General features: G+C 45.9%; 156 protein-coding genes, 5 pseudogenes and 1 riboswitch (1 of these 162 running past the window's edge). Of the genes and pseudogenes, 137 read left to right on the top strand and 24 right to left on the bottom strand.

The features are described 5' to 3' along the window. From AC58UU_RS06000 to AC58UU_RS05990, 3 genes are all read left to right on the top strand, one after another. Nucleotides 1-672, top strand: the final stretch of a protein-coding gene (locus tag AC58UU_RS06000) for an extracellular solute-binding protein (protein ID WP_497313885.1). 963 nt of this gene lie to the left of the window's left edge; the window shows 672 of its 1,635 coding nt (coding positions 964-1,635); its start codon lies beyond the left edge, outside the window; it ends in the stop codon at nt 670-672. Nucleotides 673-782: 110 nt separating this feature from the next. Next, entirely contained in the window at nt 783-2,621 is a 1,839-nt protein-coding gene (locus AC58UU_RS05995) for a cache domain-containing sensor histidine kinase (protein WP_497313883.1), read from the top strand. 17 nt (nt 2,622-2,638) lie between these two features. Then, on the top strand, nt 2,639-3,445 hold the full coding sequence (locus AC58UU_RS05990; protein ID WP_497313881.1) for a response regulator transcription factor: 807 nt from the start codon (nt 2,639-2,641) through the stop codon (nt 3,443-3,445). A 112-nt stretch (nt 3,446-3,557) separates the two neighbouring features. Here the strand turns inward: AC58UU_RS05990 and AC58UU_RS05985 are convergent, their stop codons facing one another. Next, entirely contained in the window at nt 3,558-3,980 is a 423-nt protein-coding gene (locus AC58UU_RS05985; protein WP_497313879.1) for a DUF1801 domain-containing protein, read from the bottom strand. 236 nt (nt 3,981-4,216) lie between these two features. Further along, a complete protein-coding gene (locus tag AC58UU_RS05980; protein ID WP_497313877.1) occupies nt 4,217-4,906 on the bottom strand; it encodes a YceI family protein in 690 nt (229 codons plus the stop codon). A 327-nt stretch (nt 4,907-5,233) separates the two neighbouring features. Here AC58UU_RS05980 and AC58UU_RS05975 point away from each other — a divergent pair, with 327 nt between their 5' ends. From AC58UU_RS05975 to AC58UU_RS05945, 7 genes are all read left to right on the top strand, one after another. Further along, the gene (locus tag AC58UU_RS05975) at nt 5,234-5,398 is read left to right on the top strand and encodes a hypothetical protein (RefSeq protein ID WP_497313875.1); all 165 of its coding nucleotides are present in this window, start codon (nt 5,234-5,236) and stop codon (nt 5,396-5,398) included. 219 nt (nt 5,399-5,617) lie between these two features. After that, entirely contained in the window at nt 5,618-5,950 is a 333-nt protein-coding gene (locus AC58UU_RS05970; RefSeq protein ID WP_307443690.1) for a metal-sensitive transcriptional regulator, read from the top strand. A gap of 16 nt (nt 5,951-5,966) precedes the next feature. After that, the gene (gene copZ, locus AC58UU_RS05965) at nt 5,967-6,170 is read left to right on the top strand and encodes a copper chaperone CopZ (protein WP_171642120.1); all 204 of its coding nucleotides are present in this window, start codon (nt 5,967-5,969) and stop codon (nt 6,168-6,170) included. Nucleotides 6,171-6,265: 95 nt separating this feature from the next. After that, complete coding sequence (locus AC58UU_RS05960; RefSeq protein WP_497313873.1) at nt 6,266-8,695, top strand: heavy metal translocating P-type ATPase; 2,430 nt, start codon at nt 6,266-6,268, stop codon at nt 8,693-8,695. Then, the gene (locus tag AC58UU_RS05955) at nt 8,692-9,387 is read left to right on the top strand and encodes a response regulator (protein ID WP_497313871.1); all 696 of its coding nucleotides are present in this window, start codon (nt 8,692-8,694) and stop codon (nt 9,385-9,387) included. Before AC58UU_RS05960 ends, AC58UU_RS05955 begins: the two co-directional genes overlap by 4 nt. Next, a complete protein-coding gene (locus tag AC58UU_RS05950; RefSeq protein ID WP_497313869.1) occupies nt 9,384-10,451 on the top strand; it encodes a sensor histidine kinase in 1,068 nt (355 codons plus the stop codon). Before AC58UU_RS05955 ends, AC58UU_RS05950 begins: the two co-directional genes overlap by 4 nt. Before the next feature lie 98 nt (nt 10,452-10,549). Further along, on the top strand, nt 10,550-11,365 hold the full coding sequence (locus tag AC58UU_RS05945; RefSeq protein WP_497313867.1) for a DUF8832 domain-containing protein: 816 nt from the start codon (nt 10,550-10,552) through the stop codon (nt 11,363-11,365). Between the two features lie 83 nt (nt 11,366-11,448). Here AC58UU_RS05945 and spoIIP read toward each other — a convergent pair whose 3' ends face one another. Continuing rightward, nucleotides 11,449-12,423, bottom strand: a complete 975-nt coding sequence (gene spoIIP, locus AC58UU_RS05940) for a stage II sporulation protein P (RefSeq protein ID WP_497313865.1) — start codon at nt 12,421-12,423, stop codon at nt 11,449-11,451. A gap of 118 nt (nt 12,424-12,541) precedes the next feature. Here spoIIP and AC58UU_RS05935 point away from each other — a divergent pair, with 118 nt between their 5' ends. The 6 genes from AC58UU_RS05935 to AC58UU_RS05910 all read left to right on the top strand — a co-directional run bounded on the left by AC58UU_RS05935 (nt 12,542) and on the right by AC58UU_RS05910 (nt 16,742). After that, the gene (locus tag AC58UU_RS05935; RefSeq protein ID WP_497313863.1) at nt 12,542-13,435 is read left to right on the top strand and encodes a F510_1955 family glycosylhydrolase; all 894 of its coding nucleotides are present in this window, start codon (nt 12,542-12,544) and stop codon (nt 13,433-13,435) included. Between the two features lie 174 nt (nt 13,436-13,609). Then, on the top strand, nt 13,610-13,954 hold the full coding sequence (locus AC58UU_RS05930; protein ID WP_497313861.1) for a carboxymuconolactone decarboxylase family protein: 345 nt from the start codon (nt 13,610-13,612) through the stop codon (nt 13,952-13,954). Nucleotides 13,955-14,097: 143 nt separating this feature from the next. Further along, entirely contained in the window at nt 14,098-14,418 is a 321-nt protein-coding gene (locus AC58UU_RS05925) for an ArsR/SmtB family transcription factor (RefSeq protein WP_497313859.1), read from the top strand. Next, a complete protein-coding gene (locus AC58UU_RS05920) occupies nt 14,411-14,854 on the top strand; it encodes an SRPBCC family protein (protein ID WP_171642140.1) in 444 nt (147 codons plus the stop codon). The genes AC58UU_RS05925 and AC58UU_RS05920 overlap by 8 nt, the downstream gene beginning before the upstream one ends. A gap of 101 nt (nt 14,855-14,955) precedes the next feature. After that, nucleotides 14,956-15,402, top strand: a complete 447-nt coding sequence (locus AC58UU_RS05915; protein WP_497313856.1) for a cupin domain-containing protein — start codon at nt 14,956-14,958, stop codon at nt 15,400-15,402. Between the two features lie 86 nt (nt 15,403-15,488). Then, nucleotides 15,489-16,742 carry an MFS transporter gene (locus AC58UU_RS05910; protein ID WP_497313854.1) on the top strand — a complete coding sequence of 418 codons (1,254 nt, stop codon included), beginning with the start codon at nt 15,489-15,491 and terminating at the stop codon, nt 16,740-16,742. A gap of 164 nt (nt 16,743-16,906) precedes the next feature. Here the strand turns inward: AC58UU_RS05910 and AC58UU_RS05905 are convergent. Further along, nucleotides 16,907-17,308 (bottom strand): annotated as a pseudogene (locus AC58UU_RS05905) (MFS transporter); the annotation flags it as partial. Between the two features lie 112 nt (nt 17,309-17,420). Here AC58UU_RS05905 and AC58UU_RS05900 point away from each other — a divergent pair. The 11 genes and pseudogenes from AC58UU_RS05900 (at nt 17,421) to AC58UU_RS05850 (ending at nt 33,119) form a co-directional block, all read left to right on the top strand. Then, nucleotides 17,421-17,762 carry an ArsR/SmtB family transcription factor gene (locus AC58UU_RS05900; protein ID WP_497313852.1) on the top strand — a complete coding sequence of 114 codons (342 nt, stop codon included), beginning with the start codon at nt 17,421-17,423 and terminating at the stop codon, nt 17,760-17,762. A gap of 336 nt (nt 17,763-18,098) precedes the next feature. Next, nucleotides 18,099-19,454 (top strand): NAD(P)-binding domain-containing protein, encoded by a 1,356-nt coding sequence (locus AC58UU_RS05895; protein WP_497313851.1) that lies wholly within the window; start codon nt 18,099-18,101, stop codon nt 19,452-19,454. A gap of 109 nt (nt 19,455-19,563) precedes the next feature. Continuing rightward, a pseudogene (locus AC58UU_RS05890) lies at nt 19,564-19,676 on the top strand (SRPBCC family protein); the annotation flags it as partial. 253 nt (nt 19,677-19,929) lie between these two features. After that, entirely contained in the window at nt 19,930-20,070 is a 141-nt protein-coding gene (locus AC58UU_RS05885; RefSeq protein WP_497313849.1) for a hypothetical protein, read from the top strand. A gap of 99 nt (nt 20,071-20,169) precedes the next feature. Beyond that, nucleotides 20,170-21,966 (top strand): alpha-1,3-galactosidase-related protein, encoded by a 1,797-nt coding sequence (locus AC58UU_RS05880; protein WP_497313847.1) that lies wholly within the window; start codon nt 20,170-20,172, stop codon nt 21,964-21,966. Nucleotides 21,967-22,192: 226 nt separating this feature from the next. Then, on the top strand, nt 22,193-22,510 hold the full coding sequence (locus AC58UU_RS05875; protein ID WP_497313845.1) for an NIPSNAP family protein: 318 nt from the start codon (nt 22,193-22,195) through the stop codon (nt 22,508-22,510). Between the two features lie 120 nt (nt 22,511-22,630). Then, nucleotides 22,631-23,581: an aldo/keto reductase gene (locus AC58UU_RS05870; RefSeq protein ID WP_497313843.1), complete on the top strand. Its 951-nt coding sequence runs from the start codon at nt 22,631-22,633 to the stop codon at nt 23,579-23,581. Nucleotides 23,582-23,668: 87 nt separating this feature from the next. Next, nucleotides 23,669-24,430, top strand: coding sequence for an SDR family NAD(P)-dependent oxidoreductase (locus AC58UU_RS05865; protein ID WP_497313841.1), 762 nt, complete (start codon nt 23,669-23,671; stop codon nt 24,428-24,430). An 18-nt stretch (nt 24,431-24,448) separates the two neighbouring features. Continuing rightward, on the top strand, nt 24,449-25,315 hold the full coding sequence (locus tag AC58UU_RS05860; RefSeq protein ID WP_497313840.1) for an NAD-dependent epimerase/dehydratase family protein: 867 nt from the start codon (nt 24,449-24,451) through the stop codon (nt 25,313-25,315). A 302-nt stretch (nt 25,316-25,617) separates the two neighbouring features. Beyond that, nucleotides 25,618-31,587 carry a rhamnogalacturonan lyase family protein gene (locus AC58UU_RS05855; protein ID WP_497313838.1) on the top strand — a complete coding sequence of 1,990 codons (5,970 nt, stop codon included), beginning with the start codon at nt 25,618-25,620 and terminating at the stop codon, nt 31,585-31,587. A gap of 299 nt (nt 31,588-31,886) precedes the next feature. Next, nucleotides 31,887-33,119, top strand: a complete 1,233-nt coding sequence (locus AC58UU_RS05850; RefSeq protein WP_497313836.1) for an MFS transporter — start codon at nt 31,887-31,889, stop codon at nt 33,117-33,119. A gap of 63 nt (nt 33,120-33,182) precedes the next feature. Here AC58UU_RS05850 and AC58UU_RS05845 read toward each other — a convergent pair whose 3' ends face one another. Continuing rightward, a complete protein-coding gene (locus AC58UU_RS05845; RefSeq protein WP_497313835.1) occupies nt 33,183-35,648 on the bottom strand; it encodes a beta-propeller domain-containing protein in 2,466 nt (821 codons plus the stop codon). Nucleotides 35,649-35,840: 192 nt separating this feature from the next. On the opposite strand from AC58UU_RS05845, the gene AC58UU_RS05840 reads away from it, so the two are divergent. From AC58UU_RS05840 to AC58UU_RS05810, 7 genes are all read left to right on the top strand, one after another. Next, nucleotides 35,841-36,011, top strand: a complete 171-nt coding sequence (locus tag AC58UU_RS05840) for a hypothetical protein (RefSeq protein ID WP_497313833.1) — start codon at nt 35,841-35,843, stop codon at nt 36,009-36,011. 174 nt (nt 36,012-36,185) lie between these two features. Next, entirely contained in the window at nt 36,186-38,273 is a 2,088-nt protein-coding gene (locus AC58UU_RS05835) for a hypothetical protein (protein WP_497313831.1), read from the top strand. A gap of 256 nt (nt 38,274-38,529) precedes the next feature. Beyond that, on the top strand, nt 38,530-39,639 hold the full coding sequence (locus AC58UU_RS05830) for an efflux RND transporter periplasmic adaptor subunit (RefSeq protein ID WP_497313829.1): 1,110 nt from the start codon (nt 38,530-38,532) through the stop codon (nt 39,637-39,639). Beyond that, complete coding sequence (locus AC58UU_RS05825) at nt 39,636-40,322, top strand: ABC transporter ATP-binding protein (RefSeq protein ID WP_497313827.1); 687 nt, start codon at nt 39,636-39,638, stop codon at nt 40,320-40,322. Before AC58UU_RS05830 ends, AC58UU_RS05825 begins: the two co-directional genes overlap by 4 nt. Next, the gene (locus AC58UU_RS05820) at nt 40,322-41,524 is read left to right on the top strand and encodes an ABC transporter permease (protein WP_497313825.1); all 1,203 of its coding nucleotides are present in this window, start codon (nt 40,322-40,324) and stop codon (nt 41,522-41,524) included. Before AC58UU_RS05825 ends, AC58UU_RS05820 begins: the two co-directional genes overlap by 1 nt. Nucleotides 41,525-41,539: 15 nt before the next feature. After that, the gene (locus AC58UU_RS05815) at nt 41,540-42,223 is read left to right on the top strand and encodes a 4'-phosphopantetheinyl transferase family protein (protein WP_497313823.1); all 684 of its coding nucleotides are present in this window, start codon (nt 41,540-41,542) and stop codon (nt 42,221-42,223) included. 85 nt (nt 42,224-42,308) lie between these two features. Continuing rightward, nucleotides 42,309-43,751, top strand: coding sequence for an alpha/beta hydrolase family protein (locus AC58UU_RS05810; RefSeq protein ID WP_497313821.1), 1,443 nt, complete (start codon nt 42,309-42,311; stop codon nt 43,749-43,751). 472 nt (nt 43,752-44,223) lie between these two features. On the opposite strand, the gene AC58UU_RS05805 is transcribed toward AC58UU_RS05810, so the two are convergent. Beyond that, nucleotides 44,224-45,801, bottom strand: coding sequence for an esterase/lipase family protein (locus AC58UU_RS05805; protein ID WP_497313819.1), 1,578 nt, complete (start codon nt 45,799-45,801; stop codon nt 44,224-44,226). A gap of 482 nt (nt 45,802-46,283) precedes the next feature. On the opposite strand from AC58UU_RS05805, the gene AC58UU_RS05800 reads away from it, so the two are divergent. The 12 genes from AC58UU_RS05800 to AC58UU_RS05745 all read left to right on the top strand — a co-directional run bounded on the left by AC58UU_RS05800 (nt 46,284) and on the right by AC58UU_RS05745 (nt 101,145). Next, complete coding sequence (locus AC58UU_RS05800; RefSeq protein WP_497313818.1) at nt 46,284-47,087, top strand: thioesterase II family protein; 804 nt, start codon at nt 46,284-46,286, stop codon at nt 47,085-47,087. A gap of 30 nt (nt 47,088-47,117) precedes the next feature. Then, nucleotides 47,118-64,187 (top strand): non-ribosomal peptide synthetase, encoded by a 17,070-nt coding sequence (locus tag AC58UU_RS05795; RefSeq protein WP_497313816.1) that lies wholly within the window; start codon nt 47,118-47,120, stop codon nt 64,185-64,187. Nucleotides 64,188-64,218: 31 nt separating this feature from the next. Next, nucleotides 64,219-71,904, top strand: coding sequence for an amino acid adenylation domain-containing protein (locus AC58UU_RS05790; RefSeq protein WP_497313814.1), 7,686 nt, complete (start codon nt 64,219-64,221; stop codon nt 71,902-71,904). A gap of 87 nt (nt 71,905-71,991) precedes the next feature. Beyond that, nucleotides 71,992-79,671: an amino acid adenylation domain-containing protein gene (locus AC58UU_RS05785; protein WP_497313812.1), complete on the top strand. Its 7,680-nt coding sequence runs from the start codon at nt 71,992-71,994 to the stop codon at nt 79,669-79,671. A gap of 108 nt (nt 79,672-79,779) precedes the next feature. Beyond that, nucleotides 79,780-92,457 (top strand): amino acid adenylation domain-containing protein, encoded by a 12,678-nt coding sequence (locus AC58UU_RS05780; protein WP_497313810.1) that lies wholly within the window; start codon nt 79,780-79,782, stop codon nt 92,455-92,457. Nucleotides 92,458-92,481: 24 nt separating this feature from the next. Then, entirely contained in the window at nt 92,482-94,263 is a 1,782-nt protein-coding gene (locus AC58UU_RS05775) for an ABC transporter ATP-binding protein (protein ID WP_497313808.1), read from the top strand. A gap of 3 nt (nt 94,264-94,266) precedes the next feature. Beyond that, on the top strand, nt 94,267-96,048 hold the full coding sequence (locus tag AC58UU_RS05770) for an ABC transporter ATP-binding protein (protein ID WP_497313807.1): 1,782 nt from the start codon (nt 94,267-94,269) through the stop codon (nt 96,046-96,048). A gap of 50 nt (nt 96,049-96,098) precedes the next feature. Further along, nucleotides 96,099-97,382, top strand: a complete 1,284-nt coding sequence (gene ectB / locus AC58UU_RS05765) for a diaminobutyrate--2-oxoglutarate transaminase (RefSeq protein ID WP_497313805.1) — start codon at nt 96,099-96,101, stop codon at nt 97,380-97,382. A gap of 26 nt (nt 97,383-97,408) precedes the next feature. Beyond that, on the top strand, nt 97,409-97,804 hold the full coding sequence (locus AC58UU_RS05760; protein WP_497313803.1) for a hypothetical protein: 396 nt from the start codon (nt 97,409-97,411) through the stop codon (nt 97,802-97,804). 432 nt (nt 97,805-98,236) lie between these two features. Beyond that, entirely contained in the window at nt 98,237-98,713 is a 477-nt protein-coding gene (locus AC58UU_RS05755; protein WP_497313801.1) for a GNAT family N-acetyltransferase, read from the top strand. A gap of 19 nt (nt 98,714-98,732) precedes the next feature. Continuing rightward, the gene (locus AC58UU_RS05750) at nt 98,733-99,824 is read left to right on the top strand and encodes an LLM class flavin-dependent oxidoreductase (RefSeq protein WP_497313800.1); all 1,092 of its coding nucleotides are present in this window, start codon (nt 98,733-98,735) and stop codon (nt 99,822-99,824) included. Nucleotides 99,825-99,924: 100 nt separating this feature from the next. Next, nucleotides 99,925-101,145: an MFS transporter gene (locus AC58UU_RS05745; protein ID WP_497313798.1), complete on the top strand. Its 1,221-nt coding sequence runs from the start codon at nt 99,925-99,927 to the stop codon at nt 101,143-101,145. Nucleotides 101,146-101,217: 72 nt separating this feature from the next. On the opposite strand, the gene AC58UU_RS05740 is transcribed toward AC58UU_RS05745, so the two are convergent. Further along, nucleotides 101,218-102,348, bottom strand: a complete 1,131-nt coding sequence (locus AC58UU_RS05740; RefSeq protein WP_497313796.1) for an NADH:flavin oxidoreductase — start codon at nt 102,346-102,348, stop codon at nt 101,218-101,220. Nucleotides 102,349-102,554: 206 nt separating this feature from the next. On the opposite strand from AC58UU_RS05740, the gene AC58UU_RS05735 reads away from it, so the two are divergent. From AC58UU_RS05735 to AC58UU_RS05720, 4 genes are read left to right on the top strand one after another with little or no spacing between them, the layout of a single operon-like run. Then, nucleotides 102,555-104,144, top strand: a complete 1,590-nt coding sequence (locus AC58UU_RS05735; RefSeq protein WP_497313794.1) for a spore germination protein — start codon at nt 102,555-102,557, stop codon at nt 104,142-104,144. A gap of 3 nt (nt 104,145-104,147) precedes the next feature. Next, nucleotides 104,148-105,320 (top strand): Ger(x)C family spore germination protein, encoded by a 1,173-nt coding sequence (locus AC58UU_RS05730; protein ID WP_497313792.1) that lies wholly within the window; start codon nt 104,148-104,150, stop codon nt 105,318-105,320. 51 nt (nt 105,321-105,371) lie between these two features. Next, entirely contained in the window at nt 105,372-105,599 is a 228-nt protein-coding gene (locus tag AC58UU_RS05725; RefSeq protein ID WP_497313790.1) for a hypothetical protein, read from the top strand. A gap of 23 nt (nt 105,600-105,622) precedes the next feature. Next, nucleotides 105,623-106,729 carry a GerAB/ArcD/ProY family transporter gene (locus AC58UU_RS05720; protein WP_497313788.1) on the top strand — a complete coding sequence of 369 codons (1,107 nt, stop codon included), beginning with the start codon at nt 105,623-105,625 and terminating at the stop codon, nt 106,727-106,729. 30 nt (nt 106,730-106,759) lie between these two features. Here the strand turns inward: AC58UU_RS05720 and AC58UU_RS05715 are convergent, their stop codons facing one another. Beyond that, nucleotides 106,760-108,235, bottom strand: coding sequence for a GMC oxidoreductase (locus AC58UU_RS05715; protein WP_497313786.1), 1,476 nt, complete (start codon nt 108,233-108,235; stop codon nt 106,760-106,762). Nucleotides 108,236-108,269: 34 nt separating this feature from the next. Then, the gene (locus AC58UU_RS05710) at nt 108,270-109,682 is read right to left on the bottom strand and encodes a GMC oxidoreductase (protein ID WP_497313785.1); all 1,413 of its coding nucleotides are present in this window, start codon (nt 109,680-109,682) and stop codon (nt 108,270-108,272) included. Nucleotides 109,683-110,327: 645 nt separating this feature from the next. On the opposite strand from AC58UU_RS05710, the gene adhE reads away from it, so the two are divergent. Genes adhE through pflA form a run of 3 tightly spaced genes read left to right on the top strand, consistent with a single transcriptional unit; the run spans nt 110,328 to nt 115,971 of the window. After that, nucleotides 110,328-112,934, top strand: coding sequence for a bifunctional acetaldehyde-CoA/alcohol dehydrogenase (adhE, locus tag AC58UU_RS05705; RefSeq protein ID WP_497313783.1), 2,607 nt, complete (start codon nt 110,328-110,330; stop codon nt 112,932-112,934). A gap of 25 nt (nt 112,935-112,959) precedes the next feature. Further along, a complete protein-coding gene (gene pflB, locus AC58UU_RS05700) occupies nt 112,960-115,218 on the top strand; it encodes a formate C-acetyltransferase (RefSeq protein WP_497313781.1) in 2,259 nt (752 codons plus the stop codon). Nucleotides 115,219-115,239: 21 nt separating this feature from the next. Beyond that, complete coding sequence (gene pflA / locus AC58UU_RS05695; RefSeq protein WP_497313779.1) at nt 115,240-115,971, top strand: pyruvate formate-lyase-activating protein; 732 nt, start codon at nt 115,240-115,242, stop codon at nt 115,969-115,971. A gap of 65 nt (nt 115,972-116,036) precedes the next feature. Here pflA and AC58UU_RS05690 read toward each other — a convergent pair whose 3' ends face one another. Next, nucleotides 116,037-116,240, bottom strand: coding sequence for a hypothetical protein (locus tag AC58UU_RS05690; protein ID WP_497313777.1), 204 nt, complete (start codon nt 116,238-116,240; stop codon nt 116,037-116,039). Between the two features lie 186 nt (nt 116,241-116,426). Between AC58UU_RS05690 and AC58UU_RS05685 the strand changes: the two genes are divergently transcribed. From AC58UU_RS05685 to hpf, 7 genes and pseudogenes are all read left to right on the top strand, one after another. Continuing rightward, complete coding sequence (locus AC58UU_RS05685) at nt 116,427-116,753, top strand: ArsR/SmtB family transcription factor (protein ID WP_497313776.1); 327 nt, start codon at nt 116,427-116,429, stop codon at nt 116,751-116,753. A 164-nt stretch (nt 116,754-116,917) separates the two neighbouring features. Continuing rightward, nucleotides 116,918-118,639 carry a SulP family inorganic anion transporter gene (locus AC58UU_RS05680; protein ID WP_497313774.1) on the top strand — a complete coding sequence of 574 codons (1,722 nt, stop codon included), beginning with the start codon at nt 116,918-116,920 and terminating at the stop codon, nt 118,637-118,639. 94 nt (nt 118,640-118,733) lie between these two features. Beyond that, nucleotides 118,734-119,768: pseudogene (locus AC58UU_RS05675) on the top strand (molybdopterin molybdotransferase MoeA); the annotation flags it as partial. Nucleotides 119,769-119,783: 15 nt separating this feature from the next. Next, on the top strand, nt 119,784-120,059 hold the full coding sequence (locus AC58UU_RS05670) for a hypothetical protein (protein ID WP_497314014.1): 276 nt from the start codon (nt 119,784-119,786) through the stop codon (nt 120,057-120,059). Between the two features lie 12 nt (nt 120,060-120,071). Continuing rightward, the gene (gene moaA / locus AC58UU_RS05665) at nt 120,072-121,100 is read left to right on the top strand and encodes a GTP 3',8-cyclase MoaA (protein WP_497313773.1); all 1,029 of its coding nucleotides are present in this window, start codon (nt 120,072-120,074) and stop codon (nt 121,098-121,100) included. A gap of 88 nt (nt 121,101-121,188) precedes the next feature. After that, complete coding sequence (locus AC58UU_RS05660; RefSeq protein ID WP_497313771.1) at nt 121,189-121,731, top strand: hemerythrin domain-containing protein; 543 nt, start codon at nt 121,189-121,191, stop codon at nt 121,729-121,731. A gap of 12 nt (nt 121,732-121,743) precedes the next feature. Then, nucleotides 121,744-122,286, top strand: a complete 543-nt coding sequence (hpf, locus tag AC58UU_RS05655) for a ribosome hibernation-promoting factor, HPF/YfiA family (RefSeq protein WP_497313769.1) — start codon at nt 121,744-121,746, stop codon at nt 122,284-122,286. Between the two features lie 482 nt (nt 122,287-122,768). Here the strand turns inward: hpf and AC58UU_RS05650 are convergent, their stop codons facing one another. Continuing rightward, nucleotides 122,769-123,785 (bottom strand): acyltransferase family protein, encoded by a 1,017-nt coding sequence (locus tag AC58UU_RS05650; RefSeq protein ID WP_497313767.1) that lies wholly within the window; start codon nt 123,783-123,785, stop codon nt 122,769-122,771. Nucleotides 123,786-123,957: 172 nt separating this feature from the next. On the opposite strand from AC58UU_RS05650, the gene AC58UU_RS05645 reads away from it, so the two are divergent. From AC58UU_RS05645 to AC58UU_RS05605, 9 genes are all read left to right on the top strand, one after another. Further along, nucleotides 123,958-124,479, top strand: a complete 522-nt coding sequence (locus AC58UU_RS05645; protein ID WP_497313765.1) for a hemerythrin domain-containing protein — start codon at nt 123,958-123,960, stop codon at nt 124,477-124,479. Between the two features lie 318 nt (nt 124,480-124,797). Then, the gene (locus tag AC58UU_RS05640) at nt 124,798-125,838 is read left to right on the top strand and encodes a hypothetical protein (protein ID WP_497313763.1); all 1,041 of its coding nucleotides are present in this window, start codon (nt 124,798-124,800) and stop codon (nt 125,836-125,838) included. After that, on the top strand, nt 125,825-127,996 hold the full coding sequence (locus tag AC58UU_RS05635) for a molybdopterin oxidoreductase family protein (RefSeq protein ID WP_497313761.1): 2,172 nt from the start codon (nt 125,825-125,827) through the stop codon (nt 127,994-127,996). The genes AC58UU_RS05640 and AC58UU_RS05635 overlap by 14 nt, the downstream gene beginning before the upstream one ends. Then, nucleotides 127,993-128,556, top strand: a complete 564-nt coding sequence (locus tag AC58UU_RS05630) for a 4Fe-4S dicluster domain-containing protein (protein WP_497313759.1) — start codon at nt 127,993-127,995, stop codon at nt 128,554-128,556. The genes AC58UU_RS05635 and AC58UU_RS05630 overlap by 4 nt, the downstream gene beginning before the upstream one ends. Before the next feature lie 25 nt (nt 128,557-128,581). Beyond that, nucleotides 128,582-129,118, top strand: a complete 537-nt coding sequence (locus tag AC58UU_RS05625; protein WP_497313758.1) for a Rieske 2Fe-2S domain-containing protein — start codon at nt 128,582-128,584, stop codon at nt 129,116-129,118. Further along, nucleotides 129,108-129,296: a hypothetical protein gene (locus AC58UU_RS05620; RefSeq protein WP_497313756.1), complete on the top strand. Its 189-nt coding sequence runs from the start codon at nt 129,108-129,110 to the stop codon at nt 129,294-129,296. Before AC58UU_RS05625 ends, AC58UU_RS05620 begins: the two co-directional genes overlap by 11 nt. After that, nucleotides 129,293-130,798 carry an MFS transporter gene (locus AC58UU_RS05615; protein ID WP_497313754.1) on the top strand — a complete coding sequence of 502 codons (1,506 nt, stop codon included), beginning with the start codon at nt 129,293-129,295 and terminating at the stop codon, nt 130,796-130,798. The genes AC58UU_RS05620 and AC58UU_RS05615 overlap by 4 nt, the downstream gene beginning before the upstream one ends. 15 nt (nt 130,799-130,813) lie before the next feature. Next, nucleotides 130,814-131,155 carry a hypothetical protein gene (locus tag AC58UU_RS05610; RefSeq protein ID WP_497313753.1) on the top strand — a complete coding sequence of 114 codons (342 nt, stop codon included), beginning with the start codon at nt 130,814-130,816 and terminating at the stop codon, nt 131,153-131,155. Then, the gene (locus AC58UU_RS05605; RefSeq protein ID WP_497313751.1) at nt 131,152-131,442 is read left to right on the top strand and encodes a hypothetical protein; all 291 of its coding nucleotides are present in this window, start codon (nt 131,152-131,154) and stop codon (nt 131,440-131,442) included. Before AC58UU_RS05610 ends, AC58UU_RS05605 begins: the two co-directional genes overlap by 4 nt. Before the next feature lie 74 nt (nt 131,443-131,516). On the opposite strand, the gene AC58UU_RS05600 is transcribed toward AC58UU_RS05605, so the two are convergent. Continuing rightward, nucleotides 131,517-132,029 carry a hypothetical protein gene (locus AC58UU_RS05600; protein WP_497313749.1) on the bottom strand — a complete coding sequence of 171 codons (513 nt, stop codon included), beginning with the start codon at nt 132,027-132,029 and terminating at the stop codon, nt 131,517-131,519. Between the two features lie 428 nt (nt 132,030-132,457). Here AC58UU_RS05600 and AC58UU_RS05595 point away from each other — a divergent pair, with 428 nt between their 5' ends. The 8 genes from AC58UU_RS05595 to AC58UU_RS05560 all read left to right on the top strand — a co-directional run bounded on the left by AC58UU_RS05595 (nt 132,458) and on the right by AC58UU_RS05560 (nt 143,025). After that, complete coding sequence (locus tag AC58UU_RS05595) at nt 132,458-133,462, top strand: LacI family DNA-binding transcriptional regulator (protein WP_497313747.1); 1,005 nt, start codon at nt 132,458-132,460, stop codon at nt 133,460-133,462. 85 nt (nt 133,463-133,547) lie between these two features. Continuing rightward, entirely contained in the window at nt 133,548-134,462 is a 915-nt protein-coding gene (locus AC58UU_RS05590; protein WP_497313745.1) for an ABC transporter permease, read from the top strand. A 12-nt stretch (nt 134,463-134,474) separates the two neighbouring features. Further along, entirely contained in the window at nt 134,475-135,371 is an 897-nt protein-coding gene (locus AC58UU_RS05585) for a carbohydrate ABC transporter permease (protein WP_497314012.1), read from the top strand. Nucleotides 135,372-135,488: 117 nt separating this feature from the next. Further along, the gene (locus AC58UU_RS05580; protein WP_497313744.1) at nt 135,489-137,153 is read left to right on the top strand and encodes a type 2 periplasmic-binding domain-containing protein; all 1,665 of its coding nucleotides are present in this window, start codon (nt 135,489-135,491) and stop codon (nt 137,151-137,153) included. Nucleotides 137,154-137,175: 22 nt separating this feature from the next. Then, nucleotides 137,176-139,419, top strand: a complete 2,244-nt coding sequence (locus AC58UU_RS05575; protein WP_497313742.1) for a GH32 C-terminal domain-containing protein — start codon at nt 137,176-137,178, stop codon at nt 139,417-139,419. Between the two features lie 40 nt (nt 139,420-139,459). Continuing rightward, a complete protein-coding gene (locus AC58UU_RS05570; RefSeq protein WP_497313740.1) occupies nt 139,460-140,434 on the top strand; it encodes a carbohydrate kinase family protein in 975 nt (324 codons plus the stop codon). Then, a complete protein-coding gene (locus AC58UU_RS05565) occupies nt 140,421-141,893 on the top strand; it encodes a glycoside hydrolase family 32 protein (protein ID WP_497313739.1) in 1,473 nt (490 codons plus the stop codon). The genes AC58UU_RS05570 and AC58UU_RS05565 overlap by 14 nt, the downstream gene beginning before the upstream one ends. A gap of 160 nt (nt 141,894-142,053) precedes the next feature. Then, complete coding sequence (locus AC58UU_RS05560; protein ID WP_497313737.1) at nt 142,054-143,025, top strand: Gfo/Idh/MocA family protein; 972 nt, start codon at nt 142,054-142,056, stop codon at nt 143,023-143,025. A gap of 701 nt (nt 143,026-143,726) precedes the next feature. Here the strand turns inward: AC58UU_RS05560 and AC58UU_RS05555 are convergent. Both AC58UU_RS05555 and yicI read right to left on the bottom strand, forming a co-directional pair. Beyond that, on the bottom strand, nt 143,727-144,335 hold the full coding sequence (locus AC58UU_RS05555) for a TetR/AcrR family transcriptional regulator (RefSeq protein ID WP_497314010.1): 609 nt from the start codon (nt 144,333-144,335) through the stop codon (nt 143,727-143,729). A 119-nt stretch (nt 144,336-144,454) separates the two neighbouring features. Further along, entirely contained in the window at nt 144,455-146,776 is a 2,322-nt protein-coding gene (gene yicI, locus AC58UU_RS05550; protein ID WP_497313735.1) for an alpha-xylosidase, read from the bottom strand. Nucleotides 146,777-146,907: 131 nt separating this feature from the next. Here yicI and AC58UU_RS05545 point away from each other — a divergent pair, with 131 nt between their 5' ends. From AC58UU_RS05545 to AC58UU_RS05520, 6 genes are all read left to right on the top strand, one after another. Further along, nucleotides 146,908-147,804, top strand: a complete 897-nt coding sequence (locus AC58UU_RS05545; protein ID WP_497313733.1) for a helix-turn-helix transcriptional regulator — start codon at nt 146,908-146,910, stop codon at nt 147,802-147,804. A gap of 57 nt (nt 147,805-147,861) precedes the next feature. Continuing rightward, on the top strand, nt 147,862-149,622 hold the full coding sequence (locus tag AC58UU_RS05540) for a sensor histidine kinase (RefSeq protein WP_497313731.1): 1,761 nt from the start codon (nt 147,862-147,864) through the stop codon (nt 149,620-149,622). Then, nucleotides 149,615-150,739: a response regulator transcription factor gene (locus AC58UU_RS05535; protein ID WP_497313729.1), complete on the top strand. Its 1,125-nt coding sequence runs from the start codon at nt 149,615-149,617 to the stop codon at nt 150,737-150,739. Before AC58UU_RS05540 ends, AC58UU_RS05535 begins: the two co-directional genes overlap by 8 nt. A 160-nt stretch (nt 150,740-150,899) precedes the next feature. Beyond that, nucleotides 150,900-152,612: an extracellular solute-binding protein gene (locus AC58UU_RS05530; RefSeq protein WP_497313727.1), complete on the top strand. Its 1,713-nt coding sequence runs from the start codon at nt 150,900-150,902 to the stop codon at nt 152,610-152,612. 71 nt (nt 152,613-152,683) lie between these two features. Further along, nucleotides 152,684-153,574, top strand: a complete 891-nt coding sequence (locus AC58UU_RS05525; RefSeq protein ID WP_497313725.1) for an ABC transporter permease — start codon at nt 152,684-152,686, stop codon at nt 153,572-153,574. A 17-nt stretch (nt 153,575-153,591) separates the two neighbouring features. Further along, nucleotides 153,592-154,476 (top strand): carbohydrate ABC transporter permease, encoded by an 885-nt coding sequence (locus AC58UU_RS05520; RefSeq protein ID WP_047671821.1) that lies wholly within the window; start codon nt 153,592-153,594, stop codon nt 154,474-154,476. 472 nt (nt 154,477-154,948) lie between these two features. Here the strand turns inward: AC58UU_RS05520 and AC58UU_RS05515 are convergent, their stop codons facing one another. Continuing rightward, nucleotides 154,949-156,313, bottom strand: coding sequence for an MFS transporter (locus AC58UU_RS05515; RefSeq protein WP_497313723.1), 1,365 nt, complete (start codon nt 156,311-156,313; stop codon nt 154,949-154,951). A 215-nt stretch (nt 156,314-156,528) separates the two neighbouring features. On the opposite strand from AC58UU_RS05515, the gene AC58UU_RS05510 reads away from it, so the two are divergent. The 14 genes from AC58UU_RS05510 (at nt 156,529) to cobA (ending at nt 177,168) form a co-directional block, all read left to right on the top strand. Further along, nucleotides 156,529-157,086, top strand: coding sequence for an Hcp family type VI secretion system effector (locus AC58UU_RS05510; RefSeq protein WP_497313721.1), 558 nt, complete (start codon nt 156,529-156,531; stop codon nt 157,084-157,086). A gap of 91 nt (nt 157,087-157,177) precedes the next feature. Next, nucleotides 157,178-157,834, top strand: a complete 657-nt coding sequence (locus tag AC58UU_RS05505; protein ID WP_497313719.1) for a YheC/YheD family protein — start codon at nt 157,178-157,180, stop codon at nt 157,832-157,834. 186 nt (nt 157,835-158,020) lie between these two features. Then, on the top strand, nt 158,021-161,182 hold the full coding sequence (locus tag AC58UU_RS05500; protein ID WP_497313717.1) for an alpha-mannosidase: 3,162 nt from the start codon (nt 158,021-158,023) through the stop codon (nt 161,180-161,182). A 197-nt stretch (nt 161,183-161,379) separates the two neighbouring features. Next, the gene (locus AC58UU_RS05495) at nt 161,380-162,273 is read left to right on the top strand and encodes a carbohydrate ABC transporter permease (protein ID WP_497313715.1); all 894 of its coding nucleotides are present in this window, start codon (nt 161,380-161,382) and stop codon (nt 162,271-162,273) included. A gap of 20 nt (nt 162,274-162,293) precedes the next feature. Then, nucleotides 162,294-163,157: a carbohydrate ABC transporter permease gene (locus AC58UU_RS05490; RefSeq protein ID WP_497314008.1), complete on the top strand. Its 864-nt coding sequence runs from the start codon at nt 162,294-162,296 to the stop codon at nt 163,155-163,157. A 153-nt stretch (nt 163,158-163,310) separates the two neighbouring features. Then, on the top strand, nt 163,311-164,708 hold the full coding sequence (locus tag AC58UU_RS05485; protein WP_497313714.1) for an ABC transporter substrate-binding protein: 1,398 nt from the start codon (nt 163,311-163,313) through the stop codon (nt 164,706-164,708). Between the two features lie 69 nt (nt 164,709-164,777). Beyond that, nucleotides 164,778-166,553 carry a sensor histidine kinase gene (locus tag AC58UU_RS05480; protein WP_497313712.1) on the top strand — a complete coding sequence of 592 codons (1,776 nt, stop codon included), beginning with the start codon at nt 164,778-164,780 and terminating at the stop codon, nt 166,551-166,553. Next, nucleotides 166,537-168,162: a response regulator gene (locus AC58UU_RS05475; RefSeq protein ID WP_497313710.1), complete on the top strand. Its 1,626-nt coding sequence runs from the start codon at nt 166,537-166,539 to the stop codon at nt 168,160-168,162. The genes AC58UU_RS05480 and AC58UU_RS05475 overlap by 17 nt, the downstream gene beginning before the upstream one ends. A gap of 1,031 nt (nt 168,163-169,193) precedes the next feature. Next, nucleotides 169,194-170,786: a spore germination protein gene (locus tag AC58UU_RS05470; protein ID WP_497313709.1), complete on the top strand. Its 1,593-nt coding sequence runs from the start codon at nt 169,194-169,196 to the stop codon at nt 170,784-170,786. Between the two features lie 51 nt (nt 170,787-170,837). Continuing rightward, nucleotides 170,838-172,052 carry a Ger(x)C family spore germination protein gene (locus AC58UU_RS05465; RefSeq protein WP_497313708.1) on the top strand — a complete coding sequence of 405 codons (1,215 nt, stop codon included), beginning with the start codon at nt 170,838-170,840 and terminating at the stop codon, nt 172,050-172,052. A 15-nt stretch (nt 172,053-172,067) separates the two neighbouring features. Beyond that, the gene (locus tag AC58UU_RS05460) at nt 172,068-173,162 is read left to right on the top strand and encodes a GerAB/ArcD/ProY family transporter (RefSeq protein ID WP_497313706.1); all 1,095 of its coding nucleotides are present in this window, start codon (nt 172,068-172,070) and stop codon (nt 173,160-173,162) included. A 412-nt stretch (nt 173,163-173,574) separates the two neighbouring features. After that, on the top strand, nt 173,575-176,004 hold the full coding sequence (gene nirB, locus AC58UU_RS05455; protein WP_497313704.1) for a nitrite reductase large subunit NirB: 2,430 nt from the start codon (nt 173,575-173,577) through the stop codon (nt 176,002-176,004). A 20-nt stretch (nt 176,005-176,024) separates the two neighbouring features. Then, nucleotides 176,025-176,348, top strand: coding sequence for a nitrite reductase small subunit NirD (nirD, locus tag AC58UU_RS05450; protein ID WP_497313702.1), 324 nt, complete (start codon nt 176,025-176,027; stop codon nt 176,346-176,348). 52 nt (nt 176,349-176,400) lie between these two features. Beyond that, the gene (gene cobA, locus AC58UU_RS05445) at nt 176,401-177,168 is read left to right on the top strand and encodes a uroporphyrinogen-III C-methyltransferase (protein ID WP_497313700.1); all 768 of its coding nucleotides are present in this window, start codon (nt 176,401-176,403) and stop codon (nt 177,166-177,168) included. A gap of 95 nt (nt 177,169-177,263) precedes the next feature. Here the strand turns inward: cobA and AC58UU_RS05440 are convergent, their stop codons facing one another. The 5 genes from AC58UU_RS05440 to AC58UU_RS05420 all read right to left on the bottom strand — a co-directional run bounded on the left by AC58UU_RS05440 (nt 177,264) and on the right by AC58UU_RS05420 (nt 182,312). Next, on the bottom strand, nt 177,264-178,103 hold the full coding sequence (locus tag AC58UU_RS05440; protein WP_497313698.1) for an aldo/keto reductase: 840 nt from the start codon (nt 178,101-178,103) through the stop codon (nt 177,264-177,266). 44 nt (nt 178,104-178,147) lie between these two features. After that, nucleotides 178,148-179,122: an LLM class oxidoreductase gene (locus tag AC58UU_RS05435; RefSeq protein ID WP_497313696.1), complete on the bottom strand. Its 975-nt coding sequence runs from the start codon at nt 179,120-179,122 to the stop codon at nt 178,148-178,150. 14 nt (nt 179,123-179,136) lie between these two features. Then, on the bottom strand, nt 179,137-180,348 hold the full coding sequence (locus AC58UU_RS05430) for an MFS transporter (protein WP_497313694.1): 1,212 nt from the start codon (nt 180,346-180,348) through the stop codon (nt 179,137-179,139). A gap of 469 nt (nt 180,349-180,817) precedes the next feature. Next, the gene (glpX, locus tag AC58UU_RS05425) at nt 180,818-181,783 is read right to left on the bottom strand and encodes a class II fructose-bisphosphatase (RefSeq protein ID WP_497313692.1); all 966 of its coding nucleotides are present in this window, start codon (nt 181,781-181,783) and stop codon (nt 180,818-180,820) included. A gap of 370 nt (nt 181,784-182,153) precedes the next feature. Next, nucleotides 182,154-182,312, bottom strand: coding sequence for a helix-turn-helix domain-containing protein (locus AC58UU_RS05420; protein ID WP_497313690.1), 159 nt, complete (start codon nt 182,310-182,312; stop codon nt 182,154-182,156). Between the two features lie 141 nt (nt 182,313-182,453). On the opposite strand from AC58UU_RS05420, the gene AC58UU_RS05415 reads away from it, so the two are divergent. The 18 genes and pseudogenes from AC58UU_RS05415 to AC58UU_RS05330 all read left to right on the top strand — a co-directional run bounded on the left by AC58UU_RS05415 (nt 182,454) and on the right by AC58UU_RS05330 (nt 202,117). Next, on the top strand, nt 182,454-183,647 hold the full coding sequence (locus AC58UU_RS05415) for a helix-turn-helix domain-containing protein (protein ID WP_497313688.1): 1,194 nt from the start codon (nt 182,454-182,456) through the stop codon (nt 183,645-183,647). 78 nt (nt 183,648-183,725) lie between these two features. After that, the gene (locus tag AC58UU_RS05410) at nt 183,726-184,895 is read left to right on the top strand and encodes an ABC transporter substrate-binding protein (RefSeq protein WP_497313686.1); all 1,170 of its coding nucleotides are present in this window, start codon (nt 183,726-183,728) and stop codon (nt 184,893-184,895) included. A gap of 29 nt (nt 184,896-184,924) precedes the next feature. Next, nucleotides 184,925-185,809, top strand: a complete 885-nt coding sequence (locus AC58UU_RS05405; RefSeq protein WP_171693555.1) for a branched-chain amino acid ABC transporter permease — start codon at nt 184,925-184,927, stop codon at nt 185,807-185,809. A 10-nt stretch (nt 185,810-185,819) separates the two neighbouring features. Beyond that, nucleotides 185,820-186,764, top strand: a complete 945-nt coding sequence (locus tag AC58UU_RS05400; protein ID WP_497313683.1) for a branched-chain amino acid ABC transporter permease — start codon at nt 185,820-185,822, stop codon at nt 186,762-186,764. Further along, nucleotides 186,757-187,291 (top strand): annotated as a pseudogene (locus AC58UU_RS05395) (ABC transporter ATP-binding protein); the annotation flags it as partial. The gene AC58UU_RS05400 and the pseudogene AC58UU_RS05395, both read left to right, overlap by 8 nt. 2 nt (nt 187,292-187,293) lie before the next feature. Continuing rightward, nucleotides 187,294-187,569, top strand: coding sequence for an ABC transporter ATP-binding protein C-terminal domain-containing protein (locus AC58UU_RS05390; protein ID WP_376769433.1), 276 nt, complete (start codon nt 187,294-187,296; stop codon nt 187,567-187,569). After that, nucleotides 187,553-188,257: an ABC transporter ATP-binding protein gene (locus AC58UU_RS05385; protein WP_171693553.1), complete on the top strand. Its 705-nt coding sequence runs from the start codon at nt 187,553-187,555 to the stop codon at nt 188,255-188,257. Before AC58UU_RS05390 ends, AC58UU_RS05385 begins: the two co-directional genes overlap by 17 nt. Nucleotides 188,258-188,270: 13 nt before the next feature. After that, complete coding sequence (gene hutU / locus AC58UU_RS05380) at nt 188,271-189,935, top strand: urocanate hydratase (protein WP_497313681.1); 1,665 nt, start codon at nt 188,271-188,273, stop codon at nt 189,933-189,935. Between the two features lie 572 nt (nt 189,936-190,507). Beyond that, on the top strand, nt 190,508-192,472 hold the full coding sequence (locus AC58UU_RS05375; RefSeq protein ID WP_497313680.1) for an ABC transporter substrate-binding protein: 1,965 nt from the start codon (nt 190,508-190,510) through the stop codon (nt 192,470-192,472). An 88-nt stretch (nt 192,473-192,560) separates the two neighbouring features. Continuing rightward, nucleotides 192,561-193,559: an ABC transporter permease gene (locus AC58UU_RS05370; protein ID WP_497313678.1), complete on the top strand. Its 999-nt coding sequence runs from the start codon at nt 192,561-192,563 to the stop codon at nt 193,557-193,559. Nucleotides 193,560-193,562: 3 nt separating this feature from the next. Then, nucleotides 193,563-194,708, top strand: coding sequence for an ABC transporter permease (locus AC58UU_RS05365; RefSeq protein WP_497313676.1), 1,146 nt, complete (start codon nt 193,563-193,565; stop codon nt 194,706-194,708). A 29-nt stretch (nt 194,709-194,737) separates the two neighbouring features. After that, the gene (locus AC58UU_RS05360) at nt 194,738-195,781 is read left to right on the top strand and encodes an ABC transporter ATP-binding protein (protein ID WP_497313675.1); all 1,044 of its coding nucleotides are present in this window, start codon (nt 194,738-194,740) and stop codon (nt 195,779-195,781) included. Between the two features lie 3 nt (nt 195,782-195,784). Next, nucleotides 195,785-196,804 (top strand): ABC transporter ATP-binding protein, encoded by a 1,020-nt coding sequence (locus AC58UU_RS05355; RefSeq protein ID WP_497313673.1) that lies wholly within the window; start codon nt 195,785-195,787, stop codon nt 196,802-196,804. Next, a complete protein-coding gene (locus tag AC58UU_RS05350; RefSeq protein WP_497313671.1) occupies nt 196,794-197,363 on the top strand; it encodes an HAD family hydrolase in 570 nt (189 codons plus the stop codon). The genes AC58UU_RS05355 and AC58UU_RS05350 overlap by 11 nt, the downstream gene beginning before the upstream one ends. Before the next feature lie 34 nt (nt 197,364-197,397). Beyond that, the gene (locus AC58UU_RS05345; RefSeq protein WP_497313669.1) at nt 197,398-198,426 is read left to right on the top strand and encodes a LacI family DNA-binding transcriptional regulator; all 1,029 of its coding nucleotides are present in this window, start codon (nt 197,398-197,400) and stop codon (nt 198,424-198,426) included. Nucleotides 198,427-198,458: 32 nt separating this feature from the next. Beyond that, complete coding sequence (locus AC58UU_RS05340; RefSeq protein ID WP_497313668.1) at nt 198,459-199,517, top strand: Gfo/Idh/MocA family protein; 1,059 nt, start codon at nt 198,459-198,461, stop codon at nt 199,515-199,517. A 32-nt stretch (nt 199,518-199,549) separates the two neighbouring features. Further along, a pseudogene (locus AC58UU_RS05335) lies at nt 199,550-200,268 on the top strand (ThuA domain-containing protein). Nucleotides 200,269-200,839: 571 nt separating this feature from the next. Beyond that, nucleotides 200,840-202,117: an ATP-binding protein gene (locus AC58UU_RS05330; RefSeq protein ID WP_497313666.1), complete on the top strand. Its 1,278-nt coding sequence runs from the start codon at nt 200,840-200,842 to the stop codon at nt 202,115-202,117. A gap of 268 nt (nt 202,118-202,385) precedes the next feature. On the opposite strand, the gene AC58UU_RS05325 is transcribed toward AC58UU_RS05330, so the two are convergent. Next, nucleotides 202,386-203,396, bottom strand: coding sequence for a BadF/BadG/BcrA/BcrD ATPase family protein (locus AC58UU_RS05325; RefSeq protein ID WP_497313664.1), 1,011 nt, complete (start codon nt 203,394-203,396; stop codon nt 202,386-202,388). 2 nt (nt 203,397-203,398) lie between these two features. Next, nucleotides 203,399-204,694: a 6-phospho-beta-glucosidase gene (locus AC58UU_RS05320; protein ID WP_497313662.1), complete on the bottom strand. Its 1,296-nt coding sequence runs from the start codon at nt 204,692-204,694 to the stop codon at nt 203,399-203,401. Nucleotides 204,695-204,937: 243 nt separating this feature from the next. On the opposite strand from AC58UU_RS05320, the gene AC58UU_RS05315 reads away from it, so the two are divergent. The 14 genes from AC58UU_RS05315 (at nt 204,938) to AC58UU_RS05250 (ending at nt 220,647) form a co-directional block, all read left to right on the top strand. After that, complete coding sequence (locus tag AC58UU_RS05315) at nt 204,938-205,804, top strand: MurR/RpiR family transcriptional regulator (protein WP_057305501.1); 867 nt, start codon at nt 204,938-204,940, stop codon at nt 205,802-205,804. A 177-nt stretch (nt 205,805-205,981) separates the two neighbouring features. Then, on the top strand, nt 205,982-206,896 hold the full coding sequence (murQ, locus tag AC58UU_RS05310; protein ID WP_171693534.1) for an N-acetylmuramic acid 6-phosphate etherase: 915 nt from the start codon (nt 205,982-205,984) through the stop codon (nt 206,894-206,896). A gap of 69 nt (nt 206,897-206,965) precedes the next feature. Then, nucleotides 206,966-208,408, top strand: coding sequence for an ABC transporter substrate-binding protein (locus tag AC58UU_RS05305; RefSeq protein WP_497313659.1), 1,443 nt, complete (start codon nt 206,966-206,968; stop codon nt 208,406-208,408). A 100-nt stretch (nt 208,409-208,508) separates the two neighbouring features. Further along, nucleotides 208,509-209,414, top strand: coding sequence for a carbohydrate ABC transporter permease (locus AC58UU_RS05300; RefSeq protein ID WP_171693532.1), 906 nt, complete (start codon nt 208,509-208,511; stop codon nt 209,412-209,414). Nucleotides 209,415-209,431: 17 nt separating this feature from the next. Continuing rightward, the gene (locus AC58UU_RS05295; protein ID WP_497313657.1) at nt 209,432-210,292 is read left to right on the top strand and encodes a carbohydrate ABC transporter permease; all 861 of its coding nucleotides are present in this window, start codon (nt 209,432-209,434) and stop codon (nt 210,290-210,292) included. 34 nt (nt 210,293-210,326) lie between these two features. Beyond that, complete coding sequence (locus AC58UU_RS05290; protein ID WP_497313655.1) at nt 210,327-211,295, top strand: GNAT family N-acetyltransferase; 969 nt, start codon at nt 210,327-210,329, stop codon at nt 211,293-211,295. Further along, entirely contained in the window at nt 211,296-212,003 is a 708-nt protein-coding gene (locus AC58UU_RS05285) for a PIG-L deacetylase family protein (protein ID WP_497313653.1), read from the top strand. A gap of 137 nt (nt 212,004-212,140) precedes the next feature. Beyond that, nucleotides 212,141-213,280, top strand: coding sequence for an exo-beta-N-acetylmuramidase NamZ family protein (locus AC58UU_RS05280; RefSeq protein WP_497313651.1), 1,140 nt, complete (start codon nt 212,141-212,143; stop codon nt 213,278-213,280). Nucleotides 213,281-213,349: 69 nt separating this feature from the next. Next, nucleotides 213,350-215,527, top strand: a complete 2,178-nt coding sequence (locus AC58UU_RS05275) for a helix-turn-helix domain-containing protein (RefSeq protein ID WP_497313650.1) — start codon at nt 213,350-213,352, stop codon at nt 215,525-215,527. Nucleotides 215,528-215,728: 201 nt separating this feature from the next. Next, the gene (locus tag AC58UU_RS05270) at nt 215,729-216,649 is read left to right on the top strand and encodes an ABC transporter permease (RefSeq protein WP_171645831.1); all 921 of its coding nucleotides are present in this window, start codon (nt 215,729-215,731) and stop codon (nt 216,647-216,649) included. Between the two features lie 13 nt (nt 216,650-216,662). Further along, a complete protein-coding gene (locus tag AC58UU_RS05265; RefSeq protein WP_497313648.1) occupies nt 216,663-217,523 on the top strand; it encodes a carbohydrate ABC transporter permease in 861 nt (286 codons plus the stop codon). Nucleotides 217,524-217,589: 66 nt separating this feature from the next. Next, nucleotides 217,590-219,158 (top strand): extracellular solute-binding protein, encoded by a 1,569-nt coding sequence (locus AC58UU_RS05260; RefSeq protein WP_497313646.1) that lies wholly within the window; start codon nt 217,590-217,592, stop codon nt 219,156-219,158. A 58-nt stretch (nt 219,159-219,216) separates the two neighbouring features. Next, the gene (locus AC58UU_RS05255) at nt 219,217-220,272 is read left to right on the top strand and encodes an amidohydrolase family protein (RefSeq protein WP_171693525.1); all 1,056 of its coding nucleotides are present in this window, start codon (nt 219,217-219,219) and stop codon (nt 220,270-220,272) included. Nucleotides 220,273-220,287: 15 nt separating this feature from the next. Further along, a complete protein-coding gene (locus AC58UU_RS05250) occupies nt 220,288-220,647 on the top strand; it encodes a Rieske (2Fe-2S) protein (RefSeq protein ID WP_497313644.1) in 360 nt (119 codons plus the stop codon). Between the two features lie 138 nt (nt 220,648-220,785). Here AC58UU_RS05250 and AC58UU_RS05245 read toward each other — a convergent pair whose 3' ends face one another. Further along, a complete protein-coding gene (locus tag AC58UU_RS05245) occupies nt 220,786-221,565 on the bottom strand; it encodes a DeoR/GlpR family DNA-binding transcription regulator (RefSeq protein WP_497313642.1) in 780 nt (259 codons plus the stop codon). 198 nt (nt 221,566-221,763) lie between these two features. On the opposite strand from AC58UU_RS05245, the gene AC58UU_RS05240 reads away from it, so the two are divergent. From AC58UU_RS05240 to AC58UU_RS05210, 7 genes are all read left to right on the top strand, one after another. Next, nucleotides 221,764-222,807, top strand: coding sequence for an oxidoreductase (locus AC58UU_RS05240; protein WP_497314007.1), 1,044 nt, complete (start codon nt 221,764-221,766; stop codon nt 222,805-222,807). Between the two features lie 130 nt (nt 222,808-222,937). Next, nucleotides 222,938-223,948, top strand: coding sequence for a LacI family DNA-binding transcriptional regulator (locus AC58UU_RS05235; protein ID WP_497313640.1), 1,011 nt, complete (start codon nt 222,938-222,940; stop codon nt 223,946-223,948). Between the two features lie 213 nt (nt 223,949-224,161). Then, the gene (gene rpiB, locus AC58UU_RS05230; RefSeq protein ID WP_497313638.1) at nt 224,162-224,635 is read left to right on the top strand and encodes a ribose 5-phosphate isomerase B; all 474 of its coding nucleotides are present in this window, start codon (nt 224,162-224,164) and stop codon (nt 224,633-224,635) included. Nucleotides 224,636-224,661: 26 nt separating this feature from the next. Next, on the top strand, nt 224,662-225,615 hold the full coding sequence (gene rbsK / locus AC58UU_RS05225; RefSeq protein ID WP_497313636.1) for a ribokinase: 954 nt from the start codon (nt 224,662-224,664) through the stop codon (nt 225,613-225,615). Beyond that, nucleotides 225,605-226,924, top strand: a complete 1,320-nt coding sequence (locus AC58UU_RS05220) for an ABC transporter substrate-binding protein (protein ID WP_497313634.1) — start codon at nt 225,605-225,607, stop codon at nt 226,922-226,924. The genes rbsK and AC58UU_RS05220 overlap by 11 nt, the downstream gene beginning before the upstream one ends. A 69-nt stretch (nt 226,925-226,993) precedes the next feature. Next, entirely contained in the window at nt 226,994-227,890 is an 897-nt protein-coding gene (locus AC58UU_RS05215; protein ID WP_497313632.1) for a carbohydrate ABC transporter permease, read from the top strand. 11 nt (nt 227,891-227,901) lie between these two features. Continuing rightward, nucleotides 227,902-228,741 (top strand): carbohydrate ABC transporter permease, encoded by an 840-nt coding sequence (locus tag AC58UU_RS05210; protein WP_497313630.1) that lies wholly within the window; start codon nt 227,902-227,904, stop codon nt 228,739-228,741. 454 nt (nt 228,742-229,195) lie between these two features. Here AC58UU_RS05210 and AC58UU_RS05205 read toward each other — a convergent pair whose 3' ends face one another. Then, nucleotides 229,196-229,558 carry a response regulator gene (locus AC58UU_RS05205; RefSeq protein ID WP_497313628.1) on the bottom strand — a complete coding sequence of 121 codons (363 nt, stop codon included), beginning with the start codon at nt 229,556-229,558 and terminating at the stop codon, nt 229,196-229,198. Nucleotides 229,559-229,688: 130 nt separating this feature from the next. Then, nucleotides 229,689-229,777: riboswitch (cyclic di-GMP riboswitch) on the bottom strand. A 333-nt stretch (nt 229,778-230,110) separates the two neighbouring features. Here AC58UU_RS05205 and AC58UU_RS05200 point away from each other — a divergent pair. Continuing rightward, complete coding sequence (locus tag AC58UU_RS05200) at nt 230,111-230,458, top strand: hypothetical protein (protein ID WP_057306268.1); 348 nt, start codon at nt 230,111-230,113, stop codon at nt 230,456-230,458. Nucleotides 230,459-230,686 lie beyond the last annotated feature (228 nt).

The following is a 230,686-nucleotide window of genomic DNA, read 5'->3' as shown; positions in this document are numbered from 1 at the left end:
ACAAACGAGTTAAAGAAAAGCAGTAAACTCGCAGCAGATGGAAAGCTCGCCGATCAGTCCGGTCAACCATATAAATATTTGACTATGACTGATTCGCTTGTAGGTACGGATGGCAAAGCTGTAGCCCCTGCAGGTGCTCCATTCGGCCAAATGCATGCGATCAGCGCTAAGACGAAAGATCCTAAGAAAGTACTGGCTATGATCGAGAACTCGTTATCGCTTGAGAATCAGATGCTTACCGTGTGGGGCATTGAAGGGGAAGACTATAAAATCGATAACGGTAAAATGAGGGTGGTTACCGATCTAATCGATCCCAAGACACAGCAGGATAAGAATGGGAACTTCCGTGGTATTCAAAGCTATCTGTTTGCTCCAGGCCTGAAAGGCTGGCCGCGTTACCTAGAGTCGCTTCCACTCCGCCAGTCACAGGCACTGGATGTCGCAATAAATAATAAGTTCCAAATTACCGATGCTTCCAACTATCTGGATTCCCCAACCAAATTAGCTAAACTAGTGGAGCTGAATACCTTGCGTGATTCTGTCTTTACGCAAATCATTATGGGCGCAGACATCAAGAAGTTTGACGAGTTTGCAGAAAAATGGAAGTCACAGGGAGGCACAAAAATATTAACTGAGCTCGAAGAATCCTTGAAGAAAAAGTCGGGCAAGTAGAAGGAAAGCCTGGCCTTCTTGAAGAAGCTTTAGAAGTGAATGGGAAGCCCCTCGGCCGATGATCATCGGTTGACGGGGCTTTAGCCATCGCACCAGTGAAAGGGATGGGGATGATGGCGATTCAGATACAAAAACGGAACGGCAAATCAGGATTACTGTCAAGGCTCAGTCTTCCGATCTTTGTGTTGATTGTCACCTTCATCGCTTTATTTGCAACGGCGGCTAGTTACATCCTCATCCGGGTTCAGAACGACCATACCCTCAAGATGGCGGAACAGTCGATGAAATTCGTGTATAGGAATATCGAATACCAGTTCGATACAATGAATAATGTAGCAGCTTTTATTTTAAGTAATCAATCGATAGAGAATCTGCTCGAGGCCACTTATCAGGAAACCTTTGAGGCGGCCGATAATTATTACACGCTGGAGACTAACCTGCAGAATCTGTCTTTGTTGTCCCTCTTGAATGACTTCGGGTCTCCTGACATTGCGCAGCAATCCTACGTGGTTTCTCTTGCATTGGAACCTGGGAGCGGGCTTTATAACATGGCGCCAGATGATTTCTACCCGATAACAGGAATCTTCAAGAATGAAGATTTGCAGGGTCAGGAATGGTTTCACCGACTGAGCAGCGGGGAGCGTCAGAACGTATGGTGGGGCCAGAAGAGGGATCCGATGAATGCCGCTATGATCTATTCCGCGAGGAAAAAGACGAGTCTCAAAGACGGTCGCAGCCTCGGTACGGTGATCGTCGGTGCGGATACCCGGAGCATCAAGAGCATGTTTGACAATGCTCATTTGGAGAAGGGCTACCATCTGCTGCTCGATGAAACGAATCAAGTTATCTACAGCGAGCGCTATGAATTTCTCGAAAACGCAGCAAAGTTTCCCTATGTGAGCTCACTGATCGGAGCAAAGGGGTCGATCATAACAAGGATCGATGGAGAAAGGCACAGGGTCATGTTCGAAACATTGAAGAACGGCTGGAAGTTGTTATCGGTCGTTCCAGAGAGCCATTTCAGCCAGTACACCTTCGCGATATCCGCCTTAGGTGTTGCTATAACGTTGATTGCTTTGCTAGTCGCGGGCTTCTGGCTCAGAAGAATCGTTGTGCGGGTCACCGTTCCAATCACCAGACTAGTTAACGCTATCCAGCGTCCAGAAGTTGTGGAATTTAAAATGCCACTTCCTTATCAAAACACAGGAATCTTTGAGGTGGATGAGCTGAACCAAAAGTTCGCTGCCATGCTCGTGACCCTGCATAGTCTGATCGAGAAATCTTTTACCGAAGAGATTGAACGCCGCCAGCTTCAACTGGAGCTGCTGCATGCCCAGATCAACCCTCATTTCTTATATAATACCTTGGATTTAATTAACTGCCGGGCTATTATGGCGGGTGATCAGGAAACGAGCCGGGTCGTTCGTTCACTTGCCAACGTCTTTCGTTACGGCCTGAATCGAGGTCAAACCTGGATTTCCTTGGAAGGTGAGGTCAAGCAGGTTGAAGCCTATCTCCTCATTCAAAAGATGATGATGGATGATCTGAACGTCGATATCCAAGTGCCGGATGAGCTGTTGTCTGCAAATATTGTGCACTTAATTTTGCAGCCTCTGGCTGAAAATGCCATCATTCACGGATTTATCGATCAGCATTCCGGTTGCCGAATCACTATTTCAGCCCGATTAGAGAGGGAGGAGCTTGTGCTGCGTGTCGAAGACAACGGACGAGGCTGCAATGCAGATAAAATGAACCATATGCTTCAGCAGCAGCCTGTGCGTGATGTCGGCACTAAAAATAGCGGCATAGGAACCGGTTACGGTACTATGAATGTACACCGGAGAATCCAATTGCATGTTGGTGAAGCTTATGGTTTGCGTTATATAGGGGTAGACGAGGGAACCTGTGTTGAAGTTGTTCTGCCCTACCATCCGGAGCAGCCGGAATGAAGAAAGGAAGGGTCTGAATGTTCAAGCTGCTGATTGCAGAAGATGTGAAGATCGTTCGTGAAACGTTAGTTCACGCCATTAACTGGCAAGCTTTAGGTATCGATTTGTTAGGTGCCGTTGAGAATGGAGAGGAGGTACTGGCCTGGCTGGACCGCGAGGAACCGGATCTTATCTTGACCGATATTGGGATGCCTAAGATGAATGGCTTGGAATTGATTGAGGCCGTAAAAGCTCGCAATCCGGATATTCGCTGTATTATTTTATCCGGACTCAATGAATTTGAGCATGCCAGGCAGGCCATTAAACTGCAGGTGCTAGACTATGTTCAGAAGCCGATCGACCCGGGTGAGATTGAAAGAGTTCTTGCGCACGGGGTTGAGGTGCTGCGCAAAGAACGGGCCGAGCGTCAAGCCTTGGCTCTCACTGAACAAGCTGCCAAGGACAAACTTCCGAATTTGTCAGAAACGCTGCCGCTTGGGGAATGGTCCGGAAGTTTGAAAAAGAAGAAGCTGGTCGAGCAAGCGATCCAGTATGTGAAAGAAGAATACACGCGCAAGGAATTAGCGTTATCCGATGTCTCCGCTTCAGTTGGATTAAGTGATAAATATTTGAATCTGCTGTTTAAAGAAGTAACCGGTATGACGATCAATCATGCGATCATTCGTCTTCGTATGGAGGAAGCGGCGCGGCTGCTGAAGGATCCCGCCATTAAAATCTACGAGGTTTGCGACTGGATCGGATATACAGACCAGGATCATTTCCGGGAAAGCTTCAAGAAGCAGTATGGTATGACGCCGACCGAGTATCGTAACAAGTTCTTGTAGGGTTCCCAAATAAACAGACACAAGGCGGCTTTAATAAAAGAAAAACCATTTGCAGATGCAAATGGTTTTTCTGTATGCGCATTTTTTTTGGGGAAAAAGATAAGGCTTACGATTAATTATTCGGATAGAATTCTCTCAAAAATGTTATAGATTGGTTTATTAAAGCTTTTAATACATCAACATTGATATCTGCTACTTTATTGATGTACACACACGCTTTTCCTGCCGTATGTATGCCAAAGTCCTTTAATAACTCCTCTCGTTTTGTGTCACCCGTCGCAAAATACAAGCTAATTTTGGCTTTTCGAGGTGAAAATCCAACTAGCGGTGCAACGCCCTCGTGACCGGATTCATATTTATAATGATAGGAGCCAAATCCAATAATACTGGGTCCCCACATCTTCGCTTCATAACCTGTCTCTTCAGTAAAAATATCTAATAATTTATATGCGTCTTCACGCTTCTTAAGGCTTTCGATATTTTCAATAAACTCAAGAACACTACTGTCCGTTTCTTTTGTTTTTTGTTCGTACATAGTAGAAACCACTCCTCGTTCAATTATTACTCCAAAAACTTCATCACATTTTAACGTTTATCAACAGATTATTGCTTGTAACGTTCATTTTACCAAATAAATGCCCCTTTAAGCTATTGAAGCGAAACAAAACGGAGCTCCGCGAATTTTGCGGGCTCCGTTTTCAGAATTATCATCCTTACATAATGGAACAGGATCGGAACATTTTCTTGACATCCGTTATCGCAGTAAGACGATTAAGTTGTCTTCTTGCCCATGACCAGACTTAGAGTGATTGATACATTATTTTCTGTATCCAGAACAACGGTATGAGGATTCTTCATCCCAAAATCATCAAAAGTCACGGAGGTACTGCCCCCAAGATTAATAACATCCTGATTATAAGCAGCATCGGTTTTAAATATTACGTCTTTCGTTATATTTTTAATTGTGAGGGTTCCTAGCATGTCAAAGGAAATTTTCTCACCTTCTTTCCATTCTTTCGGAAAGTTATCGATTGATTTGAGCGTAAACTTGGCTTCAGGGAACGTTTGTGAATTTAAGTATTGCTGACCTTTAATGTGACCGTCCCTTTGGGAATTTCCAGATTGCAGCGTATCGATACCAACGACGGCTTCAGCTTTCATTTTGGCCAGGTCAGTAGTGTTTAATGCCCATTTTCCTGTCACTGTGCTGCCTTCAAAGTTAACTTTTTCCTTGGATGTGGTCACTGAGAAGTAGACTTTAGAATCTGGTTGAATGCTCCAGTCCCCGTTCAATTTTCCTGTATTAACAGCAGCAGCTGATCTGACCTGAGTAGAAGCGCTATTCACAGGTATAGCTTCTCGAATGGTCACATGATTGCCGGCATAGTAATCATAAGCATAATAAGCTCCGCCAATCACAACAAAAGCTCCAACTGCCAACATTGTTAGTTTTAGTTTCATCTTTTTCCCTCCATGTAGATGTAATTTATAAATAGTATTTTATAAAAGAACTGCCTCTGTAACATTACCTCCACTTCATGAACACTACATAACGTAGTGTTTTAGTGTAAAAAAATATTGATTCAACACTATAAAGTGTAGTGTTGATAAAATTGATTTTTATACTAACAATATTATCTGAAAATCTACTGAAAACAACCTTAAAATAACATGAAAGTTTCGATTTTCGTAGGACTTTTATTCGAACTTTGATCCATTAATTCCCGCACCTTCGCGAAATAGCTTTGATGTATAATCATTGTTAGATGAGATGGGGAGGCATGCGCGATGAAATATCACGTAATCAGCAAGCGAACGGGTAACGTAACATCGCTGCTCTATTCAGAAGTAAATGATATGGATTACGATAGCGAAGGGCGAGTTATCGTATTCGGGACCGACCAAGAAACCTATTATTTACTTGCCGATTCGGCATTAATAACAGAGGGTTAATGACGTGTGATTTAGCAGCAATTAACGGAGATATTAACGGGGCTCTGCAGCTATATGCTTGCGAGTTAAACAAATAACGCCAGGTGCAGCGGGATATCCGTTACACTGGCGTTATTATTTGTATTTGAATGATTGAAATCTGAAAATGGAAAAATTTAAAAAAGGGCTTGATATAGGGTATGGGGGTATGGTATATTCTAGATGTGAGGAGGAAATGCTATGGAACAACATGATAAACAAGAATTAAATGAGGACAGTTGCCATTCGGGCAGTGATCGAAAAAGTCATCATTCTGATAAAACAAAAAACAATTTGATTTCAAGGCTCAATCGCATCGAAGGACAAATTCGCGGTGTGAAAGGTCTAATTGAGAAGGATACGTATTGTGACGATGTGTTAAATCAAATTGCTGCGGTTCAATCAGCTTTAAACGGTGTTGGAAAACTGCTTCTCGAGCATCATCTAAACAGCTGTGTGATCGAACGCATTCAAGAAGGCGATAATGAGGTTATTAAAGAACTCATGGTTACCATGAATAAATTAATGAAATAATAAGGGAGAGATTAGAATGCAAACAGTTACACTCAAAGTTGAGGGTATGTCTTGTGGTCATTGCGTGAATTCCGTTGAAGGCGCAGTTAAGAAACTTGGTGCTTCCGGCAAAGTTGATTTGAGTGGTGGTTCCGTTACTGTAGATTTCGATGAGTCTAAAGTTTCATTAGACGCTATTAAAGAAGCAATCGAAGATCAAGGCTATGACGTCGCGAAATAAAGATAAATGAGCCGCTTCATGCGGCTCCAATGTAACACCTATTTTTTTTCAAGAAAATATACCCCGCAGGGGTATATGATATAGGAGGGGCTGAAATGGCGAAACCATTAGAGCAGCAACAAGCGAGTCTGCAAATTACTGGCATGACTTGTGCGGCATGCGCGAACCGGATAGAAAAAGGCTTGAAGAAATTAGAAGGTGTTGCAGATGCCAACGTGAATTTTGCACTTGAGAAAGCTTCTGTAACGTATAATCCGACTCAAATCAGTTTATCTGCCATGGAAGAAAAAATACTCGATTTGGGTTACAACACTGTAAAGGATGCGGTTGATTTTAATATCGTTGGCATGACCTGCGCAGCATGCTCTACACGTATTGAAAAGGGATTAAATAAAATGCCGGGGGTCAGTAAAGCAACCGTTAACCTTGCATTAGAAACTGCCCATGTTGAGTTTAGCGCTGCCGAAGTTTCTGTAAGCGATATGGTTAACAAAGTTGATCAACTGGGATACAAAGCCATACGTAAAGAGGAATTGACGGCTGAAGGTGATTATAAGCAAAAGGAGATACGCAACAAGAAAATACAGCTCGCAGTATCGGCAATCCTTTCGTTTCCACTTCTGTGGGCAATGGTGAGCCACTTTACATTTACATCGTGGATTTACTTGCCAGAGTTCTTGATGAATCCATGGGTGCAGCTTGTGCTTGCGACGCCAGTACAGTTTATTATCGGTCGTCAATTTTATGTAGGGGCATACAAAGCCCTTCGTAATAAAAGCGCTAATATGGATGTGCTTGTTTCTCTCGGAACATCAGCCGCGTACTTCTATAGTCTATACCTAACGCTTCAGTGGGCAACTTCTGCTGATATCCACCACCATGCGCCAGATATGTATTACGAAACTAGCGCAATTCTTATTACTTTGATTATCTTAGGGAAATTATTTGAAGTGTTGGCAAAAGGGAGAACTTCTGAAGCCATCAAGAAATTGATGGGGCTTCAAGCGAAAACAGCGTTAGTCATTCGGAATGGTGAAGAAATGGCTATACCCGTTGAAGAAGTTGTCATTGGGGACATTGTTCTTGTAAAGCCGGGTGAGAAGATCCCAGTCGACGGTGTAGTTGTAGACGGTCTGTCGGCTGTTGATGAATCCATGCTTACGGGGGAAAGTATCCCTGTGGAGAAAAAAGCCAGTGACGCCGTTATTGGCGCTACAGTTAATAAAAACGGCAGCTTAAAAATAAAAGCAACCCGTGTTGGGAAAGAGACAGCTCTCGCTCAAATTATCAAAGTTGTAGAAGAAGCTCAAGGTTCTAAAGCGCCTATTCAGCGTATCGCTGACGTGATCTCGGGTATCTTTGTCCCGATTGTTGTAGGAATTGCTGTTGTAACATTTCTGATTTGGTATGTCTGGGTTGCTCCTGGCGAGTTTGCAACTGCGCTGGAAAAGGCTATTGCGGTCCTTGTCATTGCTTGCCCTTGTGCTCTAGGACTTGCAACACCAACATCGATTATGGCCGGATCCGGTCGCGCGGCGGAATTTGGCATTCTATTTAAGGGCGGGGAACATTTAGAATCGATGCAAAAAGTGCAAACTATTGTGCTTGATAAAACGGGTACGGTAACTAAAGGCAAACCGGAACTTACAGATGTTCAAATTGAAAACATGGATGAAGAGGATACAATTCTTAGACTAATCGGCTCTGCCGAAAAACAATCGGAGCATCCGCTTGCTGAAGCGATTGTTGCTGGGATTGTTGCAAAAGGTATCTTACTGACCGCTACTGAGCAATTTGAAGCTATTCCCGGCTACGGAATTCGAGCCATCGTAGAAGGCAAGGAAGTGCTGGTTGGAACCCGTAAGCTCCTGCAGCGTGAAGCCATCGACTTCGGTAAAGCAGATACTGCTATGGAAAAGCTCGAATCTGATGGTAAAACCGCTATGCTCGTAGCGGTGGATAATAAGTACGCAGGTATGGTAGCCGTAGCGGATACGATCAAAGACACATCGAAAGAAGCAGTCTCTCGCTTAAAACAAATGGGCATCGATGTCATCATGATGACTGGTGACAACAAACGAACAGCACATGCAATAGCGCAGCAAGTTGGCATCGATCATGTTCTCGCGGAAGTTCTTCCGGAAGGCAAAGCCGAAGAAGTGAAGAAGCTTCAAGGACAAGGAAAGATAGTGGCCATGGTGGGTGATGGCATCAACGATGCTCCTGCTCTTGCGACTGCTGACGTCGGCATAGCTATCGGCACCGGCACTGACATCGCGATGGAAGCAGCAGACGTGACTCTGATGCGCGGAGAACTTACAAGTATTACAGACGCCATTTATATGAGCCGTAAAACGATGACGAACATTAAACAGAACCTGTTTTGGGCACTGGGTTACAATACGCTCGGGATTCCGATTGCGGCACTTGGACTCTTGGCACCCTGGGTAGCTGGAGCTGCAATGGCACTCAGCTCAGTATCAGTTGTGTTAAACGCTCTACGCTTGCAACGAGTGAAGTTATGAAGACAATTTTAATCGTTGATGATGAAGAAAAAATTCGTGAAGTTGTTGCATCCTATTTGCAAAATGAAGGATATGCTATTATTCAATCCGGTACAGGGAACAAAGCACTTGAACTCGTTCGTGGCGGAAATGTTGATCTTGTTATTTTGGATCTGATGCTTCCGGACATATCCGGGGAAGATGTATGCAGAGCGATACGGCAGTTTTCTCCTGTTCCTGTCCTCATGCTAACAGCGAAGGTTTCTGAAGATGATCGCGTCCAAGGATTAACACTTGGTGCTGATGATTATGTCGTGAAGCCATTTAGCCCACGTGAATTAACAGCAAGAGTAAAAGCCATTTTGCGTCGCACGCAAGATGATACGCTTCTTGCAGAAATCATCTCGTTTCATAATGACGACCTTGTCATTCGACCGATGAAACATGAAGTTTATAAAATTGGGAATCTGATAAGTCTGACTCCAAATGAATATAAATTGCTTTTGATTTTGGCACATCATCCAAACCGAACCTTTACACGGGAGGAATTAATTGAAAAAGTGCTCGGTTTTGATTTTGAAGGCGATACTCGCTCGATCGATCAGCATGTCAAAAACCTCCGTCAAAAGATAGAGTCTGATCCCAAAAAGCCTCAATACATTGTTACCGTCTTTTCCGTTGGTTACCGGTTTACTGGAGGCGAATCAACATGAAAGGATTATACGCACGAATCGTCATCGCATTTATTGGCGTAGCCTCCGGTGTCTTGCTCATCTCAACGATAGCGTTTATCTTAGAGACACATTACCACTTCTCCTTGTATCAACACCAAGCTATGGATATGAACTCTCCAGCATTTGATACACATTTTGAGCAGGCATTAGTACAGTCTGTTCTTTGGTCTGCCATTTTGGGTATTTTGCTCTCGGTTCTGTTAAGTCTATTTGTCGCTAAGAGGCTCACAGCCCCTCTCATACACATGAAAAAGGTTGCAGAGCGAATGGCAAATGGAGAGCTTGGAGCAAGAACGACAGTCAAAGGCAATGACGAGATTGCCGATCTAGGGGGCTCCCTTAATCATCTTGCTGAGCAGCTCATGCACCAGGAGCAGTTACGTAAAACGATGACTGCCGATGTGGCGCATGAATTACGAACGCCGCTTACAACACTTAAAAGTCATATGGAAGCGATGATTGATGGCGTTTGGGTGCCAACTCCCCAGCGCCTAGAATCATGTTATGAGGAGATTGAACGTTTGCGGTTCCTTGTTGGTGATTTAGAGCAATTAACGGAGCTGGAGTCCCCACATTTTAAGCTGAAGCTGCATGAAGAAAATGTTTCAGCAATAGTTCATCGTAATATCGAAGCGAGCCGGGCCTCTTTTGATCAAAAGGGAGTTAATCTTTTTTTTGAAGGTTTAACAAATGTAGAGGCTACCTTGGATAGACAGCGATTAGGTCAAATTGTGGTGAACCTTTTAACGAATGCACTAAAGTTTACGCCCCAAGGGGGAAAAGTATCTGTTGAAGTGAAGGAAGAACAACACGCGGTGGTTATTATTGTATCGGATACTGGGATTGGTATGAATAAAGATGATCTACGTTTTGTATTTGAACGTTTTTACCGTGTAGAAAAATCCCGCGATCGTAAATCTGGAGGGAGTGGGATTGGATTAACGATTGTAAAAAAAATGGTGGAAGCACATGGAGGAACTATTCGAATGGAAAGTCGGGTTGGTGAAGGAACATCTGTAGAGATACATTTCCCTAAGCTTTAGTACCGATCCTCACAAGATCTACACAAGTACCTTTTATAATAAGGTTATAAAAAGAGATTTTGAGCTTCACTCAAAGATCCCTATATTAGGAGGAAATCATGAAAAAAGTAGCGGTTTCAATTTTACTTACGGCTGCACTCTTAACGGCATGCGGAAAATCAGGCAGTTCAATGGACCATTCTTCGCATAGCGAGATGGCAAAAGAGGCTGACTCGAAGCAAGAAGGAAATGTCCAGACTCAGTTTAAGCTTTCTACCGATAAACCGCAGCCGAACCAAGATACGGCGATTACGATTAAGATTCAGGACAAAAACGGCAAACCAATCGATAAGTTGGATACAGTCCATGAAAAACAGATGCACCTTATCATTGTAAGTAAGGATTTGTCATTCTTTAACCACATTCACCCTGATAATAAAGGAAACGGCGAGTTTACAGTTACGACTCAATTTCCAACAGCTGGCGATTACAAGGTGATTGCAGATATAACGCCAACCGGTATGGGGGCAATGAATAAGAGTCAGTGGTTTACAATCCAAGGAAACGTACCGGCACCAAGAGCCATTGATCCCGATGCAACACTAACTAAAGTGGTTGACGGTAAGGAAGTCACGTTGTCTATTGATCACCTTATGGCCAACATGGAGCTAAACTTGAACTTCAATATTAAAGACGCTAAGACGAAGCAGCCTGTAACAGACCTACAGCCGTACCTAGGAGCTGTAGGACACGTAGTGATCTTAACCCAAGATGCAGAAAACTATCTGCACGTGCATCCGACAGAGGAAAAGGCGTCAGGACCGGATGCCAAATTTATGACGACGTTCCCGCATAGCGGTGTATATAAGATTTGGGGACAATTCCAGCAAAATGGTAAAGTATTTACCGTACCGTTTGTTGTAAAAGTACCGTAATGTGATTGTAGTCCAGTTTCCTCAACTGGGCTATTCGACATTTTGGAGACCTGACAGGTGGGGTGTCTTTTTCATAAACATGGTTATTTTTTTACAACGATTGCATTTCCTTTTACAGCGTCATAATAAATATTAGATACCACTTCCGCTAATAGGTCGGCAGTTCGGTAAGATTCAGCTAATGTATTTTCCACTCCACCTATTTCTATTAATGTGCTATTCGGGTTCATAGATTGGTTGTACTCACCATTGCCATTAGCGTGTTTCTGATAAATCCCTTTCGAAATCCCTGGGTATTTTGCATTTAACTGATCATGAATCTTCTTTGTAAATTCCAAATTTTTTCCCCAATTAGGGTTCTTTTCACCAATGACAAAATAAATTTGCGCATAATCTTTCCCATTAATCCTTTTTGTTGTTTTTGAACGCTTCTGTGAATCTCTATGTATATCGAATAAATAATTGATGTTTGGATGAGAATTAAATGCTTCTTGTACGGTTTTTTTAGAGTATTTATACGAACTGGGGTAATTAAAATCTTTTACTGAAGAAGGATAATCTTTATCAGAATGCAATGTTGTTACTCCACGCTTTTCAAGTTTTTGCTTAATTCTTTCCCCTACAAGCGTTATGTTTTTATTCTGATCTAGTGCAAAATCAGGGTTTTTAACTCCTTTTAGCTCAGGTAACCAAGACTCTCGGTTATGGGTGTGATAAATGAGAACAGCTTTACGTTTTGAAGTCATTGCTTCTTTACTAGGTGGCTCAGTTTGTTCCTTCTGTTGGTCGTTACTTTTTTCTGTTTCTAGTGGGGATGAGGGGTTCGTTTTAAGTGCATCGACGGGTACATCGTTAATATCCAACGGGTAATCAATATCAGATGTGTTTTCACCAACTAATAATTTTGAATTTTCATTATGAACATCTTGGGTAATAGAAATGCTAAGGAAAATAAAAAGAGTGAATGAAAATACAGATAAAAACAAAATTATTCGGGAATTTATAGCTATGTCACAAAGAAATCGTTTTATTTTATGATACACGCTATACCAATTCATTGTTTGTTCCTCCGGGTAATTTTTGAATCTATTAACTATTCTATGAGGAATAAACGAATGATAGAACTTAAGGGGTTTTGTTAATATAAAAGGGCTTATCAAGAAAAGGGGAAAGAAAATGAAATATAAAGTTAATCTCGTTTCTTTAATTATCGCAGCCTCATTAATGCTATCCGCTTGCTCTGCTTCTAAAGTGTCAATGGAGCATATACACGGTTTGGGTTATAGTACTGATGGAAAACAAATTATGATTCCTGCGCATACAGGCTTGGTTGTTTACTCGGGTAGTAAATGGAGCCATGTCGATGCTCCGAAAAATGATTATATGGGCTTTGTCGCAGTTGATAATGGTTTTTATAGCAGTGGTCATCCCGGGGTTGGTTCTAACCTGAAAAACCCCATAGGAATCGTGAAGAGTCCCGATATGGGGAAAACAATAACGAAACTCGATTTGGAGGGAAACAGCGATTTCTATGGAATGACAGTAGGTTATAAGACTCATACCATTTATGTATTTAATGCACAACCCAATCCAAAGATGAAATCGGCAGGATTGTATTATACAAAAGATGATGCAAAAACGTGGAGTAAATCAGAAATGAACGGTTTTTCTGGAGAACCTTTAACCTTGGCAACTCATCCAACCGACGATAAGGTGATAGCACTCGGATCCAAGGAAGGACTATATCTTTCCAATGATTCTGGAAATCACTTCGAAAAGTTGTTCCCGGGACTAGTTGTAGCATCTTCAGCATTTAGTAATAACGGTGAATTGTTTGTAGCGGCGGCTAACTCTCCGACGATGTTTCAATTCAATATAAGCAGTAAAGAAAAGAAAGAAATCAAACTTCCTACCTTGGAAAAAGGGGATGCCATTTCTTATATTGCTCAAAATCCTACTGACTCGAATGAAATCGTGTTGGCAACTTTCAATAAAGATATATTTATGAGCAAAGATGTTGGAGTGAAATGGACCAAAATTGCCGATAAGGGCAATGGAATTTCGAAATAATAGTGAAAAAAATTGAGGGGCTCAGCATAGCGAAATAAACTGAAATCGCAAACCCACTTAGCCCGTGCTTTAAATGCCGTTGGCGTTGCGAAACAGCTATTTGCAGAACAAAATATCGAAGTAAACATCGAGGACGAGCTGCTACATAATGTAGGAGAACGACGGGAAAGAGGCTTGGCTAAACTTCAAGAAATTGACGGTAACCATGGCGACGCGGTTGTTGATTCACTTGCCGATATTGCCCCACTATTAGCTGAACAAATCATCGATTTTGCGTTTGGTGAAATCTACAGCCGCTCAGGATTAAATCCTAAACAACGTCAACTCGTCACGATAGGAGCCTTAACTGCTCAAGGTGGATGTGAGCCGCAATTGCGTGTTCATCTCAATGCCGCAATTCGTGTAGGTCTAACGAGAGAAGAAATTATTGAGGCACTGCTACAATGCTCCCCTTACACGGGATTTCCTAAGGTGTTAAACGCAATAACCGTTGCGAAAGAGATCTTCTTATCGCATTAATTTTGACTCCATTAGGGCTGCCATTTGGCGGCTCCTCTTTTTTTATTCATTCTATAAGGCTTACCATGTCTAGTTCCTGTGGCATATGCTACAGGTTTTTTTATAGTTTGACATGCAACTAAATAGTTGCATATAATAGAGGCATGGACAAACTTTTTAAAGCACTTGCAGATGGAACACGCAGAGAATTACTCGATCTCTTGTTCATGAATAACGGACAATCCTTAGCAGAACTCTGTAAACAAATGACAATGAGTCGTCAAGCTGTTACGAAGCACCTTTTGCTGCTGGAAGAGGCAAATTTAGTTACTATCGTTTGGCAAGGCCGTGAAAAGCTGCATTATCTTAACCCTGTACCTATCGGGGAAATTTATCAGCGCTGGATCGGCAAGTTTGAGCGTCACCGGATCGAGGCATTAAACACACTAAAGCAAGCCTTAGAGGAGGGTACTAATCATGAATAAAACTTCATTCGTTTATACGACTTACATTGCAACTACGCCCGAGAAGCTTTGGGCAGCCCTAACTACCAGTGAATTCACCAAGCAGTATTTTTTCGGTCGTGAAATCGTCTCGGATTGGCAAGTTGGATCCAGCTTTAAATTGATGAATAAAGATAAAGTTGAACATTATGGTGAAGTTCTTGTATATGAGCCGTATCGATTACTAACAATTACCTGGAGCGTCAAGGACGTTGAAGTAGAGCGAATGTCTACGGTTACTTATGAATTAACACCCATGGACGCTACTGTAAAACTGTCGCTCCGACACGAGGAATTATTAGAAAAGGATATTCGTAAAGATGAAGGCAAGATTGAAGGATTTAATAATGGCTGGCCTGTTATTCTAAGCAATTTAAAGAGCCTTCTTGAAACAGGCAAAACTCTGGCAGCCTTTTAGTTTAACATTTGGTTTAGGATAAACCTCGGAGGGCGTCTTTGGGGTCGCTCTTCGAAGGACAGTTGTCAATCTGTTACTGATACAATTAGATCTAAGGAGAGGTGAACAAATTGGAGTCAAATCAAGCGAATTACTCCGTTAACCATGCAGGTGCATTTTCGAATTTTGGAAACGTCACAGAAGGAATGCTAAAAGGAAAAATCTTTCTAAAAGATTCGTTACAACTTACGAGTATGGAAGTTTCACTCAATAATCTGCCGCCAAAGGCGGGAGTCCCCTTCTATCACAAACACCAAGAAAATGAGGAACTCTACATCTTTCTTAAAGGACAAGGTCAATTTCAAGTGGACGGAAACGAATTTGATGTATTCGAAGGAACTTCCGTTCGAATCGCTCCTGACGGAGTGAGAGTGTTGCAGAATACGTCCGCTTCGGAAGACCTGTATTTTATCGTTATTCAAGCCAAAGAGAACAGCCTTACCCAATGGGTGGAGAAAGACGGGATAATCCTGGAACAACCTGTCGAATGGGGGAAGAGCGTTGAGTAATTCTCGGAATTAATTGTGTGGATTGAACCGGATGCCGCCACCATGTAAGATAGAGCACATACTGTAGCAAGAGGAAAGGTGCATCCATGTGGACGTATACCGTAAATTTAGTTCGTGATTTATCTCCTGGCGTGAAGCGGTTCATCGCGACCGAGAGCTTGTTTGGCATCGGAGTAGGAATCTTCAGCCTCATCCTGAATTTACATCTCTTGAACCTCGGCTTCTCCAAAGGTGACATCGGTAGAATAACGTCGCTGGGGGCGTTGACAATTGGCCTGGCCAGTCTGCCTGCGGGTTTCATCGTGAAGAGCGTCGGCCGCAAAACGATGCTCGTCACAGGCATGCTCCTGGCATTCCTGTCGCTCGCGCTCTTTGGCTTCGGAACCAGCCTTAGCGCGGTTACCGTCGCACAGCTTATCTGGTCGCTCGGCATTACGGCGATCGTGAACTCCGAAATTCAGTTGATCTTCCAATATTGCCGTAGCAAGAAAGAAGAGACGAGCGCGTATTCGTTGCTGTTCGCCGTATTTACGTTTTTTACCGGCCTCGGCACATGGCTCGGCGGCTACCTGCCGGATTGGCTGCCCGGGCATACGACGTTGTACCAATATGCATTCTTCGTTGCCGGCGGATGCTTGGCGCTCTCAGGTATTTTACGGGGATTGTTGCTTCCTTCTACACATGCAAGAGTGAAAGATGCTGCGGCAGCAAAGATCAGCGATGTTCAACCAGCGAAGCCTTCGGACCGTCCGAAGCGAGGGCATGCGATGTATTTTCTGCTGCTGCTTTCGCTGCTTATTTTCAACTCCGGATTTACGTTCGGGCTGCTTAGCCCGTTCCTGAACGTCATCCTGAAATTCCGGTTTCAGATGGAGGACGGCAACATCTCCAGTTTGCTCGCGTTGTCCGGATTTTTCTTCTTTCTCGGCTCGATCGTTATGCCGTACGTTGTAGAGAGATGGGGCAGCCGCAGGACGTTTGTGTTCCTGTTTCTGTATAACATGTTTGTCGTGGCTTTGATGGCGCTCGCCATGCCGCCCTACGTATTTGCGGTACTGCTGCTCATTCGCGGAACGGGTTTCACGATGTTAAACAACTTGATGGACAGCGAATGCATGTCGGCTGTTCCCGAAGAAGACCGCAACTTGTTCGCAGTCATGCGGACGGTATCGCGCAGCATCGGCAACACTATCGCCTCTTACTGGGCGGGCTATATTTTGGCTGGAAATCATTATTCGCTGCCCTTCCTTCTTACGGCGGTTGCCATACTGGCGGGTTATGCCGTATATGCGTGGTTCGTGCAGGGCATGCTGGATCGGAGACTGCAAGGACAGTCTTGACGTGGACGTGAATGTCATTCCTTTGGGTGTTACGAAGTTCAATTTGCAAGACTCAAGTTAACATATTTTATTCACTAACAATTATTCATCAGATTTCACACAAAAATGCAGCGTCCCCTAGGATGCTGCATTTTTATTTTCTCTGCACAATCCAGCTCGATGCCAAAGACAGCAAAAAAGCCACTTTTAGAAGCAGCTAGTCCGGCGAAGGCGATACCCATTGTCTTCGACACTCTGGACGCCGGCATGATGGCGGGAATGGATGCCCACACCTGAGGTGCCGTGAACGCTGCGCTGACGCCAGCGAGGAAGCGGAATAGGCACATCGTCCAGAAGCTGTCGGCGAAGCCACACAGGATTGTTGAGGCGGAGAATCCGAGTAAGCCGCTCAGCAGAACGGTTCTTCGGTTCCAGCCGTCGGACAGAGGCCCGGCGATCAAGGCGAATAAGGCCGAGCCTAGCGTGTAGGCGCCAAGCATCCACCCGGCGATTCCCGTCGTTACGCCGAATTGTGTTTGAAGCGTCGGGAGCAAGGGCGAGATGAGGTACGTATCGGTTCCGATCATAAACTAACACTTATTAATCAAAAAAAATCGATTATGTGATTGCAATCTGATTTGCATTGGTATATATTGTTATTAAATCAAAAATATTTGATTAATGAATCGGGTGAAAACAATGAAAACCATAATACCAATACATGAAGTGAAGAAAAATACTTCACCGAACGACTCATTTTTTGAAACGTATGAGGCAAAGTTTAAAGCCCTGGCGGATCGCAAGAGATTGCAAATCATGTATGAGTTAACACAGCGGGGAAAAACGTGCGTTTGCGACCTATGCGATATCGTGGAAATGGCTCAATCCAAGCTGTCTTATCACTTGAAGATCCTTTTAGACGCCAATCTAATTACAAAAGAAATCATTGGCACCTGGAGCTATTACGAAATCAATAATTCTGAAGTGAACGGATTGCTTTCAGAAGAGCTATGCTGCATTTTTAGACCGAGTCGCACTTAAATTTTTTTAGACTTTATATCAATTTTTTTTGATGTATATATCAATATATTTTGATTAAGGAGTGGTTTTACATGTTATTTCACGATATCAATCCACAACTGATGTATGTAGAACAGCAAGGCAAACAAGTAATCATAGCAAAGGAGGTCCAAGGTCAGGGGCAAAAACAATTTAACTTTAGTCTCAAAAAGTTCGTAAGGTTATTCCGGATTAACAAAAATCAAAGCGATTGCTGTGCATGTGCTTGCTCCTAAAAAGTAAGTAAGTTTACGTCTTTCGAAAATATCTAACGTCTTAAATGGATGATAAAGTAAACTATTATTGGAGGTATTATCAATGAGTGGAAATACAGTTCAATCTAAGGCGAAATTACCAGTAGCGATCATAGGTGCTGGACCTGTTGGCCTCGCAGCAGCGGCACATTTAGTTACTAGAGGTGAATCCTTTGTATTGTTTGATGCAGGAAATGCGGTGGGGGCTAGTGTCCTAAAATGGGCTCATGTTCGTCTCTTTTCTCAATGGGAATTCAATATAGATAAAGCAGCGAGGCAGCTACTATCTTCACATGGTTGGATAGCTCCGAATCATTCGGAAATCCCTACTGGATTAGAGATGGTTGAGAACTATTTTAAGCCTTTCGCCGAGTTACCTGAAATCAAACCTTTCATAAATTTGAATGCTAAAGTGACCGCGGTGAGCCGAAAAGGCCTAAATAAGGTGAAAACACATGGACGCGACGATCTTCCGTTTGTCTTGCATGTTGAGAAAAATGGGGAGCGCTTCTCGGTTGAGGCCAAAGCTGTTATCGATGCTTCGGGTACCTGGACCAGTCCGAATCCAGTCATTTCTGAAGGTGTATGGACAACTGAGGAACAAAATTTAAGTAAACAAGTATTTTACGGTATCCCCGATGTTCTTGGTAAGCATAAAAATCGCTATAGTGGAAAGAAAGTTCTTGTTGTTGGTAGTGGTCATCCCGCGATCAATACACTTTTGGAACTCGGGGAGCTTAAGGGGCAGGTACAGGAGACTGAAATTGTTTACGGGGGGCGGGATCAAGATCAGCTAGCTGCGAGAGGAGAACTCGGAACGCGTATTCAGAAGCTAGTTGAATCAGGTAAAGTTAAAGTGATGACGCCATTTCATATTCAAGAATTAAAAAAGGATGGGGAAAAAATTCAGGTTATTGGTTCTTTAAATAGCGAATTGGCCCAAATTGATGCGGTTGATGAAATCATTTCGAATACAGGATCACGTCCTGATTTTTCGTTCTTAAGAGAAGTTAGGGTGATTGCAGATCCAGGCTTGGAAAGCGTGTCCCAGTTAGCGCCTCTAATAGATCCGAATGTTCATAGCTGCGGTACGGTTAGACCACACGGTGAGAATGAGCTAAGACAACCAGAGAAGGACTTTTATATTGTTGGATCTAAGAGCTATGGTAGAGCACCGACTTTCTTGATGGCGACAGGGTATGAACAAGTGAGATCCGTTGTTGCAGCTTTAGTCGGCGATCGTGAAGCAGCTGAGAGGGTTGAACTTGAACTGCCTGAAACGGGAGTATGTAGTGTCCAAAGTAGCTCATGCTGTGAACCTGAAAAAACTGAAGCAACTGTAGTGAAATCTGATGAAGTAAGTTCATGTTGTTCACGAATTGCCAAACCGGTGGCATCGACATCTTCATGCTGCAGCTAGATTACATCGGCGTTGTTTTAAGGGCAATGCCGCTTTTTATTTTGAAATTAGTGATGAGCATACCGGTTTACTTAACTGCTCTTGGTCGTATTTCGCACACAAATAATACCGGGTATGGTTAGCGTTAACAGATTCGAAGACTCTTGCGAAATGGTACTGGATAATGATTTTAAACCGGTCGTTGGTCATAAATTTCAGTTTCGGACCGAGCCGAATAAGTGGGTTGGTTTGCGGGGGCGGTCGTTTGGGCTGGCATCTGGATTGGAATTACGATGCTGCTGGCGTGCCTAGCACATTTCAGGGTCAAAGATCCGATCGGCAAAACGATGCGGCCATCGTGTTTGCTGTGCTAAACATCATTCTAATAATCATTCATGCAGGCGATCTGCTGCATCCCTTTTCATAATTAATGAAGCAACATTCCGAATCATTCTCGAATGAATCGGGATGTTTTTTAGTTTCGGTATAGCACCATTTGCAGGAAATTTCGGTTGACGTAGGACTGCGGACGGAACCAGCCGCATATACACTTGATAAAAGCTCCATCCGTCTGAGACTGGACCCACATATTCCTGTTATTCTAGAGAAAATTGTGCAGGAATCGGAGCTGACGTGAAGAATAGAAAAATAACTAATCGATTTGAATCGATCAAAGAAATGCTCATCTTTTCGAGAGAAACATTTCCTTGTTTATAAGCGAAGGATGATCTCAACGATGCTTACTCCTGAAGATATGGTAGACCTTAAGCCTGTTGTCATTCATCTCAGTGACTACGGAGGAACACCGAATTCGAGGGAAGATACGGTAATCCCCATGCGGCAAGCACTTGAAGCCGCGTCCCATATCAATGGGCCGGTTGTAGTGAATTGCTCGAAGGGAAGGTATGACTTCTACGACGAACATGCAGCCAGATTACCGTATTATATCTCCAACACGACCAGTGAGGAAGAAAATCCGGATGTCACGAAAACGATCGGCATTCTAATCAAAGGGTTAAATAATGTCACACTCGAGGGCAATGGCTCCTTATTCGTCTTTCATAGCAAGATAACGATGTTCGTACTAGACGGGTGCGAGAATGTCACGATCCGTAACCTTAATACGGACTACGAACATCCGACCGTTGTGGAGATGAAAGTGGAGGCTGTAGGAAACGGTTATCTGGATGTCAGGGTCCATCATCACAGCCACTATGACATTCAAAATGGCAAGCTTCTTTGGAAGAGTGATGATTGGAGCTTCAGCAGTGGTCCTATGCAGGCTTACGATCATACGTCCAATACGACATGGCGGATCGATAATCTGACAGATCTGGCATTATACGTAGAGGAGCTTGAACCAAAATGGTTGCGGTTCCATTATGGTGATGGCTACATACCCTTTACGGCACCCGGCTGGATTCTGCAGACACGCGACGGCATACGAAATCAGGTTGGTGCATTCGTCCTCAGGAGCAAGAATACCGCCTGGCGAAATGTAGGCATGCACTTTATGCACGGACTAGGCATCGTTTGCCAATTCAGTGAGAACATATCGTTCGATAGCATGAACGTGATGCCGCGTCCAGAGACTGGACGCACCGTCGCGGCTTTCGCAGATTGCATTCATGTATCAAGCTGCCGTGGGACGATAAGGGTTGCGAACAGCAGGTTCATCGGGGCTCACGACGATGCAATCAACGTACACGGTACGCATCTGCGTGTGGTAGAGAAAGTCGCTCCGAATCAGGTGCTTCTTAGATTTATGCATGCACAGAGCTTTGGGTATGACGCCTTCTTCCCCGGAGATGAGATCGAATTCGTGCGTGCTGGCTCACTTAGAGCTTATGCCGGCGCTAAGGTTTCCTCTGCCAAGCTCGTTAACCCACGTGAGATTCTAGTGACACTAGAAGGTCTTGCGCCGGAAGGAATACTAGATGACGTGACATGGACGCCGGAAGTTGAGATTGTAAACAATTATATGGCCCGGATTCCGACTCGCGGTGTATTGGTGACAACACGTAAAAGGGTATTGATCGCAGACAATGTTTTCGAGCGCATGACTATGAGCGCTATCCTAGTCGCCGACGATGCTGAGAATTGGTATGAATCCGGTAGAGTGGAGGATCTGATGATCCGCAACAATGTATTCGTCGAATGCGGAGAATCCGTGCACCCCGTTATTTCCATCGCCCCGGAGAATACGGAGGTACGGTCTGAGCATCCCGTTCATCAGAATATTGTTATCGAGTGCAATCGGTTTGAGATGCAGGACGCAGCGGTGTTGGATGCCAAGAGTACGCGACACTTGACATTTGCCGATAATACGATCGCTAGTTCCGTCAAGTTGCTGCAATCCCTTATGATAACCGACGTGATTAGCCTAACAGCATGCAGCGATGTGACAATCAAGGACAACGTTTTCGCCGGCGAAGGCTTGAACCGATCCATCCGATTAGGAATGATGGCACCGTCAGCCGTATTGGTCCAACCGGCACAACAGTTAAAAGTGATCGGAAGAAAGGATATATAGGTTCTACTTGTTTAAGTGACCTTCGAACAATGCATTAAGCCTTCTCAGTGAGGGCTTTTTTATATTGAGGACATAACTTGCGGCTACTTATAGCTGCGGAGAACCAAAGCAACCGAGTAGCCTACAGTTAACTTAAAGTAACTTAGTTTACATTTATTCACTCCTTCTCATGACAGGAATCATTATCTATAATTGAAAATGTTAGATGATCGGAGGTGAATGACGAATGATTTACGAATTGAGAATTTATACGATTCTTCCAGGCAGGATCGATGCGATTCGAGAGCGTTTTTCCGATCATACGCTTGGTATTTTTGCCAGACTCGGCATGCAGGTGTGTGATTTCTGGGAGGATTTGGAGGAACAACCCAAGCTATATTACACGATGAAATACGAAAGCATGGAAGAACGGACAAGACAGTGGGAAACCTTCTCTCAGGACAAGGAATGGAACGAAGTGAAGCAAAAATCCGAGCAGGACGGAAAAATTGTTGAACACGTCGAGCAGATTTTTATGAAACGATCGGATTATTTTAAAGTATAGATAGGAAAATAGCCAATGGTGGCAAGGCTCCGTAAACATACGCACGGTAACGGCATTGCTGTAGCATAGACGTTAAACAATAATTAACAAATTGGTGTGGAAGTAGGAGGAGATATACTCATGAGATATCGTAAACTGGGCAAGAATGGTCCGGAAATTTCAGTTATTGGCTTCGGCTCCTGGGCAATCGGTGGAGGAGGCTGGGCAAGCGCTTGGGGCAACCAGGACGATGAGCTTTCAGCCGAAAGCGTGCGCGTTGCTTTGTACAACGGGATCAACTTTTTTGACACTGCGGCTGTCTATGGTCTGGGCCATTCAGAGGAAGTTATCGGGAAAGCGTTGAAGGGCGACCGTGATAAAGTGGTGTTGGCGACCAAATGCGGTCTGGTTTGGGACGAGAACAAAAACATTTCCAAGAACGGAGCCTATGACTCCATCCTTCGCGAAGCGGAAGCATCGCTGCGTCGTCTCGGTACTGATTATATCGATTTGTATCAAATGCACTGGCCGGATACGGATGCAAAAGCTCCGGCGGAAGAGACTATGCGCGCCATGGATAAGCTCGTACAAGATGGCAAAGTACGTTATGTAGGTGTAAGCAATTACAATGTTTCTTTATTGGAAGCGTCGCTTTCCGTAAGACATGTTGATTCTCTTCAGCCGCCGTATTCCATCCTGAGGCCTGCCGTTGAGAAGGAGATTCTGCCGTTTTGTCTGGAGAAAGGAATCGGTGTCGTTGCCTACAGCCCGCTAACTTCAGGTCTCCTGTCAGGAAATTATACCTACGACACCAAATTCTCAGATGACGATTGGCGCTCCCGCAACGCTGCACATACCGGAGAGGGTTTGAGGAAAAACGTGGACCGCGTCGAGAAGCTGAAAGTTATCGCGAGCCGGTACGGCATGACCATGCCTCAGCTTGCCATCGCATATGATCTCGCCCATCCGGCTTTGACCAGCGCTCTAGTAGGCGTTCGCAAGCCGAGTCACATCTTAAGCGTACTGCCGGCCGTCGATCAGACTTTGGATGAGGCTACACTTGCGGAAATTCGCAAAATAGCTGTCGAATAAGGCTTGACACGCTCTGCTAAAGATATAGGTGAGGAGAGAACTGGATGAAGTGCCAATGCACTTCATGACAATGAGGGGAGAGTCTTTATGAACATTGATTTGAGAGGTCAAACAGCACTTATTACCGGGGCTTCGGGACAACTTGGCCGTGTCATGGCCCGAACATTGGCTCTATGTGGCGCGGATATTGTCATTCACTACATGCAGAATGAGTTGAAGGCGGCCGAGTTACAGGCTGAGATCGAAGCAATCGGGCGCCGTGCTGTTACTGTTCAAGCCGATGTGACCAAAGCGGATGAGGTCACCGCGATGAAGGAGCGCGCGCTCGAACTTACGGGGGCTGTAGATATTATCGTTGCAAATGCCGTTGTACAGTACAAATGGACATCGGTACTCGAACAGCCAATAGAAGACTACATCAGCCAGTTTGAATCGTGCGTTATACAAAGTGTACTGCTAGCAAAGACATTCTTACCAGACATGGTGAAACGCAAAAAGGGCAGGATTATCGGTATTAATACGGAATGCTCCATGCAAAACTTCCCTTCCCAATCCGCTTACGTGAGCGGCAAACGAGGGATGGACGGGTTGTACCGGGTACTGGCAAAGGAAGTCGGCGAACATCAGGTGACTGTTAACCAAGTGGCGCCTGGCTGGACGATCAGCGATAAGGATCGGGAAAACCTTACGGAACGCCAAGAGTCGTATGAAAGCAATGTACCGATGAAACGCCGTGGCACCGATCAGGAAATCGCCAATGTGGTAGCGTTTCTGGCATCTGATTTGGCGAGTTTTATTACGGGAGCATTTATTCCCGTGAATGGCGGCAACGTAATGCCGACGATATGAAACTGGGAGCGAGATATCATGAAAAAGAGAATAATCGTGACAGGCGGAAGTGGAAAAGCCGGTAAATGGATTGTGAAAGAGTTGGTTGAGCAGGGGTATGAGGTATTGAATTTGGATTGGAAGCTTCCGGAAGAACCCTTGTGCAAGACGCAGATTGTAGATCTGAACGATTTGGGTCAGGTTCACAATGCCTTATCGCAAAACAGTGTCAGGAATAGACAACCCGTGGAAGCGGTGATTCATTTCGCCGCGATACCGGAAGCGTTTATTTATCCGAATGACGTGACATTTCGGAATAATGTCATGAATACGTATAACATCTTGGAGGCTGCAGCTAATCTCGGTATCCGCAAGGTGGTACTCGCATCTAGCGAATCATCATACGGTATGGTGTTTGCAAGTGAATTTTTCACGCCGAATTTCCTTCCAATTGATGAAAGCCATCCTCAGTTGTCGGAAGATAGCTACGGATTATCCAAGATGGTTAATGAAATGACAGGGGAAGCTTTCCATCGAAGGACAGGCATGCAGGTCATTTCCTTCCGTCTAGGAAATATTTTGGAACCGAAGGATTATCCGCGAGTAAGACTGACCTTCGCTGATCCAGAAGAACGAATTCGCATTCTTTGGAGTTATATCGATGTTAGGGATATGGCAGTAGCCTGTAGATTGGCTGTGGAGAAAGAGGGGCTTGGCGCACAATCTCTTATTTTGGCGGCTGACGATACTTCATCCGATCTGTCTAGTGAAGAGCTGGTCCGTAGGTTCATGCCTGAGCTTGCTGAATACGTCCAACATTTGCCTGGACGAGCCAGCTTTCTATCGAATGCCAAGATCAAAGAAGTTCTCGGCTGGAAACAGCAGCATTACTTCATGGAACAATAAACGCCTCTGGAATAGTAAACAGGTACCCATAGATTGGACACTTAGAAAAAAGTGTTCAGGCTGTGGGTACCTTGTTTTGCTTAATAATGCGTTTAAATACTTGCTATACATCGTATTGGAAGCGTATTCAACATAACTGTTTTTTAAACAAAGAGAACGTTTTTTTACATGGGAAAGAAGAAAAAAACCATCTATGATGTGGAGAGGAAAACATTCCCAATGGGATGGAGGTGTGACGTTAAGCAACGTGAACAGACATCATAGGAGAAGGAAAAACACATAGAAGGCGAGGACTCAGTATTATGAAGATGAAAGCACATCGAATTGTAGCATCTCTATTGTGTGGTCTTATGGTTTCCTTTAATATGCTCCCAGTTCTGCCTTATGGTGAATCTACTGCCCATGCAGTCGAGGCGTTTGTAAAGAAATTCGATTTCGGTTCAGCGAACAGCCCGGTCATGGCAGGCTATAATCAAGTTCATGATCAATTGACCTATACGCAGGAACGGGGATATGGGCTTGAAACAGCGCTGCCAGCGGGTGCCTCAAGGAATCGATCAGGCGGTACGGATTTGACGAACGATTTTATTCTGGGAACGCCCTTCACATTTTTAGCGGACGTGCCGAACGGCAATTATAACGTGACGATTTATTCGGGCGATCTGCTCGCAGGTACGTCCACAACGAAAACGACGGTTGCCCTCGAAGGGGTGACGAAAGGAACGATTTCAACGAAGGTAGCTATTGCACAAGCAACCTACAGCACCACGGTAACTGACGGTCAATTAACAGTTGGCATCTCTACAGGATACAGCGGCACAGGCGCTGGCTATTTGAACGGTCTAGTCATTGAACAGGTGCCTTCGGCGACGGCGCCTTCGGCTCCTCAATCACTCGCTGTAACCAATATTAATTCCACTCCTGGTGCAGCTTCCGTATCACTCGGTTGGAGCAGCGTAACGGATTCGGTCTATTACAACGTGTACCGAGCGACGAATAGCGTCACGAATTATGATTTTATCAAACAGGTGACGGTAAATTCTTGCACTGATACGGCTGTTTCTGAAGGAAATACATATTCTTATCAAGTAACTGCTCTGGGTGCAGGTGGTCTTGAATCTGCGGCAAGCAGCCCGGTAACAGTGGAAGTGAAACAGACAGTTGCAATTCCGGCTGTTCCTGCCAATTTGATTGTAAGTGGTGTCACTTCGGACAAAGTGTCCTTGCAATGGTCAGCATCGAATGGAGCAACGGGTTATACGGTATTCCGCTCGGATTCTGCGACTGGAATTTACACCGAGCTCGGCAAGGTAACATCGACAACGTACACAGATTCCACGGCCGACACATCGGCTGTTCACTACTATCAGGTAAAAGCAACAAATGCGGCAGGGGTGTCTGAAGCCTCGAATGTGGCAGCAAGCACGGTATATGTTGCCCCTAATATGCTTCCGTCTGGACTACCGTTGAAATTAGACTTCGGTCCTGGGGCCGTAGCTGATGGCTATTTCGGCATAACGACTCCAGTGGCCTACTCAGACCAGCTGAAATACGGGTTTGCCAATCCTTCGCTCGTAAGCTCTGGTAACAGCGGCACATCGGATCCATTGAAATCCGATTACCTAATGCCAGCTGGCACCTCCTTCAATGTGGATCTGCCGAACGGGGATTACGCTATTACGATTATGGCAGGTGATGCCAATGCGGCAACTGAAGTGGCTGTTTCTGTAGAAGGAATGACGGCAAACAAAATTGCGCTCACACCTAAGGCAGCTGGTGAGTATTTGGAGCAGACGTTCGAAGTCGCCCTGGTTGATGGTCAGTTGAATATTAACTTCTCGGGTTCTGCGCCAAAAATTAATGGGCTTGTTATTTCGAAGTTAGAGGATCGAGTGGCTGGGGAAATGCCAACGGTTTACATCGCAGGGGATTCTACGGTACAGACCTACGATTCCTATTGGAAGCCTCAAGCCGGTTGGGGGCAGATGATTTCCCGCTACTTTACTTCCGACATAACCTTCAGCAACCAGTCCATCGGGGGTCGCAGCAGCAAAACGTTCCTCACGGAAGGCCGTTTGGATAACATTTTGCGGGCGATCAAGCCGAATGACTACTTCTTGATCCAATTCGGTCATAATGATGCGACGATTTCCGTCCCAGAACGGTATGCATCTCCCGAGGATTATAAAAACTATCTGAAGACATATATCAATGGCGCTAGGCAGCGTGGAGCTATACCGATTTTGGTAACGCCTGTCGGCCGCAGGGATTTTAACGCGACAACCGGCATCTTCAATGTCAGCTTCCCGACCTACGTAGCTGCGATGAAAGAACTTGCACAAGAAATGGATGTAAAACTCACGGATCTCAGCGCATTAAGTCGTGCGTACTATGACACTATCGGCCCAATTGGAACGCTTGCTGTCTTCCTGCATGTACCCGTTGGTACCTACACCGCCTTCCCGAGCGGTAATGCGGACGATACGCACTTCCAGGAATATGGTGCAATCCAAATCGCGCGTCTTCTGTCAGGCGGGATTAAAGACCTGAACATTCCACTTTCCGCCTATGTCACGGATGTTGCACCGCCTGCTGCAGTTCCATCGAAGCCGATCGGTGCAGTGGCAAGCAGTGTGAGCAACGCAGGAGCTGTTTTGACATGGAATGCAGTAGAAGGTGCGGATATTTATAAGATTTATAGAAAGTTAGCATCAGACACTGCTTACGTCTTAGTGGGTACGTCGACAGTTCCGACGACTACGATTCAAGGTATGACGGAAGGGCTAACCTATGACGTGGTCGTTACAGCAGTTAACGGCAAAGGGGAGTCCGAGCAGTCAGATGTCATCGTCATCAAAACAAAGCATGCGACGATCAAGTTCGACTTCGGTTTGGCTACCTCTCCAGTTCAAGAGGGTTATACCGGCGTTAATCTTTCCAGCACTTACACAGCAGCAAAAGGCTATGGCATCAAGGACCCAACAGGAATGATTGGACGTGATCGTGCTACCGGTACGGACCTGCTCCGTGATTGGCTCGGCTACTTCAATGTCGGCTGGGAATTCATGGTGGATCTGCCAAATGGTCTTTATTCCGTTAAACTCTACGTTGGCGATTATCTGGGAAGTGCAAGAACGACCGTTGCCATCGAAGGTACAGACTTTGGGACCGTTACAGCGGGCAACAAATCCGTCGTTGAAAAAATTATTTCACAGACTTCCGTTAGTGATGGACAAATGAACTTCAAGTTCGGTGGTGCAACCGCGATCGTAAATGGTTTGGAAATTACGCCGATTTTAATGGCGCCTACAGCTCTGAAAATCGATGCGAAGAACACAGATCCGGAAAGTCCTTCCGTTTCCCTGTCGTGGACCGGGGTAGAGGACGTCGCGAAATATAATGTTTACCGCAAGGTAAGCGGTACGTCGAAATTCCAACTGATCGGAAACACAACCACTAGCACTTATGTTGATAACACTGTTGATGTGGGGATGGAATACGTATACCAAGTGACGACAGTGGACTTGGCCTCAACGGAAACCGGCCCATCCACATCTCTCACCGTATCCATGATTGATCCAAATGTTCCAATTCCTGCGATACCTGTTAATCTTCAAACGGTGAGCGTGAATAAGAATGATCTCACCCTTAGCTGGGATGCAGTTACTGGAGCAAAAACGTATAACATTTACCGTGCTGAGGCAAGTGGCGGTACCTACGAGTTGATTGGTAAAGCCAGTCAATCCAGCTATACAGATACGACAGTACTTACGACGATTCCTTACTATTACAAGGTTTCAGCCGTGAGCGCAGGCGGAGTATCCGGGCAGTCCGAAACACTGGCAACTCCAGCTATCACCGTACTGAATCGGCAAGCCGAATATCTCGATCGCGCGCTTGTAGCGGTCAAACAAGATATTGGTGTCTATGTAGGCTGGAAAATGCTTGGCACAGACCCATCTAACATCGCATTCAATCTGTACCGCAGCGGTGTCAAAGTAAATGCAGAACCGATCACAGGTGCAACAAATCTGCTCGATGAAGCGGGAACGGATACATCTGTATATCTTCTGAAAACCGTTATCGGAGGTAACGAGAAAGTGGCTTCGAAAGAAGCATCTGTATGGCAAAATAATTATATGGCCATACCGCTCCAGAAACCGGAAGGCGGTATCACGAAATCCGGAGAAGCCTATACCTACAGCGCGAACGACACCAGTGTCGGCGATGTGGATGGCGACGGCACGTACGAGTTGATCGTGAAGTGGGATCCGTCCAACTCCAAAGATAACTCTCAGGCCGGATATACCGGCAACGTTTATGTCGATGCCTACAAATTGGACGGTACTCGCCTGTGGCGTATCGACCTTGGACCGAACATTCGCGCTGGAGCGCATTACACGCAGTTCCAGGTTTATGACCTGGATGGCGACGGCAAAGCAGAAGTTACGTTCAAAACAGCAAATGGCACGATTGACGGAACAGGTATGGCTATTGGTGACGCAACCGCCGATCACCGGAACAGCAGTGGTTATGTACTGGAGGGACCTGAATATTTAACCGTCTTTAATGGTTTGACAGGAAAAGCAATCGCAACGACGGATTACGATCCGCCTCGCGGAGTCGTTTCGGATTGGGGCGACCCTTATGGCAACCGGGTGGACCGTTTCCTAGCAGCAGTTGCTTACCTCGACGGTGAGCATCCGAGCTTGATTTTCAGCCGTGGCTATTATACAAGAACGGTGATTGTTGCTTACGATTTCAAGAACGGCGCATTGACGAAAAAATGGCGTTTCGATACGAATGATGAAGGACTTGGAACAGCCTATACAGCACAAGGAGATCATAACTTGTCAATCGGCGACGTAGACGGCGACGGCAAGGATGAGATCACGTTCGGGGCTATGGCCATCGATGATGATGGTACGCCGCTATATAACACCGGACTCGGTCACGGGGACGCGCAGCATCTGGGCGACCTGGACCCTTCCAGACCAGGGTTAGAATTTTTCAATGTGCATGAGCATCTGGATTCCCCTTATGGCATGGACTTCCGAGATGCGAAAACGGGTGAAATTCTCTGGGGCGTGTGGACGGGGATTGATACCGGACGCGGTATGTCGGCAGATATTGATCCGAACTATTTGGGCGAAGAGGTGTGGGCTGCAACGATCACGAATGCTCAGCATATTCCTCTCACAGGCCTTTACAGCGCGAAAGGCGAATTGATCAGCACGACCATTCCAAGCTCAACAAACTTCGGCATCTGGTGGGACGGCGACCTGAACCGCGAGCTACTAGACGCCAATCACGTTGATAAGTGGGACTATGTGAACCATACGACGAACCGGTTGTTTACAGCAGAAGGGGCTTTGTCAAACAACAGCACGAAATCAACGCCGAACTTGCAGGCCGACCTATTAGGAGATTGGCGAGAAGAAATCGTGTGGAGAAATACAGACAGCTCAGAGCTGCGCATTTATACGACGAGCACGGTGACCAATACAAAGCTGCGTACGCTAATGCATGATCCGATTTACCGCTTAGGGGTCGCTTGGCAAAATACTGGTTACAACCAACCGCCTCATACAAGCTTCTACCTTGGAACAGGCATGGTGGAACCGGCTGCGCCTCATCTTACCATTGTTAACGAGCCCGTGCCTGTCATACCACCAACGACTACCGATGACGCTCCTGCAGGCTGGGTGAACAAAGAGGTAACGGTAACGCTAACCGTTAGTGACAGCGGATCCGGCGTTGGCGGCACCTACTACACGGTAGATGGCGGTGCAGAGCAGCAAGGTACTTCCATAATCATCACAGAAGAGGGTACGCATACTCTCACTTACTGGAGTGTTGACAAGAAGGGTAACGCAGAATCTCTACATACGGTAATCGTCAAAATTGACAAAACAGCCCCTACATTAACTCTGGTTCTGGATCAAACTGCTTTGTGGCCGGCAAATCACAATATGATTCCCGTGAAAGCAACGATTAGCGCAAATGATAGCCTTTCTGGCAACTCATCTGTTGTTCTTACATCCATTACAAGCAACGAACCTGATAATGGGTTAGGAGACGGAGATACGTCAGATGACATTCAAGGAGCACAAATCGGGACATTGGACACGGAATTTATGCTTCGATCAGAGAGATCAGGTAAAGGGGATGGGCGCACATACACTATCACCTATACGGCTGCTGACTTAGCAGGAAACACAACGACCCAAACAGCTAGCGTTTTAGTTTCCCAACATTCATCCGGCAAATAATGATGTCAGGAAGAAATGCCAATTTGGTGATTTAAATTCGAAAAACCGGGACTCCTTGGTAAAAAAGGGGTTCCGGTTTATTATTTTATTTCCAATCCAGCTGCGGCTTCGCGTGTCTGGCGTGGGTAAAGCTCTAATAAGGAGATTTGCAGGTTATTATTGTTGATCTTGCACTTTGGAAGCAGGCTTAATCCGTGGTCACTCGTGGAATAGGCTTGTTTTTGTTCTAATAGACACTTCGCGAACATACGTGCTATAATTGGAAGATTCTGAGTGTCATCATAGATTGGAGATTAAGTATGAATCATTCATTACTCCGGAATCGGACATTTGTTTTCATGATGATCGGAGAAGCCATTCAAGGCGCAGGTATTTGGACAAGCATCATTGCCAATTTGCAATTTATGCAAAGCCACGTCCCATCTGATTTGGGCAAGAGCTTGATCTTGATGTGCGGTTTATTTCTCGGTGTACTTATTTCGCCGCAAGCCGGGGTGTGGGCAGACCGCTATGATAAGAAAAAAATATTGCTTATATCAGGCCTTGTCCGCTGTCTGGCTCCGATTGTCATGTTTGCGGCTATACACTATCAATCCGTCGCCATTATGCTGTTATCCGTCGTCATCATGCAACTAGCGGCTACTGTTTATATGCCTACCGTACAAGCAGCGCTGCCTTCCGTCGTTCCGGCCTCCGAGCTGCTTAAAGCGAACAGCTTAAACTTTAACGTGATTACAATAGCGAGAATCGGCGGTACTGCTGCAGCAGGTATATTGGTATCCATGATGAATTTGTACACGGTCTACGCGCTGTCGCTTGCTTTTTATGTCATTCTCGTGATGCTTATTACACAATTGAGGATTCCAAATGCTGCGGATTCCGCGGCTGCAAGAAAGCAGGAGAAAATCCGCTTTACGGAGTTATTTCCACTCATTCGGGCAGAACCGTCTATATTCATCGCACTTATCAATAGCGGAGTTATTACCTTGTTTCTAGGCGGTTTTAATTTGCTTGTACTGAAGTTTAGTCAAATTCAGCACAAACCGGAACTGATGGGTTGGATCTATTCTTTAGAAGGCACGAGCATTTTGATTGCAGGTCTATTTGCAAAGCGTGCGATCGGCATGCGGAATCTGGTAACCAGCTCTACGCTGTTTATGTTATTATTTGCGCTTTCTTTTGCAGGAATGTCCTTCAGCGAGAGCAGCTATGCGGTTCTCGGCTCTTTCGTTATGTTTGGTTGCGCAGTCGCTTTTTTCTTTCCGATGGTATCTACACTCTTCCAAATCAAAGTGCCCAAAGAAGCACAAGGCCGCTTTTTCTCGTTTCGAGGCATGCTTGACCGCGTCATGTTCCAGATTTCGCTGCTTGCGACCGGCGCCTGTCTCGATTGGTTCGGGATCTCTACATTTTTACTGACACTCGCCATTATTACAATATCAAGCGGGATCTTGACGTTGTTCATTGCCAAACGAAAATCAATGGACGTCCGGCAACCGAGCATTGGAGACACGGTTGTTGGAAATAAATGAGTCTAGAGAACGAACAAGCCCCGATCCTTGTAGGAATCGGGGCTTTATTCGTCGTGACAAGGACTACGGAATTACTACCGAGTTCTTTTCCTGCAACGTGCTGAGATCGTTCGCTTTGATGAATCCGTTCGAGACGGTGTACAGCGTCTCGCCGATATAGAGAACGCGCTGTACCTGCTTGTCGCCGGCATAAACGTATTGTCCGGCTTTTTGCAGATCTTCCTGAGTAAGGTGGGTTATGCCGCCACGGAACTGGAAGCCCTTTTCCAAATCAAGGTTGTAGACGTACGCGCCTTGGAAAGCAAAATTGCCGTATGCGCTGGCAGGCTTCTTCGAATTGTTTGTAGTCTGACTCGGGTCGATTTTCATTACGTTAACCGGGAAGGAAAGCAGATTTTTTTCCTTGTTAAAGAGCAAGGCACGGTAATTATGCAGCAGCTCGGAATCCGTACCGCGGTCCCCGATTAGTTCCTTAAATTTCTCCTTCGGATTATTCACATCGGTTACATCGAACAGCGCCACTTTCATGCCTTGGTAATAAGCAATAGACTGCGGTCCATTCGGATTTTTGTTGTCGACCTCGGTCGTATCTTTCCCGAAGCCAATAATGTGGTTTTCGTCATAAGGATGCAGATAATCGCTGTAACCAGGAATCTTCAACGCACCTAACAATTTCGGCTCAGCGGGATCTTTTAAATCTATGACGAATAGCGGATCTGTGTTTTTAAAAGTAACCATGTAAGCCCGGTCGCCCATGAAGCGAGTGGAATAAATCCGCTCTCCTGGAGCGATGTTTTCGATCTTGCCTTTCTCTTTCAGGTTCGCGTCAAGTATGAAAACATGGTTCTTTGAAATTCCCTCATCCGTCCGACCCATTTCGCCTGTAGTTGTAGCAAGCCGGAAATGGCCGTTATGCTCATCCATGGAAAATTGATTGAGTAAGCGTCCGGGCACCTTGCCAGTATGTTTGTACTCTGCTTTACCTGCGTTCAGTCCGAATTGATAAATGATCGTTTCCTGTTGGGGAGGTTCAACAGGAGGGCTAGCTCCGTTCGGCTCACCGACTCGTATGCCTTGAGCAGAATCACCAGCAGGCATCCTCATTGGTTGGATTCGCATCTGTTCATAATTCGTAACGGCCATATACAAGTTCTCTTCGGATGCGTACACGTTCTGGCCTGAGCCGAGGTAAGAAGTGACATTCATCGTCTGCTTCAATTCATTCAGGTTGATGCCTCCGATGAGAACATAGTTAGGATCCAGGGCTTTCGGCAAGTAATAGACCTGATTTAGCGGAATAGAGGTAAAGGAGTCGCCTGCCGCCGAATCTCGATAAGCAGGAGCTAGCCCAGTCTTCGCTTCTTCTTTATCCGCCATTTCCCGGTATTGGTAGTAATTCACGTGCTTATTGGAGATAAAATAAAGCGACGATCCGATTTTGCGGGAAGAAACGTAGTTTCCTTCAAGCTCAGCTTCCTTCAGAAGCTTCAGTCTGCTCCGGTCGGTGAGGTCGTAAACCATGACCTTCGCGGTTCCCTGAGACCTCATCGGCAGGATCATTTTCTTCTCTGTGACGCCGCCTGCCCCGTTATAAGGGACCGATTTATAGTTCTGATAAGAATTACCAAGCACGATCAGATGCTTGTCGTCCACGTAGATTTCACTTGGCTGGAACTGGGTGTCTTGATTTCCCGGGAAATCAACAATGCTCAGCACTTTCATCTGGTCGGCGGGATAAGCCTGAGTGACTATGATACGCTGCTTGTTTACTGTATAAATGTATGTTCCATCTGTCTTGACGACATCGGATTCATCCACGCCTTGCACTTGCACGTTCGTGCCGGAGTAGCCGGGTGCCGCTGTACTGGCAGAATCTTGGACCGTAACAGAAACACTGTCACTTGTTGGTGCCGAAGCGTTGCCGAAGGATTCCGATTTAGCTTGTTTGGTTATTAAGCTGATTCTGGCGGACCCACTACTTTCATTCTGCGTCAAAAGTGTGACCAAGTGGTCATAGGTACCGACTACCGGCAAGCTGTCAGCTTGCTTCGTGACGTTCACTGAGCTGGTTGCCGAATCCCAGCGAACAACATGATTTGCGCTTTCCATAAAGAAGCGTAGCGGAACGTACATAGAACCATCTACCATTTGCGTGCTGCCGTAAATGGTGTTTGCTTTACCGTTCACGTAGGCATAATCCGAATTCAATGGCAGCTTCAGCTCGAACCCTTTACCAGTAACAACCGCAAGCCGTTCTGTTTCATTCCATGTCACTTCCATGCTTAAAGCCTTTGCTAGATCCCGAACAGACGCCATTAGAATACCGTCTATTAATTTAGGCTGCAGCGAGAATGCGATCGGCTGGCCCTCAAACCGGACCACTGGTGCCTGATCGGCGTTAGTGGTAACGGGGACAAAGGCGGATGTTAAGATCGTAGCGGAAAGCAAGAGGCCGGCGACCAAACCTTTTTTCTTCATCTTCTTCATCCTTTTCTTTTCATAAGTTTTGAGGGTTTCCATTATTTTCATCTATATCCTCTTAACGGATGAGCTTTCTGATTTGTTTCAGCGATTCGAAAATATTTTTATTTGTTATCCAAACCAGCAATTTACAAGGAATGATGGAAATGGCATTTACAATTAATCTATTTGTATTTAATACCGTGTAAATAAAAAAAAATTAAACTAATCATATAAATCAGTCACGAAGGGAGAAAACTCATGGATATCAACTCTTATGCCTTGGAAAAAATGATGGCTCAAAGAAAAGCGGAAATCGAACAATCCGTGCCGATGGAATGGGATTTAGGGAAAGTAAAAAAAGAAAACGAAACAAGTTGGTTGATGAAATTGCAACCTCCTTTTATCAATAGAGTTGGCTTAGTTCGGTAATATAGTTATGGAGCACGCTTTTGCAGTTGCTCTTTTTTTAATTCTTCCGCCTGAGTACGCTGGTTAAAAATGAAGTAATTATGAAGCCAGAGGATTATCGCTACTTGCAACGAATACTTTCAAAAAATCCCTAAATTGAGAAAGGATGAAATAATGAATATGAAGTCGCCTATCATGAAACTGGCAGCATTGGCATTTACCATTTCGCTCACTCTAAGCACTGTAACACCCGCTATTGCCAATGGGGAGGGATCTTCGATCATTGGAAAGGTCGCCATTTCGGAACAAAGTTACTTTGAATTAAAGCAAATTCATTTGACGACATCTCAGAATAGTAAGCTGGCTGTAATTCAAATATCGATTCACAATGGAGGCAGCAGCGCATTAAAAGTGATCGATTATTGGATCCGCTTAAAAAACAAATCAGGCAGCCAATTTTCCGCACGTTCACTTCCTTCTGATAAAGACAAGACTTATGTTGCCCCAGGCTCGAGTGTGGACATGACTTATTATGCAAACGTGAATGAAAACACGCAGCTTCAAGATTTGGTTGTAGAGTTTATGAATTGGGATTTGAACCGGACAAAATTCGAAAGAGTGCTCGGTGAAGTCTCCGTACCCGATACTTACACGGATGTGACCCCATCCCAAGAGGGATCGATCTTTCGAGTGGGAGAAACGGACTTAAAAGCTTCGATCAAGATGCTCGTCAGCAACAAAAACGAAAAATATCATGTGCCTACCGTTTATTTAACACTAGAGAATGTAGGTTCTAACGCGATTACAATTCCGGCCTACCTATTTTCGATTCGCACACCGGAAGGACTTCTGTATCCTTTGGAAGCGAAAGGACTCAAAGATTTAGCTATCAAACCGAAAGAAAGCAAAGAAATCCAGTTATCCGGAACGATTCCGATTGCCGTTTCTTCGGATCATTGGGAGCTTGTCATAACGGAAACTGCCGCCGATTTGAAAATCAACCTGCCTGTGGCAGCATTTCAGCTTCCTGCCGCAACCTTGAATCAAGGCGGTTCCATCGGCAAAGCCTACTCTTTCACAAGCAAATCCGGCGTTTATACGGCTGAAATGAATGCTTTATACCGGCTCCCATGGGAAGATCAGGATATAGTGAGCGGAGATATTACCTTAAGCAATAAAGGTCCGGATACACTGTCCATACCGAACTTGACCGGATACTTTCTTCTAGACGATGCGGTTAAAATCGAAGCCAATGTCGTGCAAACGGCGAATGTAGTCGGTATCGCATCCGATTCGTCTTTGAATTTGCAAATGGTAGGGAAAATTCCTTATATATCGAAGTATTCGCGAATGAAGTTGGTGCTGCAGGAGAAAGAAAGCGACACGGTCACAACGGATGTGGTTGAGTTTACCAGTCAATCCGATCTGCAGGCGATTCCCTTCCACAGTTTGGATCAGCCGTACATCCTTGACGATGCGGGTAGAAAGACCGAATTTAAGATCCGCAGCCTTAATCGCTATACAAGCCAGACAAGCTCATTGGTTATCGCACAAGTAGAAGCGACGAATATGGAGAAAAGATATACGGCGCCCACAAAGCTAGTCGCTCATTTCAGGGCAGCTGACGGAACGGTGCTTCCAGCTTCGGTTGCCGAAGTCAAAAATAAAGTAAGTCCGAATGGCACTGCACTGCTGAACGTATCGGCTTCGCTCCCTAAAGGGTTTTCGACGGAAAACATGCACCTGATTATCGGTGAGTCCGTAACGGAAGGCAAGCTGACGGAAAGCGGCGGCAAACCCGATTCTTACGTGAAACCCGTGGCATTCATGCTTCCTGAAGTGAAGGCTGAAGTGAAGGACTCACTTAAGAACGTTATCGTATACCCTTATCAGATTTCACTCTATCAATTTGGATCAATGGTCGAAAACAGCACGTTTACCCTTAAATTCAATTATGAAATCAGCCGCGAAGGCTATCTAGAAACGAATGTAGACGGACACAAGCTGGTACTTGTGTTTGAAGATGGTGGCGGAGAAAAGTCGTTTGAGAAGTCGTTCGAGATGAAGGATTTCGATCCAGTCGAAGGTGAAACGCCCGAAACCGTGGGGACGAAGCTGAAAATCGGTAAACATGAGAACTTTAAAATACAAGTAACAGATGCCGATTTGATATTCAAATCTTCTTTCTTGAAGCAGTATAAACTTAGTTTATACGAAGAATTTCAAGGGCAAAGAAAGCTATTGGCGACCCAAAAGGCGGACTGGTTCATTACAACGGACTAAAGTATGGAGCATTTGAATCGGAGCGTCAGGGTCTTCGCATTTATCTCAATAAAACCTTTATTTGGAAATAACACACAGAAAACATAACAAGGTTAATATAATCATGATTCATCCTTCTAGTCATCCATCTGTGATTGTTCCACTCCTTCAAGAAGGGTTTCAACTATTCATCTCATGCTTTTGTACCAAGAAGCTTTAGTGCTTTTTGGCACAAAAGCATACATTTAGATACCTAAAGAATGGGGAGAGAATGATCGTGTTGAGAAAAGCGCTTTGGGGAGTATTGGTTGTCGTCCTAGTGATTGTTGCAGTACTAGTTACAGGTGTTTTAACCTCAAAAGGAAGTACGGCGGTTGCCGTAAAAGTCTCCACAACGAAAGAAGGGAATATAACGAAAGAAGTATTCGCGAACGGTAAGATTGAGTCAAAAGTTATCAAGGAGCAATTTGTAACATCCGGCGGTATCATTGAGAAAATTCACGTCAAAAAAGGCGATCCTGTCAAAAAAGGTCAAGAGCTGCTTTCGTTGTCCACGACGGATTTGAATGCGAAGCTGAAACAAGAGAGGCATCAACTTCAATTGAATCTCGCTGAGAAGGAGAAGTTTCTGAAAGATCAGGAAAAAGTGAGAAAGCAAACGCTTGAAACGGTGAAAAAAGAAATGAGCGAAACAGGCTCAGCTGTGAGTTTGGAATCCTTTGACGAAAATAGTGCTGTTGATGAGAAATTGTACGATCTAAAGATTCAAGACGCAGAGTCCAATATCGATGACATCCAAAAAAAGCTTGAAAAGAATCAATTACTTGCTGATATCGACGGTATCGTGAATGGAATTTCCGTTAAAGAAGGACAAGAGATCACTCTGGGCACATCATCATTTTTGATTACAAACGTGTCTCAATTACAGATCAAAGCGAACTTGGCGGAAAACGATGCCAATCTAGCTAAAATAGGGATGAAGGTTAAGGTATCGGGCGACGCATTCACGAATACCTATGCAGGAAGCATTTCCTATATATCACCAGTTGCCGTCACATCCGAGCTGGATGCCAAGGAGTCAGTCGTTGAGTTCAGGGTCGATCTCGAACAGTCGGATGTAGAGCTTCGTCCCGGATATAAAGCGACCGTTCAAATAACCATCGAGAACGCTGCTCACCATATCGTACCTCTTAGCGCTGTAAAGCGGGATGGTCAACAGTCTTACGTATTTAAGGTTGTTGAGAATAAAGCTGTTCGAACCAACGTAAAGCTTGGGGAGGAAAACGACGAATTTATCGAAGTTCTCGAAGGACTGCAACCGGGTGATCAGATTATTGAAGGACCTTCCGCTGACGTGAAAGAAGGCGTGCAGGTGGTAATAAAATGATCGCATTGGAGGGAATTCATAAAGTTTATCGCAACGGCGCCTTGGAAGTTCAAGCCCTTAAACCGACGAATCTGACGATCGAGAAAGGGGATTACGTAGCGATCATCGGACCTTCGGGATCTGGCAAATCGACGCTTATGAACATTTTGGGCTGCTTGGATATTCCAAGTGGCGGTACCTATAAGTTGGATAGTCAAGAAGTCCAATCGTTGACGGAAAAAGAATTAGCCAAGGTTCGGAATAAGAAGATTGGTTTCGTGTTCCAAAATTTCAACCTGCTCGCCAGGCAAACGGTTCAGAGCAATGTGGAGCTCCCGATGCTGTACGGAGGCGTTGCCTCTTCGGTTCGTACGGAACGGGCAAGCAGCTTGCTGGAGAAAGTCGGCTTGGGAGGGCGCGTTCATCACCGCCCGAGCGAATTGTCCGGCGGACAAAAGCAGCGTGTCGCGATAGCAAGAGCGTTGACGATGAATCCAGCCATACTGCTGGCTGATGAGCCGACTGGAAACTTGGATCAAAAGTCGTCTCATGAGATCATGGGGCTATTCACTCAGCTGAACGATGAAGGATCTACGGTGATTGTCATCACCCATGAAATGGACATTGCCGAGCATGCCAAACGCATACTCCGCTTCGGAGATGGGGAAATCATCGAAGATCGCCGAAAGGGAAGTGAGCGATAGTGAGTATATGGAAAAATCTTTTGATTTCCTTGGACAGCTTGCGAGTGAACAAACTCCGTTCCTTGCTTACGATGATCGGCATTATCGTCGGCGTTGCCTCCGTCGTCTTGGTTGTATCTATCGGCCAAATAGGCAAAGGCTCCGTCGTATCGGAGCTCGCTAAATATTCCCCTGGCGTTTTCTTCGTAACGCCGTCCACTAGCGCGACGAAAGCTGATAAAATCCAAATAACGATGACGGATTTAAAGCAGGTGAGCAGGCTAGAAGGCGTTCAAGCAGCTTCAGGTTCATTAGGCATGACCATGGCTTCCAAATCGGGGGACTCGACCATCATTTTTAACGTGACAGGCACGTTTGCGGACATCGTCAAATTTATGAACTTGAAAACGGAATCGGGCCGATTTTTTACCGTAAGCGAACAAAAGTCGCGCCAAAAGGTGATCGTCGTAGAATCGGACTATGCAATCAAACAGTTTGGCTCCGCAGAACAGGCTGTAAACCGAAAGATCACGTTGGATGGGAATAAATACGAGATCGTTGGAGTGTACAAGTCCGATAAATCGATTTTATCAGGGCTGGATGGTAATAATTATTCGGCTTATATGCCTTATGATTCGTTGCCCCTGCTCAAAGAGGGTACTAACAATGAACTGGATTCACTAATGGTGATTGCAAACACCGCGGATTCCATGCAAAAGGACAAGGCGGGAAAAGCGATAACGAGCCATTTAGCCAAAGCGCATAACGCAGAGAGCGGTGATTATGAAGTTCAGAAGGTAGAGGATTTCCAGCGAAACCTCGATGTTGTTTTTAATGTCATGCAGATTCTGATCGGTTCCATTGCCGGCATTTCCTTGTTAGTCGGCGGTGTCGGCGTCATGAATATTATGCTAGTGTCCGTTACGGAGCGCACGAGGGAGATTGGTACCCGCAAAGCAATCGGAGCTACGCCCGGGCTGATTTTGCAGCAGTTTATGATGGAGGCGATCATTCTTTGTTTTCTTGGCGGGGTGGTTGGCATCTCAATCGGCGTACTAGGTTCGTTTGCCTTCTCGCTGATCACTAAGTGGCAATTCGTTTTGTCAGGTTGGACGATCATAATCGCTTTTGGATTTTCTACGGCTGTAGGTCTGTTCTTTGGTTGGTATCCCGCTAAGAAGGCAGCCAACATGCAGCCTATTGAATCTTTAAGATACGAATAAGCGAAGTAGGAGGGTATGTATCTGCTTACGCTGAAGGTTTTTGCTATGCATCTATCGGAAGAGCTGGATAGAAAGAAGTTTGATCGGATGTTTCATCAATTATCGCTGGAGAAACAAAGCAAGGTCCGGCGGTTGTTGAAATATGATGACGCTGTTCGCTCGTTGGTGGGGGAGTTGCTGGTCAAATATGCGATTAGCACAATGACCAAGCTGCCTCGGCATAAGATTTTTTTTAGCATAAATGCCTATGGCAAACCCCACCTTGACGGCATAGATTCCGTCTACTTCAATGTCTCACATTCTGGAGACTGGGTCGTCTGTGCCATTGATTCAGATGCTGTGGGAATCGATGTTGAGAAGATTCACTCGATTGATATGCAAATCGCCCGTCAATACTTTTCCACTTCGGAGTATGAGCAATTAATGACTGTGCCTATCTCACATCGTTTGGCCTATTTTTTTGACATTTGGACGCTAAAGGAAAGCTTGATCAAAGCAGACGGGAGAGGGCTTAGCCTCTCTTTGGATTCGTTCAGCATCAACAAGCAAGGTTCCGATATTCAGCTGACCGCCGGAGACGAAATACCAAAATATCATTTTAAACAATATGAGATTGATCCAGCCTATAAACTATCCTTATGTGCGATATCCGGGCATTTTCCTGATAAAGTCATTCACGTTGACGTTGGCACGCTCTAGACATAAATTTCCAATCCTATCCGAATTCTTATATTATGTGCTTAATTGGAACATAATGGCGAAGATGTCCGGAAGGGAGGGCTCCATGCGCATATTCGAGATCATGATGCTTGTAAGCATTGTAATGCTATGGATTGCTGATAGATGGGTTAGACGAAAAGAGGTTGGCGTAGCAGGCTGCTTGGCAATAGGAGTTGCCCTTCTTCATTTCATTTTCGAGGGCTACAGATGGCAAATGATTCCGCTATACAGTTTGACGGCGGGCTATATGCTGTATTTGTTTGTAAAGGCAAGGCGCCATAAAGAGCGAAGTAAGCAGCTCCACTCAATTTGGAGCTTTCTGCTGCCGTTTTTATTGGTTGTTTCTGCAATACTGCCCATCCTGCTTCCCGTATTTAAAATCGACTCTCCATCCGGTCCTTATTCGGTAGGGACAGTCACCTATCATTGGACCGATGCGTCAAGAGAGGAAATATTAACGGACACCCCTAATGATCGGCGAGAGCTTCTTGTTCAATTATGGTACCCTGCTCAAATCGATCAAGCCTCATCTAAGGCACTTTATATACCTGAGTATCGTCAGTTTGGGCAAGCGCTGCAGCAGGAATACAAAATCCCTGCATTCATTTTCCACTATTTGCGCTATGTAAAAACAAACTCTTATGTGATGCCACCTCTCGCTGTAAAACAATCCCAATATCCGCTCATTGTGTTCTCGCACGGACTGCCAGGTACGCGGTTTACGAGCACGTCTCAAATGGAGGAACTGGCAAGCAACGGTTATCTGGTTGCCGCCATTCAGCATCCCTACTATGCCATGACGACGGTGTTTCCTGATCAGCGCATCGCTCCCAAGACGAATAAGCTTCCTGCCGTAATCGACATTGACGGTTGGGATCGAATGATCGAAGTATGGGTGAAGGATGCTCAGTTTGTACTGGACCAATTTGAAAAGCTGAATAAGCAAGACCCGCAGGGTTTGCTAACCGGAAAAATAAACGTGGATAAAATCGGCATGCTGGGCCATTCCTTTGGAGGGGCGGCAACGATTCAAACGCTCTATGCTGATCAACGGGTAAAAGCCGGCATCAACATGGATGGAACTCCATTCGGCAAAACCATTGTAAACGGCCTAAAACAACCCTTCATGCAGATGAAGACTGAGGTTGTAGAGTCGAACAAGGATGTGGAACCGACCGAACAGCAATTGGCAAAGATCGGAGTTACCAAACAAGCATACGACAAATATAAGACGGAGATACCGATTCGAAATCGCGTCTTGTTCGGAAACGGTGGCGGTTATGCGGTAACCATCCGTGGGATCAAGCATATGAGCTTTACGGACTATTATTTATGGTCCCCCGGGCTTCGCCTCATGGATAGCTTGAAATTGTCCCCCATGCAGGCACGGCATATCATTAATAGCTACGTACTCGCATTTTTCGATAAATATTTGAATCAAAAGGCATCAACTCTTTTGGATGAACCGATGCCACCATTTAATGAAGTAACCGTAGAGAAAAAATGACTCGCAAACGTGAACGGTGACCCGAAAGATGGACACTTTGAAAAAAGTGACCTTTATCGGGTTTTTTTTCGTTAATAATCAATGAATAAGAACGGTTGAGGATTACATGAATAAATCGAATGATGTTGTATAAAGTGCAACAATTCTGCCTAGATCCCACCTCATATCCCTTCGATGTTGCATAATGTACAACAATTTAGCCCCATACAGGCCATTTCGCGACAAATGGGTTCGAAATGTTGTACAAACTACAACTCTTACTAGCAAAATAGCCTTTTGGCTTGTGAATTGTTGTAGAAACTACAACATTGGTAATCACGGTAGCCCATCGTTATCAATGGACATTAAAAAAGATGACTCCCGGCGAATACCGGAGCCATCTTTTAACAGCTTAATCTAGGGTCTTTCTTTAAAATATCCACGAAAAGGGTCCAGTTTAATAATGCGAAAGAGCCGTTTTTTCATGTATGGCTTAGTGTCTGTCACCCTTCTCATCGATGTAAATGGAACGAATTAGCGTTCTTTCGAAAGGAACACCTTTCTCTGTTTGTCCCTTTACGACGAATGAAGCTTGGTACACACCTGGACTGCTAACGTCAGATAGATTTACATCACTGTCTGAATCGATGGTTGCGAGATTTTTTAATTTGGTTGTTTGTTTTTTGTCGGCGTTGCTGCCCTCAGGAGTAAAGTCAACTTGATATTGGACTTTAAGCTTGTCTCCTTGCAATGAAGCCTTATCGCGCTCGACCTGAATCTTTGTCTTGTCATCGTTTAGCTTCAGTCGAATGGATTTGTCCAAATTTGAATCATATCGGACTGTCATCAGGTAGCCGCCTGATTTAAGGCTGTGAGTCCTAAGTGTCCATTCTCCTTGTTTGGGATTATTCACCACGGCAATGTGATGCCAAGCGTTTTTGAACACCTGCTCATCTTGATAAGATTTGACATTTATGCTCGTTTGACCGCCTGAAGGGGAAATCAGTTCTACTTGATCTTCTTTCTGATCGGAGATCCAGTCCACGGTAATGCTTTTAACGTCGTTCTCAACAAGAAAGCGTTCGCTGGCAGTTCCGCTGTGCGCTCCGCCACGTACTAATAAATTGCTTGCTGTCCCGACCGTATTCTCTTGCGAAGCATCAGATGGTTTATTGCTTGCAGACGTGACGAGGTCGCTAGCTTTAGCTGACGCTGTGCTTGTAGCTGTTAAATACGGTTTGAATAAAGAGAACGTTGTGGATCCTTTGCGGATCGTATTATGATCCCAATCTCCGATCTTGACCATAGTTCCCTTAGGCACATAGGAACTGTTCACAGTAACCACACCGTCGTTATTTCCGAATAGCGACAAGTAAAGGCCGCCGGCAAAGTAAGAGCTGCTAGGTGATGAGGCCCAGCCTTTTCCAGCCAGTGTATAGAACTTATTGTAAGCACTATTGGCGTTCGAATCGGTAACAGAGCGGAAGTAGTTCATGTAGGAGGTTTGCATGGAATAAGTGGCGTCGTTTTTGTAGCCGATGAGCTCGGCTAGCCACCCCGCCCAGCTTGAATAAGCGAGATCGGCCAACTCGGAACCGTGATGCGGAGAGCTTAGTGTGATCACATTTGTAACGTAAGGATAAGCATTGTAGTGCACGAGAGCAGCTTGCGTATCCACGCCTCCCTTGCTGTGAGCGACGATCACAAGTTTCTTATTAAAGTATTGGGAGATGACGGCAATTTTTTGAGCTAACAGCTGTCCATTGTCCCACATATTTTTGGGAGTTCCGGCCGAATCGTTCAGTTCGATAAAAGCAGTCTGATAGCCGTTATTGTAAGCCGTTTGATACATGTCATTCGTGTCATACCAAGATCCTGCATTGCCCCCGAGTCCTTGTACGAATAAAATGACAGGCAATTTAGAATTCAAGTTGGCTGGGGTTACTCCCGGTGACCATGTGCCAGGGACACGGTTCAGGTTAGGGTTAGAAACGGCAGCGGTGGCAGGCGCAATAACGAAGCTTATGACTAGTATGAAAGCTAGAATGATGGAAGTGGCAAATTTCTTCATGATTTCATTCCTCTCATTTCTTAATATGAATCAACGAGTCGGCATTACGACTTCAAATGGGCTGGCCAGCCGATTCAATTATCTCATTATTTTCCTATTTATGTATTTTAATTGTTTATGAAGATCGGGCTTTTACATGCATTATAATTTATTTTTATAAAGATAATTTTAATTTAAATAGCAGAAGAGTTTGGTCTAAATAGGCTTTTCTCTATTGTTATTGGGGGTTTAATGCAGGTTACATCCCGATATTTCACCACGTTAACTTTCCTGTAATTAACAATTCGTTCGCATAAACTTTAATATTTACCATTATTTTCTTTATAAATATTTCTTATTCAGTTAACACTACGCTAATAATTCAGCATTAACTTTAAAGAAGTCAGGTGTACGTTTCTGGACAGGGGGGAAATAGCAATTTTTAGGCTAGAAGTGTTCTTTTTATTATAAAAACAATTTATTAGAGTGGAAGAGGTAGAGATATGACATCCAAACTTCATTCATGGTTCTTAAATGCAAATGTGAATTCCCGTGCCAACCTTCGATTGTTTTGCTTTCCATACGCTGGAGGAGGAGCTTCGGTATTTCGTGATTGGTCCCGTTTCTTCCCAAAGGATGTTGAGGTATGCTCCGTTCAGTTACCTGGTAGAGAGAGCAGGGGACTTGAATCCCCAATGACCTCATTGTCGCAAATTGTCCAAGCGATTGTAGAGGAGATTGGGCCGTTGCTACAAACGCCCTTTGTATTTTTCGGTCATAGTATGGGTGCATTGATTGCTTACGAAACAGCCCGCCAAATTAGTAGGAAATATGGAAAACAGCCTGTTCATCTATTTGTTTCAGGACGTTCTGGCCCTGGGCTACCTTATACGAAGAAAAAGCTTCACCAACTTGCGGATGATGAGTTCAAAATGGAATTGAAACGCATGAATGGCACTCCGGAGGCGGTGCTGCAGCATGATGAGTTGATGCAGCTATTGATGCCGAGGTTGAGGGCCGACTTTGAAGTATGTGAGACGTATTCTTACATTCATGATCAGCCGCTGCGTTGTCCGATATCCGCATTCGGTGGGAATGCCGATTATGATGTGAGCGTTCCTTCCTTGGCTGCTTGGAATGAACAAACCAATAACGAATTTTTTCTACATATGTTTGATGGAGATCATTTTTTTCTGCACAACCAACAAGAAAACATCATGCAAACGGTTTACGATAGCTTTCACAAAGTCCCTGCGAAACCGACCCAAAGGCAAGTCGTTCACACCGGTAACGTAATTTGGCTGTAGAGAACTATTAAACATGGTGGAGGAAACCTAATGTCGAACCAACCGACTCACCCGTTAACTCATGCGCAAAAAAGAATTTGGTATACGGAGAAATTTTATCCGGGCACGAGTATTTCCAATCTAGGCGGTACGTTTAATCTGAAAGACGCACGATTGAATTACGGGCTGTTAGCGCAAGCGATTCACGACTTCGTCAGGTTGAACGATACGATTCGTTTACGTGTGGTAGACCAGCACAGCAGCGAACCGCGTCAATATATGACTGAATTCGTACCCTTCGAAATACCATTCTACGATTACAGCAGCCTTGATGATGCCAGCGAAGCTGTACGGCAATGGGGCGAAAGAGAGATGAAGCAGTCTTTTCAGCTGCATGATGCTGATTTGTTTGAGTTCGCTATATTCAAAATTAGCGGTGACGAGGGTCGGGTATATATTAAAATTCATCATCTGATATCGGACGGGATATCAATGGTGCTTGTCGTAAACGAAATCATCGATATCTACGTAGGCCTTGTGAATGGTGAGGGTACCGTTCAAGAGAATCGCCCGTCGTACGTGGACTACGTTCGGAATGAGCCGGACTATGAATCAGCGGACCGTTATCTGAAAGATCAAAAATTTTGGCATGAGGAATTTCAGACAATCCCGGAATTTACGAGTTTGAAAACATACGATTTATACCGTGTAAGCACCGAAGCGGCGAGAGAATCGATCATTATTCCTCAAACGCTTCGTGATGATATTGTGGGATTTTGCAAAGAACATAACGTCAGTGTTTTTACGTTGTTTGTCGCCATGCTGTACACGTATATTTATCGCATCACCTCTCATGAGGATATCGTGCTCGGAACCAACTTTTCCAATCGGACGAATGCGAAAGAAAAAAAAATGTTGGGCATGTTCGTTAGCACGACACCTTTTCGAATGCAAGTGGAGCCTGAGCTAGATGCCCTGTCGTTTATCCGCAAAGTCGGCAAAAAGCAGATGAACATATTCAGATATCAAAAGTACCCTTATAACGTATTGGTCAACGAATTGAGGGAAAAGCACAGCGACATCAGCAGGCTGTTCGGTGTTTTCGTGGAATACCAAGTGATGGAATGGCAGAAAAAAGAACAGATCGAATACGTTACGGAACCGTTTGGCAATGGGCACGAAGCCAACGATTTTATCATACATATCAAAGATCGTATGGATATAGACCAGCTGCAGCTGGACATCGATTATCGTACAGGCTTATTTACAAGTGAAGAAATCTCTTCCATGTTAGAGCACATACTTGTGCTACTAAAGGATGTATTAGACAATCCAGGCAAACCGTTGTTTGAGCTGGAGCTTTGCAAGGAGCAGGAAAAAACTCAGCTGCTGCATGTTTTATCAGGTGTTGAAGCTGATTATCCAATGGATCAAACCATACATGGGATGTTTGAAAAGCAGGCGGAAAGGGTGCCGGATCGCATTGCGGTCATGTTCGGTACCGAAAGTCTTACCTACCGGGAGCTGAACGAACGTGCCAACCGTTTGGCGAGAAGGCTTCGCGAGCATGGTGTGAAACCTGATGATCGAGTTGGTCTTATGGTGGATCGTTCTGTGGGAATGATCGTAGGCATTATCGCCATACTTAAAGCGGGTGGAGCGTATGTGCCTCTGGATCCTGATTATCCGGAAGAGCGAATCCAGTTTATGCTTGAGGACAGTGGTGCTCTGGTATTGCTGACTGAAGTGCAGTGGCAGGAAAGAGTATCTTTCGCGGGGACCGTTTTGGCCATCGATGGGGAGCTGCTTTCCTCTGGTGATAGTTCCAATTTGCCGATCGTGAATCAGCCATCCGACATGGCTTATATCATTTACACCTCCGGCACGACTGGAAAGCCAAAGGGTGTAATGATCGAACATCGTAACGTGGTCCGTCTGCTGTTTAACGACAAGCTGCAGTTTGACTTTAGTGAGAATGACGTATGGACCGCGTTCCATTCGTTTAGCTTTGATTTTTCGGTGTGGGAGATGTATGGCGCCCTCTTATACGGGGGGAAATGCGTGGTGATTCCGAGGATTATTGCGCAAAATCCGAAGGAATTTACTCAGCTGCTCCGACATGAAAAAGTAACAGTTCTGAATCAGACGCCTACAGCATTTTATTCGTTGATCAATGAAGAACTGCTGCAGGAAGACAGCTTGCTGGCAATCCGTTACGTCATTTTTGGCGGAGAAGCGCTTAACCCGAAGATGCTGAAACCATGGCGGAACAAGTATCCTGAGACGAAGCTGATTAATATGTACGGCATTACAGAAACAACGGTGCATGTTACGTTCAAAGAGATTGGTGAACAGGAAATCGAAACGAATGTGAGTAATATCGGTTCGCCGATTCCGACGTTGACCTGTTATATTTTTGATCAAAACAGGAAATTAGTGCCTATGGGTGTTACGGGCGAAATGTATGTCGGCGGAGCGGGCGTAGCCCGAGGCTATTTGAACCGTGATGAACTGACGCAGGAGCGTTTCATCATGAACCCTTATAAGCCCGGGGAACGGTTATATAAAACGGGCGATTTGGCGAAAATGCTCCCGAACGGAGAAATGGCGTATTTAGGCCGGATCGACAATCAGGTGAAAATCCGCGGACATCGCATCGAATTGGGCGAAATCGAAACGAGATTGCTTGAGCACCCAATGATTCATGAGGTTACTGTTATCGCACTCGATGATGCGCAGGCGCAAAAATATTTGTGTGCGTATCTGATTAGCGATGCGGAGATGACGGTTTCTGAACTGCGCATGCACTTAGCGCTGGAGCTCCCGGCGTATATGGTACCTTCCCATTTTGTACATTTGGATAGAATGCCAATCACTGGGAACGGAAAGATAGATCGCAAAGCGCTGCCTAAGCCTGCAGGGCTCGTTGTGACTGGCCGTGAATATATGCCGCCAAGCAGCGATACGGAAGAAAAGCTTGTTTTGATCTGGCAAGAAATATTGGAGCAGGAACGAATCGGCGTGCAGGACAACTTTTTTGAGCTTGGCGGCCATTCCTTAAAAGCCATGCAGATCATTTCGCGTATTCATCAATTATTTCATGTAGAACTGCCGCTTCGCGTTTTGTTTGAGACGCCGACGATTACTGCAATTTCACCATATATCGATCAAGCTAGCAAAGGTACATACACCACAATTTTACCTGCGGGACAACAAGAATATTATCCCCTATCCTCATCTCAGAAGCGACTTTATGTGTTGAACCAATTCGAAGGCACGGGAACGACTTATAATATGCCTGGCGTTTTTACCGTCGAAGGACCTTTGGATCCAAAACAATTGGAAGCTGCCTTTAACCGATTGGCTGTTCGTCACGACATGCTTCGCACTTCCTTTCACACCATCGATGGACACCCTGTACAAAAAGTACACAACCACATCAATTTTACCATTCAACATGATATACAAGGGTCTGATGATTCTATTGATTTTCTCGTATCCAAGTTTGTCCAGCCATTTAAACTGGATCAAGCCCCGCTAATCCGAATAGGACTTGCAAAAATCGGCGAAAATCGCCACCTTTTCTTGTTTGATATGCATCACATCATTTCCGATGCACTGTCGATCGAGATTCTCATTAGTGAATTGGCGGACTTATACCGCGGTTTAGAGCCTGCAAGAGCGTCGGTGCCCTATAAAGATTTTGCGGTCTGGCAGAACGAATCATTCGAGTCAAGTGCCATGATAAAGAAGGAAGCCTATTGGCTGGAAGCTTTTGCTGGTGATATTCCTGTACTTAATATGCCAGCCGATTTTCCACGACCGACTGTTCAAAGCTTTGAAGGTGACAGCATCATGTTTGGTACGGGCCATCAATTGATGACTCGGCTAAACCGTCTTGCCGCAGAAACGGGCACGACAATGTACATGCTGCTGCTTGCGGCGTACAACGTACTTCTCGCTAAATATGGGAGTCAAGACGATATCGTTGTGGGCACACCAGTGGCAGGCAGGCCTCACCCTGATGTGGAGCATACGATCGGAATGTTTGTTAATACGATTGCTCTCCGTAACCGGCCGATGCCAGCCTTAAGCTTCCGCAATTTCCTGGAAGAAGTAAAGCAAAACGCATTGTTCGCTTTTGAGCATCAGGATTACCCGTTTGAGCTGTTGGTGGAAAAGCTGGATGTAGCACGGGATATGAGCAGGAATCCTTTGTTCGATACGATGTTCAGCCTTCAGATGAAAGACCTGATGATGCTGGAGCTGGGCGACTCATTAACCTTCGTGCCCTACATTTCGGATAACCGTATCGCTAAATTCGACCTGTCACTGGAAGCGACGGAGAAGGAACTGGAGCTTGTATTCCAGCTGGAGTATTGTACGAAGCTGTTTGCGAAGTCGACGATGGATCGTCTAGCTGGGCATTATATCGAAATTTTGAAGTCTGTTACGGAATGTCCGGATATCACATTAGCTGATATTGCAATGGTAACGGAGGATGAAAACCGGCTGCTCTTGGAAGGGTTCAATGAGACGGAGCGGGCTTATCCATCTGGCAAAACGTTCACAGAGCTTTTTGAAGAACAAGCGAAGAAAACACCCAATCATGTAGCGGTTGTTTGTGAAGAGGAGCTGCTTACCTACAGGACGCTTAACAGTATGGCGAATCAGCTTGCACGGAAGCTCCGTACCAAAGGAATTCAGTCGGAAAGCGTCGTAGGAATTATGGTTGATCGTTCGATTGACATGATCATCGGCGTGCTCGCTGTTTGGAAAGCGGGAGCCACGTATTTGCCGATTGATCCCGAGTATCCGGATGAACGGATTGGGTACATGCTGGCAGACAGCCGTGCTGAACTATTGTTGTCTCAGCGCGCGATTGCACGCCGGGTATCTTTTGATAAAGAAATTGTTTGTTTTGAGGATAATGGCTTGTACTCCGAGGCCTCAACCAATCTCGGAATTGTTAACAGAGAGAATCAACTGGCCTATATCATCTATACTTCGGGAACGACTGGGAAACCAAAAGGCGTTATGATCGAACACGGCAGCTACACGAATGTTGCTTTCGCCTGGAGAGAGGCATACAAACTGGATACGTTCCAGGTTAGCCTGCTGCAGATGGCGAGCTTTGCATTCGATGTATTTGCCGGGGACATGGCGCGAGCGCTGCTGAACGGCGGTAAGCTGATCATTTGTCCAAATGATGTAAAGCTCGATCCAGCTTCGATATACTCGCTAATTAAGAACTATGAAATCAATATTTTTGAATCGACGCCGGCGCTGATCGTACCGTTGATGCAATATATTTACGATCACGGTTTGGACATGAGTCAGCTGAATTTGCTTATTTTGGGATCGGACAGCTGCTCTGCTGAAGATTTTACCAATCTGCAAGCACGATTCGGCCATATGATGCGGATTGTGAACAGCTACGGCGTGACGGAAGCTTGTATCGATTCCAGCTTCTACGAATACACCGATGCATCACTACCGTATTTTGGCAATGTGCCGATCGGGAAGCCGCTGCCGAATATGAAGTTTTATGTGCTTGACCCGCATCTGTTGCTGCAGCCGGTTGGTGTCATTGGCGAGCTGTGTATCGGCGGAATTGGGGTTGCCCGGGGTTATTACAATCAGCCTGAGTTGACCGCTGACAAGTTTGTCGATAATCCGTTTGAACCTGGTGAACGCATGTATCGTACAGGGGATATGGCTAGATGGATGCCGGACGGTAACATTCAATTCCTCGGCAGGGGCGACCATCAGGTGAAAATTAGAGGCTATCGCATCGAGCTCGGAGAAATCGAAGCGAGCCTGCTGAAGCATGATAGCGTCAAGGAAGCCGTTGTTATCGCCAAAGACGACCAAGCGCAGCAAAAATATTTGTGCGCATATCTCGTTGCGGACGGAACGCTGACGATTCCGGAGCTTCGTGAACACTTGACAGGCCAGCTGCCAGCTTACATGGTCCCGTCCCATTTCGTGCAGCTGGATAAAATGCCGCTTACGCCAAATGGTAAACTGGACCGTAAAGCACTAACGGCTCTCGAAGGCAGTGTTCATTTAGGAACCACTTTTGCTGCACCGACGAATGTACTGGAAGCGAAACTTGCTTCTGTATGGCAAGAGGTGCTTGGCATCGATCCAATCGGCATTCATGACGATTTCTTCCAGCTCGGAGGTCACTCGCTGAAAGCGATGATGCTCATCTCGCAAATGCACAAAGCTTGCGGTGTAGAAATACCGCTGCGTACTTTGTTCCAGAATCCGACGATTGCCGCTGTTTCAGCTTACATGATCGATTCGGATGAGAAGAGCTATTCAGCGATTGCGCCTGTGCCAGAGCAGGATTTCTATCCCGTATCATCAGCGCAGAAGCGGATGTACGTCATCCATCAACTGGACGAAACAGGCACAAGCTATAATATGGCGGATGCGATGCTGGTTGAAGGAAAGCTGAACCATGAACGGTTAACAGAAGCATTCCGGGGACTGATTCTGCGCCACGAAGCGCTTCGCACTTCGCTGCATACGGTGGATGGCATACCGGTACAAAAGGTGCATAACCATGTGTCATTCGACATTGAAGTTATGGAAGCGAATGAAGAGAACATAGCTGCAATGGTTCGCGATTTCATCAAGCCGTTCAATTTAAGTCAGGCGCCGCTCTTGCGGGTCGGTCTTGTACGCTTGGCTGCGGAACGCCATATGCTGCTGTGTGATATGCATCACATCATCTCGGACGGAATTTCCGTTTCAGTGCTTATGCGAGAATTTACCGATCTGTACGAGGGGGCAAGTTTGCCTGAGCTCCGCATACAATACAAAGATTTTGCCGTATGGCAGAACGAACAGCTGCAAAGTGAGGATTTGAAGCGCCAAGAAGCATTCTGGCTAGAAGCTTTTTCCAGTGAAATTCCAGTGCTTGATTGGCCGACCGACTATGTAAGACCGCACGTACAAAGCTTTGATGGCGATCGCGTCACATTTGATTCCGGCAAGGAGCTAATGCAGGAACTGCACAAACTAGCGGCGGAATCCGGTACAACGCTGTATATGGTACTGCTCGCAGCCTACAACGTGCTCATGGCCAAATATTCCGGTCAAGAGGATATCATCATCGGTTCGCCAATTGCCGGAAGGCCGCATGCAGATGTGGAACGCACAATCGGTATGTTCGTCAACACGTTAGCAATTAGAAACCATCCGGAGGCTGGTAAATCGTTCAAACAGTTTTTGGCGGAGGTAAAGGAAACATCTCTGAGGTCCTTTGAAAATCAAGATTATCCTTTCGAAGAGTTGGTTGATAAGCTGAACGTTCGACGCGACTTAAGCCGCAATCCGCTGTTTGATGTCTTGTTCGTGCTGCAAAATACGGGAGATGAAGCCATTCGAATCGCCGATCTGACATTCTCACCTTTCAGTTTAGACAGAAACGTAGCGAAATTCGATCTGTCGCTCGAAGCTGCTGAAGGGGAAGACGGGATCGCGTTCCATCTCGAATATGGCACAGCCTTATTACATCGTGCGACTGCAGAAAGGCTGGCGCAGCATTTTCTGCAAGTTCTTCAAGCCGTAACAGCGAATTCAGATATCCAATTAGGGGATATCGACATGCTCTCTGATGTGGAAAAAACGCAGCTGCTGGATGAATTCAACCAGACCGGCGCGGCGTACCCGCAGGATCAAACGATCCACGGTCTGTTCGAGGAGCAGGTGCAAAGGACGCCGGAGCGCATCGCTGCATCTTGCGGCGAGGAACAGCTGACTTACCGCCAGCTGAATGAACGCGCCAATAGTTTGGCTTGCGTACTTCGCAGCCACGGAGTGGGGCCTGATGTTAGGGTCGGCCTGCTCACCCGGCGCTCACTCGATATGATCGTCGGCATCCTTGCGACGCTCAAAGCCGGTGGCGCTTATGTACCGCTCGATCCGGACTATCCGCAGGAGCGCACGCAGTTCATGCTGAAGGACAGCGGGGCCCGCGTCCTGCTGACGCAGCCGCATTTGGCTGGCAAGGTGCCTTATGACGGAGTCATGCTGGACATGAGCGATGTAGAGCTGTATGCCTGGGATTCTGCAGACCTTACGCCGGTGAATGGGCCGCAAGATATGGCCTACATCATCTATACGTCCGGAACAACCGGCAAGCCGAAGGGCGTTATGATCGAGCATCAGAACGTCGTGCGTCTGCTCATTCATGACCGGCTGCAGTTCGATTTCAGCGAGCGCGATGTGTGGACGGTATTCCACTCCTTCTGCTTCGATTTCTCCGTGTGGGAAATGTACGGGGCGCTGTTGTACGGCGGCAGGTGTGTGGTTGTGCCGAAGACAACCGCGCAAAACCCGAAAGCATTCGCCCAGCTGCTGCGGCAGGAGCAAGTGACGATACTGAATCAAACGCCGACCGCGTTCTACACGCTGATCAACGAGGAGCTGCAGCAATCGGGCAACGAGCTTGCCGTCCGCTGCGTCATCTTCGGCGGGGAAGCACTGAATCCGGTCATGCTGAAGCCATGGAAGATGAAGTATCCGGATACGCTGCTGATCAATATGTACGGGATTACAGAAACGACCGTGCACGTTACTTATAAAGAAATTACGGATCGCGAAATCGAAACGAATCTGAGCAACATAGGCCGTCCGATTCCGACGCTGACGAGCTACATCTTCGACGCGCAGCGCAGGCTGGTGCCGATCGGCGTCGTGGGAGAGTTGTATGTTGGCGGAGACGGCGTCGCCCGCGGATATTTGAACCGCGAGGAGCTGACGGCTGAGCGGTTCGTCATGAATCCTTACAAGCCGGAGGAACGGCTGTATCGATCCGGTGACCTTGCGCGTCTGCTGCCCAGTGGTGAGATGGAATACTTCGGACGGATCGACCATCAGGTGAAGATCCGAGGGCACCGCATCGAGCTCGGCGAGATCGAAACACAGCTGCTGAGGCACGAGCGGATCAAGGAAGTAACGGTGCTTGCGCAGGATGACGAACAGGGGCAGAAGTTCCTGTGCGCCTACTTCATCTCAGACGGGGAGCTGACCGTGAGCGAGCTTAGGGCGCATATCGGTAGCGATTTGCCAGCGTACATGATCCCGTCGCATTTTGTGAAGCTGGACAAAATTCCGCTTACTGCCAACGGCAAAATCGACCGCAAAGCGCTGCCGAAGCCGGAAGGCGGGCTGGACTCGGGCACGGCTTACGTGGCGCCGAGAACAGAGCTGGAAACGGGACTTGCGCAAATTTGGCAGGAGGTACTCGGCTGCGGCCAGGTCGGGGTGCAGGACGATTTCTTCGCGCTGGGCGGTCATTCGCTGAAGGCGATGTCGCTTATTTCCGCGATGCACAAGGCTTATCAAGTGGAAGTACCTTTAAAGGTATTGTTTGATGCTCCGATCGTCGAAGCTATCGCTGCGTATATCCAAACGGCCGTAAAAGAGGCCTATGTATCCATCGAGCGGGTGATGGATGAACAGGACTATTATCAGGTATCCTCAGCACAAAAGCGGATGTACATTCTCAGTGAGTTTGAAGGCGCAGGTACCGGATATAACATGCCAGAGGCCTTCATTCTTGAAGGCGAGTTAGATGTGACTAGGCTGGAAGCAGCTTTGAAGGAGCTTATTGCCAGACATGAGATACTGCGAACTTCTTTTGAGACGATTCACGGCGAGCCGGTGCAGCAAATTCATACGGATATTGAATTCTCGGTCGAAACCATCGTCGAAACCATCGACGCGAATGAAACCGAACTTGCAGAGCTGGCCAAAGGGTTTGTGCGTCCATTTGAATTAAACAGAGCTCCGCTCCTTAGAGCGGGACTGGCGAAATTTGATGATAGGCGGCACTTATTCCTTGTTGATATGCATCATATCATCTCAGACGGTGTATCCATGGGCATTATGATGGACGAATGGATGCGGTTATACAAGGGTGAGCGTCTTTCTGATCCAGAGATTCAATATAAAGACTTTGCCGTATGGCAAAATGGCTGGTTTGAAACCGATGCTTATAAAAAGCAAGAGACCTATTGGTTAGACACATTTGCTGGAGAAATTCCGGTACTCAATCTGCCGGCCGATTTTGTTAGACCTGCCGTGCAAAGCTTTGAAGGAGATCGTGTTCATATCGTCATCGAAAGTGAGCTCTGCACGCAGCTTGGACAGCTTGCTGCGCAATCGGACAGCACCCTGTTTATGGTTCTCCTAGCCGCCTACAACGTGCTTCTAGCCAAATACACTGGGCAGCACGAGTTCGTTGTGGGAACCCCAATTGCTGGGAGATCGCATCCGGACACGGAGGGCGTGCTCGGGATGTTCGTTAATACGCTGGCTATGCGGAATAGGGTCGATGCGGAAAAGACCTTCCGCGGGTTATTAGCCGAAGTGAAGCATCGTGCACTGGAAGCCTATACGAATCAGGATTACCCGTTCGAGCGGCTGGTGGAACATATTGGCGTGGCTCGGGATCTGAGCCGTAATCCACTGTTCGATACGATGTTTATCCTTCAAAACATCGATACGCACTCGCAATCGGATGACCAAGGAGAAGACTTGAAAATGGTTGCATCAGCGATGCATGACGGCATTGCTAAATTTGACCTGACGTTTGAGGCTAGAGAAGTAAATGGCGAAATAGAATTGTTTATTGATTACGGCATCAAATTGTTTAAGAAAGCAACGGTGGAACGGATCGGACGTCATTTCGTTCAATTGTTACAGTCGGCGGTTGAAAACGCGGATATCTGTCTAGCCGACATGACGGTGCTGAACGAAGCGGAGCTGCACCAATTGCTTGTTACATTCAATGAAACAAAGTCAGAATTGACTACAGGTAAGACACTGCACGGGCTGTTCGAGGAGCAGGCGGAGAGAACGCTGGATCAGCCAGCAGTCGTCTGTGCAGGCGTGCAATTGACCTATGCGGAGCTAAATGCCGCAGCTAATCGTTTGGCGAGGACACTCCGCGATCAGGGCGTCATTCCTGAGACGTGTGTAGGCATTATGGCGGATCGTTCATTAGAACTGGTTGTTGGTATCCTGGCGATTCTGAAAGCGGGCGGGGCCTATGTGCCGATCGATCCACAGTATCCTGTGGAAAGGATCCGCTACATGTTGAAGGACAGTAACATCAAACTCGTCTTGAGTCAGTCGCATCTGGTCGCAAGCATGAGTGAAGATGTTCATACTGCCTTCGACGGAAAATGGCTCGATCTCCATGACGAGCGCCATTATAACGCTGACGGATCGAATCTGCCGAAGGTTAATGATCCCACTGATCTGGCTTACATCATTTACACATCTGGTACGACAGGAATGCCTAAAGGCGTCATGATCGAACACGCCAGCATTGCCAGTAATCTGCTGTGGAGAAAAGTTGAATACGCGTTGGATACAAACGATTCGGTGCTGCAGTTGTTCTCCTTCGCCTTTGACGGCTTCGTGACCAGCTTCTTCACGCCGATTATTGCCGGAGCAACGGTCATCCTGGCGCAGGAAGAGGAAGCGAAGGATCCGCTGCTCATGAAAAAGCAAATCGCTGCGCATCGGGTTACTCATTTCATCAGCGTACCAAGCTTATATGCAGCGCTGCTCGAGTGCATGGGTGCAGAAGAAGCAAGCTCGCTTCGTATCGTGACGTTGGCCGGGGAGAAAGTGACCGATAATGTGGTCTCACGCAGCAAGCAGCTTCACCCGCACATCGAGTTGGTGAATGAATATGGACCAACAGAGAACAGTGTTGTAGCGACTTACGAAAGAGGTCTGGAGCCAAACAAAGAGATTACGATCGGGAGACCGATTGCGGGTACGCAAATCTATATTGTGAGTGGAGAGGGCGGCCTGCAGCCTATCGGCGTCATCGGCGAGTTGTGCATCGCCGGTAACGGTTTGGCCCGCGGGTACTTAAACCGCGAGGATCTGACTTCCGAGAAGTTCGTGCGGAATCCGTTTGCAGCTGAGGATAATGGAAATGAACGGATGTACAAGACAGGAGATCTTGCCCGCAGATTGCCTGACGGGACGATCGATTTCATCGGACGTCTGGACGAACAGGTGAAGGTGAGAGGTTACCGTATCGAGCTCGGCGAGATCGAATCCGTCATCCTGCAGCATCCGCTCATTAACGAAACGGTTGTGTTAGCGAAGGACGACCACCGCGAACATACGTATCTATGCGCTTATATTACCGCAGATGATGTATTTACACTTGATGATTTAAGGGCGCACTTAGGGAAAAAATTGCCGGCCTATATGGTTCCGTCGTACTTCGTGCAGCTGTTAGTCATGCCGCTTACCCCGAACGGCAAAGTGGATAAGCTTGCTTTGCCGGAGCCGGATACGGATCTTATGGTCAGAAAAGAATATGTTGCTCCTTCTAGCGCAGCGGAAGCCAAACTGATTGGTTTGCTGCAGGATTTGCTGGAAATCGGACAAATCGGGTTGCTAGATAACTTCTTTGACCTTGGAGGCCATTCGCTCAGCGCAATGACGCTAGTCTCTCAAATGTACAGAGAATTCCAGGTCGAAGTTCCGTTAAGAGCTGTCTTTGAGACGGCTTCTGTCAGGGAGCTTGCAGCTTATATACAGGGAGCAGGACTCTCTCGGTACGAGTCGATTCCATTGGCGGCGGAGCAGCCGTATTACCCGCTTTCGTCCGCGCAGAAGCGATTGTTCATCTTGAATTTGCTGGATAGCGGAAGCACCACCTATAACATGCCAGGTGCCATGACGATCGAAGGCAAGCTCGATATCCAGCAGTTTGAAGGAGCTTTCCAAAGCCTAGTAGACCGCCATGAGACACTGCGCACTTCGTTTGATACGGTCGACGGAGAGCCGGTTCAGAGGGTACATCCTAATCTCGAGATACAGGTAGATTACATCGAGTATGCGGCAGATTCGCTGCCGTCGATAGATGAGATGATCGAGCGCTTTGTCCGACCTTTTGACTTGAAGATCGCGCCTCTCTTCAGAGTCGGACTGGTGAAGATGGAGGAAGAACGCCACTTGCTGTTGTTTGATATGCACCATCTCATTTCCGACGGGGTGTCGATGGGTATTTTCATCCAAGAATTCGTACAGCTGTATCAAATGGAACAACTGCCTCAACTGCGAATTCAATACAAGGATTTCTCGGCATGGCAAAACCATCTGTTCCAGTCGGAAACGATCAAAGCGCAGGAATCATACTGGCTAAGTAAGTTTGACGGTGAGATTCCGCTGCTCGATCTACCCATGGATTATGGAAGACCATCCATGCGCAGCTTCGCCGGACACAGTATAACGTTCAGAGCGGATAAATCTCTGCTGAGACAGCTTCACCAGCTGGCGGCGATGAGCGGCACGACACTCTATATGGTACTGCTTGCTGCGTACAATGTGCTGCTGTCGAAATACGCCAATCAAACGGATATTGTGGTCGGAACGCCAATTGCTGGCCGATCGCATGCTGATTTGGAACATGTCATTGGGATGTTCGTCAATACGCTTGCCATGAGGAATCGGCCTGAAAGTTCCAAGTCGTTTAGGCAGTTTTTGGCCGAAGTCAAAGAACAGGCGCTTATGGCTTTCGAGAATCAAGACTATCCGTTCGAAACGCTTGTGGAAAAGCTGGAGCTGCAGCGCGATTTAAGCCGCAATCCGCTGTTTGATACGATGTTTATTATGCAAAATATCGGAAACCAATCGATCGGCATCAAGCCATTAACATTTTTTCCGCATGAGGTTCCGCATACGACATCGAAGTTCGACCTGACCATGCTTGCCATGGAAGATCAAGACGGATTGGAATTGACGATCGAGTACTGCACAGCACTGTTCAAACAGGAAACGATGGAGCGATTAGGGAGGCATTTCGTTCGAGTTTTACAGGAAATTTCCGATCAGCCAGATGCGCAGTTAGCGCAAATTGACATGCTTTCATTGGAGGAAAAGAAGCAAATTGTCGTAGATTTCAACCAAACGAAAGCCGATTACCCGCAGAACTGTACGATACAGGAGCTATTCGAGCGGCAGGTGGAGAAGACGCCGGATCATGTGGCTGTCGTCTGGGAAAACGAGCGGATGACTTACCGTCAGTTGAATGCCAAGGCAAACCGCTTAGCGAGGGTATTACGCGAGAAGGGCGTCGTCGCAGACTGCATTGTTGGCGTCATGATGGAGCGTTCCGCTGATATGATCGTCACCATACTGGCCATTCTTAAAGCCGGTGGCGCGTATCTGCCGATCGACATCGATTATCCGGCGGATCGGATTCGATACATGCTTGAAGACAGCGCTGCGTCATTAATCGTTACGCAGAAGGCGGAACGTCCAGTAGGATTTGCTGGCGAAGTTGTAGCGCTTGAGGAAACGGACCTGACTTTCAAATTAGTCACCAACTTGGGCTCAGCAAGTACATCCTACGATTTGGCCTACATCATCTATACTTCGGGGACAACAGGCAAACCGAAAGGGATTATGCTCGAGCATGCGGGTATTGCTAATTTACAGGCATTTTTTGAGAATCAACTGGGTGTGACGGACGATGACCGGATCGGACAATTTGCCAGCAGTTCTTTTGACGCTTCGGTTTGGGAAATGTTTATGGCGCTGCTGACGGGAGCTTCGCTCTACGTGTTGTCCAAGGATATCATAGGTAATTACACAAGGTTTGAAGATTATGTAAGCGAACATCGGATCTCCATTCTTACCTTGCCGCCGACCTACATGACACACCTGAATCCGCAGCGGATGAGCTCTCTGAAGAAGCTGATCACCGCTGGCTCCGCCACCTCATTCGAATTGATCCGCAGGTGGGAAGGAAAAGTGCAGTACATTAACGCGTACGGTCCGACCGAAACGACGATTTGCGCAACCACTTGGAATGCCAATCATTCAGAGCTGCATACGGGTGTAGTTCCGATCGGTTACCCGATTCCAAATACGCAGGTGTACATCATGAGCGCAGATAACCTGCTGCAGCCGATCGGCGTACCCGGCGAATTGTGCATTGGCGGTGTCGGATTGGCCAGGGGATACGTGAATAAGCCCGAACTGACAGACGAGAAGTTCACGGACAATCCGTTTGCTCCAAGTGAACATATCTACCATACCGGTGACCTTGCCCGCTGGCTGCCCGATGGAAATATCGAGTACTTGGGACGGATCGATCATCAGGTGAAAATCAGAGGGTACCGGATTGAATTATCGGAAATTGAATCTGTCATGCAGGGTCATGAACGGATTCAAGAAGCAATCGTCATCGCCCTTGAAGACCATCATGGTCACCATTACTTGTGCGCTTATTTCACAGGCAGATCCAGTGCTCCCATATCGAACATGAGAGAGCATGTAGCCGAATTACTGCCTGATTACATGGTGCCATCGTTTTTTATTCAACTGGGGCAAATGCCGCTGACACCAAACGGTAAAATTGATCGCAAAGCACTTCCGGAGCCTGAACTGGGCACAGCGATCACCGGTACGGAATATGAAGCGCCTAGAAATGAACTCGAGCGACTGCTTGCGGAAGTGTGGGAAGAAGTGCTGGGCGTTCGTCCAATTGGCATCAAGAATAATTTCTTTGAGCTTGGCGGCGACTCGATCAAAGCAATTCAAGTGTCAACGCGTTTGTATAAACATGATTTGATGCTGGAAATGAAGGATTTGTTCCAAAATCCCGTTATTGAAAAAGTTAGTTCCTACGTACAAACATTAAGCCGTAAGAGCAGTCAAGAAATGGTTGTCGGGGAATTAGAGCTGTCTCCCATCCAACGATGGTTCTTTGCCCAGAGATTCACCGATATGCATCATTGGAATCAATCGATCATGCTGCAGAGTACACATGGATTTAAGGAGTCGGTTGTCCGCAAAATATTCACCGAAATTACCCGGCATCATGATGCGCTAAGAACCGTTTTCCGAGTAGATAACGACAAAGTCGTTGCACATATCCGCGGTTTGGAGGAACCCTTGGTACACCTGAAAGTGATCGATGTAAGGAATCAAGCTGATGAGTCTTCGGTTATTACCGAAGAGGCGAGCCGCCTGCAGTCAAGCTTTGATTTGAACGAGGGGCCTTTGATCAAGCTGGCGTTGTTCAGAACGATAAGCTGTGACCATCTGCTAATCGTCGCGCACCACCTCGTAATCGATGGCGTTTCCTGGCGTATTATTCTGGAGGATTTTGCCTTAGGGTATGAACAAGCGATGAACGATGAGGACATCCTGTTTCAGGATAAAACGGATTCTTATCAAGTTTGGACGGAACAGCTGAAGGCTTATGCCGCAGGTAAAGAAGTGGTAAAGGAAAAGAATTACTGGCAGCAAATCAACGACTTGTCCTGGGCTGCGCTGCCGAAAGATAAAAAAGCGGAAGAAATGAAACTCATTCATACGCGAAGCACCGCCTTTGAGCTGAATGAGGAAGAGACTGAACGGTTATTGAAGCAGGTTCATCAAGCTTATCATACCGACATTCAGGACATTTTGTTGACGGCCTTAGGCTTAAGCGTTCAAGACTGGACGAAGCAGGACAGCGTGATCGTCAATATGGAAGGGCACGGCAGGGAAGATCTGGAGGGGCAGGTCAACGTATCGAGAACGGTCGGTTGGTTCACAGCACAGTTCCCGATTGTGCTTGACTTGAAAGGATCAAACGATACGGGCTCCCAAATTAAGCGGATCAAAGAGCATGTAAGGCGCGTTCCGAACAAGGGTATCGGATTCGATCTGCTGAGATTCATGTCTCCGGAGGAGCTGCGTTTGAACTTGGCGCCGAAGCCAGAGATTGGCTTCAACTATTTGGGCCAGTTCGACTCAGATGTAACGACAAAATGGTTCACGATGTCGCCGTATGATATGGGAGAGCCGATGAGTCCGGATGCGGAGCGTTTGTTTACGCTCGACGTCACCGCGATGATTCAAGGCGGCAAACTAAGCGTCCGTTTTGCCTACAATATCCAGGAATATAATCCGACGACGATTACACAGCTGCAGAGTAGCTTTAAGAAGCACCTGCTGGAAATTATGGAGCACTGCGTTAATAAACAAGGACCTGAGCTGACCCCGAGCGACCTCGGCGATCATGAGCTTTCCTTGGAAGAACTGGATGGTTTGGTTGATATTTTCGAGTCTTGATTCCGGAGTGCAAACTCTTTAGAGGTGAATAATGAAAAAATCAGACACAATCCAAAAAGTGTATCCGCTCACTCCCATGCAGGAAGGGATGCTCTTTCATTCAATCATGGATCCTGATTCGAGTGCCTATCATAACCTGTTGCAAGCAAAGATTTGCGGGCAGCTCGATGTCAGCCTTTTCGAACAAAGCTTTAACCAATTAATCGCAGAAAACGATATTTTGCGTACAGCTTTCGTACATCAAAATCTTCAGCGCCCAAGGCAGGTCGTTTTAAGTAAAAGAACGATTCAGCTTCACTTCGAACAAATCGCTCATCTGGATGAAAGGGAGCAGCGGATCTACATCTCGTCTTTTATCAGCGAACGGAATGCCGGCCGTTACAACCTGGCCAAAGATATACCGATGCACATTGCTGTATTCCAAACGGCTGAACAGGAATATCAGTTCATCTGGAGCCACCATCATATCTTGATGGACGGGTGGGGACTTGGCATTGTTATCAACCGGCTGTTTCAAATCTATGAGGCTTTGAAGCATGACAAGACGCTGACTCAGGACGCAGTATATCCTTTTAGCGATTATATCAAGTGGCTGGAAAAGCAGGATAAAGACGAATCGCTGGCCTATTGGCAAACGTATCTGGACGGCTACGAGCAATCCGCTCATATACCTAAGGCATCCACACCTGAGAACAGTTTGTATCAAAAGCAAGAGATCAGCTTCGTTATAGACGAAACGACGACGGGGAGGATCGCACAGCTTGCAAGCAGCTGCCAGACGACGGTAAACACCGTTTTCCAAACGATTTGGGGCCTGCTTTTAAGCAAATATAACCATACGAACGATGTTGTGTTTGGCTCCGTCGTTTCCGGACGCCCCTCGCAGGTGAAGGGCATAGAGAAAATGGTCGGATTATTTATTAACACCATTCCGATACGCATTTCCTATAAAAATGAGCAATCGTTTGGCAGCCTGCTTGCCGAAGCTCAGCGCAATGCGCTGGCTTCGGAGGCCAATCATTTCGTTCCTTTGTACGAAATTCAGAGCCAGAATGGACACAAACAGGATTTATTCGATCATATCCTTATTTTTGAAAACTATCCGGTTGCCAAAGAACTGCAAAATAACGGTTGGGAGGGGGCGCTGGGCTTCGCTATCAACGATGTGCATGTCGAGGAACAGACCAATTATCCTTTGAATATCGTTGTGGCTCCGGGCGCTGAACTTTTGATCAAGCTTAGCTTTAATGCAGCTGTTTATGCGGCGGAATGGATAAACAGCATCGAAGGGCACATGAAGCAAATCATCGCTCAGGTCGTTGCCGATCCGCACGTGCTGCCCAAGCATATTCAAATCGTAACGGAGCAAGAGAAACAGCAAATTCTCTACTCTTTTAATGATACGGAAATCCGTTATCCGCAGGACCAAGAGCAAACGCTCCATGCGCTGTTTGAGCAGCAGGCGGAGAAAACACCGGATCAAACGGCTATTGTTTGCGGAGATTTGAGCATGACGTACCGAGAGCTTAACGAAAGAGCCAACAGACTCGCGCGGGTATTAAAAGAAAAAGGCGTAGGCAAGAACCGAATGGTTGCCATCATGACGGAACGTTCCTTAGAAATGCCTGTTGGTCTGCTCGCCATTCTGAAGGCCGGCGGAGCCTATGTGCCTTGCGATCCGGAGTACCCCGTTGATCGGATCCGCTATTTGCTTGAAGATAGCGGAGCGCAGCTCCTGTTGAGCAAAAAGGATTTGATGTATAAGGTCGAGGGGAGGCATTGCGAGTTCCTGGATCTGCAAGACGAGACGAATTTCGCTGCCGATGCTTCCAATCTTACGGGAACAAGCGGGCCAGCAGACTTGGCTTATATGATCTACACATCAGGAACGACCGGTCAGCCGAAGGGGGTTATGATCGAACACGCAAGCATCATGAATACGATCCGTTGGAGAAAAGAGGAATATGGATTCGGTACGGATGATCGTGTATTGCTGTTCTTATCATTTTCGTTCGATGCCTTTGTCAGCAGCTTTTTTGCTCCGATTGCATCCGGTTCGACGGTTGTATTAGCGATTGATGAGGAAGCGAAAGATCCGCTGGCGCTGAAGAAACGAATCTCTTCCTTGCAGATTACCCATTTTAGCTGCGTCCCAAGTTTGTATGCTGCGATTTTGGATTCGATGGAAGTCGAGGAAGCTTCATCGCTGAAAGCTGTAACTCTCGGCGGAGAGAGCATTTCGCCTTATTTGCTGGAGAAAACGAAGAGAATCATTCCAGGAGTGGAAATCGTCAACGAGTACGGCCCGACGGAAAACAGCGTCATTTCCACCGTAAGCCGAAATCTTATGCATGGAGAGCCGGTAACGATCGGTCATCCGATCGCTAACTCGCAGGCGTACATCGTGGATCACCATCATCAACTTCTGCCAATTGGGGTCAAGGGTGAATTATGTGTAGCGGGAGCAGGGCTGGCCAGAGGGTATTGGAGCAGAGAAACGCTCACCTTAGAAAAATTCATCGACAATCCCTTCCTTCCAGGCACGAAAATGTACAAAACAGGCGATCTGGCCAAGTGGCTGCCGAATGGTAACATCGAATTTATCGATCGTATCGATCATCAGGTTAAAATTCGCGGCTATCGCATCGAGCTCGGAGAAATAGAAGCAGCGATTCTGGGGCATCGCCGAGTGAAAGAAGCTGTCGTGCTTGTCGTCGAAGACGGTGGAGGAGAAAAAGCGCTTGCTGTGTATTATACACTCGAAACGGAGGCAGCAGCATCTGAGCTTAAAGATGACCTACTGCAGGAGCTTCCGGCCTATATGGTGCCTTCCTACTTTATACCGATGGAACGCCTGCCGCTTACGCCAAACGGCAAAATTGACCGCAAAGCGCTGCCGAAACCGGAAGGGGAATTGAAATCCGCTGCCGTATATGAAGCGCCGGCTAATCTTACTGAAACGAATCTGCTGCCGCTATGGCAAGAGATTTTAAAGACGGAGCATATCGGCGTCACCGACAATTTTTTCGAAAACGGCGGCCATTCTTTGAAGGCTATGATGCTCATTTCGAAAATTCACAAGGAACTGAAAGTGGAAGTACCGATCAAGGTACTGTTCGACAGGCCGACGATAAGGCAGATTGCCAAGTATATTCAAGGCGCTGACGAACAAGTTTACGCAGCTATCCGATCTACGGAGCAGCGTGATTATTATCCGGTATCCTCCGCGCAGAAACGGATGTTCGTGCTGAATCGTCTTGACCCTGACGGTACCAGCTCCAATATGCCAGGGGCCATGCTGCTGGAAGGACCACTCGATGTAGAAAGGTTCCGCGGAGCATTCCAAGCTCTAGTGGTGCGGCACGATACGCTGCGTACTTCATTTGATACGGTAGACGGGGAGCCTGTGCAAATCGTGCATCCGCAGGTTGAGCTGCGAATTCGTGTAAAAGAAGCGAACGAAGAGGATGCTGCTGGGATGTTGAACGACTTCATACGCCCGTTTGATTTAAGCAAGGCGCCACTGCTGCGCGTGGAGTTAATCCGGTTCGCTGCAGAACGCCACCTCTTCTTGTTCGATCTTCATCATATTATTTCCGACGGTACCTCGATGGGTCTCATCGTCAAGGAATTCATGCTCCTGTATCAAGGGAACCAATTGCCGGAGCTTACGATCCAGTATAAAGATTTTTCCGTTTGGCAGCACGAATGGTTCGGATCCGAAGTGATGAAACGGCAGATGACCTTCTGGGTCGAGATGTTTGGCGGGGATGTTCCTGTTCTTGAGATCCCAACGGATTATCCGAGACCGCCGTTGCAGAGCTTTGAGGGAGATAAGGTCATCGTCCATACCGGCAAAGAGCTGCAGGAGGCGCTTAGACGTCTCGCATCTGAATCGGGTACTACACTGTTTATGGTCATGTTGGCAGCCTATAATGTGCTGCTTGCCAAATATACCGGACAGGAAGATATCGTCGTCGGGACGCCGATTGCAGGCAGATCCAACCCCGATCTGCAATCGATCATCGGCATGTTCGTGGGTACGCTGGCACTTCGTAATCGAGCAGACGGCAAACTTTCGTTTGCTGAGTTTTTGGCACAAGTCAAGACGAACATGCTTCATATTTACGATAATCAGGATTATCCGTTCGAAGCGCTGGTTGAGCAGGTTGATGTGCGCAGAGACATGAGCCGCAATCCGCTGTTCGATACGATGTTTGTCCTGCAAAACATTGAGCTTGAAGCCATGGAGTTGGACGGATTGTCAATATCGCCAAGCATACTAGACAATCCTATCGCGAAGTTCGATTTGACGATTGAGGCGAGAGAAGAAGAAGAGGGAATCGAGCTTTGCTTCGTTTATAGGACCAAGTTGTTCAAGCAGGAAACCGTTCAGTGTATGGCCGATCATTTTCTGAATATTTTACATACTGCTATTGCTAACCCATACCAGACGATTTCTCACATGGATATGCTGAGTGAGGCGGAGAAGAGACATTTACTGGTCGAGAGGAGCGACACCGCTGCCCAGTATCCGGAAGCAATGACACTGCACGAACTTTTCGAGGTACAGGCTGCAAAATGGCCGGATCGCATCGCGGTCGTATTTGGCGGGGATCGGATGACCTACCGCGAGTTGAATGAGCGAGCCAACCAGCTTGCCCGGGAAATGCGTAGTCTCAGCGTACTGCCTGACGATAGGGTAGGTCTGCTCGTTGAGCGGTCGCTCGATATGATAGTGGGCATACTCGCTACGTTGAAGGCCGGCGGCGTCTATGTGCCGCTCGATCCGGATTACCCACAGGAACGATTGCAATTTATGCTGGACGACAGCGGAGCCCGCGTACTGCTGACCCTGCCTCAACTGACTGGTAAAGTGCCGTTTAATGGGACGGTGCTTGATATGGGTGATCCAGCGCTATACAGCGGAGACGGCTCGAACCTGGAGTCAGTGAATCAGCCTGAGGATATGGCATACATCATATATACGTCCGGTACGACTGGCCAACCGAAGGGTGTCATGATCGAACACCGCAATGTCGTTCGTCTGATGCTGAACGACAAGATGAAGTTCGATTTTACCGATCGCGACGTGTGGACGGTGTTCCATTCCTTCTGCTTCGATTTCTCCGTTTGGGAAATGTACGGCGCTTTGCTGTACGGCGGCACCTGTGTCGTTGTGCCAAAAGCGGTGGCACAGAATCCGAAGGAGTTCGCACAGCTGCTGCGCCAAGAGGGTGTAACTGTGCTGAACCAGACGCCGACCGCGTTCTACGCGCTGATTCATGAGGTGCTTGGACGACAGGACAACGACCTGCAGATCCGCTATGTCATCTTCGGGGGCGAGGCGCTGAATCCGATCATGCTGAAGCCATGGAAGGCGAAGTACCCGCAGACACAGCTGATTAATATGTACGGCATTACAGAAACGACCGTTCACGTGACTTATAAAGAAATAACGGAACAAGACATGGAGTCGAGCTTAAGCAACATCGGCCGGCCGATTCCGACACTGACAAGCTACATCTTTGATAGCGAGCAGCGTCTCGTTCCGATTGGCGTCATGGGAGAGCTGTATGTGGGCGGAGAAGGCGTAGCACGCGGGTACTTGAATCGCGAGGAGTTGACGGCTGAGCGGTTCATTGCGAATCCCTACAATCCGGAGGAAAGGCTGTACAGGTCGGGTGATCTAGCCAGATTATTGCGTAGCGGAGAAATGGAATATTTGGGCCGGATCGACCACCAGGTCAAAATCCGCGGGCATCGGATCGAGCTGGGGGAAATCGAGACGCAGCTCTTGAAGCACGAGGCGATTCGCGAGGCCGTCGTGATGGCGATGGACGATGAGCAGGGGCAAAAGTTCCTTTGCGCGTACCTGCTGTTGGATCAGGATCTGACCGTGACTGAGCTGAGGGCACATGCATCAGAGGATCTGCCGGCATACATGATCCCATCGCATTTTGTAAGGCTCCCGCACATGCCTATGACGTCTAACGGCAAGGTTGACCGGAAGGCGCTGCCGAAGCCGGAGGGTGGGCTGAAGACAGGTGCCGAGTACATAGCGCCTCGAAACGAGTTGGAAGAAAAGCTAGTGCACATCTGGCAGGAAGTGCTGGGATCGGAACGGATCGGTATACGTGACAATTTCTTCGATCTCGGCGGCGATTCGATTAAGGGCATACAAGTAGCCTCGCGTTTGTTCAATCACGGGCTGCAACTTGAGATGAAAGATCTGTTCCGATACCCATCGATCGAAGAGCTGAGTGGCTTAGTTGCGCTGGTCAAGCGCCAAATCAGTCAAGAGACAGTAACGGGTGAAGTCGGTTTGACACCGATTCAGCAATGGTTTTTCGATCAGCGGTTTGCAAACCAGCATCACTGGAATCAATCTGTCATGCTGCATAAGACTGACGGATTCGATTCGCTGGCTTTGGAGAAGGCGCTGCGGGATCTTGTCCAGCATCATGATGCGCTTCGTATGGTTTACGACGAGAGGGACGGGCGGATCGTCCAATTCAATCGAGGCTTAGAAGGCGAGATTTACGGATTCGAACGGTTCGATTTCACGGATGATTCTGACACAGAAGTACGCATTGCATCGGAAGCAAATCACATTCAACAAAGCTTCGACCTGAGTCAAGGTCCTCTACTGAAAGCTGCTCTATTCCAAACAACTGAAGGTGATCACCTGCTGCTTGCCGCTCACCATTTAATCGTTGACGGTATCTCATGGCGCATCCTGTTTGAAGATTTGGCGACAAGTTATTCGCAGGCCCTTGCAGGCGAAGACACCGCACTTCAGGAAAAAACGGATTCGTTCCAATATTGGTCTCAGCGGTTAACGGCCTACGCGGAAAGCAAGGAATTACTGCAGGAAATTGATTACTGGAAACAATTAGAAAATATATCAGTTGGCTCATTGTATAAAGATTTTGCGGTTGAAACCTGTACATTAGGCGAAAGTGCAACGGCAGAAATGGCGCTTACAGGGGAACAGACCCAACATTTACTTAAGCATATTCACCACGCCTACCATACAGAAATGAACGACATTCTGTTAACCGCTCTTGGATTGGCGGTTCAGGAGTGGGGTCAGAGCGACCGTATTGCTGTTCAACTCGAAGGCCACGGGCGCGAAGAGATGATGGAAGACGTCAACATTTCCCGGACAGTCGGCTGGTTTACCTCCATGTATCCGATCGTGCTTGACCTGACGGATGGTGATGATTTATCAACGGGGATCAAGTCGGTGAAAGAGACACTTAGACACGTTCCCAACAAGGGAATCGGCTATGACATTCTTAAATATTTGACACCGGAAGACAAACGGTCCGGGCTGCAATTTAAGTTAAAGCCGGAGATCTGTTTCAATTATCTCGGTCAATTCGATGCTAATCTCGTACATGATGCATTCGGTCCTTCCCCGTATGACATGGGAGAACCGATTAATCCAAATTCCCACCGCATGTATCCAATCATCATGAACGGAATGATAGCAAACGGCGAGATGAGCTTCCGATTTTCGTATAGCCCGAAGCAGTATGAGGAGTCCACTATGCAATGTTTATCCGCTGCCTTCAAATATCATCTGCTCCGCATCATCGATCACTGTATGAACAAAGAGGAAAGCGAGCGGACCGCGAGTGATTTCAGCTCCAAAGGACTGACTACGGACGACGTCGATGATATCTTCGAATTGCTTGGTGAAAAGCTGTAATCATGCCGACATGCGCGAATGGAGCGCGATAGCAAATGCTTACGAAGCAAGTTTCCTAATGTAAATTCTAAGGAGAGAAGCCGCTGTATGAGCCAATTTAAAAAAGAACACGTCCAAGACATGTATTTTTTATCCCCGATGCAGGAAGGGATGCTGTTTCATTACTTGCTCGAGCAGGGCCAATCGAACGCGTACTTCGAACAAATGTCTATCCGCGTAAGAGGGACGCTCGATATTGGCTTGTTTTCGGTCAGCTTAAACCGAATCGCTCAGCGGTATGACGTATTTCGTACCGTGTTCCTTTATGAAAAAGTGAAACGTCCCGTGCAAGTGGTGCTGAAAGAGCGACAGATTCAGGTCCATTTCGAAAATGTCACCAGTTTGCCTGAGCAGGAACGTGGGCTATTTGTAGAGCGGTTTAAACAGGAAGATCTGGGGCGGGGGTTCGATCTGTCCAAGGACATGATGATGCGTGTCTCCGTCATTCAGACAGGTGAGTCCGAATATCAAATCTTTTGGAGCCACCATCACATTCTGATGGACGGATGGTGCCTCGGTATCATCGTCGGCGAACTTTTCCAAATCTATGCCTCCTTGCGGGAACAAGCACCGAACAAGTTGGAAAGGACGTATCCATACAGCGACTACATCAAATGGCTGGAACGACAGGACAAGGAAGAAGCGAAACGCTTTTGGGCAGAGGCGCTTTCCGGATACGATCAACTGGCTTCAGTGCCGCAGAAGACAGCTGCCGCCACGGATATTGCCATGCGCGGATATAAGCAGGAAGAGCTGACGATTGGGTTCGATGAGAAGCTGACTGCGAAGTTGCAGCAGTTGGCAAGCAAGCATCAGGTAACGTTGAACACGGTGTTTCAGACAATCTGGGGCATCGTGCTGCAAAGGTACAGTCACGCCAATGATGTCGTATTTGGTTCCGTCGTTTCCGGGCGGCCGTCGCAGGTTGTTGGCATTGAGAAAATGGTCGGTTTGTTCATTAATACGATTCCGGTACGCGTAAAATCGTCCCCGGATCAATCATTCGCGGATGTGCTGCAAAGTGTGCAGCTGGGTGCGCTGGCTGCAGAATCGTACACCTACTTGCCGCTTGCTGAGGTTCAGACGCAAAGCGTGCTTAAGAGTAATCTGTTCGATCATATTCTCGTTTTCGAAAACTATCCAGTGGAAGAGTCGGTTCAAAATGGATCCCTTGAAAGCCAATTAGGATTTGAAGCAACGGATGTGAGCATGACCGAGCAGACGAGCTACGATTTGAACTTGTTGGTTATGCCAGGCCGAGAGCTGGCGGTGCGCCTGAACTATAACGCGAACGTGTACGACACGCAATTTCTGCGGAGCATCGAAGGGCATCTAAACACCATCGCATGTACGATCGTGGAACATCCGGAGCTGCGCCTGCAGGATCTTGTGATGGTCACTGATGAAGAGAAGCAGCTTCTTCTGCAGCTAAACGACACGAGGGAAGAAGTTCCAAGCCATTTGACGATTCATCGTATGTTTGAGGAGCAGGCGGAGAAAACGCCGGATCGGGTGGCCGTTGTATTTGGGGAACGGCAGTTGACGTACCGTGAACTGAACGAAAGGGCCAACCGATTAGCCAGAACGCTTCAAGGCAAAAACGTTGGAGCGGATCATGCTGTCGGGATTATGGTGGAACGTTCGCCGGATTTGGTCATCGGTATTCTGGCGATTCTGAAGGCGGGAGGCGCTTATGTGCCGATCGATCCGGAGCTGCCAGAAGAACGCGTGGGCTATATGCTTCACAACAGCGGTGCATCCATTTTACTAACACAAAGCCATTTACACGGAAAAGTAGCTTTTGGCGGGGAAATCATCGATATTACGAGCGATGATGTATATGACTCGGAGGGAAGCAACTTAGAGCTAACCAGCAGCGCTGACCAGCTATTCTATATCATTTATACGTCAGGTACGACAGGCAAGCCGAAAGGTGTCATGCTTGAGCATCGCAATATGGTCAACCTGCTTCACCATGTTTTCCGCCACGACAAAGTCAATTACGGCAGTACCGTTCTGCAGTACACAACGATGAGCTTCGACGTGTGCTATCAGGAGATTTTTTCTACATTGTGTTCGGGAGGGAAATTATATCTGATCGACGGAGATACGAAGCGAGAGGTCAACAAGCTGCTTCACTTGATTGAAGAGGAGCAAATTGAAGTCTTGTTCCTCCCGGTCTCCTTCTTGAAATTTATATTTAATGAGCAAGAATACGCCATCAGGTTTCCGTCCTGTGTACGACATATCATTACTGCCGGCGAGCAGCTTGTGGTCACGAATCAGCTTCGTTCCTTTTTGCAAAAAAATGATGTGTATCTCCATAACCATTACGGACCATCGGAGACTCATGTCGTCACTATCTTTCAGATGGAGCCAAACGGAGACATTCCTGAGCTGCCTTCGATTGGACGGCCGATTGCGAACAACGGCATCTATATTTTGAATGACGGACTGCAGCTTCAACCGTTCGGCGCACCGGGAGAATTATTTATTGCCGGCGATAATGTGGGGCGTGGTTACAGAAACAACGACGAGCTGACTGCGGAAAAGTTTATGGAAAATCCATATCGCAACGGCGAGCGTATGTATCGAACGGGCGATTTGGCACGGTGGAAGCCGGACGGCAATCTTGAGTTTCTCGGCCGTATCGACCATCAGGTGAAAATCCGTGGGCACCGTATTGAGCTTGGTGAAATCGAATCACAGCTGCTGAATCATCCTTCGGTGATGGCTGCAGCTGTGTTGGACCGCAAAGATGCGCAGAGCGGAACCTATTTATGCGCCTATTATGTGTCAGATAGACCGCTCCATTCGCTAGAGCTGCGGGCATATTTGCTTAAAGAACTGCCGGAATACATGATTCCGTCGTTTTTTATGGAGTTGGGAAAGCTGCCTGTGACACCTAACGGCAAAACGGACCGTCGCGCGCTGCCTGAGCCAGATGGGGAATTCGTGTCGGGTACGGAGTACGTACCGCCGACAAATGTCGTGGAAGAAGCGATTATCGCGATTTGGCAGGAAGTGCTGGGGATTGCCCGCATCGGCATTCATGACAATTTCTTCAGTCTCGGCGGACATTCGCTGAAGGCCATGACGCTAATGTCGCGCTTGAACAAGCATTTCGGCGTCAACATCCCGCTGCGCGAGCTGTTTGAATCGCCTACGGCGGAAGGGTTGGCACGCAAGATCCGCGAGGCGGAGGAGGATGTCAGGAAAGCGATCCAACCAGCGGGTAAAAAGCCGTATTATCCGGTTTCTTCCGCACAAAAACGGATGTTTGTGCTGCAGGATTTGGATGACGCAGGCACCGGCTACAATATGCCCGGCGTGTTCATCATCGAAGGCGTGTTAGATCGCGACCAGTTCGAGGGAGCGTTCCAGCGCCTCATTCTGCGGCACGAAGCGCTGCGCACCTCCTTTGAGTTGATCGAAGGGGAGCCGGTTCAGAAGATTCATGAGAACGTCGATTTCACTGTAGAGTTCTCACGACTGTCTGAAGGCGCCGAGGATATGGCCGCAGAAAACAAAGTCATTGAACGCATGGTCGAACGTTTTATGCGTCCGTTCGATCTGCAAAAGGCGCCATTGATCCGTGTGGCGCTCGTAGAGCTCCAGGAACGGCGGCATTTGTTCATGTACGACATGCATCATATTATCTCAGATGGCGTATCGATGTCCGTTATTGTGAAGGAGTTTGTACAGCTGTATGGCGGCGGTACTTTGCCTGAGCTGTCCATCCAATATAAAGACTATTCGGTTTGGCAGCAGGCTCAGATGGAGAGTGAATCACTGCGCAAGCAAGAAGCGTTCTGGTTGGATTCGTTTGCTGGCGAGCTGCCGCAGCTGGAGCTCCCGTCAGACTTCCCTCGTCCTGCGGTTCAGAGCTTCGAGGGTGACCATATACGTTTTGAGGCTGATACTGAATTGCTCGGCTCATTGAAACGTTTGGCTGCGGATAACGGGTCAACGCTGTACATGGTTTTGTTTACCGCTTATAATGTGCTGCTTTCCAAGTATTCCGGACAGGAAGATATCGTTGTAGGAACGCCGACGGCGGGCCGTTCCCAGGCTGACTTGGAGAACGTCGTTGGGATGTTCGTCGGTACGCTGGCGCTTCGAAGCCGTCCTGAAGGCAAGAAAACATTCCGCACCTTCTTGGCGGAAGTAAAGGACTATGCCCTTCAAGCATTTGAAGCGCAGGAGTATCCGTTTGATACGCTGCTGGATCGGTTGAATATTCGGCGCGATCCCGGCCGCAATCCTCTGTTCGATACGATGTTCAGCATGCAGAGCATGGATCCTGGACTAGGCCAAGAGGGCGGAGCAGGCTTTGGGGGATTGACCTTTACGCCGCACGTGTGGCAAAGCGGCATCGCCAAATTCGATCTGACATTGGAAGTGCGGGAGGGAGCGGGAAATCTAGAGTTCCAGCTGGACTACAGCACGAATTTGTTTGCGATGGAGACAGCGGAGCGGATGGCGCGCCATTTCGTATGCTTGTTAGAAAATATCTCATTAGTGCCAGATCAACCGCTGGCTGAGTTAAGCATGGTACCTGATGAAGAAGCGTGGCAAATCATCCAAGAGTTCAACAATACGAGATCTGATTATCCGAACAGTGAGACGATCGCGACGCAGTTTGAGAAGCAGGCCGCGCTAACGCCGGATCATCCGGCTGTCGTTTATGAAGACAAACAACTCACTTATCGAGAACTGAACGAGCGGGCGAATCTACTTGCAACCGAACTGAGGAATCAGGGTGTTGGCGCAGGCAAGGTCGTTGGCCTTTTGGCGGATCGTTCGATTGAGCTGATGATCGGCCTGATGGGCATTCTGAAGGCGGGTGGCGCTTATTTGCTGCTTGACCTAGAGATGCCTGCGGAACGAATCCGATTTATGCTCGAAGATAGTGGCGCTCACATCGTATTGGCGCAACGGAAATTGTACTGGATGGCACAGGCGGCACTCGCTGATCATGTGATCGACCTCGATGATGACGCATTGTATGCGGATAGCGGAGTTAACGAGAACTTGCTGTCACTGGGAGGACCGCGCGATCTAGCCTATGTAATCTACACTTCCGGCTCCACAGGCAAGCCGAAAGGCGTTCTTATCGAACAGCGCAGCGTCGTACGGCTGGTGAAGGAGACGAACTACGTCCAGTGGAGCGAAGACGAACGCATTCTGCAGACAGGCGCGCTTGGCTTCGATGCCGTTACGTTTGAGATCTTTGGCGCGTTGCTGAATGGAGGTACGCTGTATCTAGCGGATAAGAACGTTGTTCTAGATAGCGATAAACTCGGCGCGTTTATCGCCGCAAATCGAATCACGACCATGTGGCTTACTTCACCGCTTTTCAACCAGCTATCGCAGGAGAATGCGGAATTGTTCACGGGTGTGCGACAGCTGCTAGTCGGCGGAGACGCGCTGTCGCCGAGCCACATTAATCACGTGCGCTACATGTGTCCGGGTCTGCGTTTGATTAATGGCTATGGTCCAACGGAGAACACAACGTTCTCCACGACATTCTCGATCGAACGGGATTTCGAAGGAAGCATTCCGATTGGACGGCCGATCAGCAATTCCACAGCGTACATCGTGAACAAGTACAACCAACTTCAGCCGATCGGCGTGCCGGGCGAGCTGTGCGTCGGCGGTGATGGCGTGGCGCGAGGGTACGCGAACCGTCCAGAACTAACGGCCGAGACCTTCGTTCCGAACCCATTCAAAGTGGGAGAGACAATGTACCGCACTGGCGACCTGGCGAAATGGATGCCGGACGGGACGATTGAATATAGAGGCCGCATCGATCAGCAGGTGAAGATCCGGGGGTACCGGATTGAGTTGGGCGAGATCGAGACGGAGCTAATGAAGCATCCTGTTATGAAGGATGCCGTAGTGATCGCACGTGAGGATGCGAATGGGCAGAAGTTCTTATGCGCCTACATCGTGGCGGAGCAGGAGCTGGGTGCGCCGGAAGTAAAGGCGTTTCTATCGCAGGAGCTGCCATCCTACATGGTGCCGGCGTACGTGGTGCAGATGGAGAAGCTGCCGCTTACCGCTAACGGCAAAATCGATCGCCGCGAGCTGCCTGAGCCGGAAGGCGGCTTGGGACTAGGCGCAGCGTATGCAGCGCCGCGCAATGAGACGGAAGAGCGGATCTGCGTCATCTGGCAGGACGTACTCGGAGTGCCGCAGGTCGGTATCCGCGATGATTTCTTCCAGCTCGGCGGCCACTCGCTGAAGGCGATGACGCTGCTGGCGCGGATCAAGCAGCAGCTTCAAGTGAATGTGCCGCTGCGGATGCTGTTCGAGTCGCCAACGGTAGAGGCGCTTGCCCAGCATATCGCACAAGCCGATAGGGAAACATATGCGGCGATTAAGTCGGTGGAGCCGCGAGACTATTACCCGGTTTCCTCCGCCCAGAAGCGGATGTTTATCATGAGCCAATTTACAGGCTCGGGCACGAGCTATAACATTCCAGGCGTCATGTTCATCGAGGGCGAATTGGATCTGGAGAGATTCGAGCAAACGTTCCGGCGCTTGGTCGCCCGGCATGAATCACTTCGGACGACATTCGCGACGGCCCACGGCGAAGCGGTGCAAATCGTAAATAAGGAAGTTGATTTTCAGATTGAGTACGCCAGAAGCACAGAGGACGGGCTGGAATCCATCGTTACGGAGTTTGTACAGCCATTCAATCTGCAAAAGGCGCCGCTGCTGAGAGTCAAGCTCGTACATGTAAGTGTTCAGCGCTATTTACTGCTGTTTGATATGCACCACATTGTATCCGACGGTGTATCGATGGGCATTTTGTTGAATGAATTTGCTCGTCTATACCAAGGAGATGATCTGCCTGAATTAGCGGTTCATTATAAAGATTTCGCCGTTTGGCAGAACAGCATGCTCTCATCCGAATCGATGCGTATCCATGAAGCGTACTGGCTTGAGACGTTCTCCGGCGATATTCCGGTGTTGGCGCTGCCGACCGACTATCCGAGACCTGCCGTGCAAAGTTTTGAAGGGGATGCGGTCACCGTTAGGTTAGGTCAGCCATTGCACGATCAAATTCACAAGATAGCGTCCGATTATGGAGCCACACTTTACATGATTCTGCTTGCCGCTTATCAAGTACTGCTTTCCAAATACAGCGGGCAGACGGATGTAATCGTTGGAACACCGGTAGCAGGCAGGCCGCTTGCTGAAACGGAGAACATCCTAGGTATGTTCGTTAATACGCTGGCGATACGCAGTCAGCCGGAAGGCGGCAAAACGTTCGCGCAGTTTTTGGAGGAAGTGAAGCGAAGTTCATTGCTTGCTCTGGAACACCAGCATTACCCGCTTGAGATGCTTATTGATCAATTGGAGCTGCGCAGGGATTTAAGCCGAAATCCGCTATTCGATACGGTCTTCAGTGTGCAGAACCAGGAAGTGAAGGCTTCGGAGTTTGCTGGTCTTAGTTTTGAGCCTTACCACAGGGCAAACAAAATCGCCCAGTTCGACTTGTCTGTCAAAGCGATCGAGGATGAGAGTGAAATTGTGCTCCATGCGGAATACGGTATCCAATTGTTTAATAAAGAGACGATTGAACGGATAATGACCGATTATCAAGCGTTACTGCAGCAGGTTACGGAAAATCCGGACATTTTGTTGAGAGAGATTCTACTTACGCACTACGACAAGCTGGAAAATGTGTTGGATGGGGCAGTGGAGTTTCTATTTTAGCCATAGCAAAAACTCAGCTAATGCTTACGAAGTCAGTTTTCCTATGGAAAACTCAGCTAATGCTTACGAAGTAAGTTTTGCTAAAGCAAAACTCTCAGGAGGATGCTCATGATCGATAAATATTCACAAAATATGATGCTTGCCGGCGGTCAATTTGAGAAAGAGCAGCAGTATTGGCTGAACAAGCTGCAGGGTGAAATCGTTCTTTCGGAATTTCCGAGGGATCCCGATCGATCAGCTGCTCTTCCCGATAAAATGTCCGCGATGAAATACGACTTTCCGTCAGAGCTCTCGCAAAAGCTGCAGCATATCACGAATAAGTCCGATTTTGCTCTTTATATGATCCTTTTGTCTGGGGTTAAATACATCCTGTATCGGTATACGGCCCAATCGGAGATCATCGTCGGTATGCCTGTTTTCAAGCAAAACAAGCAAAGTGCTGTTATGGTGAACTCGCTTCTGCTGCTGCAAACGACCTTCATGCAGGAAACCTGCACGTTCAAGCAGTGGCTGACAGCTGTTAAGGAAACCGTCACCTCGGCCAATGAGCATCAAAATTTTCCGTATGTGAAATTGGCTGAGCAGCTTGAACTGCCGGGGGGGAGCGGAGGCGAACCTTACCTGCCTACGCTAGTTTTGCTCGATAGCATTCATGACCGCAGCATCGTCGATCATGTCCTATCCAATGTTATTTTCCAGTTTTCAAAAGCTGATGAGCAGATTGAACTGGTCGTCCAATACAACACTGGTATGTATAGCGAATTTTTGATGAAGCAAATCGCGTTTCACCTGATTCATTTTTTGCGGTCGGCTTTGAACGAACCTGATCGCAGTCTGGCTGAGCTTGAGCTTATATCCATGGCCGAAAAAATGACGCTGCTGGACGAATTCAACCAAACCGGGGCGGCGTTTCCGCAGGATCAAACGATCCACGGTTTGTTCGAGGAGCAGGTGCAAAGGACGCCGGAACGTGTCGCTGCATCTTACGGTGAGGAGAGGCTGACGTACCGCCAGCTGAACGAACGCGCCAACAGCCTCGCCCGCAACCTCCGCAGCTACGGAGTAGGGCCGGATGTTAGGGTCGGCCTGCTTGTCGAGCGTTCGCTCGATATGATCGTCGGCATCCTCGCGACGCTCAAAGCCGGCGGTGCTTATGTACCGCTCGACCCTGTTTATCCGCTGGAGCGCACGCAGTTCATGCTGGAGGACAGTGGAGCTCGCGTCCTGCTGACGCAGCCGCATTTGGTCGATAAAGCGCCTTATGATGGTGTCATGCTGGACATGAGCGATGCAGTGCTGTACGCCTGGGATTCTTCAGACCTTACGCTGGTGAATGGGCCGCACGATATGGCCTACATCATCTACACGTCCGGCACGACCGGCAAGCCGAAGGGCGTTATGATCGAGCATCAGAATGTCGTCCGTTTGCTCGTCCATGACCGGCTGCAGTTCGATTTCAGCGAGCGCGACGTGTGGACGGTATTCCACTCCTTCTGTTTCGATTTCTCCGTGTGGGAAATGTATGGGGCTCTGCTGTACGGCGGCAGGTGTTTGGTTGTGCCGAAGACAACCGCGCAAAACCCGAAAGCATTCGCACAGCTGCTGCGACAGGAACAAGTGACGATACTGAATCAAACGCCGACCGCATTCTACACGCTGATCCAAGAGGAACTTCAGCAGCCGGGCAACGAGCTTGCCGTCCGCTGCGTCATCTTCGGCGGGGAAGCACTGAATCCGGTCATGCTGAAGCCATGGAAGATGAAGTATCCGGATACGCAGCTGATCAATATGTACGGGATTACAGAAACGACCGTGCACGTTACTTATAAAGAAATTACGGATCGCGAAATCGAAACGAATCTGAGCAACATAGGCCGTCCGATTCCTACGCTGACGAGCTACATCTTCGACGCGCAGCGCAGGCTGGTGCCGATTGGCGTTGTTGGCGAGCTGTACGTGGGCGGAGACGGCGTCGCCCGCGGATATTTGAACCGCGAGGAGCTGACGGCTGAGCGGTTCGTCGCGAATCCATACAAGCCGGAGGAACGGCTGTATCGGTCTGGTGATCTCGCGCGTCTGCTGCCCAGTGGCGAGATGGAATACTTCGGACGGATCGACCATCAGGTGAAGATCCGGGGGCACCGCATTGAGCTCGGCGAGATCGAAACACAGCTGCTGCGGCACGAGCGGATCAAGGAAGCGACGGTGTTGGCGCAGGATGACGAACAGGGGCAGAAGTTCCTGTGCGCCTACTTCATCTCAGAAGATGAGCTGACCGTGAGCGAGCTTAGGGCGCATATCGGCGGCGATCTGCCGGCGTACATGATCCCGTCGCATTTTGTGAAGCTGGACAAAATCCCGCTAACCGCCAACGGCAAAATCGACCGCAAAGCGCTGCCGAAGCCGGAAGGCGGGCTGGACTCAGGCACGGCTTACGTAGCGCCGAGAACAGAATTGGAAGCGGAGATCGCGCAAATATGGCAGGAGGTACTCGGCTGCGGCCAGGTCGGGATGCTGGACGATTTCTTCGCGCTTGGCGGTCATTCGTTGAAGGCGATGTCGCTCATCACAGCGCTGCACAAAGCGTACGAAGTGGAAGTACCGTTAAGCTTGATATTCGAGACGCCGAATATTGAAGCGGTGGCTCGTTATATAGAAGTTGTAGACGTAGGAAGTGGCGGATTTTTGGCGATTCACCCTGCACCTCAGCAGGATGTTTATCCCGTTTCTTCGGCACAAAAGCGTATGTATATCATCAATCAATTTGAAGGATCAGGCACAGGCTATAATATGCCAGGCATATTCACTTTGAAAGGGAAGCTGGATAGAAACCGCTTGGAAAAGGCGTTCCGCCGATTGATCGAACGCCATGAGACGCTGCGAACATCGTTCGAAACGGCAAATGGAGAGCCTTTTCAGAGAGTACACGCATCTGTTCCGTTTGAGATCAGTTATACAGAGGTTAATGGGGGAGAGCCTTCTCATGTCGAGGTCGAGGCGTTGATCCGCTCATTTATTCAGCCGTTTGATTTGCAGTTTGCCCCGCTGCTCCGCGTAGGGTTGATTCAGCTTGCCGACGATCATCACATATTCATGTGTGATATGCACCATATCATTTCGGATGGGGTGTCCATGTCGATCCTCGTCAAAGAATTTACAGAATTGTATCATGGAGCATCGCTGCCGGAGCTTTCCGTTCAGTACAAAGATTTTGCCGTATGGCAGCACGACAGTCTGCACAGCGAGAAACTGAAAAAACAGGAAGCCTACTGGCTTGACTTGTTTGAAGGGGAACTGCCGCAGTTGGAGCTGCCGACCGATTATGCGAGACCTGCAGTGCAAAGCTTTGAGGGGGATCATTTGACGCTGCAGGCGGAAAAACGAATTTTGGAAGGCATAAAGCGCATCGCTGCGGAAACAGGATCAACGCTTTACATGGTGCTGCTTGCCGCCTATAACCTCTTGCTCTCCAAATACTCCGGAAAAGAGGACATCATTGTCGGCACGCCGACAGCCGGAAGGTCTCATACAGATGTGGAAGGCATCATAGGCATGTTTGTCGGTACGCTGGCGATGAGAAATCAGCCCGAGGGCCACAAAACATTTAAGCAGTTTTTAGCGGAAGTCAGGTTGAACGCGATGATGGCGTACACCCATCAGGATTACCCGTTTGAAACTCTGCTCGAAAAGCTGAACATCGTGCGTGATATTAGCCGCAATCCGCTGTTCGACACAATGTTCATGGTGCAGAATATCGATGTGCAGGAGGCCGGGTTCGAAGAGCTGCATGTTGAGCCATATGCGGTGGAGAATTACATTTCCAAATTCGATCTGTCCATGGAAGCGAAGGAAGCGGCGAACGGTCTGACCCTTCATATCGAATACAGCACGAACCTTTTTGCAAGGGAAACCGTCGAGCGAATGGGTCGCCACTACCTCGTACTGCTCGAATCTATTGTGCAGGAACCGGAGAGGAAGCTGGCGGAGCTCGACATGCTCTCAGAGGAAGAAAGACGACAAATTCTGGCTGATTTCAACGATACGCAAACGGATTACCCGAGCGAAATGACCATTGCTGCGTTGTTTGAGTGGCAGGTCGGGCAAAATCCTGATCATCCTGCCATCGTTTGGAAGGGGCGGCAGTTGAGCTACCGTCAGCTCAATGAGCAAGCGAACCGGCTAGCCTGGACGCTGATCGCACAAGGAGTAGGGCCCGATCATGTCGTCGGCCTGATGGCGGAAAATAAACTGGAGCTCATGGTCGGACTGCTCGGTATTCTGAAGGCAGGCGGCGCCTTCTTGCTTCTTGATCTTGATGTGCCTGCAGAGCGCATGAAGTACATGCTCGAAGATAGCGGCGCTCGTATCATCCTGACGGAGCGGCACCTGCGTCAGCAGACAACACAATTTGCTTTTGTTCAAGTGATCATCCTTGACGATGAGGTTGTCCCTTATGATAGTGACTGCTCCAATCTGGAGCTGCTGGGCTCATCTCGCGACCTGGCATATGTCATTTACACGTCCGGCTCCACTGGCAAGCCGAAAGGGGTGCTCATCGAGCAGCGCAGCGTCGTAAGACTGGTGAAGGAAACGAACTACGTTCAGTGGGGTGCGGATGAGCGGATCCTACAAACAGGAGCGCTTGGCTTTGATGCGATCACGTTCGAGATCTTCGGAGCGCTGCTGAATGGAGGTACGCTTTACCTGACCGACAAGAACGTCATTCTGGATAGCGAGCAGCTTCGCGCGTTCATTGCCGAACATCGCATCACGACGATGTGGCTCACATCACCACTATTCAACCAACTTTCGCAGGAGAACGCGGAGCTGTTCACGGGTGTTCGCCAACTGCTGGTCGGCGGAGACGCGTTGTCGCCGAGCCACATTAATCATGTGCGCAGCAAGTGTCCGGGTCTTCGTCTGATTAACGGTTACGGGCCGACGGAGAATACAACGTTCTCCACGACATTCCCGATCGAACGCGATTACGAGGGAAGCATTCCGATCGGGCGGCCGATCAGCAATTCCACTGCATACATCGTAAATAAGTACAACCAGCTGCAGCCAGTCGGCGTGCCAGGTGAGCTGTATGTCGGCGGCGATGGCGTGGCGAGAGGGTATGCGAACCGGCCGGAGCTGACGGCCGAGACTTTCGTGCCGAACCCATTTATAGCGGAAGAGACGATGTACCGCACCGGCGACCTGGCGAAATGGCTTCCGGACGGAACGATTGAATATAAGGGCCGCATCGATCAGCAGGTGAAGATCCGGGGATACAGGATCGAGCTGGGCGAGATCGAGGCGGAGCTAATGAAGCATCCTGCGTTGAAAGATGCTGTAGTGATCGCACGCGAGGACGCGAACGGGCAGAAGTTCTTGTGCGCCTACATCGTAGCGGAGCAGGAGCTGGGTGCGCCGGAAGTAAAAGCGTTTCTGGCGCAGGGGCTTCCATCCTACATGGTGCCGGTGTACGTGGTTCAGATGGAGAAGCTGCCGCTGACGGTTAACGGCAAAATCGATCGTCGCGAGCTGCCTGAGCCGGAGGGCGGTTTAGGGCTAAGATCAGCGTATGCAGCACCGCGCAATGAAACGGAAGAGCGGCTCTGCGTCATTTGGCAGGACGTGCTCGGTGTGCCGCAGATTGGCATCCGCGACGATTTCTTCCTGCTCGGCGGTCACTCTCTCAAAGCGATGACGCTGCTTGCGCGGATCAAGCAGCAGCTTCAAGTGAATGTGCCGCTACGGGTGCTGTTCGAGTCGCCGACAATAGAGGCGCTAGCCCAGCATATCGCACAGGCCGATAGAGAGACGTATACGGCGCTCAAGCCGGTGGAGCCACGCGACTATTACCCGGTTTCCTCCGCCCAGAAGCGGATGTTTGTACTTGGGCAATTTGAAGGCTCCGGAACGGCTTATAATATGCCCGGTGTTATGTTCATCGAAGGTGAGCTGAGCCTCGAAAGATTCAAACAGTCGTTCATTCGCCTGATCGAACGGCACGAATCACTGCGAACCTCTTTCTCTGTCGTAGATGGCGAACCGGTCCAAACCGTATATCGTAATCTGCAATTTGAGATTGAATATATCGATTTCGCTCAAGATGGTACGGAAGTAGACCGATTGGTGGAACAGTTTGTCCGACCGTTCGATTTATCGAAGCCGCCTCTGCTTCACGTAGGTCTGATTCATCTACAGCCTGGACGACATCTATTCCTTTTCGATATGCACCATATCATTTCCGACGGCGTATCGATGGCTATCCTCGTTGATGAATTCGTCCGTTTGTATCAAGGCGAACCATTGCCGGAGCTTTCGATCCACTATAAAGATTTTGCTGTGTGGCAGAACGCGTTTTTCCAGTCGGAATTCATGCAAAAGCAGGAGACTTATTGGTTATCTCAATTTGAAGGGGAAATTCCGGTGCTTGATTTGCCGACTGATTTCTCCAGACCTTCCATCCAAAGTTTTGATGGCGATTATATGACCGTCGGTTCAGGCAAAGAGCTGGCTGACATGCTCAAAGGACTTGCCGCCGAGACAGGCACAACGCTGTACATGGTGCTGTTAGCGGCTTATCATGTGCTGATGTCCAAATACAGCGGGCAGGAAGACATCGTAATCGGAACGCCGATCGCCGGGAGACCGCGTGCGGAGCTTGAGCCGGTTATCGGCATGTTCGTCAATACATTGGCACTGCGCAACCGCTCGGAAGGCGGGCAAACGTTCAAACAGTTTTTGGCTTCGGTGAAAGATTCGACGCTCAGCGCATTCGAGCATCAAGATTATCCCTTCGAATCTCTTGTAGATAAATTAAATATGGCCCGCGATTTAAGCCGCAACCCGTTGTTTGACACCATGTTCAGCATGCAGAACATTACGGTCCGGGCGGCCCAAATGGAAGGACTCCAATTTACGCCTTATGAAACGGAGAACCGAATTGCCAAATTCGATCTTTCGATGGAAGCAACGGAAGAAGAGGATCAAATCCGTTTCAATTTGGAATTCAGCACGCGGTTATTTACCCGGCCGACAATGGAAAGATTAGCTGACCATTATTTGCAGACGCTTCATCAAATCGTCAAGAACCCAGATAGCTTGCTGGCTGAGATTGATATGCTTAGCGCTGCGGAGAGGCATGAGATCATCCATGTATTTAACGATACGAGAGAACCGTTCAACTTGGAAGTGACGATGCCGCAGCTGTTCGAGCAACAAGCGGCGCAAACGCCGGATCGCATCGCAGTCAGCTTCGAAGGAACGCACATCACTTACCGCGAGTTGAATGAGCGGGCAAACCGGTTAGCGCGTTACTTGCTGTTAACAGGTATGAAGCAGGAGGATTTGGTGGCCATCTTGCTGCATCGTTCACCAAGGATGATTGTGTGCATACTGGCGATTTGGAAGGCTGGCGGCGCTTATGTGCCTATCGATCCAGACTATCCGCAGCAAAGAATCCGCGATATGCTTGCCGATTCTGGCGCTGTGTGCCTGTTGACCGAAATACCATACGTAACACCTGAAATCGAGCAAGGCTATAGCGGAGTAATCATTCCAATCGACACGGACGATGAGGTCATCCGTCAGGTAGAGGAAGAGAACGTCATGCTTCCTGTACCCGTATCGGGCAACCTTGCTTATGTTATTTATACATCCGGTTCTACTGGAAAGCCGAAGGGCGCCATGCTGGAGCATGCTGGCATGCTGAATCATATGGATGCGATGATCAGTGCCTTCCATCTGGATGAACAAAGTGTCATTGTCCAGAATGCCCCGCACTGCTTCGATATTTCCGTCTGGCAGTTGGTTACCGCCTTGGTGATTGGTGGACGGACGGCGATGTACAGTCATGAACTCGTGTTGAATGTCCGTGAATTTATGAAGCAAGTAGCGGAAGATAAGGCAACCGTTCTGGAGGTAGTCGTTTCTTATATGACCGCGATGCTGGATTTGCCGGAAGCCGTACCGCTTCCCGACCTGCAATATGTGCTGGTGACCGGGGAGTCGATCAAACCTCCGCTCGCGCGAAAATGGTTCGAGCGCTATCCTCACGTGAAGCTGGTCAACGCATACGGGCCAACCGAAGCGTCGGATGACATTACGTTATACGAGATGGATGAAGCGCCGAAGCTGGAAACGGTGCCGATCGGCAAGCCCGTGCAAAACCTGCATGTTTACATCGTTGACCCTTATATGAAGCTTGTGCCGATCGGCGTTCAAGGAGAATTATGCGTGTCTGGCATCGGGGTTGGGCGCGGCTATTTGAATGACCCGGAGAGAACGAAGAAAGTGTTTATGGAGGACCCTTTCCGCAGCGAAACAGGTATTCGCATGTACAAAACAGGCGACTTGGCACGCTTTCTGCCGGACGGTAATTTGGCATATATCGGGCGGGTAGATCATCAAGTCAAAATTAGAGGCTACCGGATCGAGCTTGGCGAAATCGAGGCGATTTTGCTGAAACAAGCGAGTATCAAAGAAGCCGTTGTCGTCGATCGGACGGATTCCCATACACAAAAGTACTTATGCGCATACTTCGTTTCGGACGAAATCATGCCAGCTTCGGAGCTAAAGGAAAGCTTAAGCAAGGAGCTTCCAGGTTATATGGTGCCTTCTTACTTTGTCCAAATGGATCAGCTTCCCTTGACACCGAACGGTAAAATTAACCGCAAAGCACTTCCGGAGCCGGATGGTGGGCAAGAGCACGACTATATGGCACCGTCCAATGAGACGGAGCGTACGCTTTGCGGCATCTGGCAACCTATACTCGGAATCGGCCGGATCGGCATTCATGATAACTTTTTTGAATTGGGCGGCCATTCTTTGAAAGCGATGATGCTCCTCGCCCAGATTCACCGTGAAACGGGTGTGGAAGTGCCGCTCCGTACGCTGTTCGAGATGCCGACGGTGCAGCAGATTGCTCAGTTTATTGACCAATCCGCATCGCACGATTACCACTCGATTCAGCCTGTTGAAAAGCAGCAATATTACCCGTTGTCATCCGCACAGAAACGGATGTTCATTTTGCAGCAATTCGAGACCGACAGCGTCGGTTATAACATGCCGGATGTGATGCTGATCGAAGGCGAGTTGGATTTTGGGAGATTTGAGCAGGCTTACCAAGCACTCGTTAGTCGGCACGAAGCGCTCCGCACCTCATTCCATACGGTGGACGGGGAGCCGAGACAGATGGTGCATACGGATGCTGAACTTCATACTCAAATCGAGGTCTTCCAGGCTGATTCAGACGAAGCTGCCGTTCAACTCGTACAGTCTATCATCCGTCCGTTCAAGCTGAGTGAAGCGCCAATGATTCGAGCAGCTGTGATTCGAAGAGCGGACGATAAGCATGTCTTTGTCTTAGATATGCATCATATCGTTTCAGACGGTGTCTCGAGCGGCATCATCGTGAATGATTTTGCAGCCTTGTACGCCGGTGCTGAGCAGCCGAAGTTGACTATCCAGTACAAGGATTTTGCGGTATGGCAAAATGAGCAATTCCAAAGCGGTGTCATGCGGAGGCATGAGCAATACTGGTTAAGCAAGTTTGCCGGCGAAGTGCCGCTGCTAAATCTCGCGACTGATTATCCTAGACCGCAAGTGAAAAGCTTCGCAGGGGATTATATCGCCTTCGGCTCCGGTCTTAAAAGGATGGAACTGCTGAACCGGTTGGCTGTTTCGCAGGGAACAACGCTGTATATGGTGCTGCTCGCCGCATTTAACGTGCTGCTTGCCAAATATTCCGGTCAGGATGATCTTGTGGTGGGAACGCCAATTGCCGGCAGACCGCATGCGGACGTGGAAAACGTCGTCGGGATGTTCGTCAATACGTTGGCACTGCGGAGCCGGCCAGAAGCCGGATTGACGTTCCGGAACTTCCTCCAGCAAGTCAAAGAAACTGCGCTGCAGGCTTACGAGCATCAGGATTACCCGTTCGAGCTGCTGGTAGAAAATTTGGGCGTACAAAGGGATTTAAGCCGTAATCCGCTGTTCGATACGATCTTTATTTTCCAAAATACAGATGAAGCGGTGATCGAACTTAACGAACTGCAGTTTAAACCGTTCCCTCTGGAGCATAAAGTCGCCAAATTCGATCTCGCGTTAACAGCGGTTGAGACTGAAGGTGAGATCGGATTTAATCTAGCGTACAGCACAAAATTATTTAACAAAGCAACGGTAGAGCGAATGGGCCGCCATTTGTTAAAACTGATCGATAACTTATTAGATCGTCCCGATACGTCGTTAGCTGAGATTGAAATAGTGACGGAAGATGAGCTTTCGCAAATGGCTCTCTTCAACGCAACGCAGACTGACGTGCTAAACGATAATACGCTGCACGGGCTGTTTGAGGAGCAGGTGGCGCGAACTCCGAAGCAAACGGCAGTCGTCTGTGCGGGCCGGCAGCTGACCTATGCGGAGTTGAATACGAAGGCCAACCAATTGGCAAGAACGCTGCGGGATAAGGGAGTTCGCCCAGATATGCGGGTAGTCGTTATGGCCGACCGTTCGCTCGAACTGATCGTTGGTATCATGGCGATTCTGAAAGCTGGCGGGGCTTATGTGCCGATTGATCCGCAGTATCCGCAAGAGCGGATTCGCTTCATGCTGAAGGATAGTGGCGCTGCAATCGTGCTGACACAGGAGCGGCTGCTCACGGTCATGAGCGGGGAAGTAAAGGCCGCTTTCGCCGGGGAGTGGCTGGGTCTGAACGACGATCAGCATTACGCTGCTGACGGCTCCAATCTGCAGCAGGTCAATGCGTTGACGGATTTGGCCTACATCATTTATACATCAGGTACGACGGGTAAACCGAAAGGTGTCATGATCGAGCACCGCAGCATCGCCGGTAATCTCTCGTGGAGAAAGTCGGAATATGCACTGAGCACAAACGATAAGGTACTGCAGCTGTTCTCGTTTGCTTTTGACGGCTTCGTGACCAGCTTCTTCACACCGATTCTGGCGGGAGCAACGGTTGTCTTACCGCAAGAAGTAGATGCGAAAGACCCTTTTGCTATCAAAAAGCAAATCGCGGAGCATCGCATCACGCATTTCATCTGCGTGCCAAGCTTGTATGCAGCTCTGCTCGAGTGTATGAATACCGAAGAAGCTGAATCGCTGCGCATCATTACAGTTGCCGGCGAGAAGGTAAACAAACATGTGATTGAGCGGAGCAAACAGCTTTTCCCGCACATTGAGCTTGTGAATGAATACGGTCCTACGGAAAGCAGCGTGGTTGCCACATTCCTGCGTGATCTGGTGCCGGATAAGGACATTACAATCGGCCGTCCAATCATAAATACACAAGTATACATTGTGAATGAAACCGGCCATCATCTACAGCCGATCGGTATCATTGGCGAGCTATGTATCGCAGGAGACGGTTTGGCCCGAGGGTATCTGAATCGTGATGACCTGACTGCCGAAAAATTTGTCGCGAATCCATTCACATCCAAAGTAGGCACAAATGAACGATTGTACAAAACAGGAGATCTTGCCCGCCTCTTACCAGACGGTACGATTGACTTTATCGGACGCCTCGACGAGCAGGTGAAAATTAGGGGCTACCGGATCGAACTGGAAGAAATTGAATCTAATCTCCTCAGACATGAACATGTGCAAGAAGCTGTCGTCGTGACTGATGAAATGAACGGTGAAAAGGCGCTTTGCGCCTACATTGTTGCGGATGGAAGTACGGACATGGCAGAGCTGAGAGCGTATCTTTCCTCCGAGCTGCCGGCTTACATGGTCCCGAGTTATTTCATCCGCATGGAAGCCATGCCGCTGACTCCGAACGGTAAGCTGGATAAAAAATCACTGCCGAAACCGGATGAAAGCACATTGGCACGCGCAGCATATGTCACACCTCGTAACGCTACTGAGGAGCGGCTCGCAGCTATTTGGCAGGAGATCCTTGGCCTGAAGCAAGTTGGCGTTCACGACAACTTTTTCGAAATTGGCGGTCATTCGCTGAAAGCTATACAGCTTGTGACGCGAATTTACGAATCGATGCGGGAGGAATTACCGCTGCAGTACTTATTCCAGCATCCGACTGTTGAACAAATGGCTCAATACATGGATTCCAAAGAGCTGTGGATCGATTTTAACAAACCTATTACCTTATTGAACCGGAAAACGGATCGTCATGTATTCTGTTTCCCACCGGTCGGCGGCATCGGTTTTGTATTTAAAGAACTCGCGGAGCATATCGGTTCGCATGCCCTCTACGGTCTTGATTTTATTGAGAGCGAGGATCGCCTGGAACGTTACATCGAGCTTGTGACAAGTGTTCAGGCAGAAGGACCGTATGTCTTTGTGGGGTATTCCGCCGGCGGCAACCTCATGTTCGAGCTGACGAAGGCGATGGAGGCAAAAGGGTACGTTGTCTCGGATCTGATCATGCTGGATGCTTCAAGGAAAAGCAAAGTTATACGTCAATCCGAAAAGGTAGTGGCAAAAGAGGTCGACGCTTTGCTCCGGGAAGCCGAGTCTAACGCAAAATACGAACCATATGTAAATAACGAACTTATCAAAAACAGCGTGATTCAAAAAATGAAAAGCTACATGATCTACCTGAATGGTTTGCAAAATAGCGGCTCCGTTCGTGCAAACGTCCATTTTGTACAGAATGAAATCAAACCAAGCAGTAAGTTAAGCGGCAGCACATTGTGGAATCAATCTACCACTGCGAAGTACCGCAGCTATGAGGGAGCAGGCCCTCATGAAGACATGTTGGATGCGCCATATGCCGCCAAAAATGCGGAGATTGTCAAGGAAATCTTGTCCTTATAACCCGCGATGAAGAGGAGCGATACTTTGGCCAGTCGAAAAAGCAAGTCGCAGCCACCAAGACCGAAGCCGATTTTCTTTCGGTTAATGGCCTACATCAAGCCTTACAGCTTTTGGGTTCTTCTGACGATTGTGACCTCGCTCACGGCTGCAGGCGTCGATATCGGGATGGGGAAGCTAATTGAGCAAATGGTCGACAGCTCTTCGGATAAACTGCTGTTCTCTGCAGGTTTCATTGGCATTATGGCACTGATCGGTGTGATCTCGAAGTATTTGATCAAATATGCTTCGACTCGGTTTAGTGCCTACGCGCTGCGCGATTTGCGCAATGCGGTTGCGAATCATCTGGAGAACCTGCCGGTTTCCACCGTAGAGAAGCAGCAATCGGGTGATCTCGTATCCCGTCTGACGAACGATACGACCGTGCTGCAAAACTTTTTTATCCACCATTTTGCCAATCTATTTTACATGCCGGTTGTCTTTGTTAGTGCGCTTACGATTCTTTTGCTTACGAGTTGGAAGCTGATCCTGTTCAGTCTCATCCTGCTGCCTGTTGGCATTGCCGTTACCGCCATATTGAGCAGGCCGATCAGTAAATATTCCGAACAGCTGCAGGAGCAATTGGGCTCTGCCAATGCGGTCACCCAAGATATGATCGGTGGAATCTCGATGGTTAAAGCTTTTAACAGGCAGGATACGCTTTTCGAAAAGTATAGCAAAGTGATGCAGCAGGTTTTGTTCAAAAGCCTGCTGCTCGAAAAGCGTCGCGCACTCATGTCGCCAATCAGTATTCTACTGCTTTCAACACCGCTCATTTTTATGGTCGCCATCGGCGGATACTTGATTGAAAAAGGCGAGCTGACATCCGGCAACATCATCATTTTCTTGTATATGTTTTCATTTGTTCTTCAGCCCATATCCATGATCCCGGTGCTGTCTGCTCAGGTACAGGAAGTGACCGGGGCAGCCAGGCGGTTGTTTGATGTTCTTGATATGTCGGTGGAGCAGGAGATCCACTCATTCCATGATGTGGATCTAAATGCGGCACCGATTGAATTTGAGAACGTCACGTTCTCCTATGACGGACAAACGAATGTGCTGAATGGTTTAAGCTTTTGGCTGCAAAATCAGCAGACGATCGCTCTTGTAGGCTCCAGTGGCTGCGGGAAAAGCACGCTGTTCAAGCTGCTTTGCGGCTTTTACGAACTGACGCCTGGCAAAGGTACGATCAAGGTGCTCGGTCGTCCGCTGAATGAGTGGAATCTGAAGCAGCTTCGAAGCCAAATCTCACTCGTCTCTCAGGACACGCACCTGTTTCCGGGTACGATTGCCGAGAACATCGGTTTTGGGAACCTCCAAGCCACCCGTGACGATATCGAACGAGTAGCCAAAGAAGCGAATGCGCACGATTTTATTATGCAGCAGCCGGAAGGGTATGAAACGGTCATCGGGGAACGGGGTTCCTTGTCCGGAGGTCAGAAACAGCGGATCGCAATTGCACGCGCTCTATTAAAGGATGCACCGATTCTGCTGCTGGATGAGCCGACATCCGCACTCGATTCGCACTCCGAAGCCATCGTTCAGGAAGCGATCGAAAGGGTGATGAAAAACCGTGCTGTTCTCGTCATCACGCATCGTCTGACAACGATAGATAAAGCGGATTGTGTAATTTTTATGAGCGACGGACAAATTGTGGAATGCAACACACATGAGAAATTAATTCGCAGCAATGGTGCTTACAAGAAGCTGTATTTCAAACAATTTGGTCTGCAAGACGGCACCGCCAGCGCGGATAGAGAGGGGGCTTAAGTCATGTTCCTCAGGCAGTCCTACAAGGAATTTAAACGACTGATGTCTTTTATGCAGCTGCGCCGTAAAAGGTATTTCTTCGGATTAATCGGAGATAGCTTAAGCAATGCCAGCATTGCTATCCTGATGTCTTTTGTTATTCAATATTTACTTGAATTTTCCGTTCATCGCGATCAGGCTGATCTCATGAAGGCGGTTTGGATCGTTGGCGGCACGTTCGTCATGCTTAGTGCACTGTCGCCGTTTTTTAGCTATATGTATCATCGCAGTGTGAAACAAACGATGGTGGACATCCGGCTGCTCGTTTTCGAACGGCTGGGACGGCTTCCGCAGAGCTATTATGAATCCCATCATTCAGGAGATATCGTTTCGCGAACGACGAATGATATGCACTTGATGGAACAAACGTTTACTGAGCATTTGAAATCGATCATTGTAGAATGCTTGACATTGGTCGGCTCCCTGGCCGTTATGTTTATACTCGATTGGCGGCTTGCCTTGGTTTTGTTAGTGCTCGGTCTGCTGTCCGTCTTGATTAACACGCGCTTCGCAAGGCCTTTACGAAAAATAAGCGACCGATTTCAAGCGCAAACCGGCGGTTTGACCGAACGTTTGTCAGATCTGCTTGCCGGCCTACAAGTGATTAAGATGTTCTCTCTTCATCGTACGGTAACGAAGCGTTTCCATGATATGAATGGGGAGGTCACAGCCTCAGCGATGAAGCAGGGGCATCAAACGGGTTTGCTTGAAGCAGTGAATTTCCTGATTAACTTCATGAGCTTAGGCGGAATGCTCGTTGTTGGGATTATCATGTATTCGCAAAACATGATTGAGCTCGGCGTTCTAGGGCAAATCATACAGCTGCAAACGGGTGTTTCGATGGTATTTCTGCAGCTGGGCAGCATCGTTTCTCTGATACAGCATTCATTTGCCGGGGCCGCACGCGTATTCGAGCTGCTTGATGAAAGGGCGGAACCGGACCGGTATTCGTCCGTACCTCCGCAGGGCAGCGAGCAAGAGGCGATTCCAAGTGCAGAATTGGAAATGAGTGACGTGATCTTCGATTACGGTACTGCTGCTGGCATTTTATCCGGGAGTACACTTTCGGTGCAGAAAGGTCAGGTAGCCGCCCTCGTTGGCGCCAGTGGCAGCGGTAAAAGCACAGTCATGAAGCTGTTTCTCGGCTTCTATCCGCCTAAGGGCGGGACGATCCGCATGCTTGGCAAGCCGCTGGGTCATTATAAGCTTTCCGAAATCCGGGATCTAACTGCGTATGTTCCACAGGATCCTTATTTGTTTCACGGTACGATTGGCGATAACATCCGATTCGGCAAACCCGATGCCACGGATCAAGAGTTGAAGGATGCGGCAACAGCGGCTTATGCGCATGAATTTATTATGGAGCTGACAGACGGTTACGATACGATGGTTGGCGAGCGGGGAACTTCGTTATCCGGAGGACAGCGTCAGCGAATTGCCATTGCCCGGGCCTTGCTTAAAAACGCCCCGATTCTCCTGCTCGATGAGGCTACCTCAGCGCTAGATGCTGAATCCGAGTTTTGGGTACAAAGTGCTTTACATACATTGATGAAAAACAGGACGACCCTGATGATCGCTCATCGGCTATCTACTGTCGAACAGGCGGACGTCATTTATGTGATGGAACAAGGTGTCGTAATGGAAAAGGGAAGCCACGAGCAGCTCTTGTCCAGAGAAGGAATATATGCAAAGCTGTACCGGCAGCAATCGCACAAAGAGCACGAGACGGAACCGGTGACCGCTTAAGAGAAGGACGCTTTCATGAAATCAATCGAAAGATAAGAGGAGTGGAGTTCATGTCTATTTTTGAAAAAATGGAGTCGAATGTACGTTCTTACTGCAGGTCTTTTCCCGATGTGTTCACGAAAGCAAAAGGTTCTATGCTGTATGCGGAGTCCGGTAGAACGTTTATCGACTTTTTTGCGGGAGCAGGCGCTTTGAATTACGGTCACAATAATGATTACATCAAAAGTAAGCTGGTCGAATATTTGGAATCGGACGGCATCTCCCATGGACTCGATATGTTTACTTCGGCGAAAGAGACGTTTCTGCATACATTTTCAGAGCTCATTTTGAAGCCGAGAGAGCTTGATTATAAAGTTCAATTTTGCGGCCCGACCGGAACGAATGCTGTGGAAGCGGCGTTAAAGTTGGCTCGCAAAGTCAAAGGACGCTCGGGTATTTTCTCCTTTATGGGGGCTTTTCACGGTATGTCGCTTGGCAGCTTATCCGTAACCAGCAACCTGTACCACAGATTGGCGGCGGGTACGGATTTACACAATGTTTCCTTTATGCCTTTTCCATGCGGTTACATGAGTACATTTGACACAATCAAATATATAGATGAGGTGCTGACGGATGACCATTCCGGTATCGACAAGCCGGCCGCCATCATCTTTGAAACCGTGCAAGCGGAGGGAGGCCTGAATGAAGCGCCAATCGAGTGGATGCAGCGTCTTCGCGATCTGTGTACCCGTCATGACATTTTGCTCATTTGCGATGAAATTCAGGTTGGCTGCGGCCGAACAGGTCCATTTTTCTCCTTTGAACGTGCGGGAATCGTTCCAGATCTTGTTGTGTTGTCCAAATCAATCAGTGGCTATGGTCTCCCGATGGCCATTACCTTGTTAAAGCCGGAATTGGATGTCTGGAATCCTGGGGAGCATACGGGGACTTTCCGAGGCAACCAACTTGCGTTTGTCGGAGCAACTGCAGCACTGGAGTACAGGGAGTTATATAACTTAGAAGCTGAGATTCACCAGAAAGCTCATTTTGTCAGTCGGTTTTTGCAGGAGGAAATCGCTCCGTTAAGCGAGGATATCCAGATCCGGGGAATGGGTTTGCTCTGGGGCGTTGATGTGTCCGCAAGCAAATATGAGAACATTTCCAAAGAAATTGCCAGCCGCTGTTATGAGTTGGGACTCATTTTGGAAAGGGTGGGCCGTCAAGACGCTGTCATCAAGCTGATGCCCCCGTTAACTATATCGATGGAGGAGCTTGAACAGGGCTGCAGCATTTTGAGACAGGCGGTTCAAGAATGCTTTGAGAGATCAGAATTAAGGCAGCACGCTTTAATCTGATAGCCAAATTGCAGGAAAGCGACGATATGGAGATTGATATGAGAAATAAGAAAAAAGGAATAATAATAGGTTATCTGGGCCTAGGTATTCTTACTTTTAATCTTGTAGCCATGCTAATCATTAAATGGAAGATTGTTTTACCAAATGAGTACTTAATGAATGCATTAGCCGTATTGTTAATAGCTTTATTCTTATGGCCGTTTGTTTCAATCTCTGCTTTACTTTATGCATCTAATCATTTAAACAAATTGAAAGTACGATTATTGAATAATGAAGGTAATGATACATGTAAGCAAGATCATTTGAGTATTAGAAATAACCATAAGAAAAGCATTTCTATTAATACAACTTTTTTAGTGACGGATTGTCTTTTTGTTATTTGGTTTGTCATATTCATATGGCATGCATTTTTGAGCTTTTAGGAAGAACCCCAGGATAACTTCCTGGGGTTCTTCAAATTCATTGGAAGAAACTATTCCGTATAAATAATCTTAGCTATGTTATCCGCAGACATCGGATGTCCAGAGAATATCCCTGCGCTTCATGGCGATGATGGTCTTCACGATGTTTTGATCGCTTATATGGCGCTACCCCTGGCCCGGTTCGAACACGATGAGGCATGTAAGTACTAGGGTTTGGTCGTTTAGATCGTGGAAGACTGGTAATCCGGAAGCCTGGATATTGAATCCATGCTTTTTTATTTCCTGCAATGGAGTGGATGCTAGTTGATAGAAGTATTGATTTTTTGAATAGAAAAGACTTATTAGACGCTCTTTCATAGAGATGGTAAATTTATTAAATAGGAAATACCAATAAAACCAATATGTATAATGGAATAAAGAAGGAGTGGAACTATGAGCCCGAAGATTACTGCTGCTCCCGAGGATGTTCGAAGTAGAGACTCACAGCAATTGATCAGGGAACTGAGCGCGGAGCTGGGAGTACTCTATGACTCTGATGGAAGTGCAGGTTTCAATCCATCTGATGTTGAAGTGCCGCGTGCTGCTTTTGTGGTTGCCCGTTTTGAAGGTCATCCTGTTGGATGCGGCGCGTTGCGCCCATTGGATGACTCTACGGTAGAAGTCAAACGGATGTATACACGCGCTGACCACCGACGTAAGGGAGTAGCGCAAGCGATTCTTGCCGAAATTGATCGCCTGGCGATCGAGTTTGGCTACAGCAGCATTAAGTTGCAAACCGGTCCCAAACAACCGGAAGCGGCTGCGCTCTATGAACGGGTTGGATATTACCGTATTCCGATCTTCAGCGGAAATTGGGATCTCGTACTTGCCTATCAGAAGGATTTGACTCTCGTTCCCGGCAAAACATAATGATGGGGGATTACATAAGATGAAATTTGCTTTGTTTAGCCTCATGATGAATATCCCCAACGCTGTAAGCGGGGAAACCTTGACTACCCAACAGAAATTTGAAAACGTGCTGAAACAGGCCGTCCTTGCCGAAGAGCTTGGCTTTGAAGCTTACGGTGTTGGTGAGCGGCATGGTGCACCATTCTTGTCCTCTTCGCCGCCGGTTATCCTGACAGCGATTGCTGCCAGAACCTCACGAATCCGCTTGCTAACTACGGTTACGGTTCTAAGCGTACTAGACCCTGTGCGCGTTGCTGAGGACTACGCCACACTCGATCATCTCTCGGGAGGGCGAATCGAGTTGATCATCGGCAAAGGTAATGACCCGCGCCACTATCCGCTTTTCGGGATTACCGAGGAGGAGCAATGGGAATCCCTTGCTGAGCGATATGCACTCCTGAAGCGCTTGTGGAATGAAGAGAATGTCACTTGGCAAGGGCGCTACCGTACACCGCTGGAAGGCGTCACAACACAGCCAAGACCCTTACAGAAGCCAATCCCGGTGTGGCATGGCAGTGCATCAAGTACGCTATCCACCGAGTTGGCTGCGAAATATGGCGAACCGATTTTTTCCTCCAATACGTTTCACCCGCAGGCCAAATACAAAGCGTTAATCGACCACTATCGCGAGCGTTTGGCCTATTATGGCCATGATCCCCAGGATGCAATTGTTGGTTCGGGTTTTGGTAGTTTGTATCTGGCGAACACCACCGAGGAGGCGATCAAACGCTATCGCCCATACTATGATGCTTTTCACGCCACCACGGCATCGCAGGTCAACAACACACCCTTCAAAGACCTCGAGGACAATATTAAGAACGGGCCTATCCTAGTAGGCAGTCCTGAGAACGTTACCGAGAAGATCTTAAACTACCATGCGGCCTACGGGCAGCAAGTGGTCAGCATCAGCGTGGACGGATTGACCGAAGCTGAGCAGCGCGAGCAGGTTGAGCGATTTGCCACCGAAGTTGTGCCAGTACTGCGACGCGAGATTCCCAGTAAAGTATGGGACAGTAAAACGCCGACGCTGCAACAAGATGTTTTCAAGGTGTTGCCGGCTAGAAAGATATGAAATATCTACATAGAACCGGACAACGAATAAGCAAGAAAATGAAGCTCCATCCATTTGTGGCAAAGGATGGGGCTATTTCATTTTTTGGACATAGAAAATAATGAAAAAAAGGTGGTGGCACATGGAGCGCTACTGGAAACGCAATCTATATATGTTATGGCTGGGTTTATTTTTTAACCACATGGCGTTTACCCTTTCGGTGCCTTTTTTTCCTATTTTTTTGCAAAATGACCTAGGGATTCAAAGCGGGCTGGAAGCTTGGTCGGGTGTTTCCATTTCGATCAGCTTTCTGATTAGTGGTTTGTGTGCACCCTTTTGGGGATCACTCGCCGATAAATATGGCCGGAAGCCTATGCTTGTTCGCTCCGGTATAGGTTTAAGTGTGGCACATTTTGCCAACTTTTTTGTTCATGATCCTTTGACTTTCATGCTTGTTCGAATTTTTCAAGGACTTATGGCAGGCTTTAGTCCTGCTTCCATCGCTTTAGTTGGCACGAATACACCGGAGAAGCACGTCGGTTACGCACTGGGCGTCATATCAACGTCTTCTGCAGCAGGGGGAATTCTTGGACCGCTCGCGGGAGGCTTGCTAAGTCATTGGCTGGGATTGCGGGCGTGTTTCGTGGCGTCGGGCCTCATTACTTTAGTTTCCGCTTTCATCGTCCTAGTTGGTGTTAAAGAGGTTCATGAGCGACATGATGGGACTCGTACCAGTGTCATCAAGGATCTTAAACAAGCTGCCGGTAACACACGATTGATGCGAATATTTGGGCTAACTTTACTAGTCTCTACTTCGGTCATGATTTTGGAGCCGCTGCTGACGATCTATGTGGGGCAAATCGGGGGCAGTATAAACAACGCTTCGCTCAGCTCGGGCATTGTTTTCTCAGCAGTAGGCATTGCTACAGTCATTATGGGCCCTCGCTGGGGGATAATTGGCGGGCGAATCGGGTATGACAAAATACTCTTTATTGGGTTACTAGGAGGTGGTATAGGCAATCTGCTGCAGCTCGGCGTTCATCATCTTGTCGGCTTTGGCATCCTGCGTTTCAGTTATGGGCTGTTTTTTGCAGCCGTTTACCCAGCGTTGAATGCACTCATCGTCAAATATTCAGAGGCTGATTTCCGAGGAAGGGCTGTCAGCCTGAACCAATCGTCGAGTCAGTTCGGTATTGTGGTTGGTCCTTTGCTTGGGGGTGTGCTCGGTGGATGGATCGGTATCCAATTCGTCTTTCTCATTACTGGTGTTACATTGCTTGGAACGGCCTTGACGATGAAGATGGTTGACTCTAAGCGAGTTGAACAGAGGTTGCCTGGTTGAGGGTGTTTTTACCAATGGACATAAAAAAATGACTCCCAATGAATATAGGAGCCATCTATAGGAGACCCGTAATTAATAGAGAGTCTTGGTTGATTCTGGCGTGAAGGGCAGCAGCTCATTCATGCGGCCATCGCGAATCTTATTGGCCCATTCGGGATCATGCAGTAAAGCGCGGCCGACAGCGACCAAGTCAAATTCACCTTGTTCTAATCGCTCCAACAGATTTCCAAGAGGCACAGCATTCGCGCCGGCGCCTTCACGGAATAGCTTTGTGAAATCAACATCCAATCCGATGGAGCCAACGGTGATGGTCGGTTTGCCCGTCAGCTTCTTGGTCCAGCCCGCAAGGTTCAGAGATGAACCTTCAAATTCAGGTTCCCAGAATCGACGGGTTGAGCAGTGGAACACATCGACACCGGCATTAACCAATGGAGCCAAGAATTGCGCAAGTTCCTCCGGTGTGTTCGCTAACTTGGCTGCATAATCAGAACTCTTCCACTGGGAGAATCTGAAAACGATAGGAAATTCGGGGCCGACTGCACGCCGGCAAGCCTCGATGACTTCAACTGCGAATCGAGTGCGGGCAACCAAGCTTCCACCGTAGAGGTCAGTACGCTGATTCGTTTTCTCCCAGAAGAATTGGTCAATTAAGTAACCATGTGCGCCATGCAGCTCGATGCCGTCAAATCCGATTCGTTTGGCGTCGGCAGCGGCTTGCGCATATGCAGCGACAAGCTCGCCAATTTCTTCTATAGATAGTGGCTGAGACACCTTCTCTCCCGTCAGATCGAGTCCGGAAGGGCCTACGGGAAGCACTTCAGGATTCGGTTCGCTTCCAACCTTGCGTGTCGTCCCTACATGCCATAGCTGCGGAATGATTTTACCTCCAGCCTCGTGTACGCCGGCTACTACTCTTGCCCAACCTTGCAAGGCAGCTTCGCCGTGAAAATTCGGCCAGTTCGGGCTTGCGCCAGCAGCCGGATGGTTGATGAGCGTTCCTTCTGTCACAATGAGTCCGATACCGTGCTCGGCACGACGGCGATAATAATCCGCAACGTTTTGTCCCGGAACCCCCCCAGGCGAGAATCCACGTGTCATGGGGGCCATTACTATTCGGTTGGCCAATTCTAAATGTCCCGCACGGAAAGGCTCGAATAAGGAATGTGCCGAAACGGAGCTAGCTGGGCTATTCTGATTTGTCATACGTCGATCTCCTTTAGAACATCATTTCATCGAAGGAACCTCGGCTCCAGCGTTGATAAGCTTAGAATATCATAAATTCAGACTAAATTCATTGGAATACATTATTTTTAATTTGTTATTATCCTTGTTAGTTTGTTCGTGTATAACAATACATATTATGGGAAAATATAAGCCGAATACAATTGAAATAAGGGAGGGGAGTCAGAATGAATTTGATCAAATTATTCAGGAGACATCACTCACCCCGTTCATTCACTAAGGACATATCACAGGATGAAGCTAAGCAGGAATCACTGAAATCACATGAACCGATTCCATCGAGACTGACTGAAAGCAGACAGCATTTGGAACAAATTTTCGTGGGTTGTAAGGACATCATTTTCATACCGTGGCATTATGGGCCTAATCTCCAATATGAGGCGATGGCCATTTATTGTATAACATTGGTTCAGGACAAAAAGGAAAATTATTTTAAAACCGCCATGCAGGATCTGGTTAGTCATCAGATAGGACCAGTCACAGATATCACACCCGAGGATGTAAGCAATTTTTTCGAGAAACATGGGGCTTCATCTGAAACAGCGCATACGATCGGAGATATGGACAAAGCGGTTAATGATATTTTAGAGGGAAACGTCGTTGTCTTTTTCGATCAGTGGGACAAGGCACTGAGCTTCAGAGCGGTAACGCTTCAAGAGAGACAAGTGACGGAAAGCCTAACGGAGTCGGTGGTGCGAGGGCCGCACGAGAGCACGGTAGAAAATCTGAAAAAAAATATCGGGCTGATCCGGATACGGTTGAAAACCGCCGATTTTAAATTAGAACTCTTCAATGCTGGGGGGAAATCGAATACCGAAGTCGCTTACGGTTATATCGAAGGGAACGTGAACCCGGAAACATTGGCGCTGTTTCAAGAGCGGATTGCGCCTGCCAAAGAACAAGATATCATGGAAACCTCCTATATCGAAGAACTGCTTGAAGAATCGGTGTATTCACCGTTTCCACAATTCCGGGTTACGGAACGTCCAGATGTTGCTGCTGCCGCTCTCTTGGACGGGAAGATTATTGTAATGGTCTCAGGCAGCCCGTCGATCCTTATTTGTCCCGGTCTTTTTATGGAGTTTCTGCAGTCTCCCGAAGATTATTACCATAGAACGGTTTTTTCGTCCGTCATCAGGCTGCTAAGGTTGGTCGCTTTTATCTTGACCGTGGCGCTTCCTAGCGTGTATATCGCGTTGACCACCTTTAGTCCCGAATTGATTCCAACCGTGCTGCTGCTTGCGATTCTCAATACACGCGAAGGAATTCCCTTTCCAGCCTTTATAGAGGCGCTGCTCATGACCTTCTTCTTCGAAATCCTGGTCGAAGCGGGCATTCGTCTGCCGCGTCCCGTCGGCTCTGCCGTGAGTATCGTGGGGGCGCTGGTTATCGGCGAAGCGGCCATCAACGCAGGCATCGCTTCCCCGATCATGGTCGTCGTGGTAGCCCTTACCGGGATCGCCAAATTCTCGCTCCCGCAATTTAATCTCACCCTTGCCGTCCGGATCCTACGTATTCCGTTGATGTTCCTTTGCGCTTCATTGGGTGGGTTCGGGCTCATGATCGGGCTCCTGTGGATTCTGCTGCATATGACGAGCTTGCGCTCGTTGGGTCAGCCCTATCTGGCCCCTTTGGGACCGCTTCGCCCACGGCAATTGCGAGATGTGTTTGTCCGAGCGCCCCTGAAATCCCTGTTTCGCTCGCCGCGAAACCGACATCAGCATAATCGGTATGCAGAAACCAAGAAAGAAGGTTGAACGGTGAGAACGTTCGGCTTCGCAGCTTTAACTTTTGTGCTCCTTACCCTCTTAACGGGATGCTGGAATAGAATGGAGTTGGACACATACGCCTTTGTTCAGGGAATTGCGATTGATCTTGCGGAGGACGGTAAAAACATAGAACTGACAATCCAATTCTATAAGCCGACCTCAGTAGGCAAAGGGCAAGCCGGAGGACCATCCGGTCAAAGTTTGATCAATATAAAAACAAAAGACATTACCGTGTTTGAAGCAATCCGCGATATGACCATCCATTTCGGCCGAAAAGCACAGTGGAGCCATATGCGGGTCCTGATCATTGGGGAAGAGATTGCCAAAAAACGGAATATCGGAGAAATCGTTGATTTTTTTGCACGGGATCACGAACCGCGGTCGACAGTCAGCGTCATGATTGGTAAAGATAGGGCCGACCTTTATTTGAAAAAAAGCAAGCCGTTTATTGAATCGACCATGGGTCAGCAGTTGCGGGAGTCGGAAAGAATGGCTTACGAATATACAGGCAAATCCTTAAAAACCTCCTTTTTGGATCTGATGATGGAACTGAAAGGTGAAACGGGCGTCGCCGCAATACCGTACCTCTACTTTGACCCAAAGAATAAGCCGGCCACCTCTCCTGTTACCGGACTGGCGCTGATGAAGAAGGGGAAATTGATTAATACGATTTCATCCAAAAAAATCGAAAGTCTGCTGATACTGATGGACAAATATAGATTCGGCATTATCCAATTGGCTTGTCCGGGGGAGAGTAAAAAGAAAATGAAGAAAGCGGAAGCCATTGAAGTGGAGTCGGCCAAGACGAAACTGGACGTGAAGATCAAGGGAGATTCGGCTACCGTCCATGTATCGACCAAAATAAAAGGCTATTCCGGTGAACTCGTCTGTACGACCCTGATAACCCCGGAAGATGTAGCGAAGTATAATGAAAGAGTCAAAAAGCTAGTCGAGCGGGATTTAAAAAGTACCATAGCTTATTTCCAAGAACAAAAATTGGATGTGATTGGAATTGGAAATCGCGTATACCGCCAAGATCCTGCACTATGGAAGCGTTGGAAGCCGAATTGGGAAGAGCGGTTTGCCAGTATTCCATTTACCTTTGAGGTTGAGGTGAGCGTAATTAATACGGGTGCGAACCTTGGTATACCGGTAGCCAAATAGTACTGCCTTGCAATGCGGACGAATGGGGAGATAAGCTTGGTCCAGAAAATAATGATGTTGATTGTGATATACATCGCCATTTTTGCTTATGACTTCCTGAAACTGAAGAATACAAGCCGCAGGGAGCGGCTCGTGTATGGTATGTTGATGATCGCCGCTCTGTATCCCAGTCTTATCTATGCGCTAGAACTGCGCTGGCCGAATCTGGACGAATGGTTTCATTTCTTTTTGAAAGAACCGGCAAAACGCATTGTGGAGTCGGTCAAACTTCCATCTTAACGGTTAATGTGAGGTGTACGGTAATGATGAATAAGCGGATTTCGGTCAGTTCGCGGCAAATGGCGACGCTATTTCTCTCCTTTCTAACCGGTTCGGCAATTGTCAATATACCGGCACCTTTGACTGGGGCTGCGAAAAACGCCGCATGGATGTCGCTGTGGATGGCTAATGGACTCGGGATGCTTTTGTTGTTCTGTATCCTTTATCTGCATCGGAAATATCCTGATCTAACGCTCATCCAATACAGTCGGCAGGCCCTCGGAAGGGTGATGACCGTTATAATTGCTGTTCCTTTCTTATTGATATTCATCGACATGCTGGCTGATATTGTGGGAGACATCGGCGGATTTTTCAAGAGCACGATGATGAGGGAAACGCCCACCTATGTCTTTCACCTATTTATACTTTTCACTGCGGCTATGACCGTGCGATCGGGTATTGAGGTCATGGCGAGGATGTTCACTTTGCTGGTTATCACGATTTTTTTGTTCAGCGTGGCAGTTATGCTTTTAATGATTCCTAATTACAACGTAGAGCTGCTAATGCCCTTATTTCCGGATGGTTTCAAACCGGTTCTGCATGGTGCATATATCGCTTGGGGATTTCCTTACGCAGAAATGATCCTGTTTTCGATGGTTCTTCCGTTTGCTAGACAGGACCAAGAGCCTTTGGGTAAATTTATGTTCTTCGTGCTTCTCATTAGCGGGATTTCGCTAAGCTTGGTCATTGTATGCACGATCATGGCGCTAGGGCCGCTGGCCGCGAATATTAAGTTTTCCTTATTTACTCTTGCGCGTATGATTGAACTCGCGGAAGTTATTGAACGGGTCGAATCTGTGATTGGCTTGGCCTTGATCGTCGGCTCTTATATGAAAGCAAGCATTGTGCTGTTCGCGATCAATTTGGGGTTATCCCAATTATTCCGGTTACAGGATGAACGGATCCTGATTTTTCCGATAACGTTTGTGGCGCTGCTGCTCTCGTTAACAATGTTCCGGAACGACTTGGAATTTATGGAACATGTTGGGACTGTATGGCCTTTATTAATAACGGTGACTGGCGTTGTTCCCATTCTTGTGCTGACGATTGTCACTGCGTTTAAGAGCCGGCAGAAGCAAGCATCAAGATAGTACATGATTGTACCAAGTGGCTGCTCATTCCTAATATTGTGAAAGGATATAATCCGCTGTGCGAATTGCCAAAGCAACGGTTGTCAATGTCGGGTTAGCTGCTCCGGTAAGCGGCAATACGCTGTTATCAGCCACATAGAGACCGGGTACGCCGTGGATTTGCCCATACTGGTTTGTTGCCGAGGTGGCAGGATTATCGCCCATTCGGCACGTTCCCGCCTCATGATTGTCAAGACCGGGAGGTAGGAGACTAGGGTTTTCGTAAAAATCCATACCCATTGCTGCGGCGGCCCTTCGAATTGAAGCCGTCAGCTCGCGGATAACGGTTTTATCCTGAGAACTATACGAAAATTGCACCTTTAATAAAGGCACTCCGAATGAATCGCGTCTGATCGGATCGAGGCTGACATGGTTTTCGAATCGCGGTTCAAGAGTTGCCAAGCCAAAAAATCCAAGTCGTAGTTCGTCAAGAAGTTTTCTTTCTTTATAATGGTACCACCAATAATCCAAAGGATCCGTCCCTAAAGTGAAGAACATATATTTCCGATCTGCCGCACTTGGAACCATGATAGCCGCATTTCCCAACACTTCGGGAAATTGATTGCGGTTTATTTTTGCCGCCGCAATGACTGTGGGTTGGTTAACCAAATATCTGCCAATGGCTTCTCCGGGAATATTGGAGTTCAGTAGAATACGCGGCGTTTCAAAGGTACTGGCGGAAAGGATTACCGTCTTAGCTCTGATGGTGCAGGTTTTACCTTCGGAAGTAACCACTTTCACGCCTGCGGCTCTTCCTCTCTCGGTGAGAACCTGTACCGCCCGCGTATTTACGGCCAGATCAAAGGGTTTTATATTGAGAGCGTAAGCCATGAATATAATGGAACTAAAAAAGACATTCGAATGGAGCTGACCGTATCGGGTAACATCAAGATCAACAGCCATAGGAAGGTCAGTTGCATCTGGAAATCCGCCGAAGCGAAGTCGATGGAGAAGCTTTTCCTGAAGTGCGGATCCCTTAGCGTATGCACCGGTTACATTCATGATTTGTTCAGCGGTTAGGTAATAGGGAAGCAGTTCTTGATAGGAAATCGGCCAAGATTTGATTTCTTCGGGAAGCAAACGTGGACACATTAAATACCAGTGAAGGGTTCTTCCGCCCAAAGCTCTAAATATTCTCGCCCCCGGATAATCCGGCCATAATTTCCCGATTGGTTCTGCATAACGAGGACTATCAATAAATTGAGTAAACCTCGTTTGATCGAAAGTAGGCAAATTATGAGCATGGGTCGGCAGCAAAAGATCCCCGGCCTCGATCATCCCGATCCGCATGCCGTTATTTTTCGATTGTTCGATTAATCTCCAGAGAGCTGCCCCGCCTCCTGCGCCGCTGCCGACAATAAGCACGTCATAATCGGTTTCAGCCATTTTCTCGATCGGAGTCAAGGGAATCCACGGCATCTTTGCAGGTTGTGACTGATAGGTAGTGGCATCGCTGTTTTCGGTCAATTTAATCTCCCTCCCTTCAGACAAAATGGATGTGCTATTTCATTTGAGCGACGATATGATCTACTGTACGAATGGCCAGTGCGACAGTGGTAAGCGTAGGATTTGCTGGCGAAGTCAGATTTAGAACGCTGTTGTCGGCTATGTAAAGACCGGATATGCCATGTACTTGACCAAAGCGGTTGGTGACGGAAGTAGCGGGATTGTCCCCCATTCGGCACGTTCCGGCCTCGTGGCTGTCATTTCCGGGCGGTGTCAGCTGGGGCGGACTATCCAGTGATAATCCCGCTGCTGAGGCGTAGGCTATTAGAGAATCATGCATTTCTCGGTGAATTGCCCGATCCTTATCGCTGTAAGAAAATTGTACGTTAAGCAGGGGGACGCCGTAAGCATCTCGTTGTTTCGGGTCAAGACTGACGTAATTGTCTGCCCGCGGTTCCACAATTCCATAACCGTGCATTTCCATAGGCTCTTTTTTTAGAAGAGGTTTTTCTGTAAAGTCGTAATAATAATCGTTGAAAATCTGGAGCTGATAGTTCCGCTCAACAGAACCCGGAAGAAAAAGGAGAGCGACGCCAAATACTTCCGGGAATAAATCCCGGTTAACAGTTCCAGTCGCAAGTAACATAGGATGGAGCGCCAAATATTTCCCGATCGCTTCGCCAGGGATATTGGAATTAAGCAGAAGGCGCGGGGTTTCCCAGGTGCTTGCGGAGACGATGACCGTCTTGGCAGTTAGCGTATATGTTTGTTTATCTGCGGTAATAACCTTGACGCCCGTGGCTTTCCCTTTATTCGTTAAAATTTGCACGGCGCGTGTATTTACGGACAAATCAAATTTTCGGATATTTAAGGCGTATGCAAGAAAATCAATGGAACTGAAATAAACATTTGAGTGGACCTGCCCGTATTTCGTGCCTGCAAGATCTGTGGCTAAAGGAACATCTGTTGTCTCCGGAAAACCATTCATTAGAAGGCGTTCGATAAGCATTTCCTGCAGAGCGGAACCTTTGGTGTAAAGGTTGGTCACATTCATTATTTTTTCTGCGATCGTATAATAGGGAACAAGATCCTTATAGGTGATCGGCCACGTTCTGAACGCTGTAGGATCAAAACGGGGGGACAAACCATACCATATCAGGGTTCTTCCGCCTAAGCCTCTGACGATTTTCGCCTTCTGAAAATCCGGCCATCTATCTCCGGCATAATCTGCAACCCGCCCCCAGTATTCGATTACGCGCTGTTCATTTAAAGTGGGCACATTAAACGAATGAGTCGGCAATAACAAGTCTCCGGCCTCGATCATTCCGATCTTCTTGCCGTTCTGCCCCCATTGTTCGCATAGTCTCCAAAGAGCGGCTCCACCCCCTGCCCCGCTGCCGATGATAAGTACATCATAATCGGTCTTTGCCATTTGCTCGACTGAAGTCAGGGGAATCCATTGATCCAAAGGGGGGCCTGATGGTTCGGGAGGGCGCGAAACAACGTCATCATGGATCTTCCGCACATGTAACAGCGGGGCGGGTAGTTTTATTTGAACATCCGCAACCAAATTTAAATCGGGATTAGAAATATTTGGATTTACCGACAAGAGATTTTCTAGTTCACAATAATATCTGTCGGCAATTTTTCTTAAAGTATCCCCATACTCAGTGACATATATATACAAAGGCATCACATCCCTATATCCTTATGATTTCAATAGGAGTATATGAGCTGATACCGTGTTATATTATATAAACGCATTTATGGGATTACATTTCAGTATTTCGTAGAAAAAGGTTTCCGCACACTCTGTGTTTAAATAAAAAATGAAATGGGACTTCCGTTTGATACGGTCGTCCCATTTTACAATTACCACCTAGTGATCAACGAAATAAGGTCAGGAAGGCGGCAAGTTTTATGGAAATAGAACTGCCGCCTTACCAATAAATTATAATGTGAAAATATTCACAAATTGTTCAAGGAATTAATCATTCTAACTCCTCATCTTGTGATTTTTGTCATAGTTAGGGGTCTTGATTAAGTTTACTCTTAAGGTAGAACAACAAGACAACGGCTTCACATGGATAGAAAATAAAGGAGTGAATGAACCATGACAACAAAAGAAGCGAAGATGATTGAACAGATTTCTGCTCAAGACGAAGTCAACCAGCTGGTAGCCAGAGCGAAGGTAGCTCAGCAGCAATTTCTGAAGCTGGATCAAATGCAGGTTGACCAAATTATACAGCAAATGGCATTAGCCGGCATCGATAGGCACATGGTTCTCGCCAAGCTTGCTGTGGAGGAGACCGGTCGGGGTGTGTACGAAGATAAAATCACCAAGAATTTATTTGCTACGGAATATATCTACCACAGCATTAAAAATAACATGACAGTTGGAGTGATTGAGGAAAACTCGTATGAGAACTACCGAATGGTGGCCGAGCCAGTGGGCATTATCGCTGGTGTGACGCCCGTCACCAATCCGACTTCGACGACGATGTTCAAGTCATTAATCGCGGCAAAAACCCGCAACCCAATCATATTCGCCTTCCATCCATCGGCACAACAATCTAGCAGCGCGGCTGCAGCGACATTACTGGAGGCAGCTATTAAAGCAGGCGCACCAGAGCATTGCATTCAATGGGTAAAGCATCCATCGGTGGAAGCTACCCAACTGCTAATGAATCATCCGGATGTAGCGCTTGTTCTGGCAACGGGAGGGTCTTCGATGGTGAAAGCAGCTTACAGTACTGGAAAGCCGGCTTTGGGTGTTGGACCCGGCAATGTGCCTTGCTTTATTGAGAAAACAGCGAATTTGCAGCAAGCTGTAAATGACTTGATCTTATCGAAGACGTTTGACAATGGGATGATTTGCGCCTCTGAACAAGCGGTTATTATTGAAGAATCGGTATATGCGGAAACAAGAAAGTTGATGACTGAACAGGGCTGTTACTTCTTAAATAAAGAAGAAACGGAAGCTGTTTCCAAATTGGTGATTAACGCTGAGAAGTGTGCGGTTAACGCAGTAATTGTAGGTCAACCTGCTGCGAAAATCGCTGAGATGGCTGGTATTAAGGTACCTGGGGCTACGAAAATACTTGTCGCGGAGTTAGCCGGCGTTGGTGAGGCATTTCCATTATCGGCTGAAAAACTTAGCCCTGTGCTCGCTTGCTACAAAGTGAAGAATGCTGAGCAAGGCATTGATCGGGCTGTGGAAGTGGTCAAATTTGGCGGTATGGGACATTCCTCCGTCATTCATTCTCAGAATGCGGAAGTCATCCAAGCGTTCGCAGGTAAGCTTCAAACCGGACGTATTATTGTCAATTCACCTTCCACTCACGGTGCTATTGGAGACATTTACAATACAAACTTGCCTTCCTTGACATTAGGCTGCGGCTCATATGGTCATAACTCCACAACCTCAAACGTGAGTGCCGTGAATCTGATCAATGTGAAGCGCGTTGCTTACCGTACCGTCAATATGCAGTGGTTTAAAATACCTCCAAAGATTTATTTTGAAAAAGGAGCTACACAGTATTTAGAAAAAATGCCTGACATTACACGGGTAATGATTGTTACGGATCCGATGATGGTGAAGCTTGGTTACGTAGAACGTGTGGAATATTATCTCCGCAAACGACAGCTGCCTGTCTATATCGAAGTTTTCTCGGATGTGGAGCCTGATCCATCTGTTGAAACGGTGGAACGCGGCCGGGCACAGATGGCAAGCTTCCAGCCGGATTGCATAATTGCATTAGGCGGAGGGTCACCGATGGATGCGGCTAAAGCCATGTGGTTGTTCTATGAATACCCGGATACTAGCTTTGATGCCTTAAAGCAAAAATTCATGGATATCCGTAAACGGGTTTACAAATATCCGCGTCTAGGCCGCAAAGCGAAATTCGTCGCGATTCCTACGACTTCGGGGACTGGCTCGGAAGTGACGTCTTTTGCCGTGATTACAGATAAAGAGAAGGGCAATACCAAGTATCCACTGGCTGATTATGAGCTTACACCTGACGTTGCCATCATTGATCCTGATTATGTGTACAGCTTGCCGAAGACTGCGGTAGCCGATACTGGAATGGATGTCCTAACCCATGCCATTGAAGCGTATGTGTCCGTTATGGCGAATGATTATTCCGATGGTTTAGCGATGAAAGCTATCCAATTGGTATTCCAAAATCTAGAGAAATCGTTTGCCACAGCAGATCCTATTGCACGTGAGAAAATGCATAATGCTTCAACGATCGCAGGTATGGCCTTTGCAAATGCCTTCCTTGGCATTAATCACAGCTTGGCGCATAAATGGGGCGGAGAATACCACACAGCACATGGACGCACAAACGCGATTTTGATGCCGCATGTGATTCGCTATAATGCCCAAAAACCGACGAAATTCACTTCGTTCCCGAAATACGATCACTTCATAGCCGATCAACGCTATGCGGAAATCGCGCGTATGCTGGGGCTACCAGCAAAGACAACGGAAGAAGGATTAAACAGTCTTATTGAGGCTATCCGCAAGCTGAATAAAATCCTGGGTATTCCTGAGAAATTTCAGGATTTGGGGTTCAATGCGGAACAATTCGAGACGCGTGTAGATTACTTGGCGGATAGAGCATTTGAAGATCAATGTACAACAGCGAATCCTCGGATGCCGCTTGTGACCGAGTTGGCCGATGTGTATCGGAATGCTTTTTACGGAAAGTTTTAATCGGGTAATTTAAGGAGGCACCATCATGGCAATACGTGAAGATGAATTAAAAACAGGTCGTTGTTGGGATGGGTTTGTGAAAGGCAAATGGGAAACAGCCATTGATGTGAAAGATTTTATCGATAAAAATATGACGGTTTACGAAGGAGATCATTCCTTCTTGGCAGGTCCTACAGAAGCAACGGATGATCTGTGGTTTCTAATCAGTACGCTTACGCGCAAGGAGAGAGAAAATGGTGGTGTATTGGATATCGATGTCCAGACGGTGTCCACAATTACATCGCATGCGCCAGGCTATATCGAACAGAGCAAAGAGAAAATTGTCGGTTTGCAAACCGATGCTCCACTGAAGCGTTCTGTACAACCTTTCGGCGGAATACGGATGGTTATCGATGCCTGCGAGGCCTATGGCTTTAAGCTGCCGGATGAAATTATACGAGTGTTTACAGATATTCGCAAAACGCATAATCAAGGTGTGTTCGATGCGTACACCTCAGAGATGAAAACAGCACGTAAGGCTGCAATCATTACGGGGCTTCCTGATGCTTACGGTCGTGGTCGCATTATTGGTGATTACCGACGTGTCGCTCTGTATGGCGTGGACCGGTTGATCGAGGAAAAGAAGAAAGACCTTCTACAAATGGAAGTGGATGCGATCACCGAAGATGTCATTCGGCTGCGCGAAGAACTCTCCGAGCAAATTCGCAGTTTGGGTGAATTAAAACAGATGGCCAAAAATTACGGTTACGATATTGCGAAGCCGGCAGTGAATGCTACTGAAGCGGTTCAATGGTTATACTTCGCTTATTTAGCAGCCATCAAAGAGCAGAACGGAGCGGCGATGAGCCTTGGACGCGTATCGAGCTTTCTAGATATCTATTTCGAAAGAGATCTATCTAATGGAACATTGACGGAAGTAGAGGCGCAGGAGCTTGTTGACCATTTTGTTATGAAGCTTCGCATCGTCAAATTTTTACGTACCCCCGACTATAATGAGCTTTTCAGTGGAGACCCTACTTGGGTAACAGAATCAATTGGCGGCATGGGATTGGACGGCAGAGCGCGAGTGACAAAAAATTCTTTCCGCTTTCTGCATACCTTATACAATCTAGGGCCTGCACCAGAACCGAACCTGACCGTGCTGTGGTCGACCAGGCTGCCGGATGGCTTCAAAGCTTACTGTGCCAAAGTATCGGTCGAGACCAGTTCGATTCAATATGAGAATGATGACCTGATGCGGCCTTATTATGGGGATGATTACGGTATTGCTTGCTGTGTTTCCGCGATGCGCATCGGCAAGCAGATGCAATTCTTCGGCGCACGCGCCAATCTGGCCAAAGCTCTGCTCTATGCGATTAACGGCGGTGTGGATGAGAAGCTTGGGATACAGGTAGGACCCCGGTTAGCTCCACTGACCTCCGAGGTTCTGAATTATGAAGAAGTGGCGGAGAAATTCGATGCCGTCATGGAGTGGCTCGCGAAGCTGTATGTGAACACACTTAACGTTATTCACTATATGCATGATAAGTACTGCTATGAGCGGCTGGAGATGGCTCTTCACGACCGTGAAATTGTACGCACCATGGCAACGGGTATCGCCGGATTATCCGTAGTGGCTGACTCACTGAGCGCGATTAAGTATGCGAAGGTCCGCCCGATCCGTAATGAAAGCGGGATTGCGGTCGATTTTGAAATTGAAGGCGAGTATCCGCAGTATGGCAATAATGATGAGCGTGTCGATGCCATTGCCATTCAATTGACGGAAACGTTCATGAATAAAATTAGGAAGCATAAGACGTATCGTGGCGCAGTGCCAACGATGTCCGTTCTGACGATTACATCAAATGTCGTGTATGGGAAAAAGACAGGAAGTACCCCAGATGGCCGTAAAGCTGGAGAACCCTTCGCACCAGGCGCCAATCCCATGCATGGACGTGATCGGAAAGGTGCATTGGCCTCATTGGCTTCTGTTGCAAAGCTTCCCTATGAGCATTGCCTCGATGGTATATCCAACACGTTCTCCATCGTACCGAAGGCACTTGGCAGGGAAGAGGAGTCACGCATCTCGAATCTTGTTTCCATGCTCGATGGCTATATGGCCAGTTACGGTCATCATCTGAATATTAATGTTTTTGACCGTGCAAAGCTATTGGATGCAATGGAGCATCCGGAGCAATATCCACAATTGACGATTCGTGTTTCCGGCTATGCAGTGAACTTCATCAAGCTGACCAAGGAACAACAGCTTGATGTGATACATCGTACTTTTCACGGCACGATGTAATATAGAGAGGGGAGCAGACCGATGAAAGGACGCATACATTCCTTCGACTCCTTTGGCACCGTTGACGGTCCGGGTATCCGCTTTGTTCTTTTCATGCAGGGCTGTGCTCTGCAATGCAAGTACTGCCATAATCCGGATTCATGGGAAATGAATACAGGCAAACAGATGGATGTAGAGGAGATTCTTAATGAGATTGAACCTTACCTCGAATACTATCGCCGTTCAGGCGGGGGAGTTACTGTAACGGGCGGGGAGCCAACTTTGCAGGCTCCCTTCCTAGCCCGTTTGTTTGCCGAATGCAAAAGGCGCTGGGGCCTGCATACTGTGCTGGATACAAACGGATTTTGTGAGCCGAGTCATGCACAGGAGCTTTTGGATGTGACGGATTTAGTATTGCTCGATCTGAAGCAGATCAATCCTGATAAGCACATCGCGCTTACGGCACAACCTAATGATCGTATCATTCGCTTTGCCGAACATCTGAATGAGATCGATAAGCCTGTCTGGATTCGTCATGTGCTTGTACCTGGATGGACGGATGACTACAAGGATTTACTAGAACTCGGTAAGTTCATCGGTTCATTGCCTAATGTTAATAAATTGGAACTGCTGCCTTATCACAGAATGGGCGTCTATAAGTGGCAGCAAATGGGGAAAGAGTACCCGCTCGAACAATGTCCTACACCAACAGATCAGGAAGTTGCCAGAGCGAAGGATCTCATTGAGATGGGGATGGGTACAGAATTATCTTAAAAATAAAAACCAGTAGCGCCGGATGGGATTCCAGCACTACTGGTTATATTTTTTTGCAGGGTGAGTCATAACAGGTACTCCTCCTGAAGGCCGGCTTGATGCAGATACTTCATCGCATTCATTTCTTCAGTGGGCGGTTCGAATTGCTGCCCAGTGATTTGTTCATCCTGATCGCGTAACCCACCAACTCTTTCAGCAAATAACTGTCCATACTCGCAGCAGAAATCATCACGTAATGCTTCTAAATTCTCATCATGCACGGTTGTCATAGTAACCACTCCTTCTCTGTTTTATGATTTCATTATATATCATGCCTATGTGAATGTATGTGATATATTTCACATACATTCACATAGATTTGAAGCGGAGATAAGTATAATCCAAATCGGATAATGCGATTTGATTTATGATATGATAGATATATTCAAATTTCCGAACATTTAGGGGAGAACGTGATGTTTCAAGAAATACAGCATTTTAAAGCCGATTTTTTCAAGGCGTTAGCACACCCATTGCGTATAAGAATTCTTGAAGTATTAGCCGAGGGCGATAAAAACGTTAATGAGATTCAAACGATATTGGGCAGTGAAGGTTCTGCCGTTTCACAACAGTTATCCGTATTAAGAAATAAAAACGTTGTCCGTGGAAGTAAAGACGGAACCACTGTGATATACTCCCTAACAGACCCACTAATTAAAGATCTGCTTATTGTTGCCAAGCAAATTTTTGATAATCATCTTGTGAATGCTATTTCAATGTTAGAAAATATAAAAAATCAGTAACTCACTTCAAAAAAAGGAGTGAATCGGGTTGTTATTCTCGATTCACATCCTTTTTTTATTTCGTTTGTTTATCAAAGAAAAATGAAATTGACACCTGATTGTTCTGGGTATATGATTTTATATATATTCAAATAATCAGATATTTAGATTTGGTGGGATTGGATATGAAGCTCTCTTTTAGTGGCAGATTTCAGGGCTATAATCGAAAAAAATTTCAAAAAGACTTGATTTCAGGTCTGATTGTAGGTATCGTCGCCATTCCACTAGGGATGGCGTTTGCAATTGCATCGGGGGTAAAACCTGAATATGGGTTATACACAACGATAGTTGCAGGGATACTAATCTCATTATTTGGTGGTTCAAAGTTTCAAATTGGCGGTCCGACAGGAGCTTTTATACCCATTCTATTTGCGATTGTTATGCAGTATGGGTACGATAACTTGCTTATCGCAGGCTTTATGGCAGGAGTCATTTTGCTATTCATGGGGATCTTTAAATTAGGTGGCGTAATCAAATTTATTCCGCGTCCTGTAACAATAGGTTTTACCACAGGAATTGCCGTTACCATATTTACAGGTCAAATTGCCAATTTCCTTGGATTAAGCAATCTTCAAAAACATCAAGAATTTCTTTCCAATATGAAGGAATTAGGAATTCACATTTCAACAATCAACATGTACAGTATCTTAACTGCTGTGATCTGTCTCGTGCTTATCATTCTGACACAAAAGCTATTCCCTAAAATCCCTGGCTCATTAGTGGGAATATTGATTTCTACTGCTGCAGCATCAATCTTCTACCCTGATAAGATTGCAACCATTGGTTCTACTTATGGAGCAATTCCAAATAGTTTGCCTAGTATACACTTTCCGGAACTTTCAATTGAACACATTCAATCATTGATAAAACCTGCTTTTATAATTGCCATGTTAGGTGGCATTGAATCCTTACTTTCAGCTGTAGTTGCTGACGGAATGTCAGGAACCAGACATCATAGCAACCGTGAATTAATTGGGCAAGGTATCGCCAATATGATAACTCCGCTATTTGGGGGTATTCCTGCAACAGGGGCTATTGCCAGAACTGCGACGAATATTAAGAATGGTGCAGAATCTCCCTTTTCTGGGGTTATACACGGTGTTATTGTCTTGTTGGTTTTGTTCCTATTTGCGCCATACGCCTCAAAAATTCCTCTTGCGAGTATGGCTCCTATCTTAATGGTTGTTGCTTGGAATATGAGCGAACGCAAAGAATTCACTCACGTGCTAAAAACCAAAACTGCGGAGTCAATGGTTCTACTTATTACCTTCCTTCTTACTGTTTTTATAGACCTGACAACGGCTGTTGAGGTTGGATTAATCTTGTCAGGTATCATTTTTGTGAAACATATGAGCGGCCTTCTTATTTCTGCAAAGGTTTTGCCTGACCCTTCCGATAAGAACGAAAGAGTATCCGCATATATGGTTAATGAGCAGCATAATTGCCCGCAAATCAGTATCTACACCGTCGAAGGTGCTTTGTTCTTCGGGGTTGCAAATATGTTTGAAAAATCCATCATGGACGAAATTAATTACAAACCCAAAGTACTAATTTTGAAAATGGGCAATGTTCCCTATATAGATACAACTGGGGAATCCAATTTATCAAGTATCGTCAAACACTTTAAAAATCAGGGTGGCCTCGTACTCATTTCCGAAATCCAAACCCAACCACGCCAAATGCTCCAAAAAACAAGATTAGACGAACTCATTGGGCAGGGGCACATTTTTGAAAAAACAGGTGAAGCCGTTAGCTTTGCATTAACAAAACTTAACTACTCTCAATGTCTTGGATGCAAGCATTTCGCGTTCCGCGAATGCCATCAGCTATCAAAGCCGAGCCGTTAAATCAAAGGAGGTAAACACTGGTGTTCGGTGTTACCTCCTTTTTCCATGGATGCTCGTGTGATTAATATCACTTCTACATTTACCATAAAGAATTATGATTCAACTAATAAGCGTTGCAGGAAAGGAGACTATTGAGATGCTGATAAACCGGAGCAAGAGGTTTGCTCGCAAGGCAGTCAAAGTTGATCATGCCCAGAACATGGTTATGCAGCATGTCCTGCAGCTGGAGAACGAGTATACGTCGATTGATTCTTGTTCACATAGAAGAATTTCGGAATCTCTGTTCTCGAAGGAATGTATGCCTCATTTTCGTCGCTCCGGGTTAGACGGTTATGCGGTTTGGAGTGAAGATGTCTTATTTGCTACTCCACAGAATCCTGCATGTCTAAGAGTGATTGATGAAGTGCCTGCCGGATACACTTCGAATATACAAGTGGTTCCTGGCACAGCGATTCGTATCATGACGGGCTCGGCCGTTCCGGACGGAGCGGATGCTGTCATCATGTTCGAACAGACAGAGGAGTATCAGGAGGAAGGACAAGTTTCTATCCGTATTAAGCATAAGGTCGCCCATGGACAAAACATTGCCAAGGTCGGGGATGAAATAACGACAGGTCAGCTGTTAATGGGCGCAGGCACCCGAATAGGTCCAGGCCAAATTGCACTGCTTGCCTCCATGGGCTATGAAGAGGTTCCTGTTTTTCGTCGACCTGTCATCGGCGTATTAACGACTGGAAGTGAATTGACCTCTGTGGGGGAGCCGCTTCAACCAGGGAGAATACGTAATAGTAATGCCTACATGCTTGCGTCACAAATTGAACAATACGGCGGGTTGGCTGTCAATGTAGGAACCGCCCCCGATGATATAGCTGAAGTCAACCGAATGATTAATAATGCATTGGAAAAATGTGATATGCTTATTGTTAGCTGAGGGGTCTCAGTTGGAGATTATGACGTAATGGCAGATTTCTTTACTACAACGAGTGAGAACGAAACGACGCTGCTCTTCAATAAAATCGCAATGAGGCCCGGGAGTCCGACTTCAGCAGCTGTCATCAATAATAAGCTCGTATTCGGTCTTTCCGGCAATCCCGGCGCCTGCTTCGTGAGTTTTGAACTGCTTGTACGGCCTGTACTGCTTGCCATGCAAGGAATAGAAAGCCCATGTAAGCATCTTATTCAAGCGATTATAACGAATGATTATGATAAAGGGTGTCCGCACGATCGATATATAAGAGGACGCATGATGTATTCAGATGAACAAGTTAAGGTAAGTGTGTTAGAAAAAAATAACTCGAGTATGCTTATATCCATACAAGATGCTAATTGCATCATCAGGATACCATCGGGTTCTAAAGGAATTGCTGCTGGCCAGCAGGTAGAGGTTATCCCTCTTCCTTACGAATTTACCATATACTGAGAGAGGTGAAACATGGAAAATCTTAATAAGATAGTTCCACCAATGATAGATGCGCTTCAAAGATCGCTTCGCGATTTACGGATATCGGTAACGGATCGCTGTAATTTCCGCTGCCGATATTGTATGCCCGAAGAGGTGTTTGGTCCCAATTATCGGTTTCTTCCACAAGAAAAGCTGCTTAGCCTTCAAGAATTAGAAAGGTTAACACGGATATTTATATCTCTTGGCGTAGAGAAAGTACGGATTACAGGCGGAGAGCCTCTTTTAAACAAAGATATTGGCAAAATCATTTCCCTGGTTCGCCAAATAGCGGGCGTCAAAGATATTGCTGTTACAACCAATGGCTCACTATTGAAACACAAGGCAAAGGAGTTAAGAGACTCTGGATTAGAGCGAATCACCGTGAGCCTGGATAGTTTGGATGATGAGCGATTCGGTGCCATGAACGGGAGAGGATTTTCGGCAAAAGGAGTGCTGGAAGGCATCGATGCCGCGGCTTCGGCAGGATTATCCGTGAAGGTGAATATGGTTGTGCAGAAGGGGGTTAATGACCAGGATATTGTTCCAATGGCCAAATACTTCCGGGAGCGCGGGCACATTTTGAGATTTGTTGAATTTATGGACGTTGGGAATAGTAATGGATGGAATTTGAAACATGTCGTTCCCAGCAAAGAGATTATCGACATCATTCATAGAGAAATGCCTCTGGAACGGGTGGAATCGAATTATATAGGCGAGGTTGCAACACGTTATCGTTATCAGGGTTCTCAAGAAGAGATCGGTTTGATCTCTTCTGTAACTCAGGCGTTCTGCAGTACTTGTACAAGAGCCCGGTTGTCTGCTGAAGGACATTTGTATACATGTTTGTTTGCTTCAGAAAAGACAGACCTGCTAAGTGTGATCAGGGGCGGCGCAAGCGATGAAGATCTAAGATCATTGATTGTTCAAGTATGGGGAAAGCGTCAGGATCGGTATTCCGAAACGAGACTCGCACAGACGACTCCTGCACATAAGGTTGAAATGTCTCATATTGGCGGCTAGTGTGATGCATCGCACAGCGAGAATCTGCTCTTGAAGCTATACTAAAGATAGATAGCGAACGAAACGATTACCTTGGGAGGGACTCTGTATGGTGATTCATTCCACAAGCTATAATTCTGGGATTGCTTCTTCAAACCCGGATGTGCTTGCCTTTGCTACCGATCGATTACGGGTAGAGCATGAAGAATTGAGAGAAAAACTCAGGACGATTGAAACGAATGCCAAGGAAGTCATTCTATTGGATGATCAAGTGAAGGGAATGGAGCTTGTCCAAAATCTCAGGATCCAGACTGCTCAATTTGTGGAGGAGCTGAAACGACATTCTGAATGGGAGGAGCAGGAATTGTTTCCGTTCCTGTTAACTTATTTTCATCGTCAATCAACGCCCTCTATCATGCCTTCTTTTTGGGTATTGGAAAAAGATCACCAACTTGGCTTGTCATTTATCCAATCCTTTCAAGAAGCTATTATTGAGGTAACACCTCTCGTCGTGAAGAAGCGATTAGCGGAGGCGGCATCTAATCTCGTGCAGGCATGTTTAATATTAAACGACCATTTTACCATGGAAGAACAACTTATTTTTCCTTTAACTGAGAAAGTGTTGACAGATTTGGAATCCTTTTTCTCATAGGAGATGAGCCAAATGAAACTGATTTTACATGGAAAAGATTTAACTGTGACTCCTTCTTTACAGGAATATGTGGAACGCAAATTAGGACGACTGGAATCCTGGTTTGAAGAGGCTTGTGATATGCACGTCACGCTATCCGTTCAAGGACATAAACCAATTCATGTTGTAGAAGTAACGATCACCTGCAAAGGGGTTGTGCTTCGCGCAGAAGAAAAACGAGAGGATATGTACGCATCGATTGATGTCGTTGCCGATAAATTAGAAAGACAAACACGGAAGTTAAAGGACAAGATCAAGCATAGAATGCGCCATCAAAGCGGGTTAAAAGAGCGGGCATTTGGAAGCGAGGCGTCTGCAAGCAGGGAAAACGATTCCCTATTTGAAATAGCTCGTGTTAAAACCGTTCCGAATAAACCGGAAGATATTGAGGAAGCTATTCTTAAAATGATGCTGCTGGACCATAACTTCCACTTGTTTTTTAACAGAGATTCGAACAAAACTGAACTTGTTTATCGCCGAAACGATGGCACAATTGGTCTAATTACAACTGCATGACAGAAGGAGGTATGGGTGATTCGCCCATGCCTCTTTTTTTTGATAGCCATACATCTGAAATCCTCTTTGGGACCCGTTTTCGCGGTTCATTAAGTGAGTAAGGCAACTGAAGTTGCTTATTTGTCTTAATAGCCCCTGTTGTGATGTCATAAGCAAGCTAAGGTTGTTTATTGTTTGCTAATGCCCTCTAGAATGTAACGTTTAATGATAATAAGCGTGTTCTGTGGTCTTATCTCACGAGGTGCCCTGATATTAGAAAGGATAAGCAATATTAGTTTGCTTATTCAATTCTGGATAAACCGCTATCTATGGCTTCTCTTTCATTTTGAGGATGTCTCAGATTATACACAAAAGAACCTCCAATTCCACTGAAAAAGTGAAAGATGGAGGTTCTTTTACACTTGGAATCTGATTCTCAGTGGGGCTCAAAAATCAAAAATTGACTTTTGGGACTGCCCCATTCTTTGTTTTGTAGAGAGTGTTTAAATGCTGTGTTTTCGGGATATCCATCGCTCCCAAAAAGATAGATCCGGTTCGATAAGTGGCCGACTGAACCGGCGTACCCATTCTTGTAACAGCAGCCAGGTAATTGCCACCGCAAGCAGTAGGACGAGAGTCAATTGTGTAAAAGTGTGTATATACGAGAATAGTCCCATCGAAATCGCAGTTTTCGTAATAAACGCATGCAGCAAGAACACGTATACCGTATATTTGCCCCATTCTGTTAGGATGGACTGCTTGCGAGGAACGAAGCTTAAGAAGCAAAAGGAAGCTATAATTTCCAACGCATACACGCCTAAACGATATGTTCCCGTATGCCAATGAAAGGCCCCAAGCTCCTTATAAGTAAAGCTGCTATATAACCATTTTGGATCAAGTGAGGTCGAGTTAAGAAAGACCAGGACACCCAGAAGGCCAATTACACTTAGCCACTTGTTCATGCGAACGAACTGTTTAGGAATCATATCGAGGTGGAAATAATATCCGGCCAAGAAGAAAGGAAAGAAGACGAACGTTCTGGAAAAGCTGAGCAGCGTTCCAGTGAAAGGTGCGTATCCGACGAGTACTCCTAGAATGACAGAGATCACAAGGGGATGCTGCATTTTTGTAAAGAGCAGAAGGAGCAATCGCCAACAAAAATGGCTGAATAAAAACCACAATAACGAATACGGAATGAAAAAAGAATAACGGACACCAGGCGCATGGAAGGCCAGCGAATCGAGCAGAGAATAGAGGCTTTGGAAGATCAGATAATGATAAAAAATCATCTGCAGACTTTTGATTCCTGGGACATCCAAACGGAAACTTTTAGAGAAATATCCGGTCACCATGACAAACATGGGAATATGAAAGGTGTAAATACCCAGATATAAGGAATGGAAAGCTGCACTTTGTTGAATCAGCGGCTCTATACAATTAGCGATGACCACAAACAAAATGAGCAGAAACTTAGCGTTTAACATAAACGTATTCGAAGCCGCATTGTCTTCTCTACCCACGACGATTACCTCCATTACGCAATCAATTCCTTTTCTTCTAATGTAAACCTAGCTTCAATTTGCCGCAGTGATTAAAGTCACGAAACAGAAACCAACGTTGTGATTCTCCTCACAGAGAAAGCTGAAATAAAGGTATACAATGTGATTACAGCATTAAAAGGAGGAATCATGTATGGTTATTGATCTTGGGATGCCGTTAGATGACGCTCAGAGTCTTCAACAGATTCTGGAGCGATTAAAGAACGAACATGGCGAGTTAAAGAAAGAGCTTGACCATGTTCAGGATATGACAAGTCATATGGTCGGCATACTTGGCTCGGAAGAGTCAAGGCGTTTACTTCAAGAGATTCGTAAACAAATGGAAACCTTCATGCAGCAGTTGGAGGCTCACGAGCACTGGGAGGAAGATGAAGTTTTACCCCTCCTTGCCGGGTATGCGAATCAGGGGATGGAGCCAACTTTTTTGACCTCAACTTGGGTTCTGGAAGAGGATCATAAACAAGCGGAACGATTTGTTCGCTCATTTCTTGAATATGCGGAGCAATGCAAAGGTGCCGATAGCATAAGGCTGAAAAAGGCGATTTCGCTGCTTAGTGTGGCCTGCTCTGTATTATCGGAGCATCTGCTGTCCGAGGAAGAGATGTTTTTCCCGGTTGCGAACCAAATGCTTAAAAATATTCATGCAAAGGCTTAGATACAGAGGATGCCTGCACAACGTTTCAGCTCACCTACTTGAAGCTGGAGGAATTGGAAGCGGATAGGATATGTTCAATCACATCCATTTGGAGAACAATATTTTGTTTAATCGTCCATGTTTCACACGGTAAGACTGCGGCATTCCCTTAGATCTAAGTAGATCTGAAGGAAGGCCGTTTTTTTGTCCAACTCGTGACATCCGAAAGAATGTGTTTGAGATCAAGTGGGTTCAGAGTGATTTTTCTCACAGTGCAGAAGGGCCGATTCATGATTAGATATAAATATGAGATTCACAAGTGAAGGGGCAATGATAAATATGGATCGAGCGTTCGCGTCAAAATTCGCCAAATGTGTCTTCTTAGTTGTTAGTGGGTTATTCATTCTTATGGGAGTTGGTTCGAGGTTTTTTACACATATTGACTTGGCTTTATATGGGTATATGGTAGGAACGGTCGTTTTCATTTGCGGATTCTTTTATCGCTTTATTGCTTGGGGAGAACGCCCGCCTACGAAAATTATTTTGAAAAAAGGCATAAGGCTGTTATTTCGAAAAAGCACACCTCAGACAACCACTGAGCATCTACTCACGTACCGCTTTATCTGGAATCGCGGGTGGTATCGCTGGACACAGCACGTTCTTCTTGGTTGGGGATGTATCTTATCCGCCTTCGTTACTTTTCCGCTGGTGTTCGGCTGGATGTACTTCACAATGGCGGAGAACGGAACATACACGGTTGTTGGATTCGGGATCGACCTCATGAATATAAAGGCGGATGGACTTCTCGGATTTTTATTTTACAATGCGTTGAATATTACGGCCTTCATGGTGATTGGCGGAGTATGCATGGCCTTATATCGCAGGCTTAAAAATATGCAGGCTCGTGCGGAACAAACATTTATCTATGATTTTCTTCCGCTATATATGCTGTTATTGGTCAGCTTGACAGGATTGCTGCTTACCTTTTGCAATATATTCCTTCACGGCTATGGACATTCGGTTGTCACATTAGTCCACCAATGGTCCGTTATTGTGACACTGATTTATATACCTTTTGGAAAACTGGCTCACATACCGTTTCGTCCTATGAGTGTGTTTGCGCGGAACTACAGAGAACATTACGCAGAGCAAGAGATGAAAAGCTGTAAGGTTTGTGGAACGGGCTTTGTATCTGTCGAGCAATCCAATGATGTCATCGCTGTGCTTAAAGTGAATGAGATTGAATTCAAAACAGAGGAAGGCTTCCACTTGGCCGAGCTTTGCCTGCCATGCCGCCGGAAATACAGAATGTCTCGATTTACAGGAATACCGACCCATCAGATTCGTGTAAAGGAGAGCAACCAACATGCAAAAGGATAAATTCTTTAAAGTCATCGCGAATAAGACCCACCTGAACGAAAAATTGGTTAAAACACATTGCTCTTACTGTGGCATGCAGTGTGGGATGAATTTGCGGGTGGATACTTCTTCAAATAAAATTATCGGCGTCGAGCCGCGATATGATTGGCCTGTGACATTAGGGAAGATGTGTCCCAAAGGTGTGACGGCCTATCAGCAAACGAATCACGATGATCGCCTACTGCGTCCGTTAATCCGTGACGATGCATCGCTCAAAGGAACGAAGGAAGGCTTCCGTGAAGCCAGTTGGGAAGAGGCCTACGCATTGATCGTTCAAAGATTTCAAGAGATGCAAGGCAATTACGGCAAGGACTCGCTTTCTGTATTCAGCGGTGTATCGATGACGAATGAGAAATGTTATCTGACAGGGAAGTTCGCCCGAGTCGCGCTGCAGACTCGTTACATTGATTACAATGGCCGATTCTGTATGTCAAGCGCAGCGGCTGGTTTCCTTCGCAGCTTTGGCGTCGACAGAGGATCCACATTACCGTGGACCGATTTGCATGAGACGGATTGCTTGTTCATCGCCGGCAGCAATACAGCCGAGTGTCACCCTACTTCGATGTTTCGGATATGGGAAGTGCAGAACCGCGGCGGTTATTTGATTGTAGCAGATCCCCGGGAAACGCCTATCGCCAGGCGGGCAGATGTTCATCTCGATTTACGTCCAGGTACGGACTTGGCGCTTGCCAATTGCATGATCAATTTACTGATTCAAAATGGTCACGTTGATACTGAATTTGTCGCCAATCACACCAACGGCTTTGATGAAATGAAAGAGGTTGTGAAGGAATTCACACCTGAATATACGAGCGAAATCACGGGAGTTTCTCCTGAGAAATTGATTCGGGCCGCTGAGATTTATGGTAAAGCTCCTAATGCCATCGTTATGTTCGCTCGCGGCATTGAACAACAAATTAAAGGATCTGATAACGTATCCGCCTACACGAATATGTGCTTGGTGACTGGGAAGATCGGCCGTCCAAAGTCAGGTGTAGCCACCTTTACCGGGCAAGGAAATGGTCAAGGCGGAAGAGAGCACGGACAAAAAGCCGATGCCCTTCCAGGGTACCGCAAAATAACAAATCCGAAGCATGTAGAAGAAGTGTGCAGCGTGTGGGGAATTAAACCTGAAGAAATGCCACAGCCCGGTGTATCGGCTTATGAAATGTTTGAGCTAATGCAAGACAAGACAATTCGTGGCTTGTACCTTCTTTGTTCAAATCCAGCTGTTTCTGCGCCAAACCTAAACTTCGTCCGCTCATCTTTAAAAAATCTGGACTTCATGGTCTGCTCAGATATGTACTTATCCGAATCTGCCGAGTTTGCCGATGTTGTACTGCCATCCGTAACCTGGTCAGAAGATGAAGGTACAGTGACGAATCTAGAAGGACGGATCATCAAGATTAATAAAGCGCAAGAGCCTGTTGGCGAATCGAAACCTGACTGGCTGATTCAAGTAGAGCTCGCGGAGCGACTAGGCAGAGGGCAGTATTTCGGCCATTTAAAGACAGCCAGGGATGTAGCGGACGAATTCCGGCTTGCCTCCAAAGGCGGGTATGCGGACTATTACGGAGCCACTTGGGAGAAGATCGACAAACAGGACGGTGTATTCTGGCCTTGCCGCGATGAAGCAGATCCGGGTACGCCGCATATGTTCCTTGATCACAAGTTCTACCATGCGGACGGCAGAGCGAAGCTATGCGCGCTCCCTTACAGACCGTCTGCCGAGGAGCCTTGCGAACAATATCCGCTTCGTCTTACGACAGGCCGAGTTGTCTATCATTACTTATCCGGAAATCAAACAAGAAGAATTCCTTTCCTGCGTGACATGTGTCCGGAGCCTTACGTCGAAGTACATCCGGAAACAGCGGAGCGATATAACATCACACATGACGAAGTCATCAGGTTGTATACACGTCGCGGGGAAGCCTTCTATAAAGTGAAAATCATAGAAGCGATTCGTAAAGATACCGTCTTCGTTCCTTATCATTTCGGCCACGAGCAGTCGATTAATCTGCTTACGATAGCGGCGCTGGACCCCATGTCCAAAATGCCGGAGTTTAAGACTTGCGCAGCCCAGATCGCAAAGCAACCTGAGAGGATGAACATCCGATGAAACAACATTTATACATTGAAATGGATAATTGCATCGGCTGTCGAAGCTGTTTGGCTGCTTGTACACAATGCGGAGGCCACGATGAACGAAATCGCAATTATGTATACGACGTTAATCCGCTTGTAACCCGCCAAACGATTCCTTTGATGTGTCTTCATTGTGTGAATCCAGCCTGCGCGAGAAGCTGTCCGGCCCAAGCCATTCAGATCACCGAAGAAGGTGCCGTGCTTTCAGCATTAGTTGAGAAATGTATCGGCTGTCAAAATTGTACCATTGCATGCCCTTATGGTATCCCTAAATTCGATGAAGAGCAGAATCTGATGTATAAATGTGATCTTTGCTACGATCGTACCAAAGAGGGCATCCCTCCCATGTGTGCATCCGTTTGCCCGACGAATACACTTCAATGGGTGACAGAGGAAGAACTAGCAGCGAAGAAAGCGAAGATTAAGCTGGGAAAATGGACGGCAAGTCATCAACCTTTCGATCCGCTAGAGGGTGAAACGAATGTGAAGATCAGCCTACCAGGCATTCTGCAAGGGAAACAAAAATTGTTCTAATCTACTTGTGATGGGGTGAGCCTGTATGGAACAGGACAACAAGCAAGGCAATAATCATAGTCCTTTTAAAGAAGATAATTATACCCACAATATAAGAAAAAATGATGAAAGAAAATTGGATCGCCGCGGTTTTATGAAGACGCTGGTTGGGGCTGCCGGAGTGTTCGCTGTATCGACTCTGCCGTGGGGGGCGCTCGCGGCAAAAGAATTGACGGGACTAACGAAAAAATCCTATCCCCAGCTGAAAATCACGGACATCAGCTCGCTTGCGGTTGGAGATGCGGTTGAGTTCGCTTATCCGGGTGAACACGATTCGGCTCTACTAATTCGACTTGGCGAGAACGAGTACAAGGCTTATCAAAATGCGTGTACGCACCTCAAATGTCCCGTGTTTTGGAGCAAAGAGAAGGATGAGATGGTGTGTCCTTGCCACCACGGTATTTTCGATGCCAGAACCGGATCGCCCACAGCAGGGCCACCAAAGAGACCTTTGCCAGAGGTTCTCTTGAAGAAGGAACAAGGCGCGATTTATGCGACGGGAGTGAAACGATATGAAGCGTAGCTACGTCGGCGTTATTTTGTTATGTATAGTCTTATTTCTTAACATCGTTTGTACACAAAAGGCAGTGAATGCTTACTATTTCGATCATTACCGTACAGTTATTGTTTATGCTGTGTTGAACGGTTTGTTATTCCCTGTTGCAGCTTGGATCTATCGTCGGGAGCGTGATGTCAAATGAATATCAAAAAAGTACAATTGCCTCTTCAAACCGTCAGTCTTGTCCTAGGTTTCATGGTATGGGTAATCCTATCTTCGTTAATGCCATTTATTAAAGAGACGATTAAGTTAACCCCCTCGCAACTCACGTGGGTAACCGCTATTCCTATCTTGTTCGGTTCCGTGATGCGTGTACCTGTAGGGTATTGGACGAATCGATATGGGGCAAGAAAGCTATTTGCTATCAGTTTTATTCTATTGCTTGCGCCTGTTTACTGGGTTAGTCAAGCTAATTCCTTCGAGGATCTGATTATTGGGGGATTTTTCCTGGGGATTGGTGGCGCTGTGTTCTCCGTGGGAGTGACCTCTTTGCCTAAATATTATCCCAAAGAACGACATGGTTTCGTTAATGGGATCTACGGGATCGGTAATCTCGGAACAGCACTTTCCACCTTTGGAGCACCCGTCATAGCGAATCAAATAGGTTGGTCCAAAACCGTTATGCTTTACAGCATTTTGCTCATTGTTATGGCGGTTTTGAACTTTTTTGCCGGGGATCGCAAAGAGCCTCCTGTACAAACATCCCTTGTCGAGCAAATTAAAGGCGTTTCCGGGAATTCCAAGCTATGGTTCTTATGCTTATTCTACTTTCTTACTTTCGGTTCTTTTGTTGCTTTCACGGTTTATTTACCAAACTTTATGGTCACCAACTTTCATCTGTCCAAAGTAGATGCGGGGATGCGTACGGGTGGCTTTATCGTGCTGGCGACAGCTATGAGGCCTATTGGGGGCTACTTAGGGGATAAATTTAACCCTTTCAAAATTCTTATGTTTGTTTTTGCAGGCTTGACGGTTTCTGGTATCCTACTCTCTTTTGCACCATCGATGACTTGGTACACAGTAGGTTGCTTAACCATTGCACTGTGCGCCGGAACGGGCAATGGTACCATCTTTAAATTGGTTCCTATGTATTTCACCAAGCAAGCTGGTATTGCGAATGGTATTATTTCAGCGATGGGTGGTTTAGGTGGATTTTTTCCGCCGCTGCTGCTTACCTTCCTATTCAAGCTGACAGGTCATTATGCGATTGGATTCATGGCCTTATCACAGGTGGCTTTGGCCAGCTTGATTCTCATTGTTTGGATGTTTTATCAGGAGAAATTAGGTCTATCAGCTAAGATTATTGAAAATACGGTAGAAGGCATCATGGTGACCGATACAAAGGGAACGATTCGTTCCGTAAATGCTGCCTTTACAGAGCTGACAGGCTATGAAGCCAATGAAGTAATGGGTTTGACGCCTAGTGTATTGAAATCAGGGAAACAGGATCGTGCTTTTTACGATACCATGTGGGATAAAATTCGCGGTCAGGGCTTCTGGCAAGGTGAGATTTGGAATCGTAAGAAGAATGGCGATGTGTATCTGGAATGGCTCACGATAAGCGCAGTCAAGAATGATGCCGGGGATGTCGTCTATTATTCGGGAATGTTTAGCGATATTACCAAACAAAGAGGCTTTAAGTAGGAGGGAAGATGAACCATGCCGAGTGAGTTTACTTTGGATTTATGCTTTATTCGTGAACATACAGAGTCTCCCTTTTATACGATAATCGAAAGACAATTGAATGAACTTTTCGCTGGAAAAGGAACTTGGTATATGGATTTGAGAGAAGAAGAGGGGCTTGATATCGCTGTTGCCGAAGTCAAAGGGATGGCGATTTGGGAAAGTGAAGATGAGGTTCTTCGCTATATCGAAGATTCCGCCCAGTCCGATTTGACTTCTGAATACGATTGCTGGAATCATCTTCATGGGTATCAGGTGAAGGTCTCGCCAAAAGCAGATGCAGGCTGCTGCCGCTTAAAGAAGGAGGTACATGTATGAAATGGGAAGAAAAATTATCACGTTGGCTTGGCTCACAGATTGAAGTGCACATTGAGGATCAGGCAGGACTCGACCCTGTGGCATCTCCACAAAAAATGAAACTTGAGAAGATACGCATTTCCGAAGGCCAAGATTATATGCAAATGTATATGAATGAACATCAATTTCTGGCCATACCCTTAAGGGGAGAAGAACATACTAGCTTAATAAGTTCAGAGCATGGTACGATTCTCAGATCAGCTGACATTGCGGCGCAATTGGTTTATAAAGTCCATTTCGGTTTTTAGAAGGTAAGGACACAGAAAAAAATGAGGTAGCAAGGTTCTTGCTTCCTCATTTTTTTGTTCTTCCTTAGATTTACCTAAAGCCTTTCCAATATAGCTGGGTACCATTCTTTTTCTATTCGATCCATGTGATTTTCAATAGGTTGAATAGTCAACCTTAAGCATCGGCTTAACTCCTTGGCTTCTTTTTTGTTTGGCAATGGGGTCATACGTAGAGTCTTTTGATAGAACATTCTTAACACGGTAAGAAGATACTCAACTTCTGACTCGCACGATTCGTTCGTTTCTATATTCATTTTAGCAAAAGGAACAGACGTAAGTAAAAGCATATCCCCCTCTTTTTTTTCAAGGAGAGAAAGTTCATCCAATAATCCTCTGACTTCTTCAACCATTTTTTTGATGAAATTTATCCGCGTTACCGAAGTTATTTCGGATTCTATGTTACTTGCAAGTCCATTGATAATCTTTAATTTTTGATCGATATCTGAGTGAAGTTTATGTAATAACCGAAACTGATTATCCATCATCCAGTGCCAATGCATGTAATTGGCTATTTCATTACTAGCGGAAGTATGTGAATAGTACCCCATGTTTTGAACCTCCTATGTAGAGTTTTACACAAAGTGTATTCCTTTTAATAAAACAAGGCAGTGAGATTGATCACAGAAAACAAATTTGATAGGTAGTACATTATAAGCAGCCTTTATTATGAAGAATAGGAGTTGATGATGAATGATTACTTGCGAACAATGCGGTACGACGAATGGGTTTAGGAAGTCAGGAAACAGTTGGGTCTGTGAAGATTGTAAAATAGGTGAGGTTAAAACGACCCTGATGAACAGTGGGGGCAAAGTTACTATTGTTAGAGAGAAGATAACAGGCCATGAATTTGAAGGTGAGCCAATATCAAAAATCGAGCAGTGACCATAAAAAGTCATTGACAACTCAAAGAATTCGACCATATAATAAAAGAAAACGGTTACGTAAACGTTTTCTTGAGAGAAGAGGGTCGAATGTTATGCGATCGGGAATTAAGCAGGTAGCCGAGCAAGCGGGCGTTTCGATAGCATCAGTGTCACATGTTATTAATAACACCCGTTATGTGTCGGATGAAGTTAAGCGCAAAGTTTATGAAGCGATGGAAGAACTCGACTACCGCCCAAATTCAGCAGCCAGGAGCTTGCGCAGCCAGAAGTCTAATACAATTGGCCTCATCGTGCCAGTTCTCCCATCAGATACCTCTAATTTCTTCTTTATGATGGTAGCACAAGGTATTCAGTATACATTGAAGCAGCATGGCTATCATTTGCTGCTGAGCAACAATACAACAGAACAAATTGAAGATGAGAAAGAACAGATTAAATTGTTTAATTCGAAGTTAATTGACGGCTTATTTATTGCATCAATCGCTGAAGATGTCAGTTATTTAAACGATATCGTGCGTTCTCATTATCCTGTTGTATTCATCGATCGCAAGCCGACGGGTTATAACGGGGATTGTGTGTTAGCCGACGGAATTGGAGGCGCTTACGAAGCAGTAAAAACGCTCATCCTGAAAGGTCATCGCCGAATTGGGCTGTTAACCGGAGAACTCGGTATTACAACGAGTAATGAGCGCTTTGATGGGTACAAAAAAGCATTAGCAGATCACGATATTCCATTTGATTCATCCATTGTGAGGATGGCGGAATCTAACTTTGGAAGCGGCTACGAGAGCGTCAAAGCGCTGCTTGCCGAGCAGGATATTACAGCGTTGTTCATTGCTAATAACGTATTGACAATGGGCGCCATGAAATACATACAAGAACGACGGATTCAAATTCCAGCCGAGCTGGCTATTATTGGTTTTGACGATTATGATTGGACACAAATTACGTGTCCGCCTTTGTCGGTCATCCGGCAGCCTTCTTACGAGATTGGTGTGAAAGCAGCAGAGATTATGTTAGAACGGATCGAGAAGCCAAGCACAATAAGCGAAGAATACAGACTGCCAACCTCGTTAATTCTGCGAGATTCCTGTTAAAAAGCTGTTCCAGCTTTTTTTTGAACATCAGAAAAACGTTTACGTAAACGATTTCCCGAAAAAGAAAGGGGCTGCATCACAACTAATGAACAAATTCAGGGAGCCACTTAAACAGATCAGAACCAACTATGAGTTATATCTTCTCATTTTGCCCACAGTGATCTATTTTATCATTTTTAAATATTGGCCTATGTATGGGGTTCAAATCGCATTTAAGGATTTTATCGCTTCCAAAGGTTTCTGGGGTAGTCCTTGGGTAGGTATGGAGCATTTTCAGCGGTTCTTCGATTCTTTCAACTTCTGGACCGTCATTCAGAATACGTTAGGACTTAGTGTTTTCTCTTTAGTGGTTTCATTTCCTGTGCCGATTCTCATCGCGTTGATGCTCAATCAGCTGCTCCATGAAAGGTACAAACGATTTATCCAGACTGTCATTTATGCTCCGTATTTCATCTCAACAGTCGTCCTCGTTGGTATGTTATATGTGTTCTTATCGCCGGGCAGTGGACTAATCAATCACATCGTTCAACTTTTTGGAGGCGAGCCGATCTACTTTTTATCGAAGGCTGAATGGTTCAAAAGCCTCTATGTGTTCTCCGGTGTATGGCAAGAAACCGGCTTCGCCTCGGTTATCTATCTAGCGGCGTTAGCCGGTATCGATCCGCATCTTCACGAGGCGGCGGTTGTGGATGGAGCTACGAAATGGCATCGGATCTGGCATATCGATATTCCTGGCATTCAACCGACGATTCTCATTTTGTTCATATTGGCTATTGGGAATCTCATGAATGTTGGCTTTGAAAAAGCTTTTCTCATGCAAAATGACCTGAACGCCAGTTCGTCTGAGATTATCGCTACGTACGTGTACAAAATCGGTTTGCAGCGAGCAGAATACAGCTTCTCTGCAGCAGTAGGTTTATTCAATTCCTTGATCAATTTCGTTCTACTGCTATCCGTTAATCGCATCGTCAAAAAAATAAATGGCAGTGGCCTATTTTAAAAGAGAGGAGGCATTCGCCCAATGATTACAGCTAAGAGTACCGCTGATAAATGGTTCGATGCTTTAAACATCCTTGTGTTGAGTGGCTTTGCATTGTTGATTCTATATCCACTTTATTTCGTCGTTATTGCTTCCATCAGCGAACCAGATCAAATCTATGCCGGAAATGTGTGGCTATGGCCCGAAGGGTTTACACTCGAAGGTTATAGAAGAATTTTATCAGATCCTCAGATCTGGTCTGGTTATGGAAATTCGTTCCTGTACGCAGCTGCAAGTGCCCTAATCAGTGTTTCCTTAACGATCGGAGCGGCCTATCCGCTTTCCCGTAAGGATTTTTATGGACGCAATATGTTCATGCTGTTCTTTGTATTTACGATGTTTTTCTCCGGCGGCTTAATTCCAACATACTTATTGGTCAAAAATCTGGGCATGGTGAATACGATTTGGTCCGTTATCCTGCCATCAGCAGTCGATGCTTTTGGGATTATTATTGCCCGGACATTCTTCCAATCAACGATACCCGATGAGCTCCGGGAGGCGGCTTTCATTGATGGCTGCAGAAACACGCGCTTTCTATGGAGTGTTGTAATTCCATTATCCAAACCCATTATTGCGGTTCTTGTGCTGTTTGCGGTTGTTCGCCAGTGGAACGGATTCTTCGATGCGTTAATTTATTTGGAGAATGAAAAGCTGTATCCGCTGCAGCTGGTCCTCCGTAATATTTTGATCCAGAGCCAGCCTATCGGCGACATGGTATCGGATATTGACTCTCTTTTAGCGAAACAAAGGGTCTCTGAGTTGATCAAATATGGGGTCATCCTCATTGCAGCGGCACCACTTCTCATTTTATATCCATTTTTACAGCGTTATTTCGTTAAAGGTGTTCTGATTGGATCTGTAAAAGGTTAGAAAACGGAAGGTAAATATGAAGGGTGGTGGTTGTGGTCTTAGGGTGATACCAAGAATTGCATCCATGGATCAGACATGAGCGTAATGGGTTACATACAAAGAGGAGGGTATCGACAAATGAAAAAAGGACTAACGACATTAACTATGGTAACGATGAGCTTAAGTTTGGTATTGGCAGCATGCAGTGACAAAGCACCGGCAGCGAAAGATGCCGCATCTGCATCCCCGCAAAGTAGCGAGAAAGCAGCCTCCAAAAGCTTCAACGAAAGCGGTTACCCGATTGTAAAGGATAAAGTTACGCTGAAAATGGTATCGCCCAAAGCGCCGCTTGCACCTAATTATGGCGAAATGGAAATATTCAAACGTCTAGAAGAACAGACAAACGTACATGTTGATTGGGATAATGTCCCAGAGGCGAACTATAACGATAAGAAGAACATACTGCTTGCTAGCTCTAACCTACCGGATGTCTTCTATGGTGCTCGTTTCACAGATAACGATTTGGTGAAATACAGCAAAGACGGTACGATCATCCCTCTGAATGACCTCATCGACAAGTATATGCCTAACGTGAAGAAACTGTTTGAAAAAAGACCGGAGCTGAAAGCGTTCGTTACCGCGCCTGACGGGAAAATTTATTCGCTTCCTGTGGCGGAAGAGCTGGGTAAAGGGCAAGCCGGTATTGGCTCGAATCCGGATTTTCTCTTCTTGAACAAAGCATGGCTGGATAAGTTGAGTTTGAAGATGCCTACAACCATTGAAGAGCTGCATAACGTGCTTACCGCTTTTAAAACGAAAGACCCTAATGGTAACGGCAAGGCCGATGAAGTACCGATGTCCTTCATGAATACCTTCTGGACCGGCGATATCGGTTACTTGTTCGGAGCTTTCGGCGTCCCAGACAAAACCTATCAGCCTGGTGATAACTCGTTTATCGAACACTTGAATGTGAAAGATGGCAAGGTGAATTACGCCGCAATCGATCCGAAATATAAAGATGCAGTTTCCTATTTCCACAAATGGGTCGAAGAGGGCCTCATTGATAAGGATTCATTTACCTTCAATAACAATCCGGCACCTTACTTTGCAAAAGGAAAAACGAAGGATGTTACGCTAGGTTCCTACCTCTGGTGGGAAGAGACGGAAATCGTTGGACCGGATCGCGCCAAGGATTATGCACTTGTTCCGCCTTTCAAGGACATGGTCGTGAAATACAACAATGGCTCTCCTTGGAGTCGTGGGGGTCCTGTCATTACGAAAGTGAACAAAAATCCGGAAATCACAGCCAGATGGTTAGATTTGCAATATGAGCCAAAGATGGCCGCTCAGCTTCATTGGGGACCGATTGGCGTCGTATTCGATGAAAAAGACGGCAAACTGGTGCAGAAACCGCTTGATGCAGGCGTCGCAGCAGGCGAATTCCGTCAAAAAGTAGCGCCGAACATGACAGGTGTCATCTTGGCGGAAGATTTCCAAAACCTCGTCGCTCCTGAGCCTCGCGCTTTGGAAAGAATGAATCGGATCAAGGATACTTTTGTACCGCAAATGGAAAAAGAGAACTACCCGAGTATTTTCTTTACGCCGGAAGAGCTGGATAAAATCAGCAAAATCAAACCCGATATTGCCAAGCTGACCAATGAAAAACGCTCCAAATGGTTGATGGAAGGCGGCGTTGAGAAGGAATGGGATACGTATTTAACCACACTGAAGAAAATGGGATTAGATGACTTATTGAAAATCTATCAGGATGCATTGGACCGCTACAATAAAGCGGCCAAGTAATGGAAAGCAGGAGGTATCGAGCATGGAACCTATTGCCTATTGGTCCTTCGATGAGGGGCAGGGGCGCATAGCGCATGATCCGTATTCGGGTAATGGGGATTCTATTCAATATGCCCTTACGAAAGGTCGTTTTCAGCCGCCGCAAGATCCGGTTTGGCGTAAAGGGATTCGTGGATGTGCGCTGTTGTTTGATGGTTATTCTACATGGCTGCAGCGCCCAGCAGACCAATGCCCTAGCTTGTCGGGAGCATTAACGATTACCGCTTGGATTGCTCCCCGCAGCTATGACTTCGGAGATGAACGGCGACTCGCCGCCATCGTCAATCAACATGACAGAGAACGCTGCGAGGGTTATGTATTTGGATTATCCCGTCATGGGTCTTGGTCACTCCAGCTTGCGTTAGAAGAAGAGTGGGTGGAGGTTTGGTGCTATGATCATCCGCTCCCTAAGGGAGCGTGGTCCTTCGTCTGCGCAACTTTCGAATCGGTAACTGGACGGCTGAAGTTATATGTAAACGGTTGTGAGGTAGCGGTTAAGCAGCATTCGCAGAAGGATACTTTGATTACTCCTACTAAGGAAGATTTGATAATCGGGCGCAATAACAAGGGTGTTATTTTAGCAGAAGCCTTCACGATGAATATGTTCGACGGTTTGATGGATGAACTTTGTCTATATGATCTCGCGATGTCTGAGGAGGACATTGCGAGAACTTACCGGGATTATTTAACCGAACACGGCGGAGCTGCACCCGCTATTCCTTACGAAGACCTAGCCATATCTAGAGCTAACTTTGTTCAGGATCGGCATCGTCCGGTGTATCATTTAACTTCACCGGGGCACTGGATGAACGAACCGCATGCGCCGATTTATTTCAATGGACAGTATCATTTGTTCTACCAATTCAACCCAAACGGCCCATTTTGGCATTACATCCATTGGGGACATTGGGTGAGTGAAGATTTAGTTCATTGGCGCGATCTTCCAGCGGCTTTGGCGCCCGAACCCGGCCTTGATCCGGATGGAATCTGGTCAGGAAGTGCAGCTTATGATGAACACGGTTATCCGGCTTTATTTTATACAATAGGGAATTACGCATGTTCTCCAAATCAATCGGTGGGTCTGGCTCGAACCACTTATCTCCGGGATGGAGACTTAGATTTGAAGACTTGGATGAAGCATCCCGAGCCAATCGTAGTTCAGGAGCCTGATGTTGGATACTTTGGTGAATTCCGTGATCCCTATGTCTGGAAAGAAAATGAAGAATGGATCATGCTAGTTGGCACGGGGATAGAGGGACAAGGCGGAACCGCGATGGTTTACCGCTCTGTGAACTTGATCGACTGGACGTGCGAAGGCCCGCTGTATGTGAGTAATTATGAGGAATATCCATTCCTTGGCGTTGTTTGGGAACTGCCAGTACTCCTGCCGTTAAAGCGCAATGGTGAGGAAACAGGCAAACATATTTTGCTGATTAGCCCATGGGGGCCTGAGGCTAAAGTAGAAGTGAATTATTGGATCGGGACATGGGATGTTGCTCGTTACCGTTTCACTCCGGATCATGAAGAGCCGGGACTCATTGATGTAGGTGATTTCCATTTCACAGGTCCGAGCGGCATGATTGATCCCTTAACAGGAAGATCGCTTCTATTTTCGATTGCACAAGGTGAGCGTACACCTGAAATCGATTACGACTGCGGGTGGTCGCACGGTGCTGGCATGCCGATCAGTTTGACTCTAAGGGAGGATGGGCTGCTCGGGATCGAACCCATTGAGGAGATGTGTCAACTCCGGGGGATGGAGCTTCTGAACGTACTGGATCTTAGTTTGAAGGAAGCGAATGCGAGCTTGCAGCACATACGGAGTGATACGTTTGAGATTGAGCTAACATTTGGTTCAGGGGCAGAGCACCAATATGGAATCTCATTAAGACGATCACCAGATGGAGAAGAGGAGACCGTTCTCTTCTATGATCAGGATCGTGAGCTGCTGGGCGTGAATCGAAATAAATCAACGCTAGATACGCGTGAACGAACGATTGGCATTCAAGAGGGGCTGCTTGAGCTTCACGGTGAACCGCTGCAATTGCGGGTGTTCGTAGATCGTTCATTGATCGAGGTCTACGCCAACGGTCTAAAAAGCTTAACGACACGAGCCTACCCATCTAGACTGGACGCGCTAGGGTTACTTTTACACGGGGATCGAGACATTCGAATCACGTCCATGCGAATATGGGAGATAAAACCGGCATTTCAGGTGTCGGTGTAGAGAAAAAGCGGATGAACAATATCGGGAGGTAGAGAGAGCGATGTATGATATCGTAGCATTAGGTGAAGTGTTAATCGACTTCACACCAGCTGGAAACTCAGAGTTAGGTTATGCTTTATTTGAACGCAATCCTGGGGGCGCGCCAGCCAATGTGCTGGCTGCCTTAGCCAAGTGGGGCAAGCGGACTGGCTTTATCAGCAAGGTTGGATCAGATATTCACGGACATTATCTAGTGGATACGTTGAGAAAGTGCGGCATTGATACGCAGGGCGTAGTGATGAGCAGCGAAGCAAATACGACGCTGGCGTTTGTTCAATTGGATGCGAGTGGTGACCGCTCCTTTAGCTTTTATCGTAAACCAGGAGCCGACACCTTGCTTACGGAAAATGAGGTGCTCCTCGATATGATCGCCCGGTCGAAGATATTTCACTTTGGCTCGTTGTCCATGACGAATGAGCCATCGGCTTCCGCGACAAGGAAAGCACTCCTGTTCGCCAAAGAAAATGGCTGCACGATATCGTTCGATCCCAATTTGCGAGTTCCACTTTGGGACGATTTGGAGCATGCTAAACGTATGATGGAATATGGCTTGGCGCATGCTGACATCGTGAAAATATCCGAAGAAGAACTCATATTCCTAACGGGCGCTACGGATCTTGAAGAGGGATCACGCATGCTGTATGAAGCCTTTGGCCCTTCCGTCATATTAATTACGCTGGCCGAAAAAGGTGCTTTTTACCGTTTCGGTCAAGTAACGGGGAGCGTTAGTGGTTATGCAGTAGATGCCATAGACGCTACAGGTGCAGGGGATGCGTTCTTCGGAGGTTTCCTTAACAGTTGGATGGATTCTGATACTAATCAAGCCATTCACACCATGAGTGAAACTGAAATTCGAAGTATGATCAGCTTCGCCAATGCAGCAGGTGCCTTAGCAACAACCCGAAGAGGAGCCATACCGGCGATGCCGAGCCTAGAAGAGATACGAAAGGTGACGAAGCATCATGATAACAGCTAACAATCAAACAAAATTCCGGCCGCAGCTTCATTTCACACCGAAAGATCAGTGGATGAATGATCCGAATGGGATGGTATTTTATGAAGGGGAGTATCATCTTTTCTATCAATACCACCCCGAAAGTACGGTTTGGGGACCTATGCATTGGGGTCACGCTGTCAGTCAGGATCTGGTTCACTGGGAGCATCTTCCCATAGCGCTTGCGCCTGATGAACACGGTGCTATTTTTTCAGGAAGCGTAGTGGTAGATAAACACGATACGAGCGGCTTTTTTGGTGGTAAGTCAGGTCTAGTTGCTATTTTCACACATCATGATACGAAACCGGATACTGATCTAACTAGGCAAAGACAAAGTCTTGCTTACAGCATGGATCGTGGGCGAACCTGGACAAAATACGCAAACAACCCTGTGCTTATAGAAGAAGCACTGCCTGATTTCCGTGATCCCAAAGTATTTTGGTTCAATCCTCAGCAAAGCTGGGTGATGGTCATTGCTGCGGGCGACGCCATTCGATTTTACAAATCACCGAATTTGAAAGATTGGACCCATTCTGGTGAATTTGGGTATGGACAAGGCTCTCATGACGGCGTTTGGGAATGTCCAGATTTATTCGAATTGCCTGTAGATGGCGATACCATCAACAGGAGATGGGTGCTTATTGTTAGCATTGGGGAAGATGCCAACTATCGGGAAGGATCACGCACGCAGTATTTCATTGGTTCTTTCAATGGGGATACTTTTGTTCCAGAGGATTCCCCGGCTCCACTTCTTTGGTTGGATCACGGGAGAGATAACTACGCGGGCGTCACGTGGTCAGACGTACCTGAACAGCAGGGAAGGCGTCTATTTATCGGGTGGATGAACAATTGGAAATATGCCAATGTGATTCCAACCTCCAATTGGAGAGGAGCGATGACGCTTCCTAGAGAGCTTACACTTACGGCGGAAATGGAGGGAGTCCGGCTCCTACAGAAACCAATTCGTGAGCTCCAGGCTCAAAGGCGGAGTGAACAGAATTGGGCAGCTTTTGAGCTGAACAATTCAGAATTAACGGTAACGAATGGCGATTTGCTTGAAATCATCGCTGAATTTGAGTTTCACGATGATTTAGAATTTGGTTTGAAGCTGAGAGCCTCCGAAACAGAGGAAACAATCGTTGGTTATAACACTCATGAGCAACTGCTGTTTATTGATCGCAGTCGTTCAGGAGCTATCGATTTTCATAGTGATTTTGCTTGCAAGCACAGCGCTTTATTGAAAGCGGAGAATGGGAACATTAAGCTGCATATTTTCGTGGACCGATCGTCCATCGAAGCTTTTGCGAATGACGGAAAACTCGTCATGACGGATCAGATTTTCCCATCATGTTCGTCAACAGGCATAAAACTGTATGCGAAAGATGGGAGCGTTAAGGTAAAATCCTTATCGATTCATACGCTTAATTCTATAATTGATTGAGGCTATTCTTATATATTAAGAGAGCTAGTTCTTCGAACGACCGAAGAACTAGCTCTCTTATTTATTTCTATTCGAATGCTAGACGAACACTGACTTTGTATTTATGAATGATGCTATAATAAGACTAGCAAAAATATGATAAGAACAGGAGCTAGTAATCATGTTACATATCGGCATTATCGGTACAGGTGGCTTCAGTAAGATGCACGCAAAAATTTTATCTGAGATGGAAGACGTGCAAATCCAAGCGGTATGCGGGACGAGTAAGGCAAAGGCAGAGGAGTTCGCCTCGGCATACAGCATTCCCTCCAGCTATGAGAGTGTTAGTGAGATGTTGGATGCCGAGCACTTGAATGCTGTATATATTCTAGTACCGCCAATGTCACATGGGGAATTTGAATTGCAGCTTATTGAAAGAGGCATTCCTTTTTTTGTGGAAAAGCCACTTGGTGTAGATACCGAGCAGCCCTATCAGATTTTAACCGAATTACGCAAGAACCCCTTAATTACGTCCGTAGGCTATCATTTTCGTTATACAGATACAGTAAGTCAGATGAAACAATTGTTGAGTGGGCAAAATGTTGGCATGATTACAGGCAATTGGATGGGCAGTATGCCTCAGGTTGCATGGTGGAGAGATCAAGATAGGTCAGGCGGACAATTCATTGAACAAAGCACACATCTGGTCGATATTCTGCGTTACTGTGTAGGAGAGATTGACGAAGTCTATGCTTTGTATGGCAATCAAGTGATGCACAAGCATTTTGATGGTGTAACGGCAGCTGATGTGGGTACGGTTACTTTAAAATTTCGCAGCGGTGTCATAGCTAATATTTCTAATACGTGCGTGCTGCCAAATGGTTTGGGCAAGGTGGGTATTACCTGCTATACGCAGGAGGGCATGCTGGAGTGGGATACGGAACGATTGAAATTGATCGAAGCCCATGCTACCTCTGAAATTAAAAAAATGGTTAATCCCTATCTCGTAGAAAATGAAGCCTTCATCCATGCGCTGAAAACAGGGGATACCGTGCGTATTCTTTCGGATTATGAGGATGCGTTTAAGACACAACAGGTGACTGTTGCTGCGCTCAAATCAGCGGAATCGGGATTGCCCGTTCGCATGGTATAAGGTAAGAAGCATACTTAACAGTGAGAAAATCATTGTTGTGTATGCTTTTTTTTGATGAAAGCCATAGTTGATTTGGTTAATACGGAATATATATTCCGTTTTGTTGACGGTCAAACATGACGTATGATATTATCAAGATGTAATCCGGAATGTTGATTTCTTTTGTATATAATTATCATTCATGGAGGAGTATACCAATGTTAATCTAGTAAAGAATATAAATAAGGATTAGGACTCTTATGATAATAATCATAATTATTGTTATATTTCTGATTTCCGCAATCTTGCATTATAAAAAGATAATGACCGATAGAAATCTAACGCTTATTTGGCTTTTGGCAATTATTTCTGTGGGTTTATTCAAATGAATAAAATGCTAGTTATTAATGCTCATCCCAAAGTAGAATCTTACATTAGAGGGGCAGCTTCTTCGTGGGCACATACTTCCATCTATCAATTGTAGACTTCCAGTAAGGGAACGTAGAGGCGCTATTTACAAGGAATAAGCACGCATTCAAGCAAACGAGGAACGTAGTGATGTTATTCCGTTGTTTTTAGCTTCGAATAGCACAAATTTCATCGAATAACGCCCTCTCGTTCCGCTAATTCAATTTTCAGCTCATTTCATCCACTTTAGCGGCTTGTCGTTCCGTTAAGAACAACGCTGACCCATAAGGACCTCCCCCTAATGGTGGAAGTCCTTATTTCTTTACAAGCCCTAATAGAATCATGTCAGAAACCGTTTCTGTAATCTTCTCCACGGGAACATGCTCTTTTAATTTTAGAATGAGATGGGGGTTAATCATGTTGATAATGAGCAGTTCCAGCAGTTTCGGATCGCCTTCTCTAAATATTCCTTCTTCTTGGCCTTGTAGAATAATATCTAGAACGCTGCCTTCTAGAGCGGTTAATAGGGAGGCGCTCATTTCATCGCCTAATTCGCCTATTGTTGCCAAATGAAGCCCCATACTATGTATTTTTCCATATTGTAAGTGAGAAGCTGAGAAGATTTCAAATAAAAGTCGGATTTTTTGATCAGCTGGCATGTCCATTTTGACAACCTGTAGTTGCTTCTCTTTAATTTTTTGGAAAATGTCGGTGACTACAGCAGTGGCCAAAACGGTTTTATTGGAAAATCGCCGATGGACAGTTCCTACGCCTACACCTGCTTCATTCGCAATTTCTTCGATGGTGGCGTCATAGCCTTTCATAGCGAAAACTTTATAAGCAGCTGTTAGGACTTTTAGTGTATTCTGATTGGCATCTTTTCGATTGCTTGGCGTTGATAAATCTGAACCCCTTATTGGCATCTGCAATCTCCTTGTCGTATGTCTTGTTAGTAACCGGAATGTGAATTCCTTTTATATTATACCCTAAAAATGTGGAAACGGCTGGCCCTGTATGAATAACAGGGCCAGCCGTTTATTTATTACAATCTTACAGTTATCATCGATATGCCGGATTCGGGGGTTAGCACGATACCGATTGCTGATCTTGTCCAGGATGCTCCTTCTACGGATGAGATTTGATTAAAGCCTCTTAGTACGATGGTGAAAGGTTTCGTTCCGCCTTGAACAGAGATGTCGATCAACTCATTCATTCGGACTGCTTTTACAGTTAATTGCAAATTAACCTGCACGTCATAAATTGATGTTTCCGCGGCTCCTCCATCCTCCAGTTCAAACAAATGAAGTGACACTCCGTCCGCATAATCGTAATCGGGCTTCTGCTCATTTGCCCCTATGGCAAGCAGCGAATTAGGTTTAACTAACAAGGGCAGCGTCATATAGCCATGCGTTTCTTCCTGCCATTTACCACCTTCAATAACTCGTCCACTGAAGAAATCGGTCCAACGTCCTTCGGGAACATAGTACATCACAGTTCCTTGATCGTTAAAGATGGGGGCAACGAGCAGGTTGTCACCCAACATGTATTGCGTATCCAGGTGATGAGTGGACGGATCTGATGGGAAATCCAGCACCATTGCGCGCATCATCGGAATCCCCATTTCTGTGGATTGGATAGCACTTGCAAACAGATAGGGCATTAACGTGCTTTTTAGCTTTGTAAAATGTCGGAGTACATCGACCGCTTCTTCGTCAAACAGCCATGGAACACGGTAAGATTCATTGCCGTGCAGACGGCTGTGAGAGGACAGCAGGCCAAAGGCTACCCAGCGTTTATAAATATCGGGCGGGGCCGTTTTTTCAAAACCGCTGATGTCATGGCTCCAGAATCCGAAACCGGATAAACCGAGTGAAAGGCCTCCGCGAAGCGACTCCGCCATGGAGTCGTAATTGGCAGAGCAGTCGCCGCCCCAGTGTACGGGGAATTGCTGTCCTCCGGCCGTTGCGGAGCGGGCAAATAACATGGCCTCGTTCTTGCCAAGTTTTTCTTCCAGCACTTCAAATACGGCCTTATTGTATAGGAATGTATAGTAGTTATGCATTTTGAGTGGATCCGAACCGTCGTGGTATTTAACATCGGTCGGGATGCGCTCGCCGAAATCTGTTTTGAAGCTATCCACGCCCATATCGATCAGCCGTCTTAAATGACCTTTGTACCACTCCGTGGCTTCCGGATTGGTGAAATCGACAAGTCCCATGCCAGCCTGCCAGAGATCCCACTGCCAAACGTGATCATCCAAGGTTTTGACCAAATATCCCTTGTCCATGCCTTCTTGAAAGAGCGGCGATTTCTGGCCAATGTACGAATTGATCCAGACACATATTTTGAGACCCTTATCCTTAAGCCGTCCCAGCATACCTATCGGATCGGGGAACATATCGGCATCCCACTCAAAATTGGTCCATTGATATTCCTTCATCCAGAAACAATCAAAATGGAACACATGCAGCGGAAGGTCTCGTTCAAACATGCCGTCAATGAAACTGTTCACGGTAGCTTCATCATAATCCGTTGTGAAAGAGGTTGTTAACCACAGACCGAACGACCATGCCGGCGGCAAAGCGGGTTTACCGGTAAGCTTCGTGTAATTATTCAGAACATCTTTTAGCGTTTTGCCGCCAATAATGAAATACTCAACACCTTCGCCTGGTACGCTGAACTGGACTTTGGACACAACCTCAGACCCGACTTCGAATGATACGTGCTCGGGATGATTGACGAATACACCGTATCCTTTACTGGATAAGTAAAAGGGTACATTTTTGTAGGCTTGTTCACTGCTCGTGCCGCCATCTTCGTTCCAAATATCTACCGTCTGCCCGTTTTTCACTACATTTGTAAACCGTTCTCCAAGTCCGTAAATATGCTCGCCAATGCCAAGCTCAAGCTGCTCACGAAAGTAAATTTCTTTGTTAGCTGTCGTAATATGTCCCGCACCTTTGCTGTTGGTACCAGTTAAACGACGGCCTTCGAAAGAGAATTCAGCTCCCCACGTACTATGTTTGTTGGCTTTTACGCTTAATCCGCCGGATATCATGGTCACATGATCGTTGCTGTCATCGATTGAAACTGGAGTCTGCGGATTTTCGAATAATTCAAAAGCGGGTCCTTGCGAACGTTTGCCTGTGTGATGAGTCCAGCGTACACGGATAATATCGGGAAGGGGCGAGCTCAATTCACAAGTCAGCATCGCGCCATTTAAGGTATCCCCTTTTCGCTGAATCTTCCGTGCGGCAGCATATATAGTCAGACTGTTATCTGCTTGATGTACATCGCGGACATCGACAGGATTAAGGACGTTGTATCCTTCTTTTGCCATCCAATAACCGTTAGAAAATTTCATTGCCATCATCCCTCCAAAGTGTTGTATTATAATTATATTGATTTAAAAGCTCCATTCCTTTCGTTATATTATTAAATAATATCAGTATTTTGACATTCGATTTGAAATTCTCTAAAGGGGGAACGACCGCCATGCAGCAAGCCAATTTAAAAGAGGACCGCATTCACGGTGATCCGCTTTATCCAATCCGAGTGTATGAAATCTGCTGCCAGCCAGGGGAAGAACTACTTGAACTCCATTGGCATGATGAGTTGGAGTTTCTCATGCTTACTAAGGGTAAGGCGGTATTCCGTGTTTCTATGGATGACTATGAATTGGAAGCAGGGGAAGCGATTTTCGTGAATTCTGGTCAGCTTCATTCTGGTCTTATATCCGCAAACGAAGAATGTTGCTTCACCGCCGTGGTATTTCATTCGGATATTTTGGGAGGCGAGCGGTTTGACCTTGTCCGTGAGAAATATATTAACCCGCTAATCCAGCAGAAATTTGTCACTCCTGCCCATATCAGCCGTCATTCAGCAGAGGAAAGGGAGCTATTGGCTTTGTTGCTGCAAGTGTTCGATTTGAATTTAAATGAAAGGCCTCTATATGAACTTTCTACAAAAGCTTTGCTGCAATTGATCATTTCAAAGCTAATTATGCTGGGCGGTCCTGCTTTTCGTGAGCTTCCGCTTTCCGTCAACCCTACGCATATAGATCGATTAAAGCTAATTATTGAATATATGCAAGTAAACTATAGCAGTCCAATTCGATTGGAGGACCTCGCGGCGATCGTTTCTTTTAGCGAGTCTTATTTCTGCCGATATTTCAAAGGTTTTACAGGAAAAAGCCCACTGGAATACTTAAACCAGGTGCGGGCGCAAAGAGCGGCTTTAATGCTTAAAGATACCAACAAGAAGATTACAGAGATTTCGCTTGATGTCGGTTTCAATACCTTGAGTTATTTTATAGGTGTGTTTAAAACGCATTTTGGTTATACACCTTCTGAATATCGAAAAAGATTAAGGACAAGTGAGGAATTGGGTTGATATTGACGAATCATTGGTTCTAGTTGAATCTAGCCTGATCGCGGGGAGTGATTGTAGATGTTTGTTAAGATGCAGGAGAATGTGAAGTCATTTCTGTACGATTACTTAACATTGAAAAAGAGGATTTTTATCATTTTCTTATGCAGTACATTGATTCCATTTATTTGCATCGTTCTTATCTCGTATTACACGATTTATTCCATTCTTACAAACAAAATTCAGAGCGGTATTCAAAGTAATTTAAAACAAGTAGAGCTTTCCTTAGAAAGCACGATAAGCAATTTGAATCATGTCTCCCAACAGCTTGCTTTTGCAGGAAGTGTGGGTAAGAAGTTGGATCAAATGTTATCGCTTCCAGCAAGTCAATCTTTCGAACGCTCGCAAATGATAAGTGAATTAAAAGATGAATTAAGCTTAGTTACCTTTACCAATCCCAATATTGGTTTAACCTTATACTATTTTCAAAATGACCATACGTATGATCTCGAAAATTCGGGCGTAAAGGAAAATTTTTCCCCTGAAAAGTTACCATTGCTTGCAGAATACTCGGGAATTTCTTATTACGGTCCTCACTTAAGCAACAATCAATTTGATAATAATTTTGTTTTATCTGCACGAAGGAAAGTGGATTTACCACTTCGTGATGATGTCTATGTCTACATTGAAACGGGGTTTCATCTCACGCAAAACATTCTGAATAATGATCAATTCGGAGGAACAAATTTCCATGTTTTCCTAGATAATAACGGCAGAATCGCGTTTAGTGAGCTTCCAGATTCGTTTGTGAAAGATACGATATTCCCCAACTTTTCTAAAGAAATAACCTTTGGCACATATAATGAATTTTACTGGTTTAGGCAGGCAAGCAATCAAGGCTGGAGTATCGTGTCTGTCATTCCAAAAGCGGATTACAACAGAGAAATGAATCAGTGGTTTGTTCAAATTTTGCTGTTTTCACTCCTTTTTCTAGGGATGAGTCTCCTTATGGCTTGGCTCCTATGGAAGATGGTATATCTCCCTTTGAATGGCTTTAATAGAGAAATCAAGCTGATGGCACAAAACAGAGTCCAGACCGTTACAGTACGAACAAAAATACCGGAATTTGATTTTCTACTGCATCAATTTAGGCAAATGAGAGAACAGATTTGGAATTTGTTTGCGGAAGTTGAACGAAAAGAGAAGCGAAGAGTGGATCTTGAGGTAGAAAAGCTGCTTTATCAAATTAATCCTCATTTTTTAATGAATACGCTGGATACGGTGCATTGGTTAGCCGTCATGAACGGACAGAATGAGATCGATCGACTTGTATCCTCACTAAATAAGCTGCTGCATTATAATTTAGGCAAGCTGGGACAGGCCTCAACCATTTATGAAGAAATAGAAGCTTTAAAACAATATTTGATTTTACAGCAAATTCGCTATGATTTTAAGTTTGATGTGCAGATGAATGTCGATGAAGGGGTATGGAACATGCCGATTCCTCGCTTTATTCTCCAGCCGCTTGTAGAAAATTCGCTTTATCATGGGTTAAGTGATGACGGTTACATTAAGGTAGATGTCAGTTTAACGAATGCGATTCAGATCTCGATTCATGATAACGGTTCAGGAATGTCGGAAGAAACGATTCATAACCTATTACACAATTCGGAAGTTGAAAACAAAAAAGTTGGTATGGGGATTGGCTTAAATTATGTTAAGCGAATGCTTGAATCCCAATATGGCGATCAGGCGGACCTGAGTATCAAGAGTGTTATCGGAAAAGGGACAACCATCCTTGTTTCCTTACCTATTATGGAGGTGAAATCCCGGCATGATTAAAGTGATGATTGTCGATGATGATAAATTGGTTCGCAAAGGGCTTATATCAGCCATGCCTTGGCACGATTTTGACATGGAGGTTGTCGGGGAAGCAAGTAATGGTGAGAAAGCCTTGGAATTTATAGCAGCGAACGCGATAGATTTATTGCTGACTGATTTGGCGATGCCTGTTATGTCGGGGATCGAATTACTGAAAATAGTGAGAAAGCAATATCCAAGCATTTACACCGTCGTGCTAACCTTCCATCAGGATTTTGAATATATCCAAGAGGCATTGAGACTTGGGGCTATTGATTATATTGCCAAGGTTCAGCTTGAAAAGGAGCGCTTTGAGGAAGTGCTGGAGCGGATCTACAAGCGGATTATGGAGGAGCAGAAGCATGCTCCTAATCCACATGATACCTTCTATGATAATGAGTCCTCTCATGGCGTAGCTTCTACAGCTCTTGAAGTTGACAATGACCAACTGGAGGCAGCTCAAAAAGACTTACACCTAGTGAAGGAGCAATGGTCGGGTCACGAATGGGTCTATCAAGATAGCCTCTTTACATCTCATATCCATGATTTGAAGCAGCTGCGTTTACCTCAAACGAAGCTGATCGGATTGTTATATGCACTAATCGACAAGTGGAATCTTTTATTTCATCCTGTTGATTTGGCGAAAATCCAATTGCCGGATTCATTTGAAAGCTGGCATCAGGTTGAGGAATGGTTGATGACTACTCGTGAAATGATTCGCAAGGCAATTGATAAACCTTCTTTTTCACAAGAGGTTGTAGAATGTGTGATGAAAGCTGTTTACATCGCTAATGAAGAGATGAAAGAGCAGATTACGGCCTCGAGCATTGCGAAGCGGGTAAATATGAGTAGAAGCTACTTCAGCCAGTGCTTTAAAGAAATTGTAGGCATTAATTTTAGTGAGCATTTACGCCACAAGCGGATAGAGAAAGCAAAGGAGTATCTACTTTATACGAACAAAACGATTCTCTGGATTGCTGAGAACGTTGGATATATGGATGAAAAGTATTTTAGCCGCACCTTTCGGGAGCAAACAGGCCTTTTACCAAGCGAGTATCGTCTGAAGAGTGTAACAGGTAGAGAAATGTCCGAAAATTAGAGGGTCAAATGCTGCAAATTCATAAGAAAAAGGGGATTAGCGGCGAATTCTCGGTCATTTACCCCTCTAAACCTGTAACCGTTTTCCATCCTAGCAGCGTGATGTTTCGTGATACTTTTAGGGTGTAGATAAATTCTAAAAGCGAAAGAAGGGGCATTAAATGAGAAGATCTAAAAAAAGCATGCTGCTGTTACTTGCTGGGATGCTAGTCGTATTATCCGCATGCTCAGAGAAGCAATCACCTACAGTGGAGGCTACGCCTGCGCAAACGGGAGCAGCACAATCAGCAGCAGCGCCAAATGAGGCGGGTCCATTCGCCAAATCAGCCAAACCGATTACGATAAAAATTGGTAAAGATGTAGATGCCTCCGATAAGAGCTTGCCAGCGGGAGACTCCCCTGAGAGCAACCCGTATACCCGTTATATAAAAGAAAACTTGAATATCGATACAAAAGTTGTTTGGCAAGCTGCTAGTGGTAAGGATTACGACCAAAAAGTTAATTTATCCATAGCCAGTAACGATTTACCGGATGCGTTGGTTGTGAAAGATACGCAGTTCAGACAAATGGTTAAAAGCGGTCAACTCGCGGATCTAACCGAAGTTTATAATAAATATGCTTCACCTGCGATCAAACATATCATTGAAACGACGAAAGGGCTTGCGCTTAAGTCGGTTACCGTGGATGGGAAAATGTATGCCCTTCCTAACGTCACGACTGAATCAGATATGGTTCACATGATGTGGATTCGCAAGGATTGGTTGGACAAATTAGGTCTTCAACCGCCTAAAACCATGGACGAACTAGAGAAAGTGGCAAAAGCTTTTATTGAACAAGATCCTGACGGAAATGGAAAAGCCGATACCATCGGTATATCAGGCCCGCAATTAGGCGGTTTACTGAATGCTGATTTTATCAATCCCAATAATAATAACTATGGTTTCGACCCTATCTTTTCTTCGTATCATTCCTATCCAGGATTTTGGTTAAAAGGTGCTGATGGTAAAACAACTTATGGCTCCCTTCAACCAGAAACGAAGCAAGCTCTCTCGAAACTGCGTGATCTTTATTCCAAAGGCTTGATTGATAAGGAAATGACCATTCGGAAGGATGCGCAGGAACTGATCAAGAATGGAACTTCAGGCATTTATTTTGGACTATGGTGGGCTGGCGGGTATGGTCCATTAGCTGATGCGATTAAGAATAATCCGAAGGCAAATTGGCAAGCGTATACGGCACCTTTGGATGTGAATGGTGAATTTACACCGCACATGGGGAACCCGTCCAATCAATATCTGGTTGTTCGAAAAGGTTACGAGCATCCGGAAGCCGCTATTCAAATGGAAAATCTGTTGCTTCGTGATGAATCGAAATTCGATGTGAAAGTCAATATTGGAAACTATCCGCTGCGTATCGTTTTTGCCCCAATGGATGAGATGGATGTCACTTACAAGATGATGAAAGAGGTTCTTGCAGGCACTAAAAAGCCGGAGGATCTAGATATTCCAGGATATAAATTACTGAAAGCCGATGCTGAAAAAGTGAAAAAAGTAAAACTCGAGCCTTATGACAAGAATGATATTCAATACTGGGATCCTAATGCGGATTTAGGGACATGGAAGCGTATGTATTCCACATTCGTAGGGATTTCCCCGCTGCAGCAGCCGTTCAAGAAAACCTATAGCGTAACCTATTCGCAGACGAAATCCATGGAAAGCAAATGGGCTTCACTGGATAAGTTAGAGAAGGAAACGTTCCTCAAAATTATCATGGGCGCTGCGCCGCTGGATTCCTTTGATAAGTTCGTACAAGATTGGAAAAAGCAAGGCGGAGATCAAATTCTGGCTGAAATCGATGAGAGTATCAAACAGTAAGAAAGCATGGAGGCGTCAGAGAACTCTGGCGCCTTTCCCTTACAATAGAGAGAATGGAAGTGATCGGTAGGATGGTTACGAAGGGGTTTGCCAAACATTACTATCTCATGCTTCTTCCTGGATTTATCTGGTTGACGCTGTTTAGTATCGTTCCAATGTTCGGGATTGTCATTGCTTTTCAAGATTTTAATCCAGGTCTAGGCATGTTTCATTCCGAATGGGTCGGATTGGAAAATTTCAAATATATGTTCACGCTTAACGATAGTAAAACGGTGTTTTTTAATACGTTATTTATTGCCGTTATGAAGATTATCGCGAATATGATTGTACCGCTTATCTTCGCTTTATTACTGAATGAATTACGCATTGCGTTTTTAAAAAGATGGGTACAGACTATTGTTTATTTACCGCACTTTTTATCATGGGTCATTCTTTCGGGTATTTTGTTGGATGTATTGTCTTATAAAGGACCCGTTAACGGGATCTTGGGCATTTTCGGTATAAGTCCTACTTTGTTTTTTGCCAAGGCGGAATTGTTTCCTTTTATCATCGTGGGAAGTGACGTGTGGAAGGAATTCGGATTTAACACGATTATATTTTTGGCGGCTTTAACGGGAATCAATCCGTCTCTATACGAAGCGGCTGCGATTGACGGCGCCACTCGCTGGCAGCGTTTAGTTCATGTCACACTTCCTGGAATTATAACTACGGTTATCTTACTTTCAGTGCTCAGCCTGGGCAATGTCTTAAATGCTGGATTTGACCAAATTTTCAACCTCTATAATCCACTTGTCTATTCAAGCGGAGATATTATTGACACATGGGTCTATCGGACAGGTTTATTGAACCTCCAGTATGGATTGGCAACGGCAATGGGACTATTAAAATCAGTCATCAGTTTTCTTCTAATTACAACTTCCTATTTCCTAGCTGCTAAGTTTGCAAATTATCGTATTTTTTAATATAAAGGAGCATGAAAATGGTCAAAGAAACAACAATCGGCTCCAGAGCATTTGATCTTTTTCTTATCGTGCTGCTGGTTGGCATAGCGCTATTATGTGTTCTTCCTTTATGGTATACCCTTGCTGTCTCGTTAAGTGATAACGCGGCAGCTTCCTCGGGGCAAGTTGGCTTATGGCCGGTGGGATTTAATTTTAATTCTTATCATGAAATAATGGGCGACAGTAAGTTTTTCAACTCATTTTGGATTTCGATTCAGCGAGTCGTGTTGGGATCGAGTCTTAACTTCGTGATTATTATTCTGATGGGTTACCCTTTATCCAAAAATGCGAAGGACTTACCGTTTCGAAATGTGCTGATGTGGATTTTGGTGTTTACGATGTTATTTAACGGAGGGTTAATCCCTTGGTATCAAACGGTTAAATCATTAGGCTTGATCAATAATATTTGGGCGCTTGTCCTAGGGAACAGTGTCCCGATTTTTAGTGTGATTCTAGTTATTAACTATTTCCGCAATTTGCCTAAGGAATTAGAGGAGGCGGCACTTGTAGACGGTGCGGGGCCTTGGTATATGCTTGTTAAGATTTTCATCCCGCTGGCGGTTCCCGTGTTGGCAACAGTAACCTTGTTCAGCATCGTCTATCATTGGAATGAGTTTTTTAATGGTCTAGTGTTGATGTCGAATGCGGATCATTACCCGCTGCAAACCTACATTCAGCAATTGGTCGTTATTGTGGATGCCAATACCATGACCGCGGAACAAATACAGAAGATGAGTGAGCTTTCTAATCAGACCTTGAACGCGGCTAAAATCTTTATTGCTATGATTCCTGTTCTTATCATTTATCCGTTTCTACAGAGATTTTTTATTCATGGGATTACGTTGGGGTCTGTTAAAGAGTAACCAAGTCTCGGGCAATGCTAAGGTAACCAGAGTTTGCCCGAGGAGCGAAGAAACACCCGAAATCATGAGGAAGCGGAACGAGGAGGCGTTATTTGAGTGAAATCACGCAAAACCCTGGGGAAGAGGAACGTAGAGGCGTTATTTTGCGTTTTTCGCCGCCGGATCGTTCAATTTCATGCAAATAGCGCCCTCACGTTCCCCGAATTCAATTTAAAGCGCAGATTTTCCAAAATAGCGCATCTACGTTCCGCGAACTAGCGTTAAGGTGGCAATAGTCCGCGAAAGAAAGCGGCCGAATACAGAAAACGAGGACAGTTGGGCATTATAACCCTGCAGCTCAGCAGTCTTTTCAATTTTAGGCCAAAGAAGGCTGTCCCAAGTAGAATCTACTTTTGAGACAGCCTTTGGTGTTTTCTTCCCTCACGGAAAGAGATAATAGCGCCTCAAGGGGCACTTACTTTAGATAAGGTGTTCATCTGCTTTGAACTGCTTTTGTGCGGACGGAATTACTTGGCATTAATATCGATAATGTGAGTGTGGCTAAGCTGATTACTGCGCATACGATGGCCATACCGTGCAGCCGCTGCGTGGTGATTTCATGGCTAAAGATGGCTCCAAGTAAACTGGAGGAGAGGATCGTCCCCATAAATCTGGAGGTCATGAACAAGCCCGAAGCAATCCCTGTCTCCGCTGCGGATACATAGGAGTATAAAGCCGTCTGCAATCCGAGATTTTGGAACCCGCTGCTCAAGCCGAAAACGGATAGGACTGCAAATATCGCCAAGGAAGAAGAATGTTCATGAATCAGCAGTATGAGCAGTGAACCCGCTATAACGATAAGAGAGCCTGTGATTAGTGGTGTTTTGGAGCCGAAATTGTCAATCCATCTGCCAACCAGTGGCGTAGTGAAAATCCCTAATCCTGATAAGGCCAGCATCATTATACCAACCTGCTGCGCATCGAATTGCCGGACTTGCTGTAAATAAGTAGGAATGCTGAACATGATCGAGTAGAATACGATGTTGACACAAATAAACTGGATATAGACCAAACAAACGTTGATATTTTTTTTCAAAAAGATCACATCAATAAACGGCTGGGCGCGCTTTAACTCGAATTTATAGAAAACATAACTCAGCACTAAACTGGTTAAAAGAAACCAGAAGTTGACCCTCTTTTCGAAGGAAAGAAAGAAAAATAGCCAACTGATGATAAGTGCTGCAAAAAAGGCAATGCCCCACAAATCCAGTCCACCTTTGGCGAGTGAATTGCGCGGGCCGTCTTTCGGAAGAATTTTGACAGCAAGCAGAAAAGCAATGAGGATAACTGGAAAGTTGACAATGAAAATAGCTGGCCAATCTCCATACTGGATCAAAAACCCGCCAATAGACGGACCGAGGGCCGCCGACGTGGAAGAAAAAATCGACATCACGCTAAGTGCCCTTGCTTGATTATCCGTGATACTGCTGCGAATTATCCCCATTCCCGCTGGGTACAGCGAAGATGTTCCTATCGCTTGAATGACACGAAAGCCAATAAGCCAGCCAATGCTCGGTGACAGCGGAGCTAACAAGGAAGATACCGTAACGAGAGCAAGTCCAACTAAGAAGATACGCTTGCGACCGAAGATATCGCTTATTTTGCCCATAATTGGTTGAGCAATAGCGCTGGCCACATAATATGTCGCGATCAGCCAAGAGATAGCACTATAAGTGACATGAAATTCGGTCTGCAGCCGTGAGAATGCAACTGAAATCATCGACGTATTCAGCGGATTTAAGAGCACTCCAAGGCCTACGGCTGTGATTAGCCAAAGCTGATTGTTCTTATTAAACATATCATTTCTCTCTTTTCTCTCTTTTTTAATCATTATAATCCTATTTAAGTTGGACTGCTCGATAAAAATCGGTCATTCACTTGGTGACGAGTTTGTAGGAAAGGACATTAAGTTACCCAAAAATTGACTAAAGCCTCATTTACAAAAGGAAAATTATCGGATATATTTAGGTCAATTGATACGAAATGTATCGGACAAGAAGAGGAGTGATATGCTTGAGAAGGATCAGAAATTCGATAGTCTTCTTCACTATTTGCTTGTTTGTGCTAGCTTTCGGTGTTGTTCCCGCAGCTGCGGAAAGTAGTGATTTCGATGTTTATCTGAAATTAGACGGAATTTCGGGTGAATCTGTTACGAAAGGATATGAAAAGTGGATCCAGCTTCAAGATGTTTCATTTGAATTCGAAAATAGTTCTACATTAAACAGCAGTTCAACCACCGGATCTGGTGCAGGTAAAGCGGTTCGGAAACCGATGGCTTTCAGTAAAAGTTTTGATCTTTCTTCCGTACCTTTGTTTATGGATATGGTCATGGGAAAAACCATTGAGAAAGGCCAACTTGTCTTCGTTAAGACTGGCGAACAAAGGATACCGATCGTAACTATTGATTTAGAAAAGATTAGCGTTAGTAAATATAACTTATATAATTTAGATGAAAACATTGAGTTGAATTATGGAGCGATTAACTTTAAATACACAGCCGTAGGACCAGATGGGAAGGCCACGAATACGAATACGGGCGGCTGGGATTTTATGAAGAATATGAAAAAATAAGTTATTCACTTATTTGATTGTCCCTATCCCTTCTGACGGACGAGGAATACTCTAGCATAGAGGAAGCCTTGTACGGAAGGAGGAATCCCTCATGCGTTTGGTTGCTAATAAATGGTCGAAGTTCTCTGTTTTATTGGGGCATGCCGGCGTTGCCAAGCATATTCCTAACATGCGCCGTTTTAGCGCTTCGAACCTGCAGGCCATGCTGCGACAATATGCATTTGTTGTGGCAAAGCCGATCATTGGAACCGGGGGAAGCAGTGTAGTAAAAATCAAAAAAACGGGTAATGGTTATTTACTGCACAACTGCGGAACACAAAGAACATATCGCACGTGGAACGAGCTATTTTCTACGTTAAACCAGATTCGTAAAAATCGCCCGTTTATGCTGCAGCAGGGCATTGACTTAGCTACTATTGACGGTAGGCCCGTAGATTATCGCGTCAAATTGAAAAAAGCAGGTCGCTCTTGGGTCATCCGAGCCGTTGTCGGCCGGTTGGCGCGCCCTGGACTGTTCGTTACAAACATTTGCCGGGGCGGCACGTTACTTAAAGGGGCTCAAGCGCTGCGGCGGACTTTCCCAGCTTCGCTAGTCAAATCCAAAATTGACACGATGTGTGGAGTGGCCCGAACATGTACGAAGCTGCTTGAATCTCGCTATCCAGGCATTGGAATGCTCGGTTACGATTTTGGCATCGACAAGCGGGGAAATGTATGGATATTTGAAGTGAATACGAAACCTCATTAGTGCTTACTATCAAAAGGGCTGCCTGGTGGCAGTCTTTTACTTTTTCTCCTATTTCGTCTATCTTGAGCCCAATAAGAATCATATTTAATGATTTTACCCCCTCAGTATCATCAAATTACCTATCACATAAGGAGCTTCGCATCCATTACAATAGACATACTAGTAAGAATAAGGAGGAGAAATTGGATGTTTTGGACCGTGGAGAAATTACAAGCTCGCATAAATGAGTTGGAGTCGTACCGCTATCGCGATGAACGGCACATAGATAAGTTTCGCATCAAACTGGATGAGGATTGCACAATTGGAGCGTATCCGTCGGAAGACGGCGAGTGGATGGACATACGTATAGGTGACCGCTGGAAAGGCCGTGATGTATACTACTGGCTGGCTGCAGATGTGATGGTTCCCGCTGAGTGGGAAGGAAGAAAAGTACTTGGCCGGTTCTGCCTCGGACAAACTGGAGGTGGAACGAACAGCGGATTCGAATCGCTGTTATTTCTGAACGGAGAGCCGTATCAAGGAGTAGACTCGAATCATGAGGAAGTTTTTATGCCTGAAGCTGTGATCGGTCATACTGCTCAGCTACGCTTCCGCTTGTGGTCAGGGCTAGGGGGATATGAGAGCCACCGCGAGATGGAGAGCCGGTTGGAGCTGGCTTCTGTTTGTTGGTTGGATGAATACGCGGACGATTTATACTATACGGCCAAAGCGCTGCTGGAAACGGTCCGTATACTAGACGAAAATCGTCCGGAGCGGCATCATCTGCTTTCTATGTTAGATCAGGCCTTTTTAATACTCGACTGGTCCAAGCCAGGAAGCGAAGACTTTTACAACTCAGTCGAAAAGGCACGCGAACAACTCCGGCAGACTTTGTCGTCGATGCCCAAGCTTCACTCTGTTGTGGTACAGTGTATCGGACATACGCATATTGATGTGGCTTGGTTGTGGCAGCTGAAGCATACGAGGGAAAAGGCAGCGAGATCGTTTTCAACCGTACTGCGTTTGATGGAGCAGTTTCCGGAGTATATCTTTTTGCAAACACAGCCGCAGCTGTATGAATATATCAAGTCTGATTATCCACAAATTTACGAGCGTATTAAGGAACGCATCAAGGAAGGTCGCTGGGAAGCCGGTGGAGCGATGTGGCTGGAGGCGGATTGCAACTTAGCCTCTGGGGAATCTCTGGTGCGGCAGTTGTTGTACGGAACCCGATTTTTTCGTGAGGAATTCGGAGTGGAATGCAAGTATTTATGGCTGCCTGACGTGTTTGGCTACAGCTGGGCGCTGCCGCAAATTTTACGCAAATCTGGCATCGAATCGTTTATGACAACCAAAATCAGCTGGAACCAATATAACCGGATGCCTCATGACACTTTTAAATGGCGGGGCATTGACGGGACGGAAGTACTGACCCATTTTATTACGACGCCGGATCCCGGTTCGAGCGAAGGGGCCTTTTATTATACGTACAACGGGAAAGTGACGCCATCATCGGTACAGGGGATCTGGGAAAGCTACCGTGATAAGACGCTCAATACGAATTTACTGCTTGCTTACGGGTTCGGCGACGGTGGCGGAGGTGTCAATCGTGAAATGCTAGAGATGCGACGCAGGCTAGACGATATTCCAGGCATTCCTCATGTGAAGACGGGGCGTGCTGATGAGTATTTTAACGAATTGCAGGCTAGCATCAGCAACACCAATTCATACGTGCACACGTGGGACGGCGAGTTGTATTTGGAGCTGCACCGAGGTACTTATACGAGTCAGGCTTATAACAAACGGATGAATCGCAAGCTGGAGCTGCTGTATCGGGAAACGGAATGGGTGCAGGTCATGAGCTATATTTTTAATGCAAATGGTCATGCGGCGGCAGCAGAAACTTCCCTTGCCCTGCACGAAGGCTGGAAAATTATTTTGCGCAACCAATTCCACGATATTATCCCTGGATCGTCGATCCACGAGGTGTATGAGGACAGCAGAGCCGAATACGAAGAGGCGTTAACGATAGGTCAAAAGGTGTGGGATCAGTCAGCTTTGCTTTTGACAGCGGGTAGGGTAAAGGGAAGCGAAGTGACGGTGTTTAACGGTTCTCCGTGGGAGAGAACAGATCTCGTTTGCATTGCCGAAGAGCAAACGGAGGAAGCCGGAGGAGGGTGGTTTGATGCTTCGGATCGACCACTGGAGGCTCAGCTTGTTGGTGGAGACTGGTGGGTAAACGTAGAAAGAATCTCTCCGATGGGATTTGCTGTTATCCATCATAAGGAACGGGTCGAGCAGCCCGTACAGGCTATAGCAGAGAATAAATTCATAAAGTTGGATCATGGATTTATGACGCCTTATTATGAAATAGAATGGAATGACTTTGGTCAGATTGTCCGTCTTTACGATCGAATTGAGCGCCGGGAAATACTCGCCGCAGGCGAAACAGGGAATCGTTTCGAAGTGTTCGAAGATAAGCCGAAAGGCCGGCACGAAGCGTGGGACATTGACATCTTTTACACGGAGAAAAAGCAGGAAGTGAATATTCTAACCCGGGTCGAAGTGACAGACAGCGGTCCTTTGGCTGTGGTAGTCCGTTTCGAGTGGTCCTATATGGATTCAACCGTAGTGCAGGATATGGTGCTCTATGCGTACAGTCGCAGAATCGATTTCCAGACCCACGTTAATTGGAATGAACAGCGCAAACTGCTGAAAGTAGCCTTTCCGCTGCGAATCCGGGCGACGGAGGCGACTTACGATATTCAATTTGGCAACGTGAAGCGTCCGACCCATTGGAATACAAGCTGGGACTATGCCCGGTTTGAGACGGTTGGCCATCAGTGGGCCGATTTATCCGAACGCGGGTATGGTGTCAGTCTCTTGAACGATTGTAAATACGGTTATGATGTAAAAGACCATGTGATGCGTCTTACCCTGATCAAGTCCGCAATGGTTCCAGACCCGACGGCCGATCAAGGAGAGCATGAATTTACGTATTCACTCTTCCCACATGCCAGCGACTGGTATAACGGTGGAACGGTGCAGTCCGCTTGGTCGCTTAACAATCCGTTAACGTTTGCGCTCGGCAAGTCTACCGAAGACTCGTTCAGTTTGTTCCGTCTATCGAGTGATCATGTTATGATCGATGCGGTAAAAAAAGCAGAGGATCACGACGCGATTATTCTCCGAATTCACGAGTTTGCAGGCATCAGCGGCCAAACGCAAATTTCGAGCGATGCTCGGGTCAAGTCCTGGCAGGAATGCGATCTGCTCGAAAGGCCTCTTGGGGATTGTAAGTACGAATCATTGATTGATGTTCAGCTGAACTCTTACGAGATCAAAACGTTTATCATTCATATTCGCTAGTATAATTTGATATTCTTGGAAACAAGCCGCTGAGATAGCTTTGCGGCTTGTTTCCGTTTGCAGTTGAATGTTGATATCCATATTTCATGATTAAAAACAGTTGATTTGTCCTACGGATACAGTTGAATTGCCGCTCCCGTACCGGAGTGGGGTTGTACTATGCTTGGAATACAACAACCCAAAGGAGCAGATGTACGATGCGAAAAAGGATTTCTCTTTTCAATTCTTATGTATTCATTTTTCCCAGTCTATTTTTGACTTTGGCGCTAGGGGTCTATCCAATTGTATGGGCGCTTCGCTATATGTTTTACGATTATCAGGGGTTCGGCGCTAATACATTTATTGGACTCGATAATTTTTCGAGATTAATGCGCGATCAGGAGTTTTGGCACTCTGTGTATAACACCTTCATATACGCGGGTGGAAAAATTATCATTGTCCTGCCGATTTCACTTGTACTTGCTGTCATTTTAAATAAGGGACTGAAAGGCAAAGTATTTCTGCGCGCCGTCTATTTTATGCCAACTATTATCAGTACATCGGTGATGTCGATCGTGTTTTTCACCATTTTTAATTCGTATAACGGATTACTTAATCAATTTCTGATCAAGTATGGCGTGATCTCCAAAGCGATTGATTGGTTGGGACCGAATTACGCTATGCTGACTGTGATTATTACGGCTATATGGGGTGCGATCGGCAACTATATGCTGCTTTTCATCGCTGGGCTGCAAGGCATTCCCGATGATCTGTATGAGAGTGCATCTATCGATGGAGCGAATGCGGCGCAAAAATTTTGGAGCATTACTATTCCTATGCTGGGTCCCGTCCTTCAAATGATTATTATGCTCGCCATCATCACGGCGCTAAAAGGTTATGAGAGCATTATGGTCCTGACCGAGGGTGGGCCCTTCGGTAAAACCGAAGTCATGTACCTTTACGTGTACAAATTGTTTTTCCCTGTTTCCGCTTCTACAGCGAGCGTACAACAAATCGGCTACGGCAGCGCAGCGGGGTTTGTAACAGCTTTGATTGTCGGGGTGATTACGATTGTTTATTTCTATATGTCCAAACGGCTGAATCGGGATTAAAAAGGGGGACTGACTATATGATGCAGACAAGTACGAAATCAGGCGTTATCCGAAGCGGACATTTCACCGGAAAAACCTTGAAATGGATATTTTTGCTCGCCATAGCCTTCTTTACGCTATTTCCAATCGTTATGGCGATTTTGGGTTCATTTAAAACGAATGCAGAGTTGACAACGGGAGCAACCCTGTTGCCCTTGGTATGGAAGTTCTCCAATTACGCAACAGCTTGGAAGCAGGCGAATTTTGCCCGGTTTACGTGGAACAGCCTCTTTATCAGCACAATTGTGACGATTGGCACGCTGCTTATCGCCTCTATGTCCGCTTATGCTGTCGATCGCACGAGATTCCCTGGCAAACGATTGTACGTAATCCTGCAAGCTAGTACGATGTTCATTTCTATTGGTGCAGTAGTACTGAGGCCACAGTTCGATCTCATGGTCAAACTTGGCCTGAATAAATCGCTATGGGGGGTCATCATCATCTTGATCAGCGCTCATGCCACTGTCTACTTTATGCTGATCGGCTTTTTTAAGGCGATTCCCAAAGATCTGGACGAGGCTGCATACATCGATGGATGCAATTTCTATACGGTTTACTGGCGGATTATTCTTCCGCTGCTGAGTCCCGCTCTTGGCGTCACTGCCTTGTTCACGTTCCGTGGCGCTTGGAACGAATACATCTTGCCCCTTGTGTTCACTATGACGAATCCGAAACTACAAACGCTGACGGTGGGACTGGCGAATTTACGTTACGGGATTGGCGCCGCTGCGGAGTCGCACCTTATGATGGCGGGCGCGTGTCTTTCCTTCCTTCCGATCCTTGTTGTTTACGTTTTGGCGAATAAGTCATTCATACAGGTGACAGCAGGGAGTGTAAAAGGATAACGGACATTGTGGATACCAGGAAAGTGTTTTTTCCCCCCCTCAAAAGTTGATTTGTCCTTCACGGTTCCAAGTGTTGAGGAATTATGATGAAAGCAGTTACATTTTGGTATAAAGCAAGTCTTAAGGTAAACTAAACTAGGAGGGTTTTACTACATGAAGAAAAAAGTGGTGCTAAGCACACTGATTGGCGTTACGATGGTCGCTTCACTTGCGGCTTGCGGTGGACAAACTGATCAGCCGAAGGGTACAGCTACTTCTACTTCCGCTGCAGCAGGAGAAGCGAAGACGAAGCTGTCTTATTGGACCATTGACCGTCACGATGCCGATTACATGAAGGATGTCATCAAGAAGTTCAACGAAACGAATAAGGACAATATTGAAGTTGAAATGACGGTTCTTGCCGATAATTTTAACCAATCGATCGATATCGCTTTTGCAAGCAATCAAGCGCCTGACATTTTTAGGACAAATGATTTCTCCGGGTTTGTAAAGAAGGGCTATTTACAACCGATCAACGATATGATGACGGATGATATGAAAAAGCGGTACAGCAATTTGTTGGTGGAAGAGCTGAATATGATGGATGGCAAAATATATTCGCTGCCGCATACAGGGCAATATTGGAGATTGATTTATAACGTTGATCTCTTCCAAAAAGCAGGAATCACCGCACCGCCGAAAACGGTTAAAGAATTGGTAGAGGATGCCAAAAAAATTACAGAAGCCGGCAAAGATATTGGAGCATATGGCTTCGCGGAAAACTTTAAAAATCCCGGATCCGCCTTCGGTAGGATTGCCAATCCGATCGGATCACTCAGCGGAACTTCCGTGGTGGATGGCTACAATTATAAATCAGGCCAGTTCGATTTCTCGGTGTATAAGCCTATCGCCGAGGCGCTTCGCCAGATGAAGCAGGACGGCAGCATGCTGCCGGGCGTTGAATCCCTTGACATCGATCCGCTCCGTGCACAGTTCGCCGCTGGGAAAATCGGCATGTATTTTAACCATTCTGGCGAGCCGGGTGTGTACCAAAGTCAATTCCCGACAAAGGTTAACTGGAGCGCGGCATTGCCCCCTACCATTGATGGCAGTCAACAGGGAACTGTATCCGTCATTGCCGGCAACTACATTGGCATAAGCAAAAACACAACAAATAAAGATAAGGCTTGGAAGTTCTTGGAGTATATCTATAATCTGAATTTCCAAAAGGAATACCACGAGAAAGGGTTTGGGATCTCGATTGTGCCGGATGTTAACGCCGCTGCTAAAAAACCATCCATTCCGGGGATCGAAGGCTTCTTGCCAAGTAAATTCGACGCGCTGTACGCCCCATCTCCGATTTCCGTGACGGAGGCAAAGGTGGAAGGAAATAAGTTGGGTAACGCCGTCCTCAAATATATGATGGAAGGCGGAGATGTTGAGAAAATGTTGAATGACTTGACAGCACGCTACAACGCGGGTCTTGAGAAAGCAAGAGCTGCGGGCGATACGAAGACGAAAGCGAATCCGAGCTTCGATCCGAATAAGCTGCAAGGCAGTCTTGCAAAGTAAGTTCAAATACGGGAAGGGGCGCGCAGCCAAAGCAGCGCGTCTCTTCTATTTAGAAAAGGTGGGGGCAGCTTGAAAAAATGGTATTATCGGCTTTCGCTCCGTCGCCGGTTGTGGATTTCGTTTCTGATACTGACTGTCCTATCTATCGCGCTAACGGGTACGATGTCCTATTGGATTGCCTTTCGATCGACAGAAAAGGAGGCGTTTATTTCCAGTCAGAATACGCTGAACAAATCAGCGCGCGTGCTGGATGAAAAGCTTCGGCACATCATTGTGACGACCTCAACCATGATGCTCAGTGATTCGTTTAAGTTGGCTATGGAGGACGTATACTCGAATCGTTCGGGATCCTATTATACAAGGCTGTCTTCACTGCAAACGCCTCTTGGGCAAATGAAATTGATCGAGCCTTCTATCCAATCCGTCTTGATCTATACGCCTGTAGGTGAACTGTATGCTACAACCGATCTTCGTAACAGCCAGACACGATTCAAGGAGACAATTTTTTCGCGTTATCTGAATAGCCCCGAGCGTGTCATTTGGGTGGAAGATCACGAGGATCCGCTTTTTTCAGGAAATCAGAGGGTCATTTCCTTGATTATGAAGCCGATCACAGAGGTTAATGTGCAAGATGTTTATGTTGTGGTCAATGTAAAGGAAGATGCGATTCAGAAAGTCGTCACCGACGACTTACTCGATCGTGCAGATAACTATTTTCTAATATCGCATAGCGGCGAAGCCGTGCTGCCGCTTAGTATCCAGGCATCTTCATTTCAAAGAGACCCTGCTTTCATGAAGTTGCTGCAGGGCCAAGACCGAGGATTTTTCAAATACAACAAGGGGGGTAACCCTTATTTAGTTAACTATTCAAGGCTAACCATGGTGGACAATTGGACGATGGTCAGCGCTCAGACACAGTCGGATTTGCTTCGTCAGGTGAACCGTATCAAAACGACCACATTATGGATCATGTTGTGCTGCGTTGCATTGGCTTTCGTCCTGTCTAATGTCATTTCGAGCTTATTACTGAAGCCTCTACACAAACTGCAGGGGCTGATGAAGAAAGTTGAGCAAAATAACCTCGATGTACGGTTTACCAGCAAGTATGAGGATGAGGTTACACAGGTCGGATTAAAGTTTAACCGTATGCTGGAGGAAATCTCTTCGCTCATTGAGGACGTCAAGGAAGCTGAGTATGATAAACGTAAAATGGAGGTCAAAGCGCTGCAGGCTCAAATAGATCCCCATTTTTTGTATAACACATTGAACACGATCATTTGGAAGTCAGAAGCGTCTCAGAACCAAGATGTCACGGAGATGATCACCTCATTGTCGCTACTGTTCCAGCTAGGTCTTAACGGCGGAAACGAGATGACGACACTGGCAAAGGAAATTGATCATGTTAGGCAGTATTTAATTCTTCAGCAAAAATGCTATGAAGGTCTGTTCGATTATACGATTGAGCTTGAGGATGACTCGCTGCTGGAGAAACCGATATTGAAAATTATCTTGCAGCCCTTGGTGGAAAACTCCATTCTGCACGGCTTTAAAGAAATGGAGGGAATGGGAATAATTCGGATCTCCATTACATGTCTGAGCGATAGTCTTCGGTTACGTGTGGAGGATAACGGTGCCGGTATGGATGTTCAAACAGTTAGGGCGGACATGCGGATCGAACAATCTTTGAAAAAAAGCTATGCCCTCCGTAATGTTTATGGTCGATTGAAGCTGCATTACGGAAGTGAAGCTGATATCGACTTGAGCAGCGAACCCCATGTATCTACCTCGGTCACATTAACAATACCACTAGCGGGTGAGGGATATAACGATGACGACAGAACTTAGGATGTGCGTAATTGATGATATCAAGACCGTGGTGCAAGGGATCTCGAACCAAATAAATTGGGAGACTCATGGCATTCGCATTGTAGGAACAGCGAGCAACGGTGAGAAAGGTATTGAACTCATCCACGAAACTGAGCCCCACATCGTACTAACAGATATTCGGATGCCAAAAATAAACGGTTTAGAGATGACCAAGCAGGTATTGAAAAAGTTTCCACGTACGAGAATTGTTTTTTTAAGCGGCTATACCGATTTTGAGTATGCACAGCAGGCCGTTCAGCTCGGTGCATTCGATTATATTGTCAAACCGTATACGCCGCAAAAAATTATTGAAGTGGTCTTAAAAGCGAAAAAGTCGATTGAAGAGGAAATGGGGGAAACTCAGCGCTATCATGAGATGGAAAGAAAGCTGCGGGAAAGTTTGCCGTATTTAAGGCAGGAATATTTTCAACTGCTGCTGCAATTCCGAACGACCCCCGAACAAGCGGCCAGACGTTGGGACTTCTTGAACATCGGATTGGAGCGGGAGCGCTTTGTTGTTATGCTCACGGAAATCGATCAGTTCGCTGAACAAACCGAGACTCTGCCTGTGCAAGAGGTAGAGCTGATCAGGTTTACCGTCCAAAACATTTTGGAAGAAAGTTTAAGGCGGTTCACCAAAGGTTTTGTATTCCGTGATAACACGAACCGGTTTGTGGTCATATTCAATCCGCCGGATTCCCTGAGCGTGGAAGCTATTTCGGAGCAGTGCCGTGAAAATGTTGAAAAGTATTCCAGATACACCATATCCCTAGGTCTTGGGGAAGAAGTAAAGGCAATACATCAAATTTCGTACTCTTACTCGCAGGCGCTCGCTGCCCTTTCTTATAGTTTTTATACGGGCGGCAATACCGTGTACAGTTATCGAAATATGAGCCCAGTCCATCAGACAGCGCCGCGCTACTCTCCAGAAAAGGAAAAAGAACTTTTTTATTGCCTGCGTTCTGGAAACTTGCATAAAGCATATGCCATTGTGGATGAGCTATTCGAGGAAACAATTACGGTACCCGTGCCTCCAGCTCCCGAGGTAGTTAAGGGTTTCTGTGATGAGCTGGCTTTTCTGATCAATCGTGTTTTCTCGGAGAAACTGACTCATGAAGAAATGAAACAGATCGAACGTCATTTTTTGTACATCAAAAATCTTTCATCCTATAAGCTGAAGGAGCTCCAAGGAAACATCAAGGAACTGTGCAGGATGGGTTGTGTGTTGATTCAGAAACGTCATGTGGAAGATACGAACCAAGTCGTGGAACAAGTTATTGCGCACATACGTCAAAATGTGGCCTCTAATTTGACGGTTAATGATTATGCCAAGCTGGTTTATTTGAGCGGCAGTTATTTTGCCAATTTGTTCAAGAAGGTAACGGGTATGACCGTTGTACAGTTTGTGACAACAGAACGGATGGAGCAGGCTAAGATTATGCTGGTAGAAGGAAAACAAGTTCAAGAAATCGCCCAAGCGCTCGGATATGAAGACAGGCCGCATTTCAGTGAACTGTTTAAAAAACATACAGGCATGACACCATCTGAATTCAAACAGCTGTATAGTGCTAAAGGATCGGGATCATGATGATCTGTGAGAATAAGATCGGGGAGAACAATTTTAGTGCATAAACAAAAATGAATAACATACGTAGTGGGAGATTGCTAAGGCACCTGGGCTCGTAAACCTAATCCGTTCAGCAAAGGCTGAACGGATTAGGTTTGTTTGCGTTTAACAACCCATAAGGATGTTTTTCATCCTTATGGCGGGGTTGCTTGGCCACGGGCGCGAGTTAGCGATGTTTTTCATCGCTATGGCTCATCATTCGCGCGCCACGCGTGCGTTTCACCCCTCATAAGGATGTTTTTCATCCTTATGGCGGGGTTGCTTGGCCGTGGGCCCGAGATAGTGATGTTTTTCATCGCTATGGCTCATCTTTCGCGCGCCACGCGTGGTTTTCACCCCTCATAAGGATGTTTTTCATCCTTATGGCGGGGTTGCTCGGCCGTGGGCGCGAGATAGCGATGTTTTTCATCCTTATGGTGGGGTTGCTCGTCCGTGGGCGCGAGTTAGCGATGTTTTTCATCGCTATGGCTCATCATTCGGCGCCCACGCGTGGGTTTCACCCCTCATAAGGATGTTTTTCATTCTTATGGTGGGGTTGCTCGTCCGCGGGCCCGAGATAGCGATGTTTTTCATCGCTGTGGCTCATCTTTCGGCGCCCAAGCGTGGTTTTCACCCTTCATAAGGATGTTTTTCATCCTTATGGCGGGGTTGCTCGGCCGTGGGCGCGAGTTAGCGATGTTTTTCATCGCTATGACTCATCTTTCGCGCGCCCCGCGTGGTTTTCACCCCTCATAAGGATGTTTTTCATCCTTATGAGGGGGTTGCTCGTCCGCGGGCGCGAGTTAGCGATGTTTTTCATCGCTGTGGCTCATCTTTTGCGCGCCACGCAAAATGATTAGCTAACCCATTTTTCCCTATGTCCCCGTCTTTTTATTATCAAAAGTAATGAATTACACTATATAACTTAGCCTAAAAGCATTCAGGAGTATAACTCTTGAAAGGCAAGGCGAAAATGAAAGTTATTACTTGGTAGAACTAGGTGGATGCTATCGATGAACAAATTTCTGCAGCGTTTTGCCCGGAAATATAATGAGGGCGCGCAACAAGACTCTCAAGCAAACATCAAACAAACCGATACACTTTCAGATAGCCTTCAGCAAAATATTAAGAAAATTTCTGAGTTAACTGGTAACAGTTCAGATATTTCCATTCGTGCGTTTCAAGGGGCCAATAGTTTACCTATGGCTATTGTTTATATTAACGGTTTAACCGATACCACGGTCATTAACGATAACATCATGAATCCGATCATGTCCGATGCAGAAGTTAACACAGCTGGGCAAAGGACAGTATCCGAATCTTTTACGGTGATTAAAGATAAGATTCTTACGGTTAGTTCCACAAATACAGTGAGTTACATTGATGACTTCATGTCGGCTTTATACAGCGGAGATACTATTATTCTCGCAGAGGGCTGGAATCAAGGCATTACTGCAAGTTCTGCCAAATGGATGCAAAGAGCCGTAGAGGAGCCCTCGTCTCAATCTGTTATTCGCGGACCCAAAGATGGATTCACCGAAAATATAAGCACGAATATAGCGCTGCTCCGGCGTAGAATCAAAAGTCCGAATCTATGGAAAATCGACCGGAAAATCGGGCGGGTGACACAAACGGACGTTAGTGTTATGTATCTTAAAGGGACGGCCAATGATTTAGTTGTGAACGAAGTGCTTCAAAGGCTGGATCGTATTGATATAGACAGCATATTGGAAAGTGGCTATTTGGAAGAATTTATTCAGGACCAAACCTTTACTCCATTTCCCACCCTCATAAACACGGAACGTCCTGACACAGTTGCGGCCTCCATCTTGGAGGGACAGGTTGCCGTTTTGATGGATGGAACACCATTTGCTCTTGTGCTGCCTATTACTTTTTTCAAGTTCTTCATCGCCAGCGAGGACTATTACCAGAGATTCGATATCTCTTCGTTTTTGCGTCTTTTGCGTTTCTTTGCGTTTACCATTTCTATGATTCTGCCTTCCTTATATATTGCAATTACGACTTTTCATCAAGAAATGATACCCACGACCCTTTTGGTCAGTCTTGCTGCACAAAGGGAAGGAATTCCTTTTCCAGCATTCTTCGAAGCATTATTGATGGAAATCACATTTGAGGTGTTAAGGGAAGCGGGGGTTCGAATGCCTAGAGCCATCGGTTCCGCAATTTCCATCGTTGGAGCTCTTGTTCTGGGACAGGCAGCAGTTGAAGCAGGTCTTGTATCGGCAGCTATGGTGATCGTGGTAGCCTTTACGGCGATCTCCAGCTTCGTCGTTCCGGCGTTTAACATCTCGATTGCTGCCCGATTGATTCGGTTCATACTAATGATTCTTGCCGCTGCACTAGGTTTGTTCGGGATTATGTCGGGGCTCTTTTTTCTCTTGATCCACATGTTGTCTCTACGCTCTTTCGGAGTTCCTTACATGACACCAATAGCACCTTTTGTGCCAAGTAACTTAAAAGATACTGTTGTAAGGGTGCCTTGGTGGATGATGGTCACCAGACCGCGTCTTTTCGCTAAGAATAATTATGTGCGCCAAAACGTAAACGCACATCCTAAACCTTCCGACAAGGAAAAGGAAAAGTAATCTTCTGTCATTCATACAACACGAAAATGGACATCAAAAGGGGATTAGGACATGAAGCGAGGGATAAACCTGCTGTTGATCATCAACATGTTATTAGTTAATAGTGGTTGTTCGAACCATATCGAACTAAACAAATTGGGGATCATCAGCGCAATCGCCTTTGATTTAGATGAAAGCAATCAATGGGTATTGACCTTTCAAATCATCATACCGAAGTCAACCCAGACTAAATCCGGTGGTGGCGGTTCCCAAGCTCCGGTTATCGTCTTTTCATCGAAAGGAAAGACCCTACAGGAGGCGATTCAAAAGAGTGATTTAGAGACACCTCGCCAGCTCTTTTTTTCTCATACTCGTGTTATTATTATTAGTCAACGTGTTGCTAAATATGGAGTCAACCAAATATTGGACGCTTACTTGAGAAGTTACGAATCAAGAGAAACTACGGATGTTCTCATTACAAATGGAGACGCGAAGAAAGTGTTAGAAATCCTTACGCCATTAGAAAACATTCCTGGAAACGCGATTTCCAATTTGATCAGTGGAGAGGGAAATAAACAAACCAACTTAGTTCAGTCCAAGTTAATCGATTTAATTTCCACAATGACCAATCCTTCCGCTAGCTCTACATTGCCGGAAATCAAAATCACGGGTGAGCAAGAGGCACAAGACTCTTTAGAAGCACTGAAAAAAACTCGAAAATCCGCCGTATTAAAATTGGATAGAGTCGGGGTATTTAAGCAGGATAAATTAGTAGGTTGGTTAAGTCGGAAAGAAAGCCTCGGCATTCCCTGGATAACAAATCACTTACAAAGAACAACCATCGTATTTTCTTGTGAAGGGGAGAGCCGAAGCGAACAGCTATCCTCCTTTTTAGTAGAAAAATCCCACGCAAAATTAAAACCAAACATTTCGAATGGTAATTTGTTCATGTCTGTAGAAATTGAAGCCAAGGGAAACTTGATCGAAACGGCATGTAATCTGGATCTGAAACAGTCGAAAACCTTGAAAAAACTGGAAAAACATATCCAGGAGCAAATAATAATTGAAGCAGAAAATTCCTTTCAAGCTCTGAAAAAAATGAAAACAGACACATTGGGCTTCGGGGACGCATTCCACAAATCTTACCCACAGGACTGGAAAAAACTAAGCAAGAACTGGGAGAATGAGTTCGCAGAAATAAGAATGGACGTTAAAGTTCATGTAACGATCCGACGAACTGGAATGATTGATGATTCTTTTTCCAAGATATCCGGTAAAAAAGAATGAGAAAAGGGGCTTCTAATGGAGCGGATCAGCAAATATCAATTGGGTGCGATGATTATCCTATTTCAAATAGGAAGCACACCTTTATTTGAATTAGGAATCAAAGCTGGTCAAGACGCCTGGTTGGTGGTCATTACTAGCGTGCTGTTAGGATTCATGCTGCTTTTTCTTTTTTTGATGATCCAACGAAGGGAACCTGAAAAAAATTTGAGTCAGCTTTTGATTCAATATTTCGGGTCATTTGTGGGGAAGTTTGTCTTATTACTTTATGTCCTGATGTTTTCTTACGAAGCCATGCGAAATGTGCGAGACTTTGGGGATCTTACCCTCTTGACCATTCTTCCGCGAGGTCCCATTTCCCTTATAATGCTGATTATGATAACTTTGTCGATCTATGCCATATACAAGGGAATAGAGGTCTTCTTTCGGTTGGCTGAATTTATCGTAGTTGGGGTGCTGACTTTTTATTTAATTTTGCTTATCATGCACTTTGTATCGGGTGTTGTTCATTTTGATTATCTTCTTCCGATTTTGGAAAATGGCATTCAACCAGTTTTAAAAGAAAGTATATCTAGCACTGTCTGGTTTCCATTTGGCCAAATGATGATTTTTCTCATGTTCTGGCGTTATTTAAACGAGAAGAAAGAGTTGGCTAAAACGTCGGTTCGATCTTTTTTTATATCCGGGCTGGTTATCCTTTTCTCGAACATAATGAATCTGATCGTTCTGGGTCCGCAACTACTTAAAATTAGTACTGTACCTTTATTACAAGCTGTTCAGTTGATTCAGATCGCCGAAGTATTCGAGCGTTTTGACGCATTTGTGATCTTACTTTTTTATGCTGGGATTTTTATCAAGGCAACATTATGGTTTTTGGCTGCCGTACTTGGGTTATCTCAGCTGTTTCAAACAGACTATCGAAGGTTTGCGCTTCCTGTTGGAGTCATTATTTTTATAACTTCCCTTCTCCCGTCAAGCTGGCAGTTGCATCTGGAGATTGGGAAAATCGTCGGGGAGCAGTTTATGTTAAATAAGATATTCATTGGAGTCATACCGGCCATTCTTTTTCTTGTTATGTTGATTAAAGGACAGGGGAAACAAATTAAAAGATAGGATAGAATTGAATATGGCTCAATAATGCAATAAAGAGGTTGTTCCCATTAGTCTTCAGAGACTGAGGGACAACCTCTTTGTTTTGGAGGATATATCGTTAAATGCATGTAATTAAATATAACGTGATTATTCGGATAATTATATGAAATGTTTATGAAAACGGAATATAAACCGAACGATCGATTGAAAAAACAAATAAATAGTTCGATTAATATAGGCATTATTGTAATTAACACTGAGGGAATTACAAATTATTGTTGATAAATACGAAGTCTTGATGTACATTAGTAATTAATATTCGTATGTTAGATAATATGACGTGCATTATTTGGAAAGCTCGAAAAATTGATTATTTTAGTAATTATATAACATTAAATGTTACTTTATTTCCGGACTAGGAGAGTGAATCACGATGAAGAAAAAAATTGTTTTAGTAGGAAATGGAATGGCTGGAGTCAGCTGCATTGAGCAATTGCTAAAGATTGCACCGAACCGCTACGAAATTACGATCTTCGGAAGCGAACCCCATCCAAACTATAATCGTATCCTACTCTCATCGGTTTTAGCCGGAGATGCGGATATGAAAGACATTGTCATCAACGACTGGTCCTGGTACGAAGAGAATCACATTACATTGCACACAGGCCAAACAGTTAACAAAATTGATACGGAGCGCAAGCTCGTCAGCACAGACGGCGGGATAACCGTACCCTATGATGAATTGATCATCGCGACAGGATCTCTGCCATTCATTCTTCCACTGCAGGGTGCGGACAAAGAAGGTGTCATTGCCTTCCGGGATATCAAAGATTGCGAGAAGATGATCGATACTGCCAAAAACTACAAAAAAGCGGTCGTCATCGGAGGCGGTCTGCTCGGGCTGGAAGCAGCTCGTGGACTATTGAACCTGAATATGGAAGTGTCGGTCGTTCACATTAATGAATACTTGATGAACCTCCAGCTCGATAGAACAGCATCTTTCTTGCTGCAGCAAGAGCTGGAACGCCAAGGTATGAAATTCTTGCTTAAGAAAAATAGCGAATTGATTCTTGGTAAAAAGCGTGTAACGGGTCTTCGTTTTACTGATGGATCGGAAGTCGAAGCCGACCTCATTGTTATGGCTGTTGGAATTCGTCCTAATATTGCGCTTCCGAAAAGCAGTGGCATCGTTATTAATCGAGGTATCGTCGTCAATGACTTTTTGGAAACGAATGTGCCGAACGTCTACTCCATCGGCGAGTGTGCTGAGCATCGCGGTGTAGCCTACGGTTTGGTCGCCCCGCTCTATGAGCAAGGCGCTGTGCTTGCCAAACGACTTGCCGGCGTAGAAACAGCAGGCTATCAAGGCTCCGTCGTATCAACCAAGCTGAAAGTATCGGGTGTGGATGTATTTTCAGCGGGCGAATATGCGGATAAGCCAGATACACGCGCTGTTCGCGTGCAGGACGATTTCGAAGGGATTTATAAGAAGGTCGTCATCAGAGAAGGCAAAGTCATCGGTGCGGTACTGTTCGGAGACATCAGTGACGGCTCCCGCTTGTTTGCAATGATTCGTAATGGCGAAGACGTAACAGGTAAAGAAAAGACGGTACTCTTAGGTGATGGTGGAGGCAAGGCCAAATCCGGAGTAGAGATGGTTGCTGCCATGAGCGAGGACGAGATCGTATGCGGCTGTAACGGAGTTTCCAAAGGTGCGATCGTGCAGGCGGTTCAGGAGAAAGGCTGCTCTAGCGTCAACGATATCAAAACATGTACCAAAGCGTCTGCTTCCTGTGGAGGTTGTAAACCGCTAGTGGCCGATGTGCTCACTTATGTCCTTGGAGAAGACGGTGTAAAAACTGTAAAGGAAGGCATTTGCGGTTGTACGACACTTGGACGCGACGAAGTCGTAGAAGCGATTCGCAGCATGAGATTGACCACCACGAAGGAAGTTATGAACGTACTCGAATGGTCCAACGTGGAAGGTTGCTCCAAGTGCCGCCCAGCACTGAATTACTATCTCGGTATGGTATGGCCGGAAGAGCATGAGGACGAAAGAGAGTCGCGTTTTGTGAATGAGCGCAATCATGCGAACATCCAGAAGGACGGTACGTACTCGGTCGTTCCTAGAATGTACGGCGGTGTAACGACACCGAAGGATTTGAAGAAAATCGCGGAAATCGCCGAGAAATATGAAGTGCCTCTTGTGAAAATGACAGGCGGACAGCGCATCGACCTACTAGGCGTCAAGAAGGAAGACTTACCCGGTATGTGGGCTGATCTGGATATGCCTTCAGGCTATGCGTACGGCAAATCGCTGCGTACAGTGAAAACGTGCGTAGGTTCAACGTTCTGCCGCTTCGGAACTCAAGATGCTATCGGCATGGGTATTCAGCTTGAGAAGAGATTCGAGGGTCTGAATACACCGGCAAAAGTGAAAATGGCTGTATCAGGCTGTCCGCGGAACTGTGCAGAAGCAACAATTAAGGACTTTGGCGTTGTGGCCATTGACGGAGGTTGGGAACTGCATGTCGGAGGTAACGGGGGGACAAAACTTCGCGGAACCGATTTACTGTGCAAAGTAAAGAGCGAAGAAGAAGTGCTTGAATGGTCCGGTGCTTACCTGCAATACTATCGCGAAACAGGGAAATACAACGAACGGACTGCCGAGTGGGTGGAACGCGTCGGTTTAGATACGATCAAAGAGGCGCTAGAAACCAAAGAAGATCGCACTGCACTTGTGGAACGCATTGAGAAAACGCTGGATCTGATGAAAGATCCTTGGAAAGAAATCATTGAACAGCAAATGCTGCGCGAGACGTTCGTACCGATGGAAGAGCAGTCAGCGGCAGAATTAGTTTAAAATAGGGGGGGATGACACATATGAAACGGGTTCACGTTGGGAATATTTCAGAAATTGCTGAAAAAAGGTCGAGGGTTGTTCGGATTGGATCCTTGGAAATCGCGATGTTTAAGCTTTCGGATGGTGCAGTCAAAGCTATTGAGAATCGCTGCCCACACAAAGCAGGTAAGCTTTCTGAAGGAATCGTTTGTGATCATCACGTATTTTGTCCTCTGCATGATTGGAAAATCGACCTGCATGACGGGCTTGTTCAAGCGCCGGATGAGGGCTGTGTAACGTCCTTCCAGGTGGAGATCGACGACGCGAGCGGAGATATGTATTTGCACATGGACAATCACCGGTAATCCAGCCAGAAGGATAAGGAATAATAACTTTTGTTATTGAGGTGACAAATAGATGGAAAAAAATAAAGGCAAAGTATTTTTTGTTGGAGCTGGGCCGGGAGATCCCGAGTTAATTACTGTCAAAGGTTTAAAATGTATTCAATCCTCTGATGTGATCGTGTATGACCGCCTTGCCAATCCGGAGTTATTAAATATGGCCCGTAAAGATGCGGAGTTCATTTATTGTGGAAAGCAGCCGAACCATCACTCGATTCAGCAAGAGGAAATCAATGAAATCATTGCTCTAAAAGCTCTTGAAGGAAAGATAGTTACTCGTCTAAAAGGTGGAGATCCTTGTGTTTTCGGACGTGTCGGAGAAGAAGCGGAGAAATTAGTTGAGCATGGAGTAGCATTTGAAATCATACCCGGGATTACTGCTGGAATCGCTGCGCCCGCTTATGCAGGCATACCTGTTACACATCGTAAGGTTGCTTCAACGTTTGCCATGGTAACCGGGCATTTGTGTCAAGACGACACGATATCACCTGACAAGTGGAAGGCGCTTGCTACCGGCATTGATACTATTGCATTTTATATGGGAATGGGAAATAGCACTTATCTGTGTAACCAGCTTATTCACTATGGTAGGAACCCTGAGACGCCGGTTGCAGTCGTATCTTGGGGGACAACCGAGGATCAAAGGACAATAATAAGTTCGTTAAATAAATTAGAGAAAGCACTACAGGAACAAAATATGCCCAACCCGGCTATCATCCTGGTTGGTGACGTCGTTCATTTAAGAGAAAGGCTTTCATGGTTCGCCGAAAATAGCAGAGATTGACCAGTGCCAAAATAAAGAATGATGATAGAAGCTCTTAAAGAGGCTGTCCCAAAATGATCTTTGGGACAGCCTCTTTTGTTAAATCTTATATAAACTTAAAAATCAAAATTATCAGGGTCTGGACCCACCCTGCGATGCTGATCAAGGGCAGAAATAGCTGCCATATCTGTATCATTTAATGAGAAATCAAAGATTTCCGCATTGGACTGAATGCGTTTAGCTTGAGTGGATTTCGGAATCGTTGCCCAACCGCTTTGCAACTGCCAACGCAGGACGATTTGGGCAACTGATTTTCCTACACGATCTGCGATGGCTTGGATGACGGGTTCATGCAAGATCTCTCCCTGCATCAGAGGTGCCCAAGCGACGGCTTGAATCTCGTTTTTATCTAAAAAAGATTTAAGTTCATTCTGAACGAGTCGCGGATGGCGTTCCACTTGGTTAATAGCCGGCTTCACAGTTGCTTGTTTGAGCAGATTTTCAAGGTGGTGGATGTTAAAGTTGCTAACTCCAATAGCCCCGACACGCCCTTCACTATACAGGAACTCGAGCGCTTTCCAGCTTTCTAGATATTTATTTTCAACAGGCCAGTGTATAAGGTATAAATCAAGGGATTCTAAACCTAGATTTTTTAAGCTTTTCTCATAAGCTGCTATAGTGCTATCGTAGCCTTGGTCTGCATTCCATAATTTCGAGGTGATAAACAAATCTTCACGTTGAAGGCCGGTCCGTTTCAAGCCACGCCGAATACCTTCTCCAACGCCTTCTTCGTTCTGATAAATAGCTGCAGTATCAATATGACGGTAGCCAACGACAATGGCTTCTTCAACGGCAGCAATGACGGTATCACCATCCTCCACCTGGAAAACGCCTAGACCTAGCCAAGGAAAAGCTTTACCATGATTTAATTGAATTGTATCTTGTAAGTTTTTCATTTGATTATCCTCCTAATATTGGGGTGAAAAATAATGTCCACCCGTTACTGTTTATTTGATAAAAGATGGTTTGGATGCGGTGGGAAATGCGGAAGCACGTATTCTCCAAGCTCATGTATGACCTCGCCAGCTGGTCGATCGCTGTCAAAGAGAGCAAAGAAGAGATGATTAACACCAATAGTTTTGTAAACTTCAATTAATTCGATTAGTTTATTCCTTCCTATTCGAAAACCAAGCCGAATGGGTGTTGCTTGTTCATCTGGATTTTCCGCTAAATCGAGATGCATAGGCATAGAGAATGGACGAAACTCCGTATGGTTATGGCGGGCAGCAGACTCTCGCCATGCCGTTATGGCTTCTAGCTGCCGCGTTGGTCCTTGTGGATAGTACATCCATCCATCGCCGTTCTGTCCAAGCCAATCGAGATCTTGCTGTGCAAAACCGGTAACCATAGTAGGAATTCTATGCTTCAGTTTTGGCACGAGTGTCGCTTGCTCGATATGACCATAACTGGAGTCAATCCTAGAATAGTGTTCATAAAGCGCTTTTTCTAGATAGGAAAAGGCTTCTCGGAACTGGCTGCCGCGGCTAGAATGATCTACGCCAAGTCCTTTGAAGTCAGCTCGTCTATCTCCGGATGAAATCCCCATGATGAACCTTTCAGGAAAGAGGGCTTCGATGGTAGCAACTTCTTTCGCCATCCTGAGTGGATGGCGAAGCGGAAGAACCAGTGCGGATGTTCCAATCGCAATTTGTTTTGTCTGACTAAGCAGGTGAGTAGCGAAAATTAGACTGTCATAAATTTGACCGACAGCCGGATCCCCAAATTGGGGATCTTCCAAAATAACGTCTCGGAGCCAGAGAGTTGTAAATCCATATCCTTCAGCAGCTTGAGCAAGATCAACCTGATTAGCCATCGTAGGTGTTTTCGATTGAAAGTTTTCTAATGGAATGTGGAGGCCAAGCGTTAACTCGCCTTCTTTGTACATCCTTTGATAAGTTTGATGATGCTCAAACATATAAATGCCTCCTATTATGATTTCCGTTCCAGCTTAGCAGAAATACCAGTGAGTAGGATGGCAACGAGAACCATTAAAGCACCAACCCATGGGGTATGAACAAGACCCATGGAGTCAATAACAACCCCACCGACGATCGAGCCAATAGCAATACCAACGTTGAACGCTGCAATATTGATCGCAGATGCAACATCGACAGCTGAAGGTACATACTTTTCAGCCAGTTGGACGACATATAATTGAAGACCAGGCACATTCATGAAAGCAAGCAAGCCCATTAAGATAACACCAATCACGCCAGCCACTTTAAATGGAGCAAGGAATGTTAAAAGGATTAGAACAGCTGCATGAATAATAAACATCCAAAATAGTGCGCGTAAAGGGTTCTTATTTGCTAATTTGCCACCAACAGAGTTACCGAATGCAACAGCAACACCATAAATGATCAAGATAATGTTAATCATGCCTGAACTTATGCCAGTCACATCGTGCAGGAGTGGAGTTAAATAAGTGAAAGCAACAAACGTCCCACCATAACCGAATGCCGTGATAAGAAAGCCCAGGACCAAACGGCCATTGGTGAGCAAACGGAACATATCTGAAAATTTAGCAGGTGGAGATTGCTTGAGATTTTTAGGGATGAGTGCGGCACTGGAAATGATCGCAATTACACCCAGTAAGGCAACGCCCCAGAAAGTCGCTCTCCAGCCGAAAGCTTGCCCGATAAATGTCCCCAAGGGAACACCGGTAACAATGGCGATGGTAAGTCCAGTGAACATGAGGGCAATGGCGCTACCCTTTTTCTCTGGAGATACCAGCTGAACAGCAATGGTCGCTCCAATGGAGAAAAAGACACCATGGGAAAATGCTGTGATGAAACGTGCAATAAGCAGTATTTCAAATGACGGTGAAAGTGCAGCGATAGCGTTACCGATGATGAAAACAACCATCAGCGACATGAGCAAGGATTTCCGGCTCATCCGATTGGTGAGCGCGGTGAGGATCGGGGCTCCGACCGCGACGCCAATCGCATAACCAGAAATAAGAAGGCCAGCTAGCGTAATGCCAATGTTCAAGTCATTCGCGATGGACGCGAGCAGGCCAACTGGAACAAACTCGGTTGTTCCGATTCCAAATGCGCTGATGGCAAGGGCAAGAAGCGCCCATGTTCCTGTTTTTTGCCTCACTTTATATTGTGCTGCAGATTGTGATAATGAATGGTTCATGTTTGCCTCCTAATTAGATATATTTTGAACAGCTGTTAGCTTTACTTTCGCTTCACAAGTGCTATTATAAAACCATTAAGTTGTTTTTGATAAGTACGTACTTTTAAGTACTATAGGTACTTTTAAGGTATATAGGCACTAAAAAGTACCCTTCGAAGTGAGTTACAAAGAGGTACCTCCTAAGTTAAAAACTTATTTTGTCCCGCATCAAAGGGACTACTCTTATAAGAGGTGTTTAGGATGTTAGATAAAGTATGGTGCCATTAATTCGGGGAATACTACTGATTAACGCAGCCCAAATGCACTTGAAGGAAATAGCTCAAAAATCAACTCCGTTGCCCGAAGGAATAGGCCTGCATCCACAACCTCTCTCGCTCAGCAAAAAAACGCCAAGCCCTTCAAATTCGAAGGCTTAGCGTTTTTGATTAGTCTTATTCATTCCCGTATAGTCTCTTTATTTCAGGAAGTATCATTTCTTCAGCAACGGTTTATTCGGCAAATAGTGTAAAGTACGGATATTACGTATTGTTTTGGTTTTTGCGCGCATGACAATGGAATGTGTTTCAGCTCGCTGATCTGGCAAATATCGCACGCCTTCCAAGAACTCGCCAGGCGTTACACCTGTCGCAGCGAAAATAACATCTTCCGTACCCACCATATCATCCATCGTCAAGATTCTATTAGGATCTTTAATGCCCATTTCAATACAACGGTCGTATTCGTTGCTGTCCGCAGGCATCAAACGACCTTGTAGCTCTCCACCTAGACATTTTAACGCTGCTGCAGCAAGCACGCCTTCTGGCGCCCCACCCGAACCAACATAAAGATCGATCCCTGCTTCAGGAAAAGCCGGAGCCATCGCGCCAGCAACGTCACCATCCGAAAGAAATTTAATCCTGACTCCAACAGTTCGCAAAGTTTTAACAAGCGATTCATGACGAACTCGGTCAAGTATCATAACCGTAAGATCTGAAACTTGCTTATTAAGGACCTCCGCTGCTTTCGCGAGTGTTATTTCCATAGGATCATTTAGACTTAGTATGCCAACTAGTGCCGGGCCAACAGCTAACTTCTCCATATACATATCAGGCGCATGAAGCAAATTCCCTTTTCCTGCTACGGCAATTACCGAAAGCGCGTTGTTCAAGCCTTTAGCTACAATATCGGTTCCCTCGAGGGGATCAACCGCGATGTCTACCTCCGGCCCGTTCATACTTCCTACTTGTTCACCAATATAGAGCATGGGTGCCTCATCCATTTCACCTTCTCCGATAACGACAGTTCCCCGAATCGATACCGAGTCGAACATAGCTCGCATGGCTGAAGTTGCAGCTCCATCCGCACTATTTTTATCTCCTCTGCCCATCCAAGGAGCTGAAGCTAATGCAGCCAACTCCGTTACTCGAACAATTTCCAACGCTAGTTCCCGTTCCATGGTTTCTCTCCCTACCTATATTTAGATTACACTAGCTTTCCCTACTTTAAAGTATGACATTCTATACTTTTAATTTACTTCATAGGTTCTGAAGCTCTGTTGCCATCGTTGAAAGCGCAGTTGCAGATGCATTAATTGAAAAGACTTCAAATACTGCTCTTCAGAGTCGATGAATTGTTTAAACAATGTACTTTTCCATTGTCATTCGTTGTATATGCGGAATTATATTTCTTTTGAATCGTTTTCAATTCTGTGATCGAGTCTCATCGTCAGTTCCTTTCTACTATTATTTCTATGCATGATGTTTTCAAAATAAACAAATACCGGGCTATTGCCAGCCCGGTATTTGTAGGAATAGAAGGGTGCTACGTTACTTCTTTCTTTGATAAGTTGGATCAAACCAAGGAAGAAATGAAATCGCGCGATCCAATCGGTAGCGCAATGTTATGGGATGGATGTTTAATTCGTCGGCTGTTTTTTTTAGTTGAAAGCCCATTCGTGCGAAGGTCAATAAAGTGCTAATCAGCACGTCACCGTTTTTAGTTCTTTGAAGCGGATTGGATTCGTCAAGAACGCGCTTCCCGCCGCCAATGCTGTTATTTTATTCCCATTGTGAAATCAATGAAAGCGGTTATATAATAGTATGACTTCTGTTAGGAGGAATCTTTTAGTGAAATTAAACGCATCGCAAGCTGCATTTTCGCAGATGCTGATTTCCGGGACGTTAGTGCACGAGGCTAGCTTCAACGAAATTCAAAATCGTCTAGGCATTGAAATATCTCCGCACGTTGTAATTGTTTTCTCCATCGACCGCTATTACGATTATGCCATAGGACAACCCTTTATTTGGCGAGCGGACATTGGGCATAAGCTTGTTAAAGCGCTTTATAAAGCCATAACCGTACCGTTCCTATGGGTGTGGGTATCCGAAGGCGTATTAGCTGCGCTCTTGGAGCTCAAGACTGACATCATATCGAAAGAAGCTTATTTGGGACTTACGCTGCAAATGGTTTACGAAACTCAGAATATTATGGACCAGCAAGGTTTTTCTGTTTCTGCCGGAATCGGTACCTATTATGATAACCCATATATGCTGCATTATTCCTATGAGGAAGCCAAGGAGTCTATGATCGATCGATTTTTTCAAGGAAATCGGCTTATTTTTCAATATGAAAAGAGAAGAAGGAATGAGAAGAAATGGGTTCAGGTCATCACCCATGAGGAGAAAATGGAGCTGCTCGGACGTGTAAGGATCGGTGATGAAGAAGGTTCTATCGTTTATCTGAAAATTTTGCTGGAGCGGCTAGCGCAAGCGTACAAGCATAATATTGACATGTTCAAATCGGAAACTTTCGACCTTATTATGACCGTATCAAGACTAGTGCTTGATGTGGGAGGAGATGCGTCTGAGCTGTTGTCGGGAAGCGCCAGAGTCATTCAAGATTTAAACAATACAATCCGTTATGATAAATACGTTCTGAAGGTGTGCGATTATTGGCGGAAGCTGGCAAGGCAGGTAGCGGAAGCACATGCGCGGGAGGCATCCCCCGTCATTCGTTCGGCCATCGAATATATGAAAGAGCATTTGCAAGAGAAAATTACTTTGGGGGAAATAGCACGTTATTGTTATCTAAGTACGTATCATTTCGCGCATTTGTTTAAGAGAGAAGTAGGCTTAAGCTTCGTCGATTTCCTGAATAAACTCCGCATTGAAAAGGCTGTTCACTTTCTAGAAACGACTGATTTACCCGTTCAAAACATTGCAGCTCAGGTTGGATTCCCGGATCCCAATTACTTTACTCGAAAATTTAAACTCTATATGAGCTGCAGTCCGTCAGAGTACCGCGCAGCAAAATTGTGCTAGTGTTCCGCAAGTTTGACTAGATTCATGAAAGCGCTTTTAAAGTAAGATGAAGTCATAAATCAAATAGGGGGTTATAAATTGAAAAAGTTGTCTATGATTGCAGCTGGTGTGATTTCTGTATCTCTAATGGTTTCGGGTTGCGCAGCAAAGCCGAGTGACTCAGTGAAAAAAGATAGTACTGTTAATAAAGCCGGCGATACGGTCAAGCTTGGTTGGATAGGTCCACTAACGGGGCCGACTGCGACGGACGGGACACACAGCAGAGATGCTGCGTTACTAGCGATAGAGCAATATAATAAAGCCGGAGGTATCCAAGGCAAGAAGGTTGAGTTGGTAGCGGAAGACGACCAAGGAAAACCTGAAGAAGCGTTAAAAGGTGTTCAGAAACTAGTTAATAACGATAAAGTTGTAGCTATTGTTGGAGGCGCTTACAGTGGCCCGACGAAAACGATTGCCACCAAAATTCAGGAGCTCAAAGTTCCAATGGTTATTGCCTACGCTGTACATCCAGATGCGACCAAAGGCGGCGATTATGTGAATCGCGTCATCTATACGGGTCCATTGCAAGGAAAAGCGATGGCCGATTATGCTGTGAACGATTTGAAGAAGAAGAACATCGCCGTACTCTACGTCGATATCGACTACGGGAAATCGATTTATACCGCATTTAAGGAAGAGGCCGGCAAGCTAGGTGCGAATATTGCGATTGAACGTCCCTTTAAGATGGGCGACAAGGATTTCAGCTCGATCCTGACCGCAGTCAAAGCCGCCAATCCGGATGGCTTGTACGTAGTTGGTTATTACAATGAAGCTGCGGCTATCGTTAAGCAAGCGAAAGAAGCGGGAATTAGCGCTCAGCTGCTTGGTGTTGATGGGTTCGATTCACCGAAATATTTGGAGCTGGGGAAAACCAATACAGAAGGATCGACTTTCACGACTTCTTTTTATGCTTCAGATGACCGATCTGTCGTGAAAATATTCGTTAATCAATGGCAGGATAAATTTAAGGATATCCCGGATATGCTTTCCTCACAGAGCTATGATGCCGCAATGGTTATTATGGAGGCCATACAAAAAGTCGGGACTGATAAGGAAAAGCTGAAGCAGGCCATCAATGATACGAAAGACTTGGAAGGTACGTCGGGGAAAATTACGTTCGGCAAAGATCACGAAGTCATTAAACCTGTTATATTCATGACTGTCAAAGACGGGAAGTTCCAGTTCATCAAATCCAAAACCTATAACTAACAATCAGCAAGCGGAAAGGATGGATCCCCTTGGTATTTATTCAGCAGTTGATTAACGGCATCTCCATCGGATTCATTTATATATTGATTGCGGTTGGACTCACGATGGTATATGGGGTGCTTAAGCTGCTTCACTTTGCCCACGGCACGATTTATATGGTCGGAGCTTTCTCAGCCATGGTCGGTATGACGTATTTACACATGCATTTTCTCGTGGCGTTTCTGTTCGCCATGGTCATATCTGGCGTGATGGGCATACTCATCGAAAGATTTGCTTATCGCCCTTTGCGGGGGGCGCATCCGATTACAACCTTAATCAGTGGTATCGGCATAGCCATCGTGTTGGAAAATGTTTATCAAGTGATGTTCTCATCGGACACAAGAGCATTCCCGGAGACGGGAATCGAAATCTCCATCATTCAACTGACGGAGTCGATTACGATTACGAATATGAAACTTATCATTATTGCTGCTGGCATTGTCGGGCTAGGTTCTTTGTACGCGTTTCTTAAATTTACGAAAATGGGTCTGGCGATTCAAGCAACATCCCAGGATTTGCGCGCAGCCTCTTTGATGGGAGTAAACGTCAACCGTGTTGTGGCTGTTACCTTTATGCTTGGATCGGCACTCGCTGCCGCTGCGGGGATACTGGTCGCATTGAACTTCAACTCAATGTATCCGACGATGGGCTCGATACCCGGCTTGAAAGCATTCTGCGTCGTCGTACTTGGAGGTCTCGGTTCCATACCTGGAACGATTATCGGCGGTCTCATCTTGGGGATTGTAGAATCGCTAAGCGACGGATTTATGACAGGGATGGTTGTAGATAAAGATGCGATTGCGTTTATCATTTTGATTCTTATCCTTCTGGTAAAACCATCTGGACTCTTTGGCAAAAACATCGAGAAGGTATAGGTGATCTTGTATGGACAGTGTACTGAATCCTTATTACGTTGATATCGTCGTTTTTCTAGTCATCTATATTTTATTGGGATTGGGACTAAATTTGATTACGGGCTACGCTGGTCAAGTATCGCTCGGACATGCTGCTTTCTTCGGAATCGGAGCCTATGCTTCCGCTATATTATCGGTGAAAGGTGGGCTGGATACATGGCTATCGATGATTTTGGCGGTTGTGATCACCTTCGTATTCAGCGCTATATTGGGGCTGCCCAGTCTGCGGGTAAGGGAAGATTTTCTGGCCATTACGACGCTCGGGCTCGGATTGATTATTCAATCGTTCTTCAAAAACTCTGAAATTACCGGAGGGGCTTACGGGATTGATTCCATTCCCACGCCTTCCTTGTTCGGCTGGAAGCTGGATAACTCGGGATACCTGCTGCTTGTACTAGTTGTCATGGTAGTCGGTATTTATGCGCTAAAAAAAATGACCGGCTCCCGTATCGGCAGGGCATGGATGGTTATTCGGGAAGATGAAACCGTTGCCAAGGCTATGGGGATTAACACGACTTACTATAAAGTTCTTGTGTTCGCGATCGGTGGGGCTTACGCCGGTGCTGCAGGAGCGTTGTTCGCTCATAAAGTGTCCTTTATCGGAGCGGATTCCTTCGGCTTCTCCGTCTCGGCAACTGTGCTCAGCATGGTGGTAATCGGCGGTTTGGGGAGTATTCGCGGTACGTTATTCGGCGTCAGCCTCTTGTATTTGCTCCCTGAAATGTTCCGTTTGTTCAAATTTGATTTTATCGATATGAAGTATTTGGATATGTATAAAATGATTATTTACGGGCTGTTGATGGTTTTCGTGGTGCGTTATCGTCCGAAAGGAATTTTCGGCAAGACGGGAGCCAAACTCAAGTCCTTGCAGCCGCACAAAGCGGGAACACCAAAGGACGGTGACAGCCATGCTTAAAGTGAAAGGGATCACGAAATGTTTTGGAGGACTCACGGCCGTCCACGCGGTTGATTTTGAAGTAAAGCAAGGAGAGATTGTCGGTCTGATCGGTCCGAATGGAGCTGGTAAAACGACGTTCTTCAATATATTGACCGGTATTTATAAAGCGGATGAGGGCACGATTGATTTCGAAAACAAGCCGATTCAAGGACTTGCGCCGTTTCGCATCGCGAAGAGCGGGATGTCCAGAACCTTCCAAAATATACGGCTGCTGAAGGATGAAACGGTGCTGGAAAATGTCAAAGTCGGCATGTTCGGCCGAACAAAATCCGGTCTGTGGTCAGCAATTCTCGGCATGCGCGCTTCCAGGGTTGAAGAGGAGCAGGTGGCAGATTTGAGCCTGAAGGCTATTGAACTTGTAGGTTTGAATGGATTCGAGCAGGAGCTGGCGGGGAGCTTATCGTACGGCAATCAACGGCGGGTGGAAATCGCCCGAGCCCTTGTTGCGAATCCTAAACTGCTGCTGCTCGATGAACCTACAGCTGGGATGAACGCACAGGAAACCAAAGAAGTGGACGATCTAGTTCGGAAAATCAGGAAGAATGGAACAACGGTCATTCTTATCGAGCATAACGTCGGAATGGTGGTTGGTCTGTGCGACCGCCTTGTCGTTCTGGATCATGGCGAGAAAATTGCGGACGGCAAACCGGAGCAGGTCATTGCTCATCCGAAAGTCATCGAAGCGTATATCGGAAAGACTGACGAGATCGACGAGACTGACGAGTCTGAAGAGGAGGTGAATCCCATTGCTGCAAATTCGTGATCTTAACGTGTCTTACGGAAGCATTCATGCGGTTCGCGGTCTTTCCCTTCAGGTTGGCGCTGGTGAAGTTGTCACATTAATCGGGTCGAACGGAGCAGGCAAATCGACGACGGTGAACGCGATATGCGGAACCATTTCTTCCCAGGGGTCTATTCAATACAACGGCAAAGAACTGAATGGCAGGTCCACCCATGACATTGTGAAGGATGGGATCGTTATGGTCCCCGAAGGCAGAAAGGTATTTCCCAAGCTTTCCGTAGTCCAAAACCTACTGATGGGAGCTTTTTCACGAAAAGCATCGAAGGCGGAACTTACGCAAGACATTGATTTCGTATTTGGATTATTTCCACGATTAGCCGAACGAAAAAGTCAATTTGCAGGTACGATGAGCGGGGGCGAGCAGCAAATGCTTGCCATCGGTCGTGCGTTAATGGCGAAGCCTAAGCTGCTTATTTTAGACGAGCCGTCCATGGGTCTGGCACCAATTGTGGTCAAAGATATTTTTGAGACAATCCGCATTATCAAGAAGCAAGGATTAACAACGCTATTGATCGAGCAAAATGCCTCCATGGCTTTATCCGTGGCTGATCGCGGGTATGTGATGGAGCATGGGGAAATCAGGTTTCACGATACCGCACACAATTTGCGTACGCAGGATAACGTCAAGAAGGCGTATCTTGGTCATTAAGGGAGATAAATGCATGGAAAATACAATTGGTCGTACGATCCGCGCATCCCATGGAACGAAACTTACGGCAAAAGGATGGCAGCAGGAAGCGGTACTCCGGATGCTGATGAACAACTTGGATCCCGATGTGGCAGAGCGTCCTGAGGATCTCGTCGTTTACGGGGGCATCGGCAAAGCAGCGCGAAATTGGGAATGCTTCGATAAGATCGTGGAATGTTTAACCGAGCTGGAGGATGACGAAACGCTGCTTGTTCAATCTGGTAAACCGGTTGGTGTATTTAAGACACATCCTCTATCGCCTAGGGTTCTTATCTCGAATTCCGTCCTCGTTCCAGCTTTTGCTAATTGGGAAACATTCCACGAGTTGGATAAAAAGGGCTTAATGATGTACGGCCAAATGACGGCGGGCAGCTGGATTTACATCGGCAGCCAAGGTATTTTGCAGGGGACGTATGAAACGTTTGCCGAGGCTGCCCGGCAGCACTCCGATGGCACGCTGAAAGGCACGCTGACATTAACAGCCGGACTTGGCGGGATGGGCGGAGCTCAGACGTTAGCTGTCACGATGAACGATGGCGTTGTCATCGGCGTGGACGTCGACCCGTCTCGGATTCAACGAAGAATCGATACCCGTTATTGTGATGTCATGATTTATGAATTAAATGAAGCCTTGAAGCTGGCTAACGAAGCTCAGGAGCAGGGCAAGGCGCTCTCAATCGGACTCGTTGGGAACGCGGCTGAGATTTTCCCGGAGCTCGTAGCACGCGGTATTGTTCCTGATTTCGTGACGGATCAAACGTCCGCCCACGATCCGCTGAACGGCTACGTGCCTAGCGGGTATTCGCTCCAAGCGGCAGCCGAGCTGCGCAATAGTAATCCGGCTGAATACGTGAAGCTGTCCAAGAAGTCGATGGCCGCTCATGTTCGAGCCATGCTTGACCTGCAGCGATTGGGTTCGGTTGTATTCGATTACGGGAATAACATCCGACAGGTGGCTCTTGATGAAGGGGTAACAGACGCATTTAGCTTCCCAGGCTTTGTACCAGCTTACATCCGACAGCTGTTTTGCGAAGGCAAAGGTCCTTTCCGTTGGGTAGCGCTTTCCGGCGATCCGGAGGATATTTACAAGACGGATGAGCTCGTGCTGAAGCTGTTCCCAGATAATGAACCGTTGCATCGTTGGATGCAATTGGCGAAGGATAAAGTTGCGTTCCAAGGCTTGCCTGCCCGCATTTGCTGGTTGGGTTACGGGGAACGCGTGAAATTAGGGCTTGCGATCAATGAAATGGTACGAAGTGGAGAACTTTCCGCACCGATCGTCATCGGGCGCGATCATTTGGATTGCGGTTCCGTGGCTTCGCCTAACCGTGAAACGGAGTCCATGAAGGATGGCAGCGATGTAGTCGGCGACTGGGCGATATTGAACGCGCTTGTGAATACGGCTTCCGGTGCGAGCTGGGTTTCCGTCCATCACGGCGGCGGCGTAGGCATGGGATATTCCCTGCATGCGGGCATGGTTGTGGTGGCGGATGGTTCCAAAGAAGCGGATGAAAGACTTTCCCGCGTCTTGAATACGGACCCTGGAATGGGTGTTATCCGTCATGCCGACGCTGGTTATGAGCTTGCTATAGAGACGGCTAAGGAGCGCGGTGTTCGCGTGCCGATGCTTGGGATATAAAAATCATTTGGAGAATTTAAGAAGAATTGTAGTAGAAAAGCTCTGGGATTGTATCCCCAGGGCTCTTTGTTACCACATAAGAAAGTATAAGTTTTCGGATCCCGAAAACCGCTTTCTTATTGGCGATAAAACCTACCTCTAAACGCGGTCGCACATCCCTGATTGGCCTCGATAGAGGTTTTCTCACTGGCTCCGGGAAAATCGCTGACTGCCTTTTATTGAACCCTAATTTCTTCCAAAAAAAGTGTTGCAATAGACTTAAATCCGATGTACGATATTACAAAAGATAAAGCGCTTACACGTATGCTGTTCCTGTATTAAACCGGTTTAAAGAGGATGGATTATGTCCCCTCTAACTCATAGATTATTAAGCGCCTACAATATTTTTTGTAAATTCAATTAAACCGGTTTAACTCCATATATACTAACTTGATTTACGACCTACATACTGCTCATTTATCTGCTGTATTAAACCGGTTTAATGCGCGATCTACCTAGGAGGTGAAGGGAAACAATTTTCAGAGCTTGATGAAGAAGATTGAAGTACCAGTATAATCATGGAGGGGATAGGTTTGAACAAGAATAAGTTGTTTTTTGTAGGGATGATGTTGATCTTTGCCGTTGTTTTTGCAGCATGTGAGAGTGAAGGTGATCCAAAGCCAAGTTCAGCCGTTCAGGCAACGAAAGCTCCTGTTGCATCTGCACCAGTGAAGGCTGACGGCTTCAAAGAAGCCCCGATGTTAACTAAGCTCGTCGGTGCAGGCACGTTGAAACCTGTGATTGAACGTATGCCGGTTAAGGAAGATATCATGGTGGAAAAAGTAACTGAAGAGATCGGCAAATACGGCGGCGACTGGAAAATGCCCTGGTCCGGGCCTAATGATCGTTGGGCAGTCGGTCAACCGACAGAGGAGGCGCTTTTCCGGTTTAACAAGGATGGAAGCGCAGTTGAACCTAATGTAGCCAAAGGTTTTGACGTGAATAAAGATTCAACCGAATTCACCATTTATTTAAGGAAGGGTATGAAGTGGTCAGACGGCATGCCATTCACAGCGGATGATGTCCTGTTCTACTGGGAGCACATGCTAACGAAAGAAACCTTCGGCAAAAAAATATATGACGCTTATTACTCCGTCGATCCTGTGACAGGGGAAAAAGCTTTAGCTAAAGTTACGAAAATTGATGATTACAGCTTTAAAGTTGTACATAAGTATCCAAGTGTGCTGTTCCTGGAGCGCGTTGCCATTGATAACAAATGGTTCTTTGCACCGGCACATTTCCAAAAAACGATACTGCCTGAATTTGTAGGCCAAGAGAAAGCTCTTGAGATCGCTAAAAAATGGGGCTTTGAGGATGTTAAGTCTTTCTTGGTAGCAACGGGCTATTATTATTGGGTAAACCCACAAATCCCGACTTTAAGAGCTTGGGTCGCTAAAAACGATCCGAATAGTGATCAATTTATTATGGAACGAAATCCCTACTATTGGAAAGTGGATAGCGAAGGCAACCAACTACCCTATATGGACCGCATTGTCGCTACCAAAGTTCAAGACCCCGCTCAAAGAGTTCTTGGTTCACTAGCGGGAGATTATAATCTTCTTACCTTTGATTTTAAAGATTTCACCGTATTGAAAGAAAATGAGAAGAAAGCAGGGTTCCGGGTGATGCCTTGGACCACGCCGACTTGGTCAAGTGCTGGCATTCAACTCAATCAGACTACGCCAGACCCTAACCTGCGCAAGCTGTTTCAGGATATTCGATTTAGAGAAGCACTGTCCGTTGCAGTTGATCGTAAAGAAATTTCCGAGATCGTTACAAATGGTTTAGGTGCTCCTGTGCAAGCATCGGTTCCGGAGGGCTTAGTTGGTTTCCAAAAAGGCTGGTCGGACCAGTGGAGCAAATTCGATGTGAATCGTGCCAATCAATTATTGGATGAGTTAGGTTTGACGAAACGGGATAAAAATAATTTCCGTTTGAATGCAGACGGCTCGGATTTAACGATAACGGTTATTGAAGGCAGCACGAACACGGCAACTTTTCTAGAATTAGTTAAAAAGTATTATCAAGCAGTCGGGATTAAGATGGACGTTAAGGTTGTGGATGCAGGAACTCAGCAGGAACTCAAGTACTCGAATAAGATCCCAGCGACCACGGAAAACATTTCGTTAGTCAATGTAGCCTTCCGACCTGATACACTTGTTCCACTGAGAGTGCTGACCCCATGGTTCGGACATTACGGATTGTTTACTTCATCCAATGGCAAAGAAGGCGTCAAACCAGAAGGTGATGTAGCCTTAATTCTGGACTACTGGAACAAAGTGAAATCATCTACAAGTAAAGAGGAAATCAATAAATGGGGTAATGAGATCATTAAGCTTCATCAAAAGAATCAATGGATTATTGGTTATGCCGGTCCAACGCCAACGCTGGTTGTCGCCTCAAATAAAATGGGTAACGTTCCGAAAGATTTGGTTTTCTCGGATGAATTCCGCAGCTTAGGGCATGGTCATCCATCGCAATTTTATATCAAACCATAAGTTAAACCTGTAACCAATAGGGGGAGCTTAGCTTCCCCTTATTGTCTTCAGCAGCATCTTCGAATTAAGCGGAGAGGATTGGATAGAGATGCTCCAATATATTTTAAGAAGAATCATATTGGTAATACCCGTCGTTATTTTTATTTCCATGATCGTCTTCTACATCATTCAACTGCCGCCCGGAGACTATGTATCGACTTATGCGGCTAAGATGTCTGTGGCAGGCGATGTCATGACGCAGCAAGATATGGATGAAATGAGAGCAAGCTTAAGATTGGATCAACCTTGGTTTATGCAATACCTAGCGTGGATGAAAAATATTGTTTTTAATTTCGACTTCGGTTATTCATTCAGCTATAACAGGCCTGTTATGGACGTCATAGCGCAGTACATGGGGTTAACGATCATCGTCTCTCTGGTAACGATGGCCTTTACCTATGCGGTAGCGATCCCAATCGGTATTTACTGTGCGGTAAGACAATATTCGATAGGTGATTATATTTTTTCAGCAATTGGCTTTCTAGGCATGGCTACCCCTCACTTCTTAATGGCTATTATTTTAATGTACCTCTCTTATGTATATTTTGGCGATCCCCTGCTAGGGCTATTTTCGAATGAATTCGTTAATGCAGGATGGTCGATGGACAAGATTCTTGATTTGCTGAAGCATATGATTATCCCTGTTCTTGTGATTGGCTTAGCGAACACGGCAGAGCTGATTCGAGTCATGAGAGGTCAAATGCTGGACGAATTGAATAAGCCGAATGTAGTGACAGCTAGATCAAAAGGCTTATCGGAAACGAAAATATTGCTTAAATATCCGACACGCGCTGCAATGAATCCGATCGTGAGTACCATTGGATGGTCACTAACCTCCATTTTCACAGGTTCTACAATTACGGCAATCGTATTAAATTTACCCATTCAAGGTCCCGTTATGTATAACGCATTATTAGCCCAGGATATGTATTTGGCAGGCACCTGGTTATTGTTTATGGCTGTGTTAACGGTTATAGGGACATTGATTTCGGATATTTTATTGGCATGGCTCGATCCAAAAATTCGCACAGAGTTCAGAGGTACATAACCTATGAAAACAATTCCGATAGCAGGGAAACAGAAATTAAACGTGATCAAGCCACAAAAAAACAGCGATGTCTATTACAGTTCACAATGGCGTCTTATGTATCACAGGTTAAAGAAGCATAAATTAGCCCGTATCAGCTTAGTGATTTTATCCTTGTTCTACATAGCCGCCATCTTTGCTCAGTTTATAGCACCTTACGGGTTGGAGAGCTACGACAGTAAATATGTGAATGCGCCTCCAGCTAAAGTGAGCTTCATAGATGCCGAGGGAAAGTTTCGATTTAGACCGTTTGTATATGACCTAAAGTCAGCCAGAGACCCGGTTACACTTCGTAAAGTCTTTGTTCCGGATGAGAAGGTTCGCCATTCGATCCGCTTTTTTGTCAAAGGTGAAAGCTATAAATTCCTTGGCTTGATTCCAACGAATAGACATCTATTTGGCGTAGATCAACCTGGTCGTGTATTTATTTTCGGTACGGACGGGATGGGCAGAGACTTATTATCGCGAACTGTGATGGGAAGTCAGATTTCATTAAGTATCCCTCTCATTGGCGTAACGATCAGCTTTGTCTTAGGTTTGTTTATCGGGGGTGTATCGGGGTATTTCGGAGGATGGATCGATTCGGTCATTCAGCGTTTCATTGAAATTATTCGTTCATTTCCAACGCTTCCACTATGGATGGCACTATCGGCTGCCATACCACCGCGTGTGCCCGTAGTAACGATGTATATCTATATCGTCATTATCTTCGCCTTTATTGGTTGGACGGAACTGGCTAGGGTAGCAAGAGGAAAGTTTATTTCGTTGAAAAATGAAGAATATGTGCTAGCGGCCAAAATAGCCGGCGTTAGCGATGCTAAAATCATTATTAAACATCTTTTGCCTGGTTTTATCAGCTACTTGGTTGTGGCAACGACATTAGCCATACCCGGCATGATTCTAGGCGAGACAGCAATGAGCTTTCTTGGACTTGGTATACGCTCTCCTGCTACCAGCTGGGGTGTTCTGCTTCAGGAAGCGCAACAGATCGAGAATGTCGCTTTATATCCATGGAAGCTAATCCCCTTAGGATTTGTCATCGTTACCGTATTAACCTTTAACTTTCTGGGAGACGGATTGCGCGATGCTGCCGATCCATACAAGAAATAATCCATATTAGCGTAAGGCGAGGAGATATTATGACATCTCAAGCTTCTGTTTCACAATCCGAACAACCCCTGCTATCCGTTCAAGACCTCAAAATTCGAATTCAAATGGATAATGGGGAAATGAAGGCTGTTGATGGCGTTGATTTTGAAATAAAAAAGGGTAAAACATTGGGCCTTGTAGGCGAATCCGGCTGCGGAAAAAGTCTGACCAGTCGCGCTATCATCAGTATTAATCCCAAAGAATGTGAAACCTCAGGGAAGATTGTTTATCACTCCACCTCTGAGAAGGCGCTAAACGATTTGGATTTGTTATCTCTAGATTCGCGAGGTAAACAGATTCGATCGATTCGAGGTCGCAAAATTGCTATGATATTTCAAGAACCCATGACGGCATTTTCACCGATGTATACGATTGGGAATCAGATCATGGAGTCCATTTTGATCCACCGCACCAAAAATAAAAAAGAGGCCAAGAAGATAGCGCTAGAAATGCTCAGTAAAGTTGGGATTTCCGATCAAGAGAAGCGGTTTGACCAATTTCCGCATGAGTTTTCCGGCGGCATGCGCCAGCGTGCGATGATCTCAATGGCTTTGTCCTGCAATCCGGAACTATTAATTGCCGATGAGCCCACGACTGCGCTGGATGTAACCATTCAAGCACAAGTGTTAGAGCTTATGAAGGGACTCCAACAGGAATTTGGAATGGCCATTCTGCTGGTGACTCATGATCTTGGGATCATAGCAGAAATGTGCGACGAAGTGGCCGTCATGTATCTGGGGAAAATTGTTGAGCAATCGACAGTAGAAGAAATTTTCAATAATCCTAAACACCCGTATACGAAAGGTCTGCTCAAATCGATGCCAAGATTAGGCGGAAATAGACATACACGTCTAGAATCGATTGAAGGAACAGTTCCGATGGCATTCAATATGCCTCCAATGTGCGGCTTTTATGATCGTTGTAAGGATAGGATTGAAGGTGTATGCAATAAACAGGCCGTGCCGAAAACTCGAGTATCCGATAGCCATATGGTTAGATGTTTTCTTTATAAGGATGAAGGCGAAGGAGAATAAGGGATGTCTAAACCTATACTGAAAGTAAATAATCTAAATAAGGATTTTCAAGTAAAATCCAAGAATAAGCTGTTTAGCAAGCCTTCATCCATTCGCGTTTTGAACAACGTCTCTTTTGAGCTGTTGGAAGGGGAGACCCTAAGCATTGTCGGCGAATCAGGCTGTGGAAAAACGACGTTAGGCCGATGTATCGTGAGAGGGATGGATGCCACTTCAGGTCAAGTGATGTATCAGCCTGAAGGTGAAGAGCAAGTTGATTTTTTAGGGCTGCGAGGCAAAGAATTCAAGAAATATAGAAAAGATATTCAGATGATTTTTCAGGATCCCTATTCATCATTGAGTCCGAGAATGAGCGTATACGATATTATTGCTGAGCCGCTGCTCGCCAACTTTAAGTTGACGAAATCACAATTGGATGACAAAGTTACCCAAATCGCAGAGAAGACCGGATTAAATGTCAGCTATCTCAAACGATATCCTCATGCCTTTTCCGGAGGGCAAAGACAACGTATCGCTATTGCGAGATCACTTATTTCTCAACCGAGACTAATTGTTTGTGATGAAGCTGTTTCGGCGTTAGACGTATCAATTAAAGCACAAATCATTAATCTGCTGAAGGACCTGCAAGAGCAGCTGCAGATCACTTATATTTTCATCTCTCATGATTTATCCATCGTTCAAAACATCTCCGACAGAGTAGCTGTTATGCACTTAGGGAAAATAGTAGAATTGGCGCCGGTGGATTCGTTATTTGATCATCCCAAGCATCCCTATACGGAGGCACTATTGTCGGCTGTACCAGAGCCAGACCCGAATTATAAGAAGGATCGAATTATTCTCGAAGGAGAAGTTCCTAATCCAGCTAATCCTCCAAGCGGATGTCACTTTCATCCAAGGTGTACGTATAAGACCGATAAATGTATACAGGAAGAACCAGAGCTGCAGCCCGTCGGCGAAAATCATTATGCTTCCTGCCACTATGCGAATCAATTAAACTTAAGAGGTGTAATCCATGAGTCATAAGACAACGAATGATACGACTACGATTGATCCGAATGCTAAGAAGCTTATTGTTTTTCTGGACTGCGGAGATACCATCATTGATGAAGGAACCGAAATTAGAGATGACCATGATATTGTCATTCAGGCTAATGTGATTCCAGGGGCCGATATTATGGTGAAGACGCTTGCCGAACGTGGATATATACTGGCCATCGTAGCCGACGGTAGGGCGCAATCGTTCAAAAATATTTTAACGCAAAATGGATTGTATGATTATTTTACAACGATGATTTATTCAGAGACCATTAAAGCTTCTAAACCAAGTCCACGTATGTTTAAAGCCGCGATTGGAGCATTGGATCTCAGTGAGCAGGATTGCTCCCGTATTGTCATGGTTGGCAACAACCTGAGCCGCGATGTTAAAGGAGCCAATGCTCTGGGGATTACGAGTGTCTTCCTTAGCTGGACGCCCAGGTACCCGAAATTGCACGCAGACGAAAGTGAAATACCCGACTATACGATCAACCATCCGTTGGAATTAATCGATTTAGTGGAAAAACTCAATGAAGAATTAAGATAAATGGATGGTTTTCTGAAGGGATGTTTGATTATATATGGCTAAAATTGATGAAGTAGCAAAATTAGCGAAAGTCTCTAAAGGGACAGTGTCGAATGTTTTTAGCCAAAAAAGACCCACAAGCGACGAAGTAAAAGAGAGAGTAATGACGGTCTCCAGACAATTAAATTATGTGCCTAATCATATTGCGCGAAGCTTGGCTACGAAGAAAACCATGGCGATCGGGTTGACAATCCCGCATGGCAGCTTCTTTTTTAGCGCATTTCATACACAGTTCATCAATGGTGTTATTTTGGAAGCTTCCTTTTATGGATACAGGGTTCTGCTTGATATGATTCCTGTGCAAAAGGTAAAAACACCATTCCTGTCGAGTTATCCGATTGATGGTGCTGTTGTGATGAGCCCAACGACCGATGATGACCGTATCAACCTCATGCATGGTGAACAAATCCCCTTTGTTACTGTCGGTAGAGTCATGAATACCAATATTCATAAATCTTTCAGCGTGGATAACGACAATCACAAGATTATTGACAGCATATGCAAGTATTTGATCAACAAGGGTCATAAAGACATTATGTTTTTAAATGCAAATGAGCTTATGACCGTGTCCATCGATAGGAAAGCTGGCTTTATCAAGGCGATGAATGATCATCAGCTTGATGTGGAAGATCACATGATTCATCATAAGCCTGCCTTAAATACAAGTGAATACATGGACTATGGCTATGCAGAGACAATTGAAATCCTTGGTAACCAGAAGAAGAAAGTGACCGCGATTATTGCAGATGACGATCGCACGGCATTCAGTGTCCTTAATGCACTCAAGGATTTGAATCTCAGGGTACCTGAAGATGTATCTTTGTTTGTCATATGCGGAGATCTCTCTATGATGGTTCAATCGAACCCGTCTTTGACTAGCATGGATTTGCAGCCTTCGGAATTAGGGGCTCAATCTGTCCGTTTGTTAATGCACCAATTAGGCGTTCTGCAAGGGGATTTCTCGGAAAATATGATTATTGAAAGCAAAATTATAGAAAGAAATTCTTGTCTGACGATTGGATAAGTAGTTGAAGACAATATCGGGAGGGCAGCAGGATGAACAAAGAAACATGGAACGTAGGCATCATTGGCCTTGGAGGAATTGGCGATTATCACATGAACCATCTTTCGAGAATCGCGAATACGCGAGTTGCAGCCATTTGTGATGTGAATACGAAGGCCGTTGAAGAGGTCGGTGATCGATTGAACTTATCAGCTGAGAAGCGCTATAGCGATTATAATGCCATTATTGCTGATACCGATGTTGACTTTATCATATCCGGTGTCTCGAATAAATTCCATTTTGACATCTTAAAATATGCGATTGAATGCGGTAAACCGATATTTTCTGAAAAACCTTTCACGCGAACGATGGAAGAGGCTGATGAATTATTAAGCTTGTATGAAAAGAATCCGATACCTTGCATGATTGGATTTTCCTATCGCTACAGACCTTGCTTTCAATACGTTAAACAGCTTGTAGAACAAGGGACTTTAGGGCGTATTCGGCATATTGCCGCTCACTACTTGCAAGAGGAAAACGCGCCTATGTTTAACAAGGAGTACACCTGGCGATTTAACAAGGAAATGGCAGGGTCAGGTATATTAGCGGATATTGGCTCTCATATGGTGGATGCGGCACGCTTTTTTGTAGGAGAATTTACGCAAGTGACCGGTATTATGAGCACGTTTATCGATCACCGAACGGACCCGCGGACGCATCAACTCGTTGAAGTAGACGTGGATGACTTTACCGGATTCCAGTGTGTGCTTGAAGGCGGGGTCATGGGCACGTTTTATACCCATAAAAATGCAATTGGAACCAAAAATCAATTTCATGTTACGTTGTTTGGCGATCTAGGTACCGTCAGGATTTCAGTTGAACAACCGAATGAAGTTCATTTGACGGTTAGAGAAGGCGAAAAGCTGGAGCTAACAGAAAAAGTAATTCATTTGGACGAGAAAACGATGAAGCCCATGCTTCAGGATTTTGTGGATTATTTGGAACAGGCTAACTCTCCATTACTCCCTACAATTATAGACGGATATCGTAATCAACAAGTGCTGCAAGCGATCATAGATTCAGCTAAAGACGGAGTAACGAGAACCATATAACTGCATTCATTGTAAGAAAAGGAGCGAGTTGTATGATTAAAGTAACGATATTTAATGAATTTCTGCAAGAACAAAGAAAAGAAGAGGTAGCCCGGATATATCCCAAAGGATGCATGGAGCCATTGCTGATGGTATCAGGCAGGATGGATTTGATATTAGCTTTGCAACCTTTAATGAGCCTGAGCACGGACTAACCCAAGAAAAGCTGGATGCTACCGATGTTCTCATATATTGGGGGCACGTCGATCACAAGGGCTTTCAGGATGATGTCGTTGATCGTATTTGTGACCGTGTACATAAGGGGATGGGCCTGGTCGTCCTGCATTCGGGCCACCATTCCAAGATGTTCCGCAAGCTAATGGGGACATCCTGCGATCTGCTTTGGAGAGAAGCAGACGAGAAAGAGCGGCTTTGGGTTGTAGATCCATCGCATCCAATCGTAGAAGGAATAGGTCCTTTTATCGATTTGGCGGAAGAGGAGATGTACGGAGAGCATTTTGATATTCCCGTACCTGATGAATTAATCTTCGTCAGTTGGTTTGAGGGGGGCGAGGTGTTCCGCAGCGGCTGCACCTACCGTCGCGGTCAAGGCCGAATTTTCTATTTCCGTCCAGGACATGAGACTTATCCTACCTATCACAACAAAGATGTTCAGCGCGTGATCGCCAATGCTGTAAAATGGACAGCCCCGGTTATAAGAGAAAAAACGTTTTATGGACATCATTCTCCATTGGAAGAAATCAAAAAGTGATTGATGGGTTGTTACAAAAGAGTTATAGACCTTGAGGGGTATCCACTTTGAAGATAGTTACATGAAAAATGAGGACTTCCGCCAATAGGGGAGGTCCTTTTGGGACAGCGTTGTTCTTAACGGAACGACAAGCCGCTACCGATGAAATGAGCTGAAAATTGAATTAGCGGAACGAGAGGGCTTTATTTGATGAAAATTGTGCTATTCGAAGCTAAAAACAAGGAATTGCGTCTCTACGTTCCTCAATTACTTAAATTTGGCATATTTCACGTAAATAGCGTCTCTACGTTCTCTTTAGTGGGAGCCGACCATTGGATGCATGAATCCATAAAGCTGCTGCCCTTCTAAATGTATTTATCATTTTGTGACAGCCCCATAAACTACCAAATCGGCGAAAATGATGAGATTAGCTGCGCTTTATGCAGAATTGATTGCGCCATGTTATTAGAACAGCTTGTCCTTCTCCAAACCAAAAAAAAGGGGCTCTCTCAAAAGGTCAATGGACCTAGCGAGATCAGCCCCTTTTTGTCGAAAAAGATTTGCACCTAGCAAGCATGAATCGACATACGGAATGAAAGATTTGGAATATGATAGATTTGTAGATATTGGAGTGATTAATTACTCATTGAAGGGGTTGATCGTTTTGGGCAAAAGCAAAATAGAAATATCCTCAAAAGGTATCGAAAAAACTCTTCGTAAGTTTGATTATTTGCAAGCAATCTCTGAATATATTTGGAATGGATTCGATGCTCAAGCTACTGTTGTAGATGTTAAGCTACATAAGAATGTTCTAGGCGGTATAGATCAAATTGTCATTGCTGATAATGGTTATGGCATAGACAGGAGAGAATTAGATCGGAAGTTTACGCCTTTTTTTGAATCAGAGAAGCAAGTTGATCCTGAAAAGCGAGCCAGAACGACTTCTGCCATGCATGGAAAGAATGGAATCGGTCGATTAACCTTCCACCACTTTGCATCAGATGCAACATGGAAAACGACATATGTAGACGGCCTTCTTAAAAATACGTATATCATTCGTATTCATTCGAAAAATTTGGATACTTATGAAGCTACGAATAACATACTAACAGATGAAGATTCAGGGACGACGGTAACTTTTCATAATATCATAAAAGACTTTGTATATGAGGATTTGTTGACTTTTTTATGTAAGGAATTTGGGTGGTTCCTAGAACTTCATTCTGAAAAACATTTCGATGTTAGATTGGATGGCGTATCCTTAGACTATTCGTGCGTTATAGCCGAAAGAGAAAGTTTTAAAATCATTCATGAGCATACACAAACGGAGTTCCAAATCAAATATGTTCGTTGGAATGACCGAATCAATCATGAATATTCCAAGCTTTACTTTATCGATTCGAATTTAGCGGAGAAGCATAAGCAGCCGACAACTTTTAATAATAAAGGTGATTCCTTCTATCATAGTGTTTATATTCAAAGTCAAGGATTTGATCATTTTGATTTTGATAGTGAAGACAACGGTGGACAACTGGAATTATCTTTTGGAGCAAGCAGAAGAAGCGAGGCCTTTCAATTTTTACTTGAAGAAATCAACACGTTTATTAAGCAAAAAAGGAAGCCCTACTTGGGATTATTAGCAGATCATGTTATTGAGGACTTTGCGGAATCCAAGGCATTTCCTACTTTTAAAGATGAACCTGAGGACAATACCAGAAAAGAAGAGCTGGAATCTGTGATCAGGGAAATGTGTCAACTAGAACCAAGAGTGTTTGCCCGATTAAATCCAGAACAGAAAAAATTGGTGGCTCACCTTATTCATTTAGCGATGGGATCGAATGATCGGCAACGGTTGTTGGAGGCTTTATGAGGTACATGACCTTGTCCGATCATGTTATGATAGATGCTGTTGTTACCGTTCTACAGATCTGGTGACCTGGAACAATATTACAGACCAAGTGCATGTGCCCAAGGGTGCAAGGCATGGCGCGGTTTTAAAGCTGAATAAGGATCTGTCCCTAAAGTAATTGACTTAGGGGCACAGAAAAAAATGAGATGGCAAGGTTATTCTTGCCATCTCATTTTTTGTTTTCTATCGTTTGCATGGGAAAGCCATCCGATAGCGAGACTTTATTACACTATAAACTTTCGTGTTGTTCTACGGCCTCAATCACTTTCAGACGAGTATCCAAATTCACTGGATGACCATAGGCAAGTTCCAGTGCCCATAGGACTGCGCCAGTTGCGGGCGGGACTTGTAGAAGGATGTAATTGCAGCTGTGATTGGTCAAGCTTGCAATATGATTTTTGAAGTTTTGGAGCAGCAGAGGACTTTCAGCTTTGACCCAAACCGAGCCTGCCAGAATGATATCGACTTCATGGTCAAAATCCAGATTGTGCATGCAGCCAACCGTGGAGTAGGCCAGTTGCTTGGCCGTGTTATCTAGAATATTCAGAGCTACGGAATCTCCGTTATCTGCCGCGGAGAACAGGATTTGTACCAGCTTGGTGGTGGGACTTGTTCGCTTTTGTATGCCGTTCAAGGTGTATTCAATGAACAATTCTTTACTGGGTATCTGCAGCAGCTTCATGACGGGTTCAGTCATCCCGGTTTCCGGCCCCATACGGTAGAAAAAGTCATATACAGCCCGTAGTACTTTTCTGGCTAGAAAGAACCCCCCAGCTTCATCGCCAGATAGCTCACTGCCAACACCGCCTACTTGAAGGCGCTTCCCACTTGGAGAAATCCCTCCTGTAGAGGAGCCCGAACCATTAATGGAGCAAATACCGAAGCCCTTTTCACTGCCAGCTTTAACACCCAAGAATGAGTCGTTGTCCATGGCATAGTGAGTAAAGCCGATACGCTCGATGACTTTGCATAAATTTTCCTTCTGGGATGGAATGTCAGCGCCAGCTAATCCGAAAGCTCCTGCTGCAATATGATCCATGGTTAACTGATTCCGCGTCAGCATATGCTGAATATTTTCATTCATGATTCTGAATGAGCTCTGGTATGCGTCGGGGAACTGTTCGTGACTACATGTACCTGTGTGAATATGGTCTACAAAGTTCCCCTGGATATCAAATAGAAAGTAGTCCGTTTTACTATTTCCGCCGTCAACACCGATAATGTATTTTTTATCGATCATGACTACTTCTCTTTAGCGAAAAACTGCGGTAGGTAGTCTCTGTGGGCTTCCTTCAACTCATTGAAGCAGTTATGCGCGGCATCATAGTCACCGACCAATGGATTCATCAATAGGGCGCGCATAGCGGCATCTTCGTTGCCGTTCACAGCGGCAGCTACAGTTTCACGCTCATAGGCTTTGACCATACGCATATAATCAATGATATGTTGATTATTAAAATCGTTAACTTTGAGCGGTGTTGCGCCATTTTTACCAATAACAGCACATACTTCAACGGCATCGGAGTCCTCCATGAAATCTAGTGCCCCATTGTTAAGAAGGTTGACCACATGTACCTCTTGTTTATCGTTATAGATGGCATCGACTAAACTGATGGCTACTTCCGAATAATTGGCTCCGCCGCGAGTAGAAAGCAGCTCCGGCTTTGAATGCAGTTCAGAATCCAAGTAGATGTTTAGCAGCTCCTCTTCGATCTGGATACATTTCTCGCCGCGTGTTAGTTCGCTGTCTTTCAGCAATTTTAGCTTCTTCTCTTTGAAGTAGTAATATTCCAAATAAGAAGAAGGTATGGCTCCCACCATCTGAACGACCTCTTTACTAAATCCGCTTGAAGGAATATTCTTCATCGCTTCACTGTTAAGCCCCATATCAAGTGCTGTTTTCACAAAATCCTTACCATCTTGCTCAATAGACGTAATCCAGCTTAAATGGTTAAGTCCAACATAGGTAAAGCTAGCATGCTCTAATTGCAAGGTTTCACGAATGCTCTTGAACATGTTGAAAGGGACATTGCACAGACCAAGCATCTTCACCTTGGAATGGTTAAGCAGCGCTTCTGTAATGATGCCGGCTGGATTGGAGAAATTGATGAGCCAAGCATCCGGACACAGTTCTTGCATACGGTCGGCAATATGAAGCATAACGGGAATGGTGCGCATGGCTTTAAAAAATCCACCGATTCCGCAGGTTTCTTGCCCGATTAAATCGTATTTGAGAGGAATGGTCTCGTCGAGTACGCGGGCAGGCAGCTTACCCACACGAATTTGTGATAACACAAAATCCGCATCCAGCAGCGCTTCATCCAAATTTTCGGTTAAGATGACTCGACAAGGAATATTGGCTGCCTGTATCATGCGTTCACAGAGTTTGCCTACAATTTCTAGCTTTCTTGTATCAATATCCATGAGTACTAGTTCATCTATTGGTAATACGTCTTTTCGCTTTATCATTCCTTCAATCAATTCTGGGGTGTAGGTGCTTCCTGATCCAATAATCGCTATTTTCAATTTTTTACTCATCCATGCATTCACCCTTCCTATTCAGCTCAATCTCGCTGCTATTATAGCATCGCATTCAGAAACGCTGCAATATAAACTGGAATTTAATTTTACTTTGAATGGTTAATTTTGAAAATAAATTTCTTAACTTAATATTCAAAATTGTGTACTATTTTAGATATTAATCTTGTTTTTTTGAGCAATTATACGTATGATGAGATTAAAATTTTAGCTCAGAGAAAATAGGGTGAACAGATAATATATATGTCAATTAATGATAATATTTTGATAAAGATTCGTGATATGAAAGAAAGCCTAACTCCTGTAGAGAAGTTGGTAGCCGAGTACATTTTGGAGAATTTAGAGGAAATCCCGCATCTTTCGATTAAGAGCCTTGCCGGGCTGACGAAGACCAGTGACGCATCCGTTCTTCGTTTCTGTAAAACGATGGGGTATAAAGGTTACCGGAACTTTATTGTAAGTATCTCAGCTTCAATTGGATCTATGGATGATGATGAGAAGGACCAGTACACCGATATACAACCAGGGGATGATCTATCCGTCATTATCTCTAACATTTCTCGCAATAATAGTAAATCTATTGAAGACACCCTCAGTGTCATTGATAAAAATGAAATAGCCCGTGCTGTAAAAGTCCTGCGTGAAAGCAACCGTATTGCATTTTTTGGAATCGGTGCTTCCGGTCTGGTCGGTATCGATGCGGAGCAGAAATTTTCACGGATTAACAAGATGTGTCATACCTACACGGACGGGCACAGCCAGCTCACGGCAGCTACGCTGATGGACAAAAGTGATGTAGCCATCTTTATTTCGAATTCCGGCAGTACGGTGGAAATTCTCGATTCGCTAGAAATAGCCAAAAAAAATGGCGCATGTATTATTGCCATTACCAAATATAATAAAAGCGAGTTAGCAGATAAGGCGAATATCGTCTTGAGCATTTCAACACCAGAGGTAACCATCAGAAGCGGTGCCATGGGATCGCGAATTGCCATGCTGACGGTAATTGATATTCTTTTTGCGGGTGTAGCCAGTGCGGAATACAAGAAAGTGAAGAAATATTTAGCTAAAACGCACGATATTATAGCCAGCAGCAAGCATCGTAAATAAAAGACAAAGACAACGCCTTAGCAAGATCAAGTCGCTGTCTTTTTTTTGTTGTAAAATAAAATAAAAAATCAAATGTTTATTGTAATAAGAAATAAAATTTCAAAAACTATTGACCATCATGAAATTTTTCGCTAGTATGAAATTAGAAATTGTAACAAACAGGATAGGAGGAAGGCTATGGATGAGTATCTGTCGGGGTTGACTACGGAAGAGATTAACGAGAAAACACTGATTATGGATGAATGTACAACGGAACAAATGCTGCGTTTAATGAATGAGCAGGATGCTGAGGTTCCCGCCGCAGTGGGAGCAGAAATACCGCAAATTATGAAAGCGGTTGATATTTTACATCATGTTCTAAAAAACGGTGGCAGAATGTTCTACGTAGGGGCTGGATCTTCTGGCAGACTCGGTGTGCTCGACGCTTCTGAATGTCCTCCTACTTTTGGTATTGACCCCATGCTGGTGCAAGGTCATATCGCCGGTGGCGATGGGGCACTAAGAATTGCAGTTGAAGGTTTTGAGGATAACGCGGAGGAGGGGATCGCACTCATTGAACGGTGCGGTGTGACAGACAAGGATGCTGTTATCGGAATTACGGCCAGTGGAAGCGCACAATTCGTCATTGCTAGTTTGAAAAAAGCAAAGGAAATTGGTGCAGCAACGATAGGCGTAGTGAATAACAAAAATTCCAAACTAGAGCCTGTCTGTGATGTGTGTATTGCGCCAGTGGTTGGGCCGGAAGCGATTATGGGATCTACCCGACTGAAAGCGGGGACAGCACAGAAGCTGGTTCTTAACATGCTGACGACCTGTACGATGGTGAAGCTTGGAAAGACGTATAACAACCTCATGGTTGACATGAAGGCAAGTAATATCAAATTGTATGATCGTTCTGTTCGTATCATTAGAGCAGCAACAGGGGTAGATGAAAAGTGCGCTATTGCCCATTTGGAAAGCGCTTCCATGAATTGTAAATTGGCGATTATGATGATAAAAACCGGTTTGGATGCAGCGGAGGCAGAACGAGCATTGAATCAATGTGACGGCCGTTTGAAAACAGCCATACGTACTTTTAGCAAAGTTGTATGAAAAACTCAATATAAAAAGGAGAGACTTTGAGCTGCGCTCAAAGATCCCTATATTAGGAGGTCAATTTCCATGAAAAGAAAAATGCCCGTATTAGCATCCGTCGTAGCTTTAACCATGGCTTTAACAGCTTGTGGTGGTACTTCCGGTACGAAAGCAACAACTACACCAGCAGGCACTCCTGCTCCAGCGGCTACTGCCGGCGCCTCAACAGCTAAAGACACCATTACTGCTTTGCTGCCGCCAGTTTCACCGAACTACCAAAAGACTTTCGAACAAATGTCCAAAGACTTTACGGCATTGTACCCGAATCTGACTTTGAAAATCGAACCGGCAAGCTGGGAAGATATGAAGCAGAAATTGGATACGCAAGTGAATGCGGGCAGCCCGCCGGATATTGCGTTCGGAGGCTCTGACGGCATCCCTAAGTATCTGCAGCAAGGTTTGCTCATGGACATTACAGATTCAGCAACTCCTGAGATGATTAACGATTATGATAAAGCTCCGCTTGAATACATGAAGAACGGCAAAGGACTTTACGGTTTCCCAGCGTACATGGAAGTTCACGCACTGGGCGGCAACAAAGCGTACCTGGAAAAGGCCGGCATCGATTGGAAGAAAGTACAAACGAGCGGTTGGACGTACGATGAATTCCGTCAAGCGGTCAAAAAGGGCGTCGTAACTGAAAACGGCAAAACACGCTATGGTTTCGTGTTCGCTGTTAAAGGCGTTGCAGCCGTTGACTATTTGGGTATCATGGCGAAAAATGCCGGCATGCCTCATGCGTTTAATAAAGATTTGAAATATGCGTACACTAGCAAAAACTACCTAGGATTGCTCAAAGATCTTCGTCAGCTGATTGATGACGGTTCCATGCCGAAAGAGCTTAGCTCCGTAGATGCAGGTAAACGTTGGAACATGTTCTTAACAGGTCAAACGATGATCACTGGTAAAGGACTTGCGGTGTTTGAAAATTCCGCTAAGACTAATAATGCGAAGCTGAAAGCAGCTGATGCAAGTGCTGTAAAAGACTCTATCCCAGTTGATTATGTTGTATTGCCGGCTCCGACTTTCCAAGGTGCAAAACCATCATTCGCTACTGTCGTTGACGGTTACATGACGTTCCGTGGTAAAAAGGAACCTACGGCTGAGCACAAAGCGAATGTTGTAAAAGCTGCTTACTTCTTAGCTAGCGGTAAAAATGCTGCTGCAACAAACAGTGATCTGTTCTCTGCTCACATTACGCAAAGCGGTAAAAAAGCGGCTGAAAGCATGAAAATTGACAGAAGCCCTGAGAACATCGCTGCTGTTGACTACATGCTGAAAAATGCAACACCGGCTCGTTCGGATATCCCGACAGAACTGGGTGCTAAAGCAATTAAATTGGAAACAGAAGTTATCGTACCTAAGTTCCAAGGTCTAATCGCAGGTGAAATTACTCCTGAAGCGATGTATGAAGCTGTGAAAACCGCTGCGATTGCTGCATTTGGCGCAGACGGCGTTGTGAAAGATTAATCATAAGTTGTAAACCTCGGATAGTCGTGATGCTTGTTGCGCGGCTATCCGAACTATTTTAATCCGAGTTTTTTGAAACGAGGTTTGGGGGTTAGACAGAATGGCAACGAATATCGCTAAACCGATGAAAAGAAAAGGAATCAAAGGAGAAGGTGCTTGGGGATATGCATTCATTGCCGTCGCTTTGGTTGTTTTTGCGATGTTCACCGCATATCCGGTCGTTAGCGCCTTTATCATTAGTCTCCAACAATATAAGCCTCTCGGTTCCACATATGTTGGATTCGACAATTATGTCGCTACGGTGAAAGATGCTTTATTTTGGCAAGCAATGCGCAATACCGTCGTCTATACGCTTTTGACAGTGCCTGTTAACTTGATCTTGTCCATGGTGATCGCGATTATGATTCTGCCGCTCAGGAAAAAAACGCAGGGCTTTTTCAAAGGTGTTTATTACTTGCCTGTTGTTGCTTCAGGTGTTGCTTTATCCGTCGTATGGCTTTGGATCTTCGATCCGATGGAAGGCGGAATTTTAAATCAGTTGATTCATTTCTTTGGCATTACCAATCAGAATTGGCTGGGCTCAAGCAAAACGGCGATGTTTTCTTTGGTTCTAATGTCCTGGTTGTCCAGTCATGGCACAAGCATTATCATCTACCTGGCCGGATTACTCGGCATTGATGATACGTATTACGAGGCAGCGGAAATGGACGGAGCGAACTTTTTTCAGAAGCTGTGGCACATCGTTGTTCCTTCTTTGAAACCAGCTACATTATTTCTTTTGGTGACGGGTGTTATCGGTTCTTTCCAAGTGTTCCAAAACGCATACCTGATGACCGGTGGCGGTCCGAACAATGCGACTACCATGGTTGGGCTACTGATTTTCAATAATGCATTTACTTATTTTGAATTCGGTAAAGCCGCGGCGCAATCGCTGATTCTAGCTGTTATTATCGCGGGAATTTCGGTTATTCAGTTTAAATATGCAGGAAAAGACGTCGAGTATTAAGAGAGGGAGGATAAAAAATGGCTTTATACAGCAATCATGCAGGAAAACCTAGAGTAAAAACCATTCGAAATTCAATCATTTTTATCGCCCTTCTACTTTTTGCTTTGGCGACGATATTTCCGATCTATTTCATGGTCATTTCATCCTTTGCTGATCCAGTTGAGGCAGGAGCGGTGAGCTACTCCATTTTACCAAGCAAGTTTACATTCGCTTCCTTTAAATTTTTCTTTGATTACAGTGAGTATTCGTATCGTTGGATTTTGAACTCGCTGATCGTGGCGTCTACCGTGATGGTGTCCAATGTTATTTTTGCGAGCATGGCTGGGTATGCATTTTCTAAACTTCGTTTTAAAGGGAGAGGCGTGTTGTTTGCTGTGCTGCTTGTCTCCATGATGATTCCTTACCAAGTTACGCAAGTTCCTTTGTATATTCTGGTTGTTAACGTGTTCGAACTGCAAAATACGTACAGCGCGCTAATTATGCCGGGTATCGTTACTGTATATAATATTTTTCTGGCTAAACAGTTTATGAGCAGCATCCCGAATGAGATTATGGAAAGCGCCAAGATCGAAGGGTGCAGTCAGTTCACGATCTATTGGAGAATCATTCTGCCGTTGTCCAAAACCGTGCTTGCTGTCATGGCGATTCTAACGTTTATGGATAGCTGGAACACATTCTTCTGGCCGCTTCTTGTCACAAATACGATGGATATGCAGACGATTCAAGTCGGATTGAAAAACTTCCGTTTCGCCAATACGACGTTTATCGCGCCGATGATGGCGGGTGCTACGATCTCTGCACTGCCGATGTTTATTCTTTTCTTCAGCTTGCAAAAGTACTTCTTAGAAGGTGTAACGGTTGGTGCGGTGAAGGGCTAATACAAGCCGCGCGTGGGGGAGGTATTACTTCAGCATGATTGTGTCTTGGGATCAACAATATCGTCAAGCGGTTATTGACTTATGGAATGAAGAAGCCGTTAATGAGGGCTACAAGGAGCTAACTGAACAAACCTTTGAGCGTATCTTCACGGCCAACCCTTATTTTGATAGTCAAAATGCTTTTGTGTTACTGGAACAAAATGAAGTCAAAGGCTTTGCCTGCGGCTGCATAGGGGATGATCTGCCGCTTGGGGAAGTGGCGGGATACATCACCTGCATCATTTTAGCTGATGAGTTCAAAACAGATGAGAGCTATCAAGGCATGCTAGACGCTTTGGAGCATCGCTTTCAGCAGCTGGGAAAAAAGCAAGGCGATGTCTTATTTTTTAATCCGATGTTATTGCCATGGTATATACCGGGGACACCGAAGCATGAGCATAACAATGCGCCGGGCGTGCCAATCGAAAGTAAATTGTATACGTTTTTGCTGCAGGCAGGGTATGTGGAACGCGCCAAAGAGTGCGCCATGTATTTGAAGCTGGACGGCTTCACCATACCAGAGGATATCAGAGCCAAGGAAAGCAAGGCTGCATCGGGTGGTTACACAGTGGAATTGTTCGACCAAGAAAAGCATGACGGCGTGGATGAAATGCTGAATGGATTTAATAATCTTTTATGGCAGAGGGAAATCGGGCAAAGCACGGCAGAGGGTGTGCCAGTTGTGATTGCTGCATATAAAGGCAAGGTCATCGGATTTGCCGGTCCGGTCATTCGTCAAGACAACGGCCGGGGCTATTTCGCCGGAATCGGCGTCACTCCCGAGCACGAGGGACACGGTCTGGGCAGTATCCTTTTCTTTAAGCTGTGCGAAGCTTTTCGTTCGATTGGGACCGACTATATGTCGCTCTATACGGGCAGTATGAATCCGGCTATCCGCATCTACGAGAAGGCAGGCTTTACAACCGTCAAACAATTTTCTGTCATGAGAAGGGAGTTTGTGTGAATGAGTGAGCAAAAGTTAACGATTCTAGCCATCGGTGGTCATGTTGGTGACGCCGAATTAACGGCAGGGGGCGTATTGGCAAGTCACTCTTTGAAGGGGGACCGCATTGCGACCCTAGCGCTGACAGCAGGCGAACGCGGAGTTCCGGCAGGACAAGATATGGCCGAATATCGCGTGCAGAAAGTGAATGAGGCGAAAACCTTTGCCGAGATGCTGGGCGGCGAAGCGTTCGTATTCGACGATATTCCTGACGGCGAGCTGCAGGATAACCAAGAAATGCGTTTTCGCGTATGCGATGTCATTCGTCAAGTTCGTCCCAACGTCATTATTACGCATTGGAAGAACAGCATGCACAAGGATCATATGACAACGCACCGCATCGTCAATGATGCCCGCTATTTTGCCGCCTTGCCGACGTTTGAGCGGGGGCTTCCTGCACATTTTGCGCAGAGATTGTATTATGCCGAGAACTGGGAGGACGCCGTCGACTATCGTCCGTATGTGTATGTCGACTACGACCAAGAAGCCTTCGACCTATGGGTGAAGGCCGTCTCTACACATTGGTTCGTAACAGGCAGCAAATCCTTCCAGTACCTGGAATACTACAAGCATTTAATGCGTGTCCGCGGGATTGAAGCCAGAAAGGAATATGCACAAACCTTCATGATTCCAGAAGAAAATATGCGTGTTCTCAAAACTGAATTATAACCTACAAAAACCAACCTCTAAACGCGGCCGCTCATTCTTGAATGGCGCCTTGATAGAGGTTTTCTTAACTTTGCGTTTGGGTAAAGCGAAGATGTAATTGCGTTTTTCTTTTATCAAACAAAATTTGGGAGGCAGCTATGATCAGAAACGGTATCGATTGCATTGGGCAGTACACTCATCTATTTAAAGGGAAACGATTGGGACTAATTACGGCACCTACCGGCTTAACCAATGACTTCGTTTCCACCATTCAAATTTTGCATGAGAATTTCAATCTGACAGCTCTGTTTTCACCGGAACACGGTGTGCGTGGTGATCAAGCAGCAGGCGCCCTGGTAGAAACGTATCTGGATCCGATCACACAGGTGCCGGTATATAGCTTGTACCGTAAGGATTCCAAGCGTATGAGTCAGGAAATGCTGGATGAGGTAGATATGGTCGTCTATGATATTCAGGACGTGGGCACACGATACTACACTTTTATTTATACGATGCTGTATGCTCTGGAAGACTGTGCGAAAGCAGGCAAGCCATTTGTCATTTTGGACCGGATCAATCCATTGGATGGGGTGACGGTAGAAGGTAACATTTTAAAGCAGGACTATCAATCTTTTGTTGGTAATTATCCGCTTTGTGTGCGTTACGGTCTGACTGCCGGTGAGGTGGCCACGATGGCTAACGATCAGATGAACTGGCATTGTGATCTGCATGTGATACGTGCTGAGGGCTGGGATAGGAAGATGCAGTTCGCTGATACCGGTCGACACTGGGTGCTGCCCTCCTTGGGGATTCCCCGGTTTGAAACGGCATTGTTGTATCCAGGCACCTGTATATTTGAAGGCACCAACATGTCTGAAGGGAGAGGGACCACAGTTCCTTTTGAAATTGTAGGAGCCCCGTTCATCAATGCTCAACAACTGGCGGATGAGATGAACAGTAAGAAACTGCCTGGAGTCGTTTTCCGTCCGGTCTATTTTAAACCGACCTTTTCCAAATTTCAGGGAGAGTCATGCAGTGGCGTGCAGCTTCATATACTTGATACCCGAGCGATTCGTCCTTTGGAGATAGCTATCACACTGATGTATACCATTAAGCATAACTATGAACAATTTTCTTTCCTGCCACCTTTTAAAGTGGGATCCAGGCCTTTTATTGATTTATTATGCGGGGATAAGGTATATCGTGAAGATCCATTAGATGTTTCGGTGTTGTTAGAACAATTTCGGAACGAAAGTCGGGAATTCGCACAGATGAAACAGCAGTATCATCTATATTAAGAGAACGCGATAAGAAGTTATTCGTAATGCCATCACTGCGAACGTTTACAGGGGGCGGGAGGCGATCGTGTGAGCAAATCTAAGTTACATAAGTTCCGATTAGCCCTTTTTTGGCGGCTTTTTACCACCTATTTCATCGTTATTCTCATTCCGGTTATTGTTGCCAGCATTATGGCTCATGTTCTGGTGGTCCGTACGATCGAGAAGGATGCTGAGAAGCTCAACGATGTCATCATAAGCCACTTTTCCAAGCAGACGGACACCGCATTAGATTCGCTCAAGACAAATATGATTAACATGCTCAGCTCTTCCAATTTAACGAGTCTGCTCCGTACAGTCGACGATTCGCGTGAAAACCAACAGCGTACGGAGCAGCTTCACTCTCTCAGAGAGCAGTTGATGAAGCTTCAATCCGATAAATTGGTTTCAAAGGTATTCTTATATTTTGTGAATCACGATCTCGTTGTCGATATCGATATTTATACGGACAAAGCGTATTACTTTGATTTTTGTTATCCGCTTGACGAGCAACAGAGAAAAGCGTACCTGTCCCATTTTACCGGCAAAAAAATGATGGACTTTACCGATCCGAGTACAATCGGCATGTCCGCCTTAATGAGCTATCCGTTTAACAGCGATAACCCAGATGTGTATTTGGTCGTCGATTTCGCTGAGGACAAGGTCAAGGAGCAGATCAGCATTCCGGAAAAATGGGTAACGGGAACGGCAATTGCGAGCAGCCAAGGGCTCATCATGAATCAAGTTGGTTTGACAGATAAGGAAGCGATGGCGGTGCTGGAGCATACACACGCAAATTCCAAGGGGTCTCAATTTCTCATTACGAACGAAGTCGCCATGTCATTTGTGAAATCTAGCTTCGACGATTCGTGGTATTACGTGACCATCGCGGATCTGCGTACCCTGATGAAGCCAGCGAACATCACACGGGTGATTAGTTGGGCGTTTCTCGTTTTTTTCCTCGTGGTGGGCAGCTTCGTCTCTTACTATTTAAGCCGTCGCGTCTATCGTCCGATAAAGGAAATTACGGAAGAAAATAAAGAGCTGTCTCAAAGGGTGAGCGGGATGTTCCCCGTCCTGCAGGAGCTTTTCGTAACCAAGATTCTGCTGGGTGAATATCGGGACGCGCTGTCCATCGAATATTATGCGAAGGAAATCGAGTTTACCTATAACAAGAACGCGATGCGCACGGTTCTCTGCATTGCGTTTCACTACAATTCGCCCGCCTATGAACAGCTGTCGGAGACGTCGAAGTCTTTCCTATTCATGGAACTCAAAGAACGCATAGTCAAATCGTCGCCATCGCTGGTCTGGCTCTGTCAAACGAAGCCGGACGTGATGGCGTGCGTGGTGATGCATGACCCGTTTCTGCACTTCGGAGCCGAGGAGGCCGCGAACATTGTGAGCCTCTTGCTGGAACAGTACAGCGAATACTTTAAAGCGACGATTGGAATTGGGAAGACGGTGAACGCTACCGAAGAGCTGCATGAGTCGTATAAGCTCGCGTTGTCCGTGCTGCAGAATCGCGGACTTGATTCCGATGTGGAGATATGTCGTGGACCGAATGTATGGGATCGAACGCAGTGGGAAAGCTTCTTATCTGTTCAGGATGTCAACCGTATCTTCAACCAATTCAAGACGCGGGAATATGATAAGCTGCTGCAATCTGCTTTCGAAATGCTCGAAGTGGGAATACGCAAGAATGCCACTGCCATCCAGGCTAAATATTTATGTACCGACGTTCTCAACACATGGATCCGCGCAGTAGAAACCGAACAAAACGATTTTAACGTGCCGTTCTTTTCAGACTTGTTCGAGCGGCTCAATCGTTGTATGACATGGGATGAACTGAAAGTCTGTTTCCAGGACATTCACAGTGTCTTATTTCGGACAGAGGAGCCTGATCAGCGTGCAAAGCAGTTTTCAGAGATTTTGGACTATATTCATGCGCATTATAATGAGGAGCTGTCGATCGAATATTTTGCCGGGCTCTTGAACATGTCGAACGGCCACTTCAGTCGTACCTTCAAAGAAGAGGTTGGCGAGAAGTATGTGGAGTATATTGCGAAATACCGACTGATGAAGGCGAAGCAATTTTTGCTGGAGACGGACATGAAAATCGATGACATTGCGGAGAAGGTAGGTTACTGGGGACGTAACTCGTTTATCCGAACGTTTCGTAAATATGAAGGGATTACGCCAGCGAAGTATCGCACGATTAACCATTGAACTAACAGAGACTTCATTTTTTCCGAAGTCTCTTTTTTTTCATCCGATCTCCTTAAATGACCTGGAATCCCTTGGAAACCTGCGTCTGCAAAAAAAGAGACTTCCCGTAATTATGCGATCTTTACGGGGCAGTCATGGCTATGTATAGTTAGGCCATCAACTCAGAGTTGTAAGCGTTATCAAGGTGAGGGGGTGGATGAGATGCCACAGCGAAATGTTATGTGGTACATGTTGAAGAAACATAGAGCGCTGTATCTATTAATGCTGCCGGGAATTTTGTATTACATCATTTTCAAATATGTACCCATGTATGGTGTCATCATCGCGTTTCAAGACTATTCGATCGGTAAAGGCATTTTAGGCAGTAAATTTGTAGGCTTGAAGCATTTTATCGAATTCTTCTATGTAAATCCGGATTCCTGGAAGCTGATTCGCAATACCGTCATGCTCAACGTGTACGATTTGCTGTTTCATTTTCCGGCACCGATCATTTTGGCCATTCTGTTTCACGAGCTTAAGAACAAAACGTTTAAACGAATTGTACAAAGCATCAGCTACATGCCGCACTTCTTATCAACCGTTGTCATCGCCGGCATTCTAGTCACATTTCTTTCACCGCAAACCGGGATTATCAATTTCATTCTTGTCAAAATGTTTGGGATGGAGCCGATCCTATTCCTAGGACTGCCGAATTGGTTTCGGACGATCTACGTCAGCTCCGAAGTTTGGCAAAAAATCGGCTGGGGGACGATTCTGTATCTGGCTGCGATTGCCGGCATCGATCCGACTCTTTATGAAGCCGCTAAAATGGATGGGGCGAACCGCTATCACCAGATGCGCCATATTACGTTCGTTGGCATGGTGCCCGTCATGATCATCCTGTTCGTCCTTACGCTTGGCCATTTTATGGAGACCGGATTCCAAAAAATATTGCTGCTTTACAATTCCATGAACTATGAAACATCGGATGTCATCAACACATTCGTGTATAGGCGTGGTATCTTGGATGCGGATTTCAGCTTCGCCACAGCCGTCGGGTTATTTCAGTCGGTGATCGGCCTTATCCTCGTCATCGCCGCTAACCGGATCGCTAGAAAATATTCAGAAACGAGCTTGTGGTAAAGGAGGAACCCTTTTGAGAATCAAACAATCGATGGCTTCAAGGGTATTTGATACCTTCAACTATGTGATCATGATCCTTCTGATGATCGTTATGGTTTACCCGCTGGTTTATGTATTCAGCGCTTCGATCAGTGATAACGCCCTCGTATCGAGCGGGGATGTGCTCATCTTTCCTAAGGGGGTAACGCTTATTGCCTATAAGCAGTTGGTGAGCAATCCGGATCTATGGATCAGTTACTGGAATACGATCCGTTATACGATCGTTCATGTGATACTAACCTTGCTAGTAACCTCAGCTATGGCGTATCCGCTGGCAAAGAAATGGCTGCCCGGCCGCAGAATCATTCTGATGATGGCTGCTTTTACGCTGCTGTTTAGCGGCGGTATGATCCCAACGTTTCTCGTTGTGCAAAAGCTGGGGATGTTGAACTCGATATGGGCAATCGTTCTACCTTCCCTGATCAGCACGTGGTACTTGTTCATTATGCGAACGTTCTTTGAGGCATTGCCGGAGGAGCTTGAAGATGCGGCGACGATCGACGGCTGCTCTTCCTTACAAGTGCTGCTGCGCATCGTGCTTCCCCTATCGATGCCGGTATTGGCGACAATCGGTTTATTCACAGCAGTGAATCAGTGGAACGCTTTTTTCGATGCACTCATTTACTTGAACGACCGCTCAATGTATCCGCTGCAAATTATGCTTCGGAACATTCTTGTGGCCGGTACTACGATTCAGGCTGAAGGCGATCTGAGCCTGCTCCAAACGATGAAGTACGCCATCATCATGATCGCCACGCTCCCGATCCTATGTGTTTACCCGTTCATCCAGAAATACTTCGTGCAGGGAACTATGATCGGCGGCATTAAAGGATAGTTCTAGATTCCCCGGAATCTAACGCTATAGAGGGATACTTTTTTACCACGATAGGGAGGGTTTCATATGAAAAAAAGAACTGTCGCAACAGGATTGACTACGGTTATGCTCATCAGTTTGGTCGCAGCAGCCTGTTCGAGTCAACCGAATGTTACTCCTGCAGCCGGAGAAACGAAGAAACCAGACGAGTCCAAGAAGCCGATCACATTCACGTGGCTGGCCTATGATCGTCCAGAAGGAAAAGTGCGCCAGGACTGGGACATCTTCAAGGAAATCGAAACAAAGACCGGCGTAAAGATCGAGTTTCAAGTGGTCAGTCAGGAAGGTTTGAAGGAAAAGAAGCAAATTATGATTGCGACGAACTCAGTTACAGACTTCATCCAGGTAGATACGTTAGAGGGAAGACAGCATGGTCCGGATAAAGTGTTTTTGAACTTAAAAGATTACTTGGATAAAGCACCGAACCTAAAGGCGTTCTACGACAAATACCCAGAGGCTAGAGCAGTCGCAACTGGCGCTGACGGTGGTATTTATACCGTTCCTGTCATCGAGGGCGACGCAGAAGGGAAAGGCTTTAACTTCGTCTGGTATACACGCAAGGACATCATGGATAAGTACGGACTGAAGGCGCCGACTTCCGTGGATGAATTTTACCAGTTCCTCAAAACGCTCAAAGAAAAACAGCCGGATACCTATCCGCTCATTAATAATGCCATTGTCGGCGACACAGGGTTATTTACGACATTCGGAAGAGCGTTCACCGGCATACACGGCTTCTATAACGTCGATCCGGCCACCGACAAATACGCGTTCGCACCATATCATAAAGGATATAAGGACTCACTTGTTTACTTGAATAAATTGTTTAACGAGAAGCTGCTGGATCCTGAATTCTCGATGATTACGCAAGCGCAATGGGAAGAACGGATTCTTAAAGGCAAATCGCTCGTGACGTTTTTCTGGAAGGCTGACTTAGAGACGCTCATGGATAAAGGCCGTAAAGCGGGTATTGCGGATTACACACTCGATGCAATCCCACAGTTCGCTGCAGACGGCATCAAGAACTACCAGTTCTCCCGTCCGGTTGTCGGCGCTTCCGGCCGCGCGATCTCGGCTAAGGTGAAAGACAAGGACAGAGCGGTTCAATTTCTTGACTACTTACTGGGAGAAGAAGGCTCCAACTACTTATCGCTTGGTATCGAGGGCAAAACGTATACGAAGGAAAACGGCAAGCCTGTCTACAACAAGGATTTCGGCGCTTCGCCATTCACGACACTGCGTAAGGATTGGGGCGTTTGGTACGACATGGTTACGCTTGATAATGCCAAATCCCGCGAGGTATGGGAGCGCGGATTAAGCGACAAGAGCAAGGACATTAACAAGAGATACGAACCGTTCATTATTCCGGCGCCGAAGCAGATCGTCAAGACGAAGGAAGAGCTGGAGCTGGAAAAATCGAAGCTGAACAACCTGAACAAATTCCTCGAGCAGAAGCTGACTGAATTCGTAGCAGGCAAGACGCCGATCAACGATAAGACGTATCAAGAATTTATCGACCAGGCGAAGAAGCTCGGGTCTGACGAACTGCTGGATATGTACAATTCCGCTTATACTCGCACCTATGGCAAGAAGTAATCCAATTGTGCATGCAATGTGGGAAATGTAACACATACTCCGGAATGGAGGGATTCGTATGGCCGAAGATTTCAAGGTCATTGATGCAGATGTTCACAATGAACAGAATGACGCCGACTTGCTGCCGTATCTGGCCGAACCATGGCGGTCACGCGTAGCGAATACCGGAATCGGGTATGCTGGCTCCGGTTACTATTCGCCTGTAGGTGTAATGAAGAAGGACGCCATTCCGGCCAGCGGCGGCAAAGCTGGCTCGGACCCAGACCTCATGATCAAGCAGCTGCTTGAGGGCTACAATGTTGAATACTGTGTGTTGACCGGGGTTGTGTACAATATTTCAACGACGCACGACCCTGATTACGCAGCTGTGATTTGCTCTGCCTACAACGACTTTTTGATTGGCGAATGGCTTGGTAAACACAAGGCGTTCAAGGGCGCCATGGCTGTCGCCACGCAGGACCCGTATCTTGCCGCTAAAGAGATCGACCGTGTCGGGGGCCATCCCGATATTGTCGAAGTCATGATTTCTAGTGCGGCTCGTGCTCCCCTCGGCCAGCGAATGTATCATCCTATCTATGAAGCTGCGGAGCGGAATGGTTTACCTATTGCGATTCATCCGGGCGCGGAAGGAGGGGGCAGTTCCACGGCACCTACCGCTGCTGGGTATCCGTCCCGTTACATCGAGTGGCATACATGCTTGTCGCAAATGTTCATGGCTCATCTCGTCAGCATGGTATGTGAGGGAGTTTTCGAGAAGTTCCCGCGGTTGAAAGTAGTGCTTACGGAGGGTGGTATTGCTTGGCTGCCGCACCTGATGTGGAGGCTGGATAAGAACTATAAAGCGCTCCGCTCCACCGTCCCTTGGCTGAAGAAGCTGCCTAGTCAGTACATTCGAGAGCATTGCTATTTAACTACACAGCCCATTGAGGAGCCGGACAATCCGCAGCATTTGATCGATTTGTTCAATATGATTGATGCCGAGAATATGATTCTGTATTCGAGTGATTATCCACATTGGGACTTCGATTCACCAAGTATGATTCTGCGGAGACTAAAGCCGGAGGCGAAGCGTAAAATCTTTTACGAAAATGCCAAAAGCCTATATAACCTTTAACTCACGGAGGACCTTATGACGGTACATTATGTGCTGGATGCGGACGCTGTCTCTGAAGGCGGTCATGCCATCGTCACAATCGAGGGGAAGAGCATCGGCATTTACCGGATAAACGATGAATTTTACGCATTAAACAATTATTGCCCCCACCAGGGGGCGCCGATGTGCGCAGGAATCGTTTCTGGAACTACGCTTCCTTCGGACGTGTATGAATACGAGTACGGTAAAAAGGGTGAAATCATCCGCTGCCCTTGGCATGGCTGGGAATTCGATATTCGAACAGGCAAATCTTTATTCAGCGATAAGATTTGGGTGAAAACGTATACGGTGAATGTGCAAGACGGCAAAGTTGGTGTTGATCTGGAAAGAAAGTAGACAACTAGAATAAGCGAAATATAAGGGATCGAATGGGTTGAAAACACCTATTCGATCCCCTTTATTCTTTTTGCAGCATGATAGAACTGAATTCATTTAAGTATGCTAATATTTGTTAAAAAATGCCGATTAGAGAAGTCACAAACTGTTATTTAAATTATCCGAAGGGACTACGATTAATTCTACTTCATTATTGATTAACATTTCCTTCATTTTACTGTCAGGCTCTTGATCCGTAATAAGGACATTAATCTTTCCAAGATCACAAATCCGATAGAAAAGGCTTTTTCCGAATTTGGATGAATCCGCTAATACAATGACTTGATCAGCTCTTTTTATCATCTCTAATTTTACATAGGCCTCGTCAACAGAAGGTGCTGTTAATCCATCGGAAGTAATGCCGCAAGCGCTAAGAATTAATTTATCTACTTTGATATCAGCTAACATTTCTAAAGTACGAGGACCAAAGACATTCCGATTCCACGAATTTAATTCGCCGCCTAGCAGATGTGTGGTTATATGAGGTTTATCACACAAAATACTTGCTATATCTATGGAATTCGTTACAACAACATTATTTTTCGTCGACATGTATTCAGCTGTATATTGAATGGTTGTTGCTGTGTCCATTAAGATGAAGTCCCCATCTTTTATTAGCGAAGCGGCCATATGGCCAATGCTCCTCTTATTTGCAGAATCATGTAATCGTTCTTTATAGCTCTTAATATCCTTCGTCAAGGTTGATAGCATGGCTCCGCCTCGAACTCGAATAATAGCTCCATCTTCTTCAAGTTTTACTAAGTCACGTCTCGCGGTATCGCGTGAAACCCCATACAGCTCACAAATATCCTCAAGCTGAATTTTATGGTTTGCTTTTAGATATTGAATTATGGCTTGGGTTCTTTCATCCTGATTCATTATGTTACCTCTTCCAGATCAAGTATATGTCTAATTATAAGTTTATTACCTAAATAATTCAAGGGTATTGCCTCGGGAAATAAGTATAAAACTTAAAACATAATGATTAAACTTAAATTTTACTTGAAGCATTTCATTTTTTGACTTATGATGGGTGCAGAAATTCATTATCAAAAGTTATCGAAATGGAGTGATTTTATGGAAAAAGTGAAGGTTGGCATTATTGGCTATGGTTTTTCTGGAAAAACGTTTCATGTACCGATTATACAAACAATTAAAGGGCTAGAAATAACCAAAATCGTTTCATCAAATCCCCAAAAAGTAAAAGAAACGTGTCCTGATGCAGAGGTCGTTTCAGATGTTGAGCAGCTATATGCCGATCCTTCTATTGATCTTATTGTCATAACTACACCCAACACAACCCATTATCCTTTTGCAAAGCAAGCTTTATTATCAGGTAAACATGTAGTAGTAGAAAAACCATTTGTCATTCACTCTAAAGAAGCTCACGAATTGATCGAAATTGCAACTAGGCATAATAAAATAATAAGTGTTTTTCATAACAGAAGATGGGACAACGATTTCCTGACTGTCAAGACAAGTGTGGAATCTGGCGTTTTGGGAGAAATTTATTCCTATGAGGCACATTATGATCGATATCGTCCTGAAGTAACCAATCGATGGAGAGAGCAAAACATCGAGGGCTCTGGTATGCTTTATGATCTCGGTTCACATTTGATCGATCAAGCCATTCATCTTTTTGGACTTCCTGAAACGATTTATGGCGATGTGTTTGCTCAAAGAAAAAATTCTGAGGTTGATGACTTTTTTCATATTATACTAGGATATGGAAGATTGAGGGTCATTTTAGACTCTGGTTCGATCGTCAAAAGTGCTGGACCTAAATTTCAGATACATGGGGATAAAGGCAGTTTTATTAAGTATGGGTTGGATTCACAAGAGGATGCATTGAAGCAAGGTAAGGTGCCAGGCGATGCTCATTGGGGCAAGGATCAAGAAGAATACTATGGGGAGTTAACGATAGGTGTAGGTGATCGTACGCTAAAAGGGAAAATTGAGACCAAAGCAGGCGCTTATGAATCTTATTATCTAGGTATATATCAGGCAATTGTTGATAACAAACCAGTACCCGTAAGTGCAAATGATGCAATGAATACCATAAAGGTGATTGAGTTAGTTAAAAAAAGCAGTCAGGAAAAAAGAGTCGTTGTATTTGAATAAATGAGGTGCAGCAAGGAAAAATGATAAGATTTGCTGCTTTAAAAGAATGCGCAGACATTTATGTTGACATGAAAGATATTCCAGCCTTATAATTCAGTTAATCGATTAAACGAGGAGGTGAAACGACTAATTGAAGAGGTCGACACTCAAAGAGGTAGCTAAACTAGCTGGTGTATCTACGGCTACCGTATCCAATGCACTAAATGAAACGAAATACGTAAGTGAAGAAGTCAAAGACAAGATTAATAGAGCAATTGAAGAGCTGAATTATCAGCCTAATATTGTCGCCAAAAGCCTGCGGGTGCAGGAATCTCGCATCATTGGCGTGCTAATCTCGGATGTAGCTAATCCATTTTTCTCTATTGTTGTAAGAGGAATAGAAGAAGAATTATCCAAAAGCAACTATAGCATTCTACTCTGCAACACGGATTCTTCTGTGGAGAAAGAGCGAAAGTATCTCGAAGTGATGATTGGCAAAAGGGTAGATGGTTTGGTTGTCTCCTCTGCCGGTAACACAGGCGATTATTTCCGCTCACTGGATAAGACGGGTGTTCCCATTGTATTCCTGAACAGGTGCCCGGAATTCATGAATTCCGATGTTATTATGACAAATAATATTCAGGGGGCTTATTCCGCTACCGAACATCTGATTCGACATGGTTACGGTAAAATCGCAATTATTACAGGGCCTTCTTCCATTAGTACGGGCAAAGATAGGTTGATTGGCTATAAGAGAGCGCTTGAGGATTACGGTGTTGCCTTATCGGATCCGCTTGTGAAAGAAGGACTTTTCACCATCCAGAGCGGTTACGACAAGATGAAAGAACTGATGGAGCAGGATTCGAAACCGGATGCCGTGTTTATTTCCAACAATTCGATGACACTAGGGGCGTACAAATACTTGAAGGAAGCGGGAATTCGAATTCCCGACCAGATCGCGGTTCTCGGATATGACGACCCCGATTGGGCAGATATCGTGGAACCGCCAATAACGACGGTCAGGCAGCCAGCCTATCAATTGGGTGTGCACGCGGCGAACTTAATGTTGGCTAGAATAAATGAAAAGCAAGTGAAGCGTGAAATCATGTATATGGATACGACATTGATTATCCGACGATCCTGTGGCTGCACAGGTGAATAAGACCAATAGGGTTTTCGAACAGAAGAGAGAAGCTCTTAAGAGCAGCTGTCGTAAACCCGATATGTGGAATCATCGCATAATTTTCAATTCTTTATAGTAATCATTTAATCGATTAACCGAAAAAATGCTCATAATTAAGTATTAAAGTAAATTTTTACTGAATGTGATCGCATCTAATTTTAAAAATAAAAAAACAACTTGGAGGAAACGAACATGAAAATAGCAGTTGGAGGAGACCATGCAGGCTTTCCATTAAAGGAGACTGTTGTAAACGCTTTAAAAGCTTTGGGGCACGAGGTGACGGATTATGGGTCGTATGATAGCAATCCTGTCGATTTCCCTGATATTACCCGCACGGTATGCGCAGCAGTGCTCTCTGGTGAAGCGGAACGAGCAATAATGGTATGCGGAACAGGTGTGGGTGCGTGCATCGCAGCGAATAAAATTCCGGGTATTCGCGCATCCGTTTGCCACGACATTTATTCTGCACATCAGTGTGTTGAACACGATGACGTCAATGTTATGTGTGTAGGCGCACAAATTATCGGGCCTGTAATTGTAGTGGAACTGCTCCAAAGCTTCTTGAAAGCGGAATTCAGCACGGCAGAGGAGTTCCGTAGAAGAGTTGAAAAATTGCACGAGATGGAGCGCCAGTATACACCGCTGAATCCAGTGGTGTCCGAGTAAAGATGCTGAATTCACTGGAGGTTAATATGGCGCAACCAGCAAGAATTGTTGTTGTCGGAAGTCTGAATATGGATTTGGTCGTCGTGGCGCCACGGATAGCTCTTGAAGGAGAGACAATCCTAGGCGGGCAGTTTTCCACCATGCCTGGTGGAAAGGGCGCCAACCAGGCGGTGGCCGCCAGTCGGCTTGGCGCAAAGGTGCACATGGTTGGCTGTGTGGGTGATGATGGATTTGGTCAAGAACTGCTCGCGCATTTAAACCATGAGAAAATAGAGACAGATTATGTTTCAACGCTTGCTGGCATATCGAGCGGAGTGGCCATGATTACGGTTAATGAATCCGGAGAAAATAGCATCGTTGTCTCTTCGGGTGCCAATGCCCGGATGACACCTGATCATGTTCGACAAGCGGAGTCGGTCATTAGCGCATCTGATCTACTCTTAATTCAATTGGAAATTCCAATGGAGACCGTAGAAGAAGCCGTTACAATTGCGAACCGCCATCAGGTTCCGGTAATACTGAATCCTGCTCCTGCGAACCAACTATCGGAAGCACTTCTGAAGCAAGTGGATATCCTGACTCCGAATGAAACGGAAGGCAAGCTTATCCTTACCGGACGGGCGGACGGTGATGCCAGTGTTGAAGAAATCATTTCAACGCTTATCGATAAGGGTGTCAAATGTGTCGTCATGACCCTTGGCGGCGATGGGGCTGCTTACTCCGCAGATGGAACCATTCAACATTTGAAAGCGCATAAAATGGAAGTCGTGGATACCACAGGGGCTGGCGATTCATTTAATGCAGGGCTTGGCGTCTATCTCGCCGAAGGCGGTTCACTTGAAGAAGCGGTACAATTTGCTCAAAAAGTAGCAGCACTGTCAGTTACAAAGTTGGGTGCTCAACCAGCGATGCCAAACAGAATTGAAGTGGAAAACTTTCACAATAAACGATCCAATGGAGGAGAAGTTTATGAATCATAAAACAATTATTTATTCCATCATGTCCATCATGTTGGTTTTGGGAGTTTCCGCTTGCAGTACGAAAGAAACGAATAATGGGGCATCGACTACGCCCGCCGCAACTGCTGCACCTGCTGCAGGGGAGAAAGTAGATCTTCGCGTAGCATGGTGGGGAGGTCAAGCCCGTCATGACAAGATGAATAAACTATTCGATCTGTTCGAACAAAAACATCCGAACATCAAGGTTTCGCGTGAATTTACAACAGAGAATCAATATGCAGAGAAATTCACGACGCAAGCGGCGGGTGGCAATGCGCCTGATGTCATACAAACGAGCAGCTTCTTCCAGTTCGATTTTGTGACACGAAATATGATGCTTGATTTGACCCCGCTTGTTTCATCAGGGGCCTTGAATACGAAGGATTTCGATCCAATCGATGTAGGCGGCGGTAAAGTTAACGACAAGCTGTATGCGATTAGTCTTGGACACAATATCACGGGTGTTCTCTATAATACAGCCATGTTCAAAAAAGCGGGATTGGAACAGCCCAAAAATAATTGGTCTTGGGACGACTACGTCGCTTCAGCGAAAACCGTGCAAAAATCATTAGGCAGTGATGCATGGGCGACTGAGGACGAAGGTGGCGTGTATCGGGGGCTAGAGCTATTCGCCCAACAAAGAGGCAAATCCGTGTTCAAAGAGAAGGGTCTTGGCATCGAGAAGCAGGATCTGACGGATTGGTTCACCTTTTGGGATAAGATGCGTAAAGACGGTTTAACCCCGCCTCCAGCGATTCAAGCTGAACAAGGCGATAAAACGCAGGAACAGTCGATGCTTGCGCGTGGCAAGGTGGCTATGATCAGCAAAAGCTCCAATCAGCTTAAGATCTATCAGGGCAGCGCCAAAGACGAGCTTGGCATCGTAAGTTATCCGATGGATCCGAAAGGCGATAAAAAGATTCCGCTGATCGTAGCATCGCTCGGAATTACTGCGAAAACCAAACATCCAAAGGAATCGGCTATGCTCATCGATTTCGTCGCTAATGATCCAGAAGCGGCTCAAATTTTTCTAGGTGAGCATGGTCCGCAAGCTTCCAAGAAAATGCAAGAAGTGATTAAACCATTACTCGGCGCTCCAGAAGGAAAGGAATACGCATTTGTAAATGACATGCTGTCTTCCACGAAACCATATCCAACGATGCCGGGCGGCAGTACATCTGTGCAGAAGCTGCTGCTTTCCAACAATGAAGCGATCGCATTCGGCAAAAAAACCATTCCGCAGGCAGTAGACGAATTTTTTGCACAAGCGAATCAAATTCTGAACCGATAAGTCATTTACTAAGGGCAGGGGCTCAAGAAGCAAATCTGGAGCCCTTGTTCACACAGAGGAGTTCATGTCATGTCGACATTATTGAACCGCAAACGATTGTTATGGATCATCCCATACCTTTTCCTAGCGCCCTGGCTGATTGGTCTGTTGTTGTTCAGCACCATTCCGATTCTCAGCTCATTGTACCTTTCCTTTACGAATTATAATTTTGTAAACAGTCCTAACTGGATTGGATTAAAAAACTATGTAACCATGTTCACCTCGGATCCTCAATACTTGCAAGCAATGAAGGTTACGTTTACCTACGTTCTCATTGCTGTTCCACTGGAGTTAGCCTTTGCTCTCTTTCTGGCGCTGATGTTAAACAAAGGGATTCGGGGGCTAGGCATTTACCGTGCCATTTATTATGTGCCATCGTTAATTGGTGGAAGCGTAGCCATTGCAATTTTATGGCAGCAGGTGTTTGGAGAGCACGGCATTGTTAATCAAGTGCTTGGAACTATCGGAATCGATATGCCGAGTTGGGTGGGAACTCCTGACTATGCCATCTGGTCGATTATTTTGCTAAAGGTTTGGCAGTTTGGTTCACCGATGGTCATCTTCCTAGCTGGACTCAAGCAAATTCCGCAGGATTACTACGAAGCATCATCACTGGACGGTGCTGGCAAATGGAAGCAATTTCTCCATGTCACCCTGCCGATTCTGTCTCCGATTGTTTTGTTTAACGCGATCATGCAGATTATCAGTTCGTTTCAGGCGTTCACACCCGCTTATATTATCAGTAACGGTACAGGCGGACCTGTGAATTCTACCCTATTTTATACGCTTTATTTGTACCAGAACGGTTTTGGCAACTTTCAGATGGGCTATGCTTCTGCTATGGCCTGGGTACTGCTCATTGTCATTGCTTGTTTTACAGGGTTGGTCTTTTTGACATCAAAAAAATGGGTTCATTATGGGGATTAGGGGGTGAGGGGATGGCAATGAAGGTTCAAGTTCATAAATTACTGCTTCACGCACTTATTATCGCAGGTATCGTACTCATGATGTACCCCGTATTATGGATGATCATCAGTTCGTTTAAACCAACGGAAACGATTTTGACGGATAACAGTCTTATACCGAAAAATTTGACGCTCATGAACTATTTTAAAGGGTGGAAAGGTACATCGGGAACAACGTTTAGCACGTTTTATTTGAATTCGCTGCTCATGGTCGGGTTGGCTGTAATTGGTAACATCGTATCTTGCTCGTTAACGGCTTATGCATTCGCAAGATTGGAGTTTAAAGGGAAAAAAATCATGTTTGCCTTAATGCTAATGACAATGATGATTCCAATGCATGTGCTTATTGTTCCGCAGTACATCGTTTTCAATAAATTGGAATGGGTAAACACCATTCTGCCGATCGTCGTACCGAAATTTTTTGCAGTAGAAGGATTCTTTATTTACTTAACTGTTCAATTTATACGAACGTTACCGCGCGAGCTAGATAAAGCAGCAACTGTCGACGGATGTGGTCCAATCACCATCTATACTCGGATTATTCTGCCTTTGACGACTCCAGCCATTGTAACTACAACGATTTTCACATTTATTTGGACATGGAATGACTTCTTTAGCCAGCTTCTTTACCTTAGTGGCGTGAAAAAATATACCGTAACACTTGCGCTTCGCATGTTTACCGATGCTGGCGGTGAGGCAGCTCTCGGGTCGCTATTCGCCATGTCGGTGGTTTCCATTATTCCGGTATTTTTAATCTTCTTGTTCTTTCAGCGTTATATTGTTGAAGGTATAGCGACGTCCGGAATTAAATAAGTAAGGGGCTGTCCCCATAAGTGAAAATTAGCTTTGGGGCATAGAAAAAAATGAGATGGCAAGGTTCTTGCTTTCTCATTTTTTGTTTTCTGTCGAATGCAATGGAATGTCACCCGAACTATTGTTTTTAGGAAGCATCTGCTCGCGGAGCTGGCGCTGTAAGCGCGGTAATCGCGCCTATTTGTTCGGGGGCACCTGATTAAGCGCGTTTTCCGAGCTTAATCAGCACGGAAGCGCGGGACGGTTCTGGTGAGAAGTCGATTTTCGGCTTCAGACACTTTCGACAAGTTTAACCTAGCTTATTATTCTCTATTTAATATCCTAGTAAAACAAATCAGCTATATGTGGATCGAAATGTAAACTTATATTATTAGCTCTGAAAAAATAGATCTCCTAATGTAGAGGTCCAAAAAGTGGAATGGCGAGGCATTCAGGTGAAGAGCTTAGTGGGCATTCACGTATTCAGTACCTTTTTTACAGCTTCAGCTACCCTGTCTTTATCAAAAGGCTTCACAATAAAATCTCTAGCGCCAAGGGTAATAGCTTCAATAACAAAGGATTGTTGCCCCATTGCGGATACCATAATGATTTTTGAATCGCTCTTATAACTTTTAATTTCCTTTAATGCCGTAATACCATCCATCTCGGGCATTGTAATATCCAACGTAATCATGTCAGGTGAATGCTGTAAAAACAGAGAGATGGCCTCAAGTCCATTCGATGCTTCGGCTACAATTTCATGCCCCAATTCTAAAAGGATATTCTTAATCATCAATCGCATAAAGATAGAATCATCTACAACCATTAGTCTCGCCATTTTAATTATCACCTTTCAGGGGGACTTTCTACCTAGCTTATTTACTGTTATTGATGGCTGCTATAATTCGTTACATAAGGAAAACTCCCCTTATAAGAAGAATAAGGGGAGTTGTGGATATGTCCCTTCCTTCGGTAACTGGCAAGCATAGCGAAGTATTTCGCCTTAGCTCCTTTAGCTTTGCGTCACTAATTTTCATTAGCTTTGCTCTTATCGTTTAGCAGAAGAATTACTATTCATTTATTAAATTATAGCACTCTTTTTACTAGGAATAAAGTACTAGTATTAAAGGTGTGCCTTAAGCAGCCCTTGATTGTGTTAACCAAGTTAGATTTATGCTGCCCGAGATTTTTTAACGTGTATTCGTCACTAATATCAAGCAATATTTGTAAGACATTCGGAAAATTGGATCATTTAGATGTGTTGTAAGTAAATAATGCCCTTTTTCAGTGAGAAAGACGAACGATTCTCTTGATTAATTCTGAAATCCTATGTATTATTAAGATAGATTTTAACGCATAAGGGTTGATAATTGATCTTGAAGGTGATTCCATGCCACAACTAGATTCTAATGAATACAAGAAGAAGCTGTGTCACCTCTATAACGAAATCTCCAAAGAGTTGTTCGGGTTTGGCACAACACTGCTGAAGGTTTCCATTGATCAAAACATTATTACTTTTCATGCCAAGCACCGCCGCTCACCACGTTCAACCGCATTAGAGGGCGAGGCGCCAACGCTCAAACACGAAGTCGATTTTTATATGTCCTCTATATACAAGAAGAGAATCCGGGACAGGCTGGAGCAAGAACTTGGCTTATCTATGGATGCGGTATTAAGGGACTATGACCCGCCGACGCAATGGGCAATAACGAACATTATTCTTAAACAAACCGAATAGTTTAGTCGGGCGGTGTTCTCTTTTGATTTATCTTAAGAGGAAACCACATGTATACCAATAGATGTCACTTTACATTGTTTACAATGAAGAGTGCTCTTGATTAGAAGCTTCTTTCTATCAAGGGTACTTTTCTTTTTTTTGTATAGCTGGATATATATCTGGGGTCTTGAAGAATACTAGTAAAAATTTAACAGGGGATTCACGCATTAAAATCATACATGATAAAAC

It is taken from the genome of Paenibacillus sp. JT22N1 (assembly GCF_059692155.1).
This window is presented reverse-complemented; position numbering and strand designations above follow the sequence as displayed.

Excerpts from the sequence above, each read along its gene's own strand:
- AC58UU_RS05565 (WP_497313739.1), top strand. The coding sequence starts at position 140,421 with ATGATAACAGCTAACAATCAAACAAAATTCCGGCCGCAGCTTCATTTC.
- AC58UU_RS05210 (WP_497313630.1), top strand. The coding sequence starts at position 227,902 with ATGGCAATGAAGGTTCAAGTTCATAAATTACTGCTTCACGCACTTATT.
- ectB (WP_497313805.1), top strand. The coding sequence starts at position 96,099 with ATGTCTATTTTTGAAAAAATGGAGTCGAATGTACGTTCTTACTGCAGG.
- AC58UU_RS05755 (WP_497313801.1), top strand. The coding sequence starts at position 98,237 with ATGAGCCCGAAGATTACTGCTGCTCCCGAGGATGTTCGAAGTAGAGAC.
- AC58UU_RS05600 (WP_497313749.1), bottom strand. The coding sequence starts at position 132,029 with ATGGGGTACTATTCACATACTTCCGCTAGTAATGAAATAGCCAATTAC.
- AC58UU_RS05780 (WP_497313810.1), top strand. The coding sequence starts at position 79,780 with ATGATCGATAAATATTCACAAAATATGATGCTTGCCGGCGGTCAATTT.
- AC58UU_RS05985 (WP_497313879.1), bottom strand. The coding sequence starts at position 3,980 with ATGTACGAACAAAAAACAAAAGAAACGGACAGTAGTGTTCTTGAGTTT.
- AC58UU_RS05435 (WP_497313696.1), bottom strand. The coding sequence starts at position 179,122 with ATGTTTGAGCATCATCAAACTTATCAAAGGATGTACAAAGAAGGCGAG.
- AC58UU_RS05690 (WP_497313777.1), bottom strand. The coding sequence starts at position 116,240 with ATGACAACCGTGCATGATGAGAATTTAGAAGCATTACGTGATGATTTC.
- AC58UU_RS05750 (WP_497313800.1), top strand. The coding sequence starts at position 98,733 with ATGAAATTTGCTTTGTTTAGCCTCATGATGAATATCCCCAACGCTGTA.
- AC58UU_RS05610 (WP_497313753.1), top strand. The coding sequence starts at position 130,814 with ATGCCGAGTGAGTTTACTTTGGATTTATGCTTTATTCGTGAACATACA.
- AC58UU_RS05720 (WP_497313788.1), top strand. The coding sequence starts at position 105,623 with ATGATGAATAAGCGGATTTCGGTCAGTTCGCGGCAAATGGCGACGCTA.
- AC58UU_RS05900 (WP_497313852.1), top strand. The coding sequence starts at position 17,421 with ATGAAAACCATAATACCAATACATGAAGTGAAGAAAAATACTTCACCG.
- AC58UU_RS05935 (WP_497313863.1), top strand. The coding sequence starts at position 12,542 with ATGAAATATAAAGTTAATCTCGTTTCTTTAATTATCGCAGCCTCATTA.
- AC58UU_RS05635 (WP_497313761.1), top strand. The coding sequence starts at position 125,825 with ATGCAAAAGGATAAATTCTTTAAAGTCATCGCGAATAAGACCCACCTG.
- AC58UU_RS05740 (WP_497313796.1), bottom strand. The coding sequence starts at position 102,348 with ATGACAAATCAGAATAGCCCAGCTAGCTCCGTTTCGGCACATTCCTTA.
- adhE (WP_497313783.1), top strand. The coding sequence starts at position 110,328 with ATGACAACAAAAGAAGCGAAGATGATTGAACAGATTTCTGCTCAAGAC.
- AC58UU_RS05800 (WP_497313818.1), top strand. The coding sequence starts at position 46,284 with ATGACATCCAAACTTCATTCATGGTTCTTAAATGCAAATGTGAATTCC.
- AC58UU_RS05880 (WP_497313847.1), top strand. The coding sequence starts at position 20,170 with ATGCTTACTCCTGAAGATATGGTAGACCTTAAGCCTGTTGTCATTCAT.
- murQ (WP_171693534.1), top strand. The coding sequence starts at position 205,982 with ATGGATGAGTATCTGTCGGGGTTGACTACGGAAGAGATTAACGAGAAA.
- AC58UU_RS05615 (WP_497313754.1), top strand. The coding sequence starts at position 129,293 with ATGAATATCAAAAAAGTACAATTGCCTCTTCAAACCGTCAGTCTTGTC.
- yicI (WP_497313735.1), bottom strand. The coding sequence starts at position 146,776 with ATGAAATTTTCTAACGGTTATTGGATGGCAAAAGAAGGATACAACGTC.
- AC58UU_RS05240 (WP_497314007.1), top strand. The coding sequence starts at position 221,764 with ATGGAAAAAGTGAAGGTTGGCATTATTGGCTATGGTTTTTCTGGAAAA.
- AC58UU_RS05270 (WP_171645831.1), top strand. The coding sequence starts at position 215,729 with ATGCCACAGCGAAATGTTATGTGGTACATGTTGAAGAAACATAGAGCG.
- AC58UU_RS05950 (WP_497313869.1), top strand. The coding sequence starts at position 9,384 with ATGAAAGGATTATACGCACGAATCGTCATCGCATTTATTGGCGTAGCC.
- AC58UU_RS05340 (WP_497313668.1), top strand. The coding sequence starts at position 198,459 with ATGAACAAAGAAACATGGAACGTAGGCATCATTGGCCTTGGAGGAATT.
- hpf (WP_497313769.1), top strand. The coding sequence starts at position 121,744 with ATGAAACTGATTTTACATGGAAAAGATTTAACTGTGACTCCTTCTTTA.
- AC58UU_RS05910 (WP_497313854.1), top strand. The coding sequence starts at position 15,489 with ATGTGGACGTATACCGTAAATTTAGTTCGTGATTTATCTCCTGGCGTG.
- AC58UU_RS05925 (WP_497313859.1), top strand. The coding sequence starts at position 14,098 with ATGGACAAACTTTTTAAAGCACTTGCAGATGGAACACGCAGAGAATTA.
- AC58UU_RS05790 (WP_497313814.1), top strand. The coding sequence starts at position 64,219 with ATGAAAAAATCAGACACAATCCAAAAAGTGTATCCGCTCACTCCCATG.
- AC58UU_RS05345 (WP_497313669.1), top strand. The coding sequence starts at position 197,398 with ATGGCTAAAATTGATGAAGTAGCAAAATTAGCGAAAGTCTCTAAAGGG.
- AC58UU_RS05805 (WP_497313819.1), bottom strand. The coding sequence starts at position 45,801 with ATGAAGAAATTTGCCACTTCCATCATTCTAGCTTTCATACTAGTCATA.
- AC58UU_RS05430 (WP_497313694.1), bottom strand. The coding sequence starts at position 180,348 with ATGAACCATTCATTATCACAATCTGCAGCACAATATAAAGTGAGGCAA.
- AC58UU_RS05640 (WP_497313763.1), top strand. The coding sequence starts at position 124,798 with ATGGATCGAGCGTTCGCGTCAAAATTCGCCAAATGTGTCTTCTTAGTT.
- AC58UU_RS05525 (WP_497313725.1), top strand. The coding sequence starts at position 152,684 with ATGGTTACGAAGGGGTTTGCCAAACATTACTATCTCATGCTTCTTCCT.
- AC58UU_RS05845 (WP_497313835.1), bottom strand. The coding sequence starts at position 35,648 with ATGAAAATAATGGAAACCCTCAAAACTTATGAAAAGAAAAGGATGAAG.
- AC58UU_RS05545 (WP_497313733.1), top strand. The coding sequence starts at position 146,908 with ATGCAGCAAGCCAATTTAAAAGAGGACCGCATTCACGGTGATCCGCTT.
- AC58UU_RS05980 (WP_497313877.1), bottom strand. The coding sequence starts at position 4,906 with ATGAAACTAAAACTAACAATGTTGGCAGTTGGAGCTTTTGTTGTGATT.
- AC58UU_RS05865 (WP_497313841.1), top strand. The coding sequence starts at position 23,669 with ATGAACATTGATTTGAGAGGTCAAACAGCACTTATTACCGGGGCTTCG.
- AC58UU_RS05520 (WP_047671821.1), top strand. The coding sequence starts at position 153,592 with ATGGTCAAAGAAACAACAATCGGCTCCAGAGCATTTGATCTTTTTCTT.
- AC58UU_RS05770 (WP_497313807.1), top strand. The coding sequence starts at position 94,267 with ATGTTCCTCAGGCAGTCCTACAAGGAATTTAAACGACTGATGTCTTTT.
- AC58UU_RS05505 (WP_497313719.1), top strand. The coding sequence starts at position 157,178 with ATGCGTTTGGTTGCTAATAAATGGTCGAAGTTCTCTGTTTTATTGGGG.
- AC58UU_RS05595 (WP_497313747.1), top strand. The coding sequence starts at position 132,458 with ATGCGATCGGGAATTAAGCAGGTAGCCGAGCAAGCGGGCGTTTCGATA.
- AC58UU_RS05440 (WP_497313698.1), bottom strand. The coding sequence starts at position 178,103 with ATGAAAAACTTACAAGATACAATTCAATTAAATCATGGTAAAGCTTTT.
- AC58UU_RS05260 (WP_497313646.1), top strand. The coding sequence starts at position 217,590 with ATGAAAAAAAGAACTGTCGCAACAGGATTGACTACGGTTATGCTCATC.
- AC58UU_RS05620 (WP_497313756.1), top strand. The coding sequence starts at position 129,108 with ATGAAGCGTAGCTACGTCGGCGTTATTTTGTTATGTATAGTCTTATTT.
- AC58UU_RS05555 (WP_497314010.1), bottom strand. The coding sequence starts at position 144,335 with ATGCCAATAAGGGGTTCAGATTTATCAACGCCAAGCAATCGAAAAGAT.
- AC58UU_RS05390 (WP_376769433.1), top strand. The coding sequence starts at position 187,294 with ATGAACGCACAGGAAACCAAAGAAGTGGACGATCTAGTTCGGAAAATC.
- AC58UU_RS05470 (WP_497313709.1), top strand. The coding sequence starts at position 169,194 with ATGAACAAATTTCTGCAGCGTTTTGCCCGGAAATATAATGAGGGCGCG.
- AC58UU_RS05500 (WP_497313717.1), top strand. The coding sequence starts at position 158,021 with ATGTTTTGGACCGTGGAGAAATTACAAGCTCGCATAAATGAGTTGGAG.
- AC58UU_RS05280 (WP_497313651.1), top strand. The coding sequence starts at position 212,141 with ATGATCAGAAACGGTATCGATTGCATTGGGCAGTACACTCATCTATTT.
- AC58UU_RS05570 (WP_497313740.1), top strand. The coding sequence starts at position 139,460 with ATGTATGATATCGTAGCATTAGGTGAAGTGTTAATCGACTTCACACCA.
- AC58UU_RS05320 (WP_497313662.1), bottom strand. The coding sequence starts at position 204,694 with ATGAGTAAAAAATTGAAAATAGCGATTATTGGATCAGGAAGCACCTAC.
- AC58UU_RS05315 (WP_057305501.1), top strand. The coding sequence starts at position 204,938 with ATGTCAATTAATGATAATATTTTGATAAAGATTCGTGATATGAAAGAA.
- AC58UU_RS05625 (WP_497313758.1), top strand. The coding sequence starts at position 128,582 with ATGGAACAGGACAACAAGCAAGGCAATAATCATAGTCCTTTTAAAGAA.
- AC58UU_RS05325 (WP_497313664.1), bottom strand. The coding sequence starts at position 203,396 with ATGATCGATAAAAAATACATTATCGGTGTTGACGGCGGAAATAGTAAA.
- AC58UU_RS05580 (WP_497313744.1), top strand. The coding sequence starts at position 135,489 with ATGAAAAAAGGACTAACGACATTAACTATGGTAACGATGAGCTTAAGT.
- AC58UU_RS05250 (WP_497313644.1), top strand. The coding sequence starts at position 220,288 with ATGACGGTACATTATGTGCTGGATGCGGACGCTGTCTCTGAAGGCGGT.
- AC58UU_RS05850 (WP_497313836.1), top strand. The coding sequence starts at position 31,887 with ATGAATCATTCATTACTCCGGAATCGGACATTTGTTTTCATGATGATC.
- AC58UU_RS05530 (WP_497313727.1), top strand. The coding sequence starts at position 150,900 with ATGAGAAGATCTAAAAAAAGCATGCTGCTGTTACTTGCTGGGATGCTA.
- AC58UU_RS05560 (WP_497313737.1), top strand. The coding sequence starts at position 142,054 with ATGTTACATATCGGCATTATCGGTACAGGTGGCTTCAGTAAGATGCAC.
- AC58UU_RS05285 (WP_497313653.1), top strand. The coding sequence starts at position 211,296 with ATGAGTGAGCAAAAGTTAACGATTCTAGCCATCGGTGGTCATGTTGGT.
- AC58UU_RS05295 (WP_497313657.1), top strand. The coding sequence starts at position 209,432 with ATGGCTTTATACAGCAATCATGCAGGAAAACCTAGAGTAAAAACCATT.
- AC58UU_RS05855 (WP_497313838.1), top strand. The coding sequence starts at position 25,618 with ATGAAGATGAAAGCACATCGAATTGTAGCATCTCTATTGTGTGGTCTT.
- AC58UU_RS05630 (WP_497313759.1), top strand. The coding sequence starts at position 127,993 with ATGAAACAACATTTATACATTGAAATGGATAATTGCATCGGCTGTCGA.
- AC58UU_RS05400 (WP_497313683.1), top strand. The coding sequence starts at position 185,820 with ATGGACAGTGTACTGAATCCTTATTACGTTGATATCGTCGTTTTTCTA.
- AC58UU_RS05895 (WP_497313851.1), top strand. The coding sequence starts at position 18,099 with ATGAGTGGAAATACAGTTCAATCTAAGGCGAAATTACCAGTAGCGATC.
- AC58UU_RS05475 (WP_497313710.1), top strand. The coding sequence starts at position 166,537 with ATGACGACAGAACTTAGGATGTGCGTAATTGATGATATCAAGACCGTG.
- AC58UU_RS05465 (WP_497313708.1), top strand. The coding sequence starts at position 170,838 with ATGAAGCGAGGGATAAACCTGCTGTTGATCATCAACATGTTATTAGTT.
- spoIIP (WP_497313865.1), bottom strand. The coding sequence starts at position 12,423 with ATGAATTGGTATAGCGTGTATCATAAAATAAAACGATTTCTTTGTGAC.
- glpX (WP_497313692.1), bottom strand. The coding sequence starts at position 181,783 with ATGGAACGGGAACTAGCGTTGGAAATTGTTCGAGTAACGGAGTTGGCT.
- pflA (WP_497313779.1), top strand. The coding sequence starts at position 115,240 with ATGAAAGGACGCATACATTCCTTCGACTCCTTTGGCACCGTTGACGGT.
- AC58UU_RS05945 (WP_497313867.1), top strand. The coding sequence starts at position 10,550 with ATGAAAAAAGTAGCGGTTTCAATTTTACTTACGGCTGCACTCTTAACG.
- AC58UU_RS05495 (WP_497313715.1), top strand. The coding sequence starts at position 161,380 with ATGCGAAAAAGGATTTCTCTTTTCAATTCTTATGTATTCATTTTTCCC.
- AC58UU_RS05370 (WP_497313678.1), top strand. The coding sequence starts at position 192,561 with ATGCTCCAATATATTTTAAGAAGAATCATATTGGTAATACCCGTCGTT.
- AC58UU_RS05205 (WP_497313628.1), bottom strand. The coding sequence starts at position 229,558 with ATGGCGAGACTAATGGTTGTAGATGATTCTATCTTTATGCGATTGATG.
- AC58UU_RS05760 (WP_497313803.1), top strand. The coding sequence starts at position 97,409 with ATGGAGATTGATATGAGAAATAAGAAAAAAGGAATAATAATAGGTTAT.
- AC58UU_RS05825 (WP_497313827.1), top strand. The coding sequence starts at position 39,636 with ATGATCGCATTGGAGGGAATTCATAAAGTTTATCGCAACGGCGCCTTG.
- AC58UU_RS05725 (WP_497313790.1), top strand. The coding sequence starts at position 105,372 with ATGATGTTGATTGTGATATACATCGCCATTTTTGCTTATGACTTCCTG.
- AC58UU_RS05245 (WP_497313642.1), bottom strand. The coding sequence starts at position 221,565 with ATGAATCAGGATGAAAGAACCCAAGCCATAATTCAATATCTAAAAGCA.
- AC58UU_RS05515 (WP_497313723.1), bottom strand. The coding sequence starts at position 156,313 with ATGTTTAATAAGAACAATCAGCTTTGGCTAATCACAGCCGTAGGCCTT.
- AC58UU_RS05535 (WP_497313729.1), top strand. The coding sequence starts at position 149,615 with ATGATTAAAGTGATGATTGTCGATGATGATAAATTGGTTCGCAAAGGG.
- AC58UU_RS05955 (WP_497313871.1), top strand. The coding sequence starts at position 8,692 with ATGAAGACAATTTTAATCGTTGATGATGAAGAAAAAATTCGTGAAGTT.
- AC58UU_RS05360 (WP_497313675.1), top strand. The coding sequence starts at position 194,738 with ATGACATCTCAAGCTTCTGTTTCACAATCCGAACAACCCCTGCTATCC.
- AC58UU_RS05960 (WP_497313873.1), top strand. The coding sequence starts at position 6,266 with ATGGCGAAACCATTAGAGCAGCAACAAGCGAGTCTGCAAATTACTGGC.
- AC58UU_RS05350 (WP_497313671.1), top strand. The coding sequence starts at position 196,794 with ATGAGTCATAAGACAACGAATGATACGACTACGATTGATCCGAATGCT.
- AC58UU_RS05605 (WP_497313751.1), top strand. The coding sequence starts at position 131,152 with ATGAAATGGGAAGAAAAATTATCACGTTGGCTTGGCTCACAGATTGAA.
- AC58UU_RS05840 (WP_497313833.1), top strand. The coding sequence starts at position 35,841 with ATGGATATCAACTCTTATGCCTTGGAAAAAATGATGGCTCAAAGAAAA.
- cobA (WP_497313700.1), top strand. The coding sequence starts at position 176,401 with ATGGAAAAAAATAAAGGCAAAGTATTTTTTGTTGGAGCTGGGCCGGGA.
- AC58UU_RS05540 (WP_497313731.1), top strand. The coding sequence starts at position 147,862 with ATGTTTGTTAAGATGCAGGAGAATGTGAAGTCATTTCTGTACGATTAC.
- AC58UU_RS05255 (WP_171693525.1), top strand. The coding sequence starts at position 219,217 with ATGGCCGAAGATTTCAAGGTCATTGATGCAGATGTTCACAATGAACAG.
- AC58UU_RS05990 (WP_497313881.1), top strand. The coding sequence starts at position 2,639 with ATGTTCAAGCTGCTGATTGCAGAAGATGTGAAGATCGTTCGTGAAACG.
- AC58UU_RS05835 (WP_497313831.1), top strand. The coding sequence starts at position 36,186 with ATGAAACTGGCAGCATTGGCATTTACCATTTCGCTCACTCTAAGCACT.
- nirB (WP_497313704.1), top strand. The coding sequence starts at position 173,575 with ATGAAGAAAAAAATTGTTTTAGTAGGAAATGGAATGGCTGGAGTCAGC.
- AC58UU_RS05200 (WP_057306268.1), top strand. The coding sequence starts at position 230,111 with ATGCCACAACTAGATTCTAATGAATACAAGAAGAAGCTGTGTCACCTC.
- AC58UU_RS05745 (WP_497313798.1), top strand. The coding sequence starts at position 99,925 with ATGAAAAAAAGGTGGTGGCACATGGAGCGCTACTGGAAACGCAATCTA.
- AC58UU_RS05460 (WP_497313706.1), top strand. The coding sequence starts at position 172,068 with ATGGAGCGGATCAGCAAATATCAATTGGGTGCGATGATTATCCTATTT.
- AC58UU_RS05785 (WP_497313812.1), top strand. The coding sequence starts at position 71,992 with ATGAGCCAATTTAAAAAAGAACACGTCCAAGACATGTATTTTTTATCC.
- AC58UU_RS05920 (WP_171642140.1), top strand. The coding sequence starts at position 14,411 with ATGAATAAAACTTCATTCGTTTATACGACTTACATTGCAACTACGCCC.
- AC58UU_RS05330 (WP_497313666.1), top strand. The coding sequence starts at position 200,840 with ATGAAAGATTTGGAATATGATAGATTTGTAGATATTGGAGTGATTAAT.
- AC58UU_RS05975 (WP_497313875.1), top strand. The coding sequence starts at position 5,234 with ATGAAATATCACGTAATCAGCAAGCGAACGGGTAACGTAACATCGCTG.
- AC58UU_RS05685 (WP_497313776.1), top strand. The coding sequence starts at position 116,427 with ATGTTTCAAGAAATACAGCATTTTAAAGCCGATTTTTTCAAGGCGTTA.
- moaA (WP_497313773.1), top strand. The coding sequence starts at position 120,072 with ATGGAAAATCTTAATAAGATAGTTCCACCAATGATAGATGCGCTTCAA.
- AC58UU_RS05870 (WP_497313843.1), top strand. The coding sequence starts at position 22,631 with ATGAGATATCGTAAACTGGGCAAGAATGGTCCGGAAATTTCAGTTATT.
- AC58UU_RS05490 (WP_497314008.1), top strand. The coding sequence starts at position 162,294 with ATGCAGACAAGTACGAAATCAGGCGTTATCCGAAGCGGACATTTCACC.
- hutU (WP_497313681.1), top strand. The coding sequence starts at position 188,271 with ATGGAAAATACAATTGGTCGTACGATCCGCGCATCCCATGGAACGAAA.
- AC58UU_RS05485 (WP_497313714.1), top strand. The coding sequence starts at position 163,311 with ATGAAGAAAAAAGTGGTGCTAAGCACACTGATTGGCGTTACGATGGTC.
- AC58UU_RS05220 (WP_497313634.1), top strand. The coding sequence starts at position 225,605 with ATGAATCATAAAACAATTATTTATTCCATCATGTCCATCATGTTGGTT.
- AC58UU_RS05290 (WP_497313655.1), top strand. The coding sequence starts at position 210,327 with ATGATTGTGTCTTGGGATCAACAATATCGTCAAGCGGTTATTGACTTA.
- AC58UU_RS05735 (WP_497313794.1), top strand. The coding sequence starts at position 102,555 with ATGAATTTGATCAAATTATTCAGGAGACATCACTCACCCCGTTCATTC.
- AC58UU_RS05215 (WP_497313632.1), top strand. The coding sequence starts at position 226,994 with ATGTCGACATTATTGAACCGCAAACGATTGTTATGGATCATCCCATAC.
- AC58UU_RS05300 (WP_171693532.1), top strand. The coding sequence starts at position 208,509 with ATGGCAACGAATATCGCTAAACCGATGAAAAGAAAAGGAATCAAAGGA.
- copZ (WP_171642120.1), top strand. The coding sequence starts at position 5,967 with ATGCAAACAGTTACACTCAAAGTTGAGGGTATGTCTTGTGGTCATTGC.
- rbsK (WP_497313636.1), top strand. The coding sequence starts at position 224,662 with ATGGCGCAACCAGCAAGAATTGTTGTTGTCGGAAGTCTGAATATGGAT.
- AC58UU_RS05860 (WP_497313840.1), top strand. The coding sequence starts at position 24,449 with ATGAAAAAGAGAATAATCGTGACAGGCGGAAGTGGAAAAGCCGGTAAA.
- AC58UU_RS05660 (WP_497313771.1), top strand. The coding sequence starts at position 121,189 with ATGGTGATTCATTCCACAAGCTATAATTCTGGGATTGCTTCTTCAAAC.
- AC58UU_RS05305 (WP_497313659.1), top strand. The coding sequence starts at position 206,966 with ATGAAAAGAAAAATGCCCGTATTAGCATCCGTCGTAGCTTTAACCATG.
- AC58UU_RS05575 (WP_497313742.1), top strand. The coding sequence starts at position 137,176 with ATGGAACCTATTGCCTATTGGTCCTTCGATGAGGGGCAGGGGCGCATA.
- AC58UU_RS05670 (WP_497314014.1), top strand. The coding sequence starts at position 119,784 with ATGCAAGGAATAGAAAGCCCATGTAAGCATCTTATTCAAGCGATTATA.
- AC58UU_RS05810 (WP_497313821.1), top strand. The coding sequence starts at position 42,309 with ATGCGCATATTCGAGATCATGATGCTTGTAAGCATTGTAATGCTATGG.
- AC58UU_RS05645 (WP_497313765.1), top strand. The coding sequence starts at position 123,958 with ATGGTTATTGATCTTGGGATGCCGTTAGATGACGCTCAGAGTCTTCAA.
- nirD (WP_497313702.1), top strand. The coding sequence starts at position 176,025 with ATGAAACGGGTTCACGTTGGGAATATTTCAGAAATTGCTGAAAAAAGG.
- AC58UU_RS05970 (WP_307443690.1), top strand. The coding sequence starts at position 5,618 with ATGGAACAACATGATAAACAAGAATTAAATGAGGACAGTTGCCATTCG.
- AC58UU_RS05795 (WP_497313816.1), top strand. The coding sequence starts at position 47,118 with ATGTCGAACCAACCGACTCACCCGTTAACTCATGCGCAAAAAAGAATT.
- AC58UU_RS05680 (WP_497313774.1), top strand. The coding sequence starts at position 116,918 with ATGAAGCTCTCTTTTAGTGGCAGATTTCAGGGCTATAATCGAAAAAAA.
- AC58UU_RS05590 (WP_497313745.1), top strand. The coding sequence starts at position 133,548 with ATGAACAAATTCAGGGAGCCACTTAAACAGATCAGAACCAACTATGAG.
- AC58UU_RS05815 (WP_497313823.1), top strand. The coding sequence starts at position 41,540 with ATGTATCTGCTTACGCTGAAGGTTTTTGCTATGCATCTATCGGAAGAG.
- AC58UU_RS05365 (WP_497313676.1), top strand. The coding sequence starts at position 193,563 with ATGAAAACAATTCCGATAGCAGGGAAACAGAAATTAAACGTGATCAAG.
- rpiB (WP_497313638.1), top strand. The coding sequence starts at position 224,162 with ATGAAAATAGCAGTTGGAGGAGACCATGCAGGCTTTCCATTAAAGGAG.
- AC58UU_RS05995 (WP_497313883.1), top strand. The coding sequence starts at position 783 with ATGATGGCGATTCAGATACAAAAACGGAACGGCAAATCAGGATTACTG.
- AC58UU_RS05355 (WP_497313673.1), top strand. The coding sequence starts at position 195,785 with ATGTCTAAACCTATACTGAAAGTAAATAATCTAAATAAGGATTTTCAA.
- AC58UU_RS05875 (WP_497313845.1), top strand. The coding sequence starts at position 22,193 with ATGATTTACGAATTGAGAATTTATACGATTCTTCCAGGCAGGATCGAT.
- pflB (WP_497313781.1), top strand. The coding sequence starts at position 112,960 with ATGGCAATACGTGAAGATGAATTAAAAACAGGTCGTTGTTGGGATGGG.